This is a genomic window from Streptomyces aurantiacus, from assembly GCF_027107535.1.
Classification (GTDB): Bacteria; Actinomycetota; Actinomycetes; order Streptomycetales; family Streptomycetaceae; genus Streptomyces.
The window spans coordinates 3,596,990-3,826,301 of the sequence record NZ_CP114283.1 but is presented as its reverse complement, the minus strand read 5'-3'; the positions used below and the strand labels follow the sequence as shown (position 1 = coordinate 3,826,301).

General features: G+C 71.4%; 194 protein-coding genes and 9 pseudogenes. 93 read left to right on the top strand and 110 right to left on the bottom strand.

Annotated features, from left to right (window positions below; all coding sequences use genetic code 11):
- Nucleotides 1–134: 134 nt before the first annotated feature.
- Complete coding sequence (locus tag O1Q96_RS18765; RefSeq protein WP_269249286.1) at nt 135–2,192, bottom strand: CocE/NonD family hydrolase; 2,058 nt, start codon at nt 2,190–2,192, stop codon at nt 135–137.
- 16 nt (nt 2,193–2,208) lie between these two features.
- On the bottom strand, nt 2,209–3,519 hold the full coding sequence (locus O1Q96_RS18760) for an ATP-grasp domain-containing protein (RefSeq protein ID WP_269253639.1): 1,311 nt from the start codon (nt 3,517–3,519) through the stop codon (nt 2,209–2,211).
- Between the two features lie 198 nt (nt 3,520–3,717).
- Between O1Q96_RS18760 and O1Q96_RS18755 the strand changes: the two genes are divergently transcribed.
- The 3 genes from O1Q96_RS18755 (at nt 3,718) to O1Q96_RS18745 (ending at nt 5,953) form a co-directional block, all read left to right on the top strand.
- Entirely contained in the window at nt 3,718–3,882 is a 165-nt protein-coding gene (locus O1Q96_RS18755; RefSeq protein WP_269249285.1) for a hypothetical protein, read from the top strand.
- A 4-nt stretch (nt 3,883–3,886) separates the two neighbouring features.
- Nucleotides 3,887–4,159 carry a DUF4190 domain-containing protein gene (locus tag O1Q96_RS18750; protein ID WP_269249284.1) on the top strand — a complete coding sequence of 91 codons (273 nt, stop codon included), beginning with the start codon at nt 3,887–3,889 and terminating at the stop codon, nt 4,157–4,159.
- A 135-nt stretch (nt 4,160–4,294) separates the two neighbouring features.
- Entirely contained in the window at nt 4,295–5,953 is a 1,659-nt protein-coding gene (locus tag O1Q96_RS18745) for a catalase (protein ID WP_269249283.1), read from the top strand.
- Between the two features lie 75 nt (nt 5,954–6,028).
- Here the strand turns inward: O1Q96_RS18745 and O1Q96_RS18740 are convergent, their stop codons facing one another.
- From O1Q96_RS18740 to O1Q96_RS18730, 3 genes are all read right to left on the bottom strand, one after another.
- Nucleotides 6,029–6,916, bottom strand: a complete 888-nt coding sequence (locus O1Q96_RS18740; RefSeq protein WP_269249282.1) for a glycoside hydrolase family 19 protein — start codon at nt 6,914–6,916, stop codon at nt 6,029–6,031.
- Nucleotides 6,917–7,119: 203 nt separating this feature from the next.
- Nucleotides 7,120–8,520: an aldehyde dehydrogenase family protein gene (locus O1Q96_RS18735; RefSeq protein WP_269249281.1), complete on the bottom strand. Its 1,401-nt coding sequence runs from the start codon at nt 8,518–8,520 to the stop codon at nt 7,120–7,122.
- A gap of 295 nt (nt 8,521–8,815) precedes the next feature.
- Nucleotides 8,816–9,511, bottom strand: coding sequence for a DNA polymerase beta superfamily protein (locus O1Q96_RS18730; protein ID WP_269249280.1), 696 nt, complete (start codon nt 9,509–9,511; stop codon nt 8,816–8,818).
- Between the two features lie 42 nt (nt 9,512–9,553).
- On the opposite strand from O1Q96_RS18730, the gene O1Q96_RS18725 reads away from it, so the two are divergent.
- Nucleotides 9,554–9,970, top strand: coding sequence for a hypothetical protein (locus O1Q96_RS18725; protein WP_269249279.1), 417 nt, complete (start codon nt 9,554–9,556; stop codon nt 9,968–9,970).
- A 22-nt stretch (nt 9,971–9,992) separates the two neighbouring features.
- Here the strand turns inward: O1Q96_RS18725 and O1Q96_RS18720 are convergent, their stop codons facing one another.
- The 8 genes and pseudogenes from O1Q96_RS18720 to O1Q96_RS18690 form a co-directional block, all read right to left on the bottom strand.
- Nucleotides 9,993–11,138, bottom strand: coding sequence for an LLM class flavin-dependent oxidoreductase (locus tag O1Q96_RS18720; RefSeq protein ID WP_269249278.1), 1,146 nt, complete (start codon nt 11,136–11,138; stop codon nt 9,993–9,995).
- 84 nt (nt 11,139–11,222) lie between these two features.
- A pseudogene (locus O1Q96_RS18715) lies at nt 11,223–11,438 on the bottom strand (SfnB family sulfur acquisition oxidoreductase); the annotation flags it as partial.
- 146 nt (nt 11,439–11,584) lie between these two features.
- Nucleotides 11,585–12,139: an NADPH-dependent FMN reductase gene (ssuE, locus tag O1Q96_RS18710; protein WP_269249277.1), complete on the bottom strand. Its 555-nt coding sequence runs from the start codon at nt 12,137–12,139 to the stop codon at nt 11,585–11,587.
- Between the two features lie 301 nt (nt 12,140–12,440).
- Nucleotides 12,441–12,734 (bottom strand): annotated as a pseudogene (locus O1Q96_RS18705) (LLM class flavin-dependent oxidoreductase); the annotation flags it as partial.
- A gap of 141 nt (nt 12,735–12,875) precedes the next feature.
- Complete coding sequence (locus O1Q96_RS44230) at nt 12,876–12,980, bottom strand: putative leader peptide (RefSeq protein ID WP_331276046.1); 105 nt, start codon at nt 12,978–12,980, stop codon at nt 12,876–12,878.
- A gap of 240 nt (nt 12,981–13,220) precedes the next feature.
- Entirely contained in the window at nt 13,221–13,388 is a 168-nt protein-coding gene (locus O1Q96_RS18700; protein WP_269249276.1) for a hypothetical protein, read from the bottom strand.
- Nucleotides 13,389–13,570: 182 nt separating this feature from the next.
- Nucleotides 13,571–15,725 (bottom strand): annotated as a pseudogene (locus tag O1Q96_RS18695) (MMPL family transporter).
- Between the two features lie 203 nt (nt 15,726–15,928).
- Complete coding sequence (locus O1Q96_RS18690) at nt 15,929–16,450, bottom strand: MarR family winged helix-turn-helix transcriptional regulator (RefSeq protein WP_269249275.1); 522 nt, start codon at nt 16,448–16,450, stop codon at nt 15,929–15,931.
- Nucleotides 16,451–16,616: 166 nt separating this feature from the next.
- Between O1Q96_RS18690 and O1Q96_RS18685 the strand changes: the two genes are divergently transcribed.
- On the top strand, nt 16,617–18,146 hold the full coding sequence (locus tag O1Q96_RS18685; RefSeq protein ID WP_269249274.1) for an SDR family oxidoreductase: 1,530 nt from the start codon (nt 16,617–16,619) through the stop codon (nt 18,144–18,146).
- A gap of 213 nt (nt 18,147–18,359) precedes the next feature.
- The gene (locus O1Q96_RS18680; RefSeq protein WP_269249273.1) at nt 18,360–19,733 is read left to right on the top strand and encodes a cryptochrome/photolyase family protein; all 1,374 of its coding nucleotides are present in this window, start codon (nt 18,360–18,362) and stop codon (nt 19,731–19,733) included.
- Between the two features lie 73 nt (nt 19,734–19,806).
- Here the strand turns inward: O1Q96_RS18680 and O1Q96_RS18675 are convergent, their stop codons facing one another.
- A complete protein-coding gene (locus tag O1Q96_RS18675; RefSeq protein WP_269253638.1) occupies nt 19,807–20,952 on the bottom strand; it encodes a MerR family transcriptional regulator in 1,146 nt (381 codons plus the stop codon).
- 306 nt (nt 20,953–21,258) lie between these two features.
- Here O1Q96_RS18675 and O1Q96_RS18670 point away from each other — a divergent pair, with 306 nt between their 5' ends.
- Complete coding sequence (locus O1Q96_RS18670; RefSeq protein ID WP_269249272.1) at nt 21,259–21,699, top strand: SPW repeat protein; 441 nt, start codon at nt 21,259–21,261, stop codon at nt 21,697–21,699.
- 81 nt (nt 21,700–21,780) lie between these two features.
- Here O1Q96_RS18670 and O1Q96_RS18665 read toward each other — a convergent pair whose 3' ends face one another.
- Nucleotides 21,781–22,611 carry an ArsR/SmtB family transcription factor gene (locus O1Q96_RS18665; protein ID WP_269249271.1) on the bottom strand — a complete coding sequence of 277 codons (831 nt, stop codon included), beginning with the start codon at nt 22,609–22,611 and terminating at the stop codon, nt 21,781–21,783.
- Between the two features lie 178 nt (nt 22,612–22,789).
- Between O1Q96_RS18665 and O1Q96_RS18660 the strand changes: the two genes are divergently transcribed.
- The 5 genes from O1Q96_RS18660 to O1Q96_RS18640 all read left to right on the top strand — a co-directional run bounded on the left by O1Q96_RS18660 (nt 22,790) and on the right by O1Q96_RS18640 (nt 26,682).
- Nucleotides 22,790–24,025 carry an aminoglycoside phosphotransferase family protein gene (locus O1Q96_RS18660; protein ID WP_269249270.1) on the top strand — a complete coding sequence of 412 codons (1,236 nt, stop codon included), beginning with the start codon at nt 22,790–22,792 and terminating at the stop codon, nt 24,023–24,025.
- A gap of 52 nt (nt 24,026–24,077) precedes the next feature.
- A complete protein-coding gene (locus tag O1Q96_RS18655) occupies nt 24,078–24,638 on the top strand; it encodes a GNAT family N-acetyltransferase (RefSeq protein ID WP_269249269.1) in 561 nt (186 codons plus the stop codon).
- A 55-nt stretch (nt 24,639–24,693) separates the two neighbouring features.
- Entirely contained in the window at nt 24,694–25,239 is a 546-nt protein-coding gene (locus O1Q96_RS18650; RefSeq protein ID WP_269249268.1) for an ATP-binding protein, read from the top strand.
- Between the two features lie 75 nt (nt 25,240–25,314).
- Nucleotides 25,315–25,581 carry a GlsB/YeaQ/YmgE family stress response membrane protein gene (locus O1Q96_RS18645; protein ID WP_269249267.1) on the top strand — a complete coding sequence of 89 codons (267 nt, stop codon included), beginning with the start codon at nt 25,315–25,317 and terminating at the stop codon, nt 25,579–25,581.
- Nucleotides 25,582–25,800: 219 nt separating this feature from the next.
- Nucleotides 25,801–26,682, top strand: coding sequence for a GNAT family N-acetyltransferase (locus O1Q96_RS18640; RefSeq protein ID WP_269249266.1), 882 nt, complete (start codon nt 25,801–25,803; stop codon nt 26,680–26,682).
- A 132-nt stretch (nt 26,683–26,814) separates the two neighbouring features.
- Here O1Q96_RS18640 and O1Q96_RS18635 read toward each other — a convergent pair whose 3' ends face one another.
- The 4 genes from O1Q96_RS18635 to O1Q96_RS18620 all read right to left on the bottom strand — a co-directional run bounded on the left by O1Q96_RS18635 (nt 26,815) and on the right by O1Q96_RS18620 (nt 29,300).
- Nucleotides 26,815–27,594 carry a GNAT family N-acetyltransferase gene (locus tag O1Q96_RS18635; RefSeq protein WP_269249265.1) on the bottom strand — a complete coding sequence of 260 codons (780 nt, stop codon included), beginning with the start codon at nt 27,592–27,594 and terminating at the stop codon, nt 26,815–26,817.
- A gap of 113 nt (nt 27,595–27,707) precedes the next feature.
- Entirely contained in the window at nt 27,708–28,427 is a 720-nt protein-coding gene (locus tag O1Q96_RS18630) for a 2OG-Fe(II) oxygenase (RefSeq protein WP_269249264.1), read from the bottom strand.
- A 65-nt stretch (nt 28,428–28,492) separates the two neighbouring features.
- Nucleotides 28,493–28,996, bottom strand: coding sequence for a methylated-DNA--[protein]-cysteine S-methyltransferase (locus O1Q96_RS18625; protein ID WP_269249263.1), 504 nt, complete (start codon nt 28,994–28,996; stop codon nt 28,493–28,495).
- Nucleotides 28,997–29,099: 103 nt separating this feature from the next.
- On the bottom strand, nt 29,100–29,300 hold the full coding sequence (locus tag O1Q96_RS18620; protein ID WP_269249262.1) for a response regulator transcription factor: 201 nt from the start codon (nt 29,298–29,300) through the stop codon (nt 29,100–29,102).
- 4 nt (nt 29,301–29,304) lie between these two features.
- Here O1Q96_RS18620 and O1Q96_RS18615 point away from each other — a divergent pair.
- Both O1Q96_RS18615 and O1Q96_RS18610 read left to right on the top strand, forming a co-directional pair.
- Nucleotides 29,305–29,937, top strand: a pseudogene (locus O1Q96_RS18615) (type I glutamate--ammonia ligase); the annotation flags it as partial.
- A 16-nt stretch (nt 29,938–29,953) separates the two neighbouring features.
- Nucleotides 29,954–31,237: a cytochrome P450 gene (locus O1Q96_RS18610; protein WP_269249261.1), complete on the top strand. Its 1,284-nt coding sequence runs from the start codon at nt 29,954–29,956 to the stop codon at nt 31,235–31,237.
- 81 nt (nt 31,238–31,318) lie between these two features.
- Here the strand turns inward: O1Q96_RS18610 and O1Q96_RS18605 are convergent, their stop codons facing one another.
- Complete coding sequence (locus O1Q96_RS18605; protein WP_269249260.1) at nt 31,319–32,632, bottom strand: SGNH/GDSL hydrolase family protein; 1,314 nt, start codon at nt 32,630–32,632, stop codon at nt 31,319–31,321.
- Between the two features lie 408 nt (nt 32,633–33,040).
- Between O1Q96_RS18605 and O1Q96_RS18600 the strand changes: the two genes are divergently transcribed.
- Nucleotides 33,041–34,156 (top strand): acyltransferase family protein, encoded by a 1,116-nt coding sequence (locus tag O1Q96_RS18600; RefSeq protein WP_269249259.1) that lies wholly within the window; start codon nt 33,041–33,043, stop codon nt 34,154–34,156.
- Here the strand turns inward: O1Q96_RS18600 and O1Q96_RS18595 are convergent.
- A complete protein-coding gene (locus O1Q96_RS18595) occupies nt 34,153–35,013 on the bottom strand; it encodes a GNAT family N-acetyltransferase (RefSeq protein WP_269249258.1) in 861 nt (286 codons plus the stop codon). The two genes, O1Q96_RS18600 and O1Q96_RS18595, sit on opposite strands and share 4 nt — an antisense overlap.
- Nucleotides 35,014–35,413: 400 nt before the next feature.
- Nucleotides 35,414–36,133: a chaplin gene (locus O1Q96_RS18590; RefSeq protein ID WP_269249257.1), complete on the bottom strand. Its 720-nt coding sequence runs from the start codon at nt 36,131–36,133 to the stop codon at nt 35,414–35,416.
- A gap of 327 nt (nt 36,134–36,460) precedes the next feature.
- Between O1Q96_RS18590 and O1Q96_RS18585 the strand changes: the two genes are divergently transcribed.
- Nucleotides 36,461–38,035 (top strand): alpha/beta hydrolase, encoded by a 1,575-nt coding sequence (locus O1Q96_RS18585; RefSeq protein WP_269249256.1) that lies wholly within the window; start codon nt 36,461–36,463, stop codon nt 38,033–38,035.
- Nucleotides 38,036–38,081: 46 nt separating this feature from the next.
- Here the strand turns inward: O1Q96_RS18585 and O1Q96_RS18580 are convergent, their stop codons facing one another.
- Entirely contained in the window at nt 38,082–39,344 is a 1,263-nt protein-coding gene (locus O1Q96_RS18580) for an arginine deiminase (protein WP_269249255.1), read from the bottom strand.
- A gap of 63 nt (nt 39,345–39,407) precedes the next feature.
- Complete coding sequence (locus tag O1Q96_RS18575) at nt 39,408–40,841, bottom strand: basic amino acid/polyamine antiporter (RefSeq protein WP_269249254.1); 1,434 nt, start codon at nt 40,839–40,841, stop codon at nt 39,408–39,410.
- Between the two features lie 127 nt (nt 40,842–40,968).
- Between O1Q96_RS18575 and O1Q96_RS18570 the strand changes: the two genes are divergently transcribed.
- From O1Q96_RS18570 to O1Q96_RS18555, 4 genes are all read left to right on the top strand, one after another.
- Nucleotides 40,969–42,066, top strand: a complete 1,098-nt coding sequence (locus tag O1Q96_RS18570) for a baeRF3 domain-containing protein (protein ID WP_269249253.1) — start codon at nt 40,969–40,971, stop codon at nt 42,064–42,066.
- A gap of 220 nt (nt 42,067–42,286) precedes the next feature.
- Complete coding sequence (locus O1Q96_RS18565) at nt 42,287–42,913, top strand: hypothetical protein (protein ID WP_269249252.1); 627 nt, start codon at nt 42,287–42,289, stop codon at nt 42,911–42,913.
- A 66-nt stretch (nt 42,914–42,979) separates the two neighbouring features.
- On the top strand, nt 42,980–43,741 hold the full coding sequence (locus tag O1Q96_RS18560) for an HAD-IA family hydrolase (RefSeq protein WP_269249251.1): 762 nt from the start codon (nt 42,980–42,982) through the stop codon (nt 43,739–43,741).
- A 400-nt stretch (nt 43,742–44,141) separates the two neighbouring features.
- Nucleotides 44,142–45,590, top strand: coding sequence for a PP2C family protein-serine/threonine phosphatase (locus tag O1Q96_RS18555; protein ID WP_269249250.1), 1,449 nt, complete (start codon nt 44,142–44,144; stop codon nt 45,588–45,590).
- A gap of 207 nt (nt 45,591–45,797) precedes the next feature.
- On the opposite strand, the gene O1Q96_RS18550 is transcribed toward O1Q96_RS18555, so the two are convergent.
- Complete coding sequence (locus O1Q96_RS18550) at nt 45,798–47,297, bottom strand: DNA-binding protein NsdB (RefSeq protein WP_269249249.1); 1,500 nt, start codon at nt 47,295–47,297, stop codon at nt 45,798–45,800.
- Between the two features lie 233 nt (nt 47,298–47,530).
- Here O1Q96_RS18550 and O1Q96_RS18545 point away from each other — a divergent pair, with 233 nt between their 5' ends.
- Together O1Q96_RS18545 and O1Q96_RS18540 are read left to right on the top strand one after the other, a co-directional pair.
- Nucleotides 47,531–48,670: an aminoglycoside phosphotransferase family protein gene (locus O1Q96_RS18545; protein WP_269249248.1), complete on the top strand. Its 1,140-nt coding sequence runs from the start codon at nt 47,531–47,533 to the stop codon at nt 48,668–48,670.
- 335 nt (nt 48,671–49,005) lie between these two features.
- Nucleotides 49,006–50,997 carry an N-acetylmuramoyl-L-alanine amidase gene (locus O1Q96_RS18540; protein ID WP_269249247.1) on the top strand — a complete coding sequence of 664 codons (1,992 nt, stop codon included), beginning with the start codon at nt 49,006–49,008 and terminating at the stop codon, nt 50,995–50,997.
- 40 nt (nt 50,998–51,037) lie between these two features.
- Here O1Q96_RS18540 and O1Q96_RS18535 read toward each other — a convergent pair whose 3' ends face one another.
- Nucleotides 51,038–51,892, bottom strand: a complete 855-nt coding sequence (locus O1Q96_RS18535; protein ID WP_269249246.1) for a (2Fe-2S)-binding protein — start codon at nt 51,890–51,892, stop codon at nt 51,038–51,040.
- Nucleotides 51,893–52,068: 176 nt separating this feature from the next.
- Here O1Q96_RS18535 and O1Q96_RS18530 point away from each other — a divergent pair, with 176 nt between their 5' ends.
- From O1Q96_RS18530 to O1Q96_RS18505, 6 genes are all read left to right on the top strand, one after another.
- Complete coding sequence (locus tag O1Q96_RS18530) at nt 52,069–52,437, top strand: hypothetical protein (protein WP_269249245.1); 369 nt, start codon at nt 52,069–52,071, stop codon at nt 52,435–52,437.
- 69 nt (nt 52,438–52,506) lie between these two features.
- Nucleotides 52,507–53,688 carry an ATP-grasp domain-containing protein gene (locus tag O1Q96_RS18525; protein ID WP_269249244.1) on the top strand — a complete coding sequence of 394 codons (1,182 nt, stop codon included), beginning with the start codon at nt 52,507–52,509 and terminating at the stop codon, nt 53,686–53,688.
- Nucleotides 53,689–53,810: 122 nt separating this feature from the next.
- On the top strand, nt 53,811–55,538 hold the full coding sequence (locus O1Q96_RS18520; RefSeq protein WP_269253637.1) for an IucA/IucC family protein: 1,728 nt from the start codon (nt 53,811–53,813) through the stop codon (nt 55,536–55,538).
- Nucleotides 55,535–55,828, top strand: a complete 294-nt coding sequence (locus O1Q96_RS18515; RefSeq protein WP_269249243.1) for a hypothetical protein — start codon at nt 55,535–55,537, stop codon at nt 55,826–55,828. Before O1Q96_RS18520 ends, O1Q96_RS18515 begins: the two co-directional genes overlap by 4 nt.
- On the top strand, nt 55,816–57,630 hold the full coding sequence (locus tag O1Q96_RS18510; RefSeq protein ID WP_269249242.1) for an IucA/IucC family protein: 1,815 nt from the start codon (nt 55,816–55,818) through the stop codon (nt 57,628–57,630). Before O1Q96_RS18515 ends, O1Q96_RS18510 begins: the two co-directional genes overlap by 13 nt.
- A complete protein-coding gene (locus O1Q96_RS18505; protein ID WP_269249241.1) occupies nt 57,627–58,841 on the top strand; it encodes a type III PLP-dependent enzyme in 1,215 nt (404 codons plus the stop codon). The genes O1Q96_RS18510 and O1Q96_RS18505 overlap by 4 nt, the downstream gene beginning before the upstream one ends.
- Nucleotides 58,842–59,046: 205 nt before the next feature.
- On the opposite strand, the gene O1Q96_RS18500 is transcribed toward O1Q96_RS18505, so the two are convergent.
- The 9 genes and pseudogenes from O1Q96_RS18500 to O1Q96_RS18460 form a co-directional block, all read right to left on the bottom strand.
- Nucleotides 59,047–59,544 (bottom strand): hypothetical protein, encoded by a 498-nt coding sequence (locus O1Q96_RS18500; protein ID WP_217457482.1) that lies wholly within the window; start codon nt 59,542–59,544, stop codon nt 59,047–59,049.
- A gap of 307 nt (nt 59,545–59,851) precedes the next feature.
- Nucleotides 59,852–62,896, bottom strand: a complete 3,045-nt coding sequence (locus O1Q96_RS18495) for an ATP-binding protein (RefSeq protein WP_269249240.1) — start codon at nt 62,894–62,896, stop codon at nt 59,852–59,854.
- A 126-nt stretch (nt 62,897–63,022) separates the two neighbouring features.
- Nucleotides 63,023–63,435: pseudogene (locus O1Q96_RS18490) on the bottom strand (ACT domain-containing protein).
- A 15-nt stretch (nt 63,436–63,450) separates the two neighbouring features.
- Nucleotides 63,451–64,044: a CGNR zinc finger domain-containing protein gene (locus O1Q96_RS18485; RefSeq protein WP_269249239.1), complete on the bottom strand. Its 594-nt coding sequence runs from the start codon at nt 64,042–64,044 to the stop codon at nt 63,451–63,453.
- Nucleotides 64,045–64,339: 295 nt separating this feature from the next.
- On the bottom strand, nt 64,340–64,582 hold the full coding sequence (locus tag O1Q96_RS18480; protein WP_055617755.1) for a DUF397 domain-containing protein: 243 nt from the start codon (nt 64,580–64,582) through the stop codon (nt 64,340–64,342).
- A gap of 83 nt (nt 64,583–64,665) precedes the next feature.
- A complete protein-coding gene (locus O1Q96_RS18475; protein WP_269249238.1) occupies nt 64,666–65,832 on the bottom strand; it encodes a thiolase domain-containing protein in 1,167 nt (388 codons plus the stop codon).
- Nucleotides 65,829–66,893 (bottom strand): thiolase domain-containing protein, encoded by a 1,065-nt coding sequence (locus tag O1Q96_RS18470; RefSeq protein ID WP_269249237.1) that lies wholly within the window; start codon nt 66,891–66,893, stop codon nt 65,829–65,831. The genes O1Q96_RS18475 and O1Q96_RS18470 overlap by 4 nt, the downstream gene beginning before the upstream one ends.
- On the bottom strand, nt 66,894–67,835 hold the full coding sequence (locus O1Q96_RS18465) for a Zn-ribbon domain-containing OB-fold protein (RefSeq protein WP_269249236.1): 942 nt from the start codon (nt 67,833–67,835) through the stop codon (nt 66,894–66,896).
- 103 nt (nt 67,836–67,938) lie between these two features.
- Entirely contained in the window at nt 67,939–68,739 is an 801-nt protein-coding gene (locus tag O1Q96_RS18460) for a crotonase/enoyl-CoA hydratase family protein (protein WP_269249235.1), read from the bottom strand.
- A 187-nt stretch (nt 68,740–68,926) separates the two neighbouring features.
- Here O1Q96_RS18460 and O1Q96_RS18455 point away from each other — a divergent pair, with 187 nt between their 5' ends.
- Both O1Q96_RS18455 and paaK read left to right on the top strand, forming a co-directional pair.
- The gene (locus tag O1Q96_RS18455; protein ID WP_269249234.1) at nt 68,927–70,546 is read left to right on the top strand and encodes an acyl-CoA synthetase; all 1,620 of its coding nucleotides are present in this window, start codon (nt 68,927–68,929) and stop codon (nt 70,544–70,546) included.
- A 242-nt stretch (nt 70,547–70,788) separates the two neighbouring features.
- On the top strand, nt 70,789–72,084 hold the full coding sequence (gene paaK / locus O1Q96_RS18450) for a phenylacetate--CoA ligase PaaK (RefSeq protein WP_269249233.1): 1,296 nt from the start codon (nt 70,789–70,791) through the stop codon (nt 72,082–72,084).
- Between the two features lie 39 nt (nt 72,085–72,123).
- Here paaK and O1Q96_RS18445 read toward each other — a convergent pair whose 3' ends face one another.
- The 4 genes from O1Q96_RS18445 to O1Q96_RS18430 form a co-directional block, all read right to left on the bottom strand.
- Entirely contained in the window at nt 72,124–74,025 is a 1,902-nt protein-coding gene (locus O1Q96_RS18445; protein WP_419586913.1) for an alkaline phosphatase family protein, read from the bottom strand.
- Nucleotides 74,026–74,154: 129 nt separating this feature from the next.
- Entirely contained in the window at nt 74,155–75,681 is a 1,527-nt protein-coding gene (locus O1Q96_RS18440; protein ID WP_269249231.1) for an acyl-CoA synthetase, read from the bottom strand.
- A 161-nt stretch (nt 75,682–75,842) separates the two neighbouring features.
- Nucleotides 75,843–77,393 (bottom strand): acyl-CoA synthetase, encoded by a 1,551-nt coding sequence (locus O1Q96_RS18435; RefSeq protein WP_269249230.1) that lies wholly within the window; start codon nt 77,391–77,393, stop codon nt 75,843–75,845.
- Nucleotides 77,390–78,499: an NAD(P)H-dependent flavin oxidoreductase gene (locus O1Q96_RS18430; protein ID WP_269249229.1), complete on the bottom strand. Its 1,110-nt coding sequence runs from the start codon at nt 78,497–78,499 to the stop codon at nt 77,390–77,392. Before O1Q96_RS18430 ends, O1Q96_RS18435 begins: the two co-directional genes overlap by 4 nt.
- Before the next feature lie 181 nt (nt 78,500–78,680).
- Between O1Q96_RS18430 and O1Q96_RS18425 the strand changes: the two genes are divergently transcribed.
- A complete protein-coding gene (locus O1Q96_RS18425; protein WP_269249228.1) occupies nt 78,681–80,468 on the top strand; it encodes a serine hydrolase domain-containing protein in 1,788 nt (595 codons plus the stop codon).
- A 127-nt stretch (nt 80,469–80,595) separates the two neighbouring features.
- Here the strand turns inward: O1Q96_RS18425 and O1Q96_RS18420 are convergent, their stop codons facing one another.
- The 5 genes from O1Q96_RS18420 to O1Q96_RS18400 all read right to left on the bottom strand — a co-directional run bounded on the left by O1Q96_RS18420 (nt 80,596) and on the right by O1Q96_RS18400 (nt 87,341).
- The gene (locus O1Q96_RS18420) at nt 80,596–82,158 is read right to left on the bottom strand and encodes a phytoene desaturase family protein (protein ID WP_269249227.1); all 1,563 of its coding nucleotides are present in this window, start codon (nt 82,156–82,158) and stop codon (nt 80,596–80,598) included.
- Between the two features lie 285 nt (nt 82,159–82,443).
- The gene (locus O1Q96_RS18415; protein WP_269249226.1) at nt 82,444–84,684 is read right to left on the bottom strand and encodes a serine/threonine-protein kinase; all 2,241 of its coding nucleotides are present in this window, start codon (nt 84,682–84,684) and stop codon (nt 82,444–82,446) included.
- Between the two features lie 60 nt (nt 84,685–84,744).
- Complete coding sequence (locus tag O1Q96_RS18410; protein ID WP_269253636.1) at nt 84,745–85,542, bottom strand: oxygenase MpaB family protein; 798 nt, start codon at nt 85,540–85,542, stop codon at nt 84,745–84,747.
- Nucleotides 85,543–85,611: 69 nt separating this feature from the next.
- Entirely contained in the window at nt 85,612–86,802 is a 1,191-nt protein-coding gene (locus tag O1Q96_RS18405) for an acyl-CoA dehydrogenase family protein (RefSeq protein WP_269249225.1), read from the bottom strand.
- Nucleotides 86,803–86,969: 167 nt separating this feature from the next.
- Nucleotides 86,970–87,341 carry a four-helix bundle copper-binding protein gene (locus O1Q96_RS18400; RefSeq protein ID WP_269249224.1) on the bottom strand — a complete coding sequence of 124 codons (372 nt, stop codon included), beginning with the start codon at nt 87,339–87,341 and terminating at the stop codon, nt 86,970–86,972.
- 530 nt (nt 87,342–87,871) lie between these two features.
- On the opposite strand from O1Q96_RS18400, the gene O1Q96_RS18395 reads away from it, so the two are divergent.
- On the top strand, nt 87,872–89,212 hold the full coding sequence (locus tag O1Q96_RS18395; RefSeq protein ID WP_269253635.1) for an AbfB domain-containing protein: 1,341 nt from the start codon (nt 87,872–87,874) through the stop codon (nt 89,210–89,212).
- A gap of 70 nt (nt 89,213–89,282) precedes the next feature.
- Here the strand turns inward: O1Q96_RS18395 and O1Q96_RS18390 are convergent, their stop codons facing one another.
- Nucleotides 89,283–90,095 (bottom strand): pectate lyase, encoded by an 813-nt coding sequence (locus O1Q96_RS18390; protein WP_217457465.1) that lies wholly within the window; start codon nt 90,093–90,095, stop codon nt 89,283–89,285.
- 68 nt (nt 90,096–90,163) lie between these two features.
- Nucleotides 90,164–90,544 carry a hypothetical protein gene (locus tag O1Q96_RS18385; RefSeq protein ID WP_269249223.1) on the bottom strand — a complete coding sequence of 127 codons (381 nt, stop codon included), beginning with the start codon at nt 90,542–90,544 and terminating at the stop codon, nt 90,164–90,166.
- 656 nt (nt 90,545–91,200) lie between these two features.
- Between O1Q96_RS18385 and O1Q96_RS18380 the strand changes: the two genes are divergently transcribed.
- From O1Q96_RS18380 to O1Q96_RS18365, 4 genes are all read left to right on the top strand, one after another.
- Nucleotides 91,201–92,046, top strand: coding sequence for a hypothetical protein (locus tag O1Q96_RS18380; RefSeq protein ID WP_269249222.1), 846 nt, complete (start codon nt 91,201–91,203; stop codon nt 92,044–92,046).
- Between the two features lie 125 nt (nt 92,047–92,171).
- Nucleotides 92,172–93,164, top strand: a complete 993-nt coding sequence (gene dhaK, locus O1Q96_RS18375; protein WP_269249221.1) for a dihydroxyacetone kinase subunit DhaK — start codon at nt 92,172–92,174, stop codon at nt 93,162–93,164.
- A 78-nt stretch (nt 93,165–93,242) separates the two neighbouring features.
- A complete protein-coding gene (dhaL, locus tag O1Q96_RS18370) occupies nt 93,243–93,842 on the top strand; it encodes a dihydroxyacetone kinase subunit DhaL (RefSeq protein ID WP_269249220.1) in 600 nt (199 codons plus the stop codon).
- Nucleotides 93,835–94,284, top strand: coding sequence for a PTS sugar transporter subunit IIA domain-containing protein (locus O1Q96_RS18365; RefSeq protein WP_269249219.1), 450 nt, complete (start codon nt 93,835–93,837; stop codon nt 94,282–94,284). Before dhaL ends, O1Q96_RS18365 begins: the two co-directional genes overlap by 8 nt.
- Nucleotides 94,285–94,314: 30 nt before the next feature.
- Here the strand turns inward: O1Q96_RS18365 and O1Q96_RS18360 are convergent, their stop codons facing one another.
- Nucleotides 94,315–95,250 carry a glycoside hydrolase family 75 protein gene (locus tag O1Q96_RS18360; RefSeq protein WP_269249218.1) on the bottom strand — a complete coding sequence of 312 codons (936 nt, stop codon included), beginning with the start codon at nt 95,248–95,250 and terminating at the stop codon, nt 94,315–94,317.
- Nucleotides 95,251–95,625: 375 nt separating this feature from the next.
- Between O1Q96_RS18360 and O1Q96_RS18355 the strand changes: the two genes are divergently transcribed.
- From O1Q96_RS18355 to O1Q96_RS18345, 3 genes are all read left to right on the top strand, one after another.
- Nucleotides 95,626–96,609, top strand: coding sequence for a fibronectin type III domain-containing protein (locus O1Q96_RS18355; RefSeq protein ID WP_269249217.1), 984 nt, complete (start codon nt 95,626–95,628; stop codon nt 96,607–96,609).
- Between the two features lie 10 nt (nt 96,610–96,619).
- Nucleotides 96,620–97,558, top strand: a complete 939-nt coding sequence (locus tag O1Q96_RS18350; protein WP_269249216.1) for a LysR family transcriptional regulator — start codon at nt 96,620–96,622, stop codon at nt 97,556–97,558.
- Between the two features lie 203 nt (nt 97,559–97,761).
- Entirely contained in the window at nt 97,762–98,301 is a 540-nt protein-coding gene (locus tag O1Q96_RS18345) for a hypothetical protein (protein WP_269249215.1), read from the top strand.
- A gap of 86 nt (nt 98,302–98,387) precedes the next feature.
- Here the strand turns inward: O1Q96_RS18345 and O1Q96_RS18340 are convergent, their stop codons facing one another.
- From O1Q96_RS18340 to O1Q96_RS18330, 3 genes are all read right to left on the bottom strand, one after another.
- Entirely contained in the window at nt 98,388–98,942 is a 555-nt protein-coding gene (locus O1Q96_RS18340; RefSeq protein WP_269249214.1) for a PadR family transcriptional regulator, read from the bottom strand.
- 31 nt (nt 98,943–98,973) lie between these two features.
- Nucleotides 98,974–100,989 carry an NADPH-dependent 2,4-dienoyl-CoA reductase gene (locus O1Q96_RS18335; protein ID WP_269249213.1) on the bottom strand — a complete coding sequence of 672 codons (2,016 nt, stop codon included), beginning with the start codon at nt 100,987–100,989 and terminating at the stop codon, nt 98,974–98,976.
- Between the two features lie 169 nt (nt 100,990–101,158).
- Nucleotides 101,159–101,932 (bottom strand): putative protein N(5)-glutamine methyltransferase, encoded by a 774-nt coding sequence (locus O1Q96_RS18330; protein ID WP_269249212.1) that lies wholly within the window; start codon nt 101,930–101,932, stop codon nt 101,159–101,161.
- A gap of 281 nt (nt 101,933–102,213) precedes the next feature.
- Between O1Q96_RS18330 and O1Q96_RS18325 the strand changes: the two genes are divergently transcribed.
- Nucleotides 102,214–102,669 carry a MarR family winged helix-turn-helix transcriptional regulator gene (locus O1Q96_RS18325; protein WP_269249211.1) on the top strand — a complete coding sequence of 152 codons (456 nt, stop codon included), beginning with the start codon at nt 102,214–102,216 and terminating at the stop codon, nt 102,667–102,669.
- Between the two features lie 74 nt (nt 102,670–102,743).
- Here the strand turns inward: O1Q96_RS18325 and O1Q96_RS18320 are convergent, their stop codons facing one another.
- Nucleotides 102,744–103,463, bottom strand: a complete 720-nt coding sequence (locus O1Q96_RS18320) for a GNAT family N-acetyltransferase (protein WP_269249210.1) — start codon at nt 103,461–103,463, stop codon at nt 102,744–102,746.
- Nucleotides 103,460–104,380 carry an NADP-dependent oxidoreductase gene (locus tag O1Q96_RS18315; protein WP_269249209.1) on the bottom strand — a complete coding sequence of 307 codons (921 nt, stop codon included), beginning with the start codon at nt 104,378–104,380 and terminating at the stop codon, nt 103,460–103,462. Before O1Q96_RS18315 ends, O1Q96_RS18320 begins: the two co-directional genes overlap by 4 nt.
- Nucleotides 104,381–104,593: 213 nt before the next feature.
- Between O1Q96_RS18315 and O1Q96_RS18310 the strand changes: the two genes are divergently transcribed.
- Together O1Q96_RS18310 and O1Q96_RS18305 are read left to right on the top strand one after the other, a co-directional pair.
- A complete protein-coding gene (locus O1Q96_RS18310; RefSeq protein WP_269249208.1) occupies nt 104,594–105,199 on the top strand; it encodes a sulfite oxidase-like oxidoreductase in 606 nt (201 codons plus the stop codon).
- A gap of 118 nt (nt 105,200–105,317) precedes the next feature.
- Nucleotides 105,318–106,037 (top strand): ferredoxin reductase, encoded by a 720-nt coding sequence (locus tag O1Q96_RS18305; RefSeq protein WP_269253634.1) that lies wholly within the window; start codon nt 105,318–105,320, stop codon nt 106,035–106,037.
- A gap of 127 nt (nt 106,038–106,164) precedes the next feature.
- Here O1Q96_RS18305 and O1Q96_RS18300 read toward each other — a convergent pair whose 3' ends face one another.
- Entirely contained in the window at nt 106,165–108,534 is a 2,370-nt protein-coding gene (locus O1Q96_RS18300; RefSeq protein ID WP_269249207.1) for a phosphoketolase family protein, read from the bottom strand.
- Between the two features lie 302 nt (nt 108,535–108,836).
- Between O1Q96_RS18300 and O1Q96_RS18295 the strand changes: the two genes are divergently transcribed.
- The 4 genes from O1Q96_RS18295 (at nt 108,837) to O1Q96_RS18280 (ending at nt 112,862) form a co-directional block, all read left to right on the top strand.
- On the top strand, nt 108,837–109,451 hold the full coding sequence (locus O1Q96_RS18295) for an Rv1733c family protein (RefSeq protein WP_269249206.1): 615 nt from the start codon (nt 108,837–108,839) through the stop codon (nt 109,449–109,451).
- A 147-nt stretch (nt 109,452–109,598) separates the two neighbouring features.
- On the top strand, nt 109,599–110,567 hold the full coding sequence (locus O1Q96_RS18290; protein WP_269249205.1) for an acetylxylan esterase: 969 nt from the start codon (nt 109,599–109,601) through the stop codon (nt 110,565–110,567).
- A gap of 157 nt (nt 110,568–110,724) precedes the next feature.
- Nucleotides 110,725–111,879, top strand: a complete 1,155-nt coding sequence (locus O1Q96_RS18285; protein ID WP_269249204.1) for a serine hydrolase domain-containing protein — start codon at nt 110,725–110,727, stop codon at nt 111,877–111,879.
- A gap of 236 nt (nt 111,880–112,115) precedes the next feature.
- Complete coding sequence (locus tag O1Q96_RS18280; RefSeq protein ID WP_269249203.1) at nt 112,116–112,862, top strand: GntR family transcriptional regulator; 747 nt, start codon at nt 112,116–112,118, stop codon at nt 112,860–112,862.
- Nucleotides 112,863–112,937: 75 nt separating this feature from the next.
- Here the strand turns inward: O1Q96_RS18280 and O1Q96_RS18275 are convergent, their stop codons facing one another.
- Nucleotides 112,938–115,136 carry an MMPL family transporter gene (locus O1Q96_RS18275; protein WP_269249202.1) on the bottom strand — a complete coding sequence of 733 codons (2,199 nt, stop codon included), beginning with the start codon at nt 115,134–115,136 and terminating at the stop codon, nt 112,938–112,940.
- Between the two features lie 118 nt (nt 115,137–115,254).
- On the opposite strand from O1Q96_RS18275, the gene O1Q96_RS18270 reads away from it, so the two are divergent.
- Nucleotides 115,255–115,833, top strand: a complete 579-nt coding sequence (locus O1Q96_RS18270; protein ID WP_269249201.1) for a TetR/AcrR family transcriptional regulator — start codon at nt 115,255–115,257, stop codon at nt 115,831–115,833.
- A 129-nt stretch (nt 115,834–115,962) separates the two neighbouring features.
- Here O1Q96_RS18270 and corA read toward each other — a convergent pair whose 3' ends face one another.
- From corA to O1Q96_RS18235, 7 genes are all read right to left on the bottom strand, one after another.
- On the bottom strand, nt 115,963–117,045 hold the full coding sequence (corA, locus tag O1Q96_RS18265) for a magnesium/cobalt transporter CorA (RefSeq protein WP_269249200.1): 1,083 nt from the start codon (nt 117,043–117,045) through the stop codon (nt 115,963–115,965).
- A gap of 319 nt (nt 117,046–117,364) precedes the next feature.
- Nucleotides 117,365–117,778 carry a VOC family protein gene (locus O1Q96_RS18260; protein ID WP_217457444.1) on the bottom strand — a complete coding sequence of 138 codons (414 nt, stop codon included), beginning with the start codon at nt 117,776–117,778 and terminating at the stop codon, nt 117,365–117,367.
- Between the two features lie 135 nt (nt 117,779–117,913).
- The gene (locus O1Q96_RS18255; protein WP_269249199.1) at nt 117,914–118,582 is read right to left on the bottom strand and encodes a potassium-transporting ATPase subunit C; all 669 of its coding nucleotides are present in this window, start codon (nt 118,580–118,582) and stop codon (nt 117,914–117,916) included.
- 23 nt (nt 118,583–118,605) lie between these two features.
- Nucleotides 118,606–120,699 (bottom strand): potassium-transporting ATPase subunit KdpB, encoded by a 2,094-nt coding sequence (gene kdpB, locus O1Q96_RS18250; RefSeq protein ID WP_269249198.1) that lies wholly within the window; start codon nt 120,697–120,699, stop codon nt 118,606–118,608.
- A 68-nt stretch (nt 120,700–120,767) separates the two neighbouring features.
- The gene (kdpA, locus tag O1Q96_RS18245) at nt 120,768–122,468 is read right to left on the bottom strand and encodes a potassium-transporting ATPase subunit KdpA (RefSeq protein ID WP_269249197.1); all 1,701 of its coding nucleotides are present in this window, start codon (nt 122,466–122,468) and stop codon (nt 120,768–120,770) included.
- A 7-nt stretch (nt 122,469–122,475) separates the two neighbouring features.
- Nucleotides 122,476–122,565 (bottom strand): K(+)-transporting ATPase subunit F, encoded by a 90-nt coding sequence (gene kdpF, locus O1Q96_RS18240; protein ID WP_269249196.1) that lies wholly within the window; start codon nt 122,563–122,565, stop codon nt 122,476–122,478.
- A gap of 319 nt (nt 122,566–122,884) precedes the next feature.
- On the bottom strand, nt 122,885–123,622 hold the full coding sequence (locus tag O1Q96_RS18235; protein ID WP_269249195.1) for a class I SAM-dependent methyltransferase: 738 nt from the start codon (nt 123,620–123,622) through the stop codon (nt 122,885–122,887).
- A gap of 267 nt (nt 123,623–123,889) precedes the next feature.
- Here O1Q96_RS18235 and O1Q96_RS18230 point away from each other — a divergent pair, with 267 nt between their 5' ends.
- Nucleotides 123,890–125,473, top strand: a complete 1,584-nt coding sequence (locus O1Q96_RS18230; RefSeq protein ID WP_269249194.1) for an alpha-amylase family glycosyl hydrolase — start codon at nt 123,890–123,892, stop codon at nt 125,471–125,473.
- Nucleotides 125,474–125,558: 85 nt separating this feature from the next.
- Here O1Q96_RS18230 and O1Q96_RS18225 read toward each other — a convergent pair whose 3' ends face one another.
- The 6 genes from O1Q96_RS18225 to O1Q96_RS18200 all read right to left on the bottom strand — a co-directional run bounded on the left by O1Q96_RS18225 (nt 125,559) and on the right by O1Q96_RS18200 (nt 130,728).
- Nucleotides 125,559–125,711 carry a hypothetical protein gene (locus tag O1Q96_RS18225; protein ID WP_269249193.1) on the bottom strand — a complete coding sequence of 51 codons (153 nt, stop codon included), beginning with the start codon at nt 125,709–125,711 and terminating at the stop codon, nt 125,559–125,561.
- 49 nt (nt 125,712–125,760) lie between these two features.
- Nucleotides 125,761–127,035 carry an RNA polymerase sigma factor gene (locus tag O1Q96_RS18220; RefSeq protein WP_269249192.1) on the bottom strand — a complete coding sequence of 425 codons (1,275 nt, stop codon included), beginning with the start codon at nt 127,033–127,035 and terminating at the stop codon, nt 125,761–125,763.
- Nucleotides 127,032–127,373, bottom strand: a complete 342-nt coding sequence (locus O1Q96_RS18215) for a YciI family protein (RefSeq protein WP_269249191.1) — start codon at nt 127,371–127,373, stop codon at nt 127,032–127,034. The genes O1Q96_RS18220 and O1Q96_RS18215 overlap by 4 nt, the downstream gene beginning before the upstream one ends.
- Entirely contained in the window at nt 127,370–128,122 is a 753-nt protein-coding gene (locus tag O1Q96_RS18210; protein ID WP_269249190.1) for an SgcJ/EcaC family oxidoreductase, read from the bottom strand. Before O1Q96_RS18210 ends, O1Q96_RS18215 begins: the two co-directional genes overlap by 4 nt.
- A gap of 95 nt (nt 128,123–128,217) precedes the next feature.
- Nucleotides 128,218–129,501, bottom strand: a complete 1,284-nt coding sequence (locus tag O1Q96_RS18205; protein WP_269249189.1) for a cytochrome P450 family protein — start codon at nt 129,499–129,501, stop codon at nt 128,218–128,220.
- A gap of 39 nt (nt 129,502–129,540) precedes the next feature.
- Nucleotides 129,541–130,728, bottom strand: a complete 1,188-nt coding sequence (locus tag O1Q96_RS18200) for a flavin-dependent monooxygenase (RefSeq protein WP_269249188.1) — start codon at nt 130,726–130,728, stop codon at nt 129,541–129,543.
- Between the two features lie 409 nt (nt 130,729–131,137).
- Here O1Q96_RS18200 and rho point away from each other — a divergent pair, with 409 nt between their 5' ends.
- Nucleotides 131,138–132,280 carry a transcription termination factor Rho gene (rho, locus tag O1Q96_RS18195; RefSeq protein ID WP_269249187.1) on the top strand — a complete coding sequence of 381 codons (1,143 nt, stop codon included), beginning with the start codon at nt 131,138–131,140 and terminating at the stop codon, nt 132,278–132,280.
- 214 nt (nt 132,281–132,494) lie between these two features.
- A complete protein-coding gene (locus O1Q96_RS18190) occupies nt 132,495–133,763 on the top strand; it encodes a D-alanyl-D-alanine carboxypeptidase family protein (RefSeq protein WP_269249186.1) in 1,269 nt (422 codons plus the stop codon).
- Nucleotides 133,764–134,002: 239 nt separating this feature from the next.
- On the opposite strand, the pseudogene O1Q96_RS18185 reads toward O1Q96_RS18190, so the two are convergent.
- From O1Q96_RS18185 to O1Q96_RS18135, 11 genes and pseudogenes are all read right to left on the bottom strand, one after another.
- A pseudogene (locus O1Q96_RS18185) lies at nt 134,003–134,887 on the bottom strand (glycosyltransferase 87 family protein); the annotation flags it as partial.
- Nucleotides 134,884–136,491 (bottom strand): polyprenol phosphomannose-dependent alpha 1,6 mannosyltransferase MptB, encoded by a 1,608-nt coding sequence (gene mptB, locus O1Q96_RS18180; protein ID WP_269249185.1) that lies wholly within the window; start codon nt 136,489–136,491, stop codon nt 134,884–134,886. The pseudogene O1Q96_RS18185 and the gene mptB, both read right to left, overlap by 4 nt.
- On the bottom strand, nt 136,398–137,330 hold the full coding sequence (locus O1Q96_RS18175; protein ID WP_269249184.1) for a glutaminase: 933 nt from the start codon (nt 137,328–137,330) through the stop codon (nt 136,398–136,400). Before O1Q96_RS18175 ends, mptB begins: the two co-directional genes overlap by 94 nt.
- Nucleotides 137,331–137,554: 224 nt before the next feature.
- Nucleotides 137,555–138,952: an aspartate ammonia-lyase gene (gene aspA, locus O1Q96_RS18170; protein WP_269249183.1), complete on the bottom strand. Its 1,398-nt coding sequence runs from the start codon at nt 138,950–138,952 to the stop codon at nt 137,555–137,557.
- A 101-nt stretch (nt 138,953–139,053) separates the two neighbouring features.
- Complete coding sequence (locus tag O1Q96_RS18165) at nt 139,054–140,106, bottom strand: asparaginase (RefSeq protein ID WP_269249182.1); 1,053 nt, start codon at nt 140,104–140,106, stop codon at nt 139,054–139,056.
- Nucleotides 140,103–141,554: an amino acid permease gene (locus O1Q96_RS18160; RefSeq protein WP_269249181.1), complete on the bottom strand. Its 1,452-nt coding sequence runs from the start codon at nt 141,552–141,554 to the stop codon at nt 140,103–140,105. The genes O1Q96_RS18165 and O1Q96_RS18160 overlap by 4 nt, the downstream gene beginning before the upstream one ends.
- Nucleotides 141,551–142,240: a FadR/GntR family transcriptional regulator gene (locus tag O1Q96_RS18155; protein WP_269253633.1), complete on the bottom strand. Its 690-nt coding sequence runs from the start codon at nt 142,238–142,240 to the stop codon at nt 141,551–141,553. Before O1Q96_RS18155 ends, O1Q96_RS18160 begins: the two co-directional genes overlap by 4 nt.
- Nucleotides 142,241–142,377: 137 nt before the next feature.
- Nucleotides 142,378–142,752, bottom strand: a complete 375-nt coding sequence (crcB, locus tag O1Q96_RS18150) for a fluoride efflux transporter CrcB (protein ID WP_269249180.1) — start codon at nt 142,750–142,752, stop codon at nt 142,378–142,380.
- Nucleotides 142,749–142,952 (bottom strand): putative PII-like signaling protein, encoded by a 204-nt coding sequence (locus O1Q96_RS18145; RefSeq protein ID WP_331276044.1) that lies wholly within the window; start codon nt 142,950–142,952, stop codon nt 142,749–142,751. Before O1Q96_RS18145 ends, crcB (O1Q96_RS18150) begins: the two co-directional genes overlap by 4 nt.
- On the bottom strand, nt 142,949–143,425 hold the full coding sequence (gene crcB, locus O1Q96_RS18140) for a fluoride efflux transporter CrcB (protein ID WP_269249179.1): 477 nt from the start codon (nt 143,423–143,425) through the stop codon (nt 142,949–142,951). Before crcB (O1Q96_RS18140) ends, O1Q96_RS18145 begins: the two co-directional genes overlap by 4 nt.
- A 48-nt stretch (nt 143,426–143,473) precedes the next feature.
- Complete coding sequence (locus O1Q96_RS18135) at nt 143,474–143,869, bottom strand: nuclear transport factor 2 family protein (RefSeq protein WP_217457633.1); 396 nt, start codon at nt 143,867–143,869, stop codon at nt 143,474–143,476.
- Between the two features lie 134 nt (nt 143,870–144,003).
- Between O1Q96_RS18135 and O1Q96_RS18130 the strand changes: the two genes are divergently transcribed.
- Nucleotides 144,004–145,515: an AMP-binding protein gene (locus O1Q96_RS18130; RefSeq protein ID WP_269249178.1), complete on the top strand. Its 1,512-nt coding sequence runs from the start codon at nt 144,004–144,006 to the stop codon at nt 145,513–145,515.
- Between the two features lie 108 nt (nt 145,516–145,623).
- Here O1Q96_RS18130 and O1Q96_RS18125 read toward each other — a convergent pair whose 3' ends face one another.
- Together O1Q96_RS18125 and O1Q96_RS18120 are read right to left on the bottom strand one after the other, a co-directional pair.
- Nucleotides 145,624–147,192, bottom strand: a complete 1,569-nt coding sequence (locus O1Q96_RS18125; protein ID WP_269249177.1) for a glycoside hydrolase family 53 protein — start codon at nt 147,190–147,192, stop codon at nt 145,624–145,626.
- 76 nt (nt 147,193–147,268) lie between these two features.
- Nucleotides 147,269–149,290, bottom strand: a complete 2,022-nt coding sequence (locus O1Q96_RS18120) for a beta-galactosidase (RefSeq protein ID WP_269249176.1) — start codon at nt 149,288–149,290, stop codon at nt 147,269–147,271.
- A gap of 186 nt (nt 149,291–149,476) precedes the next feature.
- Here O1Q96_RS18120 and O1Q96_RS18115 point away from each other — a divergent pair, with 186 nt between their 5' ends.
- The 4 genes from O1Q96_RS18115 to O1Q96_RS18100 are packed head-to-tail and all read left to right on the top strand — an operon-like array spanning nt 149,477 to nt 153,709.
- Nucleotides 149,477–150,808: a type 2 periplasmic-binding domain-containing protein gene (locus O1Q96_RS18115; RefSeq protein WP_269249175.1), complete on the top strand. Its 1,332-nt coding sequence runs from the start codon at nt 149,477–149,479 to the stop codon at nt 150,806–150,808.
- Entirely contained in the window at nt 150,805–151,779 is a 975-nt protein-coding gene (locus O1Q96_RS18110; protein WP_269249174.1) for a carbohydrate ABC transporter permease, read from the top strand. The genes O1Q96_RS18115 and O1Q96_RS18110 overlap by 4 nt, the downstream gene beginning before the upstream one ends.
- On the top strand, nt 151,776–152,681 hold the full coding sequence (locus O1Q96_RS18105) for a carbohydrate ABC transporter permease (protein WP_269249173.1): 906 nt from the start codon (nt 151,776–151,778) through the stop codon (nt 152,679–152,681). Before O1Q96_RS18110 ends, O1Q96_RS18105 begins: the two co-directional genes overlap by 4 nt.
- Nucleotides 152,678–153,709 carry a LacI family DNA-binding transcriptional regulator gene (locus O1Q96_RS18100; protein WP_269249172.1) on the top strand — a complete coding sequence of 344 codons (1,032 nt, stop codon included), beginning with the start codon at nt 152,678–152,680 and terminating at the stop codon, nt 153,707–153,709. Before O1Q96_RS18105 ends, O1Q96_RS18100 begins: the two co-directional genes overlap by 4 nt.
- 15 nt (nt 153,710–153,724) lie before the next feature.
- Here O1Q96_RS18100 and O1Q96_RS18095 read toward each other — a convergent pair whose 3' ends face one another.
- A complete protein-coding gene (locus tag O1Q96_RS18095; protein WP_269249171.1) occupies nt 153,725–154,117 on the bottom strand; it encodes an SseB family protein in 393 nt (130 codons plus the stop codon).
- Nucleotides 154,118–154,472: 355 nt separating this feature from the next.
- Between O1Q96_RS18095 and O1Q96_RS18090 the strand changes: the two genes are divergently transcribed.
- From O1Q96_RS18090 to O1Q96_RS18075, 4 genes are all read left to right on the top strand, one after another.
- Nucleotides 154,473–155,057, top strand: coding sequence for a TMEM165/GDT1 family protein (locus O1Q96_RS18090; RefSeq protein ID WP_269249170.1), 585 nt, complete (start codon nt 154,473–154,475; stop codon nt 155,055–155,057).
- A gap of 136 nt (nt 155,058–155,193) precedes the next feature.
- Nucleotides 155,194–155,544 carry a VOC family protein gene (locus O1Q96_RS18085; protein ID WP_269249169.1) on the top strand — a complete coding sequence of 117 codons (351 nt, stop codon included), beginning with the start codon at nt 155,194–155,196 and terminating at the stop codon, nt 155,542–155,544.
- Between the two features lie 75 nt (nt 155,545–155,619).
- Nucleotides 155,620–156,063, top strand: coding sequence for a MarR family winged helix-turn-helix transcriptional regulator (locus O1Q96_RS18080; protein ID WP_269249168.1), 444 nt, complete (start codon nt 155,620–155,622; stop codon nt 156,061–156,063).
- A gap of 276 nt (nt 156,064–156,339) precedes the next feature.
- On the top strand, nt 156,340–157,326 hold the full coding sequence (locus tag O1Q96_RS18075) for an AraC family transcriptional regulator (protein WP_269249167.1): 987 nt from the start codon (nt 156,340–156,342) through the stop codon (nt 157,324–157,326).
- Between the two features lie 238 nt (nt 157,327–157,564).
- Here the strand turns inward: O1Q96_RS18075 and O1Q96_RS18070 are convergent, their stop codons facing one another.
- Nucleotides 157,565–157,972, bottom strand: coding sequence for an SseB family protein (locus tag O1Q96_RS18070; RefSeq protein ID WP_269249166.1), 408 nt, complete (start codon nt 157,970–157,972; stop codon nt 157,565–157,567).
- A 386-nt stretch (nt 157,973–158,358) separates the two neighbouring features.
- Between O1Q96_RS18070 and O1Q96_RS18065 the strand changes: the two genes are divergently transcribed.
- Nucleotides 158,359–159,624: an alpha-L-fucosidase gene (locus tag O1Q96_RS18065; RefSeq protein WP_269249165.1), complete on the top strand. Its 1,266-nt coding sequence runs from the start codon at nt 158,359–158,361 to the stop codon at nt 159,622–159,624.
- Between the two features lie 181 nt (nt 159,625–159,805).
- Here the strand turns inward: O1Q96_RS18065 and O1Q96_RS18060 are convergent, their stop codons facing one another.
- Nucleotides 159,806–162,025, bottom strand: a complete 2,220-nt coding sequence (locus O1Q96_RS18060; protein WP_269249164.1) for an NADP-dependent isocitrate dehydrogenase — start codon at nt 162,023–162,025, stop codon at nt 159,806–159,808.
- Nucleotides 162,026–162,131: 106 nt separating this feature from the next.
- Nucleotides 162,132–163,637 (bottom strand): glycosyltransferase family protein, encoded by a 1,506-nt coding sequence (locus O1Q96_RS18055; protein ID WP_269249163.1) that lies wholly within the window; start codon nt 163,635–163,637, stop codon nt 162,132–162,134.
- A gap of 518 nt (nt 163,638–164,155) precedes the next feature.
- Here O1Q96_RS18055 and O1Q96_RS18050 point away from each other — a divergent pair.
- The 5 genes from O1Q96_RS18050 (at nt 164,156) to O1Q96_RS18030 (ending at nt 171,593) form a co-directional block, all read left to right on the top strand.
- Nucleotides 164,156–164,896 carry a response regulator transcription factor gene (locus O1Q96_RS18050; RefSeq protein ID WP_269253632.1) on the top strand — a complete coding sequence of 247 codons (741 nt, stop codon included), beginning with the start codon at nt 164,156–164,158 and terminating at the stop codon, nt 164,894–164,896.
- A complete protein-coding gene (locus O1Q96_RS18045; protein ID WP_269249162.1) occupies nt 164,883–166,958 on the top strand; it encodes a sensor histidine kinase in 2,076 nt (691 codons plus the stop codon). The genes O1Q96_RS18050 and O1Q96_RS18045 overlap by 14 nt, the downstream gene beginning before the upstream one ends.
- A gap of 123 nt (nt 166,959–167,081) precedes the next feature.
- The gene (locus O1Q96_RS18040; protein ID WP_269249161.1) at nt 167,082–167,435 is read left to right on the top strand and encodes a hypothetical protein; all 354 of its coding nucleotides are present in this window, start codon (nt 167,082–167,084) and stop codon (nt 167,433–167,435) included.
- 102 nt (nt 167,436–167,537) lie between these two features.
- Nucleotides 167,538–168,182, top strand: coding sequence for a class F sortase (locus tag O1Q96_RS18035; protein ID WP_419586912.1), 645 nt, complete (start codon nt 167,538–167,540; stop codon nt 168,180–168,182).
- 219 nt (nt 168,183–168,401) lie between these two features.
- Nucleotides 168,402–171,593: a glycoside hydrolase gene (locus O1Q96_RS18030; RefSeq protein WP_269249160.1), complete on the top strand. Its 3,192-nt coding sequence runs from the start codon at nt 168,402–168,404 to the stop codon at nt 171,591–171,593.
- Nucleotides 171,594–172,182: 589 nt separating this feature from the next.
- On the opposite strand, the gene O1Q96_RS18025 is transcribed toward O1Q96_RS18030, so the two are convergent.
- The 4 genes and pseudogenes from O1Q96_RS18025 to lnt form a co-directional block, all read right to left on the bottom strand.
- Nucleotides 172,183–172,614, bottom strand: coding sequence for a hypothetical protein (locus O1Q96_RS18025; protein WP_269253969.1), 432 nt, complete (start codon nt 172,612–172,614; stop codon nt 172,183–172,185).
- Nucleotides 172,583–173,065: pseudogene (locus tag O1Q96_RS18020) on the bottom strand (SDR family NAD(P)-dependent oxidoreductase); the annotation flags it as partial. The pseudogene O1Q96_RS18020 and the gene O1Q96_RS18025, both read right to left, overlap by 32 nt.
- 60 nt (nt 173,066–173,125) lie before the next feature.
- On the bottom strand, nt 173,126–173,599 hold the full coding sequence (locus O1Q96_RS18015) for an NUDIX hydrolase (RefSeq protein WP_269249159.1): 474 nt from the start codon (nt 173,597–173,599) through the stop codon (nt 173,126–173,128).
- 67 nt (nt 173,600–173,666) lie between these two features.
- Nucleotides 173,667–175,280: an apolipoprotein N-acyltransferase gene (gene lnt / locus O1Q96_RS18010; RefSeq protein ID WP_269249158.1), complete on the bottom strand. Its 1,614-nt coding sequence runs from the start codon at nt 175,278–175,280 to the stop codon at nt 173,667–173,669.
- A 219-nt stretch (nt 175,281–175,499) separates the two neighbouring features.
- Between lnt and O1Q96_RS18005 the strand changes: the two genes are divergently transcribed.
- Entirely contained in the window at nt 175,500–176,567 is a 1,068-nt protein-coding gene (locus O1Q96_RS18005) for an O-antigen ligase family protein (RefSeq protein WP_269249157.1), read from the top strand.
- A gap of 61 nt (nt 176,568–176,628) precedes the next feature.
- Here O1Q96_RS18005 and O1Q96_RS18000 read toward each other — a convergent pair whose 3' ends face one another.
- Together O1Q96_RS18000 and O1Q96_RS17995 are read right to left on the bottom strand one after the other, a co-directional pair.
- Nucleotides 176,629–177,186, bottom strand: coding sequence for a hypothetical protein (locus O1Q96_RS18000; protein WP_269249156.1), 558 nt, complete (start codon nt 177,184–177,186; stop codon nt 176,629–176,631).
- A gap of 95 nt (nt 177,187–177,281) precedes the next feature.
- Complete coding sequence (locus tag O1Q96_RS17995; protein WP_269249155.1) at nt 177,282–178,067, bottom strand: glutamate racemase; 786 nt, start codon at nt 178,065–178,067, stop codon at nt 177,282–177,284.
- A gap of 58 nt (nt 178,068–178,125) precedes the next feature.
- Between O1Q96_RS17995 and O1Q96_RS17990 the strand changes: the two genes are divergently transcribed.
- On the top strand, nt 178,126–179,301 hold the full coding sequence (locus O1Q96_RS17990) for a glycosyltransferase (protein ID WP_269249154.1): 1,176 nt from the start codon (nt 178,126–178,128) through the stop codon (nt 179,299–179,301).
- A gap of 19 nt (nt 179,302–179,320) precedes the next feature.
- Here O1Q96_RS17990 and O1Q96_RS17985 read toward each other — a convergent pair whose 3' ends face one another.
- Nucleotides 179,321–180,613 carry a TerD family protein gene (locus tag O1Q96_RS17985; RefSeq protein ID WP_269249153.1) on the bottom strand — a complete coding sequence of 431 codons (1,293 nt, stop codon included), beginning with the start codon at nt 180,611–180,613 and terminating at the stop codon, nt 179,321–179,323.
- Nucleotides 180,614–180,889: 276 nt separating this feature from the next.
- Between O1Q96_RS17985 and O1Q96_RS17980 the strand changes: the two genes are divergently transcribed.
- From O1Q96_RS17980 to O1Q96_RS17965, 4 genes are all read left to right on the top strand, one after another.
- Nucleotides 180,890–181,327, top strand: a complete 438-nt coding sequence (locus O1Q96_RS17980) for a DUF6643 family protein (protein ID WP_269249152.1) — start codon at nt 180,890–180,892, stop codon at nt 181,325–181,327.
- Nucleotides 181,328–181,373: 46 nt separating this feature from the next.
- Nucleotides 181,374–182,240, top strand: a complete 867-nt coding sequence (locus O1Q96_RS17975; protein WP_269249151.1) for an MOSC domain-containing protein — start codon at nt 181,374–181,376, stop codon at nt 182,238–182,240.
- 120 nt (nt 182,241–182,360) lie between these two features.
- On the top strand, nt 182,361–182,966 hold the full coding sequence (locus O1Q96_RS17970) for an Rv1733c family protein (protein WP_269249150.1): 606 nt from the start codon (nt 182,361–182,363) through the stop codon (nt 182,964–182,966).
- A 181-nt stretch (nt 182,967–183,147) separates the two neighbouring features.
- Nucleotides 183,148–185,583, top strand: a complete 2,436-nt coding sequence (locus O1Q96_RS17965) for a right-handed parallel beta-helix repeat-containing protein (protein ID WP_269249149.1) — start codon at nt 183,148–183,150, stop codon at nt 185,581–185,583.
- Nucleotides 185,584–185,614: 31 nt separating this feature from the next.
- On the opposite strand, the gene O1Q96_RS17960 is transcribed toward O1Q96_RS17965, so the two are convergent.
- Nucleotides 185,615–187,999 carry a hypothetical protein gene (locus O1Q96_RS17960; protein WP_419586911.1) on the bottom strand — a complete coding sequence of 795 codons (2,385 nt, stop codon included), beginning with the start codon at nt 187,997–187,999 and terminating at the stop codon, nt 185,615–185,617.
- Between the two features lie 289 nt (nt 188,000–188,288).
- On the opposite strand from O1Q96_RS17960, the gene O1Q96_RS17955 reads away from it, so the two are divergent.
- Both O1Q96_RS17955 and O1Q96_RS17950 read left to right on the top strand, forming a co-directional pair.
- Nucleotides 188,289–189,125, top strand: coding sequence for a DeoR/GlpR family DNA-binding transcription regulator (locus tag O1Q96_RS17955; protein WP_269249148.1), 837 nt, complete (start codon nt 188,289–188,291; stop codon nt 189,123–189,125).
- Nucleotides 189,126–189,297: 172 nt separating this feature from the next.
- Nucleotides 189,298–189,780: an SRPBCC family protein gene (locus tag O1Q96_RS17950; protein WP_269249147.1), complete on the top strand. Its 483-nt coding sequence runs from the start codon at nt 189,298–189,300 to the stop codon at nt 189,778–189,780.
- A 93-nt stretch (nt 189,781–189,873) separates the two neighbouring features.
- Here O1Q96_RS17950 and cds1 read toward each other — a convergent pair whose 3' ends face one another.
- Nucleotides 189,874–191,007, bottom strand: coding sequence for an L-cysteine desulfhydrase Cds1 (cds1, locus tag O1Q96_RS17945; RefSeq protein WP_269249146.1), 1,134 nt, complete (start codon nt 191,005–191,007; stop codon nt 189,874–189,876).
- A gap of 333 nt (nt 191,008–191,340) precedes the next feature.
- On the opposite strand from cds1, the gene O1Q96_RS17940 reads away from it, so the two are divergent.
- Together O1Q96_RS17940 and O1Q96_RS17935 are read left to right on the top strand one after the other, a co-directional pair.
- Nucleotides 191,341–191,664 carry a hypothetical protein gene (locus O1Q96_RS17940; protein ID WP_217457388.1) on the top strand — a complete coding sequence of 108 codons (324 nt, stop codon included), beginning with the start codon at nt 191,341–191,343 and terminating at the stop codon, nt 191,662–191,664.
- 216 nt (nt 191,665–191,880) lie between these two features.
- Nucleotides 191,881–192,414: an ATP-binding protein gene (locus O1Q96_RS17935; RefSeq protein WP_269249145.1), complete on the top strand. Its 534-nt coding sequence runs from the start codon at nt 191,881–191,883 to the stop codon at nt 192,412–192,414.
- 77 nt (nt 192,415–192,491) lie between these two features.
- On the opposite strand, the gene O1Q96_RS17930 is transcribed toward O1Q96_RS17935, so the two are convergent.
- The 3 genes from O1Q96_RS17930 to O1Q96_RS17920 are packed head-to-tail and all read right to left on the bottom strand — an operon-like array spanning nt 192,492 to nt 196,137.
- On the bottom strand, nt 192,492–195,053 hold the full coding sequence (locus O1Q96_RS17930) for an FtsX-like permease family protein (protein WP_269249144.1): 2,562 nt from the start codon (nt 195,051–195,053) through the stop codon (nt 192,492–192,494).
- Nucleotides 195,050–195,823: an ABC transporter ATP-binding protein gene (locus O1Q96_RS17925; protein ID WP_269249143.1), complete on the bottom strand. Its 774-nt coding sequence runs from the start codon at nt 195,821–195,823 to the stop codon at nt 195,050–195,052. The genes O1Q96_RS17930 and O1Q96_RS17925 overlap by 4 nt, the downstream gene beginning before the upstream one ends.
- A complete protein-coding gene (locus O1Q96_RS17920) occupies nt 195,820–196,137 on the bottom strand; it encodes an SHOCT domain-containing protein (RefSeq protein ID WP_269249142.1) in 318 nt (105 codons plus the stop codon). Before O1Q96_RS17920 ends, O1Q96_RS17925 begins: the two co-directional genes overlap by 4 nt.
- Nucleotides 196,138–196,326: 189 nt before the next feature.
- Here O1Q96_RS17920 and O1Q96_RS17915 point away from each other — a divergent pair, with 189 nt between their 5' ends.
- Genes O1Q96_RS17915 through O1Q96_RS17905 form a run of 3 tightly spaced genes read left to right on the top strand, consistent with a single transcriptional unit; the run spans nt 196,327 to nt 198,446 of the window.
- Nucleotides 196,327–196,920 carry a TetR/AcrR family transcriptional regulator gene (locus tag O1Q96_RS17915; RefSeq protein WP_269249141.1) on the top strand — a complete coding sequence of 198 codons (594 nt, stop codon included), beginning with the start codon at nt 196,327–196,329 and terminating at the stop codon, nt 196,918–196,920.
- Between the two features lie 18 nt (nt 196,921–196,938).
- Nucleotides 196,939–197,523 carry a DUF4865 family protein gene (locus O1Q96_RS17910; RefSeq protein WP_269249140.1) on the top strand — a complete coding sequence of 195 codons (585 nt, stop codon included), beginning with the start codon at nt 196,939–196,941 and terminating at the stop codon, nt 197,521–197,523.
- 14 nt (nt 197,524–197,537) lie between these two features.
- Nucleotides 197,538–198,446: a phosphotriesterase family protein gene (locus tag O1Q96_RS17905; protein WP_269253629.1), complete on the top strand. Its 909-nt coding sequence runs from the start codon at nt 197,538–197,540 to the stop codon at nt 198,444–198,446.
- Nucleotides 198,447–198,600: 154 nt separating this feature from the next.
- On the opposite strand, the gene O1Q96_RS17900 is transcribed toward O1Q96_RS17905, so the two are convergent.
- Entirely contained in the window at nt 198,601–199,842 is a 1,242-nt protein-coding gene (locus O1Q96_RS17900; RefSeq protein ID WP_269249139.1) for an ROK family protein, read from the bottom strand.
- A gap of 39 nt (nt 199,843–199,881) precedes the next feature.
- On the bottom strand, nt 199,882–200,610 hold the full coding sequence (locus O1Q96_RS17895; protein ID WP_269249138.1) for an alpha-ketoglutarate-dependent dioxygenase AlkB family protein: 729 nt from the start codon (nt 200,608–200,610) through the stop codon (nt 199,882–199,884).
- Nucleotides 200,611–200,684: 74 nt separating this feature from the next.
- Between O1Q96_RS17895 and O1Q96_RS17890 the strand changes: the two genes are divergently transcribed.
- Nucleotides 200,685–201,845 (top strand): methyltransferase, encoded by a 1,161-nt coding sequence (locus O1Q96_RS17890; RefSeq protein WP_419586910.1) that lies wholly within the window; start codon nt 200,685–200,687, stop codon nt 201,843–201,845.
- A 96-nt stretch (nt 201,846–201,941) separates the two neighbouring features.
- On the opposite strand, the gene O1Q96_RS17885 is transcribed toward O1Q96_RS17890, so the two are convergent.
- Nucleotides 201,942–202,718 (bottom strand): AraC family transcriptional regulator, encoded by a 777-nt coding sequence (locus O1Q96_RS17885; protein WP_269249137.1) that lies wholly within the window; start codon nt 202,716–202,718, stop codon nt 201,942–201,944.
- A gap of 70 nt (nt 202,719–202,788) precedes the next feature.
- Here O1Q96_RS17885 and O1Q96_RS17880 point away from each other — a divergent pair, with 70 nt between their 5' ends.
- Both O1Q96_RS17880 and O1Q96_RS17875 read left to right on the top strand, forming a co-directional pair.
- Nucleotides 202,789–203,631, top strand: coding sequence for a phytanoyl-CoA dioxygenase family protein (locus tag O1Q96_RS17880; protein WP_269249136.1), 843 nt, complete (start codon nt 202,789–202,791; stop codon nt 203,629–203,631).
- Nucleotides 203,628–203,948 carry a hypothetical protein gene (locus tag O1Q96_RS17875; RefSeq protein WP_269249135.1) on the top strand — a complete coding sequence of 107 codons (321 nt, stop codon included), beginning with the start codon at nt 203,628–203,630 and terminating at the stop codon, nt 203,946–203,948. The genes O1Q96_RS17880 and O1Q96_RS17875 overlap by 4 nt, the downstream gene beginning before the upstream one ends.
- Here O1Q96_RS17875 and O1Q96_RS17870 read toward each other — a convergent pair.
- Both O1Q96_RS17870 and O1Q96_RS17865 read right to left on the bottom strand, forming a co-directional pair.
- Nucleotides 203,934–204,788 carry a class II fructose-bisphosphate aldolase gene (locus O1Q96_RS17870; protein WP_269249134.1) on the bottom strand — a complete coding sequence of 285 codons (855 nt, stop codon included), beginning with the start codon at nt 204,786–204,788 and terminating at the stop codon, nt 203,934–203,936. The two genes, O1Q96_RS17875 and O1Q96_RS17870, sit on opposite strands and share 15 nt — an antisense overlap.
- Before the next feature lie 11 nt (nt 204,789–204,799).
- Nucleotides 204,800–205,684 (bottom strand): SIS domain-containing protein, encoded by an 885-nt coding sequence (locus O1Q96_RS17865; protein ID WP_269249133.1) that lies wholly within the window; start codon nt 205,682–205,684, stop codon nt 204,800–204,802.
- A gap of 414 nt (nt 205,685–206,098) precedes the next feature.
- Here O1Q96_RS17865 and O1Q96_RS17860 point away from each other — a divergent pair, with 414 nt between their 5' ends.
- Nucleotides 206,099–206,926 carry an MOSC domain-containing protein gene (locus tag O1Q96_RS17860; protein ID WP_269249132.1) on the top strand — a complete coding sequence of 276 codons (828 nt, stop codon included), beginning with the start codon at nt 206,099–206,101 and terminating at the stop codon, nt 206,924–206,926.
- A 33-nt stretch (nt 206,927–206,959) separates the two neighbouring features.
- Here O1Q96_RS17860 and O1Q96_RS17855 read toward each other — a convergent pair whose 3' ends face one another.
- Nucleotides 206,960–207,796, bottom strand: coding sequence for a response regulator (locus O1Q96_RS17855; RefSeq protein ID WP_269249131.1), 837 nt, complete (start codon nt 207,794–207,796; stop codon nt 206,960–206,962).
- Nucleotides 207,793–209,454, bottom strand: coding sequence for a sensor histidine kinase (locus tag O1Q96_RS17850; RefSeq protein ID WP_269249130.1), 1,662 nt, complete (start codon nt 209,452–209,454; stop codon nt 207,793–207,795). The genes O1Q96_RS17855 and O1Q96_RS17850 overlap by 4 nt, the downstream gene beginning before the upstream one ends.
- 462 nt (nt 209,455–209,916) lie before the next feature.
- Here O1Q96_RS17850 and O1Q96_RS17845 point away from each other — a divergent pair, with 462 nt between their 5' ends.
- From O1Q96_RS17845 to O1Q96_RS17835, 3 genes are read left to right on the top strand one after another with little or no spacing between them, the layout of a single operon-like run.
- Nucleotides 209,917–210,900 (top strand): Bug family tripartite tricarboxylate transporter substrate binding protein, encoded by a 984-nt coding sequence (locus tag O1Q96_RS17845; protein WP_269253627.1) that lies wholly within the window; start codon nt 209,917–209,919, stop codon nt 210,898–210,900.
- Nucleotides 210,897–211,436, top strand: coding sequence for a tripartite tricarboxylate transporter TctB family protein (locus O1Q96_RS17840; protein ID WP_269249129.1), 540 nt, complete (start codon nt 210,897–210,899; stop codon nt 211,434–211,436). Before O1Q96_RS17845 ends, O1Q96_RS17840 begins: the two co-directional genes overlap by 4 nt.
- Before the next feature lies 1 nt (nt 211,437).
- Nucleotides 211,438–212,931, top strand: coding sequence for a tripartite tricarboxylate transporter permease (locus O1Q96_RS17835; RefSeq protein ID WP_269249128.1), 1,494 nt, complete (start codon nt 211,438–211,440; stop codon nt 212,929–212,931).
- A gap of 89 nt (nt 212,932–213,020) precedes the next feature.
- Here O1Q96_RS17835 and O1Q96_RS17830 read toward each other — a convergent pair whose 3' ends face one another.
- Nucleotides 213,021–213,803, bottom strand: a complete 783-nt coding sequence (locus tag O1Q96_RS17830) for a carbonic anhydrase (RefSeq protein WP_419586909.1) — start codon at nt 213,801–213,803, stop codon at nt 213,021–213,023.
- A gap of 245 nt (nt 213,804–214,048) precedes the next feature.
- Between O1Q96_RS17830 and O1Q96_RS17825 the strand changes: the two are divergent.
- The 3 genes and pseudogenes from O1Q96_RS17825 to O1Q96_RS17815 all read left to right on the top strand — a co-directional run bounded on the left by O1Q96_RS17825 (nt 214,049) and on the right by O1Q96_RS17815 (nt 217,192).
- Nucleotides 214,049–215,254, top strand: a pseudogene (locus O1Q96_RS17825) (MFS transporter).
- Nucleotides 215,255–215,312: 58 nt separating this feature from the next.
- Nucleotides 215,313–216,380, top strand: a complete 1,068-nt coding sequence (locus O1Q96_RS17820) for an NAD(P)-dependent oxidoreductase (protein WP_269253625.1) — start codon at nt 215,313–215,315, stop codon at nt 216,378–216,380.
- 74 nt (nt 216,381–216,454) lie between these two features.
- Entirely contained in the window at nt 216,455–217,192 is a 738-nt protein-coding gene (locus tag O1Q96_RS17815; RefSeq protein WP_269249127.1) for a maleylpyruvate isomerase family mycothiol-dependent enzyme, read from the top strand.
- Nucleotides 217,193–217,309: 117 nt separating this feature from the next.
- Here the strand turns inward: O1Q96_RS17815 and O1Q96_RS17810 are convergent, their stop codons facing one another.
- Nucleotides 217,310–217,717: a MarR family winged helix-turn-helix transcriptional regulator gene (locus O1Q96_RS17810; protein ID WP_269249126.1), complete on the bottom strand. Its 408-nt coding sequence runs from the start codon at nt 217,715–217,717 to the stop codon at nt 217,310–217,312.
- Nucleotides 217,718–217,802: 85 nt separating this feature from the next.
- Here O1Q96_RS17810 and O1Q96_RS17805 point away from each other — a divergent pair, with 85 nt between their 5' ends.
- Nucleotides 217,803–219,338 carry an MFS transporter gene (locus tag O1Q96_RS17805; protein ID WP_269249125.1) on the top strand — a complete coding sequence of 512 codons (1,536 nt, stop codon included), beginning with the start codon at nt 217,803–217,805 and terminating at the stop codon, nt 219,336–219,338.
- A 70-nt stretch (nt 219,339–219,408) separates the two neighbouring features.
- Nucleotides 219,409–219,693: a DUF6332 family protein gene (locus O1Q96_RS17800; RefSeq protein ID WP_269249124.1), complete on the top strand. Its 285-nt coding sequence runs from the start codon at nt 219,409–219,411 to the stop codon at nt 219,691–219,693.
- On the opposite strand, the gene O1Q96_RS17795 is transcribed toward O1Q96_RS17800, so the two are convergent.
- The 3 genes from O1Q96_RS17795 to O1Q96_RS17785 form a co-directional block, all read right to left on the bottom strand.
- Entirely contained in the window at nt 219,654–220,319 is a 666-nt protein-coding gene (locus O1Q96_RS17795; protein ID WP_217457366.1) for a response regulator, read from the bottom strand. The genes O1Q96_RS17800 and O1Q96_RS17795 overlap by 40 nt on opposite strands.
- Complete coding sequence (locus O1Q96_RS17790) at nt 220,316–221,749, bottom strand: sensor histidine kinase (RefSeq protein WP_419586908.1); 1,434 nt, start codon at nt 221,747–221,749, stop codon at nt 220,316–220,318. Before O1Q96_RS17790 ends, O1Q96_RS17795 begins: the two co-directional genes overlap by 4 nt.
- Nucleotides 221,750–221,839: 90 nt before the next feature.
- Nucleotides 221,840–223,042 (bottom strand): geranylgeranyl reductase family protein, encoded by a 1,203-nt coding sequence (locus tag O1Q96_RS17785; protein WP_269253624.1) that lies wholly within the window; start codon nt 223,040–223,042, stop codon nt 221,840–221,842.
- Nucleotides 223,043–223,217: 175 nt separating this feature from the next.
- On the opposite strand from O1Q96_RS17785, the gene O1Q96_RS17780 reads away from it, so the two are divergent.
- Nucleotides 223,218–224,573, top strand: coding sequence for a dipeptidase (locus O1Q96_RS17780; RefSeq protein WP_269249122.1), 1,356 nt, complete (start codon nt 223,218–223,220; stop codon nt 224,571–224,573).
- A gap of 78 nt (nt 224,574–224,651) precedes the next feature.
- Here the strand turns inward: O1Q96_RS17780 and O1Q96_RS17775 are convergent, their stop codons facing one another.
- Complete coding sequence (locus O1Q96_RS17775; protein WP_269249121.1) at nt 224,652–225,695, bottom strand: NUDIX hydrolase; 1,044 nt, start codon at nt 225,693–225,695, stop codon at nt 224,652–224,654.
- 85 nt (nt 225,696–225,780) lie between these two features.
- The gene (locus O1Q96_RS17770) at nt 225,781–225,969 is read right to left on the bottom strand and encodes a hypothetical protein (RefSeq protein ID WP_269249120.1); all 189 of its coding nucleotides are present in this window, start codon (nt 225,967–225,969) and stop codon (nt 225,781–225,783) included.
- Nucleotides 225,970–226,484: 515 nt separating this feature from the next.
- Here O1Q96_RS17770 and O1Q96_RS17765 point away from each other — a divergent pair.
- Both O1Q96_RS17765 and O1Q96_RS17760 read left to right on the top strand, forming a co-directional pair.
- Nucleotides 226,485–228,107: an alpha/beta fold hydrolase gene (locus O1Q96_RS17765; RefSeq protein WP_269249119.1), complete on the top strand. Its 1,623-nt coding sequence runs from the start codon at nt 226,485–226,487 to the stop codon at nt 228,105–228,107.
- 46 nt (nt 228,108–228,153) lie between these two features.
- Nucleotides 228,154–228,867 (top strand): annotated as a pseudogene (locus O1Q96_RS17760) (alpha/beta hydrolase).
- Nucleotides 228,868–229,312 lie beyond the last annotated feature (445 nt).

Genomic DNA, 229,312 nt, shown 5'->3' with positions numbered 1-229,312 from the left:
ACGTTTCCTGTCGTGGTGTTCCGCTTTCCCCCAGCGGGTTCCCGGGCAACGGGAATCGACGCCTCCCCGGCGGGCCCCGGGCCCCGCCTTCGTCATCACGGCAGGACCCGGGGCGAACGTCGCCTGTTGTGGCACTACAGGAGGTCCCGTGGCACCGTCTCGTTCCACGTACGGGAGAAGACCCGGCGCTCACCCTCGTAACCGTCCAGCGTCGCGGCCACGAAGAAGTCCCGCTCGTCGCAGCTCAGACGGGTGCTCGTCTCCACACGGACGTCCCAGTCGTCGCGCCTGAACCGCATCGTCCAGCTCGACTCGCCGGTGGCCGACGTGAAGTCGTCGGCGACGGAGGTGTACCGCTCGTAGGCGCGGCGGCCGACGTCGAGACCGATCTCGTCGAAGTGGACGAGTCCCTGGTCCTTCACGATCTCCAGCTCGGCCCGGTAGTCGACCATGTCGCGCTTCACCTCCCAGCGTCCCTCGGGAGCGGTCAGCCGGGTCGTGCGCACCGGAGGCGTGCCCTCGGGCTCCTCGAACGGGTTCGCCGCGATCTCGTCCGGCTCGCCCGTCGGGCGGACGGGGAGCGTGAGGGTGCTGGACCCCTCGTGCACGCTCAGCAGGGCGGGCTCGGGGGGCGGCCAGGCGAGCGGCCAGTACGACGTGGACAGCGACAGCCGCACCCGGTGCCCGGGCGGGAAGGCCTGCGCCACTCCGTTGAGCTGCACGGTCGCGCGGTAGCGCGTACCGGGCTCCAGGGCCTCGGGGTTCTCGGCGCTCTCCCTGCGCGTGATGTTGAGCAGGCCGTAGGTGACGCGGGTGGCTGCGCCGTCCGGGCTCACGTCGGACAGGCGAGCGGCCACCATGGCGACCGGCCGGTCGGCCGAGAGGTCGAGTTCCACGGTCGGCGAGCCGAGGATCTCCAGCCGTTCGGTCAGCGGTTCGGTCTCGAAGACGAGGGAGCCGCCGTCCTCCTCGCGCTGGTCGTACGGCAGGTCCGGCGGTGCGTTGTAGGAGGCCCACTTGCCCGCGAACTGGCCGACGGACAGCGGGGAACGCACCGTCATCGCGGAGCCCTCGCCGGCCGTCGCGTCCTCGCTGCCGGGGTCGCCGTCGGCGTCACGCGGGTCGCCGATCCGATGGCGGGTCAGCGGATATGTCACGGGGTGGATGTGCGGGGAGGGCCAGGCGGGCTCCGCGACCCAGCGGCCGGGGCGCTCCTCGTACGACGTGGACGGGGGCACGCTGTCCTGCATCCAGGTGCGCAGCATGGGGCCGTCCATGACGCCGTTGTCGACGCCCTTGAGCCAGTGGTCCCACCAGCGCACGACTTCCTGGAGGTAGCCGATGGCGGGTCCGGGCTCCCCGAGGTGGGGGAACTTGTGCGACCAGGGGCCGATGAGTCCCTTGCGGGGCACGTCCAGATGGCCGAGCAGCCGCGTCACGGCGTTGGAGTAGCCGTCCGCCCAGCCGCTGGAGGCGAGGACGGGACAGCGGACGGCCCGGTAGTCCTCGGAGACCGAGGCGTGGCGCCAGTAGTCGTCACGGCGCTGGTGGCGCAGCCAGGGCAGGACCCAGGGGCCGGTGTTCTCCAGGCGTTCGTGCCACATCTCGCGCCACCGGTCGCCGACCACCGCGGGGTCGGGCGGACAGGTGGCGTAGGCGAACATGGTGCCGGCCTCGGCGAGGTTGTCCGACAGCATGGCGCCGCCCATGTAGTGCATGTCGTCGGCGTGCCGGTCGTCGGTGAAGGACGCGATGACGACGGCGCGCAGGCTCGGCGGCTGCCGGGCGGCCACCTGGAGCGCGGCGAAGGCGCCCCAGGAGAGGCCCATCATGCCGGTGTTGCCGTCGCACCAGGGCTGGTCGGCGAGCCAGGCGAGGACCGCTTCGGCGTCGGCCTGCTCCTGTTCCAGGTACTCGTCCCTCAGTACCCCTTCCGAGTCACCCGTGCCGCGCAGATCGACGCGTACACAGGCGTAGCCGTGCCCGGCGATGTAGGGGTGGTGCATGGAGTCGCGTACCGAGGTGAGGTCGCGTTTGCGGTAGGGGATGTACTCCAGCACCGCGGGCACGGGCTCGTTGTCCGAAGAGGTGGGGCGCCAGACGCGGGCCGACAGCTGGACACCGTCGGGCATCGGGATGCGGAGGTCCTCCTCTTCCTTGGTCGCGTACGGCAGGTTGCTCACGTAACGCATGCGGTGGACTTGCTCCTTACTCGTGCGGTCGTTCCTGGGGGGTCTCGTCGAAGGTGAGTCCCAGTGCGGCCACGCAGTGGTCGTACTTCTCCCGCAGGTCCTTCTCGCTGTTCCCGCCGGTGAAGACGTGCGCCAGCTCGTAGCTGTAGCTGTCCTGCTGTGACAGGTCGGAGAGGACCTGGCCCTCCTCGGTGGTGACGTCCACCCGCACGCCGTCGGTCTCGTGCTCGATACGGGCGAGGTCCTCGGGCGAGGGCACGTTGCGCACCACTCCGTCGGTGAACCATCGGTAGTACCACTTCGCGGCCATCGCGTACGGGCCCTCGCGCCGGGGCATGCGCGGGTCCTCCCCGAGGGCGAGGCCGAGCATGCTGTGGTGGTTGGGTACTCCGTCGACGTACTGGAACAACTCGGCGTGGGACTGGGAGTGCCGGGGGTTGATCTCCAGCAGGTTGATCTCCTGCGCCTTGGGGTCGTAGAAGTACTCGACGCTGAAGGTGGCCTCGTCGAAGCCGATCTGGCGCATGGTGCGCTCGGTGACGTCGTGCAGCTGGTCGATCACCGGTGGCGGCAGCGTCGAGGGGTACTGGTGACGCTGGAAGCTCGACGTGCCGGGGTAGTTGATGGAGTCCAGTACGCCGTAGACGGTCACCTCGCCCTCGTGGACGTATCCCTCGACAGCGACCTGCAGGCCCGTCATCGCCTCTTCGGCGAGGCAGACCTGGGCGCCGACCCCGTCCATCTCGGGCGGCAGCTCCAGCTGGTCGAGGATGTACTCGAAGGGGCGGCCGACCCGGCTGATGCCCTCGCGTATCTGCCGGACGGCGTCACGGAACTCGTCCATGTCCTTGACGCCGAAGGCGAGTTCGGAGGAGTACGACAGGGCGGGCTTGACCCACATCGGGAACCGCACGTTCTCGGGCGGCTTCGGGTCGTCGGTGTCCAGGTCGACCCGGCCGAACCGGGGGTGCCTGTCCGTGACCTTCTGCTGCTCCAGCCGGCTCCAGTACTTGTGCTCGCACTTGACCACCGACTCCAGGCCGGTGCTGCGGGTTCCGTACCGCTCGGCGAGGATGGGGACGAGGGTGCTGACCGGGAAGTCCCAGTAGCCGACGATCGCGTCGATGCTCCCGTCGAAGGCGTCCAGTACGGCCTGGGCCTTGTCGATGAGCTCCGGGACCGACACCTCCCCGCCCTGCAGTTCCTCGACCGTCAACAACGGGTGGTATCGCAGCGACTTGGCTGCCGGCGCTGCTTCGAGCGTCGGCAGGTTGGCGTCGTCGAGACCTATCACGAAGACGTTCTTCACGTCGTTCACGTCACTCATGTTCTTTTCGGGCACCAGTCACCTTCCAGTTCTTCCACGGCTCTTCCGGAAGATCGTCGGAGTACCCCTGAGCGGCGCGGCCAACCTCCCTCCGCCCGACGGAGGTGTGACGTCGGTCCGCCGGGACACCCGTGACCGCATGTTCATGCAGTGGCGTTCCACCTCGTTGCCCGTGTCCCCGCGCGAACGGGAGTAGACATGCTCATCCTTGTCGTGGCCTTCCTTCTGCTGACCGTGCTGATCGGGTCGGCCGCCTACCTTCCCTGGCCCGTGACCATCGTGGCCGGCGTGGCCATCACCGTCTGGCTGGCGGTTTTCGCCGTCCGTGAGCGGCGCCGGTCCGGCCGCACCCGAAGGGCGTGACGTGATGCGACTGACAGCACCCGGCCGGCGGGAGACCGGCAGGCGGGACACCGAGGGGATGGCCGTGGCCTCCTTCGTCCTCGGCCTGGTCGGTCTCCTCGTCCTGAACTTCGTCCTCGGCCCCATCGCCATCGTCCTGGCCACCATGGCCCTGCGCCGGGACACGCCCCGACGCTTCAGAGCACTGCTCGGGCTGTGGCTCGGCATCGCCGACATCGTGGTGCTCGCCCTTCTCATGGCGGCGAACGGCACCACGTCGTGGAGCATCCTCGGCTGACCACGGTGTCACTCCGGCCGGTACGCCCGGCGAACGGCCCTGTCGGCCGCGGTTCCCCAGCATGGGAAGATATACGGCCAAATTGGGGCATATCTGTTCAGGAATTCTCGTACGACCCCAGAGGAGTGGACGAACGTGACGGACGTAGCGAGCACCGGCCCCGCCCCGGACGACGACCGGAAGGTACTCACCAACCGGCAGGGACACCCGGTCCACGACAACCAGAACCAGCGGACCGTCGGTGCCCGCGGCCCCGCGACGCTGGAGAACTACCAGCTCCTCGAGAAGATCAGCCACTTCGACCGCGAGCGCATCCCCGAGCGCGTCGTGCACGCCCGCGGCGTGACCGCCTACGGCTACTTCGAGGCGTACGGCTCCTGGGGCGACGAGCCGATCGGCCGCTTCACCCGCGCCAAGCTCTTCGCGGAGCGCGGCAAGCGCACGGACCTGGCCGTTCGCTTCTCCACGGTGATCGGCGGCCGGGACTCCTCCGAGGCGGCGCGCGATCCGCGCGGCTTCGCGGTGAAGTTCTACACCGAGGACGGCAACTGGGACCTGGTCGGCAACAACCTGGGGGTGTTCTTCATCCGGGACGCGATCAAATTCCCGGACGTGATCCACGCCCTCAAGCCCGACCCGGTCACCTTCGAACAGCAGCCGCGCCGGATCTTCGACTTCATGTCGCAGACACCCGAGTCCATGCACATGCTGATCAACCTCTTCAGCCCGCGCGGCATCCCTGCCGACTACCGCCACATGCAGGGATTCGGCGTCAACACCTACAAGTGGGTGAACGAGGAGGGCGGCACGGTCCTGGTCAAGTACCACTGGATGCCCAAGCAGGGCGTGCGCAGCATGACCGAGGAGGACGCGGCCAACGTCCAGGCCGATGGCCTCGGCCACGCCACCAAGGACCTCTACGAGGCGGTGGGGCGCGGCGACCACCCGGAGTGGGAACTGCTGGTCCAGGTGATGGACGACCACGATCACCCCGAGCTCGACTTCGATCCGCTGGACGACACCAAGACCTGGCCGGAGCAGGACTTCCCGCCGAAGCCGGTCGGCAGGATGGTGCTCGACCGGATGCCGGACAACTACTTCGCGGAGAACGAGCAGATCTCCTTCGGTACCGGTGTCCTGGTGGACGGCCTGGACTTCTCCGACGACAAGATGCTCGTCGGCCGGACCTTCTCCTACAGCGACACGCAGCGTTACCGGGTGGGGCCGAACTATCTCCAGCTCCCGGTCAACCAGGCCAAGAACGCCGAGGTCCGTACGAACCAGCGTGACGGCCAGATGACGTACCACGTGGACGGCGGCGGCGAGAATCCGATCGTGAACTACGAGCCGTCGATCACCGGTGGCCTGCGCGAGGGGCAGTACCCCACACTCGACGAGCAGGGACCGGAGATCCACGGCCGGCTCACCCGCAAACGGATCCCCCGCACCAACGACTACACGCAGGCCGGGCAGCGCTACCTGCTGATGGAGGAGTGGGAGCGGGACGACCTGGTGAAGAACTTCGTCACCTTGCTCTCCCAGTGCGACCCGCCGGTGCAGGAGCGGATGGTCTGGCACTTCCTGCTGGTCGAGAACGAACTCGGCCTGAAGGTGGGCGAAGGGCTCAAGATCAGCCCCCAGGACGTGGCCGGCCTTCAGCCGCTGGCCGGCCAGGACCTCACCGAGGAGGATCGCGAGCGGCTCGCCAAGCTGGGCGAGAACCCGCCCCGGGACGTCGCCGGACTGACCATGACCCACTGCGTCCCCAACACGCGGCACACGGTCACGCGCTGAGCGCCGGGCGCTGAGCGGCGTCACGGCTCCGCGGCCGGTTCACAGCCGGCCGCGGAGCCGTGTCCGCCAGGAGGGTCAGCAGTACAGGTTGTTGCCCGTCGTCGTGCCGAGGATCTGCGTGAACCGCTGGTAGTTGTTCACCCTGCTCTGCACCTGGGCGGGGTTCTTGCCGTCGCACTCCAGCGAACCGTTGATGGAGCGGATCGTCTGGCCGAAGCCCGCCCCGTTGACCATCGCGTTGTGGCCGGTCATGGAGCCGGGGCCGGACTGGGTGTTCCAGTACCAGAGACCTGTCTTCCAGGCCACGGCGGCGTCGTTCTGCACGAGCCAGGGGTTGTTCAGGAGGTCGATGCCGAGCGCGTCGCCCGCGGCCTTGTAGTTGAAGTTCCAGCTGAGCTGGATCGGCCCGCGCCCGTAGTACGCGGCCTGGCCGGCCGGACAGCCGTACGGCCGGCCCCAGTCGCAGTAGTGCGGGTAGTTGGCGGTGTTCTGCTCGACGATGTGGACCAGCCCGCCGGTCTCGTGACTGACGTTGGCGAGGAAGGCCGCGGCCTCCTGCTTCTTCACCGTGTCGCTGCCGGTGTTCGCGAAGGCCGGGTAGGCGCTCATCGCGGCCTTCAGCCCGTTGTAGGTGTAGAAGGAGTTCCGGCCCGGGAACATCTGGTTGAACTGCGCTTCGCTCACCACGAACCCGGAGGGGTTGGTGGGTCCGCCGTCACAGGCGTACGGCTCCCAGAACCAGGTGCTGATGGTGGGGTCGTAACCCGGGTTGTCGTGCTCGGCGATGTACGCCTTGCCGTCGGTGTACCGGACGATGTTTCCGGTGACGTAGGCCTTGCCCGCCACCCAGTTCGGGTAGCTCGAACAGGCCGCCGCGGACGCGCCCGACGCCGGCAGGATCACCGGCGCGGCGCCTCCGAGGACGACCGCGGCCACGAACGCAGAGATACGACGCCTCGACACAGGACCAACTCCTTCGCGGAGCACGGCCGCACCCGTACGAGGGCAGAGCGGAGCAGACCTTGTACGCGCGCCGGTGGCACCGGCCGCGGCGCACGGAGCGGCCGTGGTGGGGGGTGTGGAGGCACACTCAACTCCCTTGGTCTGGACCAGTCAAGGGTGTAGACCAGTCAACTCGCCCCGCAGCCGCCCTCCACCGCTCCGCTTCAGCTCAGCGGCTTCTCCAGCACGGCCTTGCGGTGGCTGAACGTCTCGATCGAGTAGCGGCCGTGGTAGTTGCCCATGCCGCTCTCCCCCACGCCGCCGAAGGGCAGGTCGGAGACGGTGAGGTGGGCGAGCGGCAGACCGAAGCCCAAACCTCCGGAGGACGTCTCCTCGGCGAGCCGCTCCCGGGTCACGTCCGACTCGGTGAAGACGTACAGGGCGAGGGGCTTGTCGCGGTCGTTGATGAAGCCGATGGCGTCGTCCAGCCCGCGGACGGTCACGATCGGCAGAACCGGGCCGAAGATCTCCTCGCGCATGACCGGCGCGTCGGGCTCGACGTCGGCCAGGACGGTCGGCGCGATGTACTTCGTCGCGCGGTCGCTGTCGCCGCCCACGACGACTCGGCCGGAGCCGAGCAGTCCGCTGAGCCGGTCGAAGTGCCGCTCGTTGACGATCCGGCCGTACTCGGGGGAGCTCGCCGCGTCGGCCCCGAACAGCGCCTCTACGGCCTTGGCCAGCGCGGGCTCCAGGGCGCGGGCGGTCTCCGGGTCGGTCAGGACGTAGTCGGGGGCGACGCAGGTCTGCCCGGCGTTGAGGAACTTGCCGCGCACCAGGCGGTCGGCGACGACGGCCGGGTCGGTGTCCCGGTCCACGAAGGCCGGGGACTTGCCGCCGAGTTCGAGGGTGACCGGGGTGAGGTGCTGGGCGGCGGCGGTCATCACGATGCGACCGACCGTGCCGTTGCCGGTGTAGAAGATGTGGTCGAATCGCTCGGCGAGCAGGGCCGTGGTCTCGGGGACACCGCCCTCGACGACGGCGACCGCCTCGGTGTCGAGGAACCGGGGCAGCAGCCGGGCGAGCTCGGCGGAGGTGGCCGGGGCCATTTCGCTGGGCTTGACGACGACCGCGTTGCCCGCGGCCAGGGCGCCCAGCATCGGGGCGAGCAGGAGCTGCGCCGGGTAGTTCCAGGGGGCGATGACGAGGACGACACCGAGCGGGTCGTACCGCGTCCAGGCCGTCGCGTCGGTGCCGAGGTGCGCGGGGACGGGGGCGGACTCGGGGCGCAGCCACCCGTCAAGGTACTCCAGTGTGTGGTCGATCTCCCGTACGACGAAGTCGATCTCCGTACGGAAGGCCTCGGTGGAGCTCTTGCCCAGGTCGGCGTGGAGGGCCGCGGCCAGGTCCTCGCCGTGCGCGGTGAGCATCTCGCGCAGGCGGCTCAGCTGGCCGGTGCGCCATTCGACGGGCTTGGTGCGGCCTGAGCGGAAGGTGGCGCGCAGCCGGGCCACGACGTCGGCGGGCTGCTGGGGGGTGGGCTGGTTCACGGTGCCTCGCTGGTCGGGGCGGGTTGGTGGCCCGCGCACGGTGGGTCGAGCGACAAGCTCGATGTATATACCAACCATTTATACGGCATCATTCATTCCGCGCAGGCCGAAACAGTCACTCGTGAGCGACAGGTCACACCAAGGGCCCATCGGGACCGCTCGGACGGAGGACTTCCGCGCCACCGCGCCGAGGGGATCCGCCGGCCGGAGCGGGAGCGCCGGTGGCAGCGTGTCGCCGCCGCCCGGGGCGGGCCGCCGCCGCGAACCTCGCGGTCGGCGCGCTGTCAGCACGCTCCGCGCGTACGCATCGCCGCGCGGAGCGAGGTGAGTGAGGACGCGTGACAGGTCGGGCCGCCGATCGCGAGCCGGCCGGTCACGCTCCCCTCTGCGTGTAGTGGTGGGCGCGCACTCTGCGCAGCCACGCCTCGACGGGTGCCTCGTCGGCCTGCTCCGGCAGGACGCTGCGGGTCTCGTCGAAGGCGGACTCGTAGTGCTTGAGCAGGGGAAGCGCGGCCATGGCGTCGGCTGCCACCTGTTCGCCGAAGCGGTGGTACTCCTCGGGGTTCTCGACGCGGATGCTCAGGCGGCCGGTGGCGTACAGCTCGAACCCCTGGTGGCACAGGCGTCGCAGGTGCCGGGCGTGCTTGGCGGTCCGCTTGCGGGTGTCCGCGGAGAACGAGTTGTCGCCTCGGTCATAGAGCCGCTTGAACTGCTGGGTGGCATAACCGAGATAGGCGTCGCGGACCCGCTTCGCGGAGAGGAGCGTCGTGCGCAGGCCGATCAGCTCGTCGCCCAGCGGCGTGCGGACCTCGTACAACTCGTCGGGCAGCCACACCAGTTCGGTCACGGTCGGGTTGCCGCCCAGGGCGAGCCTGCACCACTTGGCCGCTTCGTGGAGCGTGCTGTCGGGCTTGGTGGTGACGTGGGACTCCTTCGGCCCGTGGAGGCCGTGCAGGTCCTCGGTGGGGGCGGCGAACATGCCGAGCCGGTCCACGTCGGAGCCCTCGTGGGCCAGACCGTAGGCGGTCGAACCGACGATGCCGGACAGCAGGATGTTCCTGGTGGTCACAGCCGTCCCCCTTCACTCTTGTCGCCCCGACCCGTCTGCCTGATGCGAGCCGGGGGCTCACTCAAGGTCATCACCCGGGAGGGCGCGGAGTACAGCGATTTTCCCCGGCGCCGCGACCTCGGACACAGGGCTCCTTGTCGGTTCTCCGTCCGGCCACCGAGCACCTCGCCGCCGTGGGGCGACCTCGCCGCATCCGAAGGTCCCACGCACGTACATGCCGAGGTCGGCGGCCACCTCCTGGCCGAGGAACGGCCCGCGGACGCTCTGCTCTGCTTCGACCGCGCGGCGGCGGCGGGCGGGACCGATGTCCTGGCCTCCGTCGGAGCTGAACTGACCAAGGCCGAAGACCTGGACCAAACACTCACCTGGTACGAACGCGCGGCGGCAGCCGGCCACACCAACGCCCTCGCCGAAGCGGCCGGCAGCGGACTGCGCATGAGCGTGGCCGTACTGCGCTGAGGCGTTCGGAGGGAGCAAGGCGTTAGCTCGCGAACGGCTCCTGTGCCGCGGGGGTGGCCCTGCCGGTGAACGGGTGCTGCCACAGCCCTCGCACGGCGAGCCGGGGCAGGACTCCCTCGCCGAACCAGTACGCCTCCTCCAGGTGCGGGTAGCCGGAGAGCACGAACTCGTCGATGCCCAGACCGTGGTACTCGGCGATGCGCTCGGCGACCTCGTCGTGGCTGCCGACCAGGGCGGTGCCCGCGCCGCCGCGCACGAGACCGATGCCGGCCCACAGGTTGGGGTGGATCTCCAGACCGTCCCGGCTGCCGCCTCCGTGGAGGGCGAGCATCCGCTGCTGGCCCTCGGACTCGCTGCGGGCGAGTCCGGCCTGTACGGACTTCACCGTCTGCGGGTCGAAGCCGGCGAGCAGCCGCTCGGCCTCCGCCCAGGCCTGCTCGGAGGTGTCGCGTGTGATGACGTGCAACCGGATGCCGAACCGGACGTCGCGGCCCTCCTTCTCCGCCAGCGCGCGGACCCACGCGATCTTCTCGGCGACCTGCGCGGGCGGTTCGCCCCAGGTGAGGTAGACGTCCACGTGCCGGGCGGCGATCTCGCCCGCGATGGGCGACGATCCGCCGAAGTACACCTCGGGGACCGGGTCGGGCAGCCGGGCGAGGCGGGCGTCCTCGACCCGCAGGAACTCGCCGGTCAGGTCGACGGTCCTGCCCTCCCACAGGCCCCGCACGATCTGCAGGAACTCACCGGTGCGGCGGTAACGGGCGTCCTTGTCGAGGAAGTCGCCGTAGGCGCGCTGCTCGTGGCTCTCGCCGCCGGTGACGACGTTGAGGAGGAGCCGTCCGCCGGACTGCCGCTGGAACGTGGATGCCATCTGCGCGGCGAGCGTCGGCGACACGGACCCCGGCCGGAAGGCGACCAGGAACTTCAGCCGCTCGGTGTGCCGGCTGACCATCGCGGTGGTCAGCCAGGCGTCCTCGCACCAGGCGCCGGTGGGCGTGAGCGCGCCGACGAAGCCGAGGTCCTCGGCCGCTCGGGCGATCTGGCTCAGATAGGCGACCGTCGGCGGCCGGTCCCGCCCGGACACCGTGGCCGGGGTGCCGTGTCCGCCTCCCACGACATGGCGGCTGTCGCCGTTGGTGGGCAGGAACCAGTGAAAGGTGAGGGACACGGGGGCGTTCTCCGATCGGGGGGTGTTTGTCGAGGGGGCGGAATTCCGGCCTCAGAGGAGGCCGTGGCGCGGAGGCGGGGTGCCGGACGCGAGGAGCCGGAAGATCTCGGCGAGCGTCTCCTGGCGTACGTCGGCGCCGACGTGCTCGGCCGGCACGGTGACGGCGAGCAGGCCGGAGGCGGAGAGCCGGTCCAACTCCGCGTACGGGAGGGCGCGTTCACTGTCCCGACGGGAAGCTCCGGCCCGGAACCCGTCGGCCAGGGCCGCCGCGACGGCCAGGGCCTCGGCGTCGTCGGCGATGACGTTGCCGGCGTTGGCGTTGGCGTTGGCGTTGCCGGCGTTGGCGTTGGCGTTGGCGTTGCCGGCGTTGGCGTTGGCGGCGGTCCTCGCGGGGTCCCTCGTGGAGGCTTACGCGGAGATCCTGGCGGACGTGTTCGCGGGCACGGTCAGCCCGCCGCGGCCAGGACCGGCGTGCGGCCCAGCGCCTCGGAGAACTGGTCGAGCACCTGGGTCAGCGCCTCGGTGGCCTCGGGCGCCACGGCGAGTCCGCCGTCCTCGCCCACCGAGATGTCCTTGTCGAGGGTGAACCAGCCCTGGACCACATGGCGGGCGCCCATGGAGCTGAGCACCGGCCGCAGGGCGTAGTCGATGGCCAGCACATGTGCCGTCGTACCGCCGGTCGCCAGGGGCAGCACCGTCTTCCCGGTGAGTGCGTACTGCGGGAGCAGGTCGAGCAGTGCCTTGAGGACCCCGGAGTAGGCGGCCTTGTAGACGGGGGTGCCGATGACGACGCCGTCGGCACGCGCGAAGAGGGCGGCGGCCTCGACGATCGCCGGATGCCGGAAGTCGGCGCCGAGCAGTGCCTCCGCGGGGATCGTGCGGACGTCGAGCGGAATCACCTCGTGGCCCTGTGCCGTCAGCCGGGTGTCGAGGTGGCGCAGAAGACGGTTGGTACGGGAGGAGGCGGAAGGGCTGCCGGAGACGGACAGAACGGTGGCCATGGGTTCTCTTTCGGGACGGGGGCGCCTTCGCGAGGGAGGCGCCCCGGGGTGAGCGGTCAGGAGTACCAGGTGGGTTCGGGCAGTTCGCCCTCGAGAAACCAGCGGCCCGCCTCTCAGCGCTTGTGGGCGACGGCATCGTGGAGGGTGTGGGTGCGGTCGTTGCGCCAGAAGCGGTCGAGCCCTTGTGAACCTCTCTCGCAGTGGGGTGCGGAAGGAGCCGGACTCAGGCGTGGAGCGGCTGGTCCAAGGACGAGTTCACCGCCCTCGGTGAACCGCGGCCGGAGCACGACGAGCGCTGCCGCCACAAGTCCGGGTGGACCGCCGCGATGGCCTTGAGGCGCTGGGTGGCGAGCAGCAGGGCGAGGGTGAAGCCGGGTCGACTCGTGCTGGAACCCGGCGCCGTAGTCGGCCATGTGGCGGACCTGGCTGAGGGCGTGGTCGAAGCCGTTGTTCTCGGCGAGCACGCAGAGTTCGCGGTTGTGGTCGTAGCCCCAGTCGGTGCGTTGTCCGATCGTGCTGGTGACGAGACCGCCATTGGCATTGGGGCCCACTAGGCGAAGCGGACGGGATCTGCGGAAAGGTTTTCTGCAGGCATGCGGAACTCCTGTTGCGGGAATTCGGGCAGCCGAATTCGGCAGAGCGCGGTGAGTTGCCGAATCAGGGCAGCGAAAGACGACTCACGGCTGTCGGCAGCCGCGGAAGCAAAGGTGGGGTGAGGCGCAGCGGATCCGGAGGATCAGGCCGCGGGGCAACAGGCGGCGCTGGAGACACGCGCGAGGTCGACATGGCGTCGCCGCGTGAGGTCCAGTCGCATCATCATGTTCTCGATCGTGGCAGGCATCGGTCCGGACCGTCAAGGAATACCCGATCGGTCTCGTATCCCGGACCGGTCAATTGCACGACGGTACGCCGGGCGTCCTTCGAACAGGGCGGCGCGGGCACGGAATTCGCCGGAGTGCGAACAGAACAGCTGGAACTGGAACGGGCGGGGCCGCGTGCTCACGTCGCCGTCCGGCTTCGCCTGATCGGCTGCCCGTCGGAGGAACGGTCCGCGGTGGAGCGGGACCCGCCGGCGGGGCGTTCAGTCCTCGTCGCCCGCCCGGATCACCACGAGGAAGGCGTCCGACTCCAGGTCCATCACGACCGCCGCGGCTTCTCCCTCGTCCCGGCGTCGCGCCGCGTACTCCTCGGCGGGCCAGGAGCCTCGCGGGGCTCCCGCGGGAAAGCGCTTCAACACCTTCGTACTCATGACGGCAGATTCCTCCCAGACCGGCCGGCGACCCTGTCGCCTTCCTCTTCTGCATTGTCGACTCCCTCCTGCCCCCGATCGGCGCGCACATGTGCCGGTACCCGCGGCTCGATGCCGCGCGTACACGACGACACGACGACACGACGGATGCGATGAGCCGCAAGCCCCGCCGTCACCGGACGTCATTCGACAGGGCGCGCACCGCCTCCCGCCGTGACCTGCTCGCGGGGCCCGGCGGCCCCGCCGTCGGGCCCCGCGTCCCGCTTCCGGCTCAGCCGGCCCGGCCACCAGGCGGCCCGCCCGATGTCCAGCGTCAGCGCCGGCACCAGCAGGGACCGCACCACAAGGGTGTCGAGCAGGACACCGAAGGCGACGATGAACGCGATCTGCACGAGGAAGGCCAGCGGGATCACTCCGAGGGCGGCGAAGGTGGCGGCCAGTACGACACCGGCCGAGGTGATCACTCCACCCGTGGCGACCAGACCGCGCAGGACGCCCTCGCGCACGCCGTGCCGCAGCGACTCCTCCCGCACCCGGGACATGAGGAAGATGTTGTAGTCGACTCCCAGGGCCACCAGGAACACGAAGCCGTACAGCGGCACGGACGAGTCGGTGCCCGAGAAGCCGAGGACGTGCTGGAAGACGAGAGACGAAATACCCAGGGTGGCGAGGAAGTTGAGAGCCACCGTCGCCACCAGGACGGCGGGCAGGAGCAGCGAGCGCAGCAGCAGGGCGAGGATGGCGAAGAAAGATGATGGCGAGCACCACGGGGACGATGAGCGTGCGGTCCCGCTCGGCCGTGCGCTGGGTGTCGTACTGCTGGGCCGTGTAGCCGCCGACGAGGGCGTCGGCTCCGGGCACGGCGTGGACCGCGGTACGCAGACGCACCACGGTGTCCTTGGCCTCGTCGCTGTCGGCGGCGGAGCGGAGAGTGACGTCGATGCGTACCCGGCCGTCGACGATCCGGGGTTCACCACCGGGGCGGCCCGACCCGGTGACGCCGGCGGCCTCCGCGACACCCTGGGTCCGGCGGGCCGCGGCGACGACCTGATCGAGCCGGTCGGCGTCGGCGACGACCACGGCGGGGTTTCCGGAGCCGCCCGGGAAGTGCTCGCCGAGGGTGCGCTGCGCGGCGACGGAGGGCGCGTCGTTCACGAAGATCTCGTCGAGGGGTACGCCCTTGGAGGTGAGGGTCGGCGCGAAGACCGCGCAGGCGAGCAGACCGGCCAGGGAGAACGCCCAGACCTTGCGCGGAGCCCTGTCCACCAGGTGCGCGACGCGGGTCCACAGACCCGACACGCTGCCACCGCCGTCGGTGGAGCGGGGCTTGGCCGGCCAGTAGGCGGCCCGCCCGAGAAGGACGAGGACCGCGGGGAGGAACGTCAGTGAGCTGACGACGGCGCAGACGATGCCGATCGCGCCCACCGGTCCGAGGGCGCGATTGTTCGTCAGGTCGCTGAGGAACAGGGCCAGCAGGCCGAGGGCGACGGTCGCGCCGCTGGCGACGACGGCGCCCCAGGACTCGCGCAGCGCGGCACGTACGGCGCCGAACCGGTCGGCCCCGGTGGTCAGTTCCTCGCGGTACCGGGCGGTGAGCAGGAGGGCGTAGTCGGTGGCCGCGCCGATCACCAGGATGGAGAGGATGCCCTGGACCTGTCCGTCGACCCGGAGTATGTCGCGTGCGGCGAGTGCGTAGACGATCGCGCAGGCCAGGCCGAGCGCGAGGACCGAGCCGACGATGATCACCAGGGGCAGCAGCACACTGCGGTGGACGAGCAGCAGGATGACGAGGACGGTGACCAGCGCGACGACCAGCAGCAGTCCGTCGATGCCGGCGAAGGCGTCGGAGAGGTCCGCCTGGCTGGCGGCGGGCCCGGCCAGCTGGACCGTCGCGCCGTCGACGCGCTCGGCCGCTTTCCGGATCCTTTCGAGGGCGCCCGGGAGGCCCTCTTCAAGGTCGGGCCGCAGCTGGACGACGCCCTGGAGAGCCTTGGCGTCGTCGGAGACGATCGCGGGCGACGGGGTGCCGACGAGGCCCGGCGTGTCGGCCAGCGATTCGAGTTCCCGGGTGGCGGCGCTCCGCAGACCGCCGGCCGTCGCGGAGTCGTCGGGGGTCCACACGACGATCGCGGGCAGCGTCTCGTCCTGCTGGAACGCGCGTTGTTCGTCGATGACCGCGGTGGATTCGGCGCTGCGGGGCAGGAAGGCGGCCTGGTCGTTGGTCGCTACTTCGCCTAGCCGGCCGGCGAAGGGGCCCAGCGCGCCGCCGATGCCCAGCCAGGCGATGAGCAGGACGACGGGGACGAGCAGACGGGCCCGCCGGGGCGAGATGGTCATCGTTCTCCAGAGGGATCGATCCGGTAACTCAACAAAAAACAATCTTAATGATTGAGATATATGAGCGCCGCGAGCATAGACGACACTTCTTCTTCCGCCATGACCCGGCCCATGGATGCGGGCGGCCCGCGAAAACCTGGTGTCCGGCCCGGCCCGATCACCGCGGCTGGCAGCGGCGCGTCCCGGCTGTTCGGCCCGGCCGTTCAGCGCCCGGACGAACGCAGCGTCGACAGCTCCTCGTTCATCGCCGCGAGGAAGCGCAGCACCACGGACAGTTCGTCGGCCGTGAACTGCGACCGGGCTGCCTCGGTGGCGTCGGCGAGGGGACGGAAGTGCGAGCGCGCAGCCGACCGCGCGTCGGCGGCGTAGTACAGGTGGACCACCCGGCGGTCGGCGCTCTCCCTGACCCGGCGGATGTGTCCCGCGCGCTCCAGCCGGTCCACGCAGGCGGTCACCGCGCCGGAGGTCAGGCCGAGGTGCTCGCGCAGCCCGCCCGGTGTCATCGGCCCGTCGGAGTCCAGGATCGCCGCCAGCGCCTGCACGTCCGTGGCGTGCAGGCCCTGGTCGGCCGCGAACCCGTGCACGAGGCGGTTGATCTCGCCGTTCATCCGCCGCAGACGCACGGCGAACGCCTGCAGATCGGTCACCGCGGCGCCGTCCCCCGCCGAACCCTCTCGGGGCTCCCGATCTCCTGCCCGGCTCTCCCGGTCGTCTGCGCTGGCCACACGCTCAGCCTATAGAAGGCTCCGCCCTCCCCGGTCCGAGCCGCCTCCGGTGCCGGCGGCCCGGGAACCGGTCACACGCTATGGCCCGCTCGGCGCATCCGCGGCGGCGCCCGCCGGGGAAGGGATCACCGGGAGAAGTGACGCCGAGACGGAGGACGGACCACTCATGAGCAGCGACCTCACCGTGCCCGCGCCGCGCTGTCTGGTGACCGGCGCGACGGGATACATCGGCGGACGTCTCGTCCCCGAGCTCCTGGACGCGGGACACCGGGTGCGCTGCCTGGCCCGCTCCCCCGGCGCGTTGCGAGACCATCCGTGGGCGGGCGACGCCGAAGTGGTACGCGGCGATGTCACGGACGCCGAGTCGGTCGCCGAGGCGATGCGGGGCGTCGATGTCGCGTACTACCTGGTGCACGCACTGGGCACGGGCAAGGGTTTCGAGGAGACCGACCGCAGGGCGGCGCGGATCTTCGGGGAGCAGGCCCGCGCGGCGGGTGTACGCCGGATCGTCTATCTGGGCGGACTCACACCCGCCGGGGTGCCCGACGAGGAGCTGTCGCCGCACCTGCGGTCCCGGGCCGAGGTCGGCCGCATCCTTCTGGACTCCGGCGTCCCGACGTCGGTGCTGCGGGCGGCGGTCATCATCGGTTCGGGCTCGGCCTCCTTCGAGATGCTGCGCTACCTCACCGAGCGGCTGCCGGTGATGGTCACACCCAGCTGGGTCCACACGCGGATCCAGCCGGTCGCGGTGCGGGACGTCCTGCGCACGCTCGTGGGCAGCGCGCGGATGCCGGACGACGTCAGCCGGGCCTTCGACATCGGCGGGCCGGAAATCCTGACGTACCGGCAGATGATGGTGCGGTACGCGGCCGTCGCCGGTCTTCCGCGGCGGCTGATCCTTCCCGTGCCGGTTTTCACGCCGACGCTCTCCAGCTACTGGGTCGGGCTGGTCACCCCCGTTCCGCGGTCCATCGCGCGCCCGCTGACCGAGTCGCTGCGCCACGAGGTCGTCTGCCACGAGCACGACATCGCCCGGTACGTGCCCGACCCGCCGGGCAGGCCGATCGGCTTCGAGGAGTCGGTGCGGCTGGCCCTGCAACGCGTCCGGGACGCCCGGGTCACCACCCGCTGGTCGTCCGCGTCGGTGCCCGGCGCCCCCAGCGACCCGCTGCCCACGGACCCCGACTGGGCGGGCGGCAGCCTCTACACCGACCGGCGCGAACTCACGGTCGACGCCACGCCCGAGGCCCTGTGGCGAGTGATCGAGGGCATCGGCGGCGAGAACGGCTGGTACTCCTTCCCCCTCGCCTGGGCCGTGCGCGGCCGGCTGGACCGGCTGGTGGGCGGCGTGGGGCTGCGCCGCGGACGCCGAGACGCCGCACGACTGCGGGTCGGTGACTCGCTCGACTTCTGGCGCGTCGAGGAGATCGAACCGGGCCGGCTGCTGAGGCTGCGCGCCGAGATGCGCCTGCCGGGCCTCGCCTGGCTGGAGATGTCCACGGACACGGACGCCGACGGCCGCGTCCGCTACCGCCAGCGCGCCCTGTTCCATCCGCACGGACTGCTCGGCCACGCCTACTGGTGGAGCGTGTCGCCGTTCCACGCCGTGGTGTTCGGCGGCATGGCCCGCAACATCGCACGGACTGCCGCCAAGGCGGATCCCGCCGCGACACAGCGGCACACACCCGCCGAGTGACGCCCCCAAGACACCCCGAAACACAACAAAACAGCCGACCCGCGCATCCGCCCGCCCTGCCGAACCAGAAGTACCTGATGGCTGAGGCAGCGCGGTCCGGCTCACCTCGGCGCCACCGCCGTCCCCTGCCTCCGACGCCCCGTCGTCCCCGTCTCCCCCTCGTCCGCTCGTCTCCTCGTCCCGTCGCCTCGTCCTGGAGTTCCGGAGTCCCGCATGAACGTCTCGGTCGTCCTGTTCACCTCCGACCTGCGCCTGCACGATCATCCGCCGCTGCACGCCGCTCTCGACGACGCGCGCGCCGTGGTGCCTCTCTTCGTGCGCGACCGGGCCGTCGACGAGGCCGGCTTCGCCGCTCCCAACCGGCTGGCGTTCCTCGCCGACTGCCTGCGGGATCTGGACGCGGGCCTGCGCGAGCGCGGCGGCCGGCTCGTGTTCCGCTCGGGGGATCTCGTCGACGAGGTGTGCAAGGTGGCCGCCGAGACGGACGCGGACGAAGTGCACATGGCCGCCGGAGTCACCTCCTACGCCCAGCGGCGCGAGCAGCGGCTGCGCAGCGCCCTGGAGGCCGAGGGCCGCCGACTGCACGTCCACGACGAGGTGGTCACCGCCCTGGCACCGGGCGCGGTCGCCCCGGCGTCCTCGGACCACTTCGCCGTCTTCACCCCGTACTTCCGGCGCTGGGAGCGGCATCACCAGCGTCACGTACTGGGCGCGCCCCGGGCCGTGCCCGTACCGGAGAACGTCGGTTCGGAGAGGCTCCCCGAGCGCGCGGAGCTGTCCGGCCTGTCGGAGGGCCTCGCCACGGGCGGCGAACGGGAGGGCCGGAAGCGGCTCACGGCCTGGCTGCGGAACGGGATCGCCCAGTACGAGGAACGCCACGACGATCTGGCCGGGGACGCCACGTCGCACTTCTCCCCGCACATCCACTTCGGGACGCTGTCCGCCGTCGAGCTCGTCCACCGGGCGCGGCAGACGGGCGGACCCGGCGCCGATGCCTTCGTACGGCAGCTGGCGTGGCGGGACTTCCACCATCAGGTACTGGCGGCGCGGCCGGGCGTCTCCACGGCGGACTACCGCACCCGGCACGACCGGTGGCGGTCGCAGGCCGAGGCGCGGCAGGAGATCGAGGACTGGAAGGAGGGGCGGACCGGCTATCCCGTCGTCGACGCGGCGATGCGCCAGCTGCGGCACGAGGGCTGGATGCACAACCGGGGCCGCCTGCTGACCGCGAGCTTCCTCGCCAAGACGCTCTACGTCGACTGGCGCGTGGGCGCCCGCCACTTCCTGGACCTCCTCGTCGACGGCGACGTCGCCAACAACCAGCTCAACTGGCAGTGGGTGGCGGGAACAGGCACCGACACCCGGCCCAACCGGGTCCTCAACCCGGTCCTGCAGGCCAAGCGGTACGACCCGGACGGCGCGTACGTACGGCGCTGGGTGCCCGAACTCGCAGGGCTGGACGGGGCCTCGGTGCACGAGCCGTGGAAACTCCAGGGTCTGGAGCGTGCCGCCTACGACTATCCCGATCCCATCGTCGAACTCTCCGAAGGGCTGGCCCGCTTCAAGCGGGCCCGCGGACGCGAGTGAGGCAACTCGGGGGCGGCGCGGGCGGATCGGGCGCGTCGCGTGCGGTGCCGCGGCCCGCCGGTCCGGGAAGCGATCAGTCGGCCGGCCCGTCGGCCGGCCGGCCCCGGGCGCCGCTCTCGTACCGGGCAGTGAGAACCGACAACGCCTCCGTCAGGCTCGACGGCCGGACCATGCCCCGGGCCGAGCGGCCGGCCCATCCGGGGCCGCCGAGGACGACCGTGGGCTGACTTCGCGCGCCCCGCACTCCCCACTGCGTGGCGGCGATGTGCCGGGCCAGAGGGATGCTCGCCGTGGAACGGCCCTGGGCCCACAGGACCACGGCCGCGGGTCCCACACGGCGCACCGCCGCGGTGAGTGCCTCCAACGGAACCGCCGCGCCGAACATCCTGGTGGGCAGGCCGCGTTCCGTGAGCCCGGCGTTGAGCGCCTCCAGCGGCAGGGTGTGCTGCTCGCCCGGCAGGCAGGCCAGGACCACGGGCCCCTGCGCGACGTCCCACGGCGTCGCCGCCCGGGAGGACGGCGTGACACGGCGCAGCGCGGTGGAGACGTGCCAGGACAGCAGGTGTTCGACCTCGACATAGCGGTCGCCGGACGACGCCCACTTGCGTCCCACGGCGTGCAGGGTCGGCACCATCACCTCCTCCCAGGCGACGGCGAGGCCGTACCGCTCGACGGCCGAGGCCAGTTGGCCGTCCACGGCCGGGGCGTCGAGCCGCACGGCCGCCCGGGCCAGCCCGCGGCACTCCTGGCGCACATCGCCGAGGGGCAGTGCGCCCGCCGCGTGCGAGCGCCGACCGCTCCCGGGCTTCAGGCCGCCGACCGCGGGCCGGGCCCCGGCCGCCGGGCTGCCCCCTGCGGGCGGCAGGCGTTCGGGCGGGGCTTCTCCGTCAACGGCCGCGGACCGGCCCGCAGGGGCCGGGCCAGTCCCGTCCACCGCGGTCCGCCGCTCAGCGGCCGCTTCTCCGGCGGCCCCCGCGCCGCCGCCCCTGGCGGCTCCCTCTCCGGCAGCTGCCTCCTGGGCGGCGCGCGCCGCCTCGGCGGGTGGCACACCGGCCGAGGTGAGCCGGCACATCGCCTCCAGCACCGCCACGTCCCGGGGTGTCCAGCGGCGGTGCCGCCCGTCTGCGCGGACCGCGGGGCCCAGGCCGTACCGGCGGTCCCACGAGCGGAGCGTGGTCGGAGACACTCCGAGCCGACGGGCCAGGCCCCCGGTCGTCATCCCCGCCCCGCCCGCCACTGTCTCGTTCGTGTCGGACTCCGGCCGACCCGGCCCGCCCGTCGACCCGTTCATGAATCCGACTGTACGACGCAGAATCGATGCGAGTCGGCGCCCCGGCCCTCGGCCTCCGTGACGGCCGCGGCAGTGGACCCGCGGACGGCCCCGTGCGGACGGCGCCACATCCGCCTCTGCCATATCACCCCAGAGCTACACATAAACAGAAAATAAGCGCAGAATGTACGTACGCGGCGTCTACCGCACACCGCACAGTCGCGGTCAGGCCTGCAGAGACAAAGGAGTCGAGTCATGGCCAACGTCTCGAACACCAGAGGTGACATCACCAGCCACCCTGATGTACCCGAAATGCGGGATCGATACGACCGCATGCTCGGTGGTCGCGATGTGGCGCTCGTGGACGGACCGGTGTTCCTGCTCGGTCTGTACTGCGCCGCTTCCCCGTGGATTCTCCACTACACGACGAGTCAGCCCGCCCTCGTGACGCACAACCTCATCATGGGCATCGCCATCGGCGTACTGGCTCTCGGATTCACCACCACTCCGACGCGGATGTACGGCCTGAGCTGGGCCATGTGCGCCATAGGCGCCTGGATGATCATCTCGCCCTGGATCGTCGGCGAGAGCCCCGACGCGGGCGTCGTACTGAACAACATCATCATCGGCGTCCTCGCCGTGATGCTGGGATTCCTGTGCGCGGCCGCCTCCACGAAGAGTGCACCACAGACATAGCAGGACGTCTGCACGGATGAGGACTGTCGGCCGGTCCGCGCGCCGAGCGCCGCGGACCGGCCGGCCCACGCGACCGGGCGGTCAGTTCCCGGGCACCAGCCACGGCTCCTGCGGCAGCGGACTGCCGGTCTCCAGGAGCGACTTCAGGTTGGCCAGGACGGCCGGCCAGCCGCCGGAGACCTCCCTGGCCGCGGTCTCGTCCGCCAGGTCCTCGTGCGTGACGGTCAGCCGGACGATGTCGCCGTGCGGCCGGATGTCGTAGGTGACCCTGGAATGCCGGTCCTCCTGCTTCTCGTCCTCGGGCGAGGCCCAGGTGGTCACCAGACGGGTGGGCCGCTCACTCTCCACGACGCTGCCGACCACGTCGGCGACGCCGGAACCGTCCGTGCGCCGATGCTCCCACCGCGAGCCGGGGCGCCAGTCCTCCGAGACGTTGCTGTGGCCCCAGTACGTGGCCGTGACGTCGGCGTCGGTGAGGGCGTCCCACACCTTCTCCGGAGTGCTGGCGATGTAGGTGACGTACACGAAAGTCGGCTTGTCGGTCATGTCTTCCTCGGCTCGTCGCTTGAGTGCGCTCAGCGCGCGAAGGCGCGGACGCTCGAACTTGTCGATCCACCGCTCCTGGATCTCGTGGAGCGGTACGGGGTTGAGGTAGTGCAGCTTCTGCCGTCCCCGCCGCACCGTGCTGACCAGGTTGGCGGCCTCCAGGACGGCCAGGTGCTGGGTCACCGACTGGCGGGTCATGTCGATGTGTTCGCAGAGCTCGCCCAGCGTCTGCCCGCTGTGTTCGTGCAGCCTGTCGAGCAGGCGTCTGCGTGTCCCGTCGGCCAGCGCCTTGAAGACCTGGTCGGTCTCCGCGTCCCCGGCCGCTCCCGGCTGTTTCTCCGTCTCTGCTTCCTCATCCGATCGCACACTCAACGTTATGCAGTCAATCACCTGCATGTCAATCGCAAGGGTCAGGCGGGTGCGGAGAGGCCGCCGGATTCACCCGCACTCGTCACAGAGTGCGATCACGTCCGGCGGGAGACGGAGAACGCCCGGAGAGCGAAAATCGCTGGCCGCACAGGTCGGCACCGCCCACACTGTCGCGGTGAGCCGAAACTTCAGCGCGTGGGTGACGTCGGGCGAGGACTTCCTCGGCGTCGCCGGCCCCTTCGCCGTCGACGTACCGTGGTGGTCCGAGGTCGAGCCCGTGACCCGACAACTCCAACAGGCCCTGGGCGTCCGGGTGTTAGTGCTGCGCCTCCTGGCCGTGGAGGGCGGCGGGGGTGCGCGCGACGGCCATGTGACCTACCACGTCGAGGCGCTGGACCGCCCCCGTGTGCTGCTCCGGCTTCCCTCGGAGCCGGGCCTGTTGAGCGCGCAGGAATCGCTGCGTGCGCCGTGGGCCGACGCCGACGGACTCCGGCGGTTGCTCGACTGGGCGGAACACCAACTGGCCGCGGCCGGACGCCCGGTGACCGGGCCCGTGGAACAGCGCCGCACCTGGAACCTGGCGGGGCTCTTCCGGCTGCCGACCGACCGAGGGCCGGTCTGGCTCAAGGCCACCCCGCAGTTCGCGGCGGACGAGGCACAGGTCATCTCCGCGTTCGCCCGCGTCGATCCGCAGCTGGTCCCCACCGTCCTCGGCTCCGCGGGCGGGCGCGTCCTCATGGAGCACATTCCGGGCGAGGACTGCTGGGGAGTGTCGGCGGAGACCGCCGCCACGGGGGTACGGCGGTTCGTCGCCGCGCAGGCGTCCCTCGCCGGAAAGCCACAGGAGCGGCCCTCCTCTCTGCCGGACCGCCGGATGTCCGGCCTCGCCGAGCGCGTGACGGAGTTGCTCGACGGCCCGGTCTCCACCGAGCTCACGGCCCAGGAACACGACCTCGCCCGGGAGTTGGCCGATCGTGTGCGACCACTGGAGGAGTGCGGTCTGCCGGACACGGTCGCGCACGGCGACTTCCATCCCGGCAACTGGCGTGCCGACGGCGGGCCGCCCACGATCATCGACTTCGCCGACGCACACTGGGGCAACCCGGTCCTCGACGGTCTGCGCCTGAGCTCCTTCCTCCCCGAGGAGGTGCGCGCGAGCGCCGTGCGTGCCTGGGTCGACGCCTGGCGCGAGCAGGTCCCCGGCAGCGATCCGGCGCGCGCCCTGGCCGTCGCCGAACCGCTCGCCCATCTCGCGTACGCCGTGCGCTACCAGGAGTTCCTGGACGGCATCGAACCGTCCGAGCGGATCTACCACCTGGGCGATCCCGCGTCGGAGATACGTGAGGCCGTGCGCAGCGCCGGTGCCCCTGACCCGTGCCTTGTCGACCTGGGGCGCTCGGCGGCGCTGTGAACGAGGGCACGCGCCCTTGGCCACCCGCCCGTGCGCGGGGCAGGATCACCTCATGGACAGCCCGCTGACACTCGCCCTGCCTCCCCGCCTGCGCCTCGAAGGAGAGGGACTCCACCTGCGCGAATGGTCCGAGGACGACCTGGACGCGTTGATCGAGCTGTACGACGACCCCGAGATCGCGCGCTGGACACCGGTGGCCTCGCCTTTCGACTCGTCGGCGGCGCTCGTCTACCTCACCGAGGCCCAGGAGGCGCGGGCCCAGGGGCGCAAGGTGCAGCTCGCGATCACGACGGACGGTGTCGTGCCCCGGGGCGAGGTGCTGCTGTTCCCCAGCAGGGCCGACGAGCGGGACGTCGAGATCGCGTACGGCGTCGGCGCCGCCCATCGCGGCCGGGGCCTGGCCTCCCGGGCCGTGCGCCTCCTCTCCGCCCACGCGGTGCGGCACACGGGAGCACGCCGCGTGGTGCTGTGCATCGAGGAGGCCAACGCGGCCAGCGCCGCCGTCGCCCGGGCCGCCGGATTCACCCTCACCGACGACGAGCCCGTTCTGCGGACGTCCCGAGGGCGGGAGGTCGCCCTGCGGACGTGGCGCCTCACCGACGGCGCGGAGTGACCCTTCGGCCCTCTCTCGATCGCGCGGACCGGCCCGGGACTGGCAGGCTGCTCCCATGGATCATGCGGAGGTTCTGCTCATCGGCGGACGCGCGGGTGTCGGGAAGTCGACGGTCGGCTGGGAGGTGTCGGCCCGGCTGCGCGGAGCCGGGGTCGCGCATGCCGTCATCGAGGGTGACTTCATGGGCCAGGTGCATCCGGCCCCGGCGGACGACCCGCACCGCGCCGGAATCACCGAACGCAATCTGGCGGCCGTGTGGCAGAACTTCGCCGAACTGGGCCACCGGCGTCTCGTCTACACGAACACCGTGAGCGTGCTGGCCGGCGCGGCGGGCATGTTCGAGCGGGCGATCGGCGAGGACGTACGGCTGGTACGGGTACTGCTCACGGCCACCGACGCCACCGCCGCCAAGCGCCTCAAGGGCCGCGAGCTCGGTTCGGAGCTGGAGCAGGAGCTGCGGGGCAGCGCCGGCAAGGCGCGGCTCCTGGAGGAGCGCGCGCCCGCCGACACCGTGCGCGTGGTCACGGACGACCGCGAGGTGATCGACATCGCACGCGAGGTGCTGGGGATCACGGGCTGGATCGCGAACATCACCGGGTAAGGGCGGACGATCCGACTGCGCTCGCCTTCAGGAGGGCATGCAAGAAGGCAAGGAGTACGACGAAGAGGGGCTGAGATGGAGATCTCGGGCATCATCAGTGCCATCGTGATCGGTATCGTCATCGGCGTGCTGGGCCGGCTCGTGGTGCCGGGCCGTCAGCGCATCGGCGTTCTCTGGACGATCGGTGTCGGCATCGTGGCCGCACTCATCGGTTCAGCACTCGCGAACGCGTTCGACGTGGGCGACACCGACGGAGTCGACTGGGTCGAGTGGCTGATCCAGATCGGACTCGCGGCGCTCGGCGTCGCGGCTCTGGACCGGTCGAAGGCGGGCCGCCGCTGACGAGGGCGGATCCGAGGCGTACCGCACGACGGGTTCCGCGGTGCGCCGGCGCTCCGCCACGCGCATCCGCCGCACGCAGGGATGCCGCGCCACCGGCCGTTCGGCGCGGCACCTCGGGAAAGCTCGCGGCACCTCACGAAAAGCCGTTGCGGGCCGTTCTCCGTCACGGCTAGCGTCTGCGGGCTTCCCGCACTTCGCGCCGACCGTGACGGAGACGTCTTGCCGCACCGCATCACCGCGCTCACCGACCCCGAATCCACCGCGTCGAGCCGCCGTCTGGCCTGGCTCGCGTCCGACGACGAGGGGGTGCCGGCCGGGTCCGCGTTCCTGCGCCTGTTCACCAAGGAGGGGCAGGAGCATCTCGCCGAGCTGGAGATCGCCGTGCACCGCGCGGAGCGCGGACGGGGCATCGGCGGCCGTCTGCTGGAGGCGGCGGTCACGGCGGCACGGGGCGAGGGACGCCGATCGCTCCTCGCGCAGGCGGAGGGCGACTCCCCCGGCGACCACTTCCTGGCCGCCCACGGATTCCGCAGGGTCCTGGCACTGACGTACGCCCGCCTGCCGCTGGCCGACGCCGACCTCGGCCGCATCGACACGATCGTCCAACGCCCCCGTGCGGGCTACCGGTTGATCCAGTGGGAGGGCACGGTTGCGCCCGAGCTGGCCCGGACCTTCGCCGCGTCGCGCCGGGCCATGGACGACATGCCGATGGACGGGGCCGACTACGGCACGGTCGTCTGGGACGTGGACCGGGTGCTCTCCGCCGCCGACGCCATCGCCAAGCGCGGCGAACTGCTGCACACCGTGGCCGTCGTGGACACGGCGGACGGGTCGGTCGTCGGCTTCTCCGAGCTGGTCGTGCCCGGTGACGGGCGGGGCGACGGACAGCACTACGGGACCGGTGTGCTGCCCGAGCACCGTGGCCACGGCCTCGGCCTCTGGATGAAGGCGGAGTCGATCCGCCTGGCGCGCGGGCGGCACCCGGAGCTAGGCGGCCTGCTCACCGACACGGCGGACAGCAACACACACATGCGGGGCATCAACGACACGCTCGGCTATCTGCCCACGCACAGGGCGGTGGAGTACCAGCTCGACCTGTGAGGCGGGTGCCCGCACCGCTCGGGACGAGCGGACGACGCGAACGGGCGACGGGACCCGGTGGCGGGACCGCCGTCACCTTGGCCCCACCCGCTCAACGGTCACGGACCCGGGGCCCGGCGTCCGGCCGGGAGGCTACGGCGCCGAGTGGACGTACGGCGTGGTCGTGGTGAGCGGTGCGAAACCGAGGCGCTGGAGAATGGGCCGGCTCTGGTCGGAGGCGTCGACCTGGAGGTAGCGGTAGCCGCGGTCGAAGGCGATGCGGGCCCGGTGGGAGACCAGAGCCCGGTAGATGCCGCGGCCACGCCAGGCGTCGACGGTGCCGCCGCCCCACAGGCCCGCGAACCGTGTGCCGGGGACGAGTTCCATCCGGGCCGAGCTCACCGGGACGTCGGCGGCGAGGGCCACGACGGCGACCACGTTGTCCGGTTCCCCGTCGAGCTGGGCGAGCATCTGGTGGCGGAGCCGGGTGCCGGACGTACCGAAGGCCTGCTCGTGGACGTCCACCACGAGGTCGACGCCGGCGGCGTCGGTGACGGGCCGCAGCTCGATGCCCGGCGGTGGCCCGGCGTGGAGATCCAGCGCGTCGGCCTCGGCGATCATCAAAGTCTCTTCCGGCTCGGGTGTGAACCCGGCGGCCCGCAGGCGCTGCCCCAGGTCGTCCGGCCGGTCGTGCCCGTACAGCTTCCACTCGAACTCACGGCCCAGCGCCGTGAAGTAGCGCGTCTGCTCGGCGATGGCGGCGTCCGCGTCGGCCTCCGCCAGATCCGACCAGAGCACGCCGTTCCAGCCCTGCTCGGGTCCGACGTGCCGGACCACCGGGCCGACGCGTTCCACGACGGAGTCGGGGTCAAAAGGACGCGCGCCCTCACGCATGTCCCGGTCGAACACTGCCAGTACCGCTTCGTGATCCATCGCGTCACTCCATCACCCGTGGGTCGGCGGGGCAACGGGGTTTCGGTGGGGCCGGACAGCGGGGCTTCCGCGCGGTGAGCAGGGCCTCCGCGGCGCGGCCGTCGTCCCGCGGGTCAGGTGGCGTCGTGGAAGACCAGGCCGAGTGTGCGCCGCCGTCCGGAGCGGACGGTGCTCACCCCGTGGCGCATCGGTCCGACGGACCATCCCCGGCTGGAGGCCACGGGCCTGTCCCGGGTCGTGAAGACCAGGCCGTGGCCCTGGAGGAGGGTCGTCGCGGACCCCCGGGACTGAGCGCGCGGACGCTGCTCGGTCATGACGAACTCCCCGCCCGTGAAGTCCTCGCCCGGTGCGTCGAGGCCGACGACGACCTGGAGCGGGAAGACCAGGTCGCCGAACACGTCCCGGTGCAGGGCGTTCCAGTCGCCCGGTCCGTAGCGCAGCAGGATCTGCGCGGATCTGGACTGCCCGGCGGCGTGGCACATCCGTACCCACTCCCCCAGCGTGTCGGGCCAGGGAGCCGGCCGGCCGAGCCTTTCGGCCCAGTCGCGGGCGACGGGCAACAGGCGGGGATAGAACGCCGCACGCAACTCCCGTACCACCTGCGGCAGTTCATGGGCGAAATAGCGGTACTGTCCCGAGCCGAAGCGATGGCGGGCCATGTCGACGGTCGCACGGAAGTGCTCGTCCTCGTCGTACAGGGCGGCGAGTTCGCGGCACTGCCCGGGAGTGAGGAGCGGGCCGGTGAGAGCATGGCCGTGCTCGTCGAGTTCGCCGGCCAGGGCGGCCCAGTCCTGTGCCGCGACCCGGCTCGCGGGGAGCGTGGGGTCGTTCATGGTGGATGTTCCTCCGGGTCGGCTCTGCGGCGGTTCGCCCCGTGGGCCATGTGCGGCCCGGGGTGTCAGAGGAGGGTCGGCTGCAGGGCGCCTTCGTGCGTGAGCAGCCGGACCTTGCGCTCCACGCCGCCGGCGTAGCCGCGCATGGAGCCGTCCGCGCCGATCACACGATGGCAGGGGCGCACCAGGAGCAGCGGGTTCGCGCCGATCGCGGCGCCCAGGGCCTGGATCCGCTCGCGGGGCAGACCGAGCCGTTCGGCGAGTGCCCCGTACGTGGTCGTCGTGCCGTAGGGAATCTCTTCCAGGGCGTGCCACACGCGCCGTTGGAAGTCGGTGCCGGCGGGGGTGAACTCGATGTCGAACCGCGTGAGTTCACCGGCGAAGTAGGCGGTCAACTGCTGCTCCACCCGTGCGAAGCGGTGCGGGTCGCGCCGCCGGCCGGGCTTCGGTGCGGGCGCGTTGCGCTGCCCCGGCATGGACAGCGACGTCAACGTCACGCCGTGCGGGGCCTCTTCGCCTGTCAGCAGCAGGTCACCCAGTGGGCTCTCGATCGTCGTACAGGCGGTCATCGTCGCCTCCCTTTCCTGCGCTTTCGTGCCACTTCCCATGGTGGGGTGCCGCGATCACGGATGCTGGCGGGATTCGGACGGCGCGCTGAGCCGGCCCGGCGCGTCACCGGGCGCCCGAGTGCCTCTCCACGAAGTGCGCGAGGTCCTCGGACGCCGGGCGGAGCAGTCCGTCCCGCACCGCGAGGGCCGTGGCCTCGGCCCGGGAGGCCGTGCCGGTCTTGCGGAGCATGTGCTCGACGTGGCTGTGCACGGTGCGCGGGGAGAGGAACAGCCCCTGCGCGATGACCTGGTTCGTCTGACCCATGGCCGCCACCTTCATGGCGAAGCCGTTCAACGACGCGGGCGGTTCGGGGTTCCACCTCCACCTGTCCTGCGAGGACGCCGACGGCCACAACGCGTTCGACGACCCGTCAGGTGCTCACGGCCTGTCCGCGACCGCGCGGCACGCGATCGCCGGCGTCCTGGCCCACGCCCCGGCGCTGGCCGCGCTGCTCAACCCGACGGTCAACTCCTACAAACGGTTCGGGCCCGACACTCTGGCGCCCTGGCTGATCGACTGGGGGCTCGACAACCGCAGCGCCATGGTCCGCATCCCGCCCGAGCGCGGCTCGGGCGCCCGGCTGGAGCTGCGACTGGGCGACGCGAGCGCCAACCCGTACCTGGCGATCGCCGCGATGACGGCCGCCGCACTGCTCGGCGTACTGGCAGGCGACGAGCCGCCGGCGCCGCTGGAGGGCTACGGCTACGACACGTCCCGCTCCGCGGTGCTCCCCATGGCACTGCCCGACGCACTCGACGCGCTGGAGGCGGACACCGCTCTCACCGAAGTGCTCGGCAAGGACTTCACCACCTCCTTCCTCTCCTACAAGCGCAACGAGGTCGAGCGCTTCCAACGGCACGTCACCGACTGGGAGTTCACCGAGTACGCGTACCACCTGTGACGCCAAGGAGCCACCCATGACCGACACCCTGACCGCCGCCGCGCACGAGCCCCTGCCACTCGCGGACGTGAACCTCGCCGACCTCAACCACTTCACCGACGGCGTCACACCCTGGCGGATGTTCCACACCCTGCGCCACGAGGACCCGGTCCACTGGCAGCCCGAGGATGCGCCCAACTCCGGTTTCTGGTCGGTGACCCGGCACGAGGACATCTCCCGCGTCGACCGGGACTCCGAGACGTTCACCTCGACCAGGTTCGTGAACCTCGAAGAGGTCGACGACGACCAGATCAAGAAGCGCGCCTCCATTCTGGAACTGGACGGCGTACGCCACAGGGCGCTGCGCAGCCTGCTGCAACGGCAGTTCGGCGCGAACGTCATCAGCCAGTACACGGACTTCCTGCGCGGCCTGACCGCGAAGACACTGGACACGGCCCTGGCGAAGGGCCGCTTCGACTTCGTCACCGACGTCTCCGCCGACTTCCCGATCAACGTGCTGGCTCGGCTGCTGGACGTACCGCCCGAGGACAACCAGCAGCTCATCGACTGGGGCAACCGCATCATCGGCAACACCGATCCGGACTACGCGGACGTCCTGCTCAGCAGCGCGGAGAGCGAGAAGTACCGCGATCTTCCCTTCCGCTCCCCCGCCTCGCTCGAAGTCTTCGCGTACGGGCGGGAGTTGGCGCGGCAGCGCCGGGGCGGCGAGGGTACGGACCTGGTCTCCAAACTCGTCAACACCACCCCGCGCGACGGCGTCCCGCTGACGGAGCAGGACTTCGACAACTACTTCCTGCTGCTCGTCGTGGCAGGCAACGAGACCACCCGCCACGCCATCTCGCACTCCATGCTGGCCCTCATCCAGCACCCCGAGCAGCTGGCGAAGCTCCAGGAGGACCCTTCCCTGATCCCCACCGCGGTCGAGGAGTTCCTGCGCTGGGCCTCCCCCGTCTACCACTTCCGCCGCACCGCCACCCGCGACGTCGCACTCGGCGGCAAGCGGGTGAAGGAGGGCGACAAGGTCGTCATGTGGTACGCCTCCGGCAACCGCGACGAGGCAGTCTTCGAGAACCCGTACGCCTTCGACGTCACCCGGCAGGACAACGACCACGTCACCTTCGGCAAGGGCAGCCCGCACCTGTGCCTGGGCAACCTGTTGGCCCGCACCGAGATCCGCGTCATGTTCGAGGAGCTGATCCCGCGTCTCGCGGACATCCGGCTGACCGGCGAGGTGCCGCGGGTGCGGTCCAACTTCGTGAACGGCATCAAGAAACTGCCGGTCGAGGTCACTCCGGCCTGACGGACGGGACCGCCGGGCCGGGGTGAGGGGCGAGGGTGAGGGCCTGCCCGGCCGGCACCGCCGCCCCGTACGAGAGTGCCGCTACCTGAACAGACGCAGCGGCACCGCCCGCGCCATCGCCTCCCGCCCCGCGTCGTTGGTGTGCAGATGATCGCCGCTGTCGTAGGCGGCGAGGAGCCGCTCAGGATCGGCCGGATCGCGCAGGGCCGCGTCGAAGTCGATCACCGCGTCGTACTCGCCGCTCGTGCGCAGCCAGTGGTTGAAGGCTCCCCGCGCCGCCGCGTTCTCGGGCGTGTAGAAGCCGAGCGTGTCGTCCTTGAACGGGGTGATCGTGGCTCCGTAGATCCTCAGTCCGCGCTCGTGGGCCCGGGCGATGAGCTGCCGGTGGCCGTCGATGAGGTGCTGCGCTGTCACCTTCTCGGAGAGCGGCGCGACGGTCCCCGGATGGCCGAGGTCGTTCACCCCGAGCAGCACGAGCACATGGCGGACGCCCGGCTGGGCGGCCACGTCACGGTCGAAGCGTTTGAGCGCGCTCTCCCCGAAGTACGCGGCGTACGCCTCGGCGGGGTGACCGGCGGGCGGGTTGGGGTCGCGCAGCAGGCGGTTCCCGCTGATGCCCTTGTTGAGCACACCCACGGGGTGGCGGGGGCCGCCGGGCCCCTGGAGACGCTTCGCGAGGAAGTCGGACCAGCGGTGGTTGGAGTCGAGGGTGGTGTCGGCGGTGATGGAGTCGCCGAGCGCGACCACCGCCGACGCCCGGTTCCCTCCGGAGGGGCCGGGCGAGGCGGCCCGTACGCTCACGCCGGTCAGGAAGTACCAGCGCTGGGTGACGGACTCCGCCTCGATCTCCGCCTCGCCGCTCACGTTGCCCGCCGCGACGTAATTGCGTTGCGACGCGAAGGAGTTGACCGTGGAGCCCGGTGTCCTCTCGGGGAGGTAGAGGCTCACCACCATGTCGGAGCGCGCGGGCACCCGGAGCGTGACGGGATCACTGACGGCGGGCGCTCCCGCGGGGATCGTCACGGAGGACCTGCCCGAGAAGGTCACCGCCCGGTCGGTGGCGGGGTCGATGGCCGACGCGTCCGTGCCCGCCGCACGGCGGGCGACTCGCACTTCGCCGATCTTGAGCGGCTGGGTGCCGAACTCGTTGGAGAGGCGGATGCGCAGGGCGTTCCCGGCGATGCTGGTGTGCACGATCTGCCGGATCGTCCGGTCACGGAACGTTGTGGTGTCCGAGCCGGGGACGGCAGTGGGGGCCGTGGCCCAGGTGCCGGTCCAGGAGGTGGGTTCGGGTGCGGGCGCCTGGGCGGAGGCGGCGGGAGCAAGGGCGGCTCCCAGCAGGAGGCCTCCGGCCAGCAGGGCGGAGAGTCTCTGGCGGATGGCCAGGAATGTCATCTGGGGTTCCTCGTCGTCCGGAGGAAGGGGTGGCGGGGCCGGGCGTGTCGGCAGCGGGATCGAGGCGGCTCGGTCAGGCGGTTCCCGGCGCCTTTCGCGTTCTCCGCCGGGGGGACGGCGCTCGCCCGTCCGGCACTTCTCGTGGCCGACACGGGCCCCTCTCCGCCGCCTTCACCCGTCCACCGAGTCCCGCCTCGAAACTTTCGAAGCACTTTACGACTGAGCGGTGGTGACGATAGAGAGAGCTGTGACGGGCGTCAAGACACGGAATCCGGCCGATCAGGACACCGGTTTCGCACTCGGAGAGCCGGGGGAAACGACCCGCGGCGAACGGACGGCACGACTGCGCCGTACGTGAGGGGGCAGGCGGACGAGATCGGCTCACCGCCACCGAGGCCAGGAGACGTGGTGTCGCAAGACCTGTCAGCCCCCGCACCCGCCGCTCCGCGGGAGCGCCTCACCCACGCTCCGGCCAAGTCGGCGTCCGCCCGCAGAGACCCGTACTTCGACAACGCGAAGTACCTCACCATCGTGCTGGTGGCCTGCGGCCACGCGTGGGAACCGCTGACCCACGGGAGCAGGGCCGCGACGGCCGCGTATCTGACCGTCTACGCCTTCCACATGCCCGCGTTCGCGCTCATCTCCGGGTACTTCTCACGGAGTTTCGACATGGCCCCGGGCCGCGTGCGCCGGCTCCTGACGAGCATCGTCGTGCCGTACCTCGTCTTCGAGACCGCCTACACGCTGTTCTACCGGTGGGCCCAGGACGATCCCGGCTATCCGCTCAGCCTGCTGGACCCCTGGTACGTGATGTGGTTCCTGGTCGCGCTCTTCGTCTGGCGGCTGACCACCCCGATCTGGCTGGCCCTGCGCCACCCGGTGCCGGTCGCGCTGGGATTCGCCGTCCTGGCCGCCGTCTCGCCGGACCTGGGCGGGGACATCTCGATCCAACGGGTCCTGGGATTCCTGCCGTTCTTCGTGCTCGGCCTGACACTGCGCGCCGAGCACTTCGAACGGCTGCGCACCTGGCGGGTCCGGCTGTGGGCGCTGCCGGTGGTCGCGACGACGCTGGTCACGGCGTACACGGTGGCGCCCTGGTTCGGCGCCGGGTGGCTCTACCACCGGGGCAGTGTCACGGGCCAGGGCGTACCGAACTGGGCCGGGCTGTTCACCACTCCGGCGCTGTTCGGCCTCGCCCTGGTCCTGACCGCCTGCTTCCTGGCCTGGGTACCGGGACGGCTCCTGTGGTGCACGGCGCTGGGCGCCGGGACGATGTACGGCTATCTGCTGCACGGCTTCGTCATCAAGGCGTCCCGCTTCTGGGACTGGTACGACCACCCCTGGCTGCACACCCCGCTCGGCCAACTGGCCGTCACCGCGGCCGCCGTGGGACTCATCACCGCGCTGTGCTCCCGCCCGGTCCGCACGGTGTTCCGGTTCCTGGTCGAGCCACGGCTGGAGTGGATGTTCAGCCGCCGCGACGAGAGCACGACAGCCGTCGCACGACCGTCGGACAGGTCCTAGCCGAGTTCGAGCGTGGTGATGGCGTACACCCGGTCGGTGGCGTGCGGCCGGACGGGCCCGGTGTACATGCGGGCCGTCTCGAACGACGGGGGCAGACCGTATTCCTCGGCGAGTGCGACGCCCGCCACGCTCGGCTCGGGGATGTCGACGGCGACCGGTCGGCCGTCGGCCTCGGCGACGAGCGCGGCGAAGAGGGCACGGGCGTCGCCGGGTGTGTCCGCGAACAGGGGTCCGATGCGCAGGGCGTCGACTGCGGGCCGGATCACGCCGTAGCCGGTGAGCCGCCCGTCCACCACGCGGACCAGGGCGCGGTGGCCGGTGCCACCGAGCCAACTCTCCACGAAGCGGGGGCGGTCGGCGGGATGACAGCCGCTGTCGTACGCGATGACCGCGCCGAGATCCCGGTCCTCGGCCCCGCGCACACCCGAGGCCGCGGTGGCGGCGACCGCAGTCGGAAGGCCTCCGAACCGGAAGGTCTTGTGGGCGAGCCGGAACCCCGACCGCCGGTAGTTGCCCTGCTGTGCGACCACACCGTCGAGTCCGATCGTCCGCCCGCCGGCGTGACCCAGAGCGGTCTTCCAGGTGGTGAGACCGTAGCCGCGCCCGCGCAGGTCCGGACGGACCAGATAGCAGCCCAGGAAGGCGTAGTCGGGACCATGGTTGACGACGGAGATCGCCGAGACCGGCGCGCCGTCGATCCGGCCGAGGAAGAAGCCCTCGGGATCCTGGGCGAAGAAGCACGGCCCGTCCGACACCCCCGGATTCCACCCCTCGTCCCGCGCCCACCCGCTGATCACCGGCCAGTCGTCGAGCGTGGCCCGTGTGACGACGAGATCTTCGGGGCTCGGAGATGCCATCGATGCGCTCCGTTCGTGGGGAGGAGAGGAGACGGCGTGCGGAGGTCGGCCGCACACGATGGGCATCCTTCCCGAAGTCCGGTACGCCCACCTCGGCATTGTGCCGGTGACGCCTCGCGTCGGCCGGGCCACCGCGAGCGTCCGGCTGAATTCCGCCGATGTCCTCGATCCGCCAACTCCAGCTTTTGGAAGCGCTGTTGACCTGCACCACCACGTGGGATGGCAGCTCTGCGCTTCTGCCGTGGGCGCCCGGACAGCGGCCCGGGAAGAGCGCTGACGGGCGGAGGCCCCGTCGGCCTCTGGGCCGGCGGGGCCTTCAGTCCTCGGAGGTGCCGGTCGGCCGAGGGCGACGATCCGCGTACGACCGTGACTCGCGTCGGTGTACGCCGGTCGGTTCGGGTCAGCGCCCGCCCGTGTGCTCGGACCGCTGACCGGCGGCAGACCGGAACCGGCGGTACAGCGCGGCTCCGCCCAGCATCAGCGCGGCGCTCGCGGCGACCGTCGGGCCCATCAGGTCCGTGCCGGTCTCGGCGAGGGAGGCACCGGGCTCCTCCGGCAGGGTCCGCGGCGCCTCGGGCTCCACCGGAACCGCCGGCTTCACGGGTGGCTTCGCCGGCGGGGTCGGCTTCGGAGCGGGCGGCGTGGCCGGGTGGTGCGGCCGCTCGCCGGAGGTGTTGGTGGATTCGTTGCCGACGGCGGGGTTGCCGATGCCGACGACGTTCACCGAGTTGCCGGTGACGTTCACGGGGAGCTGGACCGGCAGGTGCACACCGTTGCCGGAGATCAGGCCCGGTGAATCCTTTCCGCCTCCTTCGGCGACCGCCCCCGCGGAGCCCTCGTGGCCGCCGCCCTTGCCGCCCTTACCGCCCTTGCTGTCGCCGCCCTCGTTGGCGCAGCTGTTGCCGGCCGCGGGGTTGAGGAGTCCGACCACATTCACGGTGTTCCCGCACGCGTTCACCGGAACGTGTACCGGAAGCTGAATGGTGTTGCCGGAGATCAGCCCGGGCGAGCGGGTCGTGACGCCGTCGGCCGCGGAGTCCGCGTACACCGGCATCGTCACGGCCACGGCGCCGGAGGCGGCGGCCGCGATGATCAAACCGTTTCGGGCAACCCGGTTCATAGGTTCCCTGCCTTCCAGACATGATGGCGGGCAGTCGCCCGCACCGTTTAAACGCGGGCAAACCACTCAGGTTATGGCCCACCCGCCATTCACCACCCTTCGAGCGGACGCCGGTCGAAGGGCGGTTCGAAGGGTCCGCTGCGGTGACGCGTCGCCGCGGCGGGCGGCGTTAGGGCGCCGGGCGGATGGCCGGATCGCCCGCCGGGCGGTGCAGGGTAAGGCCTACGCCGCCCGCGCGCTCGCCGAGAGGCGTGCTCGAAGGCGCCCCCTTATCGTGTTCGAGGGGGAATCCCCGGCCGCGGGCCGGGGCGTCCCGGGAGGCCTGTGATGCTGTCCACGCACCAACGCCACGCCTTCACCTGCGCCGTGACGCTGGCCCTGTTGGGAGCCGGGCTGCCGTCGGTGGCCGCGGCGGCCGCCGACCGGCCCGACCTGTCCCGCTTCTACGACCAGCGGATCAAGTGGTCGTCCTGCCCCGGCGACGGTCTGCCCAAGGACCTGCAGTGCGGCAAGGTGACCGTCCCCCTCGACTACGCGAAACCCGCCGACGGCACGCTCGACCTCGCCATGGCCAGGTTCAGGGCGACGGGCAAGTCCAGAGGATCGGTGCTGCTCAACTTCGGCGGGCCCGGCGGGCCGGGCGTCGGCGAACTCGCCGCCGGCGGCAAGGACTTCATGGGCCTCACGAACGGCTACGACGTGGTGACCTTCGATCCCCGCGGCGTCGGCCGGAGCTCCCCGGTCAGTTGCGGCGAGGGCACCGACGAGGCCATGGACGCCGCGGATCCCGAGGCGGAGGTGAGCGACGATCCGCGGGCCGCCCTGGAGGTGCTGCGGAAGGTCGCCGCCGAATGCGCCGAGCACTCCGGGCCGGTGCTGCCGCACGTCGGCACGGTCAACGCCTCGCGCGACCTCGACGTGATGCGCCAGGCCCTGGGCGACAAGAAGCTCAACTACCTCGGCTTCTCGTACGGGACGCGGCTAGGAGCGGTGTACGCCGCCCAGTTCCCCGGCAAGACGGGACGCCTGGTCCTCGACGGCGTGGACACCCTCACCGAACCGCTGAGCGAGCAGGGCATCGCCGGTGCCCGGGGCCAGCAGACGGCCCTTGAGGACTTCCTCGACTGGTGCGTCGAGGACATCAACTGCGCGTTCGGCCAGGATCCGCGCTCGGCCCGGCAGGAGGTGGTCCGGCTCGTCGGCTCGCTGGACGAGAATCCGGTGCCGGCCGACTTCGGCATACCGTTCTCCGGCCAGGACCTGGTGGGCGCCATAGGACAGGCCCTCTACAGCAAGGAACTGTGGCCGACCCTCTCGCAGGCGCTCACCTCGCTGGTCCAGGACGGGGACACCCGGGGCATCATGCGGTTCTCCACCGGGGGCAGCGCCGTCCCCGGCGTCCGCGGCCCCGCCGAGGACGGTGACACGGACGGAGGTCTCGTCGACGAGGGGGACGTCCCCCTCGACAACCTCCCGGCCGCCCTGATGGCCGTCAACTGCGCCGACGATCCCGACCGGCCCAGCGCCGACCAGGTCACCGAGGACATCGACCGGTTGCGCGCCGAGTACGAGCAGGCGTCACCGGTCTTCGGCCGGTACCGCCTCGCCCAGGTCCTGATGTGCTTCGGCCGCCCCCGGGGCACCACGTACATCCGCGAGGAGGTGCGTGACGTGGACGCTCCGAAGATGCTCCTCGTGGGTACCCGCGGCGACCCGGCGACCCCGTACCGCTGGACCACGCAGACCGCCCGGCGGCTCGGCCCGTCGGCCGTCGTCCTCGACAACAAGGGCGAGGGGCACACCGGTTACGCCTCGTCGAAGTGCGTCCACCGCAAGGTCGACGACTTCCTGCTGTACGGACGGCTGCCGGCCGATGGCAGCTCGTGCGGCTCGGAGGAGTGAGAACCGCCGCCCGCGGGCGGCCTGCCGAGTCGCGCAATTCTCGGGTTCAGAAGTCGACCGGGTCGCGCACGATCGGGCACGTCATGCAGTGCCCGCCGCCCCGGCCCCGTCCCAGCTCGGCGCCGACGATCGTGATGACCTCGACGCCCGCCTTCCGCAGCAGCGTGTTGGTCTGCGTGTTGCGGTCGTAGGTGAACACCACACCGGGCTCCAGCGCGACGGCGTTGTTCCCGCTGTCCCACTGCTGCCGCTCCGAGGCGTACACGTCACCGCCCGTCTCCACGACCCGCAGCGCGGCGAGCCCGAGGGCCTTCGCCACGACCTCCACGAAGGGGCGGGAGCCCTCGTCGGTCAGTTCGACGCCGGGCGCCCTGTCGCCGGGGCGCAGGGAGAAGGTGTGGACCGCGTCCATGATGGTCGGGTACAGGGTCACGAGGTCCCGGTCGGCGAAGGTGAACACCGTGTCGAGGTGCATCGCGGAGCGCAGTCTGGGCATGCCCGCGACGATGACGTGCTCAGCCGCCCCCTTCGCGAACAGGGCGGCCGCCACCTGCGTGATCGCCTGGCGTGAAGTGCGTTCGCTCATGCCCATGAGGACCACGCCGTTGCCGACGGGCATGATGTCACCGCCCTCGAACGTGGCCTGCCCCCAGTCGAGTTCGGGATCCCCCCACCACACCTCGGAACCCGCGTAGTCCGGGTGGAAGGTGTAGATCGCCTTCATGAGCAGCGTCTCGTCGTGCCGGGCGGGCCAGTACAGCGGGTTGAGCGTGAGACCCCCGTAGAGCCAGCAGGTGGTGTCCCGGGTGTAGAGGGTGTTGGGCAGCGGCGGCATCAGGTACTCGCGTGCGCCGGTCGATTCGCGGGCCAGGGCCACATAGCCGTCGCGGAACTCCTCGGGCAGGTCGACGGTGGCCAGGCCGCCGATCAGGTACTCGGCGAGCCTGCGGGGTTCCAGCGACTCCAGGAAGGCCCGGGTGTCGTCGATGAGGCCGAGGCCAACCTCGTTCGCGGTGATCTTACGGTCGAGCAGCCAGGTTCTCGCCTCCGCGTCGGCCATGGTCCGCGCGAGCAGATCGTGCAGTTCGACGACGTCGACGTCCCGCTCACGCAGCTTGTCGACGAAGTCGGCGTGGTCGCGCTGGGCGTTCTCCACCCACATGACGTCGTCGAAGAGCAGGTCGTCGGAGTTGGTGGGCGTGAGTCTGCGGTGGGCGAGCCCGGGTGCGCAGACCAGCACCTTGCGCAGTCTGCCGACCTCGGAGTGGACGCCGTACGCGGGCCGGGGTGGGGTGTCCTGTCTGGTCACGGTCTGCCTTTCACGGAGTCGGCGGGTGAGCGGGCGAGCGGTCGGCCTTCGTCGGGCACGGCGTCAGAGGCTGATCCAGCCCTGCGCGAGGGCGACCACCCCCACGACCGCTCCGGCGACCGAGACCGCGAGGATCACGAGTTCACGGGGCGAGAAGAGGCGTCTGTCCTGCTCGCGGCGGGCCATGACGAACAGGATCGTGGCGGGCGCGTAGACGATGAGGGACACGAGGAGATATTTCAGGCCGGCCGCGTAGAGGAGGAACGCGGTGTAGACGGTGGCCAGGGCGGCGATGGGGAGATCGGCCCGGCCCCCGCCGCCGGACCACGCGACCTGTACGGCGAAGGCGGCGGCCAACAGGAAGGGGATGAGGGTCAGTGCGCTGGTCAGGTCGAGCGCGAAGTTGAACGCGTCGTCCGAGAAGAGGGTGACGACGAGCACGACCTGGGTGAGAAGCGTGGTCATCACCAGCGCGGGCAGGGGCACGTCGGCCGCGGTGGAGCGGCCCAGGAAGCGGGGCATGTCCTCGTCCCTCGCGGCGACGAAGAGAACCTCGGCGGCCATGAGCGTCCAGGCGAGGTAGGCGCCGAGGACGGAGACGATCAGGCCGACGCTGACGAACACCTTTCCCCAGGTGCCGACCGCCTCCTCCAGGACGCCTGCCATGGAGGGCTGGCGGAGCTCGGCGATCTCGCTCATCGGCAGGATGCCGTACGAGACGATGGTGACCGAGGCGAAGATGGCGAACACGCTCAGAAAGCCCAGGACGGTCGCGCGGCCGACGTCCTCGCGGCGCTTGGCGTGCCGGGAGTAGACGCTGGCGCCCTCGACGCCCAGGAACACGAAGACCGTTGCCAGCATGGTGCCCTTGACCTGCTGGAACAGTGACCCGGCGTAGTCGGCGCCGGCGAAGTTCTCGGCGAAGACGTGGGGCTTGAGGCAGAACAGCGCGATGAGGACGAAGACCAGGATGGGCACGATCTTGGCGATGGTGACGATCCTGTTGATGGCCGCCGCTTCCTTGACCCCGCGGCTGATGAGCAGGAAGAACGCCCACAGACCGGCCGAGGAGAGCACCATGGCGAGGACGGTGTCACCGTCGCCGAGCGCCGGGGCGATCGCACCGACCGTCGACATGATGAGCACCCAGTACGTCACGTTGCCGACGCAGGCACTCGCCCAGTAGCCGAAAGCGGCGAAGAAGCCGAGGTACTCGCCGAAACCGGCCTTCGCGTAGGCGTAGACGCCGGCGTCGAGGTCGGGCCTGCGGATGGCCAGCCGCTGGAAGACGAAGGCCAGCATCAGCATCCCGGTGCCGGCCACCGCCCACGCGATGAGCGCGCCGGCCACGCCGGTCTCCTGGCCGAAGCGCCGGGGCAGCGAGAAGACGCCCGCACCGACCATGGAGCCCACGACCATCGTGGTCAGAGTGGGCAGGGTGAGTTTGGCTGCGGGCGCCCGGGGCTCGGTCCCGGCTCCGGTCTCGGCCTGGGTCATGGGGGTCCTAGGGCGTTGCAGGGAGTGCGCGACGCGACTGTCCGGCGACATTAACAACCAATTGCCCTTTTTGCCCGATCGAATTCCCCCGAATGCCACACCATCAAATCGGTCATATGGTGCATCTATGGAGCATGTTCTGAGCCCCACCACACTCGTCGAACTGCGCCGGCCGCGGCCCTACCCGGCGGTGTCGGTCCTGACGCCGACCCATCGCAGGGAACCCGACAAGGCGCAGGATCCCGTCCGGCTGCGCAACGTCCTGGCCGAGGCGAAGAAGCAACTCGAGACCGACCCGGCGGTCACCCGTGAGCGGCGGATGGACGTCGTCGGGCAGCTCGAACAGGCGCTGGCGGAGGTCGACCTCAACCACGCCGCGGACGGACTCGCGATCTTCGCGGCCCCCGGTGAGCACCAGGTGTGGTCGCTGGCCCGGACCGTGCCGGAGCGCGTCGTCCTCTCGGACACGTTCCTGACCCGCAATCTCGTCGCGGCGCAGGCCGCCGAGCGTCCGTTCTGGGTGCTGACCGTCTCCGCCGACCGGATCTCCCTGTGGAGCGGCGGCGGAGGGCATGTCGTCGAGGCCGGGACGGCAGGCTTCCCGCTGACGCGGAACCTCGAGGATCCGGACGCCGAGCGCAAGGAGCGCGTCGGCGACCTGCCGAGCACCTTCCGCGACGAACGCACGCGACACTTCCTGCGGGACGGCGACACCGCCCTCGCCGGGGTCCTGCGCTCCGCCCCGAGGCCCGTGTACGTCGCCGGCGAACAGGCCGCGCTCTCGCTGCTCGACGAGGTCGGCACCGTCACCAAGAACGCCGTCCACGTCCCGCACGGCGGCCTCGGGCACGCCGGAGCCGACGCGGTGTGGCAGGCGGTCGGCCCGCTGGTCACCGCCGAGGACCGGAAGAGCGTCGACACCGTGACCCGCGAGCTCGAAGCCGCCAAGGGCCGCCGGGAGTTCGCGGCGGGCGTCGACGAGGTGTGGCAGAACGCGACCGCCGGCCGGGTCCGCCTGCTGGCCGTCGAGGAGAACTACCGCGTGACGGTACGCGACGACGGCGGCGACCATCTCGTCCCTGCCGAGAGCGGTGACCTCGACGCGCGGGACGACATCGTGGACGAGATCGTCGAACAGTGCCTCGACACCGGCGCGCAGGTCCGCTTCGTACCGGACGGCACACTCGCCGAAACCGACGGCATCGCGGGAGTACTCCGCTACTGAGCACGACCGACACTTCGTCGCCCGGCGGGGCCGATCCGGTCGGACCGGATCGGCCCCGCCGTGCTCCGCTCCGCGACGAGCCGGTTCAGGGCGCCGGCGCGAACCGAGCGAGGGAACGGGTGACCGCGGCCGACTCATCCGGAATGCTGCACCGATATTTCCGGCATAAGGTTTATTTCGGCGACCGTTCCGACGTCCCCGACAGCGAGGACCGCACTCGATGAGCACAGCACCCCACGGGCCCCGCCGGCCGGGCCGCATCCGCTCGGCTCTCCTCACGGCGGCGGTTGTGACCGCGGTCGTGAGCGCCGCCGCGTCGTGCAGCACCGACAGCGACCCGGACGGCTCCAGCTCGTCCTTCAGTGAGCGGCCTTCGCCGCCCGACACCGCGTCCTTCTCGGGCACGGCCCCCTCCGTGAACGAGTCGGTCGTCGAGTCCGCGCGCGCCGCCGCCTCCGCGGCGGCGTCCTCCGCCTCGGCCGCCGCGTCGGCCTTCGAGGCGTCCGTGTCGGCGGAGGTGTCCCGGGCCAACGAGGCCGCGGAGAGCGCCCTCAAGGATGTCGACGGCCGGGGAAACGCGATGTCCGACGTCTCCATGACCGGCAAACCCAGGTCGGAGACCGGCGGCCTGCTCGTCGTCCTCGTCAACATCACCAACAGGACCGACGACGAGGCCTCGTACGCCGTCCAGGTCGACTTCACGGACTCCTCCGGCAAGACGGTGGAGACCAGGTATGTCGGCGCCGAGGACCTCGCACCCGGCGAGAAGGCCCAGCCGCTCGCCATCAGCCGCAAGCCGGCCGAGCCGGCACTGACGCCGAAGCTGGCCAAGGCCCAGCGGTACTGACCGGCCGCGGACCGCAGGGTGCGCACGGGTCTTGCCCCGCCCGCCCCGTGCGGCTAGGAAGATCGAATGACTCGATCCCCTCTCCCGGTCTGCGGCCCCGAGGGACCGTTGCGCGCCACGCCCTTCGGACAGGGCCCGGCCCCCGTCCGGGCCGTGCTCTTCGACTTCGGCGGCACGCTCCTCCAGATCGCGACGTACGCGGACCGGATCCGCGGTGTCCTCCCGCGGCCCGTCGGCGAGCGGGAGATGGACCGGCTCCTGGACGGGCTGGAGAGGGGACTCACCGACCCCGACGTGGTCGAGGCACAGCGCGGGCGCGATGTGTCGTCGCGGGCACACCGGCACGCCTTCACCACGTGGTACGCGTCGGTGCGGGAGCTGGCGCCGCACGCGGACGCGCTCTACGCGCAGTTGCGGGCCCCCGAGCACTGGGTGCCGTACGCGGACACCGGGCCCACACTCGCGCGACTGGCCGGCGAGGGGATCGCGCTGGGCGTGGTCAGTGACGTGGGCTGGGATCTGCGGGCGACGTTCGCGCACCACGGGCTCGACCAGTACTTCTCGACGTGGGTGCACTCCTACGCGTTCGGTACGGAGAAGCCCGACCCGGTGCTGTTCGGGCACGCGTGCCGTGAACTGGACGTCGCTCCCGCCGAGACGTTGATGGTGGGCGACCATCCGGCGAAGGACGGCGGGGCGGCCGGTGCCGGACTGCGCGCCTATGTGCTGCCCGCCGGGGCCGCACCGGGTTCCCGCCGGGGCCTGGACGCGGTACTGCGGCTGACCGGCACGAGCACCTCGGGCGACGGCGAGGTCGACGCCCGCTGATCCGGCGGCTGCCGGCCCCGCGCGAGCGGCCATCTTCCGCCCCATCAGCCACTCCCGCCCCATGCACCGGCGACGGAGATCAGGCAATCTCCGGGCGCCCGTTTTCGCAGGAGCGAGCGGGGCACAGAACACTCGCACATACGCTCCCCGAACGTGTGATTGAAGAGCTCACCCACCACTGGGATCACTCCATCAACTCGCCTATGATTCCTACGACTTGGGCATTCAGTCGGGTACTGAATCCGTCCCGCCCAAACCCTCCGTAAGGACTACGGCATATGCCGTGGGCACCACCGCGTCGTGTGTCACCAAACCACTTACAGCGCGTCGCGGGCTGTGCAACAGTCGTAACGGTCCTTCCCTCTGCCTTGGTCGTACCGTGCCTGTATCGGAGTACGTCATGCCGTCCCACCTCTCGGCGGACCACCCTGCCGCCCAGCCGCCCCCGCGCGGCTCGGTCGACGCGCTCATTTCGCAGACGCGCCGACTGCGGGGCGAAATGGACGCCGTACGACGTGACGCGCCGGCCGACGGCACCGACCCGGAGGGACGCTGGCAGCGCGCCCTGTGCGACCTGGCGATGCATCAGCTCAACGACCTCGACGCGCACTTGGCACAACTGAGGGACGGCCCGCCACCGGTACCCGTAGAAGCCGAAACGGCACCTCCGGCCGCACCCCGCGGCTCACTGCTCAGCCGGGTCGGCAGCGCCGAGTGGAACCTGCTGACGGACGAGGCGAGTTGGTCGGGTGAGCTGTACCAGATCCTCGGCCGCGACCCCGCCGCTCCCCCGCTCACCCTCGACGAACTGCCCTCCGTCGTCGTCGACGAGGACCGCCCGAGACTGACCTCGATGGTCACCGACTGCCTGATCGACGCCAAACCGATCGACGGGGAGTTCCGTGTCATCCGGCCCGACGGCGGCGTACGGACCGTGCACATGATGGGTGAGCCCGTGCTCGACACGGACGGCAGCACCGCCTCGATGTGGGCCGTACTCCGGGACGTCAGCGAACTGCGCCGCAGCCAGCGCACCGTCGGCGAGACCCGGGACTCCCTGCAACGCCAACGGCACCTCGCGCAGACGGAACACCGCCTCGCGGTCGAGTTGCAGGAAGCCGTACTGCCACCATGGCGCGGCTCCCTGCTCCTCCCGCAACAAGGCCCCGGGACACTCGACCTGGCCGCCCGCTATCTGCCCTCCTCGGCCAGGGCACTGATCGGCGGTGACTGGTACGACGCACTCGAACTGCCCAGTGGCGACACACTGTTGAGCGTGGGCGACCTCACCGGCCACGGAGTCACCGCCACCTCTGGCATGGCGATGCTCCTCGGCGCGCTGCGCGGCATGGCCGTCGCGGGCACCGAGCCCGGCCAGCTCATGGCATGGCTCAACCAGTTGCTCGACTCCTCCGTACAGCCCGCTCTGGGCAGCGCGGTCTGCTGCCGCTACCGGCCGCAGAGCCGGACCCTCGTCTGGGCGCAGGCGGGACACCCCGCCCCGCTGCTGTTCCGCAACGGGACGGGGCGCATGCTGACCCCGCCGGACGGCGTCCTGCTCGGCGCCACCTCGGGTGCCTCCTACGGGCAGGCCGAAGAGCCGCTCGAACCGGGCGACGTCCTCCTCCTGCACACCGACGGACTGGTCCCCTGGCGATGGGGCTCCCCTCACCCGGGAGAAACCGGGAGCGGGGAGGGCACCGGGGCCGTCAGCCGTCTCCTCGACCTGGCCCCCCGCTTCGGCGAGGCCCGCACCGCGCAGGACTGCGTACGGACGGTGGTGGAGGAGTTCGGCGAGACGGAGCGCGAGGACGACGCCTGCATACTCGTCGCGAGGGTCGCCACCTGAGTCGTCGCCTGGATCGCCGCCCTGGACACGGCTCAGGTCCGACGGCACTCGGCCCGACCGCAATGCATCGGCCCGCGTCGGCCGCGAGGATTCCGATGTGCCGGTGTGAGGATCCATGTGACGGTGGCGTACAGCTGCCGAGACCACGAGCGTCGTACAGCTGTCGTCTCCACGACCGCGTGGCGCGGTCGCAGCCGCCCAGGCCCTCTATGCCCGTGCGCTGTTGCCGCCCCTCGCCTTCAAGGCGCCCTTGGGCAGCGACAGTTTGATCTCCTCACGTAGATCGTGGATCTTCGGATAGCTGGAGTACTGCCCCGTCAGCCGGTACATCTCACGAAGCCGGTCCCAGGTGCGGTGGGAGGAGTTCGACCCCATCGACGTCAGGGCGAGACGGGCGTACCGGTCGGCCTGCTCGGGGTCGTCCGCGATGAAGCAGGCGGACGCGAGGGAGATGTGGTCGAAGATCTTCGACCGGTCCCGGCCCTTCTCGCGGAGCTGCAGCGCCTCCTTGGCGTGGCGTTGCGCGACGGCCGCCGCGGACGGGTCGTGCTCCGCGAGCGTCCGGTAGGCCAGGGCCTGCATCCCGTGCATGTCCGCCTCGTCGAACAGCTGCATCCAGCTCGGCGGCGGCACGTCACCCTTGTCCGAGACGAAGAGGTCCTCCGCCTCCCCGAGGGTGCGCCGCATGGCCTGGCCCTTGCCCAGCGACGCCTGAGCCCAGGCCTCGATGGTGTACAGCATGGCCTTCGTGCGGGGCAGGACCTCGTCACCGGAGCCCGACTTGGCGAGCTTCATGAGGTCGAGGGCGTCGTCGGGCCGGCCGAGGTGCACCATCTGACGGGCCGCTCGGGAGAGCGCCTCGCCCGCGCGGGGCCGGTCACCGCTCTCCCGGGCCGCGTGCGCGGCGATGATGAAGTACTTCTGAGCCGTGGGCTCCAGGCCGACGTCGTGCGACATCCAGCCCGCGAGGACGGCCAGGTTGGCGGCGACGCCCCACAGGCGCCGCTGCAGATGGTCGGGGTGACGGTAGGAGAGCATGCCTCCCACCTCGTTGAGCTGTCCTACGACAGCCTTGCGTTGCAGGCCTCCACCGCGGGCCGCGTCCCAGGCCCGGAACACCTCGACCGAGCGCTCCAGCTCCTCGATCTCCTGCGACCCGATGGGGGCGGCTTCGTAGCGGTCGAACCCAGCGGGGTCGGCGTGCAGGGGGTCGTCGGTTTCAGGGGCGTCGGCCGCGAGGGCCGGATCGGAGTGCAGCCAGTCGTGCATGGAGCTGCTGAGGGCAGATCCTGCCGCGAGCGCGGCGCCCGCGCCCACCAAGCCGCGTCGGTTGAGCATGAGGTCCATTCCCGTGAATTCGGTGAGGACCGCAGCCGTCCGCTCGGGCGCCCACGGCACACCGTCGGGATGTTCCACACTCCCGCCGCCCTGCCGTTTCCCCGCGCGCCCGTGCCGGACCAGACCGAGATCCTCAATGGTCACGACACGGCCGAGACGCTCGGTGAACAGTGCTGCCAGCACCCGAGGCACCGGATCGCGCGGGATCTCTCCCATGTCGATCCACCGCCGCACCCTCGAGGTGTCGGTCGCCAACTGGGGGTGGCCCATGGCCGCCGCCTGTCGGTTGACCATCCTCGCGAGTTCGCCCTTGGACCAGCCGGCCAGGCCGAACAGGTCCGACAGTCGGGTGTTGGGTTGTCCGCTCACGTCAAGCCCCCAGGTTCTCGGCTGAATCGACAGTAACCGCCTGTCAGTTGCTGAGCGACTATTCGCCAGGGTTCGCCAGGGCACGCCAGATGGTGTGCCAGTGGGCGACGGGTGTCAGGTAGGAACGCGCCACCCCGACCCGGTCGCCGAAGGAACACTCCCCAGGGTGCACCAGGGCGGCCGGGACGGGCGGCGCCGTAACTCTCAGGCACACGAAGGGATCTGTTTCGCCCATGTACACAGCATCGTCCTCCGTGTCCGCCCCACCCCGGTCGCTGCACACCCGCCCGGTCGGCGGCGGCCCCTACCTCGACCCCGCGCGCCCCACTGCGGCTCCCCTGCTCGGTGGCGGTCGGACGCGGCGTATGCCGGGGCTCGGTACGCAACCGCTCAGCGGGAGACTCGACTTGTCCGGCCCACAGGGCACCCAGCTGCGCACGGCGATCGCGTCGGTGCACCGGATCTGTCCGGAGTTCGCTCCGGTGCAGGTGCTGCGCCGCAGCGGACGCTCCGTGCTCCTTGTCGGTACCACGGGGCGCAGCACCGCCGTTGCCAAGTGCTTACTGGACCACTCGCCGGTGTGGACCGAGCGGATCCGCCATGAAATAGCGGCATACCGTTCGTTCGTGCGGCACCGGCCGCCGGTGCGGGTGCCCCGCCTGATCGCGGCGGACCCGGACAACTGCACGCTGGTGATCGAGCGGATGCCGGGGCGGGTGGCGGCGCTGAACCGTCATCCGGCGGAGGCGCCCCCTCGCGCGGACATCAGGGCGGCACTCGGCGCGATCTGCCGGCTGAACGCGTGGCGGCCGCCGGCGGGGACGTTCGACGCCCCGCTGGACTACGCGGCGCGGATCTCCCGGTACCACGAGCTGGGGCTGCTCACCGACCGGGACCTGGGCGACCTGCAGAAGCTGGTGCACGGCATCGCGCACTCGGCGGGCCGCCAGGGCATGGGCCAGTTCTGTCACGGCGATTCCCTCCTGTCGAACATCCTCCTTTCACCGGCCGGTCCAGTGCTGGTGGACTGGGAGCACGCGGGCTGGTATCTGCCGGGATACGACCTGGCGACGCTCTGGGCGGTCCTCGGGGACGCGCCCGTCGCCCGGAGGCAGATCAGCCAGCTCGCACAGTCGGCGGGGCCCGCGGCACGCGACGCGTTCCTGGTGAACCTGATGCTCGTCCTCACCAGGGAGATCCGTACCTACGAGATGGCCGTGCAGCGTTCGATGCACGAGACCCCGGCGGCACCGGGACCGGCCCAACCGGGTGCTGCGCCGTCCGGCGAGGAACAGCGGCTGCTGCTGAGGCGGCTGCACGACGATTGCCAGATGGCCCGAAAGGCCGTTCGCGCGGCGGTCGGCACTCGCTGACGGGGACGAAGGTCCGCGGTGCGCCAGGGACAGCGGCGCACCGCGGACCTTCGTCGTGTCCGGACTGGCGCCCGCTCGCGCCACACCGCTGCGGCTCACTGCTCACAGATGTCCGCCCCCTGGGTGAAGGACGTTCACCCGATCAGTTCAAAGGTCCACTCCACTGACGCCTCGCAGGCCGGGCCATCGGTGGACCGAGAGCGGCGACACCCGCCGCTGACGTGGGGAATCACCTGTCTCTGGGCATGATTGACGGATCGTCGGAGAGCCGGTACCACTGACGCACACCCGCTCCCGCACGCCCTGTCACGCTCGATCGTCCCAGGAGGCCTGCCTTGCGAGGATCCCCCACCGGCCCCAGCCCTACCGCCCGGCACAGACGTGCCCGCCGGGCCGCAGGGGCCGTCGCCTCCGCCGCACTGCTGCTGCCCCTGCTCGGTGCCGCCCCGTCCGACAGCGGCGCACAGGAGTCCACGTCGTCCGCACGCCTGCAGAATGCTTTCGCCGACGCCGCCTCCACGTACGGCGTGCCGCAGAGCGTGCTGCTGGCCGTGTCCTACCTGCAGTCCCGCTGGGACGCGCACGGCGGGGCGCCCAGTGTCTCGGGCGGCTACGGTCCGATGCATCTGACCGACGCCCGCACCGCCATCGCCCGGACCGTGGCACCGCATCACAGTGACGGCACCGAGGACCCCCGCGGCGACGACTCTCGCGCGGCCCTCGTTCCCGACACGGGGATCCCGGCGAACACCCGGTTCCCGGCCCGGCTCAGGACGCTGACGAGGGCCGCCGAGCTGAGCGGCATTCCCGCGGAGCGGCTGCGTACGGACGCGGCCGCCAATGTGGCGGGCGGCGCGGCGCTGCTGGCCGCCGCCCAGAAGAAGCTCGGCGCGCCGCTCAGCGACGACGCGGCCGACTGGTACGGCGCGGTGGCGCGCTACTCGGGTGCCGACGACACGGCGACTGCGGCGACGTACGCCGACGACGTCTTCGACGTGCTCCGCCGCGGCGGGGCACGCACGACGGACGAGGGACAACGGATCGTACTCGCGGCGCAACCACAACTGAGCCCGGCCGCCGCACAGTTGAAGCGGGCGGGGCTGCGGGCACCCGTTGCGGGCGCCACCGAGTGTCCGGCGACCGTGTCCTGCGAGTGGATTCCGGCGCCGTACAAGGAGTTCGGGGACGGCGACTACGGCAACCACGACCTCGGCGACCGGCCGAAGTCCCAGAGCATCGAGTACATCGTCGTCCATGACACCGAGGGCGCCTGGGAAGGTGTCCTCAACATGGTGCAGGACCCGACCTATGTGTCGTGGCAGTACACCCTGCGCTCCACCGACGGGCACATCGCCCAGCACGTGAAGGCCAAGGACGTGGCCTGGCACGCGGGCAACTGGTACGTCAACGCCAAGTCCATCGGTCTGGAGCACGAGGGGTTCCTGGCCGCGCCGGAGTCCTGGTACACGGAGGCGATGTACCGGTCGTCGGCGCGCCTGGTGAAGTACCTGGCCGAGAAGTACGGCATCCCCCTGGACCGGCAGCACATCCTCGGTCATGACACCGTGCCCGGTCCGACCGCCTCGGCCGTCCCGGGAATGCACACCGACCCGGGCCCGTACTGGGACTGGCGGCACTACTTCGCGCTGCTCGGCAAGCCGCTGCGGGCCGAGCCCGGGCCGGCGGGCGGGCTGGTGACCGTGTTGCCGGCATTCGACGCGAACCGGCCCGAGTTCACGGGCTGCGTCACCAAGGGCAAGCCGTGCGCGTCGCACGGGTCCAGCGCCGTACGGCTGCACACCGAGCCGCGCGGGAGCGCACCGCTCGTCAAGGACATCGGGCTGCGGCCCGCGGGCGGGAACTCCACGACCGACGTGAACGACATCGGCTCGCGCGTGTCCACCGGCCAGCGGTACGCGGTCGCCGGACGCGACGGTGACTGGACGGCGATCTGGTACCTGGGCCAGAAGGCCTGGTTCAAGAACCCGGAGAAGCAGCCGACGGCGGTGAACGCGACCGGTTCCGTCGTCACACCGAAAGCCGGCCTGACCGAGATTCCCGTCTACGGGCGCGCGTACCCGGAGAAGGAGGCCTACCCGGCGGGTGTGCCCGTCCAGGCGGTCTCCCCGCTGCCGTACAAGCTGCTCGCCGGGCAGCGGTACGCGGCCGGTGACAAGGTGCCGGGCGAGTACTTCTACGCGCCGACCTTCGACACGACGCCACACCGGGTGGTGCGCGGTTCGGACATGTACTACGAGATCCAGTTCGGTCACCGGGTGGCGTTCGTGCGGGCCGCCGACGTGCGGGTGATGCCGTCCACGTCGTGAAGGGGCCGGAGCCGGAACCGAGGGCGGGGGCCTGGGCCGGTCAGCCCTCGATCCGGCGCAGGCGTTCGGCGTCGCCGGTGCGTGGGCAGGTGGCGCAGGCCTCGGCGGGGCGGATCGTGTAGTAGAGGCAGCAGCCCATGCGCGTGCGGGTCGGATGCTGCCGGCCGTCGCGGCCGGCGAGGTGGCGGAAGTCCGCCCCGCCGGGGAAGGGCGCGACAGCAGAGGGCAGCAGCGCGGTGGCGGCCCGTACGGCGTCCGGTTCCCGGCCGAGCATGCGACCGAGATACCAGATGCCGGAGACGAGGTCGTCGGTGACCAGGCCCCACAGTGCGCGCGGGCCGCGCCTGACGTGCGGGGCGATCGCGGAGAGCAGCGGCCCCATGTGGTCGGCGACGGCGACTCTCAACTCCGCACGCAGTGCCTCCTCGTGAGGGACGGTCAGTACGCCCGGGAGGGTGCCTGCCGGGTCCTCCGGGAGGCACGCCAGGTCCGGTCCGGGACTGATCTCGAACATGCCGGACGCCAGGTCGATCCGTACGTCCTCGGGGCGCACACGCGGTACGCGGCCCGTGAGGTACCACACGCCGCTCATCAGCAGTCCGACCGACCACGCGTAGTCGTGGAGGGCGCGGGAGGCGGCGACATCAGGACGCGGGGTGTGGTCGTAGCGGGTCCGGATGCGGGAGTGCTCCGCCAACAGGTAGGCGTCCAGCGCTTCGTGATCCTTCGTCAACTCCGCGCCGCTGACTCCCGTTCGGGTGAACGGTGACGCGGGGTCGGCCACCCGGACCGTCAACGCTTCGCACACCTCTGCCAGTTGCCGGTACGCGGAGGTGAGGAGCCCGGACACGGTCGTGGCCGCACCGGTCGACAGAGTCTCCAGGGCCACGGTCATCGGTACTCCTGTGCGGGGGCGGAGCGAGAAGCCCAGGTAAGGCTTACCTTACTATAGCGATCACCGACAGCAGCGTGTGACCGCACTCCCGATGAGACGATCAAGGGAGACACACGTCACGACACTTCCACAGCTGGTTGAAACGTAAATCCATGCCTCACTTAAGCTCACGTACCGTGACTCCGACCGAACTGGCCCCCTCTGCGGGTGCGCCCTCGTGTACCCCTCGGCACATACCCGTATCGCCCTACGGCGTCGGGGCCTCCATATTCCGTGCCGCGCTCGGGGTCGCCGGGGTGGTCGCCCGGGGCATCGGCCCAAACCCCCTGACCTCACCGACGCCCCGCGGCGTCAACGCCGCGGACGAGGCCCAGAAGAAGGACGACGTCCCCAACCCGGTCCGGACGGACCTGGGCGCCGGCAGGGACGGCATGCTCTTCGAGCTGCGGGACGAGACCTGGATGTCCGGCATCGGCGTCCGGGCGGCCGAACAGATGCTCGCCGACGTGGCCGGGGCCACCGGCGTGGCACTCGCTAAGAGGTAGCTCCCGCTACAGGGGCGGCCCGCCTCACGGCCACCCCACCCCCACCCACGAGCGGAAGCTGCTGCCCGCATGCGCATGTACCTGCTTGCCCACAACCCCACCGACTCCGTCACCGAAGGGTTCCTGCCCGCCGCAGCGCGGCTCGGCCTTGACGTCACCGTCCTCACCGACCAGCCGGACGCCCACCGGCGCGCGTATCCGGAGACCGAGATCCTGCAGTGCGACGTACGCGACTTCCGCTCGGTCGTCACCCGGATCTCGACCCTCCCCCGCCCCGACGCGGTCTTCACCAACAGTGACCATCTGCAGACCCAGGCCGCCCTGGCCGCCGACTACTTCGGCCTGCCCGGCAAGGACTGGCGGGTCACCCTGCGCACCAAGGACAAGGCGGAGATGCGGCGCCATCTCGCCTCCGTCGGAGCGGACACGGTCTGGTCGACCGAAGTGACCGACGCCACCGATGTCGCCGCCCTCGACGTGCCCTACCCGTGTGTCGTGAAGCCGCGCGAGGGTGTGGCCAGCGAGGACGTCGTACGCGTCGAGAGTGCCGGGCAACTGGTGGCCTGCTGCGCCAAGGTCCTCGGCCGCCGCTCCGGTGCCGCCCTGGTCGTCGAGGAGTACCTGCCCGGGGAGCTCCACACCCTGGAGACACTCGGTGACGGACACGTCCGCCATGTCCTGGGCGGGTTCCACACGCTGGTCTCCCCGCCGCCGTACTTCATAGAGGAGCGTCTGACCTTCGTCGCGGCCCATCCCGAACCGGTCGTCGCCCAGGTGCTGGCCCAACTCGACGCACTCGGGGTGGGCTTCGGCGCCTGTCACACCGAGTTCGTGGTGCACGAGGGCCGGGCGAGAATCATCGAGGTCAACTACCGTGCCATCGGCGACCAGTGCGATCTGCTGCTGGCACGCCTGCTGGAGATTCCCCTCTTCGAGCACATCCTGCGTACGCACCTCGGTGATCCGTTGCCCGTGGAGCTCGGGGCCCGCCGCGACCGCGCGGCTCGACTGGACTACCCGTACGCAAAGAGCTCCGGCACGCTGGCAGCCGCCCCGGCCGCCACCGAACTGGACGTGGACGGCGTGCGGTTGACCTATCGACCGCTGCGGGCGGTCGGCGAGCGGCACGAGGTGTACCGCACCAATCGCGACTACCTCGGCGTGCTGCGGGCCACCGGAACCGACCAGGAAACGGTGGACAGGGCGGTGGCCGGGTTCCTGGCCGGGCAGCGCTGGGAGATCCAGCCGTGACGGCCCGGACTGTGCCGACCGACGGCTCCGGCCCCAGCACCCCCACCGGCAGCGGCAGCGGCAGCGGCAGCGGAGACGACGACAGGCGGCCTTCGGACGCCGACAGCACCCGGGACGAACTGGTGATCCGGGTGCTCAGCGCGCTGCTGCGTGAGGACGTGGCCGGCCTGCGCTCGGCCGGCACGCTCGTGCACCGGCCGGACGGCGCCTGGCTGCAACGAGGCACCGGGCAGGGGCGGTTCCTCCTGCTGCCCGTCGCCGAAGACGGGTTCCAGTGCGAGTACGCGGCCCGGCTGCCGTTCCTCGTCGAGGAGTCCGCCGACTCCGCACCCGTCACCCACGAGACGTGCGACATGATCCTCGCGGCGCTGCGCGTCCTCGCCGACCCCGCCGACCGGGACGGGTTCGACGCCTTCGCCGAGGAGTGCCGCCAGACTCTGGCCACCATGCGGCTGCACGCCTCGGCCCATGACGAGGTGACCGCCCGCCTGACGGAGCATCATGGTTGCTCACTGGCGGACTGGACCGGACTCGACGGAGGGCTGGCGTTCGACACGCTCGCCGCCCACCTCGATCACCCCGTCTACCCGACCGCGCGAGGACGCTCCGGACTGGATGCACCACGACTGCGCGCCTACGCACCGGAGTTCCAGCCGCGTTTCGCGTTGCGCTGGCTCGCCGTGCCCCGAGACGCGCTCATCGGGACGGTTCCGGAGCACTGGCCCACACCAGCGCTGCTCGGACTCACGGAGCTCGACCCCACGCATGTGGCTCTGCCCGTCCATCCGTTGACCCTCGGCGCACCGCTGGACGGAGCGCTGCGCGCCACCGGTCTGACGGATCGGGCCGTGCTCGCCGACCGCGCCCACCTCGAAGCCGTACCGACCCTGTCGATGCGTACCGTGGCGCTGTTTGCCGACCCGTCCCTGCATGTCAAACTCCCCCTGACAACCGCCACGTTGGGTCTGCGCAACCCGCGCACCATCAAGCCGGGCACCCTCGTCGACGGAGCCGCCGGGCAGCGTCTGATCGAGCGGATCGTCCTCCGGGAACCGCGATTCCGGAGGACGATCCTGCACGCCGACGAGACCGTGTACGCGCACGCCGGGCACGAGTTGCTCGCCGCACTCTTCCGGCGGTACCCGGGCGGGCTCCAGGACTCCGTCGTCGTGCCCATGGCCGCGCTGCTCGCCGAGGCACCGGGCGGACGACTGGTCGTCGACCACCTCGCGGACCGCTTCTTCGGGAGCGACTGCGTCGCCCTGCTGGACGCCTGCCTCACCCTGCTCCTGGACTGGCAGACCACCCTGTTCGGGTACGGGATCGCGCTCGAATCGCACCAACAGAACGTCTCGCTGGTCCTTGACCCGCGGCCCGACGGCCGTACGCGGCTGCGGCTGCTCCTGAAGGACAACGACGGCCCGCGCATCAACAGCCGCCGCCTGCGCGAGCGGCTGGGGGCCGACGCTCCCGGAACCGCGGACTTCGACGACCCGCGGACGTTCGTCGAGAGCGACGGGCCGGTCGTCGACCTGTTCACCACCATCACGGTCCATCTCTGCGCGGGCGCCTACGCGTTCGGCCTCGCCCGGCACGGTCGCGCTCCGCTGCCGGTGCTGCTGCGACTCGTACGCGACCGGCTCGCCGAGGCGATCGAGCGGCTCGGGACGGGAACGGGCGAGCCCGGCGCCGTCCTGCGGGCGCAGGTCCTGGACGCGCCGCGCCTCCCGGTCAAGGCGATGGTCACCGCGGGAACACTGCTCACCAAGGAACGTTCGGGTGCCTCGGACATCAACAAGCACTACACCAGTGGCCCCAACTACCTTCTGGGGGCCGGTGGTTCGGCATGAGCGCCGGGGCCTTGCGCATACCTCGCCCCGGGGTCGGCCCCCGGCAGGTGCGCGCTGTCGCGGGCTGCTGCTTCGTGGCGTCGTTCGCGGCGCCGGGTCTGCCACCGTTCCTGACCGAGATCCTCCCCGAGCCCGGCGCGGTCGCCGCCGGCGTGGCCGCGGCGGCGGGCAGCGCCCGTCACGGTCCGGCCTCCCCCGTACCGATCGGCGCCGCCGTCGCCCTGATCACCGTATGCGCGACCGTCCTCCGCTCTCTTTGCACCCGCTGGAGCCACACATGCCCTCGCTGACCGCGTCGCTCGGTAGCACCCCCGCCCCCAGCCCCACGCCGGGCATCACCGCGCAGGCCCAACTCCCCTCCGCGGACGAGGCCGTGGCCCACACGCTTCTCAACTGCCTGTTGCGCGAGGTGTCGGGGCCGGAGCGCCAGACCGCGTTCACCGACGGCCATCTGCTGCTACGGCTTCCCCGCCGCGGTGTGCTGCTGCGCGTCGCGGTGCGCCGCTCATCACTGCTCGGGGCACACCGCTTCACCGGCCCGGTGAGCGAACGCAGGACCGACGGCGGCTGGAACGCGATCGGCTGGCGGCGGCTTGCCGAACACACGCAAGGCGAGCTGTCGTTGCGGAGCGGTGTGCACAACGAGGAGTTCCTGGAGCAGATCGACTCCAGTCACCGGACCGTCGCCGCATCCCTCCCCACACGGACCGGGACCGGCGCGATCCCTTCGCCCGCGCGCGCGAAGGCCTGGCCCGTTCCGGCCGACACGACCGTCGCCGCCTACCTCGCCTCCGAGCAGTCGTTGCTGTTCGGGCACCGCTTCCACCCCACGCCCAAGGCGCGCACCGGGGACGCGGACTCCTGGCAGGCGTACGCGCCGGAGGCAGGCGCGACCTTCCCGCTGCGCCACCTCGCCGTACGCGAGGAGCTGATCGCCGAGGAGTCCGCGGAGCCCGGCGCACTCGACGCGCTCGACCGTCCGGGCCGGCAGGACGCTGCCACCGTCCCCGACGGCTACCGGCTGCTGCCCGCCCACCCCTGGCAGTACGCGATGCTGCGCGAGCGTCCGGCGCTGCGCGCGGCTCTCGGCCGCGGGGACATCCTCGACCTCGGCCCGCGGGGCAGGCCCTTCGCCGCCACCGCATCTGTACGGACGCTGTACGACGGCGAGTCGTTCCTGAAGTTCAGCCTGAACGTCCGCATCACCAACTGCCTCCGCAAAAACGCGAGTTACGAACTGTCGGGCGCCGTCGCACTCACCCGCACACTCGGTCCGGTGCTCGCCGACCTGGCCGACCGCTTCCCCGGCAGCGCGGTGCTCCGCGAACCCGCCTACCGCAGCCTGGCCCTCCCCGGCCCCGACGGGACACCGGACCGCGAGCTGCTCGAAGGCTTCGGCGTCATCGTCCGGGAGGGACTGACCCGGCACCTCCTGCCGGGCACCACCCCGCTTCTCGCGGGGGCCGTGGCCGATGAGTACCCGACCGGCCCCGCCCACATCTCCCGGCTTCTCGGCGGGGCCGGCCCACGGGGCGCGCTCGACTGGTGGTCGGCCTATCTCAGGCTGCTCGTGCCTCCGGTTCTGGCCGCCTTCTTCGATCACGGTCTGGTGCTGGAACCCCACCTGCAGAACGTGCTGATCTGCGTCGACGGCGACGGCATGCCCGCCCAGGTCCTCTTCCGCGACCTGGAGGGCACCAAGCTCCTGCCGGAGCGCCACGCCGAGACACTCGCCTCGCTGCCGCCCGACGTCGCGGGCCCGATGACCTACGACGCACAGCGCGGCTGGGACCGGGTCGTCTACTGCCTGCTCGTGAACCACGTCGCGGAGCTGCTCGCCGCTCTCGCCGATCTGCACCCTCACACCGAAGCCGCGCTGTGGGCGGAGGTCCGCGTCACCCTGCAGACGTACGCCGACCGGTACGGCTGCCCGCCTCCGCTGGCCGCGCTGCTCGCGGGGGTTCCTCTGCCCGCCAAGGCGAACCTTCTCACCCGCTGGGAGCGCAAGGCCGACCGTGAGGCCGGCTACGTCCGCCTGCCCTCGCCGCTCGGCGAGGACATCCGTCGCCACACGACCCGGAGTGCCCGATGACCACCTCCCCGACCGACGCCGTACGAGACCGAGTGCTCTCCCTGTCGTCCGGCGAACTCCCCGCCTACGTCTACGACATGGCGGCCCTGCGCGAGCACGCAGCGGCGGTTCGGGCCGCACTTCCCGAGCGCGTCGAGCTCTACTACGCGGCGAAGGCCAACCCTGAGCCGGAGATCCTGGCCGCGCTCGGCCCGTACGTGGACGGCTACGAAGTGGCGTCGGGCGGCGAACTCGCCCACGTCGCCGCAGCGGTGCCGGGTCGCGCGCTGGCCTTCGGCGGTCCGGGCAAGACACCCCCCGAGATCACGGCCGCGTTGGAGCTGGGCGTGGAGCGCTTCCACGTGGAGAGCGAGTACGAGCTGCACATGCTGGCCGAGCTGGCCAGGGAGGTCACACCGGATGCCCGCGTGGCGGTGCTGCCCCGCTTCAACCTCCCCGTGGCGACGGGCTCGTTGGCCGCGAGCTCCCTCGCGATGGGCGGCCGCCCCACGCCCTTCGGTCTCGACCCCTCGCAGGCCGACACGGTCGTGGGCCTGCTGACCGACGGCACATATCCACAACTCGAACTCCGAGGCGTGCACGCGCACTTGGCCAGCGGGCTCCGGGCCCCGGAACAGCTGGCGATGGCTGGGTCCATCGTGAACTGGGCAGTCGGTCTCGCGGAGCGGCACGGGGTGCGGCTCACGGAGGTGAACGTCGGCGGGGGCATGACGGTCGACTACGCCGCCCCCGAGGACCGTTTCGACTGGGTCGCGTACGGCGACGGCCTCGCCGAACTCCTGGGCCGGTACCGGAATCTGACGCTGCGTATCGAACCCGGGCGGGCGCTGACGGCGTACTGCGGCTGGTACGCGACCGAGGTGCTGGACGTGAAGCACAGCCATGGGGAGGAGTTCGCCGTGGTGCGCGGCGGCACGCACCACCTGCGCACACCGGCGACCAAGGGCCACGACCAGCCCTGCGCCTTCCTCCCGGTGGAGGACTGGCCGCATCCGTGGCCCCGCCCGGTCGCACGACGCGAACTCGTCACGCTGACAGGCCAGTTGTGCACTCCGAAGGACGTCCTGGCCCGTAACGTCCCCGCACCGGGCGTGCGGGCCGGCGACCGCGTGGTGTTCGCGCTCGCGGGCGCCTACGCGTGGAACATCTCCCACCACGACTTCCTCATGCACCCACGGCCCGGTTTCCACTTCCTGGATCCCTGGACGTGAAGGCGGCGGGAAGCGCGGGGTCGCCGGGCTAGCGGTCCTCGTCGGGGACGTACTCACGGCGCGCCGCGATCATCATGCCGGCACCTCACCGTCCGGCAGCAGGGCGCTGCGGACGGTGAGGTGCGGGTGCGGGGTGCGGGAGACGGTCGGCGCGGAAGGCACTTCCAGTCGAAGCACAGGGAGAGACGGTTTCCCCCGGCGGGACTCAGCCCTGCTGGAACAGCTCCGCGGGCAGCGGCTTCAGGAGCGCGTACAGGTCGTCGGTGATGGGACGGTCCCAGGCGGCGATCGTCACCAGGACGTTGTCACTGCGGTCGAACTGCACGCAGGAGATGCGCGTCTCGGAGAGCTTGAGCCGCCGCACGATGAGGAGGTTGTCGCCCTGCATCACCGGCATGTCCTCTGCGCCGACGACCGTGACCTCTTCCTCGTTCTCCAGCGCCAGCAGCAGCTGGGCCACCTCGAACGGGACCTCCCCCTCCGCGATGTCGCGGGCCGGGGAGTTCTCCGGCAGATTGCCGATGATCATCGCGGGACCGCGGCCGCCGAACAGGTCGTAGCGCAGGAAGACACCCTGGCAGCTGCCGTCGGGTGCGGGCAGCAGGCCCGCACCGAGATTGCCCGGCCAGTCGCCCGGGTCCATGGCCAGCACATCGAAGTCTGGCCCGGCGGGGGTGGCGCTGCGGCGGCGGAGGAAGGACATGCCGCAATGGTACGTGCAACGGAGGGCTGGTCGCCGTGGGGTGGACGGGCGGTCGCCCACACTCGTGGGCAACCGTGCGTGGGCCACGAGGCATGGGCCACCGGGCGTAGGCCACCGCCCGTGGGCCACCGCGTGTAGGCCCCCGCTCGTGGACCACCGCGTGTAGGCCACCGCCAGCGGGTCGTCAGGCTCAGGGCCACCGTTCGTGGGCCACCGGGCGTGGACCACGACCCCGCAACCGCCGCCGTCGATCACCGCACACCTACCGCCGCACACTTGCCATCACTCGTTGGCCAACACCCGTTGGCTATGCCCCCGGGCTCTCTCCGGGCACCGCGGCCAGTGCCGGTCCGAGCCCCGCCCGGTCCGTCCCCACTTTGCGGTACACCGCCGACAGCAACCGGACCACCGCCGCCTCCTCCGTGCGGAGCTCCTCGGCGATCGTCGCCGTGGCGAGGCCGCGCACGGTCAGCTCGGCGGCCGTGCGTTCCCGGGCGGTGAGCACGTCCGACTCGGTGCTGCGCAGACGGCGCGGCCGCAACCCGGCGGCCGCCAGCTCGTCGCGGGCGGACTCGGCCAGACCGTCGGCACCGCACCGCACGGCCGCGTCGAGTCCGCGGTGGAGATACTCGGCCGCCTCCCCGGCTCGCCCGCATCGGCGCAGCTCCGTGCCGAGGGCGACGAGGGCGCAGGCCAGTTCGTACGCCGCCGGGGAGCGCTCCAGATGGTCGACGGACTCTTCGAGGAGCCCCACGCGGGCCGTGCCCGAGGACACGTCGGCCGCCGCGCGCAGCGCCTGGCCGACCGCCGACGGCGCACCGAACAGCCGGGCCCGGCTCACCGCCTCGAGCGCCGTGGCCACCGCGCGTTCCGGGGTTTCGTGGCTCTCGGCCCGGGCGAGGTGCAGCTGCCACGGGCACCAGGAGGGATTGCGCATGCCGCGCGGGTCGAGGCGGCGTCCGGCCGCGGCGAGTTCGGCGACGGCGTCCTTCGCCAGCCCTCTGGCCAGGAGCAGTTCGCCGTGCACGGTCTGGGCGTCGGGGAAGACGACCGCGGCGGGGAACGGCTCCCCGAAGGCGTAGTCCTCGGCGGTCTGCGTGGCTTCGGCGAGCCGGCCGCGGGCGAGCAGGACCTCGATGAGGATGCCGACGGCGTACCAGTGGGCGGGGGTGCCGGGGCCGACCCGTTCGGCGAGCCTGCGCCCCACGCGGACGAAGTCCTCGGCCTCGGCGAGACGGCCTCGGCGGAAGCGCACGTACGCGAGGAGGGTGTAGCCGAAGGAGAGGTGGGCTCCGTGCCAGCCCTGCCGTTCGAAGTCGGCGATCCCGGCGGCGAACAGTTCCTCGGTGCGTCCCGGGCGGTCGGCGTACATGTAGGTGAGGGCGACGAGGACGGGCACCTCGAAGCCGCGGTCCGCCTCGGCCCAGCCGAAGCCGCCGGCGAGGGCGCGTTCCGCGTGCTGGACGGCGATGTGGGCGGGTTCGCCGCGCAGGGTGGCGTCCCAGGCGCGCAGGCCGATCACATAGCGCTCGGTGAGGTCGCGGCCGGTGAGCCGGTCGGCGAGCCGGGCCAGGCGGCGGGAACGGGCCGGCGAGTCGGGTTCGTCGGCGCGGAAGGCGTCCCACATGAACTGCTCCGACTGCATCCGCAGCCGGACGCGCGCATCCCCGGTCACCCTGGTCGCGCGGGCGAGCGTGTCGGAGGCCTCGCCGAGGCGGTCGCTGTGGGCGAGGACCTGGGAGAGCCGGTAGACGATGTTGTGGCGCAGTCCGGGGTCGGCGATGGGCTCTTCCAGGGCCGCCCGCAGGTGGTTGACGGTGGTCGCCGGTTCGGTGAGCAGGGATGCGCAGCCCAGTTCGTAGAGGATCGCGGCCCGTTCTCCGAGGGGCGGGGGTTCGCGCAGAGCCCGGGCGAGGTGGCGGCGGGCGGCGTCGGGGGCTCCGGCGCGCAGGGTCTCGCGGGCGGCGGCACGCAGTTGCTGGACGACCCAGGTGTCGCCGTCGGGGTGGGTCTCCATGAGGTGCCGGGCCGCGGCGGCCGGGCCGAGTCCCGCGTCGATGACGCACCAGGCGGCCTGTCCGTGCAGGGCCACACGGACACCGCCGGGGATGGCGCGGTAGACGGCGGTGGCGATGAGGGGATGGACGAATTCGAGGGTGCCCGCGTCGCTCGCCGCGCCGGTGAGGATCCGGGCGTCGCGCAGGGCGTCCGCCGCGTCGGCCGCCTCCTCGGAGCCGAGGCCCGCGACGGCCGCGGCGAGCGCCGGCGAGATCTCGGTGCCGAGGAGGGCGCAGGCCCAGGCGAAACGGACGGTCGAGGCGCCGAGACGTTCGAGGCGGGCGACGAGGCCGCTGCCCTTGACCGCGGCGGCCAGATCGCGCAGCAGGTGCGCTCCGGGCTCGGTCGGGGCCAGGCCCCGGTCGCGTACTTTCGCCGTCAGTTCGACGGCCTCGAACGGATTGCCCGCGGTGACGGCCCAGCACTCACGGCAGAACGCGTCGTCGGCCCGGGTGCCGAGGGTCTCGCGTACCAGCCGGGCGACCGCCACGGCGCTCAACGGCTCCAGGTCGAGGGGCCGTCCGCCCGCACGGCCGGGCAGGCCTCTGAACGGCTCGGCGTGGTCGGGGAGTTCGTCGGGCCGGTACGCGACGACGATCAGCAGGGGCAGTTGTTCGGCACGGGGCGCGAACGCGGCGAGCCACTGCAGCGACTCCGGGTCGGCCCAGTGCGCGTCGTCGAGGACGAGCACCATCGGGGCGCGGCGCACGGCGAGGTGGGTGAGGACCCAGTCGAGGCCGTCGCGCAGGCCCTGCTGGTCGGGGGGCGGCCCGTCGGCAGCGGCGCACAGCCCGAGTGCGGGTCCGACGATGGCGTACCAACTGCCCAGCGTGGCGCGGGCTTCCGCTTCGGGGAGGCCCGCGAGCTGGGGCTGGAGGAGTTGGCGTGCGACGTGGAAGGCGACGGCCTGTTCCTGGTCACCGCCTCGTGCGGACAGGACGGCGCAGCCCTTGGCCGCGGCACGCCGGCGTACTTCGGCGAGGAGGCTGGTCTTGCCGATGCCGGCCCGTCCGGCGAAGGCGAGCAGCCCGCCCCGGGGCCGGCCGGGCGGCCCGGCGTCGTCCCCGAGAAGATCTGCGTCGTCCCCGAGAAGCTCCGTGCCGTCCGTGTGCGGTCCGTGGCCCTCGCGGCGGCCGGGGGTGTCCAGGGTCGTCCCGGTGACGACCGCACGGAGTCCGAGGCTGTCTATGCCGGGTCCGAGGGTGTCCGTGCGCAGACCGGTGACTTCGCTCAACGCCTCGTCCACAGCGGCGAGTTCGATCTCGCGCTCGAAGAGCGTCCTTCTGCTCCGCATACCGTTCCGCCCCATGGCGCCACCCCCTGCCACGGTGGTGCAACCGCCGCGGGGAGGCGGTGCGCACCGTGACCTACAGGCACCTCAGCGTACGCCGGGAGCGAGGGCCGCGGGCCCGTCCGGCGGTTACTGACCCGCCCGTTCGGCCAGCTGTTCCAGCAGGGCAATGGCCTCGGCGGCCCGTGCGTGCGGCACGAAGAGGTGGTCGTGGTGCCCGCGACGACGTTGCAACTCAGGCCCGCCTCGGCGAGTACCTGGGCGACGGCGGCCGTGAGACCTACGGCGTCCAGCGCCGAGTGGATGCGCAGGGTGATCCAGCCGGCCACGTAGTCGTACGTCAGGCGTGCGGAGTCGGCGTCCTCCTGCTCGACGACGAGGGTAAGCCCCTCGTCCTCGAGGACGGTGACGACCGGCGAGAGCCCTGGGGGCGCCGTGCTGCCGGGGACGGTGGTGAAGACGTAGCGGCCCGGATGGAGGGCGGGTTCCATGCCGCGAAGCAGTCGGCCGAGGTCTCGTTCCGCGCTCGTCTTGCCGCTCATGCTCATGGTCGGAGGCTATGCCGTTTTCTTGTGCCGTTCGTGATGGCGGGCGACACGGGCGCGGTTGCCGCACGAGGGTTTGCACCACTCCTGGCGCGGGTGGTCCTTGAGGAAGTAGCGCACACAGCGCGGCGCGTGGCAGGCCCGCAGCAGCAGCCGGTCGGGGCTCGCGAGGAAGACGATGGCTGCGCGGGCCAGTGCCGGTGCCGGTCCGGTGGCGTCGCGCACCGGTTCCTGGCGTACGACGGGGTGGGCGTCCTCGGTCCACGAGAGTACGGGGACGGTCGGGGCCAGGGCCGCCCGGGCGTTCAGCCGTTCGACGGCGTCCTGTACGGGCATGAGGCGGGCGGCGTCGGCCGGGCTCGGCTCGCCGGGACGCACGGCACGGGCGAACAGGGCGCGCACGGCGGCTCGTACGTCACGTACCGCGGCCAGGTCGGCGTCGTCGGCGTGGAAGGGGTCGGTGCCGGTCTCCGGGTGCTCGCGCAACCACGCGCTGAGGCCCTCCACGGTGGCGAGGTCGTCGGCCACTCCTCCCCGACCGTCGTGGCGGACGGTCAGGGCCAGGTCCAGGGCGAGCCGTGCTTCGGCACTGATCGAGACGGTCATGAGCTAATGATATGTCTCGATGCATCCATTAGCGGGCGGGCGGCGACCGTACCGCACGAGCCCGCGTCGAACGGAGAGGGAAAGAAGGAGAGAGGAGGATCCGGCCTCCCACCGGGTCATACCGACGGGAGCGGAGACAGCCGCGCACGGGACGCCGCCCGGCCGCCACCCCTGCGAGTGAGGGCCGGGCCGAAGGCGCCTGTGTGTGCTTCCCGCGACGGTCCGCACGGGGCCGGCCGGCCTTCGAGCGGGCCTTGCAAGTGGGAAGTGGCCCCGCTGCGGGGACCCGACCTTCTCAGGTGAGGTCGAACTCCCCCTCCCGCGCCCCCGACACGAACGCGCCCCACTCCGCGGGCGTGAAGATCAAGGAGGGGCTTTCCGGGCGGCCACTGTTGCGCATCGCGATGAAACCCTCGACAAAGGCGATCTGGACATCACCCTGCCCACGGCTGCTGGAATGCCAGTCGGCGCTGCTGAGGTCCAGCTCCGGCTTGTCCCAGCCCGCGAGCGGGTGCTGCTGGATGGTGCTCTCGGCCACGTCCGTGCTCCTCCCGGTTCGTCGTCCGCGGCCAGCCTAGCTTTCGGTCACTGCCGCGCACAGGCCACGTGAGGGGGACAGCTTCAGGAGGTGGGCGGCTCGGCCCCCACCAGCCACATCGAGAAGAACTGGGACCCGCCGCCGTAGGCGTGCCCGAGGACCCGGCGGGCGCCGTCGACCTGGTGCTCTCCGGCCTGTCCCCGTACCTGGAGGGCGGCTTCGGCGAACCGGATCATCCCGGAGGCCCCGATGGGATTGGTGGACAGCACCCCGCCCGACATGTTCACCGGCAGGTCGCCGTCCAGTTCCGTGACCCCGGACTCGGTGAGTTTCCAGCCCTCTCCCTCGTCGGCGAACCCGAGGTTCTCCAGCCACATGGGCTCGTACCAGGAGAACGGGACGTACATCTCGACCGCGTCGATGTCCCGGCGCGGGTCCGTGACGCCCGCCTGCCGGTACACGTCGGCCGCGCAGTCCTTGCCCGCCTGCGGGGAGACGAAGTCCTTCCCCGCGAAGAGAGTCGGCTCGCTGCGCATGGCACCGCCGTGCATCCAGGCGGGCGGCCGCGGTGAACGGGCCGCTCCCGCACGGTCGGTGAGGATCATCGCGCAGGCGCCGTCGGAGGACGGGCAGGTCTCCGAGTAGCGGATCGGGTCCCAGAGCATGGGCGAGGCCTGGACCTTCTCCAGGGTGATGTCGTGCTCGTGGAGATGCGCGTAGGGGTTCTTGAGCGCGTTGCGGCGGTCCTTGTAGGCGACCAGGGAGCCGACCCCGTCGGGGGCGCCGGTGCGTCGCATGTAGGCGCGCACGTGCGGGGCGAAGAAGCCGCCGGCGCCGGCGAGGAGGGGTTGCTGGAAGGGGATCGGCAGGGACAGGCCCCACATGGCGTTCGACTCGGACTGCTTCTCGTAGGCGAGGGTCAGCACCGTGCCGTGGACGCGGCCCGCGATCAGGTTCGTGGCGACGAGCGCGGTGGAGCCGCCGACGGAGCCCGCGGTGTGGACGCGCAGCATCGGTTTGCCGACCGCGCCGAGGGCGTCGGCGAGGTAGAGCTCGGGCATCATGACGCCCTCGAAGAAGTCGGGGGCCTTGCCGATGACGACGGCGTCGATGTCCGCCCACGTCAACTCCGCGTCGGCGAGAGCGCGTTGGGCTGCCTCGCGGACGAGTCCCGCGATCGACACGTCCCGGCGGGCCGCGACGTGCTTGGTCTGGCCGATCCCGACGACGGCCACGGGTTCCTTGCTCATCGCGGGTCTCCTTCCAGTACGGCGACCAGGTTCTGTTGCAGACAGGGCCCCGAGGTGGCGTGCGCGAGCGCCCGGTCGGAGTCACCGCGCTGGATCCGGGCGGCCGCCTCGCCGATGCGGATGAGGCCCGCGGCCATGATGGGGTTGGCGGCGAGCGGCCCCCCGGACGGGTTGACGTCGACGGCGTCGCCGAGCCGCAGGGCCTTGCGCAGGACCACCTCCTGCGAGGTGAACGGAGCGTGCAACTCCGCTGTGTCCACGGGACGTTCGAACAGCCCCGCCCGCTCCGCCGCCAGCCGGGTCGACGGCGAGTCGGTCAGGTCCCGGACGCCCAGGCCGTGCGCCTCGATGCGGTGGTCGATGCCCCGTATCCAGGCGGGGCGCTCGCACAGTTCGCGTGCCCGCTCCCCCGCGGCGAGGATCACGGCGGCCGCTCCGTCGCCGATGGGCGGGCAGTCCCCGGTGCGCAGGGGGCGTACCGCGTAGTCGCCCCGCGGCACCGAACCGCGCAGCTGGGCATGGGAGTTGCCGGTGGCCGAGGCGCGGCTGCGGGCGGCGACCGCGGCGAGCGCCGGCTCGTCCGTGTCGCCGGAATCGATGAGTGCCTGCGCCTGGAGGGCGGCCAGGGCGATGGAGTCGGGCCACAGGGGCGCGACGTAGTACGGGTCGAGCTGCCGGGTCAGTACGTCGCGCACGGACCCGGGGGACGACTTGCCGTACGCGTACACGAGCGCGGTGTCGGCCTCGCCGGTGAGGAGCTTCGTCCAGGCCTCGTACAGCGCCCAGGCCCCGTCCATCTCCACGTGCGACTCGGAGATCGGCGGCCAGGCTCCCACGCCGTCGAGTGCCATGGTGAAGGAGAAAGCCCGGCCCGCGAGGTAGTCCGTGGAGCCGGAGCAGGTGAAGCCGATGTCACTGGTCCTCAGCCCGGTCTGCGCCAGGACCTGGTGCAGGATCGGCATGAGCATCTCCACCTCGGAGAGCTCGTCGCTGGTGCGCAGGTGGTCGGTCTGGGCGAAGGCGACGACGGCGATGTCCCTGAGCGGCCTCGGTGCGGGCATCTACAACAGCTCCTTGTACGTCTCGTAGTCCGCGTCGGGTTCGCCGGTGGGCCGGTAGTGGTCGGGGTGACCGCCCCCGTCGGGCCACACCGGCTCGACGCGCAGCCCCATGCGCACCTGGTCGTAGGGGATGCCGCCGATGCGGCCGTGCAGGGCGAGGTCGGCGCCGTCAAGCGCGATGTGCGCGTAGACGTACGGCACTTCGATGTCGAGGTTCTTCGCCTTGATGTTGACGATGCAGTAGGTGGTGACGGTGCCGCGCGGACCCACCTCGACCTGTTCCGATGTGGCCACACCACATGTGGGGCACGCACCCCTCGGCGGGACGTACACCTTGCGGCACGACGGGCAGCGCTCTCCGACGACCCTGCGGTCGCCGAGTGCGTGAAGGTAACCGGACTGGGCGCGGCCGGGCGAGTAGGTGTAGTCGAGGCGGGCGGGCGCGACGATGCCGGTCACCATGTCCTCGAACCGGCCGTCGCTGCCGGTGGGTTCGGCGCCGGCGCCGTCATACGGTTCGAAGCAGGCGATGTCGGTGATGGCACCCGACCGTTCCCCGGCCCACCGGACACGGACCCGCATCCCGGTGTGCACGGCGTCGGGGCCCGGGGCGTCGAGAGCGTGCAGGAGGGCGGTGTCGGCCCCGTCCAGTCGCACCAGGACCCAGGCGAACGGGGTGTCCAGCGGCTGGCCCCGGCGGGGTTCGTGGTTCCAGGCCCATGTGCTGACGGTCCCGGTGGGCGCGACCTCGACCAGCTCGCTGAGATCTTCGGAGGTCTCGGGGTCGTACTCGACGGGTGGCACCAGCACCCGCCCGTTCCCGGTGCGTACGCCGAGCACGACCCTCTCGCGCAGGCCCGTGAGAAAGGCGCTCTGAACGGGGCCGAGGGAGCGGGTGAAGGGGAACTCGACGACCAGGGGAGCTTTGAGGACTTCGGGCACGGGATTCTCCTTGCGGGACGGTGGGGCCGCGCCCCGTCAGGGGCGCGGCGAACTGTGCGACCGGCCACGACGGCGCCATGGCCGCGTGCCGGCCGCAGCGGGCTCACTCCCGCCGGAAGACCGGCGGACGGTGCTCGGCGAAGGCCCGCGCCCCCTCCTTCGCGTCGGCCGTGTCGAAGATCGGCCACCCCCGCTTCAGCTCGGCCGCGAGCCCGTCGGCCTCGGCCATCTCGGCGGTCTCGTACACCGACGCCTTGACGGCCTCGACCGCCAGCGGTCCGCAGGCGTTGATCTGCCCGGCGACGGCGAGGGCCTTCTCCAGGGCCGTCCCGTCGGGGACCACATGGCCGATCAGCCCGACGGCTGCGGCCTCACGGGCCGAGTACGCGCGGCCGGTGAGCAGCATCTCCAGCGCGTGCGTCCGCGGTATCTGGCGCTGGAGTCGGACCGTGGAGCCTCCGATCGGGAACAGACCGCGCTTGACCTCGAAGAGCCCGAAGGTGGCCGACTCCCCGGCGACCCGGATGTCGGTCCCCTGAAGGATCTCGGTACCACCCGCCACGCAGTGGCCCTCGACCGCGGCGATCACGGGTTTGCGCGGCCGGTGATGGCGCAGCATCGCCTTCCAGTGCAGATCGGGGTCGGCCTTGAGGCGGTCCCGGTACTGCTGCCCCTCCATCCCCTTGCCCGCGAGGGCCTTGAGGTCCATGCCCGCGCAGAAGGCGCCGCCCGCGCCGGTCAGGACGATCGAGCGGACGGAGTCGTCCGCGTCGGCCTCGACCCAGCCGTCGTACAGGCCGACCAGCATCGCGAGCGAGAGCGCGTTCTTGGCCTCGGGCCTGTTGAGCGTGAGCACCAGTGTGGCGCCTTCGCGCTGCACGGTGAGGTGTTCCGTCCCACCCATTGCCGTCCTCCCGTCTCAGGAACGAGAACAGGTTGCAGGAGTGGAGGGACCAGTTCAAGGGTTTTCTGACAGGCAGTCAGATTTCTTCTGCGCGGACCCTTCACAGTTGTGGCGGGCTTTGCTCTGATGACCGGCGAAGCGATGACGCACGTCCATTCGTCGATGCTTGCCGGGGTCAGGAGGAGCGGTGGAGTACAACCTTGCCGACCTGTTCGAGTCGGTGGCCGACGTGGTCCCCGACCGCGAGGCCCTCGTCCACATCGACCATCCCGGTACGGGAGCCGAGCGCCGCCTCACGTACGCGGAGCTGGACACGGCGGCGAACCGGATCGCGCACCACCTGATCGACAGCGGTGTCCGCCCCGGCGAGCATCTCGGGCTGCACCTCTACAACGGCATCGAGTACCTGCAGACCGTCCTTGGCTGCCTGAAGGCGCGGATCGTGCCGGTCAACGTCAACTACCGCTACGTCGAGGAGGAGTTGGTCTACCTCTACCGGGACGCGGACCTGGTGGCGCTGGTGTTCGACGCGGAGTTCACCGAACGGGTCACGGCGGCTCTGCCACGGGCCTCGACCCTGCGGCATCTCGTACGGGTGGGCGTCCCCGCACCGGACGCGCCCTCCCTGCCGTCGGTGGACTTCACCGACGCCGAGGCCGCCGGATCACCCGGACGCGACTTCCCGCCACGCTCCGCCGACGACCAGTTCATCATCTACACCGGCGGCACGACCGGGATGCCGAAGGGTGTGATGTGGCGTCAGGAAGACCTGTTCTTCTCGGGGCTGGGCGGCGGCGCCCCGACCGGAGAGCCCGTGAAGACGCCGGAGGAGCTCGCCGAGCGGGTCGCGGCCGGCGGTGACGGGATCACCTTCTTCCCCACCGCCCCGCTGATGCACGGCACCTCCACCCTCACCGCCTTCATCGGCTTCTACTTCGGCCAACGCGTCGTGATCCACAGCAAGTTCGTGCCGGCCGAGGTGCTGCGGACCGTCGAGAAGGAGAAGGTCACCAGCATGTCCCTGGTCGGCGACGCGATGCTGCGGCCTCTGATCGACGCGCTGAACGGGCCCATGAAGGGCACCGACTGCTCCTCCATGTTCAGCGTCTCCTCGTCCGGAGCGATCATGTCGGAGACGGTGCGCGCACAGTTCCAGGCCCTGGTGCCGAACGTGACGCTGCTCAACAACTTCGGTTCCTCGGAGTCCGGCTTCAACGGCACGGCGACGGCCGACTCCGGCCCCGCCCGCGGATTCCGCATCCAGGTCAACTCCCGTACTCAGGTGGTCGATCCGGCGACGTACGAGCCGGTCGCCGTCGGCGAGCCCGGCCGCGTCGCCCAACGCGGCCACGTACCCCTGGGCTACTACAACGACCCGAGGAAGACCGCCGAGACCTTCTTCGAGAAGGACGGCGAGCGGTGGGTGCTGCTCGGCGACATGGCGACCGTCGACGAGGAGGGCGTCGTCACCGTCCTGGGCCGCGGCTCGCAGTGCATCAACACCGGCGGGGAGAAGGTGTATCCGGAGGAGGTCGAGCAGGCGCTCAAGTCGCACCCGGACGTCTACGACGCGCTGGTGGCCGGAGTGCCCGACGAGACCTGGGGCAACCACGTGGCTGCCGTGGTGCAGTTGCGCGAAGGCGCGGGGCGGCCCTCACTGGGCGACATCCAGACCCACTGCCGTACGCATCTGGCGGGCTACAAGATCCCGCGCCGACTGGTGATCGCGGAAGCCATCCAGCGCTCCCCGAGCGGCAAGGCGGACTACCGGTGGGCGCGCTCGGTGGCGGCGGAGGCCGCGCAGTAGCCCCCCTCCCGCCTCTCCTGGTCGTCACCCCCGCGTTCCGCCCACCGGCAGGGGCATGCGGGAGGCTGCTCCACGACACCCGCCGGACTCCGCCGAACGGCCGTACAGCAGCACGTGAACTCCCCCGCGACGTCCCCGCGCGCCCTTGACGACCTGCCCGCGCCTTTGCCTTACTGATCCCGAACGGGGCGACCGAATGATCGGTCGCCCGCAAGGGCACGGCTGGTGAGGGAGCGGTCCCGATGGCGGATGCGACGGACCTGCTGGACGCGGGCGAGAGGCTCGACGCGGACGGTCTGCGCGCACTGCAACTGCGGCGGCTGAGGACGTCCTTGCGGCACGCGTACGAGAACGTGCCGTTCTACCGCGACTCCTTCGACAGGGCCGGGCTCCGCCCCGAGGACTGCCGCTCGCTCGCCGATCTGGCCCGCTTCCCCTTCACCACCAAGGCGGACCTGCGCGACAACTACCCGTACGGGATGTTCGCCGTGCCCCGCGACCGTATCCGCCGCGTCCATGCCTCCAGCGGCACCACGGGACGCCCCACGGTCGTCGGCTACACCGAGAACGACCTGTCCATGTGGTCCGACATGGTGGCCCGTTCGATCCGCGCGGCCGGCGGCCGGCCGGGCGACATCGCGCATGTGGCGTACGGCTACGGGCTGTTCACCGGCGGGCTCGGCGCGCACTACGGCGCCGAGCGCCTCGGCTGTACGGTCGTCCCCGCTTCCGGCGGCATGACGGCTCGCCAGGTCCAGCTGATCCAGGACCTGCAGCCCGGCATCATCATGGTGACGCCCTCGTACATGCTGACGATCCTCGACGAGTTCGAGCGGCAGGGCGTGGACCCGCGCCGCACCTCGCTGCGCGTGGGCATCTTCGGTGCCGAACCGTGGACCGAGGAGATGCGCCGCGAGATCGAGGAACGGTTCGCTGTCGACGCGGTCGACATATACGGGTTGTCGGAGGTGATCGGCCCCGGGGTGGCCCAGGAGTGCGTGGAGACGAAGGACGGACTGCACGTCTGGGAGGACCACTTCTACCCGGAGGTCGTCGATCCGCTCACCGGCGAGGTACTGCCGGACGGCGAGGAGGGTGAGCTGGTGTTCACCTCCCTCACCAAGGAGGCGATGCCCGTGATCCGCTACCGGACCCGGGACCTGACGCGGCTGATGCCCGGTACGGCCCGTGTCTTTCGCCGGATGGCCAAGGTCACCGGCCGAAGCGACGACCTGGTCATCGTGCGCGGCGTGAACCTCTTCCCCACCCAGATCGAGGAGATCGTCCTGCGCACACCGGGCGTCGCCCCGCACTTCCAGCTCCGGCTGACCCGCGAGGGCCGCCTCGACTCGCTCACCGTGCGGGCCGAGGCACGCGCCGGTGCCACGCCGGAGCTCCGCGAGACGGCCGCACGGGCCATCGCGGCGGCCGTGAAGGACGGCATCGGTGTCTCGGCGGAGGTCGAGATCGTCGAACCGGAGTCGCTGGAACGGTCGGTGGGCAAGATCAGGCGCATCGTGGACCTGCGCCCGCGCTAGGCCTTCCCGCCGAGCCGTCCAGGACTGTCAAAACACCCGCTACGGCCTGGGCGTCGAGCCGTACGCGGTCAGGAACCGGTCCCGGAAGGAGTCCATCCGCCAGACCGGAGCCTTGGAACCGGGCTTCAGCCCCTCCGTCCAGCCCCAGTCGTCGATCTTGTCGAGTACGGACTTGTCGCGGGCGACGATCGAGATCGGCACGTCCCAGTCGGCCTTGTCGCCGCTGACCCTGGCCAGGGGCTGGTGATCGCCGAGGAAGACCAGCACGGTGTTCTTGTTGCCGTACTTCACCACGTAGTCGATGAGGCTGGTCACCGAGTACTCGATGGACCTGCCGTACTCCTCCTTGACCTTGGTGGAGTCGTAGAACACGTCCGAGGCCCTCTTGCCCTCCTTCTCGATGTCCTTGTAGACCGAGCCGTCACCGACCTCGTCCCAGGGGATCGTCCTGGGGATGGGCGCCCACGGCTGGTGGCTGGAGGTCAGGATGATCTCCGACATCAGCGGCTTGTCGTGCTTCTTGCCGTGCTCCAGGCGCTCGAAGGCGCTCAGGGCGTACTGGTCGGGCATGGTCGACCAGCTGAACTTCGGGCCCTGGTAGCCGAGTTCCCGCGAGTCGTAGATGTTGTCGAGGCCGTAGAACTTTCCCTCGGGCCAGCTCTTCTGCACACCCGGCATGATGCCCACGGTCCGCCAGGCGCCGGTGCGCTTGAAGGCACCGGTGAGCGTCAGGTGATCGCCCGCGGTGACCGTGCGGTAGCGGGCCTGGTTACTGATCCACAGACCCGACAGGAAGGTGGAGTGGCCGAGCCAGCTGCTGCCCCCGTACGTCGCCGACGTGAGCCAGCCGCTCTTGGCCGAGTACCCGGCCTTGGTCAGCGCCTCGGTCTTGTCGGTGAGCGTGGCGTCCACGCCGGGGGCCGTGACCGGGTCCTCGATGGCGCTGCGGCCGTAGCTCTCGATGAAGCTGAAGATGACGTCCTTGCCGCGCAGGTCGGTGAGCAGTTGGTCGCCCGGCGTCCTGGCGAAGGTGTCCCGCCTGGCCTCCTTGGCGAACTCCGCCTCGTCCTTGAGGGTCGCCTGCACCCGGTCCACCCGGTTCTGGACGGCCCCCGCGGTGCTGCGCGCCGCGAACTGCACCCCCGCGAACTGCACGCCGAGCGCCGAACAGGCGACCCAGACGGTGCCGGCGACGAGAGTGGCCCGCGTCGCCCGGCCACTGTGCCGGGCCAGGAGGTTGGCGAGCCGGACGACGGAAAGGATCATCAGGACGAGCACGGCGAGGACGAGGACGACGACCGCGATCACGGCACCGATCGCCCCGGCCCTGCCCATCGAGTCCTCGAGGTACGACTGGGCGTCGTCGAACAGTATCCAGTCGAGCACGACGTTGAAGCCGCGCCCGAGGAATTCGTTGAAGCCGATGTCGAGAAGGTTCAGAAGGGTCAGCGCGCCGAGCGCCAGACCGGCGAGGGCCGCCGTCACCAGCCGCAGTGTCTTCGGCAGGACGATGAGGACGGCCGCGCCGAATATCGCCTCGACCGGCAGACGGGCGAACACGGCCGGCCTGAAGCGGTCCGGGTCGTTCGGCATGAGCAGCGCGAAGAGTACGAGCGCGGCGGCGAGAACGGTGACCGAGGAGGTCACGGTCCGCGACGCGACGGGGTGCCTGGCGCGCCAGCCCCGGCGGGCCACCGGCTCCTCACTCGCCGCCTTCCCGTCGGCGGGCGCGTCCTTGGTGTCCTCGGGCGCGTCCTTGGTGTCCTCGGCGGGGGCGTCCTCGCCCTCGGTTCCGGTCGGCGCGACGGCACCTTCAGCCGGTGCTTCCGGCTTCTCGGCGGGCGGGTTGTCCGCCGGTGGCTGCGCCTCCGGCGTCTCGGGTTCCTCCGGGGCTGCCTGATCCGGGTCCGGCAACTGGCGAGAGTTCGTGGTGCGAGACAACCCGAAGGTCCTTCCGTGCGAAACCCGGTGGCGACTCGGCGGACCAGGCTCGGGTGGTCGGGCCGCCGTTACTGGTACGGCTCACCGGCGGGTTCAGTTCAACCCGGCGAGGATCCCGCCACCAGGGATTCAACCACCGGGCCCGCTCGCGGGGGAATCCGCCCCGAACCGGTCCCGCAGTTCCCGCTTGAGGATCTTCCCGCTCGCGTTGCGCGGCAGCTCGTCCACGAACAGCACCCGCTTCGGTGCCTTGAAGTGCGCGAGCTCCTCGCGCACGTGGGCGACGAGTTCGTCCTCCGTGACGTCACCGCGGGGAACGACCACCGCGGTGACCGCCTCGATCCACCGCTCGTCCGGGAGGCCGATCACCGCGGCCTCGGCCACCCCGGGATGGGTGTAGAGAGCGTCCTCGACCTGCCGCGAGGCGAGCAGTACGCCGCCGGAGTTGATGACGTCCTTCACCCGGTCGACGACGGTGAAGTATCCCTCGGCGTCCCGCACCACGAGATCACCGGAGTGGAACCAGCCGTCCCGGAAGGCCTCGGCCGTCTCCTCGGGCTTGTCCCAGTAGCCCTCGCAGAGCTGCGGCGACCGGTAGACGACCTCGCCCGAGGTGCCGTCCGGTACGTCCTTGCCCTCCTCGTCGACCACCCGCGCGTCCACGAACAGCACCGGGCGTCCGCAGGAGGCCAGCCGCTTCTTCCGGTGCTCGTGCGGCGCGAGGACCATGGACAGCGGACCGATCTCGCTCTGACCGAAACAGTTGTAGAAGGCCAGCTTCGGCAGCCGGGACCGCAGCCGTTCCAGTACGGGCACCGGCATGATCGAGGCCCCGTAGTACGCCTTGCGCAGCCCGCTGAGGTCACGTGTCGCGAAGTCGGGGCGGTTCGACAGACCGATCCAGACGGTGGGCGGCGCGAAGAGGCTGTCCGCCCGGCCGGCCTCGACGAGGTCGAAGAGCTGGTCGGCGTCGGGAGCGTCGAGGATGGTGTTCCGGGCGCCCACCGCCAGGTACGGCAGCAGGAAGACGTGCATCTGCGCCGAGTGGTAGAGCGGCAGTGAGTGCACGGGCAGGTCACCGGCGCTCAGGTCGAGAGCGGTGATCGCGCTCAGGTACTCGTGCACCAGCGCGCGGTGGGTCATCATCGCGCCCTTGGGCAGCGCGGTCGTGCCCGAGGTGTAGAGCAACTGCACCAGGTCTTCGGTGCGCGGCTCGGGGCCGTCGTACGCGGGCGTCGAGTCCAGCCGCGCGAGCAGCGAGTCCTCGGCGTCGCGCAGCGGCAGCACGCGTACCCCGTCGGGGAGCCGGTCCGTGAGGTCCGGGTCGGCCAGGACGAGCGCGCTGCCGGACTGGCCGACGATGTACGCGAGGTCGTCGCCCGTCAGGTTCTGGTTGACCGGCACGTGGACGAGCCCGGCGCGGGCGCAGGCCAGGAAGCCGATGAGGTACGCGTCCGAGTTGTGCCCGTAGGCGCCGACGCGGTCACCGGGGGCCAGGGCCGAGGAGCGCAGCACCTGGGCCGCCCGTGAGACGGCCTCGTCGAGTTCGGCGTACGTCCAGGAGCGCTCGCGGTAGGTGACCGCGACGCGTGCCGGGGTGCGCCGGGCGCTGCGCCGCAGCACCCCGTCCACCGTGCTGCCGTGTCCAGGCGTCATGGCACATGATCCTCGGCCCGTCCACGCGGCAGGTCAAGCCGGACGGGCACCGGGCTTGGGCCCTCGCCCCAGGCCGCCCCACGCAGATCCGAACCACATGGGGCGGACCTACGTGGAGGCGGACCACATGGGGTGGGACCACACACCTCGCCACCCAGACCTCACACGGCCCGTGTGCGGCCCTCCCAGTACGGGTCCCGCAGGCGCCGCTTGTACAGCTTGCCGTTGGGGTCGCGTGGCATCGCCTCGATGAAGTCGACGCTCCCGGGCCGTTTGTATCCGGCCAGTTGCCGTTCGCAGTGCCCCAGGATCTCCACGGCCAGCGCTTCGCCCGGCTCGAAGCCGGGGGCGGGTTCGATGACCGCCTTCACTGCCTCGCCCCAGTCGTCGTGCGGTATCCCGAAGGCGGCCGCGTCGGCGACGGCGGGGTGGGTGAGCAGCGCGGCCTCGATCTCGGCGGGGTAGATGTTGACCCCGCCCGAGATGATCATGTCGATCTTCCGGTCACGGAGGAAGAGATACCCGTCCTCGTCGAGATATCCCAGGTCACCGACGGTGAAGAAGTCCCCGATGCGGTTCTTCCTCGTCTTGGCCTCGTCCTTGTGGTACGAGAATCCGCCGGTGCTCATCTTCATGTAGACGGTGCCGAGTTCACCGGGCGGCACCCTGTTCCCGTCGTCGTCGAAGACGGCGAGTTCGCTGATCGGCCAGGCCTTGCCGACCGTGCCGGGCTTCTTCAGCCAGTCCTCGGCGGTGGCGAAGGCGCCACCGCCTTCACTGGCCGCGTAGTACTCCTCGACGCTGTGGCCCCACCACTCGATCATGGCGCGTTTCACGTGGTCCGGGCAGGGGGCGGCGCCGTGGATGGCATGCCGCATGGACGACACGTCGTACGCCGCCCTGGTGTGCTCCGGCAGCGCCAGCAGGCGGTGGAACTGCGTCGGGACCATGTGGGTGTGCGTGCACCGGTGGGTGTCGATGAGCCGGAGCATCTCCTCGGGCGTCCACTTGTCCATCAGCACCAGCTGGTGCCCGATGTGCAGGGACGCGCCCGCGAACTGGAGGACGGCCGTGTGGTAGAGCGGCGAACACACCAGATGCACGTTGCCGTCGAACGGCTTGATGCCGAAGATGCCGAGGAATCCGCCGAGATACGTCTCCTCGGGGAGCTTGCCGGGCAGCGGGCGCCTGATGCCGCGCGGACGGCCCGTGGTGCCGGAGGTGTAGTTCATGACCCAGCCGAGCGTCCGGTCTCCGGGCACTGATCCGGGCCGGCCGTCGAGGAGTTCACCGTACGGCCGGAAGCCCTCGACGGAGCCGACCGCGTACCGCCGGTTCTCGGGGAGCTTCGCCTCGTCGGCCGCGTGGCGGGCGGCGGCGCCGAACCGCTCGTGCGCGATCAGCACCTTGGCCCCGGAGTCGGCGACGATCCAGGCGATCTCGGGCCCGACGAGATGGTGGTTGACGGGCACGAGGTAGAAACCGGCCTGCGAGGCGGCGAGGTACGCGGTGAGGAACTCGACGCCGTTGGGCAGGACGACGGCGAAGGCGTCACCGCGATCGAGGCCGGCGGCGCGCAGTGCGTGCACCAGCCGGTTCGCCTCGGCGTGCAGTCGGCCCGCGGTCCACTCCTCTCCGTCGGTCGCGACGAGGACGGTGCGCTCGGGGTCGGCGGTGGCCTGGGCCCAGAAGCCGCCTGGGGGCTGACTCACTCGTGGCTCCTTCCGGCGATGCGGTCGAGTCGGTCCACGGCCTTCTCGAAGTCGCGTGTGAGGTCGTCGACGACTTCCTGGACGCCGCGTTCGCTGTTCATCCGGCCGACGATCTGTCCCACGGGCGTGCCGAGCAGTGGCTCCACCTCGTGCTTCTGGATCCGTGAGACGGCCTCGGCGACGAGCAGGCCCTGCAGGGGCATGGGGAGCGTCCCGGGACCGTTCGGGTCGTCCCAGGCGTCGGTCCATTCGGTGCGCAGCTGCCGTGCGGGTTTCCCGGTCAGCGCGCGCGAGCGGACCGTGTCGCCGGACCCGGCGGCCAGCAGCTTCTGGGTCAGTGCGCGCGAGTGCATGTCGGCCTCTGTGGTGGTCAGCCATATGGAGCCGAGCCACACACCCTGGGCGCCGAGTGTGAGCGCGGCGGCCATCTGCTGACCGCTGCCGATGCCGCCCGCCGCGAGCACGGGCAGCGGCGCGACGGCTTCGACGACCTCGGGGGTGAGCACCATCGAGGCGATCTCACCGGTGTGGCCGCCGGCCTCGTAGCCCTGGGCCACGACGATGTCGATGCCCGCCTCCGCGTGTTTGCGCGCGTGCCGGGCGCTGCCCGCGAGCGCGGCGACGAGTACACCCTGCCCGTGGGCGCGCTCGATGACGTCGGCGGGCGGCGAACCGAGCGCGTTGGCCAGCAGCTTGATCGGATAGTCGAAGGCGACGTCCAGCTGGGTGCGGGCGACCTGCTCCATCCAGCCGGTGATGCGCCAGCCGGAGACCTCGCCCTCGGCGAGCTCAGGCACGCCGTACTTGGCCAGGGTGTCCTTGACGTACTGGCGGTGCCCCTCGGGGATCATCGCCTCCACGTCGGCCTCGGTGACTCCTTCGACCTTCTTGGCGGGCATGACGACGTCCAGCCCGTACGGCATTCCGTCGACATGTGCCTCGATCCAGTCGAGGTCGCGCTTGAGGTCGTCGGGGGCGGTGTAGCGGACCGCGCCGAGCACGCCGAGTCCGCCGGCCCGGCTGATGGCAGCGGCGACGGCGGGGAACGGCGTGAAGCCGAAGAGGGCGTGCTCGACTCCCAGTTTCTTGCTCAGCTCCGTCTGCATGGGCGCAGGATGCCGCAGTCCTCCGGACGAAGGAAGACTTTTTCTGATGCACCGTCAGTTTTCTCGGTCCGCGAAGAGTCGGAGCGGCACCGTTGACACCGGACTCGCCCGACACAAAAGTTTCATCGGGCACGGCGAACCCGGAAAGATACTTTCAGGCGGCGCGACAGGAGGCTCTTCGATGGCGGACAGAGCGGGCGGCGGGCCGTCCCGTCGGCAACTGGGCCGGGGCCTGACGGCGCTCGGCGGCGCACTGATCCTGGCGCCCCTGCCGGCTGCCTCGGCGGCCCCCGGTGCCACAAAGAGCAACAGCGGTCGCGGCCGTCACCCGACCCTGCGCCGCGGCTCCGCCGAACGCGCCGGTCTGCTCCCCGCCCCTCTGCGCCAACTGGTCGACGAAGCCGAGACGTTCCTCGGCCCCTCCCCCGAACACCCTTGGTACGCGGGCGCCGTGCTGCTCGCGGGACGCGGCGGCACGGTCGCCCTCCACCAGCCGATCGGCAAGGCGGTGCGCTACTCGGCGTACGACGAGAAGACCGACACGGCCGTGGAGTTGCCCGCCGAGCAGCAGATCCCGATGGCCGAGGACACGGTCTTCGACCTCGCCTCGGTGTCGAAGCTGTTCACATCGATCCTCGCCGTGCAGCAGATCGAGCGCGGCACGCTGGAGCTGGAGGGCAGGGTCGCCTCGTACCTCCCGGACTTCGGCGGCGCGGGCAAACAGGACATCACAGTCCGTCAACTCCTCACGCACACGTCGGGTTTCCGCGCCTGGATCCCGCTCTACAACGCACCGACCCACGAGGACAAGCTCCGGCTCATCTGGAAGGAGGCACCGCTCAACCCGCCGGGCACCACGTACCTCTACTCGGACCTCAACCTGATCTCGCTCCAGCTCGTCCTGGAGAAGATCACCGGCCGCCCCCTGGACGCCCTGCTCCGCGACGGGATCACCGCGCCGCTCGGCATGCGCCGCACCCGCTTCAACCCACCGCCCTCCTGGAAGCCGCGGATCGCCGCCACCGAGGACGCCCGCAAACCCTGGTCCGGCCTCGACCGTGGTCTCGTATGGGGTGAGGTGCACGACGAGAACGCGTACAGCCTGGGCGGCGTGGCGGGTCACGCCGGTGTCTTCTCCACCGCGTGGGACCTCGCGGTCCTCGGCCGTACGCTGCTCAACGGCGGCGTGTACGGCAGGGCTCGCATCCTGGAACCCGAGTCGGTGGACCTGATGTTCACCGACTTCAACACGGCCTTCCCCGGGGACGAGCACGGTCTCGGCTTCGAGCTGTACCAGCACTGGTTCATGGGAGCCATGGCCACCCCGCGCACCGCCGGTCACACCGGATTCACCGGGACGTCCCTGGTCCTCGACCCGACGACGGACTCCTTCCTCGTCGTGCTCGGCAACTCCGTGCACCCCGTGCGCAGTTGGCGATCAGGCTCCGCTCCCCGAGTCGCCGCCGCCAACAACCTGGCCCGCGCGGTGCCGGTCCGGCCCGCCCGAGGGCGTACGGCCTGGTTCTCCGGCATGGCGGCCGGCACGTCCGCGACGCTGACCCTGCCCGCGCTGGACGTCGGGGCCGGAGGCCGCCTTCGGTGCGCCCTGTGGTGGGACGTCGAACCGCAGGCGGACGCCCTCTTCCTGGAGTCCTCGGCGGACGGTGGCACGACCTGGCAGGCGGTGCCGTTCAGCACCGTGCGTCGCGGGCAGGCTCCGCAGGAGCATCCCGCCGGGTCGGTGACGGGCTGGTCGGGCCGGGCCTGGCACCGGCTCGACGCGGATCTTCCCGTGGCCGGCCGGTTCGTCCTGCGCTGGCGGTACACGACGGACCGGCTCTACGTGGGCCGGGGCGTGTACGTCGACGCGCTGCGGGTGCGGGACGACGGCCGGGTCGTGTTCGACGAGGCCCGGCCGGCGGACGCCACACGCGTCGAGGCCGTGGGCTGGGTGGCGTCCTCGACCTGAGTACCCGGCGGCGGCGAAGTCCCCTGCCGCAAGCCGCTTTCGGCGGTGTGCCGTCCGTGGTGGACACGCCTGCGGCTCGCGGCGCCGGGGTGTTGCTCGCGCGGATTCCCTCGCCCCTGTCGGGGCCCTACGAGGCTTCCAGGAGTGCCATGGCCGCGTTGTGCCCCGGTACCCCGCTCACCCCTCCTCCGCGTACCGCGCCCGCGCCGCAGAGCAGGACGTTGGCGTGCCGGGTCTCGACGCCCCAGCGGCCGGTGCCCTCCTGGATGTGGGGGAAGGCCAGGTCGCGGTGGAAGATGTTGCCGCCGGGCAGCCTGAGGTCGCGTTCCAGGTCGAGGGGCGTCTTCGCCTCGATGCAGAGGCGGCCGTCCGCGTCGGTCGCCAGACAGTCGGTGAGCGGTTCGACGAGGTGCGCGTCCAGTTGCGCCAGGGTCGACTTGAGGAGTTCCTCGCGTACGCCGTCGTTGTCACGCGCGAAGAGCCGGGCGGGCGTGTGGAGGCCGAAGAGCGTGAGGGTGTGGCAGCCCTGCTGGACGAGGTCGGGTCCCAGGATCGTGGGATCGGTGAGCGAGTGACAGTAGATCTCCGAGGGCGGCGCCTCGGGCAGCGCACCGGACGCGGCCTGCGCGTGCGCGGTCGCGAGCTGCTCGTAGCCCTCGGCGATGTGGAAGGTGCCGGAGAAGGCCTCGCAAGGGTCGACGGACGTGTCGCGCAGCCGGGGCAGCCGCTTCAGCAGCATGTTCACCTTGAGCTGGGCGCCCTCGGCGGGGGCCGGCGGCTCGTCGCCGGTCAGTCGCGCGAGCTCCTGCGGGGAGGCGTTGACGAGGACGTGCCGGGCCGCGACGGTCCCCTCGCCCTCCGCGCTCCGGTAGGTGACCTCGGCGGAGCGTCCGTCGGTCTCGACCCGGAGCGCCTCGTGGCCGGTCGCGAGGACCGCGCCGGCGCCTCGCGCCGCGCCGGCCAGTGCGTCGGTGAGCGCCCCCATGCCACCGACCGGCACGTCCCAGGCTCCGGTGCCGCCGCCGATCACGTGATAGAGGAAGCAGCGGTTCTGCCGCAGGGAGGGATCGTGGGCGTCGGCGAAGGTGCCGATGAGCGCGTCGGTGAGGACGACCCCCCGTACGAGGTCGTCGGCGAAGGTGTTCTCGACGGCCACCCCCAGCGGTTCCTCGAAGAGGATGCGCCAGGCCTCCTCGTCGTCGATACGGCGGCGCAGTTCGTCGCGCGTGGGGAGCGGTTCGGTCAGGGTGGGAAACACCTGCTTCGCGACGCGGCCGGTCATGCCGTAGAAGCGCTGCCAGGCCTGGTACTCGCGGCCCGAGCCGGTGAGCCGGGCGAAGGCTTCCCTGGTGCGGCGCTCACCGCCGCCGATGAGCAGTCCGGCGGGCCGCCCGTCGCGTTCGGTGGGCGTGTAGGAGGACACGGTCCGGCCGCGCACCCGGAAGTCCAGACCCAGGTCCCGGACGATCTTCCGGGGCAGCAGGCTGACCAGGTAGGAGTAGCGCGACAGCCGCGCGTCGACCCCGGCGAACGGCCGGGTCGAGACGGCGGCGCCGCCGGTGTTCCCCAATCGCTCCAGGACGAGGACGGACTTCCCCGCGCGGGCCAGGTAGGCGGCGGCGACCAGACCGTTGTGGCCCCCGCCGACGATGACGACGTCGTGTTCCCGGTGTCCCTCGTGTGCAGCCATGCTTCTTGGTAACACGCGATGATCTAGGTCGGCCAGGCATACGCGGCACCCGGCGGGCACCCGACCGGGCGCCAGAAGCCCGCCCGGCGCGGACCCCACCCCCGGCCAACCGTCCGGAGGCGCCCCGGGCCGCACCCCGCAGGAGGCGCGGAGAACTGCGCGCCCAGCCCCACACGACCCGCAGCCGAGAAATGCCCGCGGCCGTGGCTGTGCCGGACGCGAGCGGGCGGCACAGCCCAGCCCCCCAGCCCTCTGCCCCAGGGGCAGAGGCAGGACGGCCCGGCGTCACCGTGCCCCGGACGCCCGCTGCTGCCGCAAAGCCGCCACCCTCCGGTACAACTCGACCGCCTCCGCCCCTCGACCGAGCTGCTCCAGGCAGTGGGCCTCGTCGTTGCGGCTGGCCAGCGCGTCCGGATGGTCGGCGCCGAGGACACGTTCCCGCGCGTCGGCCACCTGCCGGTACTCGGTGAGGGCGTCGGTCCAGCGCCCGAGCCAGCCGAGACCGACGGCGACCTCACGGCGGCTCACCAGGGTGTCCGGGTGGTCGGGCCCGAGGACACGCTCCCGGACGGCGCACACGTCGCGGGACTCGGCGAGGGCCTCCTCCCAGCGGCCGAGCCGGCCCAGGTTGACCCCGAGCCCGTGCCGGGCGCGCAGGGTCTCGGGGTGGCCGGGGCCGTGGACGCGGATGCGGTCGTCGATCAGGCCCCGGTACAGCTCCAGGGCCTGGGCGCTGCGTCCGAGCCTGCCGAGACTGATGCCGACCTCGTAGCGGGCGGCGAGCGTGTCCGGATGGTCGGGGCCGAGCGCCTGCGCCCTGGCCCCGGCGACCTCCTGGTAGGTCTGCAGCGCCTCAGGCCACCGACCCAACTGGCCAAGCGCGTACGCCACTTCGTAGCGGGTGACGAGCGTGTCGGGGTGGTTCGGGCCCAGCACCCGGGCGCGGGCCACAGCCACCTCGCTCGCCATCCGGTACGAGTCCTCCAGCCGCCCGAGCCTGCTCAGGTTGAAGGCGAGGTTGTGGCGGCAGCGCAGGGTGTCCGGATGGTCGGGTCCCATGGCGTGTTCCCGGCTGGCCAGCACCGCCGTGTAGACCTGGTGCGCCTCGAAGTGGCGCCCCAACTGGCCCAGCACGTAGGCCGTTTCCTGCCGGGCGGCCAGTGTGTCCGGGTGGTCGGGGCCGAGGACGTGTTCCCTGGTCCGCGCCACGTGCCCGTATTCGCGCAGCGCGTCGGCGGGGCGGCCCGTGCGGCTGAGGGTGAAGCCGACCTCGTACCGGCTGGCCAGTGTGTCGGGGTGGTCGGGCCCGAGGGCGTGTTCGCGTTCGACGGCGACCGCGCGGTGCACCTCGCCGGCCTCCGCCCAGCGGCCCAGCCGTCCCAGACTCAGCCCCGCGTTGTGGCGGCCGGTGAGGGTGGTGAGCAAGTCCGGTGACGGGGCAGGCCGTTCGGCGATCACGGGCTCATGGGCCCGGCGGGTGTCGGTGCGGGCTATCCAGTCGCCGGTGAGCCCCGCGGCGGCGTCCGGCGGCGTGGTGCGCAGTCCGGCCCCGGTCGCCTTGTGACCGGTGGTCATTCCGCGGGTCCAGGACGGCAGGCGCGCCTCGCGCGGCGCGGGCCGCTCCGTCGTCCCGCGCCCCAGGGGGGCCGACACGACGGTCGGCACGTACGCGGGCGTGGTGCGGCCCTCGCCGATACGGCGACCCAGCTCACGGGCGTCGTGCGGCCGCTGCCCGGGCTCCTTCGCCAGCAGGTCGAGGATGATCCCGTCCAGGTACTCGGGGAGTTCCGACCGGTGGCTGCGCGGTGGTTCGGGGAGCGTGTCCCGGTGGCCGACCAGAACCGCCCACGCGTCGTCGAGATCGAACGGCGGGGCGCCGGTGGCGATCTCGTACAGCACACAGCCGAAGGAGTAGAGGTCGCTGCGCTGGTCGACCTGGACCCCGCCGATCTGCTCGGGCGACATGTAGTGCGGGGTGCCCATCGCGATGCCGGTTCCGGTCAGGCGCGACGTGAAACCGATGTCGGCGCCGAGCCGGGCGATGCCGAAGTCGCAGATCTTCACCGTGCCGTCGTCGAGCCGCATGATGTTGGCGGGCTTCAGGTCGCGGTGCACGATGCCCTGTTGGTGGGTGTAGGCGAGGGCGGCGGCCACCTGGTCGGCGACCTCCACGATGTCGGCGACGGGCAGCGGGTGGTTCTTGTTGTCCTCCAGGAGCTGGCTCAGGTTGCGCCCGTCGAGCAGCTCCATCACCAGGTACAGGACGCCGTCGGACTCCCCGAAGTCGTGGACGACCGTCACCCCCCGGTGCTGGAGGGCCGCGGCCACCCGCGCCTCGCGGCGGAACCTCTCCCGCAGGACACGGGTGAACGAGTGGTCGTGATGATGCCCCAGCGGTTTGAGGCACTTGACGGCGACCTGTCTGCCCAGCGACTCGTCCCGGGCGCGCCACACCTCCCCCATGCCGCCTCGACCGATCAGGTCGAGCAACCGGTACCGGCCCTGGATGAGCCTGGTGTCCCCCATCTGCCGCGATCGCCCCCGTCGTCCGGACCCGCCCTCCCCTGGCTCGTCCAGTATGGCGAGCTATGGTCCGACTTTGTACGGCGCGGGGCGCGAGCCGGGGCCGAGCCGTGACATGGCGCGCACAATGTGTTTGGGCGGCAGTTGCCAGCGCAGACGTGCGGGAACACAGCGCAGCACGGTGCCGGTGAGACGCAACTGCCGGGTCACGGCACGGGGCGACCGTACGGATCTTCCGTACAACTCATGGGCGTACGGCGGCAGTGAGGCGTATGCCGACTGCGCCACCCACCGCCACAGCAGTGCGCGCGCCGGGACCAGCAGCGGGTGGACCGGCGGTCCGCGCAGGAAGTCGTCGACGTCCCGCGCCTCCGCTCCCGCGGCCAGTTCGGGCCGCGTCTTCTCGAAGTACGCGGCCAGTTCCCGCTGGTCGGACGGTACTCCGGCGGGGTCGAGGCCCACCAGCCGTGCGCTGACGCGGTGTTCACCGATGTACCGGTCGGCCTGCGCGTCCGTGAGACGGAAGCCGGAGCGGCGCAGGACGTGCAGGTAGGAGTCGATCTCGGCGCAGTGCACCCACAGCAGTAGTTCCGGTTCGTCGATCCGGTAGCGCTCCCCGGTGTCGGGGTCGGTCGCCGTGAGCATCGTGTGAATCTTCCGCACCCTCGCACCGGCCTCCTCGGCCGCCTCTTTCGTCCCGTACGTCGTGGTGCCGACGAAGTGGGCGATACCCATCAGGCGGCCCCAGGCGTCCTTGTGGAAGTCGGAGTTCTGCGTGACGCCGCGCACCGCTCGCGGGTGCAGTGCCTGGAGGTAGAGCGCGCGGACGCCGGCGACCCACATCATGGGGTCGCTGTGCATCTGCCAGGTCACGGACTTCGGACCGTAGAGGCCCGGGTCCGCGGTGTGATCCACGTCCACACTGCCAGGCTAACGCCGCACTCGCGGCATCCCCAGGCCGATCCACGAGATGATCTCCCGCTGGATCTCGTTGTTGCCGCCGCCGAAGGTGAAGATGACGGCCGACCGGTAGCCGCGCTCCAGTTCGCCGTGGAGCACCGCGCCCGCCGAGCCCTCCTTGAGGACACCCGCGACGGCGACGATCTCCATGAGCCAGGCGTACGCGTCGCGGCGGGCCTCGGACCCGTAGACCTTGACCGCGGAGGCGTCCTGGGGGGTGAGAGTGCCCTCCTGGACGGCGTTCACCATCTGCCAGTTGAGGAGTTTCATCGCGTCGAGCCTGGTGTGGGTGCGGGCGAGGTTCCGGCGCACCCAGGGGAGGTCGACGACACGGCGGCCGTCCGCGAGCTTGGTCTCCATGGCCCAGCGCTGGACGTCGTGCAGGGCGCGGATGGCCATGGTGCCGTGGGCGGCGAGGGTGACGCGCTCGTGGTTGAGCTGGTTGGTGATCAGCCGCCAGCCCTTGTTCTCCTCGCCGACGCGGCGGGAGGCGGGAACGCGGATGTTCTCGTAGTAGCTGGCGGTGGTGTCGTGCGAGGCGAGGGTGTTGATGATCGTGCAGGAGTAGCCGGGCTCGGTGGTCGGCACGAGGAGCATGGTGATGCCCTTGTGCGGCGGCGCGGCGGGGTCGGTGCGGACGGCGAGCCAGACCCAGTCGGCGGTGTCGCCGTTCGTCGTCCAGATCTTCTGCCCGTCGACCGTGTAGTGGCCGGTGTCCTCGTCGCCCTCCCGGACCGCCCTCGTCTTCAGGGCGGCCAGGTCCGTGCCCGCGTCCGGCTCGCTGTAGCCGATGGCGAAGTCGATCTCGCCGGAGAGGATCTTCGGGAGGAAGTACGCCTTCTGCTCGTCCGTGCCGAACCGCATGATCGTCGGTCCGACCGTGTTCAGCGCCATCAGCGGCAGAGGTGCGCCCGCCTGGGCGGCCTCGTCGAAGAAGATGAACTGTTCCATCGGCGACAGCCCGCGCCCGCCGAACTCCTTCGGCCACCCCACCCCGAGCCAGCCGTCGGAGCCGAGGCGGCGGATGGTGTCCCGGTAGAAGCGCTTCTGTGCCGCCGGGTCGTCGTAGCGGGCGTGCACGTCGTCCGGGACGAGTTCGTTGAAGTAGGCGCGCAGTTCGGTGCGCAACCGCTGCTGCTCCGGCGTGTATTCGAGATGCACGGCGCCTCCCTGGTTCCCCTGGCCCGCTGTCGGCGGCCACCCGGACCTGACGGCGCACACCGTAGAACGTGTTCCAGAAATTGGGAATGCCAAATCGGGAATGCCGATGACGCGCCCGGGTCGCGTACGGGCGACACGCGTCGCCGCGACAGGGCGGGCGGGGCGGATCAGCGCAGCAGGGTGAGGAATTCCGAGCAGGCACGCGCGCAGTCCCGGCAGGACCGGGCGCCCTCCTCGGATCCCGGGCTGCGGTCGAAGACGTGGGCGGTCTCGAGGCAGACGGCACGGCACCACTCGACCTGCGCGCGCATCGAGTCCTCGGACTGCGTCTCCTGTTCGGCCAGCACGCGGCATGTCGCGTCGCAGACCTCCGCGCACAGGATGCCCTTGCGCCGCAGCAGTTGTTGATCCTCGGGACCGTCGAGGTCGGCGAGGCTCGCTCGCAGGGCGCACACCCGGGCGCAGTCGGTACAGGCCTGCGCACAGGCGAACCGATCCTCGAGGAAACGGACGAGTTCCTGTAGCTCTGTCACTGACACGTGGTCCGGGTAGCCGGACACCGCCCCGCCAAACCATGGGCGTACGGGACTTCACCGCGGGTCGGCCCGGGGCGAGGGCGGGCGCGCGACACACACAGGACACCCCCGGCACAGCAGAGCCGCAAGTGACTGAGCGTGTCGAAGTTATTGACGTGGCCACAGCCGCGCCCTACGTTCTGACCGCTTTACCGAACCATGTTCGACATATCGACCAGTTGGGGTGGTGCGCACGCCCCTGTCCATGACGCCGTTCGCCGGTAGGCAGCACGTGAGGGCAGTCGGGCGGACGACGAGGCACCTCGGTTCCCGGGACGGACGACCCTGGTGCCCACGGGTCCGGCGCCACCAGCACGACACGAACGGCACGACGGCACGAACGCAGGAACGCAGGAACGCAGGAACGCAGGAAGCACCAGCAAGGAGAGCCGCACATGATGACGCCAGACAGATCCGCCGGACCCGCTGCCGCCTCGGACGCGACCGGCGCGTACCGGACCTTCGCGCCCTCGCGCCGGAGTCTGCTGCGGGCGATGGCCGCGCTGCCGGCCTCGGCCCTCGTCATGGGCGGGGTGCCGGGCCTGCTCGGTACCGCCTCGGCGGCCGCGCCGCCCAGCGGCTCGGCCACCCGCTACACCATCGTGCCGTTCCTCAACAGCAACGACGGCACCGTGAACGTCTACCAGTCGGACGACGCGACGGACTTCCGCCTCGCCAGGGCGTCCGCGTACACGCCGCCCGCCAACCGGATCCGCGACGCCAGCATCTTCAAGCACACCGATGGCTACTACTACATCACCTACACCACGCACACCTGGCAGGACACCAGCACCACCATCGGCTTCGCCCGCAGCTCGGACCGCACCAACTGGACGTTCCTGTACGACTACACGGTCCCCATCGCGAACCTGTCGCGCGCCTGGGCGCCGGAGTGGTTCGTCGACAGCGACGGCAGCGTGAACATCCTCGTGTCCTGCTCGACCACCAACGACGAGTGGATCTTCACACCGTACCGACTGCGGGCCACCAACTCGGCGCTCACCGCGTGGACTTCCCCGGTCGCGATGTCCGGCATCGGCGCCAACCACATCGACACGTTCGTGGTGAAGACCGGCTCGACCTACCACGCCTTCACGAAGAACGAGACCTCGAAGTACATCGAGTACGCCACGGCCACCTCGCTCGCCGGCCCGTACACCATCAGCAGGACGGGCAACTGGGCCGGCTGGGGCAGCACACGCGAGGGCGCCGCGCTCATACAGCTCGACAACGGCGCATGGCGGATCTTCTTCGACGGCTACGGCGACGGCAGCTACTACTACAGCGACAGCTACGACTCCTTCGCCACCTGGAGCGCTCCGCGGGCGCTGCCGGGCATCTCCGGCACCGCGCGCCACTTCACCGTGATCAAGGAGACGGTCTCCGGCGGGGTCTCCCTGCCGACCGGGGTCACGCGCTCGCTCCGGTCGGGCAACTTCACCACCCGCTACTGGCAGGACCAGTCCGCCCTGCTCAACCTTCCCGTGGTGACCGCCTCCAGCACGACCGCGGAGAAGCAGGCGTCCACGTTCACCATCGTGCCGGGCCTCGCCGACGGGAACGGCTACTCGTTCCGCAACGCGGCCGGCAACTACCTGCGCCACTGGGACTTCCGGGGCCGTTTCGACGCGAACAACGGCTCGTCCACGTTCGCCAGGGACGCCACCTTCATCGCCCGGACGGGCAGTTCGTCCGGGTCCGTGCGCCTGGAGTCGTACAACTACCCCGGCCACTACCTGCGCCACTACAACTACCAGCTCCGCGTGGACCGTGCGGACGCCACCGACCTCTTCCGCCAGGACAGTTCGTTCGTCGTCGCCACCGCCTGGGCCTGACACGCAGGCGCCCGGCGGCCGGGCGAACCCCGAGCAAGGAGGGAGTTCGTCCGGCCGCCGGGGCCACGGCTCACCTGTAGGTGATGTCCGAGGTGGCGTACTTGCAGTTGGTGCTGTCGGGTCCGGTACCCACCGCCGTGTTGTTGTTGTACTTCTGGCAGGGAACGACCTTGCGGCTCGCGTCGCTGCGGATCGTGATGTTGCGCAGCGTCGCCACGTCGTTGCGGTTGACGTTGATGCCGACGATCCTCGCCGTGGAGCCGGTCCCGGTCACGTCGATGGTGTTGAGGTTCACCTTCCGCGTGTACGAGGTGGAGCAGTCCCCGCAGGAGCGGTAGAGCGTCTTGAACTCCTGTACCGCGAAGTTCGAGATGTTCAGTGTGCCACCGCCGTTGTGCTGGAAGACCTTGTCCGCGGCCTTCTTCGCGCCTCCGCCACTCACGGTGTAGGTGGCGCCGTTGCCGCCCTTGAAGGTGGCGGCGTCCTCGCCGACGTCCTCCCACCAGACGTTCTGCAGGGTGCAGCTGCCCGAGCAGTGGATGCCGTCGGCGCCCGGAGCCCCGATGATGACGTTCTTCAGCACCGCTCCGTCGGCGAGCTTCAGGATCGGGTCCTGGCCCTCCTCCTGGCCGTCACCGGCCAGATCTCCGGTGCCGTAGAAGCGCTTCATCCCGTAGTCCTTGGTGCCGGACACGTCGATGGTGGCGGAGACGCCCTGACTGCTGGAGGGTGTCGGCCAGGTGGCGGCATTCGCCGCAGGAAGCGTAAGACCCGTCATGATCATGCCAACTGTGAGACCGAGGGCGCCGAGGCCGCCGGTCAGTGTCTGCCGCGCGGGATTGCGCAGACGTTGCCGCGTCCGCGGCTGTGCCTGAGAAGTCATGTCCCGTTTCCTTCTCTCCTGGTGGGGGTTCAGCGGCTCCCGGCAGTACCGGCGGCCACTGGTGGGGGTCAGAGCTTTCCGGCGCCCGCTCCGGACGCCACCGAGCCGACGACCGGCGATGCCGGTTCGAAGGAGTGGCCGCAGCACTTGGCACAGAGCCCGCCGCCGGTGCATCCCGAGGACGAACCGACGCCCAGGACCGTGGCGTTGGAGCCACTGCCGGCCCGCCCGGTGAGCGGGACCGGACCACTGGCCCCGACCGCTTCGACCGTGACGCCGGTGACCGCCGCCTCGAACGCGGCGAGCGTGGACACCGTCACCACATTCGCGCCGCCACCGCCCGTGGCGCCGCCGCCGAAACCGATGGGGGAGGCTTCGGCGGCGCCCGCGGACCGCGACAGGGCCACGGCGGTGGGGATCGCGCGGGCGGATGCCACGACCGTGGACACGACCAGTCTCCTGGGGTGTGTACCTGGGGGGCGAGTACGCATGCGGGTGCGTCCCTTCGAGAGCGTTCCATTCTTCAGATACGTGAACTACGTACGTCATTTGGATCGCCCTGCGAGTGTGGCGCCTCTCCGTGCGGCTCCTGACGGCATCCTGAGAAGTGCACGTTCCCAGGCCATACCGCCTCCGGCATCTGGCATCTCATATACGAGACGCCGACGCCGGGTCACGCTGCTGAACGGGAACGTAAGGGGCAAGCGCTTTCTAGTCAACGCTTCGCGCAGAACACGTCCGTGTCGGCTCCCTCATCCGGCACGGACCGGCACCTCAGCGGCATGGTCATCTCCAGGGCCCGCGGGGACCCGCCGCCCGGATCCCGCGAACAGCCGCGCGGCAACTCCTCGACCCGCCGGGCCGCGCGGATCCTCCGGCCTGGAGTCGGTCACGCGGCCGACGGTTCACGGAGCTGACCGAAGCCCTGCGAGGGCGAGCCGCGCGGCCGCGGCCCGCCGCCGGCTTCCCGGGGCGGGAGGCGCCCCCGGCACCGGGCCCGGGCGTCGAGGTTCCGTCGGCCTGTCAGGCCGTACCCGGGCCGTGGGGCGTACCGATACCGGCCCGGGTTGTAATGGAGGCCGGAAACCGATCTTCGGGAGTGCCCATGGCGTCCGTCCGGCCCAGGCTGCTGTTCGTGACCGACCTGGCCTATCAGGCCAAGGGACGCCGGTACTGCGACGAGGACATCTTCCTGACCTCCCGGCTCCGCGCGGACTTCGACATCGCGCTGTGCCATCCGCTCGACGCCACCGCGTTGATGGACGCCTTGGCCGTCGACGCGATCGTGGTCCGCAACAGCGGACCCGTCCTGCGGTACCAGGCCGCGTACGACGACTTCCGCGACCGGGCGCTCCGGCGGGGCGCCCGGGTCTGCACCCAGCTGACGGGCAAGGGGGACCAGGCCGGAAAGCAGTACCTTCTCGACCTGACCGCGCAAGGCTTTCCCGTGATCCCGACCGTCGACCGGCCGGAGGACCTCGGGCTGCTCCCGGACGCGGCCGAGTACGTCGTGAAACCGACATTCGGCGCGGACTCGACAGGCCTGGAGTTCGTCCCCCGTGAGCGGTTGAGAACCCAGCAGTACGACGCCGGCCCCGGCATGCTCGTCCAGCCGCGGATCGACTTCCGGTACGAGGTGTCGTTCTACTACGTCGACCACAGCTTCCAGTACGCCCTGTACGCACCCCGCCCCGACCGGCGCTGGGCCCTCGAACGCTACGAACCCACGGCTGCCGACCTGGACTTCGCCGGACGTTTCATCGACTGGAACGACATCGACCACGGCATCCAGCGAGTCGACGCCTGCCGTGCCCCGGACGGCGGGCTGCTGCTGGTCGAGCTGGAGGACCTCAACCCCTATCTGTCCCTGGACCTCCTCGACGACGGGACCCGTGACGCCTTCGTGGCGAGTCTGACGGCGTCGCTGCACCGCCTGCTCGGCCGGCCGTGATCTCCCGCCACCGCACGGCAGCAAAGGTGCGACCCGCGCGTCCGGGACGTCGGTACACGTGACCATTCGGCGTCACAGGACTGATACTGCCCAGAGCAGGCTGCCAGTCTCACCAGGAGGTACCCATGAAGATGCTCATCAACGTCGCGGAGACGGTTGTCGCGGACGCACTGCGGGGCATGGCCGCCGCGCATCCTGAGCTGACCGTGGATGTCGAGAACCGGGTGATCGTACGGCGGGACGCCCCGGTGGCCGGAAAGGTGGGGCTCGTGTCGGGCGGTGGTTCGGGGCACGAGCCGCTGCACGGCGGGTTCGTGGGTCCCGGAATGCTGTCGGCGGCCTGTCCCGGAGAGGTGTTCACGAGCCCGGTGCCGGACCAGATGGTGCGGGCCGCGGCCGCCGTGGACAGCGGCGCCGGGGTGCTGTTCATCGTGAAGAACTACACCGGTGACGTCCTCAACTTCGACATGGCGGCGGAACTCGCCGAGGACGAGGGCATCCAGATCGCCAAGATCCTCGTCGACGACGACGTGGCCGTCACGGACAGCCTCTACACGGCCGGCCGGCGCGGCACCGGCGCCACACTGTTCGTGGAGAAGATCGCGGGCGCCGCCGCCGAGGAGGGCCTGCCGTTGGAGCGGGTCGAGGCGCTGGCCCGCCAGGTCAACGAGAACTCGCGCAGTTTCGGTGTCGCCCTCAGCGCCTGCACCACACCCGCCAAGGGCAGCCCTACCTTCGATCTGCCCGCCGGGGAGCTGGAGTTGGGTGTGGGGATCCACGGTGAGCCGGGCCGGGAACGGCGGGCGATGATGACCTCGCGGGAGATCGCCGACTTCTCGGTGAACGCGATCCTGGAGGACCTGAATCCGCGCAACCCCGTCCTGGTCCTGGTGAACGGCATGGGCGCCACTCCCCTGTTGGAGCTGTACGGCTTCAACGCGGAGGTACAGCGGGTCCTGACCGGCCGCGGGGTCCCGGTGGCACGCACCCTCGTCGGCAACTACGTCACCTCGCTCGACATGGCCGGGGCCTCGGTGACCCTGTGTCAGATCGACGAGGACCTGCTGCGGCTGTGGGACGCGCCGGTGCGTACGGCAGGTCTGCGCTGGGGCATGTAGGGCCCGGCCTCCTCCTGTCCCGCCCGACCGGTCCCGTCAGAGCGACTGGTCAACACCCTTACCACGCAAGGAGATTCAGTGCTCGACGCCGACTTCTTCCGCCGTTGGATGACGGCGACCGCCGCGTCCGTGGAACGCGAGGCGGAACGGCTCACCGACCTCGACTCACCGATCGGCGACGCCGACCACGGCAGCAATCTGCAGCGCGGGTTCCGGGCCGTGGCGGCCACGCTGGAGAAGGAGGCGCCGGGCACACCCGGCGCCGTACTGACGCTCGCCGGACGCCAGTTGATCTCGACGGTGGGCGGTGCCTCGGGACCGTTGTACGGAACCCTGCTGCGCCGCACGGGCAAGGCGCTCGGCGACGCGGCCGAGGTCGGCGCGCAGGACCTCGCGGACGCGCTGCGCGCCGGCGTGGATGCGGTGATGCAGCTCGGCGGCGCGGCGCCCGGTGACAAGACGATGGTCGACGCGCTCGTGCCGGCGGTCGACGCCCTCAGTGAGTCCTTCGCCGCCTCGCGGGCCGCCGCGCAGGAGGGCGCTCTCGCGACCACTCCGTTGCAGGCACGCAAGGGACGGGCGAGCTACCTGGGCGAGCGCAGCATCGGGCACCAGGATCCGGGTGCCACCTCCTCGGCCCTCCTGATCGCGGCACTGGCGGAGGCGGCCGGTGAGTGACGTCGTGGGTGGCACGCCAAAGGCGGCGGAGCAGGGCGGCGAGAAGCTCGTGGGTGTCGTTCTCGTGTCGCACAGCGCAGCGGTGGCCGCCTCGGTCGCCGAGCTGGCGACCGGGCTCGCGGGTGGCGGTCCGATCGCTCCGGTGGCGCCGGCGGGCGGTGACGGGGACGGCGGCCTCGGCACCAGCTCCGAGCTGATCTCCGCCGCGGCGGCCTCGGTGGACCGCGGCGCCGGGGTCGCGGTGCTCACCGACCTCGGCAGCGCGGTCCTCACCGTGAAGGCCCTGCTGGCCGAGGGCGACGAACTCCCCGCGGACACCCGTCTGGTGGACGCGCCGTTCGTCGAGGGCGCGGTCGCGGCGGTCGTCACGGCCTCCGCGGGAGCGGACCTGGCGGCGGTGGAAGCGGCCGCGGCGGAGGCGTACACGTACCGGAAGGTGTGACGCGGGCGGGCGGCCCGGGCCGCCCGGGCCTCAGTTCCGGCGGACGAACTGCCGGGCGAGCCGCTCCCCCTGGGCGGCGGCCGCCCGGCGGCTCTCGATGGGCGAGGCGCCGGAGCCCTTGAACAGGATGTATGTGACCCCGGAGGCCACTCCGCCGCCCTGCGGATCGGGGCGGATGCCCAGACCCCGCGCCGTGGCGTACGACGCCTCGCCGATGATGTCGTCGGGGCCGACGTCGCCCACGACCGCGTACCGGACGCGGTCGCCGTGGACGACGGCGGCGACCGTGCCGCGCCGGACGCCGTGGGCGCGGTGGTTCCACCGGCGACTCGGTGCGGGCACGACGACGTACGGCAGCCGCTCGGCGCTCAGCTGGCGCCCGTCGGACTGCTGGTAGGCGGTGGCGCCGGAGAAGAGGGGGTCGGTGCGCCTGTTGCAGTGCCGGCCCGGCCGGCCGTCGCAGTCGATGTCCATGTCGGCCTTCCAGAAGACGGCGCCCCGCTTGCCGCAGACCGGGATGTCCGCGGGTGCCCCGTCGTCGCTGCGGAAGCGGCCCCGTGAGACGGGCGCGCAGTCGCGTACCGCGGCCAGGAGTTCCTCGGCCCGGACGTGCCCTGTACCCGGGGCGCCCCCCGCACCAGGGGTTTTCCCCGCGGCCGTGGTTTTCCCCGCGGCCGTGGTTTTCCCCGCGGCCGTGGTTTTCCCCGCGGCCAGGGTGTTCCCCGCGCCCGGGAGGCTCTGCCCCGGAGCGCTTCCCGGGCCTCGGACGGTCTCCTCGCCCGGCGGGTTCCCTCTGTCCCGAACGCCCGCCGGATTCCGCGCGCTTGCCTCACCACGGGCGTTCTCCTCAGCCGGAGTGTGCCCGGCGCGCTCGCGCACGGCCTCGGGCAGCGGGGCGGCCGCGGGAACGATGGGGGCGAGCAGGGCGACGCCGGCCACGGCCAGCGTCAGCGACCGGACACGCACGATGAGAGACCTCTCCTGGGGCGGGCACTGACGGACACTCAGCCCAATCTGGTGGGGGTCCGGCCATGCGTCCACCGCTGGGGGGCCGTACGGTGCACGCCCGATGACGGTCCGTCTACGGCCGGGCGGCCGGAGCGTCATCGGCTCCGACCACCCGGCCACCCTCGCCGGCACGGGATCAGCGACGACAGCGTTCCGCGCCGACGGCATGAACTCCCCTATAGCGAGGGCGAGTTCGGCTGCCAGGAGGATCAGCATACGTAATGCGCGGTCGACATCGCGAACGGCGGCCCCCTTGATGCGACCGCACCAGCGGCGTCATATTGGTCCGGACCAATCCCGTCGAGGGAGGGCAGGGCTGTGCGACGCGTATGCATGCGAACCGCCGTTGTCGGCGGCGCGCTGCTCACACTGGTGTCCTGCGGCTGGGGCGGGCAGAGCACGGGTGTGAGCGGACGGCCACCGGCGGCTCCCGACGGTGTCACCGCGGCGGCGGGCAGTGCGACCAGCGTGCACGTCATGTGGAACCGGGCCTCCGGAGATTCCGAGGTCGACCGCTATGAGGTGTACCGCGGCGCCACCAAAGTGAAGGAAGTACCTGGTTCGCAGCACATGGTCGACGTCACCAGGCTCAAGCCGTCGACCGTGTACGTCTTCTCCGTACGGGCGCAGGACGCCGACGGAAGGCTCGGGCGGGCGAGCGAGCGGGTACGGGCCACCACACCCGCCGTGACCGCCGCCGACGAGCGGGCACCCGGCCGACCGGAGAATCTCCGCGGCAAGGCGGCCGGAAGCCGGGCGGCTCAGCTGTCCTGGACCCGGTCCGCCGACGACGGGGGCGTGGCCTCGTACGACGTCTACCAGGGCGACACGAAGATCCACAGTGTCGGCGGTGCGCAGACGGCGACCTTGGTGACCGGGCTGCGGCCTGGTACGCGCTACTCCTTCACGGTCCGGGCGCGCGACGCCGCGGACAACGTCTCGCCCGCGAGCGAGACCGTACCGGTCACCACCGCGGCGGCTTCCGGCGGAAACGACGCGGCCGGCGGCACGGGGCTGGCACCCACCGCGTTCCGCGCCACGACCCACCGCACGGACGGGGCGCACTACCTCGACCTGTCGTGGACCGCGCCCCACGTGGACGGGGTGATCACGGAGTACCAGATCCAGCTCGACCGGCAGCCGGTCACCTCGCTCGTCTGGGGCGGGACACCGCCCCGCGGCAGGGCCACGTACAGCTTCTACGTGGGAAGGAAGGCCGGCGTCACCCAGCGGGTGCGGATCCGGGCGAAGCTGCCGGACGGGACCTGGGGCGCCTTCTCGGCGGAGCGGACGGTGACGACCATAGGCGGAGCCTAGGATTGCCTCCATGCCCCATAGGGAGCCCGATGGCACCGTGCCGGCCGCGCCGCTCGATCTCTCGCTGCTGCGGACCTTCCTTGCCGTGTACCGGGCGGGCTCGTTCACGGCGGCGGCCCGTCTGCTGGGGCTGTCGCAGCCGACGGTGACGACGCAGATCCGGTCCCTGGAGGACCGGCTGGGGCGGGAGCTGTTCGAGCGGCGGCCCCGCGGTGTGGTGTCGACCTCGGTCGCGGACGAACTGGCCGCGCGGGTCGCGGCCCCGCTGGACGTGCTCGCGACGGTCACGGACCGCGGCGGTTTCGGGGCCGGCCCGGTGCCCGAGCCGGTCCATGTGGCGGGTCCGGCGGAACTGCTGTGCACCCGGGCGCTGCCCGCCCTGGCCCCGCTCACCTCGCAGGGCGTCCGGCTGCGGGTGGCCACCGGGCTGACGGACGACCTGCTGGAAGGGCTGCGCGGCGGCCGCTTCGACCTGGTGATCGCCACGTCACGGCCGCGCGGCCGGACCCTGAGCGCGGTCCCGCTGGCGGACGAGGAGTTCGTTCTCGTCGCCGCGCCTGCGTGGGCCGAGCGGATCGGGCCGGACCGGGTGGCCGCGGACGGGCCCGCCGCGCTGCACGGAGCGCCGCTGATCTCGTACGCGGAGGACCTACCCATCGCCCGGCGCTACTGGCGGCACGTCTTCGGCGTACGGCTGAGCGGTCCGGCCGCGATCACGGTGCCGGATCTGCGGGGTGTCCTCGCGGCGGTGGCCGCGGGCGCCGGGATCTCCGTCCTCCCCCGGTATCTGTGCCTCGCCGAGCTGGCCTCCGGCGCACTGGTCCCGCTGCTGACCCCCGAGGACCCGCCGATCAACACCGCGTATCTGGCGCAACGCCCGGGCGGGTCGGACAACCCCCATGTCGCGCTCGTGCGGGAGCGCCTGCTGGCGGTCGGCCGCACCTGGTGAGCGCCCGGCGGAGAACCGCGGGCATCTTCGGGTGACGCCCCTGCGGAGGTCGGCCGGACGAAGGAATCATTCACCTGCACGGTCCCGGCCCGCGTGCGGAACCCGTGGCCGTCGCGTTGGCTCGGGCCGAAGGCAGCACGGGCGTTCCCCACCCTCGGCGGCTCATGGGATGTACCGCCACCGTGCCGCCGGAGGGCAGTCCTATGCGTATCACTCAGACATTCGTCCGCTCCGGCCTGACCGTGGCGGCCGCCGCGCTGCCACTGGCCCTGACCGCCGGCGTGGCCTCCGCGCTGCCAACGGCCATCAACGTGACCACCAGTGGCACGACAGTGCAGGTGACGACCACCTCGTGCGTCACCAGGTCCAATGGATCGATGGGGAACGCCTCACTGCTCTCCAGCGGCCAGGCGAACTTCGCGCAGGGCCGCCAGGCCGCCCTGTCGGGGACCAGCAGCAGTCAGTCGGCTGCCTGGTCGAACGTCAGCTCGGGCACCTACACCGTGATCGTCGTGTGTGCCGACGGTTCGACGGCGGGCACCCAGTCCGTCACCGTCTCGCCGGTCACGACACCCACGATCTCCGCGACGGCGTCACCGTCGCGTGGGGTGATGGGCGGCATGGGCAGCACCACGAAGGACTACGGAGCCATCACCTACACGGTGGGCGGGGTCCTGGTGGCGGCCGGTGCCGGAGCCACGGTCTGGGTGCTGCGCCGGCGCGCCAAGCCGCACCGGCTGTGAACGCGGCGGTGGTCCAGCCCCCGGCCGAGGCCGGACGCCGGACCACCGCCGAACACCACGGGCTCTGAGCCGTCGTACGGTGCTGATCAGGACGCGGAGCCCTCGGCCGGCAGCCGCTCGAACTCCTCCAGCGCGGTCGTCAGCCAGCCCGTCCAGAAGGTCTCCAGGTCGATCCCGGCACGCAGCACGAGGTGCTGGAGCCGGTCCGGGAGAGCGTCCTTGCCCGGCGGGAAGTCCCGCGCCTGGATCTCCTCGTACTCCGCCAACTGCCGTCGGTGCAGATCGAGATGGCGGCGCAGATCCGCCTCGATCCCCGCGGTGCCGACCACCGCCGCCGCCCTCAGCCGCAGCAGCAGTGTGTCGCGCAGGGGCTTGGGGTCCTGGGACGCGGCGGTCCAGCGGGCCAGTTCTGCGCGGCCCGCGGGCAGGACCTCGTACCGCTTCTTCTGCCCGCGGGCCGGCTGCTGCGACGCGAGGGCCCTGATGGAGCCCTCCGCCTCCAGTTTTCCCAGCTCGCGATAGATCTGCTGATGCGTCGCCGACCAGAAGTAGCCGATCGACTTGTCGAAGCGACGGGTCAGCTCCAGCCCCGACGACGGCTTCTCCAGCAGGGCGGTGAGGATGGCGTGCGGGAGTGACATGGAGTCATCCTAGGGACGGGGCCGAGGCCGGTCACAGCGCCGCTGCCAGCTCTGTGCCCTGCTTGATGGCCCGCTTGGCGTCCAGTTCGGCCGCCACGTCGGCGCCGCCGATGAGGTGCACGCTGTGTCCCGCGGCGCGCAGGGCGTCGTACAGGTCACGGCGGGGCTCCTGGCCCGTGCAGAGCACGATGGTGTCGACGGGGAGGACGGAGCTCTGTCCGTCGACGGTGACGTGCAGCCCGGCGTCGTCGATGCGGTCGTACCGCACCCCCGGGACCATGGTGACGCCCCGGTGCTTGAGTTCGGTGCGGTGGATCCAGCCGGTGGTCTTGCCCAGCCCGGCGCCGACCTTGGACTCCTTGCGCTGCAGGAGATGGACGCTGCGCGGCGGCGCCGGCCGCTCGGGGGCGCCGAGGCCGCCGGGCGCCCGGTAGTCCATGTCGACGCCCCAGTGCCGGAAGTACGTCGCCGGGTCCTCGCTCGCCTTGTCGCCACTGTCGGTCAGGTATTCGGCGACATCGAAGCCGATGCCGCCCGCGCCGAGGATCGCGACCCGGTCCCCGACGGGTGCGCCGTCACGCAGCACGTCGAGATAGCCGACGACGCTGGGATGGTCCACGCCGGGGATCTCCGGAGTACGCGGGCTGACCCCCGTGGCGACGACGACCTCTTCGTAGGCGGACACGTCCTCGGCGGTGACCCGGGTGTTCAACCGGACGTCCACGCCGTGCAGTTCGAGCTGCGTGCGGAAGTAGCGGATCGTCTCGTCGAACTCCTGCTTGCCGGGGACCTGGCGGGCCACGTTGAGCTGGCCGCCGATCTCCCGCGCCGCGTCGTACAGGGTGACGTCGTGGCCGCGCTCGGCGGCACTGACCGCACAGGCGAGGCCGGCCGGGCCCGCGCCGACCACGGCGACCCTCTTGCGCCGGCGGGTCGGGGCGAGGACGAGCTCCGTCTCGTGGCAGGCGCGCGGGTTCACCAGGCACGACGTGATCCTGCCGCTGAACGTGTGGTCGAGGCAGGCCTGGTTGCAGCCGATGCAGGTGTTGATGGCCTCGGGCCGCCCGGCCCGCGCCTTGTTGACGAAGTCGGGGTCGGCGAGCATCGGCCGGGCCATCGACACCATGTCGGCGCACCCCTCGGCGAGCAACTGCTCCGCCAGCTCGGGGGTGTTGATGCGGTTCGTCGTCACGAGCGGGACCGACACGGAGCCCATGACCTTCTTGGTCACCCACGCGTACGCCCCGCGCGGCACCGAGGTGGCGATGGTCGGGATCCGCGCCTCGTGCCAGCCGATGCCGGTGTTGATGATGGTCGCCCCGGCGGCCTCGACGGCCCGGGCCAGGGTGATCACCTCGTCGAGCGAGGAGCCGCCCGGGACCAGGTCCAGCATCGACAGCCGGTAGATGATGATGAAGTCCTCGCCGACCGCCTCGCGCACCCGGCGGACGATCTCGACGGGGAACCGCATGCGGTTCTCGTACGAGCCGCCCCACCGGTCGTCGCGCTTGTTCGTGCGCGCGGCGATGAACTCGTTGATCAGATAGCCCTCGGAGCCCATGATCTCCACCCCGTCGTAGCCCGCGCGCCTGGCGAGGCGGGCGGCCCGGGCGTAGTCGTCGATGGTCTGCTCGACCTCGTCGTCCGTGAGGGCGTGCGGCTGGTAGAGGCTGATCGGCGCCTGGATCGCGCTCGGCGCGACCAGGTCCGGGTGGTAGGCGTAGCGGCCGAAGTGGAGGATCTGCATCGCGATCCGTCCGCCCTCGCGGTGCACCGCGGCGGTGATCCCGGCGTGCTGCTCGGCCTCCGCCTCGGTGGTCAGCTTGGCGCCGCCCTCTCCCGGCCGTCCCGCCTCGTTGGGGGCGATGCCGCCGGTCACGATGAGGCCGACTCCGCCGCGCGCCCGGGCCGCGTAGAACTCCGCCATGCGCTCGAAGCCCCGCTCGGCCTCTTCCAGACCGACGTGCATGGAGCCCATCAGCACGCGGTTCGGCAGTGTGGTGAAGCCCAGGTCGAGCGGGTTCAGCAGGTGCGGGTATCGGCTCATCGGGCCCCTCCGTACGCGGTGTCGTCGTCCTTGTTCTAGACGACCGCCGACCCTTTATGCAACTAGTTGCAAAAGAATGGAGGGCCCGTGTGACGAGGAACTCAGCGCCGCGCCACTCCCGACGCCGCGGGCCGAACCCGGTCGGCCCGCGACGTCGGAACCGCACCCCTCAGGGAGCCCTCGTGCCGACGACGACGTTCGCGCACAACTCGTCGGAGACCTCCAGGCGAGGGACCAGACCGGCATCGGCGAAGACGTCGAGGGCCCGGTCCGCCTGCCGCTCGCTCGTCTCGACGAGCAGGCTGCCGCCGGGCGCCAGCCACCGGGGCGCCTCGGCGGCCACGCGGCGCAGGACGTCGAGCCCGTCGCCTCCCCCGTCGAGCGCGACGAGGGGCTCGTGGTCCCGGGCTTCCGGCGGCAGGAACTCCACCTCCCCGGTGGGGACGTACGGCACGTTGGCGGCGAGGATGCCGACCCGCCCGCGGAGGCCGGGCGGCAACGGTGCGTAGAGGTCGCCCTCGTGGACACGGCCGCGCGCGCCGACGTTCCGGCGGGCGCAGCGCACGGCGGCGGGGTCGATGTCGACGGCGTGCAGTTCGGTACCGGGGAGGTATGCGGCGAGCGCGGCGCCCACCGCGCCCGAGCCGCAGCACAGGTCCACGACGACCTGGGACCCGGATGCGAGCACGAGGGCCTGCCGGACCAGGAACTCGGTACGTCTGCGGGGCACGAAGACGCCGGGCTCCACCGCGATCCGCAGACCGCTGAACTCCGCCCAGCCCAGGACGTGTTCGAGAGGCAGGCCCGCGACGCGGCGGTCCACCATGGTGGCGAGCTCGACCGGGGTGCGGGCCGTGGAGAGGATCAGTCGCGCCTCGTCCTCGGCGAAGACGCAGCCCGCGGACCGGAGCGCGGTGATGACATGTGCGTGGGAAGGTGGCATGGAAGCCGGGGGCCTTTCGGGAAGCCGAAGGGCGCCCTCCAGGTCACCTGATGCCGGTGAGGTCCTGAGGCGAGAGCACCCGCGCTGACACAGCGGTGATGGGACTCACCTCCTCGGTCGTCCACGGCTGGGGCGGTCCTCAGCCGGACGGCAACATTACACGGCCGCCACCTTCGGCCGGGCGTGGACCCCGAACGGCACCACCGCGCTCCCGAAGCTCCTCTAGTTGCCTAATACAACTACTGGTTGTAATCTACACCTAGAAGAGAAGGGAAGATCCCGTGACCGCAGCCGACGTGGCCATCGAAACCATTCACCACGAGATGACGGCCTTCGCCCGCCGCGCCCGGGCCTCGGCGGGACGACTGCACCCCGAACTGTCCCTCGTCTCGTACACGCTTCTCGGCCATCTGGAGGAGAGCGGCGGCTGCCGCGCCACCGACCTGGCCGCGCACTACGCGCTCGACAAGTCCACGGTGAGCCGGCAGGTGTCGGCCCTCGAAGCGGCCGAACTGGTCGAGCGGCGCTCCGACCCGCAGGACCAGCGCGTCCAGGTACTGCACCTCACACCGGCCGGCAGGGAGATCCTCGCCCAGGTGACCGCGAGCCGCCGGGTCGCCTTCCGTGAGCGGCTCGCGGGCTGGCCCGAGGACGACCTGCGGCAGTTCGCGGGATATCTGCGGCGGTACAACGCGTCGGGCGGCGGACCGGCCGTGACCGCCCTCACGAACGACTGAGGCGTCTCGCCCCGCGTTCCGCCACGGACGGTCCGGTAGAGCCCGTCCTCCCGTCCTCCCGTACCGCCGGGCCGTCAGCCGGCCACCACCGCCCGGCCGTCCTCCAGCCGCTCCGGCACCCGCGCCGCCAGGAACCTCGTCCTGCGCCGCAGCCGGAAGCCCAGCGACTCGTAGAGCCGGACGGCGCCGGTGTTGCCCGCCCCGGTGTGCAGGAACGGGGTCTCGCCCCGGGCGCGTATGCCGTGGGCGACCGCCAGGGTCAGCCGCGTGGCCAGGCCCTCGCCACGGAAGCCGGGGTCGGTGCAGACCGCGCTGATCTCGGTCCACCCAGGCGGGTGCAGCCGCTCCCCCGCCATGGCGACCAGGGCGCCCTCCCGGCGTATCCCGAGATACGTGCCGAGCTCGACCGTACGCGGCAGGAAGGGGCCCGGTGCCGTGCGTTCCACGAGGGCGAGCATCTCCGGGACGTCGGCGGGGCCCAGCCGGACGGCCTCCGGGTCCGGCACGGCGGCCAGGCCTCCGTCCACGAACTGCACGCCGTCCACCCGGAACGTCACGTCCCAGCCTGCCGGGATCTCGCCGCGGAAGCCGGGCAGCGCGATCTCCTGCCCGGGACCCGCCAGCGCCGCGACGTCCGCCCAGTCGTCGGGGCCGGGGTCGTCGGGCAGGGCCAGCCAGGGCGACACGTCGACGGGGTAGCGCAGCACGCGTCCACGGCGTTCCGCGAAGTGGGCGTGCGGGCCGGTCAGCGAGGCCCGTGCGGGATGGTCCAGCGGGTGGGACACGCCACTCATGCGGCGACCTCGATCACGACCTTGCCGCGGGCGTGGCCCTCCTCGACGGTACGCAGCGCCTCGGCGGCCTGTTCGAGAGGGAACGTCCGCGTCACCAGGGGGTCCAGCCTGCCGTCGACGACGAGACGGGCCACCTCGTCGAGCACCGCGGCGCTGCGGGCCCGTACGACGGGTGAGCCGCCGAGGCCCACCACGATGTCCTTGCCGCCCGCGGTGATCAGCTTCGTCCGGTCCGTCACCAGCGCGGCCGCGGCTTCCAGGACCTCACCGCCGACCAGGTCGTACACGGCGTCCACGCCGTCCGGCGCCACCGCCCTGACGTCCTCGGCGAAGTCCCGGCCCGACGGCACGTGCACCGCGCCGAGCGACTCGACCAGGTCCTTCTTGCCCGCGCTCGCCACACCGATGACGTTCAGTCCGTCGGCGCGGGCGATCTGGGCGACCGCGACGCCCACACCGCCACCCGCGCCCGTGACCAGCAGGGTCGCGCCGGCCGGCAGGGCCAGCTGACGCACCCCGTCGTAGGCGGTGGCCGCCGCCACGGGCAGGGCGGCGGCGTCGGTGAACGAGACCGAGGCGGGCTTGTGGGCCGTGACCGTCACCGGGAACAGCGCGTACTGGGCGTATCCGCCGGCGACGGGGTTGCCGAAGACCGCGTCCCCGACCGTGAACTCCGTGACGCCCTCCCCGACCTCCTCGACGACGCCCGCGGCCTCGTTGCCGAAGACGGCGGGCAGCTCACGCCGCTGCTGGCCGGGCCGCTGGTAGCCGGTGCGCTGCTTCCAGTCGACGGGATTGACGCCCGCCGCCCGAACCGCGACCAGCAGCTGGCCGGGCCCGGGGCTCGGCCGGTCCTGCTCGACCAGGGACTCGGTCTCCGGACCGCCGTACTGGGTGAAGACGTACGCCTTGGGCATCGCTCTGTCACTCTCCTTCACGCCGATGTGGGCACGGGTGCGGTGGCACTCTCCAGCAGCAAGGATGATCGCGCGCACCGCTATTCCCGGTACCGCCGAGTGTTCATACGGCCGCAACGCTCCCGGGGCGGGGCTCCCGGCCGGGCCCGGTACCGTGGAGGACGTACGCAACGATCAAGGGCCGCCGTCCGGACGGCCTGGAGGCACCACTCGATGAACGTGACCCGAGGCTTCGCCGGGCGTCCGCGTGTCCGCAACGACGGGCTGCCGCCCGGCCAGTACGACGCAGGCGACGACTGGCCCGTCCTGTCCGCGGAGGTCACGCCGGAGCTGGCGCCCGCGGAGTGGACGTTCACCGTCGATGGGCTCGTCGCCGAGCCGCGCACCTGGACCTGGGACGAGGCGCACGCGCTGCCGCCGTCCGCCTACGAGGGCGACATCCACTGCGTGACGAGCTGGTCCAAGTTCGGGGTGCGCTTCTCGGGTGTGTCGCTCGACGCGTTCCTCGGCCCCGTCCGCCCGTCGGCGGAGGCCACCCACGCGGTCGCCTACTCGCACACCGGCTACACCACGAATCTGCCGCTCGCCGACCTGACGGGCGGGCGGGCCTGGATCGTCTGGGAGTACGGGGACGAACCGCTGCCGGCCGAGCACGGTGGCCCGGCGCGACTGCTCGTGCCGCACCTGTACTTCTGGAAGAGCGCCAAGTGGATCGCGGGCATCCGGCTCCTCGATCACGACGAGCCGGGTTTCTGGGAACAGAACGGCTACCACCATCGCGGCAACCCCTGGGAAGAGCAGCGCTACTCCGGTGACTGAGCCCCCCCTGCAACCGACGACCCCCGCGGCCACGGCGGCCACCACCCCCTCTGCGTCCACCGCGCCTTCGACGGTCGCGGCGGCCCCGCCGGGCTGGACGCCGCCGACCCGGTTCGCCGTGCCCGGCCGGATCGCCGTGAGCACCCGCGCCGCGGCCACCTGGCAGCGCGCCACACTCACCGAGATCCGCCGGGAGACCCCGTACGCGGCGACCTTCCGGTTCGCCGTGCCGGACTGGGCAGGCCATCTGCCCGGCCAGCACCTGATGCTGCGGCTGCGGGCACAGGACGGCTATGTCGCCCAGCGGCACTACTCGATCGCCTCGCCCCCCGACGACAGCGGGCACATCGAACTCACCCTCGACCACGTCGACGACGGTGAGGTCTCCGGCTGGTTCCACACGGTCGCCAAGCCCGGTGACGAGGTCGAGCTGCGCGGACCGCTCAGCGGCTTCTTCGCCTGGCCCGGCGACCGGCCCGCCCTGCTGATCGGCGCGGGTTCCGGTGTCGTACCGCTGATGTCGATGGTCCGCCACCATCGCGCGAGCGGCCTGACGGTGCCGCTGCGGCTGCTCGTGTCGGCGCGTGGCCCGGAGGAACTGATCTACGCGTCGGAGTACGGCCCCGAGACCACCACGGTGTTCACCCGCACCGCCCCGGAGGGTGTGGCCGTGGGCCGTGTGTCGGCCGCACATGTGGCGGGGCTCCTGGCCGATGGGCCCGATGGTGGCTGGGAAGCCTATGTGTGTGGCTCGAACGGGTTCGCCGAGCATGCCTCGCGGCTGCTGGTGGACGCGGGCCAGCCGGTCGACCGTATCCGGATCGAACGCTTCGGCTGATCGTTCCCGGACGCGTCCGGCGGCGTGGCCGCCCTCGGCCCCGGTGCACCACGACGACCGGGCGGACGGCGTGGTGCACCGGGGAGCATGCGGCAGGTGCGGCCGCCCCGAGCGGATGTTCCCGCCGTCAGCCGGACCAGGTCCACTCGGCGACCTCCGGCAGGTCGGTGCCGTGTTCGCGGATCCAGGCGTCGTGGCGGGTGCGCACGTCGGCCATCCGCTGGCGCACGGCAGCGGCCCGGACGGCGAGGCCCGGGACCCGGTCGATGACGTCCATCACCAGCCGGTACCGGTCGAGGTCGTTGCGGACGACCATGTCGAACGGGGTCGTGGTGGTGCCCGACTCCCGGTAGCCGCGCACATGGAGGTTGCCGTGGCCGGTGCGCCGGTAGGCCAGCCGGTGGATCAGCCAGGGATAGCCGTGGTAGGCGAAGACCACCGGCTTGTCCGCGGTGAAGAGGGCGTCGTACTCGGAGTCCGCCATGCCGTGCGGGTGTTCGCCCGGCGGCATCAGCCGGGCGATGTCGATGACGTTGACGACGCGGACGGCCAGGTCGGGCAAGTGGGTGCGGAGCAGCCCGGCCGCGGCGAGCACCTCCTGGGTGGGCACGTCGCCGGCGCAGGCGAGGACCACGTCCGGATCGCGCTCGCCGTTCTCCGTCCCGGCCCACTCCCAGATGCCCGCGCCCCGGGCGCAGTGGGCGCGGGCCTGTTCCATGGAGAGCCAGTCGAAGCAGGGCTGCTTCCCGGCGACGATCACGTTGACGTGGTCGCGGCTGCGCAGGACGTGGTCGGCCACGGACAGCAGTGTGTTGGCGTCCGGCGGCAGATAGACCCGGACGACCTCCGGGCTCTTGTTGAGGATGTGGTCGACGAACCCCGGGTCCTGGTGGGAGAAGCCGTTGTGGTCCTGGCGCCAGACGTGCGACGTCAGCAGGTAGTTGAGGGAGGCCAGCGGCGCCCGCCACGGCAATCCCCGTGATGTCTTCAGCCACTTGATGTGCTGGTTGACCATGGAGTCGACGATGTGCACGAACGCCTCATACGACGAGAACAGACCGTGTCGGCCGGTGAGGAGATAGCCCTCCAGCCAGCCCTGGCAGAGGTGTTCGGACAACACTTCCAGTACGCGTCCGTCGCGGGCCAGGTGCTCGTCGGTGTCGGTGACCGACGCCTGCCAGGCCTTGCCCGTCACCTCCAACAGCGCGCCCAGCCGGTTCGACTCGGTCTCGTCGGGGCCCACGACACGGAAGTCGCGCCGCTCCGCCGTGTCGGCCATGATCCGGGCGAGCAGGCCGCCGAGGACCCGGGTGGGTTCGTGCGTGCTCGTGCCGGGTTTGTCCACGGGGACGGCGAAGTCCTCCAGGCGCGGCAGGGGCAGGGAGCGCAGCAGCAGACCGCCGTTGGTGTGCGGGTTGGCGCCGAGGCGGCGGGCGCCCTCGGGCACGCAGTCGAGGACGAGACGGCTGGGACGGCCCTCGGCGTCGAACAGTTCCTCCGGACGGTACGAGCGCAGCCAGGCCTCCAACTGCCGCAGGTGCTCGGGGTTCTCGCGGACCCCGGCGAGCGGGACCTGGTGGGAGCGCCATGTTCCCTCGACGGGCTCCCCGTCGACCTCTGCGGGGCCGGTCCAGCCCTTCGGGGTCCGCAGGACGATCACGGGCCAGCGGGGGCGCTCGCTCTTCCTCCCCTTCCCGCCGCTCGTGCCGGTGCGGGCCTCCTGCTGAATACGGGCGATGCGGTCCAGCGCCTGGTCCATCGCCGTCGCGAGCTCCTGGTGGACGCGGCGGGGGTCGTCGCCGCCGACGTGCAGCGGGTCGTGGCCGTAGCCCCGCAGGAGTTCGTCGAGTTCGGCGCGCGGAATCCGGGCGAGCACGGTGGGGTTGGCGATCTTGTAGCCGTTGAGGTGCAGGACCGGCAGGACCGCGCCGTCGTGCACCGGGTCGAGGAACTTGTTGGAGTGCCAGGACCCCGCGAGGGGACCCGTCTCCGCCTCGCCGTCCCCGATCACGCAGGTGACCAGCAGGTTCGGGTTGTCGAAGGCCGCCCCGTACGCGTGGGCGAGCGAGTAGCCCAGCTCGCCGCCCTCATGGAGGGAGCCGGGAGTCTCGGGGGCGACGTGGCTCGGGACCCCGCCGGGAAAGGAGAACTGCCGGAACAGCCGCTCCATGCCGGAGGCGTCCCGGGTGATGTCCGGATACGTCTCGGTGTAGCTGCCCTCGAGCCAGGAGTTCGCGAGGACGGCGGGGCCGCCGTGGCCGGGCCCCCACACGCAGATCGTGTCGAGGCCGCGCTCGCTGACGACACGGTTGAGATGGGTGTGGACCAGGTTGAGGCCGGGCGAGGTGCCCCAGTGGCCGAGCAGCCGCGGCTTGATGTGCTCGGGTTTCAGGGGCTCGGTCAGCAACGGGTTGCCGAGCAGGTAGATCTGACCGACGGCCAGGTAGTTCGCGGCACGCCAGTGCGCGTCGAGCGCCGCCATGCGGTCCTTGGCCATGGTGAGGACTCCTGTTCCGAGGGATGGGGACACGAGTTCCACACAGGGCGCCGATCAGTCGTGAACGGGCGGGCCGTTCGCCCGTTCGTGGGCGGTGACGGCCGGCGGGGGCGGTGGGCGTCACGGCCGTCGCGCCTCGCGCTGCGCGGACCGGCCGACGGGAATGACGGAACCGGCCTCTGGAAGGGTCCGTTCGGCCCGCACGGGGCACCCGGGACGGCATACGGGGGCCGGCCGAGGCCGAGGGGCCTGGAACGGCCGGCAGCGGTGGTGCGGGACCGGGAGCGCTGAGGAGGCGGGAGATGCGAACGCGGGCGATCGGGCGGCGGGAGACGCGGACACGGGTGTTCGGGCGCCGATGGCGGCACAATCCGCTGCGCCGCCGCTCCGACGTGGTGGAGGTGTGGACCGTGCTGGCCGTCGCCGTCCTGCTGTGCGTCGGCGCGCCCTCGGCCGGGCTCGTCGCCGGCTGGTGGGCGTACGACGGAGCGCGGGACACGGCGGCGCGGCAGCGGGCCGAACGGCATGAGGTGCGCGCCGAGGTCGTCGAGGGCGCGCCCGCCTCCCCGACGGGCACCGAGGGAGACCGGCGGCCGGCCCACCGGGTGAGCGTCCGCTGGGCCGAACCGGGTGAGCGGGCGCGCACGGGCAGGGCCACGGTGCCCGCCGGGACCCGGGTCGGCGAGCACACGTACGTCTGGCTGGACGGCCGGGACCGGATCGTCCCCGCCCCGCTGGACGGCACGGTCGTCTGGCAGCACACGCTGGCGACGGGAGCCTTCGGTGCGGGGCTGGCCGCGGCAGGCGTGCTGGCCGCACACGCTCTGGTACGACGGATCGCCACGCGGCGTCGCCTGGCCGAGTGGGAGCAGGAGTGGGCCCGTACGGGACCCGAGTGGGCGCGGCACCGGGCCTGACCCGGCCGGGGCGGGTCGCCGAGCCGCGCGGGGTGCGGAAGCCGAACGGGAGGACCGACCGGTCCGTGGAAACGGTCTGGCGGCCCGTGGACGGCCACCGTACGGTGTGATCATCCGCACCCTTCCTCGTAGCAAAGGCGGTCCTCCGTGGCCTTGTTCGACCTTCCTCTCGATCAGCTCCGGGACTATCGCAGCGCCTCCGTCGAGCCCGAGGACTTCGACGCATTCTGGGGCGGGACGCTGCGGGAGACCCGTGAACACGGCCTGGACGCCCGCTTCGAGCCCGTCGAGACGCACTTGACGAACGTGCGGGTGTACGACGTCACGTTCGCCGGGTTCGGCGGTCACCCGGTGAAGGGCTGGCTGACACTGCCGGCCGGGGCGGACACCCCGCTGCCCGCGGTCGTGGAGTTCATCGGGTACGGCGGCGGACGCGGGCTCGCGCACACGCATCTGCTGTGGGCCTCGGCCGGCTTCGCGCACTTCGTGATGGACACCCGGGGCCAGGGCGGCGCGTGGGGCGGCGGCGGTGACACCGCCGACCCGGTGGGCAGCGTGCCCGCGTATCCCGGGTTCATGACGCGGGGCATCGACGCCGCCGAGAACTACTACTACCGCCGGGTGTTCACCGACGGGGTGCGGGCCGTGGAGGCCGCCCGCTCCCATCCCCTCGTCGACGCGTCACGCACCGCGGTCGTCGGATCCAGCCAGGGCGGCGGCATCTCGATCGCGGTGGGCGGTCTGGTGCCGGATCTCGTGGCGGTCGCGCCGGACGTGCCGTTCCTGTGCGACTACCCGCGCGCGACGAGGCTCACGGACCGCGATCCGTACCGGGAGATCGGCAACTATCTCAAGACGCACCGCGGGCGCACCGAGCAGGTGCTGCGCACCCTGTCGTACTTCGACGCGGTGCACTTCGCGGCGCGCGGCCGGGCGCCCGCCCTGTTCTCGGCGGCCCTGGAGGACCAGACCTGCCCGCCGTCGACGGTCTTCGCGGCCTTCAACGCCTGGGCGCACGACGACAAGACGATAGAGGTGTACGACTTCAACGACCACGAGGGCGGCGGCCCGTTCCAGGAGGCGGTCAAACTGGCCTGGCTGCCCAAGTACCTCTGAGGCACGCGGGACAGCGGCGCCGGGAGTGGCAGGGGCCGCTGTTCTCCGCGCTCGCACGTGAACCGCTCCGCCACTTCCGCCCAGTCCGACCAGTCGGTACGTTCAGGGAAGCCGGGCCCTCGCGCGCCCGGTCTTCCCGGCGAACGACGGAGGACCCATGACCCGGACCCAAGGCCACTGCGAGACCCGCTTCGAGGCGGTGCGGACCGCGTTCGAGGAGAACTTCCGGGACCGCGGGGAGCTGGGCGCTGCCGTGAGCGTCACGGTGGACGGCGTGACCGTCGTGGATCTGTGGGGCGGCTGGGCGGACGCGGCCGGGACGCGGGCCTGGGAGCGGGACACGCTCGTCAACGTGTGGTCCACCTCGAAAGGGCCGACGGCCCTGTGCGCGCACATCCTGGCCGATCGCGGGCTGCTCGACCTCGACGCGCCCGTGGCCGCGTACTGGCCGGAGTTCGCGGCGGCGGGCAAGGAGTCGGTGCTCGTACGGCATCTGCTGTCGCACCGGGCGGGCCTGGCCGGGCTGCGCGAGCCGCACTCGCTGGAGCAGCTCTTCGACTGGGAGCTGACCACGAAGCGGCTCGCCGCGACCGAACCCTGGTGGGAGCCGGGAACGGCCTCGGGTTACCACGCGCTGACATACGGCTTCCTGGTCGGCGAAGTGGTGCGCCGTGTCTCGGGGTTGTTGCCGGGCGCGTTCCTGGAGCGCGAGGTGACCGGGCCGCTCGGTATCGACTTCACCATCGGGCTGCCGGAGAAGGAGGCGGGGCGCGCGGCCGAGCTGGTGCATCCGCCGGCCGCCGCGTCCAGCGAACAGGCGGCGATCTTCAGCCAGTTGACGCCGGTGGCACTGGCCTCGCTGGCCAACCCCCTGGCGGGTGCGACCGAGGCCGGAACGGCGGCGTGGCGGGCTGCCGAGATCCCGGCCGCCAACGGGCACGGCACGGCCCGGGCGGTCGCCGCGCTCTACGGGATCTTCGCCGGCCGGGGGTCGTACGGGGAGCGTCGTGTCCTGTCCCCCGAGGCCGCCGAGCGGGTCCGCGAGGGGCAGGGCGCCTGCCGCGATCTGGTGCTCGGCGCCGGCTTCGAAAGCGAGACGGAGATCGGCCTGGGCCTGTGGCTCAGCGGTTCCAACCGGTCCTACGGGCCCAATCCCCGGGCTTTCGGGCACGACGGCTTCGGCGGTTCCTGCGGGCTGGCCGACCCGGAGGCGGGCGTCTCACTGGGTTACGTCATGAACCGCATGGGCCCTCACATCGCCGACGACCCGCGCAAGACGGCGCTCATCGACGCCCTCTACGGCGCACTCTGACGTCCGGTCGCGCAGGGCGCCGCGGGGCGGTGTCCGGGCACCGGGTGGCCGACGGACGCACGGGCTGTATTCGGCCTCACATCGGCCGACCCGGCAGGACACCCTTCCAGCATGGTTTAGACCAATGCTAGAGATGGTCGCGTACGAGGGACCCGCGTCCTTTGCCCCACGACCGGGGCGGCGAGGCTCGGGCCCACACCCGCACGGCTACGTCTTGTCACAAGGGGAGCGCGGACATGGCCCGCAGCACCACGCACGACGACCCTCAGCCTCTGTACTCGCGGATCGCCTCGGAGTTGCACGGTGAGTTGCGCGACGGAACCATCGGGCCCGGTGAACGGCTGCCGGGCGAGCGGCAGTTGGCCGCCCACTTCGGAGCCAGTCGGGAGACGGTCCGGCAGGCGCTGGACGTCCTGCGCCGGGACGGCCTGGTCTCCACCGACCGGCGCGGTACCCACGCGACGCTGCCCGGCCTCCCGGTCGGGCACCTCCCGTCACTCGGCTTCCCGGTCGGCGCGCAGGCGACGCAGGCCTGCGCGGTCGACCGCGCCACCGTGACCTGGGAGACACCCCCGCCGGAGCACGCGGCGGCGCTCGGACTGGCCCCGCGGCGGCCCACGCTGGTCCACCACTACGAGTCCACCGCACCGGACGGGTACGGACGGCGGACGGCCCTGACGTCGTTCTCGGCGGTCGCCCTCTCCGAGGTCGAGGAGCTCGCGCGCTACCGCGACCGCGCGGACGGCAGGTCGTCGGCCCAGCTGCGGCGCGTGTACGACTGGATGCGCCGGGCGGGGCTGACCCTGCATCACCGCGATTCCATCAGCGGGCCCGGCGACGCGGCTTCGGTCCGGGTGACGCGGCGTGTGCACGACCAGTACGCGCGCCCTCTGGAGATCACCGACCTGGTGGTGGACGCCCCACAGGACGCTCTGGTCTACGAGTTCACGCTGCCGGCGGTGGCCGAGCCCGAGTGGTCGTAGCTCCCGGTACGCCGGTGCGTGGGTCCGGGCCGGGCATGCCCCGGCGGGCACGGGGCCCGGACCCGCGCCCGTCGGTCAGCGGGAGGCCTGGGCGGCGACCGCCTCGCGGTGCTCCTCGTCCTGCGGGGCCCTGGCGCGCTCCGGGAGTTTCGCGCCCTCGATGTCCACGTCGGGAGTGACACGGTCGAGCCAGCGGGGCAGTCCCCAGGCGCGGCGGCCGATCAGGGCCATGGCGGCCGGGACGAGGGTCATCCGGACCACGAACGCGTCGATGAAGACGCCGAAGGCCAGCGCGAATCCGATGGACTTGATGATCGGGTCGTGGTTGAAGACGAACCCGCCGAAGACCGCGACCATGATCAGTGCGGCGGCGCTGACCACCCGGCCACTGCGCGCCACTCCCTGGACGACGGCCTCGGCCGCGTCACCCGTGTGCTCGTGGTGCTCGCGCATGCGGCTGACGAGGAAGACCTCGTAGTCCATGGCCAGCCCGAAGAGGACTCCGATGAGGAGCACGGGAAGGAAGCTGGTGACGGGCCCGGCGGAGGGGATGTCCAGGACACCGTTGAGGTGGCCGTCCTGGAAGACCCACACGGTGGCGCCGAGGGAGGCGGCGACCGACAGCAGGAATCCGAGTGCGGCCTTCACCGGGACGAGAAGCGACCGGAAGGCGATGGTGAGCAGGATCAGCGCGAGGATCACGATGATGGCGATGAACAGCGGCAGCGCGCCGGACAGTTTGCCCGCGACATCGATGGCCGCGGCGGTGGCGCCGGCGATGTAGAGGGTGCCGCCCGCCTTGTCGACGGCCGGCGCGTTGTCCCGCAGCCGGTGCACCAGGTCGGTCGTGGCCCGGGCGTCCGGGCCGGTCCTGGGGACGACCGCGACGACGGCGAGGTCGCCGCCCGGGTTGCTCACCGGCGGGGCGACGGCGGCGACTCCGGGGTCCTGGGCCAGGCTCGTACGCAGCCGGGTCACCGTCGCGGTGCGCTCGGCGGCCGGTATCCCGCTGGTGTCGACGACAGCGGTGACGGTCGCGTTGAAGCCGGGGCCGAAGCCCTCGCTCAGCAGGTCGTAGCTCTTGTGCTGGGTGCTGTCGGCGGGCTGGGAGGCGTAACCGGGCAGCCCCAGGCGCAGATCCCGGGCGGGCAGCGCGAGTGCGAGCAGACCGACCACACCCACCAGGAGAACGATCAGGGGCTTGCCGGTGACGACACGGGCCCAGCCGAGGGCCCAGGAGCCGGGAGCGCGCTCGGAGCGGCGGGGGCGCGGGCGCAGCCTCTCGCCGAAGAATCCGAGAACCGCGGGAACCAGGGTGATGGCGACGAGCACGGCGAGCAGGACCGTCGCGGCGGCGGCCAGCCCCATGATCGTGAGGAACGGGATGCCGGTGACCGCCAGCGCCGCCAGGGCGATGATCACGGTCGCTCCGGCGAAGACGACCGCGCCGCCCGCGGTGGCGACGGCCCGTGCGATCGAGTCCTCGACGTCCGCCTCCGGATCGGCGAGCTGTTCGCGGTGGCGCGACAGGATGAACAGGGCGTAGTCGATGCCCACCGCCAGGCCGATCATGAGGGCGAGCACGGTGGCGGTGCTGGTCATCTCCACGAAGCGCGAGACGAACTGGACACCCAGTACGCCGATCGCCACCCCCACGACGGCGGTCAGCAGCGGGAGTCCGGCCGCGATCAGGGAGCCCAGGGCGAGGGCCAGGACGGCGAAGGCGATGACGACGCCCACGATCTCCGCCGGACCGCCGACCTCGGTCTTCGGCTGCATCGCCGAGCCGCCGAACTCGACCTCCAGACCGGCGTCCCGGGCCCCTTCCATGGCCCCCGACAGGGCGTCCTTGGACGTCTCGGGCACGTTGTCCGCCGACTGACGGAACAGGACGTCGGAGTAGCCGATGCGCCCGGTCTCGGAGACGGTCCCGGCCTTGGCGGGATCGGAGACGTTCACGACTCCCGGCACGTCGGCGGCCTTCTTCAGGCTCGCGGCGACGGCCTTCTCGGCGCCGGTCCCGGTGAGCGTGCCGCCCTCGGGGGCGGCGAACACCACTCGGGCCACCCCGCCGGCGGCCGTCGGGAACTTCTCCTCCAGCAGGTCCTGGGCCTTCTGGGACTCGATCCCCGGCACCGAGAACTCGGTGGCCACCTTGCCGTGCAGCGTGACGCCGAGGCCCCCGACCACGGCGAGTATCAGCAGCCAGACGGCGAGGACGCCACCGCGGCGGCGTACCGCCCAACGTCCCCAGGTGTACAGGTGTGACGCCATACCCGTCTTCCTCCCACTTTCCGCTTCCGGCAGCTCCTCGGCCGGACCGCGGCCCCTCTGCACCCTATGGCATTTTTACAGCTCAATGTAAATTCTCTATGGATGGTAAAGTGCGGCCATGACGAGTGACGGCCTGCGGGAACGCAGCAAGGCGCGGCGCAGGGAGGCGATCCTCCGGGCGGCCTACGAGCTGTTCGCCGAGCGCGGGTTCGAGGCGACGACCATCGCCGACATCGCTGCGACGGCCGAGGTCTCACCCCGCACGGTCACGTTGTACTTCCCGTCCAAGCTGGAACTGGCGATGTCGGAGTTCGACTCCTTCGCGAGCCGGCTCGCCGCCGCGCTGCGGGGTCGGGGCGCGGACCGGACGATCCTGGACGCGCTGGAGCACTGGCTGCGCGACGAGATCGCCGGCCGGGGCGAGCTGGACGACCTCGCCGACCGCATGCTCGACCTCGATCCGCAGCTGCGCGCGGTCGCCGGGGCGCGCCTGGCGGAGGCCATCCAGGACGGCGCACGGATCTTCGCCGAGGAGCAGGGCAACGACCCCGACGACTTCGGGCCCCGCATGGTGGCGGCAGCCGCGGCGGCGATGATCGCCGAGGTGTGCCACCGGCCCCAGGAGTCGAGCATCGAGACCGCGATGGCCTTCCTGCGCGGCGGTATCGCGTCCCTGCCGCCCGGGCCGGCCTCCTGAACCGAGGGGCTCCGTCGGAAGGTCTGCGCCGCGACCGGCCTGCCGGACCTCGTCAGGGGCTGAGACTTCGCGTGCTCTTCCGTGGTGCTCCGGGCCCCACGGCGGGACGGGACGGGCGCGCCGGGGCGGTCAGAGCCAGCCGTTGCGCCTGAATCCCCGGTGGATGACGAAGCAGAGGGTGGCGATGACCCCCAGGACGGCGGGATAGCCGTACGTCCAGCGCAGTTCGGGCATGTGGTCGAAGTTCATGCCGTAGAGGCCGCAGATCATGGTGGGCACCGCGACGATGGCGGCCCAGGCGGTGATCTTGCGCATGTCCTCGTTCTGGGCGACCGTGACCTGCGCCAGGTGGGCCTGGAGGATCGAGTCGAGCAGGCCGTCGAAGGCGTTGATCTGCTCGGTGACCCGGGCCAGATGGTCGGCGACGTCGCGGAAGTACGGCTGGATGTCCTGGGAGACGGCGGTCGACGACGCCTGGGCGAGGAACTGCAGGGGCCGGGCGAGCGGGACCACGGCCCGCTTGAGCTCCAGCAGTTCCCGCTTGAGCTGGTAGATCTGGCCTGCGTCACCACGCGCGGTGTGCTCCGTGAAGACGGCTGTCTCGACGGCCTCTATGTCGCTCTGCACGGCGTCCGTGACCTCGAGGTAGTCGTCGACCACATGGTCCGCGATGGCGTGCAGGACAGCCGAAGGGCCTTTCACGAGCTGGTCCGGCAGGCTCTCCAGTGCTTCGCGCAGCGGGCCCAGGGAGCCGTGCTTGCCGTGCCGGATGGTGATGACGAAGTCGCGGCCGATGAAGACCATCAGCTCGCCGGTGTCCACCACTTCGCTCGTCGAGGTGAGCCGCTCGTGCTCGACGTAGCGCACGGTCTTGAAGACGGCGAACAGCGTGTCGTCGTACTGTTCCACCTTCGGCCGCTGATGCGCGTGGACAGCGTCCTCGACGGCCAGCGGATGCAGGCCGAAGAGCTTGGCGAGGCCCGCGAACTCCTCCTCGGTGGGCTCGTGCAGCCCGATCCACACGAAGCCGTCCCGGCCCTTGCGGGTCCGTCGGATCGCCTCGTCCGGTGCCCAGTCGCCGGGCTGCCGTTCACCCTTGCCGTAGACGACGCAGTTCTCCACCGCACTTCCGAGCGGGGACCGGGCGGGATGGCTGAGGTCCACGGTGTGGCGGTAGGCGCGGCGAACCGCTCTGCTCAGGTTGCGGATCATGGGCACGGGCTGGGCTCCTTCGGTGACCGGGTCAGTGTGCCACCGAATCGTGTCCACTCCGCATAGGGGTCACCGGGCACCTCACCGGCGGGAACGTCCCCGGTCCGAGCCGGGCCGTCACCCGTCCGGAGCCGGGCGCTCCCCCACGGGCCGATGACGCGTCGGGGGACGCCCTCCCGCGCCCCGGCGGACGAGGAGCCGTGCGCGGTTCCCGCCGCGGGTGGCCGTCACACCCGGTCGTGTCCCAGGTCCCGCCGACCGTGGGGTGGGCGGGACCTGGGACACGGGCACGGGGCGGATTCCGGCCGGACGCCGCGGCTCAGCCCTGTGCCTCGCTGATGTTGACCATCCAGGGGATGCCGAACCGGTCGGTGCACATGCCGAACACGTCGCCCCACATCTGCTTGTCGAGCGGAACGACCACGGTGCCGCCGGCGGACAACTTCTCCCAGTAGCCGCGCAGCTCGGCGTCGTCGTCACCGCTGAGGCTCACCGAGAAGTTGGTGCCCGGTGTGTGGTCCATGCCCGGCGGGGTGTCGGCGCACATCAGGGTGAAACCGCTCGGGGTCTCCAGCATGCCGTGCATGATCTTGTCCGCTTCGGGCCCGCCCGGTGCGCCGGACTCCCCGAAGGTGTTGAGCGCGAGTGTGCCGCCGAAGACCTCCTCGTAGAACTCCATCGCCTGCCGGGCGTCGCCGTCGAAACTGATGTAGGGGTTGAGTCGTGAGGCCATGAGTACCTCCCAGATCGGGCCGGACAACCGGATTTCCGAGACTAGCGCGGGGCACTGACACCGGCCCGTCGTGACCGGAAGGCCCAGGTCCGGGGCACCCCGGGCCACCGGCCCCACCCCCTGCGCACAGATCCGTCAGCTCCTCGCCACGACGTCCTTGAGCGCGATGTTGAGTTCGAGGACGTTGACCGTGGGCTCGCCGATGAAGCCGAGAGTGCGGCTGTCGGAGTGCTCGTCGACCAGTTTTCGCACCTGCGCGACGGGCAGGCCGTTCTTCTCCGCGATCCGGTGGACCTGGAGGTCCGCGTAGGCCGGGGAGATGTCCGGGTCCAGACCGGAACCCGACGAGGTGACCGCGTCGGGGGGCACGTCCGAGGGCCTGACCGTGTAGCCGTCGACGGAGTTGTCCTTGATGACGGCGGCCTTGGCGGCCCGCACCCAGTCGATCAAATCCTTGTTGTCGCCGGAGCGGTTGGTGGCCCCGGAGAGGATCAGTTCGTACTGGGTGTTGACGCTGTTGGTGCCCAGACCGTTCTGCGGGCGCCCCTGGAACCACTTCAGGTCGGGCTCCGGGGTTTCCTGGCCCTTCTTCAGCGGCAGGTTGTACGCCTGCCCGATCAGAGACGAGCCCACGACCCTGCCGTCCGACGTGATCTCCGAACCGTTCGCCCGGTCCGGGAAGATCCCCTGGGCGACTCCGGTGACGGCGAGGGGGTAGAGGACGCCCGTCACGACCGTCAGGACGAGAAGGGCCCGCAGTCCCGCCCACAGCAACCGGGCCGTGTTCGATACCGAGTTGTTCATGGGATCAGCACGCTTTCGAGGAGTTACACACCGGGGATGAGGGAGATCACCAGGTCGATGGCCTTGATGCCGACGAAGGGCGCGATCAGTCCGCCGAGGCCGTAGACGCTGAGGTTGCGGCGCAGCATCCTGTCCGCGCTCATCGGCCGGTACCGCACACCGCGCAGGGCGAGCGGGACGAGGACGACGATGATCAGCGCGTTGAAGACGACGGCGGAGAGGATCGCGGAGTCGGGCGAGGACAGCCGCATGATGTTGAGCCTGTCCAGGCCCGGGTAGACCGCCGCGAACAGCGCCGGAATGATCGCGAAGTACTTCGCGACGTCGTTGGCGATCGAGAAGGTCGTCAACGCGCCCCGGGTGATGAGGAGTTGCTTGCCGATCCCGACGATCTCGATGAGCTTGGTCGGGTTCGAGTCGAGGTCGACCATGTTGCCGGCCTCCTTCGCGGCCGACGTGCCCGTGTTCATCGCCACGCCGACGTCGGCCTGCGCGAGGGCGGGTGCGTCGTTCGTGCCGTCGCCGGTCATCGCCACGAGCCTGCCGCCCGCCTGTTCCCGCTTGATGAGGGCCATCTTGTCCTCGGGCGTGGCTTCCGCGAGGAAGTCGTCGACACCGGCCTCCTCGGCGATCGCCTTGGCCGTCAGCGGGTTGTCACCAGTGATCATGACGGTCCTGATGCCCATGCGGCGCAGCTCGCCGAACCGCTCCCGCATGCCTTCCTTGACGACGTCCTTGAGATGGATGACGCCGAGCACCCGCGCGCCCTCGGCGTCCTCCACCGCGACGAGCAGCGGGGTGCCGCCCGCCTCGGAGATCCGGTCGGCGAGGGTGCCGGCGTCCTCGGCGACGGTGCCGCCGCGCTCCCGCACCCAGGCGATGACCGAACCGGCCGCGCCCTTGCGGATCCTGCGCCCGTCGACGTCCACGCCCGACATACGGGTCTGGGCGGTGAAGGCGATCCACCGGGCGCCGGACAGCTCGCCCTGGTGCCGCTCGCGCAGTCCGTACCTCTCCTTCGCGAGGACGACGACGGAGCGGCCCTCGGGCGTCTCGTCGGCCAGTGAGGAGAGCTGGGTGGCGTCGGCGAGGTCGGTCTCGGTGGTGCCGCTCACCGGGACGAACTCGGCGGCCTGCCGGTTGCCGAGCGTGATGGTGCCGGTCTTGTCGAGCAGCAGTGTCGACACGTCACCCGCGGCCTCGACGGCCCGGCCCGACACGGCGAGTACGTTGCGCTGCACCAGCCGGTCCATGCCGGCGATACCGATCGCGGAGAGCAGCGCGCCGATCGTGGTCGGGATCAGGCAGACCAGGAGAGCCACCAGCACGACCATGCTCAGCCGCGTGCCCGCGTAGTCCGCGAAAGGTGGCAGGGTGGCCACCGCGAGCAGGAAGACGATCGTGAGGGACGCGAGCAGGATGTTCAGCGCGATCTCGTTGGGCGTCTTCTGACGCGCGGCACCCTCGACAAGGCTGATCATGCGGTCGATGAAGGTCTCACCGGGCTTCGTCGTGATCTTGATGACGACGCGGTCGGACAGCACCTTCGTGCCCCCGGTGACCGCGGACCGGTCGCCGCCGGACTCGCGGATGACCGGCGCGGACTCGCCGGTGATCGCCGACTCGTCGACGGACGCCACGCCCTCGACGACGTCACCGTCGCCGGGAATGACGTCGCCGGCCTCGCACACCACCAGGTCGCCGACGCGCAGCCCGGTGCCGGCCACCTGCTCCTCGCGGTCGCCCACGAGCCGCCGGGCCACGGTGTCCGTCCTCGCCCTGCGCAGCGTGTCCGCCTGCGCCTTGCCACGGCCCTCGGCCACCGCCTCCGCCAGGTTGGCGAAGATCACGGTGAGCCAGAGCCAGGCGCTGATCGCCCAGCCGAACCAGTCACCCGGAGCCCTGAAGGAGAACACGGTCGTCAGAACCGATCCCACCAACACCACGAACATCACGGGTGACTTGACCATCACCCGCGGGTCGAGCTTGCGCAGGGCGTCCGGTAGCGACCTGACCAGCTGCTTCGGGTCGAACAGGCCCGCACCGACGCGCTTTGGGTCCTTGTGGCCGGGCGATGCCTCACTGTGCGGCGCCCGGGTCGGGGTGGCTGTGGACATGGAGTCCTCTTGCTTCTCTGTGTGCTTCTCTGTGTGCTGCGCTGCGTGTTCCGCTTCTGTGGGCGTGGTCATGACGCCAGCCCTTCGGCCAGCGGCCCGAGCGCCAGCGCCGGAAAGTAGGTCAGACCGGTGATGATCAGGATCGCGCCCACCAACAGCCCGGCGAAGAGCGGCTTCTCGGTGCGCAGCGTGCCCGCGGTCGCGGGCACCGGCTTCTGCTCGGCGAGCGAACCGGCCAGGGCGAGGACGAACACCATCGGCAGGAAACGGCCGAGCAGCATCGCGAGCCCCAGCGTGCTGTTGAACCACTGCGTGTCCGCGTTCAGCCCCGCGAAGGCCGAACCGTTGTTGTTCGCGGCCGACGAGTACGCGTAGAGGATCTCGGAGAAGCCGTGTGCCCCGCTGTTGGTCATCGAGTTGCCGGGGGTCGGCAGGGCCATCGCCGCGGCGGTGAAGACGAGTACCAGCGTCGGGGTGACGAGGATGTAGCAGGCCGCGAACTTGATCTCACGGGTGCCGATCTTCCTGCCGAGGTACTCGGGTGTGCGGCCGACCATCAGTCCGGCGATGAACACCGCGATGATCGCCATGACGAGCATGCCGTAGAGGCCGGAGCCGGTGCCGCCGGGCGCGATCTCGCCGAGTTGCATGCCCAGCATGGCGATACCGCCGCCGAAACCGGTGAACGAGGAGTGGGAGGAGTCCACCGCGCCGGTCGAGGTGAGGGTGGTCGACACCGCGAAGATCGACGAGGCACCGACGCCGATACGGGTCTCCTTGCCCTCCATCGCTCCGCCGGCGATGTCGAACGCCGGACCGTGGTGGGCGAACTCGGTCCACATCATCAGGGCGATGAAGCCGATCCAGATGGTGGCCATCGTGGCGAGGATCGCGTATCCCTGCTTCAGACTGCCGACCATCCGGCCGAACGTCCGGGTCAACGAGAAGGGGATCACCAGCAGCAGGAAGACCTCGAAGAGGTTGGAGAACGCGCTGGGGTTCTCGAAGGGGTGGGCGGAGTTGGCGTTGAAGTAGCCGCCGCCGTTGGTGCCCAGCTCCTTGATCGCCTCCTGCGAGGCCACCGCACCGCCGTTCCACTGCTGCGGACCGCCCGTGAACTGGCCGACCTCGTGGATGCCTGCGAAGTTCTGGATCGCGCCGCACGCCACGAGGACGAGGGCCGCGACGACGGACAGCGGCAGCAGGATACGGACGGTGCCGCGGACCAGGTCGGCCCAGAAGTTGCCGAGTTCACCGGTGTGGGCGGGGGCGCCACCGCTCGGAAGAAGCCGTGAGCGGGAGAGGGAGAAGCCGCGTACGAGCGCGACGGCCACCGCGATGCCGACGGCCGCCGAGACGAAGTTCTGCACCGCGAGGCCACCGGTCTGCACGACGTGGCCCATGGCCTGCTCGCCGTAGTACGACTGCCAGTTGGTGTTCGACACGAAGGAGGCAGCGGTGTTGAACGCCTGGTCCGGGTCGATGGAGGAGAACCCGAGCGAGCCGGGCAGGCTGCCCTGGAGGCGCTGCAGCAGGTACAGGAAAACGACACCGACCGCGGAGAAGGCGAGGACTCCGCGCAGGTAGGCGGGCCAGCGCATCTCGGTGTCCGGGTCGGCACCTATGCCCTTGTAGATCCACTTCTCGACGCGCAGGTGCTTGTCGGAGGAGTAGACCCGGGCCATGTGGTCGCCGAGGGGGCGATGGGCGAGAGCCAGTGCCGCTGCCAGAGCGAGCAGCTGGAGCACACCGGCGAGGACGGGGCTCATGGGGTGCTCAGAACCTCTCCGGGAACACGAGGGCGAGGACGAGATAGCCCAGCAGGGCGACGGCCACGATCAGGCCGACGATGTTTTCGGCGCTCACAGCTTCGTCACCCCCTTGGCGACAAGTGCCACCAGCGCGAACACCGCGATCGTGGTGACGACGAAGGCCAGGTCGGCCATCGCATGCTCCTAGATGAGGTTCGGATCGAACGGACGATTCGAGGAAACCTCCCCGACGACCGGATGCGGCCGCCGTTGACACCTCCCATACGGCGCTCCGTCCACCCTTGACGCATCCCTGACGCCCGGTGCGCGCCCACCTGGCGGCAGCCCTGGCCCACCACCCGGCCGAGAGACGGCCCGGGCGGTGTTCACGTCCCCGGGCCGGGGCAGTCACAACAGGCGGGCCGACGACTACGTCAGGTGATCCGTGCGCCCGGGCCGGTGGCCACCACCATGCGGCAGCGCGGGCTGCCGTCGCTCCTGCGGCCGAACTCGGGCAGGGCGTACAGCTCGACCGCGAAGCCGGCGCGGACCAGTTCCCGGCGTACGTCGCCGAGCCGGAACTCCCGGTAGTACATGACGAACGGCGGGCGCCACACCGCGTTCCGCACCCGCATCGCCGCGTCGAATCCGAGCATGGCCCAGTAGCCGCGTGACCCGGGGCGGGCCGGAGCCACGATCGGGAAGGCGAACCGCCCGCCGGGCCGGAGCACCGAGCGGACCTGCGTGAACAGTCCCGGCAGTTCCCTGGGCAGGAAGTGCCCGAACGCCCCGAAGCTCACCACCAGGTCGAAGGCCGGGCCGAACGGCAGGGCGCGTGCGTCCCCGCGCACCCATGTGGCGGAGGGCCCGCCGGGGCGCGCGCCTTCCCTCGCCACCGCGAGCATGCCCGCGCTGATGTCGATGCCGGTGACGCGCTCCCGGCAGACCGTCCGCAGCACGCCCATGCCCGCACCGGTGCCGCAGCACAGGTCGAGCCCCCTGTCGAACGGCCCGATTCCCCCGAGGACCCGAGCCGCGGACCGGAGGAACGGGTCCGGGGTCCGGAACGGGGTGTGGTCGAACTTCGGTGCGAGCAGGTCGTAGCCGTGCTCGACGGACGACAGCGCCTGCACGGCGAGTTCGCGGAACGTGGGGCCTTGCGGGGTGAACATCGCCGATCAGCTTAGAGCCTGCGCGGCGGGACGCGGCGCGCCCGGACGACGACGGCCCCGGGTCGGGCGACCTGCACGACGGCACCCTGCGGACGGCGGCCGGGAAGCCGCCTCCGCGGGCCATGGCCATGGCGCGGCCTTCCCGGACGTTCCCCTGCCCTGTCACCCTCGACAGTGCCGATGCCATGCCGACGCCGGTCCGTGATCCGGTGTCGCAGGTGCCGTCACGCGTCCGACGTATCGCCCAGGGAAAGGCTGTACCGGTCCATGACCTCCTTCCGACCCGCTCCCGCCTGGCTGGCCGACGCCGTGTTCTACCAGATCTACCCGCAGTCGTTCGCGGACTCGAACGGCGACGGGATCGGCGACTTCGACGGCATCGCCGAGCGGCTGGATCACCTGTCCTGGCTCGGGGTGAACACGGTCTGGCTCAATCCGTGCTTCGTCTCCCCCTTCGGGGACGCCGGATACGACGTCGCCGACTACCTGAACGTGGCGCCCCGCTACGGCACCAACGACGACCTGGCGAAGCTCGTCGACCGGGCCGGCCGCCGCGGTATCCGCGTACTCCTCGACCTGGTCGCGGGGCACACCTCCGACCGGCACCCGTGGTTCACCGCATCGGCCAACGACCCCGACGACCACCGCTACATCTGGGCACCCCAGGGCGGCACGGACGGCTTCGTGGCCTCGCCGGGCAGCCGGCCCGGGGCGTACCTGCCGAACTTCTTCGCCTTCCAGCCCGCCCTCAACTTCGGTTACGCGCGCGAGAGTCCGGACGAGCCGTGGCGTCAGCCGGTGGACGCGGAGGGCCCCCGCGCCAACCGCGAGGCGCTGCGCACGATCATGGACCACTGGCTGGGCCTCGGGCTGTCGGGCTTCCGTGTCGACATGGCCTCGTCGCTCGTCAAGGACGACCCGGGCAAGGCCGAGACGAGCCGGATCTGGACGGAGCTGCGACACTGGCTGGACCGCACGCACCCGGAGGCGGTGCTGCTCTCGGAGTGGGGCGAGCCGGAGATCTCCATCCCGGCCGGGTTCCACACGGACTTCTTCCTCCAGTTCGGCGGACCCGCCGACGGCCTCGCGCTGCGCTCGCTGTGGAGCAACGGCTCCGGGACCGTCAACCTCGAATGGGACCCGCTCGACTGCTTCTTCGACGCGAGCGGCAAGGGCTCACCGCGACCCTTCGTCGAGGCCTGGCAGCAGGCGTCGACGGCTCTCGGCAGCAGCGGCTTCATCTCCCTGCCCACGTCCAACCACGACTTCTCCCGCCTCAACTGCGGCCCCCGCTCGGCCGATCAGCTCCCGGCCGCCTTCGTCTTCCAGCTGACGTGGCCCACCCTGCCCGCCATCTACTACGGCGACGAGATCGGCATGCGGTACGTCCCCGGACTCCCGGACACCGAGGGCAGCGTGCTCGGTCCCCGCTACAACCGCGCCGGCTCCCGCACACCGATGCAGTGGGACGACGGCCCGAACGCCGGGTTCTCGACGTCCGAGCACCCCTATCTCCCGGTCGACCCCGCCCCCGACCGCCCCACCGTCGCCGCCCAGCGCGCCGACGACACCTCTCTCCTCCATCTGGTGCACCGTCTCATCGCGCTGCGCACCGCGACTCCCGAACTCGGGCCGGACGGCTCGGTGGAGGTGGTGCACGCGGGCTACCCCTTCGTGTACGTGCGCGGCGGGCGGTATCTCGTCATCGTCAACCCCCAGCAGGGTCAGGCGAGTTGCCCCCTCGGGAACATCAGGCCCGGCCGGGCTCTCGAAGTGTCCGGCGTCGGCGCCGACGGCGGGACGATCACCGCCGAGGCGTTCGGGTACGGGATCTTCGAGCTGCCCGGGTAACCGGGCAGCCCCGAGCGCTCGACCGTGGGGCGGGTCGGTACGGGGAGCCGGGCGGACCCGCTCCGGATGCCGCGGCAGCCATGGCTCAGCCTCCGAGCCGGATGCCCGCGAGCCAGACGTCGGGGCCGCCCCCGTCGACGGTCGGCGCCTTCGGCGCGGGTCGCGCGGGTCGTGGACGGCGCGGAGACAGCAGGTCGAAGAGCTTTCCGGTGCGTCGGGCGGGAACGGTGGCGGTCATCGGAACCTCCGGAGTCGTGGGGTATTTCCACCCCACCGACGAACGGGCTCTAAGCCGATCGACACTGCGCGAGCCGCTTTCGCAGAAAGCGGCGCTCGGCGTCGTTCTCCACCAGCTCCAGCGCCGTCCCGTACGCCTCGGCGGCCTCGTCCATGCGTCCCGAGCGCCGCAGGAGGTCCGCACGCGTGGCGGGCAGCAGGTGGTACCCCGCCAGGTCCCCGGACACCTCCAGCTCCGCGACGAGGTCCAGTCCTGCCTCGTGGCCCTCGGCCATGCCGACGGCCACCGCGAGGTTGAGGCGCACCACGGGCGACGGGACGCGGCGCGCCAACTCCCCGTACAGCGCGGCGATGTCGGCCCAGTCCGTCTCCTCGGCCGTGGCCGCCGTGGTGTGGCAGGCCGCGATGGCGGCCTGGATCTGGTAGGGGCCGGGCCGCCCCCGGCGCAGGGCGCCCTCCAGCAGGGCGGCGCCCTCGTCGATCTCCGCCCGGTCCCATGCCGTGCGGTCCTGGTCCTCCAGTGTGACCAGCTCTCCGGCCGCGTCCACGCGTGTGCCGCGCCGGGAGTCGTGCAGCAGGAGCAGCGCGAGCAGACCGAGCACCTCGGGCTCGTCGGGCATGAGACGGGCCAGCACCCGGGCCAGCCGGACGGCCTCCACGCAGAGGTTCGTACGCAGCAGGTCGGCGCCGGACGTCGCCGCGTACCCCTCGTTGAAGAGCAGATACACCACGCCCAGGACCCCCGTCGTGCGTTCGGGCAGCAGGTGCGCGGGCGGCACCCGGTACGGGATGCCGGCGTTGCGGATCTTGCGTTTGGCCCGCACGAGGCGTTGCGCCATCGTCGCCTCGGGGACGAGGAACGCGCGGGCGATCTCGGGCGTGGTGAGCCCCGCGAGGGTACGCAGGGTGAGGGCGACCCTGGCTTCGATGGGCAGCGCCGGATGACAGCAGGTGAAGATCAGCCGCAGCCGGTCGTCCGTGACACCGCTGCCGTCGCCGATGTGCGGGCCGTACCCGTCGGACGAGTCGCCGTCCCGTGCCAGCACCGCCACCTCCCGCAGTTTCGACGCCCCCACCGCTCTCCGGCGCAGCACGTCCAGGGCACGGTTGCGCGCAGTCGTGGTCAGCCAGGCGCCCGGGCGGCGCGGCACGCCGTCCCGGCGCCACCGGTCGAGGGCCTGGGCGAAGGCGTCCTGTGCGCACTCCTCGGCGAGGTCCCAGTCGCCGGTCACCCGGATCAGGGTGGCGACGACCTGGCCCCATTCATCGCGGAATGCGGTGGCGACGGCCTCCTCCGTGCGGTCCGCCGCCTCGCCGTGGTTCACACCCAGACCGGCCGCACCTCCACCGAGCCGCCGCCGAGTGCGGCGGGATGCCTGGACGCCAGTGCGATGGCCTCGTCGAGGTCGGCGACCTCGATGATGTCGAAGCCCGCGACGTACTCCTTGGACTCCACGAACGGGCCGTCGCTGAGCAGTACTTCGTCGCCCTGGACTCGCACGGTGGTGGCGTCGGAGGCCGGCCGCAGCCGCGCGCCGCCCTTCACCACTCCGCTGCTGCGCACATGGTCGATGTACGAGGTGAAGCCCGGGTCGTCGGCGATCTCCTCGGGGCTCGGCTCGTCGCCGCCCACAGGGGTGCAGATGAACAGCACGTACCTCATGACCGGTCCTCCTCGTTTCCGGCGATTCCCGTGATGCCCGCGTCGAACGGGACGGACATGTGCTGGTGGACGATCCTCCACCGGTCACCCGCGGCACGGTAGCCGGTGGTGACCCGGAGCGTGCTGTCCAGCGGCTCACCGTCCGTGAGCGTGGCCCGCATCCGGACGAGCGCGTGACTGAACGCGACGCTCTCGTCCACCCGCACCCGGAACTCGACGACCTCGCGGTCCACCGGGCCGCTCACGGTCGAGAACCACCACTCCTGTGCCGTGCGGAAGGCGTCGGCTCCCCGCTGCTCCAGACCGCTCATGGGGTGGAACACCTCCGCGTCCGGCGCGTAGCAGGCGGCCATCCGCCCGGCGTCCCGCTCCCGGGCGGCCGCGGTCAGCTCCGCGTCGATGCGGCGGATCCGCGTCTCGGCGTCCTCGTCGTCCCACAGGCCCCGCACCTCCACCGAGCCGTCAGCGGCTCCGGGATGCCTCGCGGCGACCTCCAGCGCCTCGTCCAGGTCGCGGCACTCCAGGACGTCGAAACCGCCGACGATCTCCTTGGTCTCCGCGAACGGACCGTCGGTACGCAGCACTTCGCCGTCACGCACCCGGACGGTGACCGTCTCGGTGGAGGGCCGCAGCCGGTGACCGTGCAGCCGTACCCCGCGCGCTCCCTGCTCCGCGGCCCAGAGTCCGACGGGTTCCCCGGCCGCGGGATCGTCGGAGTCTTCGCCGCGGACCAGCAGCATGTACTTCATGTGTCCTCCCGGTGCTCAAGAAGTCCCTGCACCCCACCGACGAACGGACCACGGCCGGATCGACACCTCACCAGGACTGCTCCGGCCGGCCGGGATCACCTCCGTCGTGACACCCGTACGGGAAGCGCCCGGACGCTGTTGCCCACGAAGCTGGAGTGGCGGGACAGGTCCGCCTCCCGCGTGGCGAGGTGGAGGTCGGGGAAGCGCGCGAACAGCCTCTCCAGGGCGATGGCGGACTCCATACGGGCCAGAGGGGCGCCGAGGCAGTAGTGGGCGCCATGGCCGAGGGACAGATGCCGGGTGGTCCCGGCCCTGCCGGGCCTGGTGACGTCGAAGCGGTCGGCGTCGGGGCCGTGCGCGGCCGGGTCACGGCCCGCGGCCGAGTAGCCGGCGAGGACGGGCGTGCCCCGGGGGATGACGGTGCCGTCGACCGTCAGGTCCGCGACCGGGTAGCGGAAGGGGAAGTATCTGACGGGCGCGTCCCAGCGCAGCGTCTCCTCGACGGCGTCGGCCCAGGCCGCCTCGCCGCGCGTGACCCTCTCCAGCTGGTCGCGGTGGCCGCACAGGGCGCGCACGGCGTTGGTGATGAGGTTCAGCGTCGTCTCGTGCCCGGCGATGATCATCAGTATCAGGGTGCCGATGAGCTCCTCGTGGGTGAGCCGCTCACCGCCCTCGTCTCGGGCGGCGATCAGGGCGCTGGTGAGGTCGTCGCCCGGCCGCCCGGTCCTGGCCGCGACGACCTCGCCCAGCACGGCCACCAGTTCCCGGTTGGCGGCGAGGACCCGGTCCGGGCCCATGTCCGTGGCGACGACCTGGTTCGAGAGGAGGTGGAGCCGGTCGCAGTACTCGGCGTCCACACCGAGCAGTTCCCCGATGACTCCCATCGGCAGCGGCAGTGCGAAGTGCGCGCGCAGGTCGGCGACTCCCCCGCCGTCCTCGGCCGCCTGCTGCAGGTCGTCGAGCAGACTGGCCGTCAACTCCTCGATGCGCGGCCGCAGTTCTTCCACCCGGCGGGCCGTGAACGCCTTGCTGACCAGTGAGCGCAGCCGCCGGTGGTCGTCGCCGTCCGCGGTCGTCATCCCCCGTACGGTCGCGAAGGTCGCCAGCGGCCACCCGGCGGCTGTGCGGCCCTCCCGCAGTGCCGTGAAGTGCTCTGCACCCTTGGCGACTTGGGGATGTGCGAGGAACTCCTTCAGCGCCTCGTGGCCCAGCACGGCCATGCCGTCCACCTCGCCGGGCAGGACGACCGCCGCGACGGCACCCTGGGCGAGAAGGCGCGCGTTGTCGGCGTGCGGGCAGCCGCCCGCCGGGTCCAGGCGGTGCGGTGCGCCGGACGTTCCGGGCGCGCTGTTCGACGGTTCGGCGGCCGTGCTGTCCAACACAGTCTCCTGACTGCCGTCGACGGCCGTCGGAGGCCGTCACAGGAACGGGGTGCCCGGGTCGACGCCCGAGAGTACGCGCCCGTAGATCTCCAGGTTGGTGGTGGGGTTGACGAAGGAGTGCAGGCTCAGCGCGTGGATGTCACGGACGATGCGCTGCATGGGCACGTCCCGCTGGAGGGAGGAGGCACCGGCGGCCGAGGCGAGCAGATCCACGGCCTCCTTGCACAGCCGCGTGAGATAGCCGCTCTCGGCGCGGATCCTGGCCCGCTCCCGCGGGGTGTACGAGCCACCGTCGTGGGCCTTGGTCTCGATCTCGGCGACCAGCCGGGCGGCCACGAGTTCCGCGGCCGAGATCCTCATCTGCGCCTCGGCGGCCTGGAGATGGGTGACGGTCGCCTCGTTCTGCCGCTCGTGGAAGGTGTACGTGATGCCGCGCCGGTGGATGCGCTCACCGAACTCCGTCATCGCCGCCCGCCCGAGGCCCAGCGCCGCCGACGCCGCCCAGGCGCAGAACAGCAGCAGCACCGGCATGCGGTAGCACGGGTCGTCCGCGTTGGCCTTCGACGGGAACTGCCCGGCGAGCATCGGCCCGACCGGCAGCACCCGGTGCGCGGGGACGGGAATGTCCCGGGCCACGACGGTGTTGCTGCCGGTACCGGCGAGACCCGCGGTGTCCCAGTCGTCCAGGATCTCCAACTCGGACATCGGCACCGCCACCCACAGCACCTCCGGCGGCCCCTCTCCGGACCGCCCGTCCACCGGGGCGACCGCGGCCGTCAGCAGATGCCAGTCCGCGGGATGGCAGCCGGTCGCGAAGGCGGAGGCGCCGTCCACCCGGTAGCCCCCGTCGTACGGCACCGCCGTGGCGCCGGGGACGAGCGTGCCGCCGATCCTGGCGTCCGGACCGCTCGGCCCGGTGAAGAAGTCGTCCTGTGCCTCGTCGGGGAAGAGCGCCGCGATGTACGAGACTCCCGCCTGGCTCAGCGTCACCCACGCCGTGGAACCGCACTCGGCGGCGATCTCGGCGAAGGCGTCGACCTGGATGCCCAGCGGGGTCTGGTGACCGCCGTACCGCCGGGGGACGTTCATCCGGTGCACCCCGGTGCCGTTCAGTGCGGCGACGACCTCGTCCGGCACACGCCGTTCGCGCTCGGCGCGCACCGCGTTCTGCCGGATCAGCGGCCTCAGTTCCCGTACGCGTTCGACGATCGAGGCATCGGCCATGCCGACCACCGTGACGCGAGGCGTCACCTCTGTCAACGCCACGAAATCCGGCCGATCGCCCCTCACCGGACAAGGTAGTGCTACAGTTCCGTCAGCACTTGTGTACGCCTCCTCATGGCGCCGGTGCAGATTTCGTTCTCATCCTGCTGATCGGCCCGTCGACATCGACCGGCGCAGCAACTTCTCCGCACCACCTCTCTCCGTACGGCCCGAGCACCGCGTAGCACCGCGGATGCCTCGCCGTACGGCACGCACGAGCGGTACAGCCGTGGGCCTTCGCCCCGGCGTACCGCGGCCCGAGAGGTGACGCATCCGCCGTGCGGGCGTGACGAAACCGCCCCCGCCCCGGCCTCTCTCCCCCATCCCGCACGACCACACACACGAACCCGTCCGCGAAAGGACACCCCTCATGACCACCACACTCGAACGCCCGCCCGCCCCGGTCACACAGGAGCAGGCCACCGGCGTACTCGACATCACCTCGAACGGGCAGGGCCACCTGCGTACCGAGAACCTGCTCCCCCAGGCGGCCGACCTCCAGGTCCCCGCCGCGCTGATCCGCCGCCACGGCCTGCGCAGGGGCGACCTCGTCGAAGGCGTACGCGGCCGGCAGCGCGCCCTCACCGAGGTCGAGCGTGTCAACGGCCGCCCCGCCGACGAGGCACGGGGCCGCCCGCACTTCCGTGACCTCACGCCGCTGCACCCCCGCGAGCGGCTGCGGCTCGAACATCCAGCGGGCGGCCTGTCCACCCGCCTCGTCGACCTGGTCGCACCGATCGGCAAGGGCCAGCGCGGCCTGATCGTGGCCCCGCCCAAGACCGGCAAGACCGTACTGCTCCAGCAGTTGGCCGCCGCCGTGGCCGGCAACCACCCCGAGGCCCATCTGATGGTGGTGCTCCTCGACGAGCGCCCCGAGGAGGTGACCGACATGCGCCGTTCCGTACGGGGCGAGGTGCTCGCCTCCACCTTCGACCAGAGCCCGAAGCAGCACATCGCGCTCGCCGAGCTGGCCGTGGAGCACGCCAAGCGGCGGGTCGAGGCGGGCCAGGACGTCGTGATCCTCCTCGACTCGCTCACCCGGCTGTGCCGGGCCCACAACAACGTGGCCGCCGCGGGTGGCCGCACCCTCAGCGGCGGTGTCGACGCGGCCTCGCTCCACGGGCCCAAGCGGCTCTTCGGCGCCGCGCGGCTCGCCGAGGAGGGCGGCTCCCTCACCATCCTCGCCACGGCGCTCGTCGAGACGGGCTCCCGCGCCGACGACTTCTACTTCGAGGAACTCAAGGGCACGGGCAACATGGAGCTCCGCCTGGACCGCGCCCTCTCGTCCCGCCGCGTCTATCCCGCCGTCGACATCACCCCGTCCGGCACCCGCCGCGAGGAACTCCTCCTCCCGGCAGCCGAGTTGACTGCCCTGCGAGGCCTGCGGCGCGCCCTGATCTCCCGCGGGGAGGGCCAGGCCGGCCTGGAGACCCTGCTGGAGCGGATGCGGCAGACCCCGAACAACGCGACGTTCCTGAAGCAGGTCCAGCAGACGGTGCCGGGCGGTCAGTAGACCGTGCCCGCACGACGCGCTGACCGCCACCGCGGCCGTGAACCTGCCCGTCTCCTGCCTGGGGCCGCCGGGCTCCGGGAGCCGCCGCCGGACTGCGCTTCGGGGCTTCGTCGGCGGTGGGCCGGCGAACGGCCGTTGCGGCATCCGGGTGTTCGACGGCTCCGTTCGGCCGGGGCAGCCCGCTGTGCGACCTGGGCGTTCCTACGTTTGCAGTATGACCATCGGATTCTCTGCCCGCACGGCTGTCTCCTGCTCCGCCCTCTGTGCCGTCGGGGCGCTCGCCCTCGCACCGGGACCGGCCGCGGCCCTCGGCGGAGCGGACACGACCGCCACCGGGTCCCGCGCCGGCACGGGCAGCGCACCCGCCGGACCCGCTCCGAGCACCGCAACCCCTCCCCCATCGACGCTGGACCGCCCCGGGACGCACGTCCGCCCCCGGGCGGGGGCACCCAGGGTGCCGCAGGGCATCTCCGCCCGGTCGTGGCTGGTGGCCGACGCCGACACCGGCGAGGTGCTCGCGGCACACAACGCCCACCTCAGGCTGCCGCCCGCCAGCACGCTCAAGACACTCTTCGCGGTGACCGTGCTGCCCGTGCTGCCCGCGGCGGTCCGGCACACCGTCACCGAGCAGGACCTGGCGGGCATCGGCCCCGGCAGCAGCCTCGTCGGAGTCGCCGCCGGGCGGACCTACCGGGCCGCCGACCTGTGGCGGGGCGTCTTCCTGAACTCGGGCAACGACGCGGTCCGCGTCCTCGCCGAGATGAACGGCGGCTGGCGCAGCACGGCTGCCCAGATGCAGGCCAAGGCACAGTCCCTGGGCGCCCGCGACACTCAGGTCGTCTCCCCCGACGGCTACGACATGCCGGGCCAGGTGTCGTCCGCCTACGACCTGGCCGTCTTCGGGCGCGCCGGTCTGCGCAACACGGACTTCGTCCGCTACTGCGCCACCGTCCGTGCGAAGTTCCCCGCCGGGGGCTGGGCGTACGAGATCCAGAACACCAACCGGCTGCTGACCGGCGCCGACGGGGTCGCGCCCTATCGGGGGCTCATCGGCATCAAGAACGGCTACACCTCGCGGGCGGGCAGCACGCTCGTCTCCGCCGCGCGCCGAGGCGGGCGCACCCTCGTCGTCACGGTGATGAACCCTCAGTCGGGCAGCAGGTTCGCCGTGTACGAGGAGAGCCGCTCGCTGCTCGACTGGGGTTTCGGGGCCGCCGGGCGGGTCGAGCCGGTCGGGTCGCTCCTGCCGCGTCCCGTACCACGGGCCGCCCCGGCGCCGGCGGCAGCGCCTCAGCCGGGTCCCGGATCGGCGACGGCACCGCAGGCGGGTGCGCCGGCACCCGGTGACAAGGCCGACGACGAGTCCGACGGTCCGGGTGACTGGCTGGCGCAAGCGGGGACGCTGGCGGGCGCCGCCGGTCTCGGCGCGGCCGGCGTGTGGCTGGTCCTCCGGCTGCACGGCGGGCGCTCCATGCGGAACTGACCGACGGGCAGGCCGAACAGCAGACCCAGCGTGATCCACACGTACGTGTTGGCGCCGACGAACCCGTCGATGCCCGACGCGTCGTCGAACCACAGCCAGACGACGCTGCTGCACAGCAGGACGTACAGCGCCCCGGCGAGCCACAGCAGCCGTCTGCGCCGCAGGCCCGCCCCGGCCAGGATCGCGAGCGCGGGCAGCAGCCAGACGAGGTGGTGCACCCAGGTGATCGGGCTGACGAGGCAGGCGGCGAGCGCGGTCAGGGCGAAGGCACCGAGGACGTCGTCCACGGCGACGGCCCGGCGCACACGCCACACCCACACCGCGAGGACGGCGAGCGCCGCCAGAGCCCAGGCGGCGCGGCTCGGTTCCGCGGGGTCGGCGAGCCGGGCCAGTACGCCCTGCATCGACTGGTTGGAGACGTAGGCGAGGCGGCCGATGCGTGCCGTGTCCCAGACCGCCTCGGTCCAGTAGAAGCGGGAGGCGTCCGGGGCGGCCCAGGCCGCGAGGGCGGTGGCGGCCGCGGCGACCGCCGTCGCCGTCCCCGCCGCACGCGGGCGCCGGGCGAGCAGCAGCAGGACGATGAAGATCGCGGGCGTGAGTTTGACCGCGGCGGCGAGGCCGATCCCGACGCCCGCCCAACGACCCCGGCCCGTCGCCAGCAGCCGGGCGTCGCCGAGGACGAGGGCCAGCAGCACCAGGTTGACCTGGCCGAAGCTGAACGTGTCGCGGACCGGTTCGAGGAGTGCCAGCAGACAGACCGTCACGGCCAGGCCGAACCACCCGTACCGGCGCAGCCTGTGCCCGGCCAGTACGTGCAGGACGAAAGCCGTCGCGGCGAGGTTGAGCAGCAGGCATACGGCGATCGCGGCACGCAGTCCGAGCAGGGCCATCGGGAGCATGCTGACCGCCGCGAACGGCGGGTAGGTGAATCCGTACGCCGTCCCCGGCACCCGGTAGTCGTAGAGCCGGCCGCCGTGGTGGACCCACGCGTCGACAGCCCCGTGGTACACGCGCAGGTCGAACCAGTCCCGCAGCAACGGCACGGTCGCGGTGAAGAGGGTCACGGCGGCGGCCAGGGCGACGACGAAGAGCAGCCGCCCCCGGTCGGTGCCCGACAGCCTCATGCCGCCCGCCCCAGGACGGGCGTGTCCGACGTCCGATGCGCCTGCCAGAGGACGACCAGCCCGAGCATCCCGCCCGACACCGCCAGGGCCAGTTGTTCGCCGTCCGGCGGGCCGCCGCTCGGCAGGACGGCGAGGGCGAGGGCGCCGGTCACGGCCGCCATGCGGTGGCGTACGGACGCACTGGGTGCGGCCGCGGCGATGAGGAACAGACCCCACAGCGCGTACCAGGGGCGGACGGCCGGGCCCAGCACGGCCACCGTCGCCAGGCTGAGGCCCAGCGCGTACACGGGGCTGGGGCGGGGGCGGCGCAGCCAGATGACGAGGACGGCGACCGCGGTGACCGCCAGTCCCAGGGCGTGCCAGGCAGGGAGCGCGAACGGAGCGAGATCGCTGCCCAGGTCCCGCAGGAGCGCGCCGGTGGCCCGGCCCAGGACGCTGGTGGGCGACCAGTTCTGCGGGGACACGGGCGTCCTCAGCGCGCCGATCCAGCCGTATCCCGTACCGGCCGCGGCGGTCACGCCGAGGGTGGTGGCGAGCGCGGCGGCCCCGGTCGTGACCGTGGCCTTCACCGGGCCCCGGCCCGCACGCGCCTGGAGCGCGACGACGGCCGCGAGCCCGAGTACGGCAGGGGCCTTGACCAGCGCGGCCAGGGTGACCAGGACCGCGCCGAGGACGGGCCACCGGCCGAGGGCCGCCACCAGGCCGGCGCCGAGCAGGCCCAGCATGATGGCGTCGTTGTGCGCGCCGGCCACCAGGTGCAGCAGTACGAGGGGGTTGAGCGCGCCGAGCCACAGCGCGGCGGCGGGGTCCGCGCCGCTGTGGCGGGCGAGCCTCGGCAGCGAGGCCGCCATCAGCGCCACGCCGAGCAGCGCGACGACCCTCATCCCGAACAGCCCGGCCGGGACCTCGCCCCGCGTCAGCCCGGACAGTGCGGACGCGACGGCGAGGAAGACCGGGCCGTACGGGGTCGCGGTCCGCCGCCACACCGGTGCCACCTCGTCCGCGAGAGGCCCGCCGAGTATCGCGGGGCCGTGCGTGTACACGTCGAGGTGCGCGTCGACCATCGCGCCCTGGGCCAGGTAGCTGTAGACGTCCCGGCTGAACAGGGGCGGCGCGAGCAGCAACGGCGTGGCCCACACGGCGAGCACGACGAGCAGCGACCGCGGACCCGGCGGCTGGGGCCCGCGGAGCACGCGCCCCAGCAGGGCCCAGGCGGCAACGAGCAGGACCACTCCGAAGTACACGCCGACCAGGCCGAGTGCCGCGCGCCCGGAGGCGAGCGACGGCAGTTCCCGCACGGGCAGCGCTCCGGCCGTCTCGCCTCCCGCCGCGAGGACGACCGAGCCCGCGAGCCCGAGAAGCCGGCAGTGACGCAGATCGACGGAGAAGTCCTTGGCCAACACCCGGTCAGCGTGGCAACGCGGGGTGGCCGGAAGACGACGCCCCTGTCTCCGCACGGCGGCCGCGGCATGGCCACCGGCCGACCGAACGGCCGTCCCCAAGGCGGTCCCTAGAACACGGACACGCCCGTGAGCGTCGTGAAGCGGTCCAGGGCGGCGACTCCCGCCACCGAGTTGCCGCGTTCGTCCAGGCCGGGGCTCCATACGCAGAGCGTGCAGCGGCCCGGGACGACGGCGATGATGCCGCCGCCCACGCCGCTCTTGCCGGGCAGGCCCACCCGGTAGGCGAACTCGCCGGCCGCGTCGTACGTGCCGCAGGTGAGCATGACCGCGTTGACCTGCTTGGCCTGGCTCTGCGTCAGGAGGCGGGAGCCGTCCGCCCGGATGCCGTGGCGGGCGAGGAAGCCGGTGGCGAGGGCGAGGTCGGCGCAGGAGGCCTCGATGGAGCACTGGCGGAAGTACTGGTCGAGGAGCACCGGGACCGGGTTGCCGATGTTCCCGTACGCCGCCATGAAGTGGCCCAGCGCGGCGTTTCGGTCGCCGTTGGCGGACTCGGAGGCGGCGACGTCCTGGTTGATGGAGAGGTGCTCGTTGCCGCTCTCCGCGCGAAGGAAGTCGAGCAGGGTGCCCGAGGCGTCGCCGGTCTGGGAGTGGAGGCGGTCGGTGACGACGAGGGCGCCCGCGTTGATGAAGGGGTTGCGGGGGATGCCGCTCTCGTACTCCAGCTGGACCAGGGAGTTGAAGGGGTTGCCGGACGGCTCGCGGCCGACGTGTTCCCACAGCTCGTCGGCCTCGCGGGCCAGGTCGAGCGCGAGGGTGAAGACCTTGGTGATGGACTGCGTCGAGAACGGCTGCCGCCAGTCGCCGACGCCGTACACCGTGCCGTCCAGTTCCGCGACGGCCATGCCGAACCGGTGCGGGTCGCAGGCCGCGAGCGCCGGGATGTAGTCGGCGGGGCGACCACGACCCGGGGTCTCCTCGATCTCGGCCGCGATGCGGTGCAGGATCGGCTGGAAGGTCAGAGGCGAACTCATGATCACCATTGTGCCGTCCGCTTAGAGGGGTGGCGCGGGTCGCGCAGTTCCCCGCGCCCCTGGCGGGGCACCGTCGCCGCCCGGTGTACGCCGCCATGCACTGCTGGGGTGCAAGGAATTGCGCCCGCCAGGGGCGCGGGGAACTGCGCGACCGGCCACGAACCACCCGCACCCGGCCACGCAAGGCAGGCAGGCGACAGAGGGCAAGGGGCACCGCACGGCCCCTCCTCCCCTCAGCCGGCCGACGACCCCGCCACGACCTCCGGACGAAGCAGCGCCGCCAGGCGATCCGCCGGCAGCAGCCCCTTCTCCAGGACCAGTTCGGCCACGCCGCGCCCCGTCGCGAGGGCCTCCTTCGCGATGTCCGTGGCCGCCGAGTAGCCGATGTACGGATTGAGCGCGGTCACCAGCCCGATCGAGTTCTCCACAGTCACCCGCAACGCATCGGTGTTCGCCGTGATCCCGGCCACGCACCGCTCGGCCAGCGTGACGCAGGCCGCCCGCAGATGCGTGATCGACTCCGACAGCGAGTGCAGGATGATCGGCTCGAACGCGTTCAGCTGGAGCTGCCCCGCCTCCGCCGCCATCGTGATCGTGACGTCGTTGCCGATCACCTCGAAGGCGACCTGGTTGACCACCTCGGGTATCACCGGGTTCACCTTGCCGGGCATGATGGACGAACCGGCCTGCACGGGCGGCAGGTTGATCTCGTTCAGCCCGGCCCGCGGCCCGGAGGACAGCAGCCGCAGGTCGTTGCAGCTCTTGGAGAGCTTCACCGCGATCCGCTTCAGCACCCCGGACATCTGGACGAACGCCCCGCAGTCCTGCGTGGCCTCGACGAGGTTGGCCGCGGTGACCAGCGGCAGCCCGGTGATGTCCGAGAGGTGCCGGCGTGCCGCCTCGGCGTATCCGGCGGGCGCGTTGAGCCCGGTACCGATCGCCGTAGCACCCAGGTTGATCTCGTGGATCAGCTGGACGGCCTCCGCGAGCCGGCTGCGGTCCTCGTCCAGCATCACCGCGTACGCCGAGAACTCCTGCCCGAGCGTCATCGGCACCGCGTCCTGCAACTGCGTGCGGCCCATCTTCAGCACGTCGCGGAACTCGACGGCCTTGGCCGCGAAGGCGTCCTGAAGGACGGACATCGCGTCGAGGAGCCCGCGCACCGCGAACACCGTGGCGACCTTGACGGCCGTCGGGTAGACGTCGTTCGTCGACTGCCCGAGGTTGACGTCCTCGTTCGGGTGCAGGAACGCGTACTCGCCCTTGGCGTGGCCGAGCAGTTCCAGCGCCCGGTTGGCGACGACCTCGTTGGCGTTCATGTTGGTCGAGGTGCCGGCCCCGCCCTGGATGACGTCGACGACGAACTGGTCGTGCAGTTTGCCCTCGCGTATCTCCCGGCAGGCCTCGACGATCGCGGCCGCCTTCCGGGGCTCCAGCAGGCCGAGCTCCTCGTTGGCACGGGCGGCGGCCTCCTTGACCGCCGCGAGCGCCTCGATCAGGTGCGGGTACGCGGAGATCGGCATCCCCGTGATGGGGAAGTTCTCCCTGGCACGCAGGGAGTGCACCCCCCAGTACGCCTCGGCGGGGACGTCACGGTCGCCGAGGAGGTCGTGCTCGCTGCGGACGCTCATGTCGGTGCTTGTCTTCTCTCTGATGTCTCTGATGGCTGAAGCGGATGGGCACGGTGTTCCGAGCGGCCCGGTGTTCGCGAGGTTCACGCGAGGCTGGTCGGTCAGCCGTGCCGGGCCGGTCGCTCCGGCGTCCGCGTGAGCGGGTCGAGGGCCCGCGTCGGCCTGATGTGCCCGACCACCGCCCCGCCCCCGAGGAGCGGCGCCCCGGCGAACTCGGTGAGCGCGGCCGGGTCGACGCCGCAGCGGGCGAGGGCCGCAGCGGTGACCGGTACCCGTGCGCGGTCCGCCCCGTCGGAGATCTTCACGGCGACGGCACGGCCGTCCGGCAGCGCCGCCACCTGCACACCTTCGAAGCCGTCCTTGGTGAGCAGCCCGGGTACGGCACGCATCAGCGCGGCGACGTCACGGCCGGAGCCCGACGCCATCTCGGCGTGCTCGCGCATCGCGTCGGCCACCCGAGCCTCGGGAGTGCCGGGCGGGGCCGCGGTGATCCGGGAGGCGGCACGCGCGAGGCCGTGCAGCGAGACGGCGAACAGCGGAGCGCCGCAGCCGTCGACCGTGACCTGCGCGACGGCCTGTCCGGTGAGGTCCTCGACGATCTCCGCGATCGCCTGCTGGAGCGGATGCGCGGGGTCGAGGTAGTCGTCGAGCGACCAGCCGTTCAGCCGCGCCGTGTAGAGCATGGCTGCGTGCTTGCCCGAGCAGTTCTGCGCGAGCCTCGACGGCAGCCGCCCGGCCCGGATCCAGTCCTCCCGGACGACCGGGTCGAACGGCAGGTCCGGGACGTTGCGCAGGTTGTCCTCGGCGAGTCCGGCGAGTTCGAGGATCTGCCGGGTGCCGGCGAGATGGCGTTCCTCGCCGGAGTGGCTGGCGGCGGCCAGTGAGAGCAGGTCGCCGTCGAGCGGCAGTCCGGCCCGCAGCATCGCCACCGCCTGCACCGGCTTGAGCGCCGAGCGCGGATAGAAGGCCGCCTCGACGTCGCCGATCTGCAGCTCCACGCTTCCGTCGGCGGCCAGCACGACCACCGATCCGTAGTGGATTCCCTCGATGACACCGCCGCGTACGAGATGGGCGACGGGCGCGTGCAGCGGTTCCCGGACCGAGGGGGCCGCGGCGAGTGAGCTCCCGCAACCGGAAAGGGCGTCGGGGCTCACGCGTCCGCCCCGCCCTTGCGTACGGCCGAGACCCGGCCCCGTACGCCGAACCAGCCCGCCACCAGTGCCGCCACGATCAGCGGGAGACACAGGACCGTCGTACGGCTCGCTCCCCCGTCGGCGTACATGAGGAACAGCACGGAGACGAGGAAGACGAGGGTGACGAGCTCGGTCCAGGGCGAGCCCGGCAGCCGGTAGCTCGGGCGGTCCAGCTCGCCGTCCTCGGTCTTCCGCCAGAACTGCAGGTGGCAGACCATGATCATGCCCCAGGTGGCGAGGATGCCGATCGCCGCGAAGTTGAGGACGATCTCGAACGCGTCCGCGGGGACGACGAAGTTGAGCCCGACGCCGAGGACGCAGATGCCGCTGGTGAGCAGGATTCCGCCGTACGGGACCTGGCTGCGGCTCATGACGCCGGTGAACCGGGGCGCGGAGCCGGACATCGCCATGGAGCGCAGGATGCGGCCGGTCGAGTACAGACCGGAGTTCAGGGACGACATGGCCGCGGTGAGCACCACGAGGTTCATGACGCCGCCGGCCGCGGGGATGCCGATGTTGGAGAGCACGGTGACGAAGGGGCTCTCCCCGCCGGTGTACTTGTTCCAGGGCAGCAGCATCGACAGCAGCAGCACGGAACCGACGTAGAAGAGGCCGACGCGCCACATGATCGAGTTGATGGCCTTCGGCATGATCTTCTCGGGGTTCTCGGTCTCGCCCGCCGCGACGCCCACGAGTTCGACCGACGCGTACGCGAAGACGACGCCCTGGATGATCAGCAGCATGGGCAGCATGCCGTTGGGGAAGACGCCGCCGTTGTCCGTGATCAGGGACGGGCCGGGGGAATGGCCGTCGACAGGGTGCTGGGTGGCCAGCAGGAAGATGCCGATGAGCATGAAGGCGACGAGCGCGCCGACCTTGATGATCGCGAACCAGAACTCCAGTTCACCGAACATCTTCACCGAGATGAGGTTCACGGTGAGGACGACGGCGAGCGCGATGAGCGCGATCACCCATTGGGGGATGTCGGAGAACATGCCCCAGTAGTGGGTGTAGACGGCCACGGCGGTGATGTCCGCGATACCGGTGGTGGCCCAGTTGAGGAAGTACATCCAGCCCGCGACATACGCGCCCTTCTCGCCGAGGAACTCCCGGGCGTACGACACGAAGGCGCCGGAGGACGGCCGGTACAGGACGAGTTCGCCGAGGGCCCGGACGACGAGGAAGGCGAAGACTCCGCAGACCGCGTACGCGATGAAGAGGGACGGGCCCGCTTCGGCCAGCCGGCCGCCGGCGCCGAGGAACAGGCCGGTGCCGATGGCCCCGCCGATGGCGATCATGTTGACGTGCCGGGCCTTCAGGGACTTGCTGTACCCCGCGTCGCCGACGTCGACATGTCCGCCCGTCTTCCGTGTCCGCCCTGTCTCTTCTTCGAGGAACTGCTCGCTCACGCCGGGGGTTCGCCTTCCGTGGGGGTTTCCGCGGGGTCGGTGCGCTCGGGGCGCACGATCGCGGTGAGGGTCGTCTCGACGCGGTCGAGGTGGTGTGCCATGGCCTCGGTCGCGTCGTGTGCGCTGCCGTCGATGAGGGCTTCGACGATGGCGCGGTGTTCGCGGTTGGACTGCTCGCGGCGGCCGCCGAGTTCGTTGAGGAACGCCGACTGACGCGCCAGTGCGTCCCGGATCTCCTCGATCACCCGGCGGAAGACCGGGTTCTGGGCGGCCTGCGCCACGGCGAGGTGGAAGAGCGTGTCCATGGCCACCCATGCGGTGGTGTCGGTCTCGCGCTCCATCCGTTCGAGCAGGTGAGCCAGGTGGTCGAGGTCTTCGGGCGTCCTGCGCACGGCGGCGTAGCCGGCCACCGGGATCTCGACGTGCCGCCGGACCTCCATGAGGTCACTGGCCGCGTAGTCGCCGAAGGTGGGGTCCTCGACGGGTCCACTCGACAGGACGAACGTGCCCTTGCCGGTCCGGGACACGGTCAGCCCCATGGTCTGCAGCGCTCGCAGGGCCTCCCGCAGCACGGGCCGGCTGACCTCCAGCCGTCGGCACAGCTCCGCCTCGGAGGGCAGCTTGTCCCCCACGGCGTAGTCACCGCGCTCGATGGCACCGCGAAGATGCCCGAGCACGGCTTCCATGGCACTGATACGCCTGGGCACGGAGCCAGCTGTCTGGCTGTCTGACAGGTTCACGGGGGTGATCCTGCGGGGAACGAGAGGTGACTGTCAAGGGTGTGAGGCCGACGACCGCCCGGACTCCCCGGGCTGACCGGCGGCTACGCCCAGAGAGCCTCGGCCACCGAGACCCCCGCGAAAGCCGCGCCGAGTCCCACGGCCAGGCTTGCGATCACGTTGACCGCGGCATGGAAGCGGGCTCCGTCCTCGGCCAGGCGCAGCGTCTCGTACGAGAACGTCGAGTACGTGGTGAGGGCGCCGCACAGGCCCGTGCCGAGCAGCAGCTGGAGGTGGGAGGAAGCCGCTCCCGCCGCGGCCGCGCCGGTCAGGGCGCCCAGGATCAGACAGCCGGCGACGTTCACGGCGAAGGTACCCCAGGGGAAGGCGCAGTCGAGCCGCGACCGCACCGCGCGGTCGGTGAGATAGCGCAGGGGTGCGCCGACCATGCCACCGGCGATCACCAGGATCCAGTTCACGGCGCCTTCTCACCCTTCCCGCTCGTGTCATCCGGTTCGCCGGCGGCCTCGTCGCGGCCGACGTGCCGGATCACCTCGCAGCCGTCGAGGAGCGACGCCCCCTCCCCCACCGGTTCCTCGGGCTCCGGCAGCACGGCCCGTGCACGATCCGCGGTGTCGACGATGACGGCGGCCGTCGGCAGGCCCTCGTCCGGCTTCATCGCCGCCGCCCGCGGACCAGGGCGCGGCGCGTCGAGAACACCGCGAGCCAGACCGCCGCGAGCGCCGCGAGGAGGGTGCCGGCGAGATAGGCGAGGGCGGTGCGGGGGTGGCCGGCCCCGACCAGTTTCTGGATGTCGACGGCGTACGTCGAGAAGGTGGTGAAGCCGCCGAGCACACCGGTGCCGAAGAAGGGCCGCACCAGCGGGTGGGCCGCCCACACCTCCGTGACGACGACCATGAAGACGCCGATCACGAAGCACCCGACGACGTTGACCCAGAGCGTCGTCCAGGGAAAGCCGTCCGTCCGCCAGGGCCACAGCAGTGAGGCTCCGTAGCGCGCCGAGGCGCCGATCGCGCCGCCCGCCGCGACCACTGCCACGGCCGGCCCCTGCCCTCGCCACACCGAGGGCCGCCGGGCGGGTGCGCGGAGGGCCGCGGGTTCGTCCGCCGCCTTGGAGTGGGGGGTGGTCATGGCGCGCGTCTCCTGGTCGTGGCAGGAGATCAGACTAGCTCCAGCAGGTCAGGACGCGCCCGACGCCTCCTTCGCGATGGCGTCGAAGCGGGCCGCCATCGCCGCCTGGAGCGCCTGGGCCGCCGACAGGGGGCGGACCATGACGGTGAAGTCGTCGATCCGGCCGCTCTCGTCGAAGTGCAGGAAGTCGCATCCCTGGAGAGCACGGTCCCCCACGCGTGCCTCGAAGACGAGGGCGAGGTCACGGCCGTCGGGGTTCGCGATCTCGCGGATGTAGCGGAAGTCCTCGAACACGTGCATGACGGCGCCCAGGATCGCCGAGGTGATGGGCTTTCCGGCGTACGGCTTGAAGACCACGGGGCTGGTGAACACGACGTCCTCGGCGAGCAGGTCGACCACGGCCGCGTGGTCGCCGTCCTCGACCGCCTTGCGGAAGGGGTGCATCATCCACCTCATACTCAATATGTTGATTAGGTGTGCCGGACAGTACTCCGGGCTTCCGGCAATCCGCAACGGGTGCGGGGATACGGAGACGGCCCGGCGAGGTAGGTAGGAACCACCGACCCGGAGGTGCTGTCGTGTACTACCCGCTGACCGTCCGTGACTTCCTCGACCGCGCGGCCCACGTCTATCCGGACCGCGTCGCCGTCGTCGACGAACCGGAACAGCCCGGGCCCGGCCTCGGCGAGCCCACGTACCGGGAACTGGCGGCGCTCGCCCGCGCCCAGGCGGCCAGACTCGACCAGCTGGACGTCCCGGTGGGCGGCCGGGTCGCGGTGGTCTCACAGAACTCGGCGCGTCTGCTGACCTCGTTCTTCGGGGTCTCCGGCTGGGGGCGAGTCCTCGTTCCGGTGAACTTCCGGCTCACCCGGACCGAGATCGACTACATCGTCCGGCACTCCGGCGCCTCGGTCGTCTACGCGGACCCCTCCTGCGCGGACGTCCTCGACTCCCTCGACGTCAAGCACAGGTTCGTACTCGGCGACGACGAGAACCTCTTCCTGCACGGGGCCGAGCCGCGGGAGTGGGCGGAGCCGGACGAGGGCGCGACGGCCAGCGTCAACTACACGTCCGGAACCACCGCCCGCCCCAAAGGGGTTCAGCTCACGCACCGCAACCTGTGGCTGAACTCGGCCGTGTTCGGTCTGCACACCACGATCAGCGACCGTGACGTCTATCTGCACACGCTGCCGATGTTCCACGCCAACGGCTGGGGCATGCCGTACGGCGTCACGGGCGTCGGCGGCCGGCACATCGTGCTGCGGCAGATCGACGGCGCCGAGATCCTGCGCCGCGTCGAGGGGCACGGCGTCACCCTGATGTGCGCGGCGCCCACCGTCCTGAACGCCGTGCTCGACGCGGCGGCCGACTGGGACGGTGAGATCCCCGGCCGCGACCGGGTCCGCATCGTCTGCGCGGGCGCCCCGCCACCGACACGCACGATCGAGCGCGTGACGGTCGAGCTGGGCTGGGAGTTCATCCAGATCTACGGCCTCACCGAGACCTCGCCGCTCGTCACGGTCAACCGCGGGCGCGCCGAGTGGGACGACCTGGACCCCGCCGACCGGGCCCGAAGGCTCGGGCGGGCCGGCGTGCCCGCCCTCGGCGTACGCGTCGACGTGGACGCGGACGGCGAGGTGCTGACCGCCTCGAACCACAACCTCGACGGCTACTGGGACCAGCCCGAGGAGACGGCGAAGGCCCAGGCGGGCGGCTGGTTCCACACCGGGGACGGCGGACACCTCGACGACGAGGGGTACCTGGTGATCTCCGACCGCAAGAAGGACGTCATCATCTCCGGCGGTGAGAACGTCTCGTCGATCGAGGTGGAGGACGTCATCACCTCGCATCCCGCCGTGCGTGAGGTCGCGGTGATCGGCATCCCGGACGCCAGGTGGGGCGAGCTGGTGACCGCGCTCGTGGTGACGGACGGGTCCGGTGTCACCGCCGAGGAGCTGATCGCCCACTGCCGTACGCGGCTCGCCGGATTCAAGACGCCCAAGCGGGTCGACTTCGTGGAGTCGCTGCCCCGTACGGCGACCGGGAAGCTGCAGAAGTTCAAGCTGCGCGAGCCGTTCCGGCGGGACTGACGGCAGGGCCCGCGACCGGGATCTGCCGTCGGCGACCGGGGCCCGCCGTCAGGAGAGGAACGGGGCCCGCCGATCGGCGGGCCCCGCGTCCGTCACACCCTCACGCCGTCACCGGTGGCTGAACCACGCCATCGCGGGCAGCGCCTTGTTGTCGTAACCGAACAGGGCCTGGTTCTCCCAGCCGTTGCCCGAGGAGGGGTCCGTCGGGTCCCAGCCGTTGCCGGTCACCGCCGTCCAGGTGGACTCCCAGTAGAAGATCCCGAGACCACGGCCGTTCGGCACGGCCTCCACGATGCTCGCGACGTCCTTCATCCACTGCGTCTGGCCGGCCGTCGAGGCCGCGTAGCCGGGGACGAGCTCACCGGAGAGGTCGATGATGTTCTCGTGCGAGTCCTTGCTGTCCAGCCGGAACGGGTAGGCCGTCTCGGCGAGGTACACCGGCTTGCCGTAGCGGGCCGCCGCGTCGTCCAGGGTGGTCTGGAAGTCGGCGAGCGTTCCGTGCCAGTAGCCGTAGTAGGACAGGCCGATGACGTCGAACTTCACGCCGTTCGACACCGCGCTGTCGAACCACCAGCGGGTGCCGGACAGGTCGCCGCCCTTGGCGAGGTGCAGGGCCACGGTCGTGCCGGAGCTGACCGCCTTGACCGCGTCGTAGCCGGAGTTGAGGAGCCCGGCGAGCTGCGGCCAGTTCGAGGTCGAGCCCTCGTTCCAGAGCATGCCGCCGTTGATCTCGTTGCCGACCTGCACCATGTCGGCCGTGGTGCCCTGTGCCTTCAGCGCGTTGAGGATGTCGTACGTGTGGTTGTAGACGTCGGTCTTCAGCTGACTGTAGGAGTGTCCTGACCAGGCGGCGGGCTTGGACTGGGCGCCCGGGTCGGCCCAGGTGTCCGAGTAGTGGAAGTCGACGAGGAGCTTCATGCCCTGCGCCTTGACGCGCTTGGCCATGGCGAGGACGCGCGCCTTGTTGTTGTAGCCGTCGGCGGGGTTCACCCACACCTTGAGACGGGCGTAGTTCTGCCCGGCGGACTTGAGGATGGCGAGGGCGTCACCGGTCGTGCCGGAGCTGTTCTTGTAGACGCCGCCCTTGGCCTCGCTCTTGGCGAGCGACGACACGTCGGAGCCCTTGACGGGCAGGCCCGCCGTGCCGGACGTGAAGGTCAGGTCGTCGACGTTGATCCAGTTGCCCGCCTTCGCGTCGGAACTGACGCTGATCGTGCACTGGTTGTTGGTCACCGTGACGGGGGTGACGATCCGGATCCAGCCGCTGGACGAGACCGGCAGGTCCGTGCGCTGTTCCGCGCCGCCGCAGTTCTTGAGCGCGATGTGGGCGGAGTTCTGGCCACCGCCCGAGCGCACCCAGGCGGTGAGCTTGTACGAGCCGTTCGTGAGGCCCGACAGGTACTGGTAGGTCTCGACCTTGTAGGCGGAGGCCGAGTAGTGCGTCAGCCGGTAACTGCCGCCGTGGCCGCCGGACTCCGTGAAGGAGGCGGCGTTCTGGCCGCCCGCGGAGTAGGTCGACCAGCCGGTCGGACTCGCCGTGCCGGTTCCGTTCGCCTCGAAGCCGGCGTTGGTGAGGGTACTGGCCGCGCTCGCGCTCTGCGCGGGCAGTGCGGTGAGGGCCAGTCCGGCTGCCAGCGGCAGGAGCAGGGCCTTGAGTGTGCGTCTGGGATGGAACATCGTCGTCCGTCGTCCCTTCGACGTGGTGGGCATCCGTACCCCGGTTGTGGGGCGGAGGTGAAATCAGCGGACCGGCTCAGGCGTCGAGCCGTACGACCCGTACGCCTCCCGCGGGCACCGCCAGGCACCCCGCGGCCCGTTCACCGGTGAGCAGCTCGGTGCCGGGCGCGTCGAGCGGCACCTTGGCGTCGGCACCGGAGTGGTTGACCGCGAAGAGGAACGAGCCCGACTCGCCCTCCCGCCGCACCACTTCGACATCCCGCGGCAGCTCGGCGCGCGGCGCGATCCCGGCGTCGTCGGCGGCCCAGCCGAGGAGCGCGTCGAGCCCCTGGGCGGCCAGTCGCGTGGACACGTACCAGGCCGACCCCTCACCGAGGCGGTGCCGGGTGACGGCCGGGTGCCCGGCGGTCAGCCCGTCGGCGTACGTCCACACGGTCTCGGCTCCGCGCGGCACCACGAACTCGCTCCACACATCACCGCAGAGGTCGGAGCCGTCGAGTCCGGCGATACGGACCTGTTCGCCCGCGAGCAGCGGGGAGAACTCCTCGACGGTCAGACCGAGTACGTCCCGCAGCGGGCCGGGGTACGGGCCGTCGTGCACGGCGTCGTGCTCGTCGACGATGCCGGAGAAGTACGAGACGACGAGCGTGCCGCCCCTTTCGACGTACTCCTTGAGGTTCAGCCCGGCGGCCTCCGTCATCAGGTAGAGCGCGGGCACGACGACAAGGGGATACGACGACAAGTCGGCTTCCGGGTGGGCGAAGTCGACCGTGAGGTGGCGGTCGTAGAGAGCCTCGTAGAACGCGTCGGCGCGCTCGCGCGGATCGTGGTCCTCGCTCGGACGCCACTGGAGGTTCTGGGCCCACCAGGAGTGCCAGTCCCACAGCACGGCGGCGTCGGCCCGGGTGCGGGTGCCGCGCACCGCGCTGAGCGAGTCGACGGACGCGCCGAGTTCGACCACCTCACGCCAGACGCGCGAATCGGTGCCGGCGTGCGGCAGCATCGCCGAGTGAAACTTCTCCGCGCCGCGCCGCGACTGCCGCCACTGGAAGAACATGGCGCCTTCGGAACCCCGGGCCACGTGGGCGAGGGAGTTGCGGGCCATCTGGCCGGGCGCCTTCGCGGGGTTGCGGCTCTGCCAGTTGACACCCGACGTGGAGTGTTCGAGCAGCAGCCAGGGGGCGCCGCCCGCCACGGACCGGGTGAGGTCGGCGGCCATGGCGAGGTTCACGTGCGTACGGCGGCCGTCGGTGATCAGGTAGTGGTCGTTGCTGACGAGGTCGACCTCACGGCCCCACGCCCAGTAGTCGACGGAGTCGCACTGGCTGAGGGCAGTCATGAAGTTCGTGGTGACCGGGATGCCGGGCGAGAGACGGTGCAGGATGTCCCGCTCGGCCACGAAGTTCTCGCGCATGGTGGCGTCGGCGAACCGCTTGTAGTCGAGCGCCTGGGCCGGGTTGCCGACGGTGGGGGTCACGCGCGGCGGGTTGATCTGGTCGAGATCCGCGTACCGCTGGCCCCAGAAGGCCGTGCCCCAGGCCTCGTTGACCGCGTCGACCGTTCCGTACGTCCCGGCGAGCCAGCGGCGGAAGTGCGCGGCGCAGCTCTCGCAGTAGCAGGCCGACACGGGGACGCCGTACTCGTTGTGGACGTGCCACATGGCGAGGGCGGGGTGCTCGGCGTACCGGGTGGCGAGCTGGGTGGTGATGTTCGCGGCGGCCGACCGGTAGTGGGGGTTGCTGTGGCAGATGGCGCCGCGTGAGCCGAACGCGTAGCGGGTGCCGTCGGCGGCCACGGGCAGGGCGTCGGGGTGCTCGCGGTAGAACCAGGCGGGCGGTGCCACCGTCGGCGTGCCGAGGTCCGCGCGTATCCCGTTCTCGTGCAGCAGGTCCAGCAGCCGGTCGAGCCAGCCGAAGTCGTACGTGCCCGGCGAGGGCTCCAGCAGCGCCCAGGAGAAGATGCCGACGCTGACCATCGTGACGCCGGCCTCGCGCATCAGCCGGACGTCCTCGGGCCACACGTCCTCCGGCCACTGCTCGGGGTTGTAGTCCCCACCGAAGGCGAGCCCGGTGAGGCCCTTGGGGTTGGTCTCCGGCATGGATTGTCTCCCGCGGTGATTCGATCTTTTGGGAACGTGCACACACAGCGCCAGCGGCGCGGGGCCAACATAACCGCACAGCAACAACCATTGACAAGTGTCCTGGATGTTTCTCTACTGTGAACGCTCACAGAAGCATGGCAGGCCTCCGCAGCAGGCGGTGGCCACGGTCAGGGAGATACATCCATGCCACACACGAAGCTGCGTCGCCTCGTGACCATCTCGGTCGCCGTCACACTCGGCGCCACCGCTCTTGCCGCCTGCGGCTCCTCGGACGACGGCTCCGACGACGACAACGGGGCCGGTTCGGGTCCGGTCTCGCTGACGTACTGGTCCTGGACGCCGGGCATGGACAAGGTCGCCGACCTGTGGAACGACGGCCCGGGCAAGAAGGACCAGATCAAGGTCACGGTCAAGAAGCAGGCGTCCGGCGACACTCTGGTCACCAAGATCCTCACGGCGCACAAGGCCAAGAAGGCCCCGGACCTGGTCCAGGCCGAGTACCAGGCCCTGCCGACACTGGTCAGCAACGACGCACTCGCCGACATAGCCGGCGACGTGGACGGCGTGAAGGACAAGTTCGCCGAGGGCGTCTGGCAGCAGACCACACTGGGCTCGGACGCGGTGTACGCGATCCCGCAGGACTCCGGGCCGATGATGTTCTACTACCGCCAGGACCTCTTCAAGAAGTACGGCCTCGAAGTCCCCCAGACCTGGGAGCAGTTCGCGCAGACCGCCCGCGCGCTGAAGAAGAAGTCGCCGGGCACGGACCTGACCACCTTCTCCGCCAACGACTCCGGTCTCTTCGCCGGACTCGCCCAGCAGGCGGGTGCCAAGTGGTGGACGACCGAGGGCCAGAAGTGGAAGGTCGGCATCGACGACGCGCCCACGCAGAAGGTCGCCGACTTCTGGGGCGGCCTCGTCGAGGAAGGCGCGATCGACAACCAGCCGATGTACACGCCGGCCTGGAACAAGGCGCTCAACACCGGCAAGCAGATCGCCTGGGTCAGCGCGGTCTGGGCGCCGGGCACCCTCACCACCGCCGCCCCCGACACCAAGGGCAAGTGGGCGATGGCCCCGCTGCCGCAGTGGTCCGCCACCGACGACGTCACCGGCAGCTGGGGCGGTTCGTCCACGGCCGTCACCACGGACTCGAAGCACAGGTCGGCCGCCGCGAAGTTCGCCACCTGGCTGAACACCGACCCCCAGGCGCTGACCGCGCTCGCGAAGGAGGGCGGCATCTACCCGGCCGCCACGACCGCGCAGACCAGTGACGCCTTCGCCGAGCCGCCGGCGTTCTTCTCGAACCAGCCGGACTTCTACACCCGGGCGTCCTCCATCGCGAAGACCACCGCGCCCTCCGCGTGGGGACCGAACGTGAACGTCGCGTACACCACGTTCAAGGACGCCTTCGCCTCGGCCGCGAAGAACAAGTCGGACTTCGGCGCCGCCCTGAAGACCATGCAGGACGACACCGTCGCCGACCTCGAGAAGCAGGGCTTCGAGGTCGCGGAGTGACAAGCGCACGCCGGAGGTCGTACGGGGTCAAGGGGGCCCCGTACGCCCACCCGTCTCCCACCACCACCCACGAGCGAGCGCGAAGCGCCCCCTATCTCTTCCTCCTCCCCGCGACGATCCTGTTCGCCCTCTTCTTCGCGCTGCCCATCGGCTACGCGGTGTGGATCAGCCTGCACAAGGTCCAGGTCAAGGGCCTGGGTCTCGGCGCGGGCGCCCGGAGCGAGGTCTGGGCGGGCCTGGAGAACTACACCGACTCCCTCACCGATTCCGAGCTGCTCGACGGAGCGCTGCGCGTACTCGGGTACGGCGCCATCGTGGTGCCGGTGATGCTCGGGCTCGCGCTGCTGTTCGCGCTGATGCTCGACACCGACCGGGTCCGCCTCGCGCCGTTCACCCGGCTCGCGATCTTCCTGCCGTACGCCGTTCCCGGTGTCGTCGCGGCGATGCTCTGGGGCTTCCTCTACCTGCCGGACGTCAGCCCCTTCTACTTCGTCCTCGACAAGCTGGGCATGCCGCAGCCGGACCTGCTGGACGGCGGGCCGCTGTACCTCGCGCTGTCGAACATCGCGGTGTGGGGCGGCACCGGCTTCAACATGATCGTCATCTACACCGCGCTGCAGGCCATCCCGGCCGAGGTGTACGAGGCCGCGAAGCTGGACGGCGCCACCCCGCTGCAGATCGCGATCAGGATCAAGATCCCGATGGTCGCGCCCTCACTGGTGCTGACCTTCTTCTTCTCGATCATCGCCACGCTCCAGGTGTTCAGCGAGCCGACCACCCTCAAGCCGCTCACCAACTCCGTCTCCACGACGTGGAGTCCGCTGATGAAGGTGTACCAGGACGCCTTCGGCAAGGGCGACATCCACTCGGCGGCGGCGACCGCGGTGATCATCGCCTTCGTCACGCTGCTCCTGTCCTTCGGCTTCCTGCGCGCCGCGAACTCCCGTAACAAGCAGGAGGCAGCACGATGAGTTCTCTTGCCGTCCGCAAGGCGACTCCGGCCGCGAGGACGACACCCGGCACCGCCCAGGGGCCGCCGCTGCGCCGCCGGATCGCCCTCGTCCCGACGGTGACGCTGCTGATCGGCGCGCTCTACTGTCTGCTGCCGGTGGCGTGGGTGGTGATCGCGGCGACCAAGTCGGGCAGCGAACTGTTCTCGACGTTCACGTTCCTGCCGGGCACCGGCTTCACCGAGAACATCTCCGACCTCAACGCCTACCGCGACGGCGTGTACTGGACGTGGATGGGCAACTCCGCCCTCTACGCGGGCCTCGGCGCCCTCCTGTCGACCGTCGTCTCCGCGATCAGCGGCTACGCCCTCGCGATCTACCGCTTCCGCGGCCGCGAGACCATCTTCAGCGTCCTGATGGCGGGCGTGCTGATGCCGCCGGTGATCCTCGCGATCCCGCAGTACCTCCTGATGGCCGAGGCCGACCTCACGGACTCGTACGCGTCCGTCCTGCTGCCGCTGATCCTGTCCCCGTACGGCGTGTACCTCGCGCGGATCTACGCCGCCGCGGCCGTGCCCGCCGACGTGGTCGAGGCCGGGCGGATGGACGGGGCGAGCGAGCTGCGGATCTTCACACGGATCGCGCTGCCGATGATGGTGCCCGGACTGGTGACGGTGTTCCTGTTCCAGTTCGTGGCGGTGTGGAACAACTTCCTGCTGCCGTACATCATGCTCAGCGACGACGAGAAGTTCCCGATCACCCTCGGTCTGTTCACCCTGCTCGAACAGGGCGCCAACACCCCGGCCCTCTACACACTGGTGATCACCGGCGCGCTGCTCGCGGTCGTTCCGCTCATCGCGCTCTTCCTGGTCATCCAGCGGTTCTGGAGCCTCGATCTGCTGTCGGGAGCCGTAAAGTCGTGACCATGAGCCAATCGGGGGGCCGGCGCCGACCGCCGACGATCCACGACGTCGCGCGCGAGGCGGGAGTCTCACGAGGAACCGTGTCGCGTGTCCTCAACGGCGGACACTATGTGAGCCCCACCGCGCAGGAGGCGGTCAACGCCGCCATCCGCAGGACGGGTTACGTCGTCAACCGGCACGCCCGCTCGCTGATCACCGGGCGCTCGGACTCGATCGGCTTCCTGCTCACCGAGCCGCAGGAGAGGTTCTTCGAGGACCCCAACTTCAACGTCCTGCTGCGCGGCTGCACGCAGGCACTGGCGGCGCACGACATCCCGCTGCTGCTGATGCTCGCGGGCACCGAGGACGAACGGCGCCGTATCACGCGGTACATCACCGCGGGTCACGTCGACGGGGTGCTGCTGGTGTCCAGCCATTCCGGGGACCCGGTCGCCGAGCAACTGCGGGACGCGGGCGTGCCCCTGGTCATGTGCGGCAAGCCCATCGGTGTCGGCTCCAAGGTGAGTTACGTGGCCGCGGACGACCGGGACGGCGCCCGTGACATGGTGCGCCATCTCGTGTCGCTCGGCCGTCGCCGCGTGGGTATGGTGACCGGCCCGCTGGACACGCCCGGCGGAGTCGAGCGCCTCGCCGGCTACCGGGAGGTGCTCACCGAGGCGGGCATCGACCTGGACGAGCGGCTCGTCGTGTCCGGCGACTACAGCCGCGCCAGCGGGGAGGCGGGCGCCGAGCTCCTACTGGAGCGGGTGCCGGACATGGACGCGGTCTTCGTGGCCTCGGACCTGATGGCGCAGGGCGTGCTGAGCGCGCTGCACCGGGCGGGCCGGAGCGTTCCCGGGGACGTGGCCGTGGGCGGTTTCGACGACTCCTCCGCGGCGGTCGCGTCGAGCCCCGAGCTCACCACGATCCGCCAGCCCTACGACCGCATCAGTTCCGAGATGGTCCGGGTGCTGCTCGCCCAGATCGGCGGCGAGGACCCGGCGGCGGTGATCCTGCCGACGGAACTGGTCAAACGCGAGTCCACCTGAGGTCCTTCCGGACTTTCAGGCGGCCTTCAGCGGTGGGGCGAGCAACAGGAGCACGCCCTCCGCCGAGAGGGTCACGGCCTCGGGTGAACCGGGGTCGATGGTGAGCGCGAGGCCGCGTGCGGGCCAGTGGGCCGAGATCATGCCCAGGGGCACGAGGTGGTAGCACTGGACGTCCGGCAGAGCCCTGGCCATGCGTTCCTCGGACGTGAAGACGAGGACGGCCCGGCCGGTCAGCGGGAGGGTCAGCCGCGCGGTCTTCGTCTCGTCGGCCGGCACCAGCACTCTGGTGCCGGCCAGCCGCGTCCTCGCATCGCCGTCCAGACCGTTGTGGGCCAGGACGCTCAGAGCGCGCAGGATCACGTCGGACGTGTCTTCGGAGGTGGTCGCTTCGTCGAGTGGGCCGTTCATGAGGATTCCGCTCGTGCCTCGCGGTCGGCACCATTCTGTGCCCGTCCGCGTCGAGTTGTTCTTCGCATACCCGTCGCCCGCACGCTCATGCGAGACCCGGACAGATGCCCTGTACACTGAGTGACTGCGAAGGGGAGTAGTCCTGCGAACCGGTCGTCGACACACTGGAGCCCTCGGGTTCCCGGTGGCCGGGCCCTTGTGATCACACGGGCGGACGAGACCTTCGGCCAGGCATTGCCGTGCCCGCGATCCCGCGGCGCATCCCGTCATGCCGGGCCGATCGGTTCTCCCGTCGCCCCTGCCGAGGGCGCTTCGTGAAGATCCGGGGGCCCGGTCCCTACAGAAAGCCACCGGAATGCATCTCGACCCTCTGGCGATTCTCACCGCCTTCGGGCTGATCTTCCTCGCCGAGCTGCCCGACAAGACGATGTTCGCGTCGCTGGCCATGGGCACCCGTATGCGGCCTCTCTACGTGTGGTTCGGTACGTCCACCGCGTTCGTCGTGCACGTCGCGATCGCCGTCGGCGCCGGCAGCCTCATCGGCCTGCTGCCGGACTGGACCGTCAAGTCGGTTTCGGCCGCGCTCTTCGCGTTCGGCGCTTTCATGCTGTTGCGCGGAGCCGGGGACGACGAGGAGGAGGACTCCGGCGGCCGGACCGTCACCGGCTTCTGGCCCGTCTCCACGACCGCCTTCATGGCCGTCTTCATCAGCGAGTGGGGCGATCTGACGCAGATCACGACCGCCAACCTCGCGGCCACGAACGGGGTCGCCTCCGTGGCCGTGGGCTCCGCCGCCGCCCTCATGTCGGTCTCCGCGCTCGCGCTGCTGGCGGGCCGCTTCATCGCCAAGCGCGTGCCGCTGAAGACGGTGCAGCGGATCGGCGGGATCTGCATGCTCGGCCTCGCGGTCTGGTCGCTGGTGGAGATCTTCACGGGCTGACCGTCCGCCCCGGGACGACTGGTCAGGATCGGAGAAGCGGGCTCGTACCACCCGGTCGTAGCGTGATGACACCGGCGAGAAACCGGTGGGAACCGGCACCGACACCGGTGGAATCACGACAACGGAGGAGCCCGTCATGGCCGAAGGCCTCAAGACCATCACCTACCCCGTCAAGGACCTCGCCCGGGCGAAGACACTGTTCGGCGCACTCCTGGGAGTGGAGCCGTACGTGGACGAGGCGTACTACGTGGGCTTCCGGGCGCCGGGGCGGCCGGAGGTCGGTCTCGACCCCCACGGTCACGCCAAGGGCCTGACCGGTCCCGTCCCGTACTGGCACGTCGCCGACATCAGGTCGAGCCTGGCCGCTCTCGTCGACGCGGGCGCCGAGGTCGTCCAGGACGTCCAGGACGTCGGCGGCGGCATGCTGATCGCCTCCGTGAAGGACGCGGACGGCAACGACATCGGTCTTGCCCAGGAGGCGTCCTGACCAAGGTGACCAACTGCATGCAGCTGCACTAGTTGCACGCTCAATAAATGGCCTTTTCTCTGTTACCGTGCGGATATGGCAGCAGAGAAGGCCTCTCCCCGGCTCGAGGACCAGTGGCGGGACATTCTGTCGGTGCACGCCCGCACCATGTGCGAGATCGACCGCGAGCTCCATCCGCACGGCCTGGGCGCCAGTGACTTCGAGGTGCTCGACATCCTCGCGTCGAGCACCTCGGCTGTCGGCGCGGACTCGGACGCGGGCTCCGATGCGGGCTCGGGCCGGGTCGACCAGTGCCGGGTGCAGGACATCGCCGACCGGGTCCATCTGAGCCAGAGCGCCCTGTCCCGCCTGATCGGCCGCCTGGAGAAGGACGGTCTGGTCGAGCGGAGCGTCTGCCGGGAGGACCGGCGCGGGGTCTGGGTGGCCCTCACCCGGAAGGGACGCGACCTGCACACCGAGGTGCGTCCACTGCAACGCGCCGCCCTGGCCCGCATGTTGACCGACACCGGCTCCGGCTGAATCACCGCACCGGGCGCGGGGACGGCGTACGGGCACGTCCCCGGGCGAGCACGATCGGGGAACACCGGGAGCAGCTGGGGTCGCGGACCGAACGTGCGCCTCGGCGCCCGCGTTGCGGCAATGGTCGTGCGCGGCCTCGCCCCTCGGGGCATCCTGGACCGGGCATCAGCCTCCCCACAGCGACGACCCGCATCAGGTCACCACGGCCACCCCGGTTCCTTGACGGTCGAGGGCGCCGTGTGAAGGACCGCACAGGCTGCGTCAGGGGGCATCACAGTGACCGGAGACGAAGAGCGCAGGACCGGGTTCAGCAGTTACGCGACGCGGCGCGTGGACGAATCCCTCGACGCCATCGCGGACCACTACTACGACCTCCGTCTCGAAGTACCGGGCCGGTCGGAGGACTTCCTCACCCGGCTCAGCGTGGTCGGCCTCGGCTCGTTGACCGTGGGCGACCTCAGTTTCGGCACCGAGGTGACGATGGGCTTCACGGAGCCTCGGGTGTACCACGTGGCGGTGCCGCTCACGGGCCGCTTCAGCTGTCGGCAGGGTTCCGCGGAGACGGCGTACGCCGTTCCCGGGCGCGCCGTGTTCCTCCATCCGGAGCGCGGAATCCATGTGGACGACTGGTCGGCCGACTGCCGTGTCCTCACCGTGAAGATCGAGATGCCGGCCGTGCACGAGCGGCTGGAGGCGCTGCTCGGCAGGCCGCCGCGCCCTTTCCCGCACTTCGAGCCGTACATCGACATCTCCCGTGGTCCCGGGCGCAGTTGGGCGAGCCTCGCCCAGTGGTGCCTGCTGGAACAGGACGTGGCGGGCGGACTGCTGCGCCGGCCCCTGATCCAGGCACGGACCGAACAGCTCCTCCTCGAAGGGATGCTGTACGCGTCCGGCCATTCCTACAGCGAGGAGCTGGCGGCTCCCGTGCGGGCCACGCGGCCCGCGACGGTCAGACGGGTCATGGAGGTCGTCGAGGAGCGACCGGCCGAGCACTACGACGCGGCGCGACTGGCCGCCATATCCCAGGTCGGGGTGCGCGCTCTCCAGGAGGCCTTCCGCAAACACGTGGGAATGTCCCCCACGGCCTACGTCACCGAGGTGCGCCTGCGGCGGGTGCACGAGGCACTGCTCTCGGCCGATCCCGCAACGGTCACGGTCACGGAGGTGGCGTACCGATGGGGGTTCGCGCATCTCGGGCGTTTCGCGCAGCGCTACCGGGCCCGGTTCGGGGAGTCGCCCGCGCAGACGCTGCGATCCGGGTGACGCGGGGCACCGCGCATTTCGGACAAGGACCGCGCTCAGCGGAGCGATTCCGGCACGACGGAGTCCTACCGTTGATCACGGCGCCCGTGCGCCGGGGATGAGCGGTGTCGGCGCCGTTCATCCCTCGTGACCATGAACCGGGGCGCGGGAGGGCGCGGGAGCCTGCCCGCACCCCCAGGGCCCGGCCGCTCCCCTCCGTCGTGCGGCCGGGCCCGACCTCGTACGCGTCCCGCGGGCCTCAGGCGTGAGGCCGGGCCAGCAGGGTGCGTACGCCCTGGGAGTCGAGGGTCAGTCCGTTCGGTGAGGTGGCGTCGATGGTCAGCGAGAGGTCACTGGCGGGCCACTGCGCGGCGAGCGTCCCCAGGGGCACCAGCCGGTAGCGCGACACGGACGGCAGCAGTTCCGCCATCGTCACCTCCGAGGTGAACACCGGTACCAGGGGGTCCGCGCCCGGCTGTTCGAGGACGGGCAGCGCCACGACGGTGGGGTCGCCCGCCGTCTCGTCGTCGGCGTCGTCGGGCACCGGGACCAGCACGTCACTACCGGCCAGGGTGTCCAGCGCGGCGCCGTCCTCGGCGTTCTCGGCCAGGGCGCTCAGCGCACGCTGGGCCTCCACCGTGGCGTTGTCGTTCGAGGAAATATCCATGGCACATCCAGACGTAGTGGCGAAAACAGGCCGCCCGCGACGTTCTCCGAATCGGGCGGAGCTGATTGCGTACCCGTCATGGGGAGTGCCATGCCCGCTCCATTCATCCATCACCGAACGGTCACGGAACGAACGGAAAGCCGGACGGGGGCAGCCCCGGCCGGTCACAGTCCACGCGCCGGGCCGGCGGCCCGGGCGTGCTCGCCGATGGGTGTCCGATGCGGGGCGAGGGCCGGAAACGGTCCCTGGCCCGCTCGCCGGCCCGGCGCGGCGGCAGCCGGTGGGTCGCTTCCGTTCCCGCGGCTCGAGCGCCCGGTGGTGAGAACGGACCAGTAGTGGTGACCATCGCCCACGCGACGTCCGCTCTGCGCGCCTAGCGTGGACACATGCCGATGCAACCCTGGTTTCCCGATGCCAAGCTGGGCATCTTCATCCACTACGGCATCTACGCCGTGGGCGGCGCCGCCGAGTCCTGGTCCTTCTACACGGGTGAGATGACGCACGAGCGGTACATGCGACAGCTCGACGGGTTCACCGCCTCGCGCTACGACCCGGACGCCTGGGCCGAGCTGTTCGCCCGGGTCGGCGCCCGGTACGCCGTGCTCACCGCCCGGCATCACGACGGCGTGGCCCTCTGGGACACCGGCCACCGCAACCTCGACGTGGTCCGGGACACTCCGGCAGGACGTGACCTCGTCACCGGCTTCGTCGACGCGCTGCGCGCCCGGGACCTCAAGGTCGGCCTCTACTACTCGCACTCCGACTGGAACCACCCGGACTACCCGACCGAGCGACACCCCGGGCCGCACATCGTGCCGCCCAACGGCTACTCGCACGCCGAGCCCGGCGAGGAGGACCCGAAGGCCTGGGCGCGCTATCTCACGTACCGCGACGGGCAGGTCCGTGAACTCGTCGAGCGCTTCCGGCCCGACGTCCTCTGGTTCGACGGCGAGTGGGAGCGCACCGAGGAGCAGTGGCGCATGGGCGAACTCGCCGATCTGATCCTCGCCGGCAACCCGGACACCGTCCTCAACGGCCGCATGCTCAGCCACGGCGACTACGCCACCCCGGAACAGGGCGCCCCGCTCCGGGCCCCGGGCGGCCCGTGGGAGCTGTGCCTCACGATCAACGACTCGTGGAGCCACCGGCCGCAGGACCGCGACTTCAAGTCGGTGCGCCAGCTGGTGCGGTACTTCACCGAGACCATCGGCATGGGCGGCAACCTGCTGCTGGCCGCCGGCCCTCGCGCGGACGGGACGATCCCCGAGGAACAGATCGAACGCATGGAGGGCCTGGGCGGGTGGATCGCCCGGCATTCCGACGCCGTGTACGGGACGGTCGCCGGGCTGCCCGCCGGGCACCACTACGGCCCCAGCACCCTGTCCGCCGACCGGCGCACGCTCTACCTGGTGTGCTTCGACGCCCCGCGCGACGCCGTCTCGGTACGAGGCCTGCGCAACCGAGTCCGGCGAGCCACGGTCCTCGGCACGGGTGCCGAAGTGGGGCACCACGTCACGGGTGGCCTCGACACCGTCCCCGGCGTGACCTGGATCGATGCTCCCGCGGCGGCCGACCTGGACGAGCAGGCGACAGTGATCGCCGTGGAACTCGAAGGGGAACTGGACCTCTATACGGGGGCCGGGCGCCTTTGACGGGGTGTCACCCACTCCTGATGGCCCGGCCACGGACCCGGCCGCGGCCGGGAGCGAGGCGCCGGGGACACGGGTTCCGCGAGCCCTCACGCCCCGTCAGGGGCGCGGGGGGGCGGTGCGACCAGCGACAACGCGCCCGCCGACGGCATCGAACCATCAGCGGGCGCGTTCAGACCGAGGCTCAGGCCAGCGTGGCGAGCGCCGCGTTCAGCGTCGCGGACGGCCGCATGACCGACTCGGCCTTGGCCGGATCGGGCTGGTAGTAACCACCGATCTCGGCAGGCGAACCCTGCACCGCGTTCAGCTCGGCGACGATCGTCTCCTCCTGCGAGGCGAGCGTCTCCGCGAGCGGCGCGATGACCTTCGCGAGGTCGGCGTCGTCGGTCTGCTTCGCCAGCTCCTGCGCCCAGTAGAGGGCGAGGTAGAAGTGGCTGCCGCGGTTGTCGATGCCACCGAGGCGACGGCTCGGCGACTTGTCGTGCTCCAGGAACGCGGCCGTCGCGCGGTCGAGCGTGTCGGCGAGGACCTGGGCACGCGCGTTGTCCGTGGTCTGCGCGAGGTGCTCGAAGCTGGACGCCAGCGCGAGGAACTCGCCGAGGCTGTCCCAGCGCAGGTAGTTCTCCTTGACCAGCTGCTGCACGTGCTTCGGCGCGGAACCGCCGGCGCCCGTCTCGAAGAGGCCGCCGCCGTTCATCAGCGGGACGACCGAGAGCATCTTGGCGCTGGTGCCCAGCTCCAGGATCGGGAACAGGTCGGTCAGGTAGTCGCGCAGGACGTTGCCGGTGACCGAGATCGTGTTCTCGCCGCGGCGGATGCGCTCCACGGACAGCTTGGTCGCCTCGACCGGGGCCAAGATGCGGATGTCCAGACCCTCGGTGTCGTGCTCCGGCAGGTACCGCTGGACCTTCTCGATGAGCACGGCGTCGTGGGCGCGGGTCTCGTCGAGCCAGAACACGGCCGGGTCGCCGGTGGCGCGGGCGCGGGTGACGGCCAGCTTGACCCAGTCCTTGATCGGGTCGTCCTTGGTCTGGCAGGCGCGGAAGATGTCGCCGGCGGAGACCGCCTGCTCGAGAACGACGTTCCCGGCCTCGTCGACGAGGCGGACCGTGCCGGTGGTGGGGATCTCGAAGGTCTTGTCGTGGCTGCCGTACTCCTCGGCCTTCTGCGCCATCAGACCGACGTTCGGGACCGTGCCCATCGTCGACGGGTCGTAGGCGCCGTTGGCGCGGCAGTCGTCGATGACGACCTGGTAGACACCGGAGTAGCTGCTGTCCGGGAGGACGGCGAGGGTGTCGGCCTCCTGGCCGTCCGGGCCCCACATGTGGCCGGAGGTGCGGATCATCGCCGGCATGGAGGCGTCGACGATGACGTCGGAGGGGACGTGCAGGTTGCTGATGCCCTTGTCCGAGTCGACCATGGCGAGCTCCGGACCCTCGGCGAGCTCGGCGTCGAAGGACGCCTTGATCTCGGCGCCCTCGGGCAGGGACTCGAGGCCCTTGTAGATGCCGCCGAGACCGTCGTTCGGGGTCAGGCCGGCGGTGGCGAGCGTCTCGCCGTACCGGGCGAACGTCTTCGGGAAGAAGGCGCGCACCACGTGGCCGAAGACGATCGGGTCGGAGACCTTCATCATCGTGGCCTTGAGGTGCACGGAGAACAGCACGCCGTCGGCCTTGGCCTTGGCGATCTGCGCGGTGAGGAACTCGCGCAGCGCGGCCACGTGCATGACGGAGGCGTCGACGACCTCGCCCGCGAGGACGGGTACGGACTCACGCAGGACGGTGGTGGAACCGTCGTCGCCGGTCAGCTCGATGCGCAGGGAGCCGGCCTCGGAGATCACCGTGGACTTCTCGGTGGAACGGAAGTCGTCGACGCCCATGGTCGCGACGTTCGTCTTCGACTCGGAGGTCCAGGCGCCCATGCGGTGCGGGTGGGCCTTGGCGTAGTTCTTGACCGACGCGGGGGCGCGGCGGTCGGAGTTGCCCTCGCGCAGCACCGGGTTCACGGCACTGCCCTTGACCTTGTCGTAGCGGGCGCGGATGTCGCGCTCCTCGTCGGTCTTGGGGTCGTCCGGGTAGTTCGGCAGCGCGTAGCCCTGCGACTGCAGCTCGGCGACCGCGGCCTTGAGCTGCGGGATCGAGGCCGAGATGTTCGGCAGCTTGATGATGTTGGCCCCGGGCGTCTTCGCCAGCTCGCCCAGCTCGGCGAGGGCGTCGGGGATGCGCTGCCCCTCCTCCAGGAACTCGGGGAAGAGGGCGATGATCCGCCCGGCCAGCGAGATGTCACGGGTTTCGACAGTGACACCGGCCTGCGACGCGTACGCCTGGACCACCGGCAAGAACGAATACGTCGCCAGGGCCGGGGCCTCGTCAGTGTGCGTATAGATGATGGTCGAGTCAGTCACCGGGTGCTCCGCTCCACGTCTGCAACATTGCTCGACATCAAGATATCTCGTGACGGGACGCGACCGGACAGGAGGCCGCACAACTGCGCCACGGCCCTGCCGGAGGTCAGCCCCGGGGGGCCTCGCCGGGCGCGGGCGCGACGTAGAGGCGCAGGCGGCCCCCGCGGTGCTGTTCCCAGTCGCGCGCGAACCGGGGCGGCCGTTCCTTCGGCGTCGTGAGGGCCGCGACCGGCTGCCGCTCGGCGGCCCGCACGATGTCCTCGGCGGTGGTGTTGGCGTTGTGTCCGTGGGTCTGCGCGGAGCGGCATCCCGCGTAGAAGGCGATCGGGGTCGCCCGGTGCCCGGTGAGCAGGCACGGCGGCCGTACGCCGAGGCGGCGCAGTTCGGCCGCCGTGCGGGCCCAGTCGCGGTGGCCGGCGACGGTGCGGTCCACGGTCCGGTCGAGCACCGCGTACTGCACGGCCAGGTGTCCCGCGAGGCCGAGCGTCACGAGGGTCGCGGCCACCGGTCGCCGCTTGCGGACCGACGCGGTGACCAGGTGGGTGAGCGCGTCGGCGGCCGGGACGGCGAGCAGCGCGTAGAAGGGCAGCAGGAAGCGCGGAGCGGCGTATCCGATCATGAACAGGTACGGGATGCCGGCCGTCGTGGCGCAGGCCAGGGGCAGGAGTGTGCGGGTGGTGCGTCCGGCCCTGACGGCGACCGCCAGCCCCGCGGCGGCGAGCAGCGGCAGGACGAACCACCAGAGGACCATCCACGCGGCCGGTACCGATCCGGTGCACGGACGGCACAGGGAACGGCCGCCCAGACTGCGCAACTGGTCGAGGACGGCGATGTTCCAGCCCAGTCCGCCCTGGATTGCCGACGCGTCGGCGAGCCGGGCTCCCAGGCCGCCGAAACCGATGTGTGCCTCGACGATCCACTCCGCGGCGCCGGACGCGAGCCCCGCCGCGCAGGCCAGGGGCAGCGCCGGTCGCCGCCACCCGCGGGAGCACGCCAGCACTGCGAACAGCGGGAGGGAGATCCAGACGGCGTCGGTGGGCCGCATCCACGCCATCAGTGCCGCGCTCGCCCCGACGCCCCACAGCGCCGCCCGGTCGCGGTGGTCGGCCCGGGCACGCAGGAAGCAGCCGACGCCCGCGAGCGCGCCGATGGCGACCCAGTAGTTGGGCATGGCCTGGGGGCCGTAGAAGAGGGTCACCCACAAGGTGGCGAACAGGGCACCCGCAGCGCCCAGGACACGGGCGGGAAAGAGCCCTCGCCAGGCGCGCAGGGCCAGATAGAGGCCGAGTCCGGACAGCAGTGCCAGACAGATCCTCAGCAGTGACGTCGAGGAGGACCAGGAGGCGATCGGCGCGACCAGCAGCGAGACGCCGCGGGCGCGCGGAGCGCTGAAGAACGCCGCCGGGGCGTGCCCGCTCACCTGACTGACGTACACCGACTCGTCCCAGCCGAGGCCCATCGTGGGGCGCACGAGGACCAGTTGGGCCAGCGTGAAGGCGACCGCGACCGCCGCCGGCCACCTCCGGTCCGTGGCGTCCGGCCCGATCCGGACGGTCGGCAGCGCACGGGACCGCTCCGCTCCGGCGAGCGGGGCGTTCAGGGTCCTGGCCATCGTCCACCCTTCATCCCCGCGGGCCGCAGGGCTCTTTCCGCGCCGCACGGCAGGGAACGGAAGGTGATCACCTGATAAGCAGCAAACGTGGACAAATTACCCTGAGGGATTCGGATGCGCAGGACGAGGGCGCGCAGGTGCCGGAGCATCTCCGCCTCGGCGGTGACGAAAGCGATCAGCCGCTTGCTCACGTACCGGCGGTTTCGTGAAGCGCCGGCAGGACCGGGCCGGACCCGGCGCCGTCCTGGAGTGGCCACAGTGATCCACCTCGTACCGTCCCCCGCCGCTCCCCCGTGCGACCTGCGGACGGTCCTGCGCCGACCGGTCCGCCGACGGGCCGGGGGACGGTTCCCGCTGTGAGGCACGCACCGGCAGCGGCGCCCGTTCCCCTGCGGCCCTCGTCGTGCTCCGGCGGTGGCGGGAGCGGCATTCCCGCCCCAACCTCCCTCGCACAAAAGCCACTTGCCACCGCTCCTCGCACCGCCCTCGCTACGATCTCCGGCGTGTGCGCAAACATCATGGTCGCTGAAGACGACGCGAAGCAGGCCGAACTGGTGCGCCGGTACCTGGAGCACGAGGGGCACTCGGTCATGGTCGTCGAGGACGGCCGTACGGCTCTCGAGGAGGTCCGGCACCGGGAGCCGGACCTGCTCGTCCTCGACGTGATGATGCCCCGGGCCGACGGCCTGGACGTGGTCAGGATCCTGCGCGCGGAGAGCCGGGAGGTGCCGGTGCTCATGCTCACGGCCCGCAGCACCGAGGACGACCTGCTGCTCGGTCTGGATCTCGGCGCCGACGACTACATGACCAAGCCGTTCAGCCCTCGTGAGCTGATGGCCCGGGTGCGGACACTGCTGCGCCGCAGCCGGGGTTCCGCCGGCCCGGCGGCGCTCTCCTCCCCGCCCGGCCCCGCACCCACCGCCGAGGACGAGGCACTGTCGGTCGGCACGCTCAAGGTCGATCCGGTCCGGCACGAGGTGTCGGTCGCGGGGACGCCGGTCGTGTGCACGCCCGGCGAGTTCCGCATCCTCGTCGCCATGGCGGCGGAGCCCGACCGCGTCTTCACGAGGCAACGGCTCCTCGAGGAGCTGCACGGCTTCGACAAGTACATCAGTGGCCGAACGGTCGACGTGCACGTCATGAACCTGCGCAAGAAGATCGAGCGCGACCCCCGGCGCCCGACCCGGCTGCTCACCGTCTTCGGGGTCGGCTACAAGCTGACGGACCCCTCGAAGAAGGCACCTCGTGCGTCGTCGTGACGAGCGGACGCGGCTGCCGCTGCGCCGCAGCCTGCTCGGCCGGCTGCTGACCGTGTCGGCGCTGGTGGCCTCGTGTTCGGTCGCCGCCACCGCGTGGCTCGCCGTGCAGACGACCTCCGGCGCGATCCGCCAGGAACAGGGGCAGAACCTCAGCGCCGACGCCGAGATCTACAACACCCTGCTCGGCCATGCGGCCACCCACCCGGGCTGGGAGGGGGTCGACGGCACGGTGCGACGGCTGGCCCGGAAGTCCGAACGCCGGATCGTGCTGACCACCCAGGACCGGCGGCCGCTCTTCGACTCCTCCGACGACCCGCGCGGTGGCTCCGCCCCCGCTTCTTCCGCCCCGCTGCCACCGCAGGCCTCGGCGGTCGTGGACCCGCTGTCCGTCGACACCGTCCTGGTGCCCGACGCCGCCTCGGCGGGCGAGGACCGCGTCGATCCACGCGCGGTGGGTCCCTTCCTGCTGCCCGCGAAGGAACGCGAGGTCGTGCGCAGGGCCACTGCCCAAAGCGTGAAGTGCCTCGGTGCGGCGGGCATCGCCGCCGACATCGTCGAGAGCCCGAGCGGGCGGTCCCGCGTCCAGTTCGTGAGCAGTGAGACCGACCGCGACACGGAACTGAAGTGTCTGACGAGCTTCTCGGCCGGTCCCACGGCGACCGAGAGGAAGGCCCTGCGCGCACTCGACCAACTGGCCGATGCCTGCCTGAAACGGCAGGGGCGCACGGGAGTGAGACTGAACCTGGACCTGTCCTGGGACCGGGGATACGGGTCGGACGGCCGGGATCTCGGCCAGTCGGCCGCGCTTCCCTCGACCGGTGGGAACCTCACGGACGAGGAGGCGGCGGTGCTGGCCGAGAAGCGGGCGGCCGACGAGAAGGCGGCGCTGGCGGAAGCGGCCAGGCGGAAGGCGACCGAGGCCGACGGGCTCGCCGACCGACCGCCTGCCGCTCGCAGCAGCAAGCACGACCGGGCCATCGCCTCCTGCGTCGGCAGCGCCCGACGCGAACAGCTCACGTCCTATGTCGCCGCGCCCGCACTGCTGTTCATCGACAGTCCCGACGCCGTCAGCGTGCCCGGCTTCGATCTGTCACCGGCCAACACGGCACGCATCGCGGGGGTCACGGCCCTCGTCCTCGCCCTCACCGTCGGCGCCTCGGTACTCGCCGGAGCCAGGCTCGTACGCCCGTTGCACGCGCTCACCGGCGCCGCTCAGCGGATGCGGGACGGCCTGGACTCGGCGCCCGTCCCGGTCGGCTCGGACAACGAGATCGGGCGGCTGGCGGCGACGTTCAACGACATGGCCGCTCATCGGGCCAGGCTGGAGGAGCAGCGCAAGGTGATGGTCAGCGACGTCGCCCATGAGCTGCGTACCCCGTTGAGCAACATCCGTGGCTGGCTGGAGGCGGCGCAGGACGGTCTGGCGGAGCCGGACCCGGCGTTCGTGTCCTCGCTCCACGAGGAGGCGGTGCAGCTCCAGCACATCATCGACGATCTGCAGGATCTGGGGGCGGCCGACGCGGGCGAGCTGCGCCTGCACCTGGAGCCCGTCCGCGTCGGCGACCTGCTCGGCCAGGTCGCCGCGGCTCATCAGGGGCTGGCCGAGACCGCGGGCGTCACCCTGACGGTGTCCCCGGTGGCGCCCGACGCCCCGCTTCCACCGCTCGACGCCGATCCCGTACGACTGCGCCAGGCCGTCAGCAACCTGCTCTCCAACGCGGTACGCCACACACCGTCCGGCGGCAGGGTGACGCTGCGCGCGTTCGTCACCGGCTCCGGGGACGAGGTGGCCGTGGAGGTGTCCGACACCGGCGGTGGCATCCCGGAGGCCGACGTGCCCCACGTGTTCGACCGCTTCTGGCGGGCGGAGAAGTCCCGCAACCGGAGCACCGGCGGCAGCGGCCTCGGGCTGGCGATCGTCCTCAAGCTCGCCGAGGCCCATGGCGGCAGGGCGAGCGTGACCAGTACCGAAGGGCAGGGCTCGGTCTTCACCCTGTGGCTGCCGACCGTGCCGGGCGGGGCCGGGCGGGAGGGGCCCGGGGAGTCCGCCGCACGGCCCTGATGCGATGACCATGACGCTCTGACAGCTTCTTCACAAGTGATCGCCAGTCTGGGGCCGAGCCCGGAACCTGGTGCGGCTCGGCATCCAGGTACCACCGAGGCCGGGCTGGAACTGGAGCCGTACATGTCCCACCGTCACACTCTGCGTCTCGCCGTGCTGACCGCCGTCGCGGCCGGCGCGATGCTCGTCCCCGCCGCCGCGGCCGTCGCCGACGACCCGACTCCCGCGGCCACCGCGGGCAAGGACACCCTCTCGGCCAAGGAGAAGGCCGAGGCCGACAGGAAGACGAAGGAGCTCGAAGCCCGCAAGGCCCAGGCCGCCGAGGACCTCCCCAGGGGCGGCGTCGCCGCGGGCGAGGCCCCGGCCGAGGGCAACGGCAGCACCGCCCTCATCGGTTCGGCCACCGGGGCTCTGCTGCTCGCCGGGGCGGGCACCGTCGTCCTGCGCCGCCGCTCCGCCGGGCGGCGCGACGGCTGATCCGGCACGACGGCCGACTCGGCACACCGGTGGCGCCGCCCTTCGCAGGGCGGCGCCACCGCGCATTCACCTGGTCCCGCAGTTCCTGCTCTGGAGTCCGTTGTGTCCTCTGCACGCCCACCGGTACGGCGCCACGCCGCCCTGCCGGCCCCTGCCCGTATCGCCCTCGTCGTCTCCGCGGTTGTCACCGTGCTCTCCGGCTGTTCATCCGCTCCCGACCGGACCGAACCGGCCGCCCCGAACTCTCCTGCAGCCGCCGGCGCCCCCTCACCCGGCGCCACAGAGGCCACAGAGGCCACGCAGCCGGCCGTCCCCACCGAGGTCGCCATCCCCTCGATCGGGGTCACCAGTTCACTGATGGAGCTCGGTCGCAACGCGGACGGAACCGTGGAGGTCCCCCCAGCGGAGAAGGGCATGACCGCCGGCTGGTACATCGGCGGATCCGTGCCCGGTGAAGTCGGTCCGGCCGTCATCATCGGCCACAACGACACGCGCTTCGGCAAGGCGGTCTTCCACGACCTCAAGAAGATCTCCAAGGGCGCGGACATCACCGTCACCGACGACCGAGGCGAAGCGGCGCACTTCACCGTCACGGGCACCGAGAGCGTCAGCAAGAACGCCTTCCCCACCGACAAGGTGTACGGCCCCACCGAGGACCACGCCCTGCGACTGGTCACCTGCGACGGCGACTTCGACGCCGAGGGGCACCCGGTGAACAACCTCATCGTCTACGCGACGCTGGACTGACGGCCGGCCCGGTGCGCGACCGCGCGTCGGTTCCGGCGCTCGGCCGCGGCGGACCGGCCCCGGCCAGGAGCGGATGCCCCGGAACGTGTGAGGCGGCGCCGGTTCCCGGAGCAGTGCATGCACACCCTCTTGACGTGTTCATTTCCGTCATCAAGCATGCCCTGAACTCGATTCCTTCTGATCGGTTCTGTTTGCCTCCGTGTTGTGGAAGGGAGTGTCGTGTCTGATCGGCATCGCATCGTCCGGGCATTGGCCCCAGCGGTTCCCCTGGTGCTCGGTGCGAGTCTCGTGGCCGCCCCGGCGGTGAGCGCACAGTCGCCACCGCTGGACGCGGTCACCGTGCGGATCGACCCGTCCTACCAGCAGCAGGAGTTCGAGGGGTGGGGGACGAGTCTCGTCTGGTTCGCCAACGCCACGGGCCGCTATCCGGAACCGATCCGAAGACGGCTCGTCGACATGCTGTTCGGCGAGGACGGCCTCGGTCTCAACATCGCCCGCTACAACATCGGCGGCGGAAACGCCCCGGACGTCCGCAAGGACTACATGAAGACGGGCGCGACCATGGAGGGCTTCTGGAAGGCCCCCGAGGGAACCACCCGGCAGGACACCGACTGGTGGGATCCGAACAACCCGGACCACTGGGACTGGAACGCCGACGCGGGGCAGCGCTGGTGGGTGGACCAGATCAAGGACAAGATCACCCGCTGGGAGTCGTTCAGCAACTCGCCGCCCTGGTTCCAGACGGTCAGCGGCTACGTCTCCGGAGGCCTCGACTCCAGCGCGGACCAGATCCGCACGGACCGCGTCGACGACTTCGCCACCTATCTGGTGCGCGTGACCGAGCGGATGGAGAAGGCCCACGGCATCGAGTTCGACACCATCGCCCCGCTGAACGAGCCCAACACCCCTTACTGGGGTACGCAGATCGGAGCGGACGGTCAGCCCACGGGCGGACGCCAGGAGGGCGCGCACGCGGGACCTGCGCTCCAGGAGAAGGTGCTCCTCGCCCTCGACAAAGCCCTCGACGGGGCGAGGACCGACGCCGAGATCTCCGCGATGGACGAGACCAACCCGAGCATCTTCACCCAGAACTGGAACGCCTACGGCCCCTCCGCGCGAGCCGCCGTCCCCCAGCTCAACGTGCACACCTACGGCACGGGCATGCGCACCAGCGCACGTGACATCGCCAAGGGCGCGGACAAGAAGCTCTGGATGAGCGAGGTCGAGGGCACCTGGGGCACCGGAACCGACTTCACGGGCATGGACCCCGGGCTCGGGATCGCCACGCGCATGGTCGACGACATGCGTGAGCTGGAGCCCTCCGCCTGGGTGTTCTGGCAACCGGTCGAGGACGCCACCCCCCAGGCGGCGGCCGGCAAGAACTGGGGCAGCATCCACGTCCCGTTCAACTGCACGGCCGCGGACACCCTGGAGACCTGCCCGATCCGGGCCAACTCCAAGTTCCACACCATCCGCAACTTCACCCACCACATCCGGCCCGGCGATCACTTCGTGAAGGTCGACGACCCGTCCAGCGTCGCCGCGGTGCGCAAGTCGGGCCGCGCGGCGACCGTGGTGCACGTGAACAGCGGCACGGCCGCACGCTCCGTCACCCTGGACCTCTCGCGCTTCGGCAGGATCTCCCCCCGGGCCTCCGTCACCCCCGTGGTGACCAGCGCCGACGGCGCACTCGTACGCGGCACTCCGGTCCGGGTGGACGACCGATCGGCCACGCTCGCCGTTCCCGCGAAATCGGTCACGACGTTCCTGGTCGAGGGTGTCGGCGGCGTGGCGGAGGATGCAGCCCTCGTGCAGCGCGGCCACCTCTACCGGCTCCAGGGCACACAGAGCGGGAAGTCACTGGCACCGTCGGAGGACGGCAGCGGTGTCGTCGTCCGTACGACTGATGCCGACAGCACCCGACAGCTGTGGTCCGTCCGGCAGTTGACGCGCGGCACCGACAACCGCGAGCGGTACACCCTCACCACCGCACAGGGCGGCAGACGGCTCGCCGTACGTGACAACCAGGCCGTCCTCGACGAACCGGGCACGGCAGGCGGCAAGGTCGCCGAAGCCGCTCAGTGGATCATGTCGACGACGGGGGACGGCAGTTGGACGTTCGTGAACGCCGCCACCGGCCGCTTGCTCGACGTCACCGGGCAGTCCTCCGCCGACGGCGCCACGGTGTCCACGTACACGCCGACGTCGGCGGCCAACCAGCGCTGGGCCGTCACCGACGAGACGGTGCTGCGCACCGAACCGGCCGAGGTGTTCACCGTTCCCGGTCTGCGGCCGACGCTGCCGCAGACGGTGAAGCCGGTGTTCCGGGACGGCGCCCGGGGCTCCCTCCCTGTGGTGTGGGACATTCCGCCGGACCGGAAATGGCGTGATCCGGGGACGGTACGTGTGAAGGGCGAGGCGACCGACCCCCTCGGGCGCACCATCCCCGCGAAGGCGGTCGTCACCGTCGACACGATCGCCTCGACGCTCCCGGGCCGCGCCAAGACCTACGTGGGCGGCAAGCCGCAACTGCCGCCCACGGTCACCGGCGTGGGCCGGCACGGCGGCCGGACCGACCTTCCGGTGAGCTGGAACGCGGCGCCCGACGGGGCGTTCGACACGACCGGGGTCGTGACCCTGCGAGGCGTCGCACGGATCCCCGGCGGCGACACGGCGGTCGCCACCGTACGGGTACAGGTCACCGAACCCGCGGCGACCAACGTGGCACCCGACGAAGACGTCTCCGTCGCCGCGACGTTCACCGAGAGCGGGTACTCCGCGGAGCGTCTGCGCAACGGCAACACGTCCGAGAAGGCCTGGTCCAACTGGAAGCCGGGAAACACCAAGAACCCGTCCGACACCGTCACCTTCACACTGCCACAGGCACGCGACCTGAACCGGCTCGTCGCGCACTTCCACCGCGACGGAAGCAGCTCCTCCTTCCCCGGGAGTATGAAGGTGCAGGTGCGGGCGGCCGACGACGGTCCGTGGGTCGACGCGAGCGACACCGTCGCGGTCGGCACCGAGGGCACACCGGTGGTCGACGTCCCCCTGAAAGCGGGGCCCTCGAACGGGGTGCGCGTGGTGATGACCGCGCGTCAGGGCGGCTACATCACGATGAGCGAGATCGAGGTGTACGCCAGGACGCCCGGCTCCTCCGCCGACGCCGCCGCCGCTTCCGTCGAGGTCGCCGGGAAACCGGTCACGTCGTTCGACCCCGACACGACCACCTATCGGGTCGTCACCGACGACCCGAAGCGGAGCGCGGTCACGGCGACGGCACGCGACCCCTACGCGACCGTGACCGTGGACCGGACCACCGAGTCCGGGAAAACGACGGCCGTCGTCTCCGTGACCAGCGAGGACGGATCGAAGACAAGGAAGTACAGGATCGACCTCGTACGACGCTGAGGCGCTCCTCCCCCTGGCAGAGCACCGCGCACGAGGTCCACACCGAGGGCGGTCGGCCCCTTGCGTGCGGTACGGCGAACACCGGTGAGAAGCACCTCCACACCGGTACGGTGCCTGCCAGATGGGGAGTGACGCACCCAACCCGCGGTGCGGCGGGCCGAGCTGGAGATGCACAGCCCGGAGAGCTTCCTCGCAGCGGTGATCTCTCCGCTGCACACGGCGCTCGGCCTCCCCCGTGCCGCGTACGGTCGCCGAATTCGGCCGCTGGGACTCCCCCGAAGCCCTGCCGGACACCCGGGGCAGGGTGCTGCCGACCCGGCTGCGTGAGCGGCAGAGCGCCCTGGCGTCGTACGAGCCGCTACTGGCCGGCGGCGTCAAGACGGTGGCGCTGGATGCACTCCCGGACCCCGTCGAAGGCCAGGGCGTGGCCCGGACCGACCGTCTGTGGTCCGCCGCCTCGTGCCACGTCCATGCACAGCTCCGTCGTGCCCGCACGCACCAACAACGGTTGTCCCGTCATGTTCCGCGCCCCCCTCAGCCGATTCCTCGGCCCTGGTTCTGCGCGACCATCGACGCGTCGGTGAACGCTTCACAGAAGGTGCGCCATATGAGTGCGCTGGGCCGGGCTCGCGGAACGCCAGCGCAGTTCGAGGACCGCGCGCACCGGAGGGATGAGCTCCCGTACCCGCTCGTCGGCCTGGGCGAGGCCCGTCTCGTAGTCGTCGTCCGGTCGATAGACCAGGTCGAGGTCGACCAAGGGCTCGGTGCCGCCGGCCTGGCGGTGACAGGCCGTGAGCCAGTCGGCGATCCAGTCGAGCGCGATCCGCACCCTGGACGAGATTTGTTCCTGCCACGCGCCGAGGTACGGCGCGTTCACCGACTCGGCGGTCACCTCCTCCGGCATCACGATCAGCCCGCGGACAGCGGTGCCGACCAGCTCGACGTGGATGCGCGGCCGGGCCCTCCAGCCCGTGTTTCGCCGCCACGTAGGCCGACTTGAAAGCAGAGGCGCGGAGCCCATGGACGGAGGACACCTTGACGATGCGCGGCCCCACCCCTGGCCGTACATGTGCGGCAACGCCCCGTGGATGAGCCGGAATCGGGGCCTCCAGCATCGCGGTCAGCACGGTGTGGAAGGTGTCGGGCGGGAACTCCTCGATGGGCCGGACGAGTTGCAGTCCGGCGTTGTTGACGAGGACGTCGGTGCCCGCCGCGGCGGACTCCGCCGCGTCCAGGTCGGTGAGGTCCAGGACGTGCGGCTCGACGGTGCCCGCGAGGCCACGGGCCTGTTCGACGAGTGTCTCCAGGCCCTCGGCCCGTCGGTCGACCGCCCGCACCTTCGCACCCGCCGCGGCAAGCCGCAGCGCGCACGCGCGGCCGATGCCGCCCGCGGCGCCGGTGACGAGGGCGGTACGGCCGCCGAGGTCGAGGGACGGGGCGTGAGGACCTGCGAGGACGCTGCGCGCGGTCATGGTCCGACCCTGGGGAGCGGTCCCGACCCGACCGATGTGGTCACCACACACACTTCGCCCTCAGGTCATGGTCTCGAACCATGTGGGCTCGTCGGACAGTGCCTGCTTGATCCGGAAGAGGCCGTGCTCGTTCAGCTCCGGCAGGGCGTCCACGTCGAACCAGCCGACCTCCAGCGACTCGTCGTCGTTGACCCGGGCCTCACCGCCGACGGCACGGCACCGGATGGTGATGTCCATGAACTGGCACACGTCGCCGTTGGGGTAGGTCGTCGGCTTCAGCGCCTGTACGAGCACCACGCGTTCGGCGACGCACCGCACACCCGTCTCCTCGTACACCTCCCGGACGGCGCAGACCGCGGGCTGCTCACCCGGGTCCGACATTCCGGCGATGACCGCCCACTTGCCCGTGTCGGCGCGACGGCCCAGCAGCACTCTGCCCGCGTCGTCGAAGACGACGGCGGTGACGCCGGGAAGCCAGAGCAACTGCTGGCCTGCGGTGGCCCGGATCGTACGGATGAAGTCAGGGGTAGCCATGGACCGACCCTAACCGTCCTGTCCGACCGCCTCGGGGCGTTCCGCGCTCACCCCGTCCGGCGTACGGCTACGCGCCGCCGGCGCGTCGCCCGCGCACGGCCGACGACACCGCCCAGCCGAGCCCGCCCGCGGCGATCAGCACCAGCAGCATCTCGGGCGCGATCCCGACGCGCGTGGCCGGGGTCTCGGAGGAGCGAAGCGGCACCTTCTGCACGAGCGAGTCCGCCACGAACATGCCGGTACGCTGCGTGATCCTCCCGTCCGGCATGATCACGGCGCTGACTCCGCTGGTCACCGGGACGGTGACGGTACGGCTGTGCTCGACGGCCCGGATGCGGGACATGGCGAGCTGCTGGTAGGTCATCTCGCTGCGGTCGAACGTGGCGTTGTTGCTCGGTACGGAGATCATCTGGGCGCCGTGCGTGACGGTGTCGCGCACGGCCCAGTCGAAGGCGGCCTCGTAGCAGGTCGCGAGGCCGACCTCGGTGCCCGCCATGGTGAACACGCCGGGCTTGCTGCCCCGGCTGAAGTCCTGGCGGACCATGGACGTCCAGGTGTCGTTGATGGCGCCGATGAGCGAGCGCATCGGGAGGTACTCGCCGAACGGCTGGACCTGCCGCTTGTCGTAGGTCGCGCCGGGACCCTTCGCCGGGTCCCACAGGATCTGCTCGTTGTAGAGCTTGCCGTTCTTCTCCACGACGCCGCCGACGGAGATGGGCGCGCCGATCGCGCGGGCCGCCTTGTCGATCACGGCGTAGGCGTCGGGGTTGCGGAACGGATCGATGTCGGAGGAGTTCTCGGGCCACAGCACGAAGTCGGGCCGGGCGACCTCGCCCGCCTTGACGCGCGCGGCGAGGCGCTCGGTCTCGCGCGCGTGGTGATCGAGGACGGCGCGCCGCTGGGAGTTGAAGTCGAGTCCCGCGCGCGGCACGTTGCCCTGGATGACGGCGACGGTCGCGGTGCCGTCCTCGGCCCGGTCGCTGACCAGGGGACGTGCGGCGAAGGCGCCCACCACCGGGAGGACGAAGCTGAGCAGGGCCACCGCGGCGGCCCCACGGCGTACGACACGGGTGCGCCGCGTTTCGAGGCCCAGCCGGACGGTTTCGTACAGGCCGAAGCCGCACAGGACGACCGCGAAGCCGAGCACGGGAGTGCCGCCCACGGCCGCGAGCGGCAGGAAGACCCCGTCCGCCTGGCCGAAGGCGATCTTGCCCCAGGGGAAACCGCCGAACGGCGCACGCGCGCGTGCCGCCTCACCGGCGATCCACAGGGCGGCCGCCCACACCGGCCAGCCGGGCAGTTTCGACACGGCCGCGATCCCGGCGCCCACAAGGGCGACGTACACCGCCTCGATGACGACGAGCGCCAGCCACGGTCCGGGCCCGACCTCCACACCGGTCCACACGAGCAGCGGCAGCAGGAAACCGAGGCCGAAGAGGTAACCGAGACCGAGGGCCGCCTTCCAGGATCGGCCGCGCAGACACCAGCCGAAGACCGCGAAGGCCGGCAACGCCAGCCACCACAGGGTGCGCGGCGGAAAACTGACGTACAGCAGCACCCCGGAGAGTGCCGCGGCGGCGGCCGGAACGAGCCGTCGCGCCGACCGGACCACGCGGGAAACGGGCCGGGCCTGCGGTTCGAGCTGTTCCGGCTCGTCTACGGAGGTCGCTGTGACGGTCACTCCGGGAGTGTACGGCGCGTGACCGAGGCGCCGACAGCGCGGCCCTCGGGCCCCGGGCGGCCGGGCCCCCACACCTGCCGCATCGTTTCTGCCCAACTCGTCCACAAACCGGCGCATCACCCGTTACGGTGTGCCGGAGCCTCTGGCGTACGGGCCGTTTCCGGCCGGGCGGTCGGGGTCCGTCACAGGTCGGGGGGCGTCGGGGTGGGATCCACTGGGATGGCTTCGACGGCCGGTCCGGCGTCGGCACACGAGAGACGCAGCGCGTCGGACGCGACGGGTGTCGTCGTGCTCGGCGCCTGCGCGGCCTGGTCCCTGATCGCCGCCGCGGCACACGGCGGCCGGCCCGAGGGGGTCCTGCTCGCGGTGCTCGCCGTGGCCGCCGGTTACGCCTCGGGACGGATCTGCGGCGAACTGATGCCGGTCGCCGCACCGTGCGCGGGTGCTTTCGCCGGACTCGGTCTCGCGGTGGCCGCCCCGCACATCGGTCCGGGCCCTCATGTGACTTCTCCGCTGGGACAGACCGGCGCGACTGCGGCGCTGCTGACCCTCTCGGCGGGCGCCGCGTGCTGCGCGGCCTGGGCGGCCCGCCCGCCGGGACTGCGGATCGGGCTGCGCCTGCTGGCCGCGGGTATCGCGGTCGCCGCGGCCCTTTTGGGTTCGACGGCGGGATTCGTGGCCTGCCTGGGAGTGCTGCTCTGCTCGCTCGCCGCCGACCGTATGCGCCGCCGCGCCGTGGGGCTGGGCGGTCTCGCGCTCGCCGTGCTCCTGGTCACCGGGGCCACCTGGGCGACAGCGGAGGACGCGCTGCCGGACGGACTGACCGTGTCCCTGGAGGGACAGCTCACCCAGCACCGCGTGCTGCTGTGGCACGACGCGCTCGGCATGGCGGGCCGCGAACCGGGGCTGGGCGTCGGCCCCGGACGCTTCGCGGAGCTCAGCCCGACCGTCGCGCAGTCGCTGCTGCCCGACGGAAAACCTCACTCGGCTCCGCTCCAGCAGGCCGCCGAGCAGGGTGTTCCGGGCCTCGTCCTGCTCGCCGCGGTGTTCTGCTGGATCCTGTACGCACTGTGGAGGTCGCCGCGCCCCACCCCGGTCGTCCTCACGGCGGGCGCCGCGCTGACGGCCCTGGCCGCGATCGCCACGGTCGGCAACGCGTTGAGTTTCACGACGGTCACGGCGGGCGCGGGTCTGCTCGCGGGCCTGGCCACCGCGCGTCCCGTGACGAACGAGTCGGCTCAGGAGCCGGTGGGCGGTCCCGCCCGGAACAATCCGCTGGAGCGATGAAGCCGGCCGCGGTCCCGTGCCGCCGAAGTCCCTGAACGCCTGAAGCCCCCGGGGGCGCGGGTCAGAGAGGGCGGCCTGTCGCAGCGGCCCTCAGCCGGCCGCGGATCACCCGTACCGCCGCTTCGGCGTTGTCCACCGTGATCGTGAACGTGTGGCCGTCGCCCAGCCGGAGCACCAGGCCCTCGCCTCGGCGGACGACCACGGCGGTCCCCTGGTCGGGCCGCCAGCGATAGCCCCAGCCGCCCCACTGCCGTGGTGTGACCCGGGGCGCGAAGTCGGCGCCCGTGATCTGCGACAGCGGGATCCTGCGACGCGGGACGCCCATGTGGCCGCAGCGCACCTCCAGGCACTCCTTGTCGACCTTCACGACCACATGCACGAACGCGAGCGTGCCGAACAGCACCAGCAGCCCCGCGGCGATGCAGCCGACCACAGACATGACAAGGGGGGCGATGCCCGACGTCCAGGTCGAATCGACGGCCAGCTCGATGCCCAGTGCCAGGCAGGCGGCACCGCCGCTCGCGAGCAGCCACTGCACACGGTTGGAGGCACGGCCGTGCCAGACATCGGGATGCGGGGCGTCGGCAGCGCCCTGTTCGCCGTGGGGGTGGTCCCTCATGCCATAGAGCGTACTCATGTTCCGCAGAGCGGGCACCGGGTCGCGGACCGTAACTGCTCCGGCCGGACGTGCGGCGTCCACCGCGCCACCGGCGCTCAGCGCGCGGGAGTGACCGCCTGCAGCAGCCTGCCCTCTTCGTACGTCAGCGCCGTCGCGGGCAGTACGCCCTCCTGTCCGCCGAGCAGCACCGTCAAAGTGCCCCGGGCGGGCGCCTCCGGGGCCGGGGCCTGCCCGGTCCGGCGCAGTGCCTGGGCGGCCACGGCGCCGGCGGAGCCGTGCAGGACGAGTGGCGCCGAACCGTTCCCCCGCACGGCCGCGCGGATGCGCTCGGCGACCAGTTCGTAATGGGTGCAGCCCAGGACGACGGCCTTCACGTCGTCGGGGGTGCGCGCCGCGGCCGCGGCGATCGCGGCGTCGACAGCCGCCTCGTCGGCGTGCTCGACGGCGTCCGCCAGCCCCGGGCAGGGCACCTCGGTGACGGTCACACCGTCGGCGAACTCGCGGATGAGTCCACGCTGGTAGGGGCTGCCGGTGGTGGCGGGAGTGGCCCAGATCGCGACAGGTCCGCCGCCCGCAGCGGCCGGCTTGATCGCCGGGACCGTGCCGATGACCGGCACCCCGGGCTCCAGACGGGCGCGCAGCGCGGGCAGAGCGTGCACGGAGGCGGTGTTGCAGGCGACGATCAGGGCGTCGGGCCGGTGCGCGGCGGCCGCCTCCGCGACGGCGAGGGCGCGCGCGGTCACGTCCTGCGGAGTGCGGGGCCCCCACGGCATGCTGCCGGGGTCGGAGGAGAGAACGAGCTCCGCGTCGGGGCGCAGCCGACGTACCACGGCAGCCGCCGCGAGCAGTCCGATTCCGGAGTCCATGAGCGCGATCTTCACCCGGTCACCATAGTGGATACGCCTCGACGGGCCGCCGTGGTGGGGCAGACTTCAGCGGGTGAGCGCCCTCGTGTGGACCGCTGTCGGATCGCTGGCCGCCTGGCTGTGGCTGCTGCTCGGCCAGGGCTTCTTCTGGCGTACGGACGTCCGGCTGCCGCCGCGCCGGGAGCCGGAGACCTGGCCGTCCGTGTGCGTCGTCGTACCGGCCCGCGACGAGGCCGCCGTCCTGCCCGACAGCCTGCCCTCGCTCCTCGCCCAGGAGTATCCGGGGCGGGCGGAGGTCTTCCTCGTCGACGACGGCAGTTCCGACGGTACCGGGGAGCTGGCCCGTGAGCTGGGGCGGCGGTACGGCGGACTGCCGCTGACCGTCGGCTCGCCCGGGGAGCCGCCCGTGGGCTGGACCGGGAAGCTCTGGGCCGTGCGGCACGGCATCGCCCTCGCACGGGCGCGTGACCCCGAGTACCTGCTGCTCACTGACGCGGACATCGCCCATGCGCCGGACAGTCTGCGCGAGTTGGTCGCCTCGGCCGGCACCGGGGGTTTCGACCTGGTGTCCCAGATGGCCCGGCTGCGCGTGGAGAGCGTCTGGGAGCGGCTCGTGGTGCCCGCGTTCGTGTACTTCTTCGCGCAGCTGTATCCGTTCCGGTGGATCGCCGAAAGGGGGTCGCGGACCGCCGCCGCGGCGGGCGGCTGTGTCCTGCTGCGGACCGATGCCGCCGAGCGGGCCCGGATTCCGGACTCCATCCGGCAGTCCGTCATCGACGACGTGGCACTGGCGAGGGCGGTGAAGGGCTCCGGCGGGCACATCTGGCTGGGGCTCGCCGAGCACGTCGACAGTGTGCGCCCCTATCCGCGGCTGCACGATCTGTGGCGGATGGTCTCGCGCAGCGCGTACGCCCAGCTGCGGCACAGTCCGCTGGTCCTGGCCGGCACGGTGGCCGGGCTCGCGCTCGTGTATCTGGTGCCCCCGGTGGCCCTCCTCGCGGGCCTCGTGTCGGGCGGTCGCACGGCGGTGGTGGCCGGCGGGCTCGCGTGGCTGCTGATGACGGCGACGTATCTGCCGATGCTCCGCCACTACCGGCAGCCGCTCCTGCTCGCGCCGCTGCTGCCGGTCACCGCCCTGCTGTACCTCTTCATGACGGTGGATTCCGCGGTGCAGCACCACAGGGGGCGCGGTGCGGCCTGGAAGGGCCGCACCTACGCCCGCCCCGACGCCGCGCCCGGACAGTCGTGAACGGACGCGTCCGGCCGGGTCACTTCCTGCCCGGGGTCCAGTTCATGCCCCACCCGTAGGTGTAGTCCACGGTGCGCTGCGGGCTCACTCCCCGCTCGGGGACGAGGAAGCGGGCCTCGCGCTGCACGACGAGGTCGTTGCCGGTGTTCGTGATGAGGGCGAGCGCGCACACCGTCGACGGCACGGTGCACTCGCCGAGCGAGAAGTCGACGGGGGCGCCGTGCAGCGGCTGGAGGGTCACCGTGGCGTCCAGGTCGGCGAAGGAACGCGCCCCTTCGTAGATGGTCACGAAGATGAGGATGCGGCGGAAGTCCCGGATGTGGTCGAGGTTGACGCTGAGGTTCTCGCCGGTCGAGGACGCGCCTGTGCGGTCGTCGCCGTCGAGGTGGATGAACGGGGGCTGGTGCAGCGCTCCGAAGGCGTTGCCCAGGGCCTGGACGACGCCCTTGCTTCCGTCGGTGAGCTCGTAGAGGGCGCAGAGGTCGAGGTCGAGGTCCGCGTGCATGGCGATCGCCCTGCCCAGCTTGGCCTGCCATCCCGAGAACTGCTTGCGCACCTGCCAGTTGAGGTTCACGCGCATCACGCCGGAGGTGCCGCCCTGCTTGGTCAGCGAGACGGACGGGGCGTCCTTGGTGAGCGTGACCTTGGTCAGGCGCACGGGGGTCGCGGGCGGTGCGGGGGGCGCGGGCGGCGCCGTGACCGGCGGAGCGACCGTGACCGGTGGGGCCACGGGGGCGGGAGGTGACGCGACGGGAGTGGGCGGTGCCGCCTGCTGGGGCTCGTCGACGCTGATCCCGAAGTCCGTGGCCAGCCCCGCGAGGCCGCTTCCGTAGCCCTGTCCGACGGCGCGGAACTTCCACGCGCCCTGTCTGCGATAGAACTCCCCGAGCACGAACGCGGTCTCGACGCTCGCGCCCTCGCTGTCGAAGCGCGCGATCTCCGTGCCCTGCTGTGCGTCGAGGACCCGGATGTAGAGCCCCGGGATCTGTCCGAACGTGCCGCCGTCCGAGGAGGCGGCGAGCACCACCGTCTCGATGGCGGGCTCCACGCGGGCGAGGTCGACGAGCAACGTGTCGTTCACCTGGCCGCCCGCGTCCCGCTTGCCCTCGTGGCGCACCGCGCCGGACGAGTGCGCCGGCTGGTTGTAGAACACGAAGTCCGTGTCGGAGCGGACCTTCCCGGAGGCCAGCAGCAGCGCCGAGGCGTCCGCGTCGGGTACGCCGGGACCGGCCCGCCAGCCCAGTTCGACACGGAGTCCGGTCGTCGGCACTGGAACATTCGATCCTTTAGGCATTGACATGTCCGCCCCCATCGGGTGTCGCCGCGAAGACCGCGCCTCGTTACGTTCAGTCGTCCTGCGACAACCTAATCCCCCGAGCGGCGCAGGCCCATGACCGGGCCCTGGGAGATCGTCGACGAACCCGCGGGTAACCCACCCGGAACTCGGCTTTTACACGATCTGGGCGCCAGCCGCCGTCCCTTTTCGCCAAATTCGCTCGTATTGGGGGTCCCGCGTCACGGCCGACACGGAAAACAACCCTCTTATCGGTCTCCCCAACCAGCACATCGTGGGCTTAACTTATGTGCCATGACCTCCCCCCGCTCCACCTATGGCGGCGGTTACTACTCCGCCTCCTTCCCGGACACTCCGATCTACGACTCCCTCGTGGCCGAGCGGGGAACCCCGCAGATCGCCCCGATCCGGGTCCCCGCGGCGTACGACACGGGCGGCAACCTGCCCGCCCTTCCGTCGGCGCTGCCCGCCCTGCCCGCCGCACCTTCGCCGCAGAACCCCTCGTACGGCTACCCGCAGGCGCAGCAGCCCGCGCCGCTGCAGCAGGCCGCCGCGCCCTACATCCCGCAGCAGGGCGGTGCGCCGCGGGGCTACCCGGGCCAGCAGGCCCCTCAGCCGCAGCGCCCCATGGCGGGTGGCACGGGTTATGAGGCGATGCGTCCCGCTGCTCCGCGTCCCGCTCCGGCGCCGTACCAGGACCCGTACAACAACCAGCAGTACCGCGGCTACTGAGCGTGATTCGGCGGAGGTTGTCCGTGCCCTGCGGCAGGATGACCTCATGTCGGAGCCGGCACTGCACTCGATCCACGTCTATCCGCTGAAGGCGGCCGCGGGGCACTCTCCGCGCGAGGCCGTCGTGGAGCCGTGGGGTCTGGCGGGCGACCGGCGCTGGGTGCTGACCGACGAGAAGAACCGGGTCGTCACGCAACGCCAGCGACCGCGCATGGCATTGGTCCGCGTCGAGCCACTGACCGGCGGCGCGGTCCTGCTGTCCGCGCCCGGCCGTGAGCCACTGACCGTCCCCGTGCCCGGGCCGGGCCGCACGACGACGGTGGAGATCTGGAACGACAAGGTGGAGGGGGTCCCCGCCGGAGTCGCGGCCAACGCCTGGTTCAGCGCATGCCTCGGCCTCGCCGTGCGGCTCGTGCATCTCGACGACCCGGCCACCCGCAGGCCCGTCGACCCGCGGTTCGCGCGGCCGGGCGAAACCGTCAGCTTCGCGGACGGCTACCCTCTGCTGCTCACCGCGCTCGCCTCGCTCGACGCGCTGAACTCGCTGATCGCGCAGGGCGACCGGCCCGACGAGGGCCCGCTCCCGATGAACCGCTTCCGGCCGAACGTGGTGGTCGGGGGCACCGCCCCGTGGGCCGAGGACGGCTGGGCCCGGATCGCCGTCGGGGAGGTCGTCTTCCGCGTCGCCACGATGTGCGGGCGCTGCGTCGTGACCACCACCGACCAGACGACCGCCGAACGGGGCAGGGAGCCGCTGCGCACCCTCGCACGCCACCGCCGTTTCGGCGACAAGCTGGTCTTCGGGCAGAATCTCGTACCGGAGTCCCCCGGCTCGGTCCGTGTGGGCGACCCGGTGAGGATCCTCCAACAGGGCCCTCCCCCGGGGAACACCGACGCCGGGCACGGCCGTTGAGCTTGTGTGAGAAGTTCATGAGAGGCCGGCACGAGAGGTGATGTCGCTCTCTCTTGCCCGGCCCCGCGCGTGGGCGGCTCCGGTCGGGGTTATCACGGACGCGGAAGGGGGTGCGGATCGGTGCGGGCCATCAGAGGACTCTGGCGCTGGCGGCACAACCCGCTGCGGCGTACGACGGATCTCGCCGAGGCGTGGGTGGCGCTGGGAGCACTGCTGCTGATCCTCGTCGCCGCGCCCCTGGTGGGTCTCCTGGTCGGCGGGCTCGCGGAGGACGCCCTGCAGCAGTCCGTGCGGGAGCAGCGCCAGGACCGGCATCCGGTGGTCGCGACCGTCGTCAGGAAGGCGGACCTCACGCCGTTCGACCCCGACCCCGAGACGTCCACCGGACGCGACTCGCACAGCCGGGTGATCGCCGACTGGACGGCACCGGACGGCACCGCGCGGCACGGCTCGGTGATGGCGGCCCTGGAGTCCCCGCGGCGCGGCGACCACTTCACGGTGTGGACGGACGAACACGGCCGGATCGTGGGGCGGCCACTGGACACCGCGACCGCGGCGACGCACGCCGTTCTGGCCGGATTCGGTACGGCCGCCGCCTTCGCGGGCATCATCGAGGGCTCACGGCGCCTGGTGGTCTGGCGCATGGTGCGGCGCAGGTACGACCGCTGGGACCATGCCTGGTCCCAGGCCGGCCCGGACTGGGGCAGGACGGGCACAGGCAGCTGACGGCCTCTCCGCTCCGGTCAACCGCGCGGCTCCGCGCACGCTACGGTGGACCGGCCGAGGTGTTCGGCACCGTCGTGAGGGGCTGTTCCTCGTTTCCCGTGAGCCGAGTTGACGCGGCCGGGTACCGGGAACACGGCTTTCTCAGGACCCGCGTACGACAAGGTGGGGGCACAGCAGCGCCATGGCACAGGGCACGGTCCAGGTGACGCACACCGGCACGTCGCGGTGGCGGCGCCGCACAGGTGAGTACGCATCGCTCGCCGCCGCCCTGGAGGCCGCGGCCGACGGGGACGTCCTCACCGTCGCTGCCGGGACCTACCGGGAGAACCTCGTGGTGGAGCGGGCGGTGACGCTGCGCGGTCCCGAGGGCTCGGCCGGTTCCGTACGCATCGCGCCCGTCGACGGGGTACCGCTGACCGTGCGCGCCTCCGCAGTGGTCCAGGACCTGCTCGTGGAGGGCCAGGACTCGGCCGCGCCCGCGCTCCTCGTCGAGGAGGGCACGCCGGAGCTCATGGACATACGGATCGTCACCCGGTCCGCGGCCGGCATCGAGGTGCGCGGCGGCGCGCGGCCGACGGTGCGGCGGTGCACGGTGGACAATCCGGCGGGCGTCGGCATCTCCGTACTCGACGGCGGGGGCGGGGTGTTCGAGGAGTGCGAGGTCGTGGCGGCGGGCCAGTCGGGCGTCTCGGTGCGCGGCGGTGCCCATCCGCGCCTGGAGCGCTGCCGGGTGCACCACACCTCCGGAGCGGGCCTGTCGGTGACCGGCGAGCAGTCCGCCCTCGAAGCGGTGGGCTGCGAGGTGTACGAGGTCAGGGGCAGCGGCGTACAGCTCTCCGCGCGGGCCACGGCGCACCTCACGGACTGCGATGTGCACCGGACGACCGCGGACGGCGTCACGCTCGACACGGACGCCGTGCTGACCCTCGCCGACTGCCGCATCCACGACATCCCGGAGAACGCGGTCGACCTGCGTTCCCGCTCGGTCCTGACCATGACCCGTTCCACGGTGCGTCAGTTCGGGCGCAACGGCCTGTCGGTCTGGGATCCCGGCACCCGCGTGGACGCCAACCAGTGCGAGATCCACGACAGTACGGGCGACTACCCCGCGGTGTGGGTCAGCGACGGCGCGACGGTCGTACTCGAATCCTGCCGGGTGCACGACGTGCCGGACGCCCTGTTCGTGCTCGACCGCGGCTCGCGCGCGGACGTCGTCGACAGCGACATCTCGCAGGTCCGCAACACGGCCGTGTCGGTGAGCGACGGCGCCACCGCACAGCTCGACGACTGCCGGATCCGGGACGCGGCGACGGGCGCCTGGTTCCGCGACCACGGCAGCGGCGGGACGCTGTCGGGCTGCACGGTCGACGGCACGCAGACGGGTGTGATCGTCACCAAGGGCGCCGACCCCACCATCGAGCGGTGCACCGTCACCTCGCCCGCGGAGGCGGGCTTCTACGTGTCGGCCGGCGGCCGCGGCAGTTTCCACGGCTGCCGGGTGACCGACAGCGGCGGATACGGCTTCCATGTGCTCGACGGTTGCCGTACGACGCTGAAGAAGTGCCGGACGGAGCGGTGTGCGCGCGGTGGTTACGAGTTCGCCGACGCCGGTGGCGACCAGTCGTCCGGCACCGGGCCCCTGGTCGAGGACTGCACGAGCGACGAGAGCGCCCAGGTGCGGCCCGCGGCACGGGAGACCGCCGTCCAGACCGCCGGCCGGTCCGCCGGCCTGCTGGGGGTGGTCCCGGACCAGCGCCTCACCGAGCAGGTGCCGCCGGCCGCCCCGTCCGAGCCGGAGGAGCCCTCGCGTACCTCGCAGGCGGTGCTCGGTGAACTGGACGCGCTGGTGGGCCTCGAGAGCGTCAAGCGCGAGGTGCGGGCACTCACCGACATGATCGAGGTGGGCCGCCGCCGCCAGCAGGCGGGCCTGAAGGCCGCCTCCGCCCGGCGTCACCTCGTCTTCACCGGCTCCCCCGGCACCGGCAAGACCACGGTGGCCCGCCTGTACGGCGAGATCCTGGCCTCGCTCGGTGTCCTGGAGAAGGGGCACCTCGTCGAGGTGTCCCGCGTCGACCTGGTCGGCGAGCACATCGGCTCCACGGCCATCCGCACGCAGGAGGCGTTCGACAAGGCGCGCGGTGGTGTCCTGTTCATCGACGAGGCGTACGCGCTGTCGCCGGAGGACTCGGGCCGGGACTTCGGCCGCGAGGCGATCGACACCCTCGTGAAGCTCATGGAGGACCACCGGGAGGCGGTGGTGGTGATCGTCGCGGGTTACACGGCCGAGATGGACCGCTTCCTGGCGGTCAACCCCGGTGTGGCGTCCCGCTTCTCACGGACCATCACCTTCGGCGACTACGGCTCCGAGGAACTGCTGAGGATCGTGGAGCAGCAGGCGGAGGAGCACGAGTACCGGCTGGCTCCGGGCGCGGACGAGGCGCTGCTCCGGTACTTCACGGCGATCCCGAAGGGGCCCGCGTTCGGCAACGGCCGCACCGCGCGGCAGACCTTCGAGTCGATGGTGGAGCAGCACGCGGGGCGGGTCGCCCAACTCGCCGAGCCGAGCACGGACGACCTCACCCTGCTGTACGCGGAGGATCTGCCGGACCTCCCCTGAGCCGTGTGCCGACGTCGGTTCTCCCCGAGATCTACGTCGGCGTCGGTTCCGGCCGGGGCTCCCGCGGTTCTTCCGGCTCGCCGCACGGGCGGGGCGCCGGGACGTCCGGCCTGAGGCGGGCGAGCAGCTTCTCCCGCTCCTCGGCGAACGCGGGATCCGCCTGGTAGTCGGAGTGCCCGAGGATCGGCGCGGGCAGCGGATGCTCCTCGGTACGGCCGTACGCAAGCGGGTCCTCCAGTGCCCCGCGGTCGACCTGGGGACCGCAGTCGCCGGGCAGTCGGACGGGACCGCCGATGGGGTCGGTGGCCCGGTACAGGTTGCGCCAGCAGTCGACCTCCCGGTGCAGGCTGCTGAGCGCGGCGGGCCCGAAGTGGGCAGGGAACCAGCGCCCGTAGAGCCGCTCCAGCGGTGAACCGTAGGTCAGCAGGGCGACCCGCCTGCGGACCGACGGCTTGAGCTGCCACGCCGCGGCGGCCGCGAGAACGCTGCCCTGGGAGTGGCCGGAGAGGACGAGCCTGCCACCGGTGGCGCGGGTCCAGCCGGCGATGCGCCAGGTCAGGTCGGGTACGGCGCGCTCGGCGTAGCACGGGGGCGCGAAGGGATGTGCCGCGCGCGGCCAGAACGTACCGACGTCCCACAGGACGCCGATGGTCCGACGGGCGGTCTGGTCCTTGTAGGCGCGGCGGCCCCAGGTGACGAACAGTATGAAGCCGACGCCGATCAGCCAGGAGCCGAGCGCCTGCGCGGTCTCGGCAGCGCCCCGCACGACGGCGTAGGTGCCGTGCGCGGCCCTGGCCGGGGTCTCGCCGGTGACCATGGCACCGGCGACTGCCAGGGCGCCCAGGAGCAGCGTCACGACGGAGGTGACGCCGATGATGCGGGGCGCCCGGTCGGTGAGGGAGGCCATCGCGCGCGTACTGGCGATGCGCCGGGTGCGGACGAAGTCCTTGGGCTCGCTCTGGTAGGCGTGTTCCACCGCGGCCGTCTCGGCGCGGCGCAGGAGCACGGTGCGCCGGGCCAGCCAGCCCGCGAGGGCGAGCAGGACGAGCAGCAGCGGCGGGATGACGGACGCCTGCCAGGTCAGCAGCACGGGTGGTCCCTCGATGGTTCCGCCGGTGCCGTCCAGCCAGTCGGCGACGCGCTGGGCCACTCCGCCGGACATCACACCGCCCAGGGCGCAGGCCAGCATCGCGACGGCGGGCCCGGCGAGGCCCCGCATCGCGGCACGGGGGTCCGGGTGGGCGCGGTGCAGAACATGGGCCACGATGCCGAGCGCGATCACGAGCAGGCACTCGAGCAGCGCGATGGCGCCGAAGACGGCGTCGCCGGACAGCCGGTGGTCCGACCGCCAGCCGGGGCGCGACCAGCCGGCGTAGATAAGGGTGAGCACGAGCAGGACGACCGAGCCGGCGGGCAGCAGACGCACCAGGGCCGCGTCGAGGTGCCGGTCGACGCGGTGCTCGCTGCGGCCTCGGCGGCAGACCACCCACAGCACGACGACCGCCCCCACGACGAAGGCTGCCTCCAGGATCCGTCCGAGCGCTTCGAGTGCGGCCGGTCCGCCGGTGTCGCGGTCGTGACGGGCGGCGGCGGTGCCGACCGCCGCGGCGACCGTCAGCAGGCCCGCGGCGGTGTGCGCGACACGCAGCCGGGCGACCAGCCGGCGTCCGTACCAGAAGCCGGGGCGGCCGAGCCCGGCCCGGCTGTTCTCCTCCTCCGGCTCCACCTCGCGTGGCATCGGCTGCTGGGACTCGTACGCGCTCCAGGTGCGGTGCGAGAGGTACCAGAGGAGGCCGGTGAGGGCCGCGGGCACCAGTGAGGCGAGGGCGAGGCGGCGGCCGGGCTGGCTCCACCAGCTGTCGTCCGACACCGCCGGGGAGAGGAAGCCGAGCCAGGAGTGTTCCTCGGCGCACGCGCGCGTGCCCGCGCACTGCCATGCGGCCAGGTCGAGGGCGACCTCGCAGGCCGCGGCGACCAGGAGCACGGTGAGGGTCAGGGCGGCGAGGCGGACGAGCAGGCCGTAGAGCCGTACCGTCCGCCTGCGGTTGTCGCTCACCGTGGGCCGCATCCAGTGGGCGAGGTTGACCACCATGAACGGAAGGAGCAGCAGCCACAGCGCGCGGGAGCCGTTGCCGGAGGTGAGATTGCACCAGACGTACGCCTCCGGGACCGGTTCGGCCCGGTGCTCCCCGGGCCGTTCCGCGGCCTTCTTCTCGGCCTCGACGTCGTCCGCGCGCCGGAAGACCGCGGCCGTGTCGTCGCCGGTGATCCGGACGGTGCGCGGATCGTTGAGCATCTCCTGGGGCGTTGTGCCGCCGACGCCGTGGACCAGGAGTTCGAGTGCGGTGTCCGTCGTCGGCCGCCGCCCATGATCGTTCGTCTCGTTCGTCGGGGCATGCCCCTGCAGACGCTCCACTGTTGTGTCCCCCGTGATGCCCGTACGGCATGTGTCATGTCCAGGCACAAGGGTCCCGCCTTCCGGCCTCTTCGCGCACCACTCGTCACGGAATCTCCCCGATCCGTGTGACGGTGCCGGACACAGGACGGCAGCGTGACGTGTGCGCGTCGCCACAGGCAGTGGCGCCACCTGCGGTGACCCGTGCGAGGATGGGGCGTCCCGTGGACCGGAGGTGGGGGGAATGTCCTTGTCGGAGGGGGTTCGGGAGTATGTCGGGCGGGTCGAGGCGAAGGGAACCGGAGCGGACGTGAGCGAGAACCAGAACCTGCTCGCGGAGCAGCGGCGCGCCCTGATCCTCGACGAGGTCCGGCGGCGCGGCGGCGTCCGTGTCAACGAACTCACCAGGAAGCTCGGCGTGTCCGACATGACGGTCCGCCGCGACCTGGACGCGCTCGCTCGCCAGGGTGTGGTGGAGAAGGTCCACGGCGGCGCCGTCCCGGTGGTCGAGGCGAGTACGCACGAGCCGGGGTTCGAGGCCAAGTCGGGTCTGGAGCTGACGGCCAAGGAGGACATCGCGCGGGCGGCCGCGGCGCTGGTGGCGCCGGGCACGGCGATCGCGCTGTCGGGCGGTACGACGACGTACGCGCTCGCCCATCAGCTTCTGGACGTGCCGGATCTGACGGTGGTGACCAACTCGGTGCGGGTGGCCGACGTCTTCCACTCGGCGCAGCGCACGTCGGGGCAGCGGCAGGGCGCGGCGACGGTCGTACTGACGGGCGGGGTGCGTACGCCGTCGGACTCGCTGGTGGGTCCCGTCGCGGACCAGGCGATCGAGGCGCTCCACTTCGACGTGCTCTTCCTCGGGGTGCACGGCATATCGGTGGAGGCGGGCCTGTCCACTCCGAACCTCGCGGAGGCCGAGACGAACCGGCGCCTGGTGCAGTCCGCACGGCGGGTCGTCGTGGTCGCCGACCACACCAAGTGGGGCACGGTGGGGCTGAGTTCGTTCGCCGCGCTGGAACAGATCGACACGCTGGTGACGGACGACGGGCTGCCTTCCGCGGCACGCTCGGAGATCTCCGAGCACCTGCGGCGCCTGGTGGTGGCCGGTGAAGTAGAGGCCGACGACGGGTCGGACGACTGACGGCGGCGGGTGCCCCCGAGGGCGGGCAGGGGCGTGAGGACCGCACGGGCGTCGGTGGGCGGTACAGACAGCTGACGGGCCGTCAGCTAGGGTGACCGTGCCTCGCCGGCCGCCGGGTCACGGGGCGGCTTCCGAACTCGTTCCCGTTCGTTCCCACGAGGGGGTTCCGCGCATGGCACGCCAACTGCGCCCGGTGGGGCTCGACTTCGTCGAGACCGCTCCGCTGCGTCTGGTGTTCGCGAGAGAGATGACCTCGCCGCCCGAGTCGGTCTACCGCGCACTGGCCGAGGACGTGGCCGGCTGGCCGCGGTGGTTCACCGCCGTGACCGCAGCCCGCTCGACCGAGGGCGGCTCCGGCCGGCAGATCCGCCTCAGGGGCGGAACGCGCTTCGAGGAGACGGTCATCGCGGCCGAACCCCGCGAGGTGTACACGTACCGCGTCGACGTGACGAACGCCCCCGGCGTGCGCGCGCTCGTCGAGGAGTGGCGGCTCACACCGGACGGCTCCGGTACGCGGGTTCAGTGGACCTGGGCCGCCGACGGCACCGCGGCGTTCCGCTTCACGATGGGGCTCGGCCGTGCGGGCCTGGGCCGGGCGTTCCGTGACGCGGTGACGAGGCTGGACCGGCGGCTGAACTCGACGCACGCACCCTGATCCCCGGACCTGCAGCCCGTGAGCGGCCCCGCGGAGACGGCCGGACACGCGAGCTGCTGCCGGCGGCCCGTGGACGGAACGCCCCGGGGCCACTCAGTCCGGCCAGATCCCCGTCGCGAGCAACGACTCGATCGTGGCCGTGTAGGGCGCGATGTCCAGACCCTGCCCGGCCAGCCACGCGTCCGAGTAGTACTTGTCCAGATAGCGGTCCCCGGGATCGCACAGCAGTGTCACCACGCTTCCGGTGCGCCCGGCCTCCGCCATCTCCGCCACGATCTTGAGCGCGCTCCACAGCCCCGTGCCGGTCGAGCCGCCCGCCTTGCGCCCGATGGCCTGCTCCAGCGCCCGCACGGCCGCCACGCTCGCGGCGTCCGGCACCTTCATCATGCGGTCGACGGCTCCCGGCACGAAGCTCGGCTCCATACGGGGCCGGCCGATGCCCTCGATGCGCGAACCGCAGTCCGTGGTGACCTGGGCGTCTCCCGTGGTCCAGCCCTCGAAGAAACAGGAGTTCTCCGGATCCGCCACACAGATACGGGTGTTGAACTGCATGTAGTGCACGTACCGGGCGATGGTCGCCGACGTGCCGCCGGTGCCCGCGGTGGCCACGATCCAGGCGGGCTCGGGATAGCGCTCCAGCTCCAGCTGGCGGAAGATCGACTCGGCGATGTTGTTGTTGCCGCGCCAGTCCGTGGCCCGCTCCGCGTAGGTGAACTGGTCCATGTAGTGACCGCCGGTGCCGGCGGCCAGGGCCGCCGACTCCTCGTACATCGTGCGCGGGTCGTCGACGAAGTGGCACTGCCCGCCGTGGAATTCGATCAGCCGGCACTTCTCGGGGCTGGTGGTGCGCGGCATGACGGCGATGAACGGCACACCGATCAGCTTGGCGAAGTACGCCTCCGAGACGGCCGTGGAGCCGCTGGACGCCTCGATGACGGGGCGTCCGCGCCGGATCCAGCCGTTGCACAGGCCGTAGAGGAAGAGCGAGCGGGCCAGGCGGTGCTTGAGGCTGCCGGTGGGGTGGGTGGACTCGTCCTTGAGATACAGGTCGATGCCCCACCGCTCGGGCAGGGGGAACTTCAGGAGATGGGTGTCGGCCGATCTGTTCGCGTCGGCCTGCACCTTCCGTACGGCTTCTTTCAGCCAGTGCCGGTACTCCGCGTCACTGTGGTCGACATCGAGCGTGGCCGTCGGCTCGTGGGGGCGGGCCTGCTGTGGGGTGGTCACGGCGGGGCTCCTTCGGGTTGTGCCGACGTCGGGTCACGTGGTCGGACGTCTCGATCATATGCACCTTCCGCACGCTTCTCACCTGCATAAACACTCCTTTGAGCACCTCAAAGGAACCCCTGGCCCACCACCGCGCGGGCAGGGCCGGGGGCGCATTCACGCGAGTGCGCCGGAGGGCATGTGCCACGCTGCCACGCACACTGGTGCTCGACGCCCGACGCGGGCAGACTGCACCGCACGGGACGCCGGTCCCGGACGGAGACGGACACTGGTACGGGATCCGCGCCGGATCCACGACGGGGCACGACCGAAGCGCACAAGGGGGCGGGGCACATGGCGGAGCCGGAGTTCACAGCCACAGGCGTGCGGATCGGCAAGAGGCTGAGGTCGCTCACCCGGGCCGGGCAGGTCCGGATCAGCGACGGCAGGCTGGAGTTGCTCACCAGTTACGGCAGCGAGATCGACAGCGCGCCGGTGCAGGCGGTCCGGGCGTCGAAGCCCTGGTTCGCCCACGAGGACCGGGCGTTGGCTGATGTCAACGGCACCCGCTATCTGCTCACCCTGGGCGACCACGATCCCGCTCCGGGGGAACCGGGCCCGCCGGCCGCCCGCCGCTTCATCGAGGCCGTGCACAAGGCGGCGGGGCGCGGGCGCTGAGGCGCGCCGGCCGCCGCGTGCCCGGCCGCCGAGAACACCGCGAGTTGCGGGGCCGCACCTCCTGGGTCACGCTGTTGTCACGTCACTCTGGGTTTACCGGCGATAACGCTGCGAACCAGCCCGCCGGCCACCGACCGCAGGCGGCCGGCGCGCGCAGGCAGCCCGCTGGATCCGTTCTCCGTCTTCTTCCGGACCTCAATTCGGGGAGTCGCAGCCGTGATCAGCCAGCCAAACAGGCATTGCACGGTGGAGCTCCACGCTCTGCCCTCGCGGATCGGCCAGGTCCGCAGAATCGTATCTGCGCAGTTGCGCTACTGGCATCTGGATCCGTTGATAGACCGGGCGGCGCTCGGTGTGACCGAGCTCCTGACCAACGTCCACCTGCACGCCCGGCCCGACAAGCTGTGCACCGTCGAGATCGAGCTGTTGCTCGACCGGCTCACCGTCTCGGTGCACGACAACGACCCGCGTCTGCCCGAGGTGCGGGACGCCAACTCGTCCTCGACCTGTGGTCGGGGGCTCGCCATGGTCGCCGCGGTGAGCGAGAGCTGGGGTGTGCGGCCGGACGGCGAGTCGGGGAAGGTCGTGTGGTTCACCCTTCCGGCCCACTCCCCCGCGACGGCGCTGCCCGCCTGCCCGCCGTACGCCGCGTCCGCCGAATCGCCCGCCCGCGGTTTCGCGGAGGTGGAGCACGCCGCCGGCGCGCTCAAGGCAGGACACGCTCCCGCCCGGTCGGCCGTTGCAGGCTGACCGGGCGGTGACCAAGACGTTTTCCGTCGTCCGGTGGCGCGGGCCCGCCTCCCGGGCACGAAGTCCCGGGCGCCGGTTCACTCGGCCGCGATGGCTTTCAGGACGTCGAGGCGCGCGGCTCGCCGGGCCGGGCGCAGGCCCGCGAGGGCTCCGGCCGCGAGGCCCACCGCCGCGACCACGAGGAGCTGGACGGGCGGCACCGCGAAGGCGAACGTGCTGTCGGACGCTCCGTCGGACGCCTTGACGAGCACCCAGCCGAGGAACCCGCCGAGCGCGAGCCCGCCCACCGTGCCGAACGCGGCGACCAGCACCGACTCCCAGCGGACCATCGCGCGCAGCTGCGGCCTGGTCTGCCCGACGGCCCTCAGCAGGCCGAGTTCGCGGGTGCGTTCGTGGACCGCGAGGGTGAGCGTGTTGGCGATGCCGAGCAGAGCGATGAGTACCGCGAGCGCGAGCAGCGCGTATACCAGGGTGAGCATCATGTCGATGGCGCCCGCCGAGGACCTGGCGTACTCGTCACGGGTCTGCACCTCGGGATTGCCGTAGGCCGTCGCGGCCTTCTCGACCGCCGCCCTGCCGTCCGACGGGCTCACTCCGTCCTTGAACGTGACGGCGACCAGCGTGTCCGAGTCCTGGGTACGGTGCGGCGCCCAGGCCTCGCGGGTGATGACGTAGTCACCGGCGAGCTCGGACCGGCCGTAGACCGCGCGAACGGTGAAGGCCTCCTTCTTTCCGTCGGTGAAGGCCAGCCGGACGGTGTCGCCGGTCGTGAGGCCCTGCTGGTCGGCCTCCTTCCCGGTGATGGCGATGCCGTCGCCGCCGAGGCCCCGCATCGAGCCCCGGACGTCGCCGAGTTCGAAGGTCCGCTCCAGCGCGACCGGGTCGGTGACGGTCAGCGCCCGCCCCCTGCCGTTGACTTCGGCCACTCCACGGCCGAGCCCGACCGCCGTGTCGACCTCGGGCCGCTCGGCGATCGCGCCGGCGAGCGCGGGGCTCAGCCCGCTGCCGCCCGCCCCGAACGACGGGGTGCTCACGGCGACGTCGCCGGCGAAGGACTGTGACACCGTCCGGTCCATGGTCGCCTTCAGCGAGGCGCCGAAGACCGTGAACAGCGACACGACGGCGACGCCGATCATCAGCGCACTGGCGGTGGCCGCGGTCCGCTTGGGGCTGCGCAGGGCGTTGCGCCTGGCCAGGCCTCCGGTGACGCCGCGCAGCCGGTCGAGAGGGCTCCCGAGGACGCGTACGGCGGTGGTCGAGGCGACCGGGCCGAGGACCACGAAGGCGGCGAGCGCCAGGCCCGCCCCTGCGCCCGCGAGCCACAGGGAAGGGCCGGCGACGACGCCGGTCAGCGTGACGGCGGTCGCGAGCGCCGCGAGCCCGGTACCCAGGACGACGCGGGTGCGGGACGCCCCGGACCGGTCGACGGAGGTCTCCCGCAGGGCGGCCAGCGGTGCGGTGCGTCCGGCGCGGACCGCCGGCAGCAGGGCGGAGCCGAGGCAGACCACGACGCCGACCACGAGCGGCAGCACCATGGACAGCCCACCGATCACCAAGTCGCCCTCGGGGAACGGAAATCCGATGGCCGGGAACAGCGCCCGCAGGCCGGCCGCGACGCCGATACCTCCGGCGAGTCCGGCGGCGGACGCGGTTACGGCGACCGCACTCGCCTCTACCAGGGTGGACACGGTGACCTGGCGGCGGGAGGCGCCGAGTGCGCGCAACAGGGCGTTCTCACGGGTGCGTTGGGCGACGACGATCGCGAAGGTGTTGTGGATGGAGAAGGTCGCGACCAGCAGCGCCACGCCCGAGAACACCAACAGGAAGGTGGTGAACAGGGTCAGGAACTGCCCGGAGATCATGTCGGTGTTCTCCTCGGCCAGCTCCTGACCGGTGATCGCCTCGACGCCCTTGGGCAGTACGGGAGTCAGGGCGTCGACGAGTTCCCGCTGACCGGTGCCGGGGCCGGCCCGCACGAGGATGCCCGCGGCCTCGCCGGGCTTCGCGGTGAGGTACTTCTCGGCGTCGGAGCGCGTCATGCCGGTGAAGGTCACCTGCGCCATGCCGTCCTCGCCGCCGAACGTCGCGAGGCCGACGATCGTCACCCTGACGGGGTCGGGCGTCCTGAGGGTCGTGGTGTCGCCGATCCCGAGGCCGCCCTTCTCGGCCGCGCCCCGGTTGACGACGACCTCGCCGGACTTCGCGGGGGCGCGGCCCTCGGCCAGGCGGTACGCGTTGAGTTCGGGGTCGTCGATCCAGTTGCCCGCGAGGGTGGGCGGGCCCTGGCCGCCGACGGGCTCGCCGTTCGCACCGACGAGTTGGCCCGCGCCCTGGATGTCGGGCGCGGCTGCCGCGACACCCGGTGTCCTCCCGACGGTTGCCAGGAGGCCCGTGTCGACGGGCCGCCGTACGCCCTGGCTCTCGCCCGGCGTGGTGATGGTGTCGGCGCTGCGGACGACGGCGTCGGTGCCGCTCGTGGCATTGCCGAACATCGTGTCGAAACCGGCCCGCAGGGTGTCGCCCATGACGAGCGTGCCCGCCAGGAAGGCGACGCCGAGCAGTACGGCCAGGAACGTACCGGCGAAGCGCCGCTTGTGGGCGCGCAGGGAGGAGACGCTGATCCGCACCGACGCGTTCACGACGGAGCCCCTTTGCCGTCGAAGGCCTTCATGCGGTCCAGGACCCTGTCCGCCGTCGGGGCTTCCATCCGGTCCACGAGGCGGCCGTCGGCGAGGAAGACGACTTCGTCGGCATGTGCGGCGGCGACCGGATCGTGGGTGACCATGACGACCGTGCGGTCCATCCGGCGCACGGCCCGCCCGAGAAGGTTCAGGACCTCCTCGCCGGAGCGGGAGTCGAGGTTGCCGGTCGGTTCGTCGGCGAAGACGACATCGGGCTGTCCGGCGAACGCCCTTGCCACGGCGACGCGTTGCTGCTGGCCGCCGGAGAGTTCCGCGGGCCGGTGGCGCAGCCGGTCAGCGAGACCGACGGCCTCCACGAGGGCGTCGATCCACTCGTCCGACGAGGCGCTCCTGCGGCCGGCGAGGTCCATGGGCAGCGTGATGTTCTCCGCGACGGTCAGGGTCGGCACCAGGTTGAAGGCCTGGAAGACGAATCCGACGCGGTCGCGTCGCAGCAGCGTCAGGTGCCGGTCGTCGAGCGTGCTCAGCTCGGTGTCGCCGATGAAGGCAGCGCCCGAGGTGAGGGTGTCCAGGCCTGCGGCGCAGTGCATCAGGGTGGACTTGCCGGAGCCCGAGGGCCCCATGATCGCGGTGAAGCGTCCGGCCGGAAAGGTGACACTCACCCCGTCCAGGGCCCGCACCGCGGTGTCCCCGCCGCCGTACACCTTCACGGCGTCGGCGACGCGCGCGGCGGTCCGCGTCGCCTTCGTGACGGTCGTCGTGTTCACGCCGCACCGCCCTTGCCGACACGCCCGAACCGCTCGTCCAGGTCCGTACGCCCGAACTGCTCGTCCAGGACGGAGAGGCGGCGCCAGTACTCGTCCTCGTCGATCTCGCCGGAGGCGAAGCGCCGGCCGAGCACCGCGATCGGCGAGTCGCCGGACGGGCGGGGCCGGTCCGTGCCGCGCCACTGACCTCGGCGGCCGCTCCACCCGGTGCGGCGCAGCACGCTCACGGCACCGATCAGGACGGCTGCCCAGATCAGCGGGAAAAGGAGGATCCACGGGCCGGGCCCGCCGTCCCAGTGCGCCAGGGTCTGCATCTGAAGTCATCTCCTCGGTCGGCGGTTCCGGTGATGCTTCGAGACTCGCGCCGCGAGGGGGCCCGGGTCGTCGTACGGCCAGCGGCAGTACGCGTACCTCCGCGGGAGTAGGAACGGGGATTCCAGCTGCTCCTCGACCTACTGCTCGGCCTGCTTCTCGACCTACCGCTCGACTCTGTAACTACTAGTATGTACAGTGATCTGGTGAGCACTCCGGAGCGACTGATCGAAGCCACCCGCGAGCTGCTGTGGGAGCGCGGGTACGTGGGCACGAGCCCCAAGGCGATCCTCCAGCGGGCGGACGCCGGCCAGGGCAGCATGTACCACCACTTCACCGGCAAGCACGATCTGGCGCTCGCCGCGATCCGGCGCACGGCCGAGGAGATGCGCGCCACCGCCGAGGGAGTGCTCGGCGGGCCCGGTTCCCCGTACGAGCGCGTCGAGGCCTATCTGCGGCGCGAGCGCGACGTGCTGCGCGGCTGCCCTGTCGGGCGGCTGACCATGGATCCGGACGTCGTCACGAGCGACGAGCTGCGCGTCCCCGTCGACGAGACACTGGACTGGCTGCGCGAGCGGCTGGCCCGCATCGTCGAGGAGGGCCAGGAGCAGGGCGAGTTCGCGCTCGCGCTGGACGGCGAGGAGATCGCCGCAGCGATCGTGGCCACGGTCCAGGGCGGCTATGTGCTGGCCCGCGCGTCCGGCTCGACCGCCGCGTTCGACACGGCAGTCCGGGGACTGCTGTCCCTCCTGGCGGCCGGCACCCCCGCCCGCGAAGACGTCTAGCACCGACCGGAGGCTCCGATGCACGCCATGCAGTACGAGATCACCCTGCCCGCGGACTACGACACGGGCGTCATCCGCGACCGGGTGGCCCGCGTCGGACACCTGCTCGACGACTGGGACGGGCTCGGCCTCAAGGCCTACCTGCTGCGCGAACGCGGCGTGGACGGCTCGCCCGTCGGCCAGTACGCGCCGTTCTATCTGTGGGACACCCCCGAGGGCATGAACTCCTTCCTGTGGGGGCCCGGATTCCAGGGGCTCGTGAACGACTTCGGGCGCCCCGTGGTGCAGCACTGGACGGGACTGGCGTACGAGGACGGAGGTGCCCCGGATGCCACGCCCGAGGTCGCAGTCCGCCGGCGCGCGAGCGTCCCCGAGGGGGTGCCGCTCGCCGAAGTGGCGCGGGAGGCCCTCCGGGAGACACGGCGGCTGGCCGCGCTGGACGGGGTCGTGGGCGCCGCAGCCGCCGTCGATCCGCGCCACTGGGAGGTCGTGCACTTCTCCCTCTGGGCCCATGACCAGCCCGAGGCGACCGGAGAGACGTACCGGGTGCTGCATCTGTCGGCGCCGGGACGTGACCGGCTGCGGCGAGGACGGCACTGGTGAACGGGGCGCCGGCGATCCGTACCGTCCGTACGGTCCTTGGGGACGTATCGCCGGCGGCGCTGGGTGTCTGCGACGCGCATGACCACCTCTTCCTCAGCAGCCCCAGGCTTCCGGGGCAGGAGCTGCGGGACGCGGCAGCCGCGACGGCCGAACTGACCGCGTTCCGCGCGGCAGGCGGCGGGAGCGTGGCGCAGTGGACCCCGTACGGCCTGGGGCGGCGGGCCGCCGATCTGCCGCTGCTCGCCCGCGCCGCCGGTGTCCACGTCATGGCCGCCACCGGACTGCATCGAGCCGCCCACTACACACCCGAGTTCCTCGAGCGGCTGCGGGGCAGGCTCGCGGACGTCTTCGTCTCCGAACTGACCGAGGGCCTTGCCACGTCGGGGGTGCGGGCGGGTTTCGTCAAGGTCGCGGGCGGCTTCCACGCACTCGACGCGCACGCCCGCTGGACGATGACCGCGGCGGCCGAGGCGCATCACGCCACAGGGGCGCCCGTGGCCGTGCACCTGGAGCTGGGCACGGGCGCGCTCGACGTACTCGACCTGCTGTGCGGGGAGTTGGACGTGGCGCCGGAGAGTGTGATCCTCGGGCATCTCAACCGCTGCCCCGATCCGGTGACGCACCGGCAGGCCGCGGAGTCCGGCGCCTATCTGGCCTTTGACGGGCCGTCACACGCGAACCACGCCACGGACTGGCGCATGCCCGACGCGGTGCGGGATCTCGCCGACGCCGGGTTCGGGGACCGGCTGCTGCTCGGCGGTGACACGACCACGGCGGGGGCCCGCTCGGTGAATGGCGGGCCGGGGATGCCGTACCTGCTGCGGCGCATCCGCCCGAGACTCGAACGCACCCTGGGAGAAGGACTGGTGGAACGCATCCTGACGGCGAACCCGCAACGGGCGTACGCCGTCGGGTGGGCGTAGGCCGTCCGGCACCATGGCACGGGGGCGGGCACCGCGGCGCGGGCTCCGGATCGACGGACCAAGGGCCTGACAGCTTGCGGGCTTGCGGGCCTGCGGGCTCGACGTCGGCTCGGCCGCTTGACGTGGCTCGACGGCCTCCGAGCAGAGGCAGGTCTCAGACCCGTGCCAGTGCCGTGATCGGATCGTCGAGCACCGGCTGCCACGCCAGCTCGGCAGCCCCGACCAGGCTGTTATGGTCCAGCGTGCAGGCCAGGATGGGTACGCCTCCGCTCTGCCCCCACAGGCTGCGGTCGGCCACCACGGCCCGCAGCCTCGCCGGGTCCGCGTCGAGGAGGGTGCGGTGCAGGCCGCCGAGGATGATGCGGTCCGGATTGAGGATGTTCACCAGGCCCGCGAGGCCCAGGCCCAGCCGGTCGATCAGTGCCTCGACGGCGGTGCGTACGGTCGGGTCGGCGTACTGGCCGCGGATCAGGTCGTTGGCCTGCTGGAGTAGTGACACCTCGGGTCCGGGGTCACGGTGGGCCGCCGTGAGGAAGGCCAGCGGGTCCGCCTCGACGTCCAGGCATCCCCGGCTGCCGCAGTGGCAGGGACGGCCCTCCGGGTTGACCGTGAGGTGGCCGACTTCGAGCGCGAGGCCCGAACTGCCCGTGTGCAGGCGGCCGTCGAGCACCAGCGCGCCACCGACGCCCCGGTGCCCGGTCGCCACGCACAGCAGGTCGCGGGCGCCGCGGCCCGCGCCGTGCCGGTGCTCGGCGAGCGCGGCGAGATTGACGTCGTTGGCGGCGAACGCCGGTCCGGTGAGGCCGGCCGCACGGACGCGCTCCGCGAAGATCTCCCGAACGGGCGCGCCGGCCGGCCAGGCCAGGTGGAGCGGGTTGAGTGCGGTGCCCTCGGGTTCCGCCACGGCCGACGGGACGGCCAGTCCGGCGCCCACGCAGCGGCGTCCCGTCTCCCGGAGCAGTTCGGCGCCCGCCTCCACGACCGAGCCGAGCACCTTCGCCGGGTCGGCGTCCACGGTCTCGCAGCCGGGGGCGGTCGCCACGATCCGGCCGCCGAGGCCGACCAGGGCGGCCCGGAAGCCGTCGGCGTGGATCTGCGCGGCGAGGGCGACGGGCCCGTCCTCGGCGAGTTCGAGGCGGTGCGAGGGGCGGCCCTGGGAACCGGCGGCCGCGCCGGGGCGGGCGTCGACGTGGATCAGGCCGAGCGCCTCCAGCTCCGCGGCGACCGCGCCGGCCGTCGCGCGCGTGACACCCAGCTCGGCGGTGAGCACGGCCCGTGTCGGCGCGCGTCCCGTGTGCACGAGCTCCAGCGCGGGCCCGAGCGCACCGCGCCCTCGGTCCAGCCGTGTCCTGATGCTTCCTTCTCCCGCAGCTCTGGGGGCCGCCTTGCCGCTCATGAGGGCGAGTCTCCCATGATCCGGTCGCCCGGTGACCGGTCAGCCGGCCTGGAGGCCGCTCACGCGCAGGGTGACGTTCAGCCGGCCGGTGAGTCCCAACTCGGGCGGCGCCGTGCCCGCGTGGACGCGCGGTACCCCGTGGTGGGCGAGCCGGGACCCGCCGCCGAACACGAACAGGTCGCCGCTGCGCAGTTCCACGTCCGTGTACGGGCGGCCTCTCGACTCGGTGTTGCCGAAGCGGAAGACGCAGGTGTCGCCGAGGCTCAGCGACACCACGGGGGCGCCGGACCTCTCGTCGCTGTCCCGGTGCATGCCCATACGGGCGCCGGCGTCGTAGAAGTTGATCAGCGCGATGTCGTAGGCGGGTGCCCCTGGGCGGACAGGGCCGCCGCTCACCGGGGGATCTACCGCCGTGGCGCCTGCCACCGGGGATCCTCCCGCCGGGGTGCCGCCCTCGAAGGCATCGTCCACGGCCCGGCGTCCCAGCTCCCCCAGCCAGGCGGGGAAGGGCTTCACGGGTGCGCCGTCCCCGTCGACGACCGTGGGCGCGTAACCGTACGGATACCAGTGCCAACCGAGGCAGACCTGCCGGGAGGTCATCGTGCCGCCCCCTGGTGTACGGACCGTGCGCAGCCCGGCGGGCGGGCGGGCCCAGTCACGGCAGGCCTCCAGGAGCTCTTTCTGGTGCTCGGGGGTCAGCCAGTCCGGCAGGTGCACCGCCCCCGGGGCGACCTCCGTCCGGCTCCTGGGAAACAGTTCCGCGTCCATGGTTCCCATCCTCGCGCAGTGCCGCGCCGGGCTGCCGAACCTCCCTGATCTGCGCCTCAGCTAGCCTGGACCCGATGACCGACCGTATGACGACCCCCTCGGCCGAGCTGATGCTGGCGCGCTTCCCCGAGGACACCCGTGACCAGCTCCGAGCGTGGGACGCCTCCGACGAGTACCTGCTGAGGCATCTCGCCGACAGCGGCCAGGCGCTCGACGGCACGGTCGTCGTGGTCGGTGACCGCTGGGGCGCCCTCACCACGGCCCTGCGGGCACACGGGCCGGTGCAGGTCACCGACTCGTTCCTCACCCGGGAGGCGACCCGGGCCAATCTGGTGCGCAACGGCGCGGACGAGGACTCCGTACGCCTTCTCACCACCCAGGACGCACCGCCCGAGCGCGTCGACGTGCTGCTGGTTCGCGTGCCGAAGAGCCTCGCGCTCCTGGAGGACCAGCTGCTGCGTCTGGCGCCCGCCGTGCACGAGGGGACGGTCGTCGTCGGCTCCGGCATGGTCAAGGAGATCCACACCTCGACGCTCAAGCTGTTCGAGCGGATCCTCGGTCCGACCCGGACGTCACTGGCCGAGAAGAAGGCCCGGCTCATCTTCTGCACGCCGAGCCCCGGGCTCGTGAGGCCGGCGAACCCCTGGCCGCTCAGCTACACGCTGCCCGAGGGCATCGGTCCTGTCTCCGGCCGTACCGTCGTCAACGAGGCGGGCGTCTTCTGCGCGGAGCGCCTCGACATCGGCACCAGGTTCTTCCTCCGGCATCTGCCGTACGAGCGGAGTGCCGGGCGGGTCGTGGACCTGGGCTGCGGCAACGGCGTGGTCGGTACGGCGGCGGCGCTGGCGTATCCGGAGGCCGAGGTGCTGTTCGTGGACGAGTCGTACCAGGCGGTCGCCTCTGCGGAGGCGACGTACCGGGCGAACACCGACGACACCGTGGATCACGGCAAGGCGGAGTTCCGCGTGGACGACGCCTTGGACAGCGTCCCGGAGGAGAGCGTCGACCTGGTGCTGACCAACCCGCCCTTCCACTCGCACCAGGCGACGACCGACGCGACGGCGTGGCGGATGTTCACCGGGGCGCGCCGCGCGCTGCGGCCGGGCGGCGAGCTGTGGGTGGTCGGCAACCGTCATCTCGGCTACCACGTGAAGCTTCGGCGTCTCTTCGGCAACAGTGAACTGATCGCGAGCGACGCGAAGTTCGTGGTCCTCAAGGCCGTCAAGCAGTCCTGAGGTCCGTACCGGAATCGTGCAGAGGGCGGGACGGGACAGGCGCCTTGAGGGCAGGCGCGGGCAGGGGCAGGGGCGGGCGCGCCGGGCAGGCAGCGCTCAGGCTGTGCCGGTCTCGCCGCGCAGCGCTCGTGGCGAGGCGCCGAGTTCACGCCTGCAGGCCTTGTTGAAGGCCTGCAGATCGGGGATGCCGACCGACGCGGCGACCGCCGGGATGGACAGGGTCGAGGCACGCAGGAGGTGCCGGGCGCGGTCGAGTCTGCGGCGGCGGATGTACGCCACGACCGTGCCACCCGTGGTGGCGCGGAAGAGCCGGGTCAGGTGGTTGTGCGAGACGCCCGCGGCCCGGGCCACGGCGGGCACCGTGAGAGGGGCGGCGAGGTTCGCCTCGACGTGGGCGATCGCCGCGGTGACGGCCGGATGCGGGCCGGGGCGTTCGGCGGCCGGGGCGAGGTCGGCGATGCGCCACAGCGCGGTCCAGATCTCGGCCCGGGTGCGTTCCGGAGCGCTCGGCGCGGAGGCGACCGCCTGAAGCAACAGCCCGGTCAGCATGGGGAGTTCGGGTCCCGCGTCCTGCAGTACGGGCACGGCGCGCGGTGCCCCGGCGGGGGCGATGCGCAGGTGTGCGTACAGGTGCTCCGAGCGGCCCTGGTAGCGGTAGCGAACCGTTGCGCCGGGCGGCACGAGGCTGATCCGGCCGGGCCGGATGAGGTGCGGTGTGCCGTCCACGGTCAGCTCGGCCTCGTACTGGTACAGGTGCAACTGCCACAGCTCCGGCAACCGGAAGACATCCGTGCGGCTCGCGACACCGTGCACGCCGACGCCCGCGTTGGCGACGACGGGCGGTTCGCCCAGGTGGATGCGCGTGACCCGCATGGTGAAAAACTACCAGCGGTGGTGAAACGGGCCAACGCGAAGGACCGGCCCGGCTCCGTACGGTCGGTCCATGACGCATCCCGAGCATCCTCCGGCGCATCCCGAACGGCCTCCCCTTCTGGACTCGGTGCGGATGGCCCGCTTCGTGGCCCACGGCTCGCTGCGCCTGGACGCGGTGGTCCCGGCCGCGATGAACGCCGAGGCGATCGGCATCCTGGGGCGCGGCGTGCCCGCCGTGCCGTACGGCAGCACGGTGGCGGACGCCTACCCCGAGGGCTCCTTCGTACGGCGCCTGCTCGGCGTCCCGGCCGTGGCGGGCGCCCTGCGCAGCCTCGTCGGTCCGGGCCCGCGCGTCGACCACCACGCCGTGCACGTCCGCGAGCCCCACGAGGGGGCGGCGCAGCCACTGCACGGTGACGCGATCATCGACGTCCGCACGGACGCCTTCGACGTCCAGCTGATGTACTACCCGCAGGACGTGACCCTGGACATGGGCGGCACCCTCAGCGTGCCCGGCAGCCACCTGCGGCGCACGAATGAGTCGGACACGGGCCGCTACCAGAACCTGCTCGGCCAGTCCCGGCTCGTCTGCCCGGCTGGCACCGTGGTGTTTCTGCACCACGGACTCTGGCACGGCGGGCGGCGCAACGACAGCGACGTGGTGCGCTACATGTTCAAGATCCGCTTCAACCCGGCCGTACGCCAGCGACGCCTGTGGGACACCTCGGACCTCGCCGACCCGCGGGTGGCCGAGGAACTCGCGACGACGTTCCCGTGGTACGAACCCGCAACCGGCCGTCTGGAGCTCTACAACCGCGTACTGCTGTGGCGCTCGCTCACCGGCGACGCGTCCTTCGATCTCGAACACTGGGTCACCCGTGTCTCCAACCGCCCGCAGGAGGAAGCCGTATGACTGTGCGTCAGCAGGTGCTGGTCCTCTATCTGGGTACGTCGGCGCTGGACTCCGAGGTCGTCGGCTGGTCGGTGTACGACGGCACGGGCCGCACGTCGCCCACGACCGGTGACAACGACGAACCCCCTTACGGGTCGGGCGTGGACGCGCTGCGGGACGGCTGGCGGCTGTTCCAGGCGGCCCAGCTGATCCCGCCGTACCCGGGGTCCGAGTACGACGTGTCGTTCCTCAAGCACGAGTTCCTCTTCGAGAAGCTCGTCGACATGGCCTCGGACGCGTCAGCGGGCACGGCGACAGGCACGTCAGCGAGCGTCTAGCACCCCGATGATCCGTGCCACCGCCCTGACCATCGCCTGCCGCGCCACGACGAGGTACTTGCGCGAGTCGACCGCCTCGGGGTGCGCGGTCAAAAACTCCCTGATCGCGTCGGTCATCGCGATGTTGAGGGCGGTGCCCACGTTCACCTTGGTGATGCCGCCCGCGACGGCCGCCCGCAGTTCGGCGTCCGGGACGCCGGACGAGCCGTGCAGCACGAGCGGGACGTCGAGAGCGGCGTCGAGACGCTTGAGCAGGTCGTGGTCGAGGGTGGCGGTGCGCGTGGTCATGGCGTGCGTGCTGCCGATCGCCACGGCCAGAGCGTCGACGCCCGCGTCGGCGACGAAGGCGCGCGCCTCGGCCGGGTCGGTACGGGCGCCGGCCGCGTGGGCGCCCAGCGGCGCTTGCCCGGTCTTGCCCCCGACCTCGCCCAACTCGGCCTCGATCCACAGACCTTGGGCGTGGGCCCAGTCCACGGCGGCCCGTGTCGCGGCCAGGTTCTCGGCGTAGGGAAGACGGGCGGCGTCGTACATGACGGAGCTGAATCCGGCGTCTGTCGCCTGTCGGAGCAGCTCGTCGCTCTGGACGTGGTCCAGGTGCAACGCGACGGGGACGGCCGCGTGTTCGGCCGCGGCGGTCGCGGCACGGGCCAGCGGGAGGAGCCGTCCGCAGCGGAACTTCACGGCGTTCTCGCTGATCTGCAGGATGACGGGGGCGTTCGCCGCCTCGGCGCCGGCGACGACGGCCTCGACGTGTTCCAGCGTGATGACGTTGAAGGCGGCGACGGCGGTCCGCGCGGCGGCCGCCCGGGCGACCAGTTCGCCGGCTGCTACGAGGGGCATGAACCGTCCCTTCAGGGCGTGGTGAGAATGACCGAGCGAGTGAGGTGGCGGGGCTCGTCGGGGTCCAGGCCCCGGGCTGCGGCGACGGCCACGGCGAGTCGCTGGGCGCGGACGAGTTCGGCGAGCGGGTCGAGTCCGCCTTCGACCCACAACGCCCCCGTGTCGCGAACCTGTTGGGCCAGCCCGTCGGGTGCCTCACCCAGCATCCAGGTCGCGGTGCCTGCGGTGGTGACACTGATCGGGCCGTGGCGGTACTCCATCGCCGGATAGGCCTCGGTCCAGGCCAGGGAGGCCTCGCGCATCTTGAGCCCGGCCTCGTTCGCGAGACCGACGCTCCAGCCGTGCCCCAGAAACGTGAACTGCGTGCAGTCGACGAGCCCTTCGGGCGGCGGCTCGGCCAGCGCGGTGCGGGCGTCGGTGACGACGGCGTCGGTGTGCAGGCCGAGGTGTGCGCGCAGCAGGGTCAGAGCGGTGGTCGCGAACCGTGTCTGCACGACGGACCGCTCGTCGGCGTAGTCGAGTACGACGACGTCATCGGCCGCCTGCATCACGGGAGTTCGAGGATCCGCGGTGATCGCGACCGTGCGCGTGCGCCCCTTCAGCCGGTCGAGCAGGTCGAGGACCTCGGTGGTGGTGCCGGAGCGGGTCAGGGCGATCACCCGGTCGTACGCGCGGCCGTGGGGGAACTCGGAGGCGGCGAAGGCGTCCGTCTCGCCCTGTCCCGCCTGTTCACGCAGGGCCGCGGCGGCCTGCCCCATGAACCACGAGGTGCCGCACCCGACCAGAGCGACACGCTCCCCCGCGGCGGGCAGCACGGACGCATGCCCCGCTGCCTCGTCGGCGGCCCGGATCCAGCATGCGGGCTGGGCCGCCAGTTCGTTCTCGACATGACTCACGCCGAACCCTCCCGATGGGATGATCACCCTGCAGAATGATTACTCTTGCAAGATATAGCGAGATTTCAAGCACAATCAAGCATCCCGGAGGGAAGTGGCGTGCGCCAAAGGCACCGGAGGAGGGAACGCCAGAAGTCGGTGTCTGGGCGTCGGGCTCCGGCAGACCGGGAGGGGTGCCTCTGAAGACCACCGCATTCCGTTGAAGGGAGCCCTGTCGGCGGGGCACGATGGCAGGATCGGCTGCGCGGTGAGAGCCGTACTCGCGTCGGCCGCTCCGGAGGCGAAACCGACGATGTCGTGACGTGACGGCGGGATGGGTCGGTGGCGGGCCTACGGCCGGGGGGCACGGCTCGACGTCGGCGGGTGGGGGCATGTCATCGGACGCAGCGGGATGAACGGGAAGCAGGACAACGCATGGCCAACGTCGTCGAGTTGACGTACTACCCCGTCAAGGGTTGCGCCGGGACATCGGCGAGCGAGGCGCTGGTGACGCCCGCCGGTCTGGCGCACGACCGGAGCTTCATGGTCGTCAGCGAAGAGGGTGTGTACCGCACCCAGCGGCGCGATCCGCTGCTGGCCGTCGTCCGGCCCGAGATCACCGGCGACGGGTACCGTCTCAGGCTTCGTGCGCCCGGCCGCGAGCCCGTGGACGTCGAGGTGGACACCGTCGGCGCCCGGCGACCGGTCGACCTCTTCGGAACCGCGTACCAGGGGATCGACCAGGGCGACACGGCGGCCGTCTGGCTCTCGGACCTGCTCGGCAGCCCCAGCAGACTCGTGCGTGTACCGCAGGAACACGACCGGGTGACCGGTGGGCGGACACCGGGCACCTCCGGCTACGCCGACAGCTCCGCGCTGCACGTGCTGTCGCGCTCCACTCTGGATCTGCTGCACCGCAAGCTGGCCGAACGCGGCGCGCACCTGTTGTCCATGGACCGCTTCCGCCCGAACATCGTGATCGACGGCTGGGACGAACCGCACACCGAGGACCGCGCCCACCGCATCGCCATCGGCGGGGCGGAACTGGGGTACGCGAAGCTCGCCATCCGCTGTGCCGTGACCGTGGTCGACCAGCGGTCAGGTGGCAGAGCGGGTCCTGAACCACTGCGCACCCTCGCCGGATACCGCCGGGCGGCTGAGGGCGGAGTCGCGTTCGGCGCGAAGTTCGCGGTCCTGCGCACCGGCAAGTTGTCGGTCGGCGACGACGTGATCGTCAGCCGGTGGGGCGAGTCCGAGCTGTAGCCCTGCATCCGGTCCGTACGGCGACCGCAGCGATCACAGCAGCCGGTAGCGGCGCTCGGGGCGCCCCGCCGCGCCGTAGCGCAGGGACACGTCGGCGCTGCCGGTGGTGTGGAAGTGCTCCAGGTAGCGGCGGGCGCTGACGCGGGAGACGCCGGCCAGCGTCGCGCACTCGGCGGCGGACAGTGTGCCCTGGGCGGTACGGAGCGTCCGCTTTATCAGCGCGGCCGTCTCCACGCTCATGCCCTTGGGCAACGTACTGACGTTCGTCGCGGGCACGGCCGCTCCCGCCAGCACCCTGTCGACATCGGCCTGGCCGTGCACGACGGTCGCGAGCAGGCGGCCGCGCTGGACGGCGTAGCGCTCCAGCCTGGCCCGCAGGTCCTCGAACTCGAACGGTTTGAGGAGGTAGTCGACGACGCCGTGGCGGACGGCTCCGCGCACCGTGTCGGCCTCCCGTGCCGCGCTGATGACCATGACGTCGCAGTCGTGGCCCGCGGTTCGCAGCCGGGGGATGACGTCCAGGCCGAAGAAGTCCGGCAGGTACAGGTCGAGCAGCACGAGGTCCGGGTGCAGCTCGTCGACGGCGCGCGCGGCCTGCTCACCCGTACTGGCGACACCTACGACGCGGAACGGCTCGACGCGTTCGACGAAGGTCCGGTGGACCCGGGCCACCATGAAGTCGTCGTCGACCACCAGCACGTCGATCGTGCCGGCCGTCTCGGAGGCCTCGGCCGCGCCGGCGGAACGGACCGCGGCGGCCGTGCCGACACCATCGGCCCTACGGTCCGCGACGGCCCGGGCAGCGGCGGTGGTCGCGTCGGTGGCCCCCGCCGTGGTGGCGGCCGAACCGGGCCCGGGCGCTCCGTTCATCGTGTCGCTCCTTCCGCCACCGCGTCGGTGAGGTGGCTGACGGTCATGCGTGCGGTGAACATGGCCCCGTCGGGGGTGTTGGTCACCGAGATCTCACCACCGTGACGTTCGCAGACCAGACGGGTGAGCGCCAGGCCGATGCCGCGCTCGCCCTCCTGGGCGGCCTTGGTGGTGAAGCCGTGCGAGAACACCTCCCGGGCGAGTTCGGGCGCGACGCCGGGACCCGAGTCGCGGACCACGATCTCCACGCTGGAGGCGTCCTGCCTCAGTTCGACCTCCACCCAGGCCTCGTGGCCGTCGGGTTCGCGGGCGGCGGCCGCGACGGACGCGGCGTCCACGGCGTTGTCGACGAGGTTGCCGACCACGGTCGCCACGTCGGCGGCGTCCTCCGGGGTGAGCCGGTCGAGTGCGGTCCCGTCGGAGATCCGCAGGCTGACCTTCCGTTCGGCCGCGAGGGAGGACTTGGCCATGAGAAGGGCGGCGACGGCGGTGTCGCGGACGCGGCGGCTGAGCGTGACGTCCAGCGACTGGCGGCGCTGGTTCAACGCCCTGATGTAGCGCACGACTTCGTCCTGTTCGCCGATCTGGATCAGCCCCGAGATGGTGTGCAGCTGGTTGGCGAACTCGTGCGCCTGCGCGCGCAGCAGTTCGGAGGAGCTGCGGAAGGATCCGATCTCCCGTTCCAGCCGGGCCAGTTCGGTGCGGTCCCGCAGGGTGGTGACCGAGCCGAGCGGGCGGCCGTCCTTGGCGACGGTCATCCGGTTCATCACCAGTACGCGGCCGTGCCGGACGACGACCTCGTCGCGCTCGCCCGCCGCGCCGCTCCGGTCCCCCGCCAGGACGTCCCGCAACCGTCCCTCGATGCCGAGTTCGGCAAGACTGCGGCCCACGCAGTCCGCGGGGAGGTCGAGCAGACGCCGGCCCATGTCGTTGGCCAGGGTGAGCCGGTGCTGAGGGTCCAGGGCGATCACCCCCTCGGCGATCCCGTACAGCATCGCCTCGCGGTGCTCGGCCAGTCCGGCGATCTCGCGCGGCTCCAGGCCCAGGGTCTGCCGTTTGACGCGCCTGGCCAGCAGCCAGGAGCCGACCAGTCCGAGCCCGCTGGCTATGCCCAGATAGGCGAGGAGGTACGAGGACGCCCCGCTCAGGCGCTGCCACACCGTCGGGTCCGCCTCGCCGATCATCACCGTGCCCAGGTGCTGCCCGAGGTTCTCCTGTGTCGCGCCGAGCACGGGCACCTGGGCCACGAGTTCACGGCTGCCGTCCAGCGTCAGTGAGCCGGTCCAGCCCCGGCCCTCGGCGGCGCCCTCTCCGAGCGGCAGCGGGTCACCGATCGCCGTGGGGTCGGTGGAACTGACGATCCGGCCGTCGGCGTCGGCCACCGTCACCGAGGTGACCCCGGACTGTGTCTGGGTGGAGTTCACCAGCGGGGCGAGCGCTTCCTGCGGCGCAGGTCGCACGAGCTGGCTGCGGGTCAGGGGGTTGGCGGCCAGCTGCTCGGCGAGCGCGCTGACCCGGCGGCCCTCGACGCGGTTGAAGGTCGCCTCCGACTGCGCGAGGGAGACCGCGGCGACGGCCAGGAGCACCACGACGACGATGGCGAGCTGCAGCACCAGCATCTCGCCCGCGAGGGTCTGACGGCGGAAGGCGGCGACCACGGCGGACTCAATCTCTCGTGCTGACACGGCGTAGCTCGGCTCAGCCGCCGGGTCGCACCATCATGGCCCCCGCCCGCGGCCTGGAAAAGAGAAGAGACAGGAACGGGAACGGGAGATGCGGGGCGGGCCCGGTGATCGACGACTGCTCGTGGGTCGCTGTGACAGCCGGCGGGTGATGAAGGGCGGACGGCTGGCCGCCGGGGACGAGAGCCGAGCGGCGGACGGCCGACGGACGCGGCAGGTGACACAAAGACCACAACCTCCGTTGGTTCCGGAAGAGAGACAGGCAGGGAGCGGCCGGGCAACATGTGGCCCACGTCACCCCGTCCCCCGGGGCTCCCCGTACACCCCGTGCCCCTCCCCGTACTCCATCCCCCTGCTCCGCGGCCCCCCTCCCGCGTTTCCCGCATCTCCTGCTCCTCTCCCCGTACCTCATCGACGTATCGACAGGTGGTGGAACTCGTGCGCCTGCGCACTCCCCTCGCCCTGCTCGGGGCCGCCGTACTCGTGCTCGTGGGTCCTCCGCTGCTCACGTCCGGCAGCGACTCCGCGACCGGCACGCAGATCCCGGGCCTGCGCTTCATGGTTCCGAACACGCCCGGCGGCGGTTACGACATCACGGCCCGCACCGCCGCGAAGAACGCCGAGGACGCCGAACTCACGCACAACATCGAGGTGTTCAACCTGCCGGGCGCCGGCGGCACCGTCGGGCTCAGCCGACTGGTGAGCGAGCACGGCAACGGCAAGCTCGCCATGTCGATGGGTCTCGGTGTCGTGGGCGCCGTCCGCTCCAACGACGCGCCCAAGACACTCGCCGACACCACCCCGATCGCCCGGCTCACCGAGGAGCAGGACGTCGTCGTGGTCGGCAAGGACTCCCCGTACAAGACGATCGACGAGCTCATCGGCGCCTGGAAGAAGAATCCCGGCAAGCTTCCGGTGGGCGGCGGTTCCTCGCCCGGCGGGCCCGATCACCTCGCGCCCATGCTGATGGCGCGCGCCGCGGACATCGCCCCGAAGGACGTCAACTACGTGCCCTTCGACGGCGGTGGCGAGCTGCTCGCCTCGATCCTCGGCAACAAGGTCGCCTTCGGGGTGTCCGGCGTCGGCGAGTACCTCGACCAGATCAAGGCGGGCGAACTGCGAGTCCTGGCGGTCACGGGACCTGAGCGGGTCGACGAGTTGGACGCGCCCACCCTCAAGGAGTCCGGCTACGACGTCGACTTCACCAACTGGCGGGGAATCGTCGCCCCACCGGGCCTGTCGGACGCCGAGCGCGACAAGCTCGTACGCCTCGTCGAGGAGCTGCACGACTCCCCCGAGTGGCGGAAGTCCATGGAGCAGAACGGCTGGGACGACGCCTTCCTGACCGGAAAGAAGTTCAGCGACTTCCTCGACGCCGAGGACAAGCGCGTGGTTTCGGTACTGAAGGAGCTGGGACTGTGACGACGCCGACCACCGACATCCCCCCGACGCCCGCGGACGAGCGGCGTTCCTGGCTGCGCGAGCACTCCGAACTCGGCGTCTGCGTCATGCTGTTGGGGCTCGGCGTACTGGTTCTGGCCGACGCCCTCACCATGGACGTCGACATCACCCAGCGCGGGCCCGTCGGACCGAAGACCGTGCCTGTGGTGGTGGGGGTCGGCCTCCTGGTGATCGCCGCCCTGCTGGCTGTCGACGTCCTGCGCGGCGGTCGCGGCCAGGCGGAGGGCGGCGAGGACATCGACCTGTCCGAACCCGCCGACTGGCGCACGGTGCTGCTGCTCGCCGGGGTGTTCCTCGGCTCGGCCGTCCTCATCGAACCGCTCGGGTTCCCCGTCGCGGGCGCGCTCCTCTTCTGGGGCGCCGCCTTCGCACTCGGCAGCCGCCGGATCGACCGGGACCCGCTCATCGCGGCCGTTCTCTCCCTCGCCACCTACACCATCTTCAACAACCTGCTCGGAGTACCGCTGCCGGGCGGCCCGCTGATGGGAGTGCTGTGACATGAACGCCCTCAACTCCCTGATGGACGGCTTCGGTACGGCGCTCACTCCCGTCAACCTGCTGTGGGCCGCGCTCGGCGTGCTGCTCGGCACCGCGATCGGCGTACTGCCCGGCATCGGCCCCGCAATGGCGGTCGCACTCCTGCTGCCGGTGACCTACGGACTCGAACCGATCGGCGCGTTCATCATGTTCGCGGGGATCTACTACGGGGCGATGTTCGGCGGCTCGACCACCTCGATCCTGCTGAACACGCCCGGCGAGAGCGCTGCCGTGGTCGCGGCCATGGAAGGCAACCCCATGGCCAAGTCGGGCCGCGGCGCGCAGGCGCTCGCGGCCGCCGCCATCGGCCACTTCGCGGGCGGTCTGATCGGCACGGTCCTGCTGGTCGCGCTCGCCCCGACGGTCGCCGAACTGGCGGTGGACATCGGTGCGCCGGACTACTTCGCCATCATGGTGCTGGCGTTCATCGCGGTCACGTCGGTGCTGGGCTCGTCGCGGATCCGAGGACTCGCGTCCCTGCTCATCGGCCTGACCCTCGGCCTGGTCGGCCTGGACCAGATGACCGGTCAGCAGCGGCTCACCTTCGGCTCACTCCAACTCGCCGACGGCATCGACGTGGTGATCGTGGCGGTGGGCCTGTTCGCGATCGGCGAGGCCCTGTGGGTGGCGGCGCACCTGCGGCGCAGTCCCGGCGAACCGATCCCGGTGGGCCGGCCCTGGCTGGGCCGTGACGATGTGAAGCGGACCTGGAAGTCGTGGCTGCGCGGGCCGTTCATCGGTTTCCCGTTCGGCGCGATCCCGGCGGGCGGCGCGGAGATCCCCACCTTCCTGTCGTACGCGACGGAGAAGCGCCTGTCGAAACACCCGGACGACTGGGGCAAGGGCGCGATCGAGGGCGTGGCGGGACCGGAGTCGGCGGCGTCCGCCTCCGCGGCGGGGACCCTGGTGTCCATGCTGACCCTGGGTCTGCCGACGACAGCGGTCGCGGCCGTCATGCTGGCGGCCTTCCAGCAGTACGGCATCCAGCCGGGCCCGCTCCTCTTCGAACGCGAGCCCGAGCTGGTGTGGGGCCTGATCGCCTCGCTCTTCGTGGGCATGGTGCTGCTGCTCGCGCTCAACCTGCCGCTGGCTCCGGTGTGGGCGAAGCTGCTGCGCATCCCCCGGCCGTACCTGTACGCGGGCATCCTGTTCTTCGCGGCGGTCGGCGCCTACGCGGTCGGCGGCGAGGTCATCGACCTGGTGATCCTCCTGATCATCGGCCTGATCGGGTTCGGCATGCGGCGGTACGGCCTGCCGGTGCTGCCCGCCGTCATCGGCGTCATCCTCGGCCCTAACGCCGAACAGCAACTGCGGCGCGCCCTGCAGATCAGCGACGGCAGCGTCACGGGACTGGTCAACACGCCGTTCGCGGTGACCGTGTACGCGGTGACGGTACTGCTGCTGATCTGGCCCCTGATCAGGAAGCTCGTGACGCGGGGCCGCGTGAAGGCCTGAACCGCCGCCGCTCCCGGGAGAGCGTGAAAGGCGACCGCGGTGGTGGTGTCCACCGCGGTCGCCTTTCACGTGTCCGAACCGTCCGGACCTCAGCTGATGCCGTGCACGCGCTGGGTGGTCAGCTCGTAGCGGGCTCCGACGATGGCGAGTTCACCGGTCTTCACCTTGGCGGCGAGGTCGGGGTCCGCCGCGAGCCGTGCGCGGACGGACCGTATGTTGGCGTCGATCGTCGCGTCGATGCGCGCGGCTCCCTCTTTGGCGCGATCGATGGCCGGGCTGATCTGGTCGGCCAAGTACTGGATGTGGTTGGGCAGTTTCTTACCCGACTCGTCGGCCTCGACGGTGGCCTTCACGGCCCCGCACGACTGGTGGCCGAGCACCACGAGCAGCGGGATCTGGAGTTCGAGCACGCCGTACGCGAGGCTGCCGAGTACGGCTTCGTCGAGGACCTGGCCCGCGCTGCGTATGGTCATCAGGTCGCCGAGGCCCTGGTCGAAGACCAGCTCCGGAGGTACCCGGGAGTCGATGCAGCCGAGAACGAGGGCGAAGGGATGCTGACTGGTCGTCAGCGTCTGCCGGACGGCCGGAGACTCGTCGGGGTGCCGTTCACGGAAGGTGCGCCAGCGGCGGTTGCCCGCCTCCAGCTCCCGCAGTGCCTCCTCGGCGTTGGCGGGCCGCTTGCGTGCGGCAGCGGCGGGTGCCGCGGCCGCGGGTTCGGCGCCCATGGCCAGGCCCGCGCCGAGTGCCGTGGTTCCGGCGAGCGCGGCGCGCAGGAGGGAACGCCGGGCAGGGATCGTCGCACCGGACGTCCGGGCGACGGATGCCGTCCGCTGAGCGCGGGCGGCTGTGTGGGGTGTTGGGTCAGAGATCACGGACGGGAACGTACGTCCGACCGGCCGCTCCTGGCGTGGGCTTACTGAATCATGGGGAAGCGTTGACAAGTCATGACCAAGCGTTGGCGAATCATGAGCGAGCGTTGAACTGTTCTTGGCAGCGACGAGAGAGTTCCCGATCGACCGAAGTCCAGGGATGATCGGTGAACGCCTTGCTCTCCGTCGCCGCGTCGACTTAGCCTCCTTTTGTGCCGCGAATAAACAAAACCCGTAAGCACAACGCCGTGCCGGGCCGCCGCAGCAGCGACCTCACCCGCCTTCGCGTCGCCCTGACCGTCTTCTTCGCCCTCGACGGCTTCGTCTTCGCGGGCTGGGTCGTACGCATCCCCGCCATCAAGGAACAGACCGGCGCGTCCGCCAGTGCGCTGGGTCTCGCGCTGCTCGGCGTGTCCGCCGGAGCCGTCGTCACGATGATGCTCACGGGACGGCTGTGCGACCGTTACGGCAGCCATCGCGTGACCGTCGTTTGCGGCGTCCTCCTGTCCCTGAGCGTCGCGCTGCCCCCGCTCACCCACTCCGCCCTCGCCCTCGGCGCCGTGCTGCTGGTCTTCGGCGCCGCGTACGGCGGGATCAACGTGGCCTTCAACAGCGCCGCGGTCGACCTCGTGGCCGTACTGCGGCGCCCGATCATGCCGAGTTTCCACGCCGCGTTCAGCCTGGGCGGCATGGTCGGCGCCGGGCTCGGCGGACTGGTCGCGGGCTCCCTGTCCCCCGCACGGCACCTGCTGGGTCTGACAGTGATCGGCCTGCTGGTGACCGCCCTCGCCGGACGCGCCCTGCTGCGGTGCGGGACCCCGGAACCGGCGGCCACCGACGAGCCCGGGGGACGCCTGGGGCGCGAGGTCCGGGTGCCGCGGAAGCCCGGCACCCGGACCCGCCGGCTGGTCGTCGTCTTCGGCCTGATCGCCCTCTGCACGGCGTACGGCGAAGGCGCCCTGGCCGACTGGGGCGCGCTGCACCTGGAGCAGGACCTGGGCGCCCGTCCTGGGGTCGCCGCGGCGGGATACACCTGTTTCGCGCTCGCCATGACGATCGGCCGGCTCACCGGGACCAGACTCCTGGAACGGCTCGGGCGGAGCCGGACCGTGGTCGCCGGCGGCGCCATGGCCACCGCCGGAATGCTGCTCGGCTCGCTCTCGCCCTCCCTGTGGGCGGCCCTGCTCGGCTTCGCCGTCACCGGGCTCGGACTCGCGAACATCTTCCCGATCGCCGTCGAACGCGCCTGAGCGCTGGCGGGCCCCAGCGGCGTCGCCACCGCCTCCACCCTCGGCTACGGCGGCATGCTCCTCGGACCGCCCGCGATCGGGTTCATGGCGGACTGGTTCTCCTTGTCCGCCGCTCTCACCAGCGTGGCCGCGCTGGCGGCGGTGGCGGCGGTGGCGGCCGCCATCGGGTACGCGACCCGACGGGCGACGCAGGCCGACATCTGACCGGCCGACGTACCCGAGCCGCCGCACTCCCGGCCGGGTCGAAACGTCAACGGCTCGCCTGCTCCCCCGGCCGACGGCACGGGGCACGCGACACGCGACACGCGACACGCGAGAGTACGCACGAAGGCGCCGCGCGACACCCCGGGACGGAACACACGCGCCCCGTACCGCCGCCGCTCAGCCGCACACGGCACAGTGGTACCCACCGCACCCGATGAATCGGAAAGTTGATGTCATGACCGACAAGCTCACCGTCAGCGTCCTGGGCACCGGGATCATGGGCGCCGCGATGGCCCGTAACCTCGCCCGGGCCGGGCACTCCGTCCGGGCCTGGAACCGCAGCCGTGACAAGGCCGAACCTCTCGCCGCCGACGGCGCACACGTCGCCGGCACGCCCGCCGAAGCCGTCGAGGGCGCCGACGTCGTCCTGACCATGCTGTACGACGGTCCTGCCGCGCTGGACGTGATGCGACAGGCCTCACCCGCCCTGCGCACCGGCACCGCCTGGGTGCAGTCGACGACCGCCGGCATCGAAGCCGTCGGCGAACTGGCCGCGTTCGCCCGCGAGAAGGGCCTGGTCTTCTACGACGCGCCCGTGCTCGGCACCCGACAGCCCGCCGAGGCAGGCCAGTTGCTCGTCCTCGCAGCCGGGCCGAGCGACGGCCGGGAGGCCGTGACGCCGGTCTTCGACGCGGTCGGTACCCGCACGGTGTGGACCGGCGAGGACGGAGCGGCGGGCACCGCCACCCGTCTCAAGCTCGTGGCCAACAGCTGGGTCCTCGCCGCCACCAGTGCGACCGGCGAGGTCCTCGCCCTGGCCGGGGCCCTGGGCGTGGATCCGCAGAGCTTCTTCGACGCCATCGCCGGCGGCCCGCTCGACATGGGATACCTGCACGCCAAGAGCGCTCTGATCCTGGAGGACCGGTTGTCTCCGGCGGCCTTCGCCGTGTCCACCGCCGCCAAGGACGCCCGCCTGATCGTCGAGGCCGGCGAGCAGCACGGGCTCCGCCTCGATGTCGCGGCCGCGAGCGCCGAGCGTTTCGCGCGCGCCGCCGCGCAGGGTCACGCCGACGAGGACATGGCCGCCGCGTACTTCGCGAGCTTCGACGAGAACTCCGGGAACTGAATCGCGGAGTGCGGACGAGCGGGCCGGAGGGGGCCACCTCCCTTGGAGTCCTCTCCATCCTGCACACTTCCCCCATGGAGATCGCCGAGTTCATACGAGTCCTGGACCGGGAAGGCCGGACGCTGACCGCGGCCGCCGAGAAGGCCGGGCCGGGCGCCGAGGTGCGTACCTGCCCGGGCTGGCGGGTGCGGGACCTGCTGCGGCACACCGGCATGGTGCACCGGTGGGCCACGGCGTTCGTCGCCGAGGGGCACACGTCGTACCGGCCGGACGGCGGCCTGCCGGACCTCGACGGCGCAGAACTGCTGACGTGGTTCCACCGCGGGCACCGGCGGCTCGTCGACACGCTCACCGCCGCGCCGCCCGACGTGGACTGCTGGGCTTTCATGCCCGCCCCGTCACCGCTCGCGTTCTGGGCTCGGCGGCAGGCCCACGAGACGACCGTGCACCGGGCCGACGCCGAGTCCGCACTCGGCGGCGAACCGAGCGCGATCGCCGTGGACTTCGCGGTCGACGGCATCGACGAGCTGCTGCTCCGCTTCCATGCGCGCGACAAGAGCAGGGTGCGTACGGACGAGCCACGCGTACTGCGGGTCCGGGCCACGGACACGGACGCCGCGTGGACCGTACGCCTGTCGTCCGGGCCGCCTGCAGCCGAGCGGGGTGAAGTGGCGGACGCCGACTGCGAGTTCACGGGCACGGCCGCGCAGCTCTACCTGGCGCTGTGGAACCGTCGGCCCGTCCCGGGCGTGACGGGGGACGCGTCACTCGCGACGCTGTGGCGGGAAAGGTCGGGCGTCACCTGGAGCTGAGCGACCGGCCGTCGGGTCCCCCTGCCCGGCACAGTGCCCCGACCGCGACTCGGCCGACCGGCAACCCCGCTGGAACGCCGACCGGAAGGGCCAGGCCACCGGCAGCGGCACCAGCGGTCAGTCCTGGGCCCCGCCGGCCAACATCCGCCCCAGCACCGCCCGTTGCAGCGGCAGCACCTCGCCGTGCAGGGTGCGCCCCTTCGGTGTGAGGGACACGCGCACGCCCCGGCGGTCCTCCGGGCACATGCAGCGCTCCACCAGGCCGTCCTTCTCCAAGCGGCCGATCAGCCGGGACAGCGCGCTCTGGCTCAGGTGCACCCGCTCGGCGATCTCCTGGACGCGACAGGCGAGCCCGCCGTCGGCGGGTACGCCCGCGGCCAGTACGTCGAGAACCTCGAAGTCGCTGGCACCCAGGCCGTGTTGGTGAAGCGCACGGTCAAGTTCGCACAGTGTGCGGGCGTGCACCGCGAGGATGTCGCGCCACTGGCCCACGAGCCCCTGCTCGGCCTTCTCGACAGCCGCCATGGCCGCACCCTAGCAAAAATCCGCCTTTGTTGCATCGGAATTAAATGCTCTTGCATTGAATGCATGCGCATGTACTGTGTGGCGCATGACCTCTCCGCTCACCTCCCCCGCGGCCCAGGGGCGCTGGACGCCTCGCCTGTGGGGCACCCTCCTGGTGCTCTGTGCCGCGATGTTCCTCGACGCGCTGGACGTGTCGATGGTCGGTGTCGCCCTCCCGTCCATCGGTTCCGAACTCGACCTCTCCACCTCGACCCTGCAGTGGATCGTCAGCGGCTACATACTCGGTTACGGCGGCCTGCTCCTCCTCGGCGGCCGCACCGCGGACCTCCTCGGCCGCCGTCAGGTCTTCCTGGTGGCCCTCGGCGTCTTCGCTCTCGCCTCACTGCTCGGCGGACTCGTCGACTCCGGACCGCTGCTGATCGCGAGCCGGTTCATCAAGGGCCTGAGCGCCGCGTTCACCGCGCCCGCCGGCCTGTCGATCATCACCACGACCTTCCCGGAGGGCCCGCTGCGCAACCGCGCCCTCTCGATCTACACGACCTGCGCCGCCACCGGCTTCTCGATGGGCCTCGTCCTGTCCGGCCTGCTCACCGAGGCCAGTTGGCGCCTGACCATGCTGCTGCCCGCGCCCATCGCGGTGATCGCCCTGGTCGCCGGTCTGAAGCTCATTCCGCGCAGCGAACGCGACCGGACCCACCGCGGCTACGACATCCCCGGCGCCGTCCTCGGCACCGCCTCGATGCTGTTGCTCGTCTTCACCGTCGTCCAGGCACCCGAGGTGGGCTGGACCACGGCCCGTACGCTGCTGTCGTTCCTCGCGGTCGCGGTCCTGCTCACCGTCTTCGTACGCGTCGAGCGGCGCAGCCCGAGCCCGCTGATCCGGCTGGGCGTGCTGCGCTCGGGCAACCAGATCCGGGCCCAGCTGGGCGCCATGATGTTCTTCGGCTCGTACGTCGGCTTCCAGTTCCTCGTCACCCTCTACATGCAGTCGCTGCTCGGCTGGTCGGCTCTGCACACCGCGCTCGCCTTCCTGCCCGCGGGCGCGCTGGTGGCCCTGTCCGCGACGAAGATGGGCGCGATCGTCGACCGGTTCGGGACACCGCGGCTCATCGTGGCGGGCTTCGCCCTGATGGTCGTCGGCTACGCGCTGTTCCTGCGCGTCGACCTGGACCCGGTGTACGCGGCGGTGATCCTGCCGTCGATGCTGCTGATCGGCGCGGCCTGCGCGCTGGTCTTCCCGTCGCTCAACATCCAGGCCACCAACGGCGTCGACGACCACGAGCAGGGCATGGTGTCGGGCCTGCTCAACACCTCGGTGCAGGTGGGCGGCGCGATCTTCCTGGCGATCGTGACGGCCGTCGTGACGGCGAACTCCTCCGGCGGTTCCTCGCCGCAGGCGGTCCTCGACAGCTACCGGCCCGGCCTGGTCGTGGTGACCGCGGTCGCCCTGGCAGGCCTGCTGATCACGGCCACCGGGCTGCGCGGGCAGCGTACGCGGCAGACGACGATCCTGGTCGCCAAGTCCGGTCCTGCCTCTGACACCGGGGGCGTCCCGGGGACCGGGGCCGATCAGGGAGAAGACCTCGTGCGGGAGGACGGGCGCGTGGCGGCCCGCGACTGATCCCGTGATCGGTGGCGTGCGCCCGGTGGGCTTTCTTGCCCACCGGGCGCGCTGCTGTGACACTCCCCGTATGGGACACACCGGGGGACGACGGACCCAGTCCGAGCGGGACGCGATCACCGTGGAGATCGGATACGCCGTGGCCAGCGCCGTGTTCGCCGCGGCGGTGGTGTTCGGGGTCGTCGTCGGTCCCGCACTGCTCTTCGACCTGCCGGACGGCCTCGAGGGAGTCCTGCTCGCCGCCGGGACGGCACTCGCGGCCGTCCTCTTCCTCCTGCGGGTGGTCTCGGTGCTGGTCCGGTTCCGGCAGGGGCCTCAGCCGAGCCAGCCGGGCCGCACGAGCCCCGACTCGTAGGCGAGCACGACGAGTTGGGCCCGATCTCGGGCACCGAGCTTCACCATGGTGCGGCTGACGTGGGTCTTGGCCGTCAGGGGGCTGACCACGAGACGCCGCGCGATCTCGTCGTTCGTCAGTCCGATGCCGACCAGCGCCATCACCTCCCGTTCCCGCTCGGTGAGTCCGGCGAGCGCGTCCGCGGCCGCCGGTTCCTTCGAGCGGGCCGCGAACTCTGCGATCAGACGTCGCGTCACACCCGGTGAGAGCAGCGCGTCCCCCTCGACCACCGCCCGGACGGCACGCAGGAGTTCGTCCGGTTCGGTGTCCTTGACGAGGAATCCGGACGCCCCGCACCGAATCGCCTCGAAGACGTACTCGTCGAGTTCGAACGTGGTGAGCATGACGACCCTGACGTCCCGCAGGTCCGGGTCGTCGGTGATACGACGGGTCGCGGCGAGACCGTCGAGCGACGGCATCCGGATGTCCATCAGGACGACGTCGGGGCGCAGTTCGCGTACTCCCCGCAGGGCCTCCTCCCCGTCGGCGGCCTCGCCGACCACCTCGATGTCCGGCTGGGCGTCCAGGAGCGCCTTGAACCCCGCACGGACCAGTGACTGGTCGTCGGCGAGCAGTACGTGGATCACCGGTCCTCCTCGAACTCGCGGGACTCTGCGGTTTCTTCGGGCGCCGGGGGCATCCCGGACGTGGAGGGCCGACCGGGCTCCGGGGGCCTCGCGGGCTGCGAGGTCGTCCCGGGCCGTGAGGAACTGCCACGCTTCCCGGGCTGCGCGGGCGATGCCCCCGGCGCCCCGCGGGCGTTCCTCAGAGGCAGCACCGCCAGAACCCGGAAACCGCCGTCCTCTCGCGGTCCGGCCTCGATCGTGCCACCCAGGGCCGCCGCCCGCTCCCGCATTCCGGCCAGTCCGTTGCCGCTGCCGCCCGCGTCCTCGCCGGTCGCCGGGCCGTCGTCGTCGACACGCAGCCGCAACGCGTCGGCCGTGCGGTCGACCCGCACGCGCGCGAAGCGTGACCCCGAGTGCCGTACGACGTTGGTCAGCGCCTCCTGGACGATACGGAAAGCGGCGAGATCGGCACCCGGAGACAGCTTCCGGTCCCCGCCCCGGTTCTCCACGGCGACGGTCAGCCCTGCGCCCGCGGCCTGTTCCACGAGTTCGGGAAGCCGGTCGAGCCCGGGCGCCGGAGCGCGCGGCGCGTCTCCGGGCGTGCGGAGTGTGTCGAGTACCTGGCGCACTTCTCCCAGTGCCTCCTTGCTCGCGGCCTTGATGGTCGTGAGCGCGGTGCGGGCCTGCTCCGGGTCGGAGTCGAGCAGCGCGAGACCCACACCCGCCTGGACGTTGATGACCGAGATGCTGTGCGCCAGGACGTCGTGCAGTTCGCGGGCGATGCGCAGCCGTTCCTCGTCGGCGCGCCGCCTGGCCGCCTGCCTGCGCTCCGCCCGGTCGCGGTCCCACTGCTCACGGCGGACGCGGGCGAGTTCGGAGACCGCGAGGATCGCCACGATCCAGGCGGCGACGGCCACCTCGTCACCCCACGAGGAGGCCGGGTCACCCTTCGGCGGCAGCCATCGGTAGAACGCGTGCCCCACCAGGAGATGAACCACCCACAACGTACCGAGCGCGGCCCAGGCCGCCCGGCGGTGCCCTGCCACGACCGCGCTGAAGCAGGCGAGCGCGACCGTGAGGAAGATCGGCCCGTACGGGTATCCCACGCTGAAGTAGAGGAGAGCCGAGGCCGAGGTGCCGTACATCACGAGCACCGGGTAACGCTGCCGCCACAGGAGCAGGAGAGTGCCTGCGAGGAGCAGGACCCGGGCCAGGGCGTCGAGCTGCTCCCGCTCGGGCTGTCCCTCGGCGGCGAAATTGCTCCCGACGAGGACGAACAGGGTGAGGAGCAGCGTCGAGCGCCACGGCAGCCGAGGGCGGCGGACGCCTTCTTCCTCCTCGTCGCGGTGGTTCCACCACGGTGGCCCGGGCCACCGGCGCCGCGGCGGTCCGCCGCGGGTCCAGGGAGGTCCGCCGCACCGGCGTGTGCGCTGCTCTTCCATGCCGGCCACGCTAGACGCCACGGGCCGCCGGGGGCGTCAGCCGGGCGAGGTGATCACACCTACTCCCGGCGGAGTACCCGGCGCCCGGTCCGGCGGCGGTCAGCGGTCGAGCGCTGTCAGGGCACGCCCCGCCATCGGATGCGTACGCACCATCTCACCCAGCGAGGTGGAGCCCCGGGTGATGCCCGTGAACGCCTTCCACGCGGGCCTGAAGCCCGTGAGCGCGGCATGGAACACCCCGGGCCGCCGCTCGAAGATCGCGAGCATGCGCTTGCCGATGCTCATCTCCACTCCCAGCCCCGCCTTGATCGCGAAGGCGTAGTTCAGCGCCTGCCGGCGGACGTCCACCGCGTCGTGTGCTTCCGCGATCCGCACCGCCCATTCCCCCGCGAGCCGCCCCGAACGCAGCGCGAAGGAGATCCCCTCGCGGGTCCACGGCTCCAGGAGCCCCGCCGCGTCCCCGCACACCAGCACCCGGCCCCGCGACAGCGGCGAGTCGTCGGCGCGGCAGCGTGTCAGGTGCCCGGACGAGATGCTGGGCTCGAAGCCGGCGAGGCCGAGCCGGGCGACGAAGTCCTCCAGGTACCGCTTGGTGGCGGCGCCCTCGCCCCGCGCCGAGATCACTCCGACGGTGAGGGTGTCACCCTTGGGGAACACCCATCCGTAACTGCCGGGAAGGGGGCCCCAGTCGATGAGGACCCGCCCCTTCCAGTCCTCCGCGACCGTCTCCGGCACCGGGATCTCCACCTCCAGGCCGAGGTCGACCTGGTCGAGCTTCACCCCGACGTGTGCTCCTATGCGGCTGGCGCTGCCGTCCGCGCCGACCACGGCCCGCGCCAGCACCGTCTCGCCGTCCTGGAGGACCACGGCCACCGTGCGCCGGTCCGGGACCGCCGAGCCGTGCTGTTCGACCCGCGAGACCGTCACCCCCGTACGCAGTTCGGCGCCCGCCTTCTGCGCGTGCTCGACGAGCTGCTGGTCGAACTCCGGCCGGTTGATGAGCCCGAAGAGCATCTGCTTGGAACGGCGGGTGCGCGCGAACTTGCCGTCGAGCGAGAACGTGACCGCGTGGACCCGGTCCTGCAACGGCAGCTCGAACCCGGGTGGCAGTGCGTCACGGGTCGGTCCGATGATGCCGCCGCCGCACGTTTTGTAGCGGGGCAGTTCCGCCTTCTCCAGCAACAGGACGCGACGCCCCGCGACCGCTGCCGCATAGGCGGCCGAGGCGCCCGCGGGCCCCGCGCCGACGACGACGACGTCCCACACCCGCTGTGCGTCGTCCGAAGAGTTCTCGCTGCTCACGATGGTCTGCTGCTCCGATCCAGCCGCCTGCCGCATCTGCTCCACGCATCCTACGGCCGTGTCCGGCGAAGACCGCTGTGGGAGGATCGGCAGCGTATGCGACGCGCACACCCGCACCCGCGTGCATCGCCCCCGTACCCACCCGTACAACGTCGCACCCATGAGGAGCGTGCCCATGTCGTCGAATCCGGTCGCCGAGACCGTCGCCTCGCTGATGCCCAGGGCGAAGGCGGAACTCACCGAGCTGGTGGCCTTCAAGTCGGTGGCGGACTTCGACCAGTTCCCCAGGAGCGAGAGCGAGGGCGCCGCGAACTGGGCGGCCGACGCACTGCGTGCCGAGGGTTTCCAGGACGTCGCCCTGCTCGACACACCTGACGGCACACAGTCGGTGTACGGCCTCCTGCCCGGTCCCGAGGGCGCGAAGACCGTCCTCCTGTACGCGCACTACGACGTGCAGCCGCCGCTCGACGAGGCCGGCTGGGCGACGCCACCGTTCGAGCTGACCGAGCGGGACGGGCGCTGGTACGGGCGCGGGGCGGCGGACTGCAAGGGCGGCCTGGTCATGCACCTGCTGGCGCTGCGTGCCCTCGGGGCGAACGGCGGTGTCCCGGTCCACGTCAAGGTGATCGTGGAGGGATCGGAGGAGCAGGGCACGGGAGGCCTGGAGCGGTACGCCGAGGAGCACCCCGAGCTCCTCGCCGCCGACACGATCGTCATCGGCGACGCCGGGAACTTCCGGGTCGGCGTGCCGACGGTCACCGCCTCGCTGCGCGGTATGACGCTCCTCCACGTCCGGGTGGACACCCTCGAAGGCAACCTGCACTCGGGGCAGTTCGGCGGCGCGGCGCCCGACGCGCTGGGCGCGCTGATCCGCGTACTCGACTCGCTGCGTGCCGAGGACGGCTCGACGACGGTCGACGGGCTCACGGCCACCTCGCGGTGGGACGGTCTGCAGTACGACGAGGAGCAGTTCCGCAAGGACGCCAAGGTCCTCGACGGTGTCGGGCTGATCGGCTCGGGCACGGTCGCCGACCGCATCTGGGCGCGGCCCGCCGTGACGGTGCTCGGCATCGACTGCCCGCCGGTGATCGGCGCCACCCCGTCCGTGCAGGCGGGCGCCCGCGCGCTGGTCAGTCTGCGCGTGCCGGCGGGCGTGGACGCCGCCGAGGCGACCAAGCTGCTCCAGGCCCACCTGGAGGCGCACACCCCGTGGGGTGCGCGGGTGCACACCGAGCAGATCGGTCAGGGGCAGCCGTTCCGCGCCGACACCGCCAGCCCCGCGTACGCGGCGATGGCGGAGGCGATGAGTGCCGCGTACGACGGCGCCGAGATGCAGTACGCGGGGCAGGGCGGCTCCATCCCGCTGTGCAACACGCTCGCCTCCCTGTACCCGCGGGCGGAGATCCTGCTGATCGGGCTGAGTGAGCCGGAGGCGCAGATCCACGCCGTGAACGAGAGCGTGTCGCCCGAGGAGCTGGAGCGGCTCGCCGTCGCGGAGGCCCTGTTCCTGCGGAACTACGCGGCGAGCTGAGCGAGTTCGCCGGGCACGGCCCCGCACCGCGGGTCGGCCCGGCGCCCCACGGGCACGGTGCCCACGTCCCGGGGGCGGCTATCCCCTCGGCACTCCGGCCTCCAGATACAGGGCGGCGCCCCGCTCCCGTGCGCGCAGCGCCCAGCGGAGTCTCTCGTAGCGGACGGGCGGCAGGAGCCCGGCAGCCTCCTCCTCGGTGACGAAGCGCCAGCCCCTCAGTTCGGGGCCCGGCAGCAGCAGCCGTCCGGCCTCGCCGCCGTCGAGCCTGCCGCCGTCGTAGAGGAGACGCAGGCCTCCGTAGCCCGGGGGCACCGGAGGCTCCCAGTCGACGACCAACAGGCTCGGTACGTCGGTGAGTTCGATGCCGGTCTCCTCGGCGACCTCGCGGATGCCCGCGCGGGCGGGCGCCTCGCCGGATTCGACGACGCCGCCGGGGAACTCCCAGCCGGCCTTGTACGTCGGATCGACGAGCAGGACCCGGTCCTGCTCGTCGAAGAGAAGCACCCCCGCCGCGACGGTCTCCGCGGTGGGCTCGGGGGTCTGCACGATGTCGCAGACCGGCACGGTTCCACTGCTCACGGCCTCGGCGACGCGTACGGCGGTCTCGTACGGGGTGAGTGTGCCGTTGTCGACGGGGTGCGCGTCCGCGGTGAGCCAGTTGGAGAGGGCGGCGCGGTAGGGCTCTATGTGGTCGTACGACCACTGGCGCACCCGCATCTCCCCGTCGGGGAGGTCCGGCGGGACCTCCCGCCCGGCTATTCGTTCGCGCAGGATCGTTTCCGCCGGGGCGAGCAGGACATGGCGTACCGCGATCCTGCGGGATGCGAGTCCGCCGAAGATCTCGTCGCGGTACTCCTGGCGGAGCAGCGTCATGGGAACCACGAGCACGCCTGCGAGTTCGGCGAGCATCGCGGCCGCGGTGTCGACGACGAGCCGCCGCCAGATCGGCAGGTCCTGGAAGTCGCCGACCTCGGCGAGGCGCTTGGCGGGCAGCAGTTGCGTCAGCCCGGCACCGATGATCTCGGGGTCGAAGAGTGTGCTGTTCGGGATCAGGTCGATCAGTTCCCGTGCGGTGGTCGTCTTTCCCGCACCGAACGCACCGTTGATCCAGACAACAATCACTAGTACTCCAGGGTGGGAGGGCCGCTTACCAGCGGCGGAGCGGGTTTCGCCGGTTCGTCTGGGAGAGATATGGGAAATGAGGGTGTCACAGCCCGGCTCCTACCACCTCCTTCTCCCAGACTCCCTGGAGATACCCAACGATCCGCTCTTCCATCGCGATCGTCACCTCGCTGTACGTACCCTCCACACCGGGCAGCTCATACCGGCTGGTGACCCCATAAACGGTGGCGATGGTGACCTTGCCGGTCTTGCGGTCGGTGCGGTGGCGCTTCATCTGCACCGCCTGGCAGGCGCCGGGGAAGAGCAAGCTACTGACCGGTGGCGACCTTGATCCGGCGGATCCCGGAGTGACCGTGGCCGCTGCCCCGGGTGTAGTCACGTCTGTGTTCGACCACTACGACCAGCTCTGACCCCGCATCGAGAGCTGATCACGGCCCGTCGCGCTCGGCCGGAGCACGGACCACTCCTGGCTCCTGCCCGGCACCCACCCGGGCCGCCCCCGCAGCCCCCGCCAACTGCGCACGCGCCTCGCGTCCTACGGCCTGACCTCCCGGCTCGGACGCAACATCGCACTGATCGCCCTCGCAGCGCAGATGCCCCCTGCCGTCCTCAGCGAGGTCCTTGGCGTCTCCATCGGAGCGGCCACACTGGCTGGGCCACCGCCGCGGGCGACCCCCGCACACAGTACGCCGCCGAACTCAGCCGCCGCTCGAAGAAGCGGAGACCAGGGGCGGATCCTTGCGGTGACACTCTCGAAGAACGGAGGCCACTGCGTGAGTGAATAGGGACATGCTCTTCGACTTCACGCACGACCACGACGGTGAACAACTCAGCGGTGTGTACGGCGGTGATCCGTCCGGGGTCACCGCCGTGGTGCTGCATGGCGCAGGCACCAGCAGCACGGAGCGACTGCTTCCGCTGGTGCAGGAGTTCGTGGCCCACGGCTGTCGAGGGGTCGCCTTCGACTTCTCCGGGCACGGCGAAAGCACCGGCAAACTGGGCGAGTTGAGCCTGCGGCGACGTTTCGATCAGGCCGTCGCGGTGATCGATGCGTACGCGGGGGCGGACGGGCCGCTGGTCCTGGTGGGGTTCAGCATGAGCGGGCAGACGGTGGCCGATCTCGTCCGGCATTACGGGGATCGGGTGGCGGCGCTGGGGCTGTGCGCACCCGCCGTGTACACCGCCGAGGCGTGGGACGTGCCCTTCGAGGACGGGAACGGCCGGTTCAGCGAGATCATCCGGCGGCCGGACAGCTGGCAGCAGGCGCCCGCGCTTGAGGTGCTGCGGGCATACGAGAGCCGGGCGGTGCTCGCTGTGCCGGGCACCGACGCGGTTCTCCCACCCGCGGTGACAGAGTCCGTACAGGACGCGCTGACCGCGCGCGCCCAGTACACGCGGTTCGACCTCCCGGACGCGCAGCACCAGCTGGGACAGTGGTTCCGCGATCACGCCGAGGACAGGCGGGGGTTCGTTGAGGCGGTGCTGACCGGCCTCGACGACCGTGGCTGGACGGCCACGCGTGCGTGGGTGGCCAAGCAGCTCGGCCACGACCGGTCAGTCACCTACTCCCGCCTACTGTCCGGTGGCTGGAGCTCCCAGATGCGCCGGCTCACGCTCGACGACGGCACGGACCTGGTGCAACGGACCTTCGTGAAGCCGTTCTTCCGCCACCACGGGCCCGGACTGCTCGCCCGTGAGGCGTCCGTCCTGGCGCTGCTCGCCGGGCAGGAAGGCATCCCGGCGCCCGGGTTCGTCGCTGTGGACGCCACGGCCGAACATTGCGATCACCCGACCCTGTTGATGTCCGCGCTGCCGGGCCGCGTCCGCGTGGACGAGGACGACCTCGACCGGCGCCTGGACCTGCTCGCGGCCCAGCTCGTCCGCGTCCACGGCGTTGTACTCGCCGAAACACCGCGCACGTACCAGGCGTGGACGTCCCCGGAGCGCGTCCGGGCCCCGGACGGTTCTCTATGGGAGCGGGCCGTCGACGTGATCCGCCGCGACCCGCCGCCGTACGAAGGCCGCTTCCTGCACCGCGACTTCCACCCCGGGAACGTGCTCTTCGCGGGAGCCGGGCCAGGGCTGCGGATCACCGGTGTCGTGGACTGGGTCGAGACCTCGTGGGGACCTGTCGATCTGGACGTGGCGCACTGCTCGACCGCGCTCGCGCTGCTGCACGGACCGGCGTACGGGCTGGACTTCCGCGAGCGGTACGAGGCACACGGCGGCCGCGACCTCGCCAACGACCCCGACCACCTGTACTGGCGGCTGCTCGACGCCCTGCACTACTGCCCCGACGCCGCGAAGCTGGCCGGGCCGTGGCGTGAACTAGGGCGGGACGATCTAACGCCCGAGGTGCTGAGAGAACGGCTGGAGGCGTACGTGGACAGCCTGCTGCAGCGATACGGCTGACCGGCCTGGATCACTCGTCTGACAGCGACTCGAGGAGGCGTGCGCGGTGGCCGCCGTGGTGCTCGTTCATGACCTGTATCACCGCCCCGAACACTACGCCCTAGTGGCAGAACGCTTGCGGACCGCAGGAACCGAGGTCGCCGTTCCCGAGCTCCACCGGGGCTCGTTGCCGACCGACACAGCCCGCGGTCCAGACTGTCATCGGCTCGCTACCGGAGCCTCCGATTGTGCTCGGTCATTCCTACGGCGGGTCGGTGATCACCGGGCTGCGCGGGGCGGGACGCCTGGTCTATCTGGCGGCCTTCGTGCCGGATGTCGGCGAGAGTGCGGCCGGTCTGGGTGACACGTCCCCGCAGCCCCGGGAAGCGATCACCCCTGAGCCCGACGGCTCGACCAGCCTGCACTCCGACCGGGCTGCCGACATCCTCTACGGCGACTGTCCCGAACCTCTCGCCACCTCGGCGGTTGGCCTCCTGCGTGCGCAAGCCCCCGGCTGCGGGCGAGGGATCCCAAAGCGCCACAGCTGGAAGCACGCTCCCTCCACCTACATCGTCTGCGCGCAGGACCGGGCCATCGACCCGGCCCTGCAACGGAAGATGGCCTCGCGCTGCACCGACGTGCGCGAGTGGCAGACAGGCCACTCCCGGTTCGTAGACAGCTCGACCTCATCGTTGAACTCCTGCAGGAACTGCTCGCCGCCAACACGCCGCGCCAGCCCGATGAAGGAGCCAGAAGCTGTGTCGGAACCGGCGATCTGTGACGTTCTGTAACGGAGGGGCTGTAGCTGAAGATGCCTGTTGCCGAGCAGCAGTCCCACCTGAGACGGGTGTGAGCTGATGTCGCAGCGCCGGGAAAGATCCCAAGCGATACGCCTGATACCCGCAGCGGTGATCGCCGCGCTTCTTATGGCACTCACCGGTATTGCACCTGCCGACGCCGCGCCACCTGCAGCGGCGCGGAGCACGGCAGCCCAAACGGAGACCGGCAACGGCGTGCAGAAGTTGTTGACTTCGCACGCGACTCCTGGATCTGACCGCCCCACCGCCGAGCCTGGGCAGAAGCAGGCCCGGCACTCAGAGCTTGAGACGTGTACTGAGCCGAACGCCGGGGGGGGCACACTGTGTGCGTTCAGGAAACCAAGCCAGGCGATCTCCCCGCGCGCCTGCCACAGGACTCACGCGCCGCCCTGGCCGCCGTGGATCCGC

Bases quoted from the DNA above. Each gene is read 5' to 3' on its own strand.
- O1Q96_RS18765 (WP_269249286.1), bottom strand. From the start codon at position 2,192: ATGCGTTACGTGAGCAACCTGCCGTACGCGACCAAGGAAGAGGAGGAC.
- O1Q96_RS18760 (WP_269253639.1), bottom strand. From the start codon at position 3,519: ATGAGTGACGTGAACGACGTGAAGAACGTCTTCGTGATAGGTCTCGAC.
- O1Q96_RS18755 (WP_269249285.1), top strand. From the start codon at position 3,718: ATGCTCATCCTTGTCGTGGCCTTCCTTCTGCTGACCGTGCTGATCGGG.
- O1Q96_RS18750 (WP_269249284.1), top strand. From the start codon at position 3,887: ATGCGACTGACAGCACCCGGCCGGCGGGAGACCGGCAGGCGGGACACC.
- O1Q96_RS18735 (WP_269249281.1), bottom strand. From the start codon at position 8,520: ATGGTTGGTATATACATCGAGCTTGTCGCTCGACCCACCGTGCGCGGG.
- O1Q96_RS18725 (WP_269249279.1), top strand. From the start codon at position 9,554: ATGCGAGCCGGGGGCTCACTCAAGGTCATCACCCGGGAGGGCGCGGAG.
- ssuE (WP_269249277.1), bottom strand. From the start codon at position 12,139: ATGGCCACCGTTCTGTCCGTCTCCGGCAGCCCTTCCGCCTCCTCCCGT.
- O1Q96_RS44230 (WP_331276046.1), bottom strand. From the start codon at position 12,980: ATGCCTGCCACGATCGAGAACATGATGATGCGACTGGACCTCACGCGG.
- O1Q96_RS18700 (WP_269249276.1), bottom strand. From the start codon at position 13,388: ATGAGTACGAAGGTGTTGAAGCGCTTTCCCGCGGGAGCCCCGCGAGGC.
- O1Q96_RS18685 (WP_269249274.1), top strand. From the start codon at position 16,617: ATGAGCAGCGACCTCACCGTGCCCGCGCCGCGCTGTCTGGTGACCGGC.
- O1Q96_RS18680 (WP_269249273.1), top strand. From the start codon at position 18,360: ATGAACGTCTCGGTCGTCCTGTTCACCTCCGACCTGCGCCTGCACGAT.
- O1Q96_RS18675 (WP_269253638.1), bottom strand. From the start codon at position 20,952: ATGACGACCGGGGGCCTGGCCCGTCGGCTCGGAGTGTCTCCGACCACG.
- O1Q96_RS18670 (WP_269249272.1), top strand. From the start codon at position 21,259: ATGGCCAACGTCTCGAACACCAGAGGTGACATCACCAGCCACCCTGAT.
- O1Q96_RS18655 (WP_269249269.1), top strand. From the start codon at position 24,078: ATGGACAGCCCGCTGACACTCGCCCTGCCTCCCCGCCTGCGCCTCGAA.
- O1Q96_RS18650 (WP_269249268.1), top strand. From the start codon at position 24,694: ATGGATCATGCGGAGGTTCTGCTCATCGGCGGACGCGCGGGTGTCGGG.
- O1Q96_RS18645 (WP_269249267.1), top strand. From the start codon at position 25,315: ATGGAGATCTCGGGCATCATCAGTGCCATCGTGATCGGTATCGTCATC.
- O1Q96_RS18635 (WP_269249265.1), bottom strand. From the start codon at position 27,594: ATGGATCACGAAGCGGTACTGGCAGTGTTCGACCGGGACATGCGTGAG.
- O1Q96_RS18630 (WP_269249264.1), bottom strand. From the start codon at position 28,427: ATGAACGACCCCACGCTCCCCGCGAGCCGGGTCGCGGCACAGGACTGG.
- O1Q96_RS18625 (WP_269249263.1), bottom strand. From the start codon at position 28,996: ATGACCGCCTGTACGACGATCGAGAGCCCACTGGGTGACCTGCTGCTG.
- O1Q96_RS18620 (WP_269249262.1), bottom strand. From the start codon at position 29,300: ATGGGTCAGACGAACCAGGTCATCGCGCAGGGGCTGTTCCTCTCCCCG.
- O1Q96_RS18610 (WP_269249261.1), top strand. From the start codon at position 29,954: ATGACCGACACCCTGACCGCCGCCGCGCACGAGCCCCTGCCACTCGCG.
- O1Q96_RS18605 (WP_269249260.1), bottom strand. From the start codon at position 32,632: ATGACATTCCTGGCCATCCGCCAGAGACTCTCCGCCCTGCTGGCCGGA.
- O1Q96_RS18595 (WP_269249258.1), bottom strand. From the start codon at position 35,013: ATGGCATCTCCGAGCCCCGAAGATCTCGTCGTCACACGGGCCACGCTC.
- O1Q96_RS18590 (WP_269249257.1), bottom strand. From the start codon at position 36,133: ATGAACCGGGTTGCCCGAAACGGTTTGATCATCGCGGCCGCCGCCTCC.
- O1Q96_RS18585 (WP_269249256.1), top strand. From the start codon at position 36,461: ATGCTGTCCACGCACCAACGCCACGCCTTCACCTGCGCCGTGACGCTG.
- O1Q96_RS18575 (WP_269249254.1), bottom strand. From the start codon at position 40,841: ATGACCCAGGCCGAGACCGGAGCCGGGACCGAGCCCCGGGCGCCCGCA.
- O1Q96_RS18570 (WP_269249253.1), top strand. From the start codon at position 40,969: ATGGAGCATGTTCTGAGCCCCACCACACTCGTCGAACTGCGCCGGCCG.
- O1Q96_RS18565 (WP_269249252.1), top strand. From the start codon at position 42,287: ATGAGCACAGCACCCCACGGGCCCCGCCGGCCGGGCCGCATCCGCTCG.
- O1Q96_RS18560 (WP_269249251.1), top strand. From the start codon at position 42,980: ATGACTCGATCCCCTCTCCCGGTCTGCGGCCCCGAGGGACCGTTGCGC.
- O1Q96_RS18555 (WP_269249250.1), top strand. From the start codon at position 44,142: ATGCCGTCCCACCTCTCGGCGGACCACCCTGCCGCCCAGCCGCCCCCG.
- O1Q96_RS18545 (WP_269249248.1), top strand. From the start codon at position 47,531: ATGTACACAGCATCGTCCTCCGTGTCCGCCCCACCCCGGTCGCTGCAC.
- O1Q96_RS18535 (WP_269249246.1), bottom strand. From the start codon at position 51,892: ATGACCGTGGCCCTGGAGACTCTGTCGACCGGTGCGGCCACGACCGTG.
- O1Q96_RS18525 (WP_269249244.1), top strand. From the start codon at position 52,507: ATGCGCATGTACCTGCTTGCCCACAACCCCACCGACTCCGTCACCGAA.
- O1Q96_RS18515 (WP_269249243.1), top strand. From the start codon at position 55,535: ATGAGCGCCGGGGCCTTGCGCATACCTCGCCCCGGGGTCGGCCCCCGG.
- O1Q96_RS18510 (WP_269249242.1), top strand. From the start codon at position 55,816: ATGCCCTCGCTGACCGCGTCGCTCGGTAGCACCCCCGCCCCCAGCCCC.
- O1Q96_RS18505 (WP_269249241.1), top strand. From the start codon at position 57,627: ATGACCACCTCCCCGACCGACGCCGTACGAGACCGAGTGCTCTCCCTG.
- O1Q96_RS18500 (WP_217457482.1), bottom strand. From the start codon at position 59,544: ATGTCCTTCCTCCGCCGCCGCAGCGCCACCCCCGCCGGGCCAGACTTC.
- O1Q96_RS18495 (WP_269249240.1), bottom strand. From the start codon at position 62,896: ATGCGGAGCAGAAGGACGCTCTTCGAGCGCGAGATCGAACTCGCCGCT.
- O1Q96_RS18485 (WP_269249239.1), bottom strand. From the start codon at position 64,044: ATGACCGTCTCGATCAGTGCCGAAGCACGGCTCGCCCTGGACCTGGCC.
- O1Q96_RS18475 (WP_269249238.1), bottom strand. From the start codon at position 65,832: ATGAGCAAGGAACCCGTGGCCGTCGTCGGGATCGGCCAGACCAAGCAC.
- O1Q96_RS18470 (WP_269249237.1), bottom strand. From the start codon at position 66,893: ATGCCCGCACCGAGGCCGCTCAGGGACATCGCCGTCGTCGCCTTCGCC.
- O1Q96_RS18460 (WP_269249235.1), bottom strand. From the start codon at position 68,739: ATGGGTGGGACGGAACACCTCACCGTGCAGCGCGAAGGCGCCACACTG.
- paaK (WP_269249233.1), top strand. From the start codon at position 70,789: ATGGCGGATGCGACGGACCTGCTGGACGCGGGCGAGAGGCTCGACGCG.
- O1Q96_RS18440 (WP_269249231.1), bottom strand. From the start codon at position 75,681: ATGACGCCTGGACACGGCAGCACGGTGGACGGGGTGCTGCGGCGCAGC.
- O1Q96_RS18430 (WP_269249229.1), bottom strand. From the start codon at position 78,499: ATGCAGACGGAGCTGAGCAAGAAACTGGGAGTCGAGCACGCCCTCTTC.
- O1Q96_RS18425 (WP_269249228.1), top strand. From the start codon at position 78,681: ATGGCGGACAGAGCGGGCGGCGGGCCGTCCCGTCGGCAACTGGGCCGG.
- O1Q96_RS18420 (WP_269249227.1), bottom strand. From the start codon at position 82,158: ATGGCTGCACACGAGGGACACCGGGAACACGACGTCGTCATCGTCGGC.
- O1Q96_RS18415 (WP_269249226.1), bottom strand. From the start codon at position 84,684: ATGGGGGACACCAGGCTCATCCAGGGCCGGTACCGGTTGCTCGACCTG.
- O1Q96_RS18410 (WP_269253636.1), bottom strand. From the start codon at position 85,542: ATGCACAGCGACCCCATGATGTGGGTCGCCGGCGTCCGCGCGCTCTAC.
- O1Q96_RS18395 (WP_269253635.1), top strand. From the start codon at position 87,872: ATGGCCGCGCTGCCGGCCTCGGCCCTCGTCATGGGCGGGGTGCCGGGC.
- O1Q96_RS18390 (WP_217457465.1), bottom strand. From the start codon at position 90,095: ATGACTTCTCAGGCACAGCCGCGGACGCGGCAACGTCTGCGCAATCCC.
- O1Q96_RS18380 (WP_269249222.1), top strand. From the start codon at position 91,201: ATGGCGTCCGTCCGGCCCAGGCTGCTGTTCGTGACCGACCTGGCCTAT.
- dhaK (WP_269249221.1), top strand. From the start codon at position 92,172: ATGAAGATGCTCATCAACGTCGCGGAGACGGTTGTCGCGGACGCACTG.
- O1Q96_RS18355 (WP_269249217.1), top strand. From the start codon at position 95,626: ATGCGAACCGCCGTTGTCGGCGGCGCGCTGCTCACACTGGTGTCCTGC.
- O1Q96_RS18350 (WP_269249216.1), top strand. From the start codon at position 96,620: ATGCCCCATAGGGAGCCCGATGGCACCGTGCCGGCCGCGCCGCTCGAT.
- O1Q96_RS18345 (WP_269249215.1), top strand. From the start codon at position 97,762: ATGCGTATCACTCAGACATTCGTCCGCTCCGGCCTGACCGTGGCGGCC.
- O1Q96_RS18340 (WP_269249214.1), bottom strand. From the start codon at position 98,942: ATGTCACTCCCGCACGCCATCCTCACCGCCCTGCTGGAGAAGCCGTCG.
- O1Q96_RS18335 (WP_269249213.1), bottom strand. From the start codon at position 100,989: ATGAGCCGATACCCGCACCTGCTGAACCCGCTCGACCTGGGCTTCACC.
- O1Q96_RS18330 (WP_269249212.1), bottom strand. From the start codon at position 101,932: ATGCCACCTTCCCACGCACATGTCATCACCGCGCTCCGGTCCGCGGGC.
- O1Q96_RS18320 (WP_269249210.1), bottom strand. From the start codon at position 103,463: ATGAGTGGCGTGTCCCACCCGCTGGACCATCCCGCACGGGCCTCGCTG.
- O1Q96_RS18315 (WP_269249209.1), bottom strand. From the start codon at position 104,380: ATGCCCAAGGCGTACGTCTTCACCCAGTACGGCGGTCCGGAGACCGAG.
- O1Q96_RS18310 (WP_269249208.1), top strand. From the start codon at position 104,594: ATGAACGTGACCCGAGGCTTCGCCGGGCGTCCGCGTGTCCGCAACGAC.
- O1Q96_RS18300 (WP_269249207.1), bottom strand. From the start codon at position 108,534: ATGGCCAAGGACCGCATGGCGGCGCTCGACGCGCACTGGCGTGCCGCG.
- O1Q96_RS18295 (WP_269249206.1), top strand. From the start codon at position 108,837: ATGCGAACGCGGGCGATCGGGCGGCGGGAGACGCGGACACGGGTGTTC.
- O1Q96_RS18285 (WP_269249204.1), top strand. From the start codon at position 110,725: ATGACCCGGACCCAAGGCCACTGCGAGACCCGCTTCGAGGCGGTGCGG.
- O1Q96_RS18280 (WP_269249203.1), top strand. From the start codon at position 112,116: ATGGCCCGCAGCACCACGCACGACGACCCTCAGCCTCTGTACTCGCGG.
- O1Q96_RS18275 (WP_269249202.1), bottom strand. From the start codon at position 115,136: ATGGCGTCACACCTGTACACCTGGGGACGTTGGGCGGTACGCCGCCGC.
- O1Q96_RS18270 (WP_269249201.1), top strand. From the start codon at position 115,255: ATGACGAGTGACGGCCTGCGGGAACGCAGCAAGGCGCGGCGCAGGGAG.
- corA (WP_269249200.1), bottom strand. From the start codon at position 117,045: ATGATCCGCAACCTGAGCAGAGCGGTTCGCCGCGCCTACCGCCACACC.
- O1Q96_RS18260 (WP_217457444.1), bottom strand. From the start codon at position 117,778: ATGGCCTCACGACTCAACCCCTACATCAGTTTCGACGGCGACGCCCGG.
- O1Q96_RS18255 (WP_269249199.1), bottom strand. From the start codon at position 118,582: ATGAACAACTCGGTATCGAACACGGCCCGGTTGCTGTGGGCGGGACTG.
- kdpB (WP_269249198.1), bottom strand. From the start codon at position 120,699: ATGTCCACAGCCACCCCGACCCGGGCGCCGCACAGTGAGGCATCGCCC.
- kdpA (WP_269249197.1), bottom strand. From the start codon at position 122,468: ATGAGCCCCGTCCTCGCCGGTGTGCTCCAGCTGCTCGCTCTGGCAGCG.
- O1Q96_RS18235 (WP_269249195.1), bottom strand. From the start codon at position 123,622: ATGTTCACCCCGCAAGGCCCCACGTTCCGCGAACTCGCCGTGCAGGCG.
- O1Q96_RS18230 (WP_269249194.1), top strand. From the start codon at position 123,890: ATGACCTCCTTCCGACCCGCTCCCGCCTGGCTGGCCGACGCCGTGTTC.
- O1Q96_RS18225 (WP_269249193.1), bottom strand. From the start codon at position 125,711: ATGACCGCCACCGTTCCCGCCCGACGCACCGGAAAGCTCTTCGACCTG.
- O1Q96_RS18215 (WP_269249191.1), bottom strand. From the start codon at position 127,373: ATGAGGTACGTGCTGTTCATCTGCACCCCTGTGGGCGGCGACGAGCCG.
- O1Q96_RS18210 (WP_269249190.1), bottom strand. From the start codon at position 128,122: ATGAAGTACATGCTGCTGGTCCGCGGCGAAGACTCCGACGATCCCGCG.
- O1Q96_RS18200 (WP_269249188.1), bottom strand. From the start codon at position 130,728: ATGGCCGATGCCTCGATCGTCGAACGCGTACGGGAACTGAGGCCGCTG.
- rho (WP_269249187.1), top strand. From the start codon at position 131,138: ATGACCACCACACTCGAACGCCCGCCCGCCCCGGTCACACAGGAGCAG.
- O1Q96_RS18190 (WP_269249186.1), top strand. From the start codon at position 132,495: ATGACCATCGGATTCTCTGCCCGCACGGCTGTCTCCTGCTCCGCCCTC.
- mptB (WP_269249185.1), bottom strand. From the start codon at position 136,491: ATGGAGCCCCGGCCTGGACGAACGCGGCAACTCGGTGGCGGGAGTCGC.
- O1Q96_RS18175 (WP_269249184.1), bottom strand. From the start codon at position 137,330: ATGGTGATCATGAGTTCGCCTCTGACCTTCCAGCCGATCCTGCACCGC.
- aspA (WP_269249183.1), bottom strand. From the start codon at position 138,952: ATGAGCGTCCGCAGCGAGCACGACCTCCTCGGCGACCGTGACGTCCCC.
- O1Q96_RS18155 (WP_269253633.1), bottom strand. From the start codon at position 142,240: ATGGAAGCCGTGCTCGGGCATCTTCGCGGTGCCATCGAGCGCGGTGAC.
- O1Q96_RS18145 (WP_331276044.1), bottom strand. From the start codon at position 142,952: ATGAAGCCGGACGAGGGCCTGCCGACGGCCGCCGTCATCGTCGACACC.
- crcB (WP_269249179.1), bottom strand. From the start codon at position 143,425: ATGACCACCCCCCACTCCAAGGCGGCGGACGAACCCGCGGCCCTCCGC.
- O1Q96_RS18135 (WP_217457633.1), bottom strand. From the start codon at position 143,869: ATGCACCCCTTCCGCAAGGCGGTCGAGGACGGCGACCACGCGGCCGTG.
- O1Q96_RS18125 (WP_269249177.1), bottom strand. From the start codon at position 147,192: ATGTTCCATCCCAGACGCACACTCAAGGCCCTGCTCCTGCCGCTGGCA.
- O1Q96_RS18120 (WP_269249176.1), bottom strand. From the start codon at position 149,290: ATGCCGGAGACCAACCCCAAGGGCCTCACCGGGCTCGCCTTCGGTGGG.
- O1Q96_RS18115 (WP_269249175.1), top strand. From the start codon at position 149,477: ATGCCACACACGAAGCTGCGTCGCCTCGTGACCATCTCGGTCGCCGTC.
- O1Q96_RS18105 (WP_269249173.1), top strand. From the start codon at position 151,776: ATGAGTTCTCTTGCCGTCCGCAAGGCGACTCCGGCCGCGAGGACGACA.
- O1Q96_RS18095 (WP_269249171.1), bottom strand. From the start codon at position 154,117: ATGAACGGCCCACTCGACGAAGCGACCACCTCCGAAGACACGTCCGAC.
- O1Q96_RS18090 (WP_269249170.1), top strand. From the start codon at position 154,473: ATGCATCTCGACCCTCTGGCGATTCTCACCGCCTTCGGGCTGATCTTC.
- O1Q96_RS18085 (WP_269249169.1), top strand. From the start codon at position 155,194: ATGGCCGAAGGCCTCAAGACCATCACCTACCCCGTCAAGGACCTCGCC.
- O1Q96_RS18080 (WP_269249168.1), top strand. From the start codon at position 155,620: ATGGCAGCAGAGAAGGCCTCTCCCCGGCTCGAGGACCAGTGGCGGGAC.
- O1Q96_RS18070 (WP_269249166.1), bottom strand. From the start codon at position 157,972: ATGGATATTTCCTCGAACGACAACGCCACGGTGGAGGCCCAGCGTGCG.
- O1Q96_RS18065 (WP_269249165.1), top strand. From the start codon at position 158,359: ATGCCGATGCAACCCTGGTTTCCCGATGCCAAGCTGGGCATCTTCATC.
- O1Q96_RS18055 (WP_269249163.1), bottom strand. From the start codon at position 163,637: ATGGCCAGGACCCTGAACGCCCCGCTCGCCGGAGCGGAGCGGTCCCGT.
- O1Q96_RS18050 (WP_269253632.1), top strand. From the start codon at position 164,156: ATGGTCGCTGAAGACGACGCGAAGCAGGCCGAACTGGTGCGCCGGTAC.
- O1Q96_RS18040 (WP_269249161.1), top strand. From the start codon at position 167,082: ATGTCCCACCGTCACACTCTGCGTCTCGCCGTGCTGACCGCCGTCGCG.
- O1Q96_RS18025 (WP_269253969.1), bottom strand. From the start codon at position 172,614: ATGGGCTCCGCGCCTCTGCTTTCAAGTCGGCCTACGTGGCGGCGAAAC.
- O1Q96_RS18015 (WP_269249159.1), bottom strand. From the start codon at position 173,599: ATGGCTACCCCTGACTTCATCCGTACGATCCGGGCCACCGCAGGCCAG.
- O1Q96_RS18005 (WP_269249157.1), top strand. From the start codon at position 175,500: ATGGCTTCGACGGCCGGTCCGGCGTCGGCACACGAGAGACGCAGCGCG.
- O1Q96_RS18000 (WP_269249156.1), bottom strand. From the start codon at position 177,186: ATGAGGGACCACCCCCACGGCGAACAGGGCGCTGCCGACGCCCCGCAT.
- O1Q96_RS17985 (WP_269249153.1), bottom strand. From the start codon at position 180,613: ATGGGGGCGGACATGTCAATGCCTAAAGGATCGAATGTTCCAGTGCCG.
- O1Q96_RS17980 (WP_269249152.1), top strand. From the start codon at position 180,890: ATGACCTCCCCCCGCTCCACCTATGGCGGCGGTTACTACTCCGCCTCC.
- O1Q96_RS17975 (WP_269249151.1), top strand. From the start codon at position 181,374: ATGTCGGAGCCGGCACTGCACTCGATCCACGTCTATCCGCTGAAGGCG.
- O1Q96_RS17965 (WP_269249149.1), top strand. From the start codon at position 183,148: ATGGCACAGGGCACGGTCCAGGTGACGCACACCGGCACGTCGCGGTGG.
- O1Q96_RS17950 (WP_269249147.1), top strand. From the start codon at position 189,298: ATGGCACGCCAACTGCGCCCGGTGGGGCTCGACTTCGTCGAGACCGCT.
- O1Q96_RS17940 (WP_217457388.1), top strand. From the start codon at position 191,341: ATGGCGGAGCCGGAGTTCACAGCCACAGGCGTGCGGATCGGCAAGAGG.
- O1Q96_RS17920 (WP_269249142.1), bottom strand. From the start codon at position 196,137: ATGCAGACCCTGGCGCACTGGGACGGCGGGCCCGGCCCGTGGATCCTC.
- O1Q96_RS17915 (WP_269249141.1), top strand. From the start codon at position 196,327: ATGTACAGTGATCTGGTGAGCACTCCGGAGCGACTGATCGAAGCCACC.
- O1Q96_RS17910 (WP_269249140.1), top strand. From the start codon at position 196,939: ATGCACGCCATGCAGTACGAGATCACCCTGCCCGCGGACTACGACACG.
- O1Q96_RS17900 (WP_269249139.1), bottom strand. From the start codon at position 199,842: ATGAGCGGCAAGGCGGCCCCCAGAGCTGCGGGAGAAGGAAGCATCAGG.
- O1Q96_RS17895 (WP_269249138.1), bottom strand. From the start codon at position 200,610: ATGGACGCGGAACTGTTTCCCAGGAGCCGGACGGAGGTCGCCCCGGGG.
- O1Q96_RS17890 (WP_419586910.1), top strand. From the start codon at position 200,685: ATGACCGACCGTATGACGACCCCCTCGGCCGAGCTGATGCTGGCGCGC.
- O1Q96_RS17885 (WP_269249137.1), bottom strand. From the start codon at position 202,718: ATGCGGGTCACGCGCATCCACCTGGGCGAACCGCCCGTCGTCGCCAAC.
- O1Q96_RS17880 (WP_269249136.1), top strand. From the start codon at position 202,789: ATGACGCATCCCGAGCATCCTCCGGCGCATCCCGAACGGCCTCCCCTT.
- O1Q96_RS17875 (WP_269249135.1), top strand. From the start codon at position 203,628: ATGACTGTGCGTCAGCAGGTGCTGGTCCTCTATCTGGGTACGTCGGCG.
- O1Q96_RS17870 (WP_269249134.1), bottom strand. From the start codon at position 204,788: ATGCCCCTCGTAGCAGCCGGCGAACTGGTCGCCCGGGCGGCCGCCGCG.
- O1Q96_RS17860 (WP_269249132.1), top strand. From the start codon at position 206,099: ATGGCCAACGTCGTCGAGTTGACGTACTACCCCGTCAAGGGTTGCGCC.
- O1Q96_RS17855 (WP_269249131.1), bottom strand. From the start codon at position 207,796: ATGAACGGAGCGCCCGGGCCCGGTTCGGCCGCCACCACGGCGGGGGCC.
- O1Q96_RS17835 (WP_269249128.1), top strand. From the start codon at position 211,438: ATGAACGCCCTCAACTCCCTGATGGACGGCTTCGGTACGGCGCTCACT.
- O1Q96_RS17815 (WP_269249127.1), top strand. From the start codon at position 216,455: ATGGAGATCGCCGAGTTCATACGAGTCCTGGACCGGGAAGGCCGGACG.
- O1Q96_RS17810 (WP_269249126.1), bottom strand. From the start codon at position 217,717: ATGGCGGCTGTCGAGAAGGCCGAGCAGGGGCTCGTGGGCCAGTGGCGC.
- O1Q96_RS17805 (WP_269249125.1), top strand. From the start codon at position 217,803: ATGACCTCTCCGCTCACCTCCCCCGCGGCCCAGGGGCGCTGGACGCCT.
- O1Q96_RS17800 (WP_269249124.1), top strand. From the start codon at position 219,409: ATGGGACACACCGGGGGACGACGGACCCAGTCCGAGCGGGACGCGATC.
- O1Q96_RS17780 (WP_269249122.1), top strand. From the start codon at position 223,218: ATGTCGTCGAATCCGGTCGCCGAGACCGTCGCCTCGCTGATGCCCAGG.
- O1Q96_RS17770 (WP_269249120.1), bottom strand. From the start codon at position 225,969: ATGAAGCGCCACCGCACCGACCGCAAGACCGGCAAGGTCACCATCGCC.
- O1Q96_RS17765 (WP_269249119.1), top strand. From the start codon at position 226,485: ATGCTCTTCGACTTCACGCACGACCACGACGGTGAACAACTCAGCGGT.